Here is a 229,525-nt window from a genome sequence, read left to right as displayed (position 1 = left end):
CGTTAGGTGACGCCGGACCGAGGCCGGATGGGCAACCGGCGCTCGGGTGCAATACTCTCCGCCGCATGCGAACTCTCGGCAGGATCATCGGAATCGGCGCCGTCGCCGTGGCCGCGCTCACCCTGACCGCCTGTGGCTCGGACGACGACAAGAGCTCGGATTCGTCCGCGGCGCAGGCGACCTTCGGCAAGGTGCCCGCCAAGGCGACCGGCGCCGAATGCACCGCCGACGACATCGAGGTGGTCGGCGGCTTCGGCACCGCGCCGAAGATCACCATCCCGGACACCTGCGCCCCGCCGACCAAACTGGTCGTCAAGGACCTGGTCGCGGGCAGCGGTCCCGGCGCCGCCGCGGGCGACCCGCTCAGCATGAATTACTCGCTGATCACGTGGTCGGACAAGCAGAAGCTGGACAGCTCCTTCGACCGGGGCAAGCCGTTCACCCTCACCCTCGGCAGCGGCCAGGTCATCAAGGGCTGGGACCAGGGCCTGGTGGGCGTGCAGCAGGGCGCGCGCCGGCTGCTGATCGTGCCGCCGAGTCTCGGCTACGGCCAGGGCGGCAACGGCATCAAGCCGAACGAGACCCTGGTCTTCGTCACCGACGCTGTGAAAATCGGCAAGTAAAACCTGACCCCGGGGGCGGAAAAACCCGCGGGGCGTCGTTCAACTACCCTGGTCCGGATGCGTAGACCAGGCGTCCCTGGCTTCGTCGTGCACACCGAACCGAACAACGAACAAGGAGCATGTCCGTGAAGAGCACCGTCGAGCAGCTGAGCCCGACCCGGGTCCGGATCAATGTCGAGGTGCCCTTCGAGGAGCTGAAGCCCGACTTCGACAAGGCGTACAAGGCGCTGGCCCAGCAGGTTCGTATTCCCGGCTTCCGTCCCGGCAAGGCCCCGGCCAAGCTGATCGAGACCCGCGTCGGCCGCGGCGCCGTGCTGGAGCAGGTCGTCAACGACGTGCTGCCCGCCCGCTACAGCGAGGCCGTCACCGCCGCCGAGATCAAGGTCATCGGCCAGCCGGAGATCGAGATCACCAAGATCGAGGACGGTCAGGAGCTGGCCTTCACCGCCGAGGTCGACGTCCGCCCGGAGATCACCCTCCCGGCCTACGACGACATCGAGGTCACCGTCGACGCGTTCACCATCGAAGATGCCGACATCGAGGAGCAGCTGCAGTCGCTGCGCCAGCGCTTCGGCACCCTGAGCGCCGTCGAGCGCGCGGTCCAGGACGGCGACTTCGTCTCCATCGACCTGTCCGCCACCGTCGACGGCGAGGAGGTGGCCGACGCCTCGACCACCGGCCTGTCCCACGAGGTCGGCTCCGGTCAGCTCATCGAGGGCCTGGACGAGGCCCTGGTCGGCCTGTCCGCCGGCGAGACCGGTGAGTTCACCTCGAAGCTGGTGGCCGGCGAGCACACCGGCAAGGACGCGGTCATCAAGGTGACCGTGCAGTCGGTCAAGGAGCGCGAGCTGCCCGAGGCCGACGACGAATTCGCCCAGCTGGCTTCGGAATTCGACACCCTGGACGAGCTGAAGGAAGACCTGAAGAGCCGCGTCGAGCGCGTCAAGAAGGTCACCCAGGCCGGCGAGATCCGCGACAAGGTGCTCGAGACCCTGCTGGACAAGGTCGACGTTCCGCTGCCCGAGGCCGTGGTCAAGGCCGAGATCGACGCCGTCGAGCACGACGCCGTGCACGGCTTCGATCACGACGAGGCCAAGCTGGCCGAGGCCCTCGAAGAGCAGGGCTCCTCGCTCGAGGAGTTCAAGAAGGACACCAAGGAATCGGCCGAGAAGTCGGTGAAGACCCAGCTGCTGCTGGACGCCGTCGCCGAGGCCGAGGGCACCCAGGTCGGCCAGGAGGAGCTCACCGAGCGCATCCTGTTCCAGTCCCAGCGCTACGGCCTGTCGCCGGAGCAGTTCATCCAGCAGGTGCAGCAGGCAGGCCAGCTCGGCGCGATCTTCGCCGACGTTCGCCGCGGCAAGGCCCTGGCCGGCATCGTCGGTCAGGTCAAGGTGACCGACTCCAACGGCAACGCCGTCGACACCGCCGAGATGTTCGGTGGCCCGGTCGACGAGGCCGCCGCCGACGAAGCCGAAGCCGTCGCCGCCGAATAAGTTCAGAAAAAGCCAGGGCGGCACGATCTTGATTGCGCTCTGAGCGAAGAAGGGGCGGTACCGGGAGTTCGGTGCCGCCCCGCTTCGTTAGTGTTTGTGAGAACGAACGCTGTGTAGGTTTTCCGTACAAGCAAGCCGGTGAGCAGAGAAGGCAGGTATCCGTGACAAACAACCAGGCAGGGGTCGTCATGACGTCCGCGACTGCTGGTCTCAACCTCAGTGATTCGGTGTACGAGCGGTTGCTGCGCGAGCGCATCATCTTCCTGGGCACCGATGTGAACGACGACATCGCGAACAAGCTCACCGCGCAGATGCTGCTGCTGGCCGCCGAGGACTCGTCGCGCGATATCCACCTCTACATCAACTCGCCGGGCGGTTCGGTCACCGCTGGGATGGCCATCTACGACACCATGCAGTTCATCGAATGTGACGTGGCCACGATCGGGATGGGCTTGGCCGCGTCCATGGGCCAGTTCCTGCTGACCGCGGGCGCCAAGGGCAAGCGCTCCGCTCTTCCGCACGCGCGGATCATGATGCATCAGCCGTCCGCGGGTATCGGTGGTACGGCTGCCGACATCGCGATCCAGGCCGCGCTGTACCGGCAGAACAAGGAAGAGCTGAACCAGCTGCAGTCGCTGCACACCGGCAAGCCCGTGGAGCAGATCGAGACCGACTCCGATCGGGATCGCTGGTTCACCGCCCAGGAGGCGCTGGAGTACGGCTTCATCGACCGGGTCATCAACCGGGCCAGCCAGGCCGGCGGCGTCGGTCAGTAGCAGCGAAAACCATCCCAGACAAAGACTTTGGAGACGCAGATGGCAAACCAATTCGACCCACGTGCCGGCCTCGGCGGCATGGCCATGCCCGGGTTGCAGGCCCGCTATATCCCGCAGTTCGAGGAGCGGACCAGCTACGGGTCCAAGGTCATCACTCCCATCGTCAAGCTGTTCGAGGAGCGCATCATCTTCCTCGACGCAGTGATCGTTGACGAGACCGCCAACAACGTCATCGCGCAGCTGCTGGTGCTGGAGTCGATGGATCCCGACCGCGACATCACCCTCTACATCAACTCGCCGGGCGGCGATATCTCGGCGATGCTGGCCATCTACGACACCATGCAGTACGTCCGGCCCGATGTGGTCACGGTGTGCCTCGGCGAGGCGTCCTCCGCCGCGGCCGTGCTGCTCGCGGCGGGCACCAAGGGTAAGCGGGCCTGCCTGCCCAATTCCCGGGTTTTGATCCACCAGCCGCGTACCGGCGGCGGGATGCAGGGCCAGGTCTCGGACCTGGCGATCGCGGCGGACGAGTTCGAGCGCACGCGGGTGCGGGTGGACAACATCCTGGCCCGCCACACCGGTAAGGACACGGAGGTGATCCGCAAGGACACCGACCGCGACAAGTTCCTCTCGGCCGAAGAGGCCAAGGATTATGGCATCGTGGACTCGGTCTTCGCGTACCGCAAGCTGAGCGCACAGGCGTAATCGCTCGAAAGTTGCTGTTGAGCAACTGGATTCGGCCGGGCGGTGTGCCATGCGGCAGACTGCCCGGCCGGTTTTCGTCAGTGGATCCGGCTGCTCCGGCGGGCGGATCGGCTGATCCGGGCCCAGGGTGGGACGAATCCGCCCTCGTAGTGTGGAACGTGTTACAAAGCGGTGCGGACTCGCACAACCGGGGGCGAGAAACATGCTCGAGTTGTCGACCTCCATCGCACTCACCGGGTACGGTCGAGCTAGGGACCTTTGCTCCCGGTTGACGGCTCGGCTCGACCCGCGCGAAATGCTCGAAGTGTTCGTGATTACACGCGAGTGTGGCGGATAGCTGGCAACCTGGACAGACGGTTGCACGCGGACAAGGAAGTAGGGACCCACGAGATGGCGCGCATCGGAGATGGCGGCGATCTGCTCAAGTGCTCGTTCTGCGGAAAGAGCCAGAAGCAGGTCAAGAAGCTCATTGCGGGACCAGGGGTGTACATCTGCGACGAGTGCATCGACCTCTGCAACGAGATCATCGAAGAAGAGCTGGCGGAGTCCAGCGAGGTCAAACTCGATGAGCTGCCCAAGCCGGCCGAGATCCGGGATTTCCTGGAGAACTACGTCATCGGTCAGGACACCGCCAAGCGCACCCTCGCCGTGGCCGTCTACAACCATTACAAGCGCATCCAGGCGGGCGACAAGAGCCGCGACAGCCGGGGTGAGATGGTCGAGCTGGCCAAGTCCAACATCCTGATGCTGGGCCCCACCGGCTGCGGTAAGACCTACCTCGCGCAGACCCTCGCCAAGATGCTGAACGTGCCGTTCGCCATCGCCGACGCCACCGCGCTCACCGAGGCTGGCTACGTCGGCGAGGATGTCGAGAACATCCTGCTCAAGCTGATCCAGGCCGCCGATTACGACGTCAAGCGCGCCGAGACGGGCATCATCTACATCGACGAGGTCGACAAGATCGCCCGCAAGAGCGAGAACCCCTCGATCACCCGTGACGTCTCCGGTGAGGGCGTGCAGCAGGCGCTGCTGAAGATCCTGGAGGGCACCCAGGCCTCGGTGCCGCCGCAGGGTGGCCGCAAGCACCCGCACCAGGAATTCATCCAGATCGACACCACCAACGTGCTGTTCATCGTGGCGGGCGCGTTCGCGGGCCTGGAGAAGATCGTCTCCGAGCGCACCGGCCATCGCGGTATCGGCTTCGGCTCCGACGTGCGGTCCAAGGCCGAGGTCGACACCATGGACCACTTCGCCGAGGTGATGCCGGAGGATCTGATCAAGTTCGGCTTGATCCCCGAGTTCATCGGCCGCCTCCCGGTCGTCGCCTCGGTGACCAACCTGGACAAGGAATCCCTGGTCAAGATCCTCTCCGAGCCGAAGAACGCGCTCGTGAAGCAGTACATTCGCCTGTTCGAAATGGACGGCGTCGACCTGGAGTTCACCCAGGACGCGCTGGAGGCGATCGCCGATCAGGCCATCCTGCGCGGCACCGGCGCCCGCGGCCTGCGCGCCATCATGGAGGAAGTCCTGCTGCCGGTGATGTACGACATCCCCAGCCGCGACGACGTCGCCAAGGTGGTCGTCAACGCCGACACGGTCACCGAGAACGTGCTCCCCACCATCGTCCCGCGCAAGGCGCAGCGCACCGAGCGGCGCGAGAAGTCGGCGTAGCACTTACTCGGAGATCGTCGGGGGAGAGTTACATGCAACCGCAGCCGCAGCTGCAGTCCGTGGCTGGCCCGCTGCGTCCTTTGGACGTGCGGGCCATCCTCAGCGGCAGCGTCGATATGCGTACCTATGAGCACAAACATCTCTTGGTGTTCGCGTTGATGGCCGAGAAGGGCATGAAATTCAACGTCAGCGAGTTCTTTCAGCCCGATCACGGCGGGAATCTCGCCATGCTGACCAGCTGTGTCGAGTGGCTCGACGAGCACTTCGGGTTCGAACTGGTCAATGTTTTCAGCAGGGAGTCGTCTGTGGCGACCAGCGGTGGGATCTGGTATTGCCACTACGCGATGCTGCGCCGCCGGTGATTGTCGCAATGTCATCGTGACAACTAGGTGTACAGACCTGTCTGTTGGGGTACACCGGAATCAGGGTTGAGCAGCCAGCCCAGTCTCGAGCCACATTGCTCGCGGCGAAACATTCTCGCCGGCAACGGGTTCATTCGATGAGACCGCAGGTTGCCGAGCGCGACAGGACCGGGGTTCCCATGTCCACCGTCATTGCCACCCAGATCACTGCCACGCCGACCAAGCGGTGTACTGCCACGCCGCAGCGCTCTGATCCCGCGGATCGGCTCAGGGTCTCGATCACTCAGCCCAGTAAATCCGTCACCTTGTGCGCCGTCGCGGGGGAGGTCGACCAGTTCACCGCCGAGCATTTCCGGCGTGCGGTCATCGGCTGTCTGAACACCGCCGCGCCCGCCGTGGTCGTCGATCTCTCCCAGATCACGTTCTTCGGCGTCGCCGGACTGCGTGTGCTCACCGAGGCCCGCGAGTGGGTCGGGCATACCGGGCGCACGCTACGCCTGATCACCGGTCCGCGCTGCGTCGACCGGCTGCTCGAGCTGGCCTCCGGGACAACCGCTTTCGATATCGCCTAGCTGCCACGGCGGCGGGCGGACCGGGCCTCCAGACCCGGGTCCCGGTTCACCCGCCGCGCTCCGCCTACAGCGCCCTCAACCACATCAGTTGGGGGCGCTACTCATGTCTTCCTGGCTCCAGTAGGCGCGCATCCGGATGATCTTGCCCGCGTCGTCGAACTCCATCACGTCGATGGGGGCGAGGGTGAACTTCTGGTCACCGAACTTGGTGACGAGCGAGAACATGAAGGCCGCGTGATTGCCGGCGATCCGGACCGTCTCCGCGTGCAGCTCGGTGGCCCGGTCCAGGTTGGCGATCACGTCGTAGAACTCGCGGATCGCGTCGTGGCCCTGCCGGGGCTCGGTGCCGATCGGGTCCTCCACTGTCGCATCGGGGGCGTAGAGCTGCACGATGTCTTCGGTCGGCCCGGAACCGACCAGCTTCACGTACTGCTCGACCACATTGCGGATCTGCTCTGTCATGGAAACCCCTAGCGGATTGGAACGTGTTTCAATTCGGAGGGTAACAGCCGGGGATACGGTCGAGCGGGCGGATCTCACCAGGCGGGTCGCCCGGGCGGGGTGCGGCGCCGACGACCCGGACTTCCTGGCTGTGGCAATTACTGCGAGCTGCTGTGGACCGGTGACGACCGCTGTGGGTCGCGCCCGGGATGGGGAGCGTCTTTGCTCCCCCTGGTTCGCCGTTGAACCTTTGTCCTGTGCAGGTCTTTACGTACATTCTGTCGGCCCGCTGTGGCCCGCCGTTACGGCCCGGGGGCGGTCCGCCTGCGAGTCATTCGCCGATGGTTCCGTACTCGGGCCGGCCCGCGCGTTCGTAGCTGCTGATGACCACGCCGGTCGAGGTGGCGCGGGTGCCCGCGAGCCGGAAATTGGTGGGCTGGGCGTCTGGAGTGAACAGGCGCTTTCCGGTCCCGAGCAGCACCGGGAAAGTGAGGAGATGGAGGGTGTCGATCAGGTCGTGTGCGAACAGCGTTTGCGCCAGATTGCCGCTGCCGTGCACCTGGAGTTCGCGACCCGGTCGTTCCTTGAGCGCGGTGACTTCCTTGACGATATCGCCTTGCAGCAGTTCGGTTCCCGACCAGTCGGCATGTTCAAGTGTCGACGTAGCAACGTATTTCGGCAGATCGTTGAGACGCGCGGCGATCGGATCGGCCGGATCATTGTGCAGCGGCCAGTAACTCGCGAAGATGTCGTAGGTGCGCCGGCCCAGCAGGAAGGCGTCGGCCTGGTCGAACACCTCGGTCATGAACGCGCCGAAGGCTTCGTCGTCGAAGGGAGCCGACCACCCGCCGTGCGTGAATCCGGCACTGGTATCTTCCTCCGGACCGCCGGGCGCCTGGTACACACCGTCGATGGTGACGAACTGGGTGAATGAAAGACGCATGTTCCGTATTCCTTTCGTCCGTTTCGCCCGTTATTCACGGGCGGTACACCAGTTCTGACGCCGCGACACGAGAAAACTCATCGCTACCTTTACGCGGTGTGTCGCGATGGAACACCCAGGTACGTGCTGTTTACTCGGTCCGGTCAACCAGATGTTCGATCCAGATGTTCGAGTGACGAGTGAAAGCGGAGGAGTTATGGCACTGCCCACGATGACCGCCGAGCAGCGCACCGAGGCGTTGGCCAAAGCGGCCGCGGTGCGCAAGGCGCGCTCCGAACTGATCGGCAAGGTGAAGGCTGGCAAGGTCTCGGTCGCGGAACTGCTGAAGAAGGCAGAGACCGATGATCTGGTGAAGAAGACGAAGGTCGCGGCCGTGATCAAGGCGCTTCCTGGTGTCGGACCGGTCAAGGCCGCCAAGCTGATGGACCAGGCCGAGATCCCGGAGGACCGGCGCATCGGTGGACTGGGCGCCCGCCAGCGGGCCGCACTGCTGGACGCGCTCGAGGCCTGAGTTCCAACAGGTTTCGGCACGTCGTAGGCTGCTGGACATGGAACGAACGCTCACGTCCGTTGCTTGGTTGTGTGTCGAGGATGGCAGGCTGCTCGCGGTCCGCACGCAGGGCCGCGACGCCTTCTATCTCCCCGGCGGCAAACCGGAGCCGGGGGAAACCCTGGCGCGAGCGCTCGTCCGTGAAGTCCGCGAGGAAGTCGGCGTGCAGCTGTCCGAACACGCCATCACACCCGAGGTGACCATTACGGCTCCGGCCCATGGTCGCCCCGGCACCCTCGTCGAAATGCATTGTTTCCGCGCACCGGGGCAGGGAGTTCCCGCACCGGCCGCGGAGATCGCCGAAATGGCTTGGCTCGGACCGGAAGACGGCCACCTGTGCGCTCCGGCCGTGGTGCGGGCGCTAGGCCATCTCACCACGGTCCGAGGCTGGGACTGGGCCTGAATCCACTCCCACTGTGCACGCCCCGCGGCCTTCCGAAGGCGGTGGGGCGTTCACAGTTTCAGCGCCGCTGGCGGCGTCGGGGGAAGCGGAATTCGATCGGGTCCGGATCAGGGACATGCGGGCCGCGCGGCGGCACCAGGATGCAGGCCAGGCCGAGGCCCAGCAGGGCGAAGACGCTGATCAAGCTGAGGGTGTAGCTGAAAGCGCCGATCTCGGCGGGTTTGTGGGCCGCGTGATAGATCAGGTGCGGCACCGAGAACACCAGCCATCCCAGACCCGCCGCCTGCGCCAGCGCGGGCCCGCCGCGCCACAGCGCGAAGGCCGAGATAGCGCCCATGCCCAGGAAGAAGCCGCCGACATCACCGGCCAGGTGGTGGTTGAACGGGCCGTCGACCGAGACCCACTGCATGCCGAAGCCGGGGAAGCTGGTGTACCAGGATCGCGGCGCGAAGACTGCCCACAGCCCGGTCAGCAGGCCCGTGGCGGCCAGGATGCCCAGCATGATGCGTACCGCCAGCCAGCGGCGGCGATGCTGTTGGAACTGCATCCGGACCCGCACCCCGCCGGATTTGCCCTCTACCCTGATCCGCATCGGTCACTCCATTCCCTGCCGAGGAGATCGGTGCTGTCACCGTAAACCGGCGACACAGGTACCGGCAATAGGCCTAGTGCTGGATCCCGGTGAGGCGGTGCGCGCCGGTGTAGATGTTCATGGTCTCGCCGCGCAGGAAGCCGGCCAGGGTGAGGCCGGATTCGGCGGCCAGATCCACGGCCAGGGAACTCGGGGCAGAGACGGCGCCGAGCATCGGAATGCCCGCCTGCACGGCTTTCTGCACCAGTTCGAAGGAGGCGCGTCCGCTGACGATCAGGATGAGATCGTGTGCGGGAATGCGGTTTTCGCGCAGCGCCCAGCCCAGGACCTTGTCCACCGCGTTGTGCCGGCCGATGTCCTCGCGGATCGCGAGCAGTGCACCGCCGGCGTCGAACAGGCCCGCGGCGTGCAGGCCGCCGGTGGCGTCGAACACCGCCTGCCGCGCCCGCAGCGTGCCCGGCATCGCCGCCAGGGTACCGGCGCCGACGGTCAGCCCGTCGGCCGGGATCGGGTACCTGGTGCGCGCCCGGACGTCGTCGAGGGCGGTCTTACCGCAGAGCCCGCAGGCGCTCGTGGTCAGGAACGCGCGCGGCTGGATCGTTGTGGGTGCGCGCAGTTGGACGTCGAGGACGTTATAGGTGTTCTGCCCGTTCTCGTCGGTGCCCGAGCAGTAGCGCGCGCTGACGATGTCCTCGGCGGTCGCGATGATGTTCTCGCTCAACAGGAATCCGTGCACCAGGTCGATATCGCTGCCGGGGGTGCGCATGGTGACCGTCAAAGACGCTCCGCCGAGCCGGATTTCCAGTGGCTCCTCGACGGCGAGGGTGTCCGGTCGGGTGATCTGCCCGGTGGCGGTGACCCGCAGGGTCGGTCGACGAGCCGTGACACGACTCACGAGCCGGCACCGACGTGCACGTGCGGCTCCAGCCGGATGGTGACGGCCTTGGAGACCGGCGTATTCGACCGTGCCGCAACGTGGTCCAGCGGTATCAGCGGATTGGTCTCGGGGTAGTAGGCGGCGGCGTTGCCGCGCGGGGTCGGATAGGCGACCAGGCGGAAGCCGGTGACGCGGCGTTCGGAGCCGTCGGTCCACTCCGAGACCACATCCACCAGATCGCCATCGACATAGCCGAATTCGGTGATGTCGTCCAGGTGCATGAGCACCACCCGGCGGCCGCCGTGCACGCCGCGGTAGCGGTCGTCGAGGCCGTAGATGGTGGTGTTGTACTGGTCGTGGCTGCGCAAGGTCTGCAGGATCAGCCGGCCCGGCGGGACCTCGAGCCAGCGCAGTTCGTTCACCGCGAAGTTGGCTTTGCCGGTGGCGGTGCGGAATTCGCGGGCATCGCGCGGGGGATGCGGCAGGACGAAGCCATTGCGCTCGCGAACGCGGGTGTTGTAGTCGGCGCAGCCGGGGACTACGCGGGCGATGGCGTCGCGGATCTTGTCGTAGTCGCGGCGGTAATGGTCCCAGGGGACCGGATGGTCCGGCCCGAACAGTTCGAGCGCGAGTTCGCACACGATGCCGACCTCACTGCGCAGGTGCGCGCTGACCGGGGCTAATCGCCCCGTGGATAAGTGCACCATCGACATCGAATCCTCTACCGACACCTGCTGTTTCACGCCGTCGCGGACATCGGCGTCGGTGCGGCCCAGGGTGGGCAGGATGAGGGCGGTGCGGCCGTGCACGACGTGGCTGCGGTTCAGTTTGGTAGACACCTGCACGGTCAGCCCGCAGCCGCGCAGGGCGGCCTCGGTGACCGCGGTGTCGGGGGTGGCGGAGACGAAATTGCCGCCCATGCCGAAGAAGACCTTCGCCCGGCCCGCGCGCATGGCGCGGATCGCGTTGACGGTGTCGAAGCCGTGGGCGCGCGGGCTGGTGATGCCGAATTCGCGATCCAGGGCGTCGAGGAAGGCGTCGGGCACTTTCTCCCAGATGCCCATGGTGCGGTCGCCCTGCACGTTCGAGTGGCCGCGCACCGGGCAGACGCCGGCGCCGGGCTTGCCGATCATGCCGCGCAACAGCAGCAGATTCGTGGCTTCCTCGATGGTGGCGACGCCGTGCGTCTGCTGGGTCAGGCCCATCGCCCAGCAGATGATGATCCGCTCGGAGTGCGCGAGCAGCGCCGCGGTGCGGTCGAGATCGTCGCGGGTGAGTCCGGTCGCCGCCAGCACGGTGCCGAGATCGACTGCGCGGGTATGGGTTTCGTAGGCGTCGAAGCCCGCGCAGTGCGCGTCGACGAACGGGCGGTCCACCACCGTGCCCGGGGCGCGGTCCTCGGCCTCGAACAGCAGGCGGCCCAGGCCCTGGAACAGTGCCATGTCGCCGCCGAGCCGGATCTGCAGGAAGTCGTCGGCGATCTCGACGCCGCCGGTGAAGCCCCGGACGGTCTGCGGATCGCGGAAGCCCAGCAGGCCGGTCTCCGGCAGCGGGTTGACCGCGATCACCTTGGCGCCGCCGGCTTTCGCGCCGGCCAGCGCGCTGAGCATGCGCGGATGGTTGGTGCCCGGGTTCTGGCCCGCCACGATGATCAGATCGGCCTTGCCGAAGTCGTCGATCGATACCGAGCCCTTGCCGATGCCGATGGAACCGCTCAGCGCCGTGCCCGAGGATTCGTGGCACATGTTCGAGCAGTCCGGCAGGTTGTTGGTGCCGAAACTGCGGACCAGCAACTGGTAGAGGAACGCGGTCTCGTTGGCGGTGCGCCCGGAGGTGTAGAACACCGCCTCGTCAGGAGAAGCCAAGGCGCGCAACTCATCCGCGATCAGCCGGTAGGCGTCGGCCCAGTCGATGGGCTGGTAATGGGTGGCGCCGGGGCGCAGCACCATCGGGTGGGTGAGCCGCCCCTGCTGTCCCAGCCAGTAGCCGGACTTGCTCTCCAGTTCGTCGATCGAATGGGTCGCGAAGAACTCCGGGGTGACGGTGCGCAGCGTCGCCTCCTCCGCCACCGCCTTCGCGCCGTTCTCGCAGAACTCGGCGGGGCGGCGATGCCCGGAGGGCTCCGGCCAAGCGCACCCGGGGCAGTCGAAGCCGTGCACCTGGTTGACCCGCGCCAGCGTGCGGGCGGTGCGGACCACGCCCATCTCCTCGATCGACCGCTTGAGCGAGACGGCGACGGCGGTCAGGCCCGCCGCCTGCTGCTTGGGCGGGGTGACGCTCAGAGCCGACTCGTCGATGTCCTGTCTGGGACTGCTGCGGTGCATGGTCGGTATTGTCCTCTCTCACCTGGCGATTCGCCAGCAACCCCCGGTCAGCGTCGCTTCTGCAAGATCTTCGGCACCGCCGATCGGCGTTCGGCGGGTCGATAGGTCACCACGCGCTCGCCGATCCGGATGCTCCAGCCCGGCGGGAGCTCGGTGGCCGAGGTGCCGATCCGCGTCCACTTCTCGGCGCCCGGCGCGGCGATGAACGTACCCGCCGGGGTGGCGGCGTCCCGGACGAAGACCTTGCCGCGTTCCGGGGTGACGTAGGCGTGCACCCGGGAAACGTGCCGGTCGCGCGGGACCTGCAGCGGGGCCGCGGCGGCGGTGCGGACCGAGTCGTCGGCCGACGGGCTGCGGCCGAGGACGTAGGCGCGATCCAACGGGAACGCGGTGTCCCCGAAGACGAGCGCGCCGGTGTTCGCGCCCCGGGAATCCGGGGCGGTAGCGGGCGGATGCGGCGCCTCGGGGGTCGGATTCTTTTGCAGTACAACCGGTTCTGGATCCGGGACCTGGGACCAGGCCTGCGGCATGGCTTCCGTGCCGGCCGGTTCGGCGCGCCCGCCCTGAGATTTGGCGGTGGGGCCCTCGGAGTCGGTGACGCGGCGCGGCTGCGCGGGTTTGCCGGTGGCCGGGGACTGGGTGGTTTCCGCGCGCTCCCGGCCCGAGGTTTCCGTGCGCTCCCGGCTGGAAGTTTCCGTGCGCTCGCGGCTGGAGGTTTGCGTGCGCTCGCGGCTGGAGGTCTCTGAGCGGTCCGGCACGGTGGGTTCATCGAGGGCGTCGAATCCCGCGGGCATGGTCTGGGCGGGCTGGGCGGTTTGCGCGGCCTCGGGCTTCGTGGTGGCCCGCTGGGCGGGTCGCTTCCCGGCGCGCCGCAGCCCGATCCGGAACTCGAACCCGCCGCCCGGCACGATCCCGTCGCGCAGGTTCGAGCGCGGATGCGCCGGCATCTCGATGTTGCCGCTCACGCTGATCCGGCGCACCGGCTCGCGCACGATCTCGTCGACCCAGGTGAACGCACGGGCGCCCGATAGTCGCCGGGTCCCCTCCGCGCCTTGGATTTCGGCGATCAGCGGGCCGCGCAAAAGAATCACGGTCCCGTCGGACGTCGGTGCGACCAGTCCGAACGGCGGCGGCTCCGAACCGCCGACGAAGATGACCGACGCCAGCCGCTGCACGATCGCCGCGCCGGGGTGGTCACCGTCGGCGACGGCTTCGATCGCGCCGAGAATCCGTTCGGTAGCGGCGGTTTCGCCGCCGAGATAGATGACGACCTCGCCGAAGCGCGCGATGAGACCTTCGCCCGGCGCGATCCCTACGGTCGACGGGTTCTTGACCACCCGCGCCTCCTTCCGAGCACCTGCCTGCGGCTCGCTGATGCGCGAGCCGCTGCATGAGCGGCGGATTCGTGGCCACACTCGCTCATACCGGCGTCCAGCATAGGTTGTCCAGCGAGGCGGTATCCGGAGCGCGGATCGCCGCAGGACGGGCCCGGACTGGTTCGGGTTCGCGCCGTGCGGTGCGGATTCGGCGGGCTCGGGTTCCGCTGGCCCGGCCGCTGCGCCGCTGCCTGCGGTGATGAGGATCATCAGGCCACAGCGAAGGTATCGAGGTGCTCCAGCACCCATTGCTCGAACCGGTGGCCACGGGTGCCGGTGCCGGCTTCGCCGGTGTTTGGAAAGGGGGCTGGGCATGCCGTGGTGGCCGGCCGGGGCGATGCTCGGTGCGAACGGTGTTCGTGTCAAACGTCGTTCGCCGGATGCGTATGCTCAGGTGTCATGGGTGCCCCCGTCAGTCGCCGTGCCCGTCCGGCGAAAGCGCCGCTCAGCCGCGAGGTCATCGTCGAAACCGGCCTCCGGATCCTCGATGGCGAAGGTTTGCCGGCGCTCACCATGCGCCGGGTCGCCCAGGATCTCGACACCGGCGCGGCTTCGCTCTACGTCTACGTCGCCAATCGCGACGACCTGATGGCGGCGATGCTGGACCACGTGCTCGGCACTGTTCCGGAACCCGAGGGCGGGACGTGGCGGCAGCGGCTGGAGACGCTGATCGAGTCCGCGGTGACAGTCATGAGCAGGCACGAGGGCCTGGCGTTGGTGGCGCTCGGCTCGATACCCACCAGCCCGAACGCGCTCGCGCTGATCGAGCGCATGCTGACGCTGCTCGGCGAAGGCGGCCTGGACCCGCGCACCAACTCCTGGGCCGTCGACCTGATCTACCTCCACATCACCGCGCAAGCCGCCGAACAGAGCGCCTACAACGTGAAGGGCGGCACCACCGAAGGCAATATCGCTGCCGCCCAGCGGAAATTGGACGAACTACCCGCCGACCGCTATCCGATGATCGTCGGCCTGCGTGAACACCTTCTCTACGGCGGAGACGCCCGCGAAGGGTGGGCGTTGCGGGTGCTGATCAACGGAATACTCGCGACGCCCGCCGGGTGAAACCATGCCAGGATCGGTGATGCGAAAGATCAGGCGGGCGACCGAGGCCGACCTGCCGGTACTGCAGGACATCGAACGTGCCGCGGGAAAACCGTTCGCGGACATAGGAATGCAGTCCGTCGCCGACGACGACCCGCCACCTCTGCCGACGCTGCGCGAATTCCAGCGCGCCGGTCGAGCCTGGGTCCGGCCCGACGACACCGATACCCCCATCGCCTACCTGGTACTGGGCCTCGTCGACGACAACGCTCACATCGACCAGGTCTCGGTAGACCCCGAGTACATCGGTCACCGCATCGGCAAGAGCCTCATCGATCACGCCGTCACCTGGTCGAAAGCCGAAGGCCTGCAAGCGATCACCCTCACCACTTTCACCGAGGTCCCCTGGAACGGCCCCTACTACGAACGCCTCGGCTTCCGCTACCTCACCCTCGGTCAGGAAACTCCTGGCCTCCGCGACCTCCGCGCCGCCGAATCCGCCCACGGCCTGGACCGCTGGCCCCGAGCCTGCATGCGCGCCGAACTAGCCGACTGGCGCTACGACTGACAGGACGGTGCAGCGTGTGCGCCGTAGGGACCCACCGACCGGGTCATTACCTGTCACGAGATCCGTCACCTGCTACCTCAACCTCAGCCAGGAAACCCCTGGCCTCCGCGACCTCCGCGCCGCCGAATCCGCCCACGGCCTGGACCGCTGGCCCCGAGCCTGCATGCGCGCCGAACTGGCCGACTGGCGCTACGACTGACAGCATCGAACTACGATGCCCGGCAACCACATCCGTTGCAGCAGCCCCGTCGAAGGGCCCAGCCGCACTTGGCCGCAGGCCCCGTGGGTGTCGCGCCGACGGTGCGGCGCGTGTGCCGTAACGACTGGATGCGCGACGGCTCGAAGGGCCGTGTCGTCGGCGGAAACCCACCTACCGGGCTGACACGAGATACGCCACCTGCCGCGACCGCTGGTCCACGCACGATGCCGCGGGTGTGCGTCGCGGCCGAACTGGCCGACTGGCGCTACGACTGACAGGGCGGTGCAGCGTGTGCGCCGTAGCGACCCACCGACCGGGTCATCGCCTGATACGAGATGCGTCACCTGCCGCGACGGCTGGTCCATGCACGGCGTCGCGGGTGTGCGCCGCGTCGGACAGTGCCTATGGTCCGGACATTTGGCTGGTATCACTTGCTCAGCGACGAGGTCCTGTCGAACACCGCTGTGGCGCGGGTGCTCTGCGGGTCCCGCGCGCGGTGCGGTGAGTGACGCTGCGACTGCGACTGCGACTGCGACTGCGACTGAGGGTGTGGGCGTTGGGCGTTGGGCGTGACGGGTTAGGGGATGGTGGTAGTGCAGGCGGCGGTGGCGGCGGGGAGGGCGGCGTCGCGGGCTTCCGGGATCAGGCCGATGCGGGTGCGGCGGTCGAGGAGGTCGTCGGGGGTGAGGGCGCCTTCGTGGGTTACGGCGAAGGTGAATTCGGCTGTGGTGACGTCGATTCCGGGAGCGACCAGGGTCTGCGCCGCGGGGTTGCCCGCGGCGAGGACGGTGGGTGCTTCGTTGCCGTAACGTTCGACCAGGAGTTGGGGGGCGGCGATGCGGTCGCGGGCGGCGCCGGAGACCGCGCCGACCAGGGGCAGATTTTTGGTGCGGCAGGGGGCGGCGGTCAAGGTGGCCGCGGTGATCGCGGCGTCGACGGCGTCCTCTGCCATTTGGCGGTAGGTGGTCAGTTTGCCGCCGACGATGGTGATGACGCCATTGGGGGAGTGCAGGACGGCGTGCCGGCGGGAGATGTCGGCGGTGCTGCCGTCGCCGGTCTTCAGGAGGGGGCGCAGGCCGGCGTAGGAGCCGCGGATGTCGGCGCGGGTCAGCGGTTCACGCAGGGCGGTGTTGATGGTGTCGAGGAGGAAGTCGATTTCGGAGTCGGTGGGCCGCGGTTCGTCGGGGACCGGGCCGGGGGCGTCCTCGTCGGTGAGGCCGAGGTAGACGCGGCCGTGGGCGGCCGGGAAGGCAAAGACGAAGCGGCTGGTGGAACCCGGGACCGGTACCGTCAGCGAGGCGGTCAGACCGCCGAAGGATTCGGCGTCGAAGACCAGGTGGGTGCCGCGGCTGGGGCGCAGTTCGATGCTGGGGTCGACCTGGTCGGCCCACACACCGGTGGCGTTCAGTACAGCGCGCGGCCGAACCTGCAAGGTCTCGCCGCTGAGGGTGTCGCGCAGGGTGGCCGAATTGCCGCTCACATCAAGGGCTTCCACGCGGGTGAGCACGGTCGCACCCTGCTCCGCCGCCGTGCGAGCCAAGGCGACCACCAGGCGGGCGTCGTCGACGAGCTGACCGTCCCACGCCTGCAAGCCGCCGCTCAAGCCTTCCCGGCGCACCGTCGGGGCCAAGCGCAGCGCCTCGGCGGCGGCGATCCGGCGCGAGCGGGGGAGCAGCGCGGGTGGTGTTCCGGCGCTGCGCCGCAACACATCTCCCGCCACGAACCCAGCGCGAATCAAGGCGCGCTGGGCCGCGCCGATACCCGGCAGCAGCGGCACCACCTGCGGCAGCGGGCGCACCAGATGCGGAGCTGTTGTCCGGAGCAGGATTCCGCGCTCCACGGCACTCTCGTGCGCGATCCCGACCTGCCCGCTCGCGAGGTACCGCAGGCCACCGTGCACCAGCTTCGAACTCCACCGGCTGGTCCCGAACGCCAGGTCATGCCGCTCCACCAGCACCGTCCGCAGCCCGCGCGCCGCCGCGTCCAGCGCGGCCCCGGTCCCGGTGACACCCCCGCCGATCACCAGCAGATCGATCTCACCCGCGTCTCCGAGCTCCTGAAGCTCGCGCGCCCGCCGGACGGCATTCAGCGCCGAGTCCCCGGTCCTGCCTGAATTCGCAGCCATCACAGTGCCTTTCCAGTGAGTAGTTCACGTCGCTGTGCCGAGCAGTTCGAGTGCGCGCAGGTACGACGGGGGATTGTCGGTGTCGTGGGCGGTGCACTCCGGTCGCCGGGCGACGAGATTCGTTGATCGTGCCGAGCCGGGCGGCCTGCCGAGGCGTTCGTCCGGGCGTAGTTCCAGCGCGCCGCGGTAGGAGGAGGCATGACACCGGCTGACAGCGTCATGCTTCGGACACGGGTCGCAGGTAGCCGTCGATGGCGTTGGCCAGTTCGGTGTCGAGGTCGGGGCCGGCGAGCAGGGGCTCGACGGTGCCGGCGGATTGCACCGCGGACTGGGAGATCAGCAGGAGCATGGTGGCGAGCTGATCGGGGTCCCCGGTGCGGATGGACCCGTCGTGCTGTCCGTCGCGGATGCCCGCGGCGAACAGGGTGATGAGGCTGCGCTGGTTGCGGCCCAGGCGGCCGAAGACGTAGGTGAGCATGAGGTCGGTGTCGGTGCGGAAGATCTTGCCGAACAGCGGGTTCGAACGAATCTGGGCGGCGCCGGTGACGATGCCCCGCACCAGCCGGGCGCGTCCGGTGCCCGCGCTGGGCATGGCGGAGGCGAGAACGGTGCGGAGTTCGCGCACCAGCAGCTCGGCGACCAGTGCGCCGGTGTCGGGCCAGCGGCGGTAGACGGTGGGCCGGCTGACCCCGGCGCGCCGCGCCACCTCGGTGAGGGTGGTGCGGCGGACGCCGAATTCCTCGACGCAGGCGCGGGCGGCCTCGAAGATCGCGAGGTCGATGGCGGAAAGTTCGGGCTCGGTGTCGTGCTCAGGCATGTGTCTCCTCGTTACTGCTTGACACTCTATGTCAAACTGTAACGCATGGTCGATACGCAGCGGTCCGAAGCGGAGTCCGAACCCGTCCCAAACCCGGGCGAGGCGGCGATAGCAGCGAGTATGGTGTGGGACGCCTGGGGTATTCCGGCCGGACAACAGCCACTTTCGGCGCAGATCCGGGGCCTGCTGGCGCAGGTGTTCGGAGTCTCCGGTGACCCGGTAGCGCGCCGCGATGAGGGCGACGTGCCCCTCCGCGAGTCGGCCCTGACGCCGGCGCAGCGGAGCGGGTTGGTCGCGGTGGTCGGCGCGGCCAATGTGTCGTCCGACCATCACGATCGCCTGCTGCGTGCGGGCGGCAAAAGCACCCCCGATCTGCTGCGCCGCCGCGTCGACGGCCCGCAGGACGCCCCCGATGCGGTGGTCTTCCCCGCCGACCACGATCAGGTCCTCGCGGTCCTGGCGTACTGCGCGAGCCATGAGATCGCGGTCGTCCCGTTCGGCGGCGGCACCAGCGTCGTCGGCGGCGTCGACCCGGTGCGCGGCCGTTTCGCCACCGTCATCGCGCTGGACTTGCGGCGACTGACCGCGGTCTCGGAGGTCGATCCGATCAGCGGCACCGCCACCCTCGGCGCGGGTCTCACCGGCCCGCAGGCGGAGGAACTGCTCGGCGCGCACGGCCTTTCGATCGGGCACTTCCCGCAGAGTTTCGAATTCGCCAGCATCGGCGGGTTCGCGGCCACCCGGTCCTCCGGGCAGGCCTCGGCCGGCTACGGCCGCTTCGACGATATGGTCCAGCGGCTGAAAATCGCCACACCCATGGGGACTCTGGCGCTGGGCCGGGCCCCGGCCTCGGCCGCCGGACCGGACCTGCGCGAACTGTTCGTCGGCTCCGAGGGCACCCTCGGCGTGATCACCGAGGTGACCCTGCGGGTGCATCCGAAGCCGGAAACCATTGCCTACCAAGCCTGGTCGTTCCCGGACTTCGGCACCGGCGCCGCCGCGCTGCGCGGCGTCGTCCAGGCCGGCGCCGCCCCGACCGTGCTGCGCCTGTCCGACGAGGCGGAGACCGGGCTGAACCTGGCGCGCTCGGGCGATATCGGGGGCAACGCCGTCACCGGCTGCCTGGCCATCACGACCTTCGAAGGCACCCGGGCCCACGTCGAGGCGCGCTCCGCCGAGGCGTATGCCCTGCTCACCGCGGCGGGTGGGGTCGCACTCGGCGACCAGCCCGCCCAGGAGTGGGAGCACGGCCGCTTCAAGGCTCCGTACATGCGCGACGCCCTGCTCGACGTCGGCGTGCTGTGCGAAACCCTGGAAACCGCGACCACCTGGTCCAACCTGGCCGAGCTCAAGGCGAAGGTGACTGCGGCGCTGACGGATTCGCTCACCGCACAGGGCACCCCGGCCCTGGTCATGTGCCACATCTCGCACACCTACCCGACCGGCGCCTCGCTGTACTTCACCGTCGTCGCCAAGCAGCTCGACGACCCGATCGCCCAATGGGGTATCGCGAAACAGGCGGCGGGCGATGCGATCATGGCCGCCGGCGGCACCATCACCCACCATCACGCGGTCGGCACCGACCACCGCCAGTGGATCCCGAGCGAGGTCGGCGATCTCGGCGTGCGCGTATTACAGGCCGTGAAAAAGGAATTGGATCCCGCGGGCATCCTCAACCCTGGAAAACTGATCTGATGACATCGGCGTCACCCCTTACCTCGGCTCTCGTCGTCACCAACCGGCTCTCCGGGCTGGGCAAAGGTCACGACGTCGCGACCGCCGCCATCGCCCGGCTCGCCGAGCGCGGCGTCGAGGTCACCGAGATCCGCGCCCCCTCGGCGGCGGAATCGGTACGCCTGGTGCGGGATTCGCTCAGCGCGACGCAGACCCGGCCGGACGCCGTCATCTGCGTCGGCGGCGACGGTCTGATGAACGTGATGCTGGAAGCCGTTGCGCAGACCGGTGTTCCGCTCGGCCTGGTGCCCAGCGGCACCGGCAACGATCTGGCCCGCGCGCTCGGCGTCCCCACCGACGACCCGGCGGCGGCGGCCGACGTGGCGGTGGCGGGCAAGACGCGCGTCCTGGATCTCGGCCGCATCGAAGCGCCCGGCGCGGCCCCGATGTGGTTCGCGACTATCACCGGAACCGGTTTCGACGCGCGAGTGACCTTGCGCGCCAACGATATGCGCTGGCCCAAGGGCCCGCTGCGGTACACCTTCGCGGCGCTGGCGGAGCTCACCGGCGGGCTCTCGGTGCCGTACCGGATCGAGTTGTCGGGCGTCGCGCCCGGCGCCCTGGACAATCCGGCGGGCGACGCCGTCATCGAAACCGACGCGGTCATGGTCGCCATCGGCAACACCCGCACCTACGGCGGCGGCATGCTGATCTGCCCCGACGCCGAACCCGACGACGGCCTGCTGGACATCACCGTTGTCGGCGCGGTCCCGCGCCTGGAAATGCTCAAACTGCTCCCGGCCCTGTCGGCCGGCAAGCGGATCGATCACCCGGCGACCACCCAATATCGGGTCGCGGCAGTCACCCTGACCGCCGCGGGCGCTCCGGCGACCGCCGACGGTGAACCGGCGGGCACCCTCCCGATCACGCTGCGGGCGGTTCCGGACGCCTTGACGGTGCTGGTGCCCTGAGCGATTACACCGCAACCGAGAAATGGTGCGAGGTGATCGCCAGGTGATGCCGCATGTACAGGCGGTGTGCGGGAGCCCGGTCGAGGGCGACCCCGGAGTCGAGGTGCACCGCCTCGCATCCGAGTCGCCGGGCCTCCTCCCGCACCCAGCTCAGCAGCAGATCGGCATGGCCACGGCCGCGCGCGGTCGGCAGGGTCGACAGGTCGTCGACGTAGAGAAAATGCCCCCACGCGGTGTTCCACGCTTCCCGGAAACCGATCACCGACACCGCGGATTCGGTCTCGCCGTCGAAGATTCCGGCGATCCGGTAGCCGGCCGGGCGCAACCGGTCATCGATCAGCGCCACCAGCGCTTCCGGCGTCTCCCACCGGGGGCGCAGCTCCAGCATCGCCGCCGCGGCGAGCCCGGTCCGTCCTGCCGGCAGCTCACGAATTTCGGTCATACCCCGACGCTAGCAACGTGCAGGCAAGCACCCCAGAGCCAATTCCCCCCGAATCGAGTGGTCCACTCGGCCCCCGATCAGTGGTCGAACGCGACCCGGTCCAGATGGTTGATGGTGCTGCGATCGACGAGCACGACGGAGCTGGACGACCGGACCGGCGGGCGCGGCTCGGCGGCGGTCATCCTGTCGGTCAGCCGGGCCCAGCGGCGGCAGTGCAGCGTGAAGAAGAAGCCGTTGACCCGCCGTCCGCGCGCGTACTGGCCCGCCCGGGCCACCGTCGGGGGCACGTCGAGCATGACGAGGTGCAGTTCCCGCCCGTAGCGCACGGTCCAGCGCGCGATCATCCGCCGCGCCCAGCCGAAGGTGGCGCAGTCGTGGATCACGACCGGCCCGCGCGCGTCCCGCAACGCCGCCCGGATACCGGCGTAGTGCGCGACGTGCACCACCGGCCGCCACAACGGGTAGGGGAGCCAGCCGAGCTTGTGCCGCAATCGATTTCGCGTGTGCTGGGAGTCCAGCACCAGGGAGCCCGCCGGACCGCGCGGCGGCTCCTCGAGCTCCGGGGTCGCGCCGAAGAACATCCGTAGCGCCGTGCTCTTGCCCGCTCCGGGCACGCCCGCGAAGATCAGCGCGGACGTTGCGGGGTAACGCAACTCGTCGATCGCGGCGCCGCGCAGGTCGTGGATCGCGTCCGGCGTCAGGGCGCGCACGGACACGGTTCGGTACCCGGGGCCGGGGTAGTGCGGCGCCGCGGAGTGCATCGGTAGAGCGTCGAGCGGGGGGTTCACCCCTCCTAGCGTTCACCAGTCCGCCACGGTTCGGCAACCGGGAAAACCCTGAATTTCCACCGGATTTGCCCCGATGGCCACCCGAATAGCGGCCCGACCAGCCGGTTTGGTCGACCGATGTGGACGGCGTCACGACTGCGTTTTGCTCTTCGGCCGGGCCCGCACGTGCATCCGTTCGCCCTGACTGCCGAACAGACTCAGGATCTCGACCGGGCCCCGCCCGGCGCTGCCGAACCAATGTGGTTGGCGGGTATCGAATTCCGCGGTCTCGCCCGGCCCGAGAATGAGATCGTGCTCGGCCAGGATCAACCGCAGCTGCCCCGAGAGCACGTAGAGCCACTCGTGGCCCTCGTGTACCCGCGGATCCGGCTCGCTGCGCTCCGCCGGGATGATCATCTTGTAGGCCTGCAACGGACCGGGCTGCTTGGTCAGCGGCAGCACCGTGGTGCCGTTCACCTTGCGCACGGTGGGGTGCACGCGCGGGTCGGCGATTTTCGGCGCGGCCACCAGCTCGTCCAGCGGCACCTGCAACGCCATCGCGACCGGAAGCAGCAGCTCCAGGCTGGCCTTGCGCTGCCCCGATTCCAGGCGCGAGAGAGTGCTCTTGGAGATCCCCGTGGCCTCGGCCAGCGCCGTCAGGGTGAGGTCACGGTGGGTGCGCAGCGCCTTGAGCCGAGGTCCGATGCCGGCCAGGGTGCCTGCGATTCCGGGCTGATTCCGCATGACTCCAGTGCACACCCAGATTCCGAGACTGGCAACCTTCGTTGCCGTTACCGGGACGACCGCCCGCGGAGCCGCGATCGCTTCCCGGAAATAGCAACGATTGTTGCCGGGATCGCACTACGGCGGCAACCTGGTTCGCGGAGGTGATCGTCGAATGAACGATACGTATGACGTGGTGATTGTCGGTGGCGGCGCGGCCGGACTGTCGGCGGCGCTGGTGCTGACCAGGGCGCGGCGGCGAGTGGCGGTGGTGCGCGGCGGACCGCCCCGCAACGCGCCCGCCGAGCACATGCACGGGTTCCTGTCCCGGGACGGGATGCCGCCCGCCGAGTTGCTGGCCGCCGGCGCCGCGGAAGTGGCGGGGTACGGCGGCGAACTCCTCGACGACGAGGTGATCGGGGCCGAAAGCGGCGCGGGCGCGGCCGGATTCACCCTCCGGCTGGCCGGCGGGCGGGTGCTCCGGGCGCGCCGGGTGCTGGTCGCCACCGGGCTGCGCGACGACCTGCCCGACCTGTCCGGCGTCCGCGAGCGGTGGGGCCGGGACGTGCTGCACTGCCCGTACTGCCACGGCTACGAGGTCCGGGACCAGCCGATCGCCGTCCTCGGCGGCACCGATCGCGGCGCCACGGCCCGGGCCGTGCACGTCGCGCTGCTGGTGCGGCAGTGGTCCGCCGATGTGATCTTGTTCGCCAACGGCATGACCCTGTCGGAGGAGGACCGCGTCCGGCTCGACGCCCGGGGCGTGCGCGTCGTCGAGGGCGAGGTGGCCCGCCTCGTCGTGGACGGCACGCTGCGCGGGGTGGAGCTGGCCGACGGCAGCGCGATCCCGCGGGCCGCGATCTTCGTCGCGCCGGACTTCGTGCCCCAGGCCGCGGTGCTGCGGGAACTCGGTTGCGACTTCGACGAGAACGGCTGGGTGGTGGTCGACCGCTTCGGGCGCACGAGTGTGCCGGGCGTCTCGGCGGCCGGCAATGTCGTCGATCCGAGTGCCCAGGTCATCGTCGCCGCGGGCGCGGGTTCGGCTGCCGCCATGACGCTCAACGGCGATCTGGTGACGGCGGACACTCAGCTTCTGGTGGACGCGAGAATCTGAGAATTACTTATGGATTCGGGGCCGGACCTCGGATCGCCGGTAAGCTCACTGTTGTAGGCGAAGTCTTCGGTGTCCCTCATCCACCGAAGACTTCGCCTTCTGTATGTCCGCCGAACGCGCCCCGGGCGGGCGCGGGCAATGCGCTCCCGCGTCGGCTACTAGAATGCCTGGGTGACCAGCGCAGCCTCTGATAAGCCGAATCGTGCCGACCTCCTCCCCAAGAGCTGGGACCCCAGCCAGGTAGAGAGCGGGATGTACGAGCGCTGGGTAGCCGCTGGATATTTCGCCGCCGACCCGGCCAGCGACAAGCCGCCGTACTCGATCGTGCTGCCGCCGCCGAACGTCACCGGCAGCCTGCACATGGGCCATGCCCTGGATCACACGATCATGGACACCCTCTCGCGCCGCAAGCGCATGCAGGGCTATGAGGTGCTGTGGCTGCCGGGCATGGATCACGCGGGCATCGCGACCCAGACCGTGGTGGAGAAGCAACTCGCCGTCGACGGCAAGACCAAAGAAGATTTCGGCCGCGAGCTGTTCATCGACAAGGTCTGGGACTGGAAGCGCGAATCCGGCGGCCAGATCCAGTGGCAGATGCGCCACCTCGGCGACGGCGTGGACTGGGACCGGGATCGCTTCACCATGGACGAGGGTCTCTCGCGCGCCGTGCAGACCATGTTCAAACGGCTCTTCGACGCGGGCCTGATCTATCGGGCCGAGCGCCTGGTGAACTGGTCGCCGGTGCTGAAGACCGGCATCTCCGATCTCGAGGTCGACTACAAGGACGTCGAGGGCGAGCTCGTCTCGCTGCGCTACGGCTCGCTCGACGACGCTGAACCGCATGTGATCGTCGCCACCACCCGGGTCGAGACCATGCTCGGCGACACCGCGGTCGCGGTGCATCCCGAGGACGAGCGCTACCAGGCGCTCATCGGCAGCACCCTTTACCACCCGATCACCGGCCGCCAGATCCCGATCGTCGCCGACGACTACGTCGACCCCGAATTCGGTTCCGGCGCGGTCAAGATCACCCCCGCGCACGACCCCAACGACTTCGAGCTGGGCCTGCGGCACAACCTGCCGATGCCGACGATCATGGACGAGACCGGCAAGATCGCCGGTAGCGGAACCGAATTCGACGGCATGGACCGCTTCGAGGCGCGCGAGAAGATCCGCCTGCGCCTGGAAGCCGAGGGCCGGGTCGTCGCGCGCAAGCATCCGTACGTGCACAGCGTCGGCCACTCCGAGCGCTCCGGCGAGCCGATCGAGCCGCGGCTGTCCATGCAGTGGTGGGTGAAGGTGGAGACCCTCGCCAAGGCCGCCGGTGACGCGGTCCGCAACGGTGAGGTGAAGATTCACCCCACCAGCCAGGAGCCGCGCTGGTTCGAGTGGGTCGACAACATGCACGACTGGTGCATCTCGCGCCAGCTGTGGTGGGGCCACCGCATCCCGATCTGGTACGGCCCGGAAGGCGAGATCGTCTGCGTCGGCCCGGACGAGACCGCGCCGGAAGGCTTCGTGCAGGACCACGATGTGCTCGACACCTGGTTCTCCTCGGGCCTGTGGCCGTTCTCCACCATGGGCTGGCCCGACGCCACCCCGGAGCTGCGGAAGTTCTATCCCACAAGCGTTCTCGTGACCGGTTACGACATCCTGTTCTTCTGGGTGGCCCGGATGATGATGTTCGGCATGTACGTCTCCGGCGACTCGGTGCTGACCGCGGGCAAGCCGGAGAAGCAGGTGCCGTTCCAGGATGTGTTCCTGCACGGCCTGATTCGCGATCAGTTCGGCAAGAAGATGTCCAAGTCGCGCGGCAACGGCATCGACCCGCTGGACTGGATCACCGAATACGGCGCGGACGCAACCCGATTCACGCTCGCCCGGGGCGCGCAGCCGGGCGGTGACCTCTCCGTCGGCACCCCGCACGTGACGGCCTCGCGCAGCTTCGTCACGAAGTTGTTCAACGCCACCAAGTTCGCGCTGATGAACGGCGCCGAGCCGGGCGTGCTGCCCGCCCGCGAGACGCTCACCGACGCCGACCGCTGGATCCTCGACCGCCTGGACGAGGTTGTCGCGGAAACGGATTCGACGCTGGACCGCTACGAGTTCAACAAGGCGTTCGAGGGCCTGTACCACTTCGCCTGGGACGAATTGTGCGACTGGTACCTGGAATTGGCCAAGGTGCAGTTCACCGAGTCGGAGGAACGTGCCGCCAGTACCCGGGTCGTGCTCGGCAACGTGCTGGATTCGCTGCTGCGCCTGCTGCATCCGGCGATCCCGTTCGTCACCGAATCGCTCTGGCAGGCGCTCACCGGCGGTGAGTCCATCGTGATCTCCGCCTGGCCCACGGTGTCCGGCGTCCCCGCCGACGCGGTCTCCGATCGCCGCATCGCCGACACCCAGCGCTTGATCACCGAGATCCGCCGCTTCCGCAGCGATCAGGGCCTGGCCGACAAGCAGAAGGTGGCGGCCAAGCTGATCGGCCTGGACGCCGCGGACCTGGCCGCCCAGCACGCCTCGGTGGCGAACCTGGCCCGCCTGACCGAACCGGGCGCGGACTTCGCGGCCACCGCGTCGCTGGAGATCCGCCTCAGCACCGGCACCGTCACCGTCGAACTCGACACCTCCGGCTCCATCGACCTCGACGCCGAACGCCGGCGCTTGGCCAAGGACCTGGCCGCCGCCGAGAAGGAACTGGCCCAGACCACCGCCAAACTCGGCAACGAGGCCTTCCTGGCCAAGGCGCCGGAGAACGTCGTCGACAAGATCAAGGGCCGACGCGATGTCGCCGCCGCCGAAGTGGACCGGATCAAGGCTCGCCTCGCCGAACTGGAGGGCAAGTGACGGACGAGTTCGACGACATCGACAACCCGGAACCGGAGCCGCAGTTCGCCGACGCCCAGCTGAGCGCCGGCCCGTCGCCGGTGGACCTGGCCGAAATGGCGCTGGTGGAGGCCGAGCTCGACCAACGCTGGCCGGAAACCAAGATCGAGCCGTCGCTCACCCGCATCGCGACCCTGATGGATCTGCTCGGCTCGCCGCAGCAGAGCTACCCGGCCATCCACATCGCCGGCACCAACGGCAAGACCTCGGTCACCCGGATGATCGACGCGCTGCTGACCGCGCTGCACCGGCGCACCGGACGCATCGTCAGCCCGCATCTGCAACTGGCGACCGAGCGGATCAGCATCGACAACGCGCCGATCACCCCGGCCCGCTACGTCGAGACCTTCCGGGAGATCCAGCCCTATATCGAGATGATCGACAAGCAGTCCGCGGACGCGGGCGGCCCGCGGCTGAGCAAGTTCGAGGTACTCACCGGCATGGCCTTCGCGGCCTTCGCCGAAGCCCCGGTCGATGTCGCGGTGGTGGAAACCGGCCTGGGCGGCACCTGGGACGCCACCAATGTGATCGACGGCCAGGTCGCGGTGATCACCCCGATCGGGCTGGACCACACCGACTATCTCGGCCCCGACCTCACCAGCATCGCCGGTGAGAAGGCGGGCATCATCAAGCGCGCCCCGGACGACCTGCTGGTCCCGCGCGACACCGTCGCGGTGATCGCCGAGCAGGAGCCCGAGGCGATGGAGGTGCTGCTGCGCCGCGCCGTCGAGGTCGACGCGGCCGTGGCCCGCGAGGGCTCGGAGTTCCGGGTGCAGGCCCGCCAGATCGCGGTCGGCGGACAGCAACTCGAACTGCAAGGCCTCGGCGGCGTGTACGACGAGATCTTCCTGCCGCTGCACGGTGAACACCAGGCCCGCAATGCCGTGCTCGCGCTGGCCGCGGTCGAGGCGTTCTTCGGCGCGGGCAAGGACCGCCAACTCGACATCGACGCGGTCCGAGCCGGATTCGCGAGCGTCACCAGCCCCGGCCGGATGGAACGCATGCGCAGCGCGCCGACCATCTTCATCGACGCCGCGCATAATCCGCACGGCGCCAAGGCCCTCGCCGCCACGCTCACCTCGGAGTTCGACTTCCGCAAGCTGGTCGCCGTGGTCGCGGTCCTCGCGGACAAGGACGCCGCGGGCATCCTGGAAGCGCTGGAGCCGGTGTTCGACGAGATCGTCGTCACCACCAACGGCTCGCCGCGCGCCCTCGACGTCGACAGCCTCGCCAATCTCGCGGTCCAGCGGTTCGGTGACGAGCGCGTCGTCACCGCCGACACCCTGCCCGATGCCCTGGAAACCGCGATCGCGCTCGCCGAAGAGGCGGGCGACAGCGGGGAGATGGTCTCCGGCGCCGGTGTCGTGGTGACCGGTTCCGTCGTCACCGCGGGCGCGGCCCGCTCCCTGTTCGGAAAGAACCCAGCGTAAAGGTGTTTGGCAGTGAGTGAAGGCGAAGAGAACGCGGTTGCGGCGCCCACTACGGATCCGTGGAAGGGGTTCCGCGGGGTCATGGCGGGCACGCTCATCCTCGAAGCCATCGTGGTGCTGCTGGCCCTGCCCGTGCTGGGCTCGGTCGGCGGCGGGGTGACCTGGGTCTCCGGCACGTACTGCGTGGCGCTGGCGCTGCTGATGATCCTCGGCGCGGGCCTGCAGCGCCGGTCCTGGGCCATGCCGTTCAACCTGGTCTTGCAGGCGCTGGTCCTGCTCGGGGTGTTCTTCCACCCGTCCATCGGTGTCATCGGCGTGGTGTTCGCGGTGGTGTGGGGCTTCATCCTGATCCTGCGCAACGATGTGCGCCGCCGCATGGAAGCGGGACTGCTGCCGAGCCAGCGCATCCAGCGCTAACCGGCCCCTCTATGCTGTCGCCGTGACTGAACAGACGTTGGTACTCATCAAGCCGGACGGCGTTTCGCGCGGCTTGACCGGTGAGATCCTCGCCCGTATCGAGCGCAAGGGCCTCAAGATCGTGGCGCTCGAGCAGAAGAACGTGTCCGACGAGGTAGCCAAGGCGCATTACGCCGAACACGCCGAGAAGCCGTTCTTCGGCTCGTTGATCGAGTTCATCACGTCCGGCCCGGTGGTCGCGGCCATTCTCGAGGGTCCGCGCGCCATCGCCGCCTTCCGTCAGATCGCCGGCGGCACCGATCCCGTCGAGAAGGCCGTGCCCGGCAGCATCCGCGGTGACTTCGGCCTGGAAACCCAGTACAACCTGGTGCACGGCTCCGATTCCCCCGAGTCCGCCAAGCGCGAGATCGCGCTCTGGTTCCCCGAGTTCCCGGCCTGATAACGCCCGCACGGCGAGTGCGCTGAACGGTCGCCATCGGCGTAATACAACTGCGCCGATGGCGAACGAGCGGTGCCCGGTGTGGGATACTGGCAGTGGTTGCCACAGGCGCCGACTATTCGCGCAGGTACGCGAATTATCGGAGCCGGGCAACCGGATGACACCGCGGTTCGATGCCGATCATCGCTGCCACGGATGTCCGCGCCCGGTTGGGGCGGGGGTGTTCGCGTCGGCATGCTGGATGAACGCTCACCCCGCGGAGTTCAGCCAACAGCCAGGCGCCGCGTGCACCGTGAGCCCGACCGACGAGAACCGCCGGCGGTAACCGGACATGCGGGGCGAGACCACAGGACCTTGCACCAACGCTGGTGTGAGGTGGACGGACAGTGCCCCCGCGTCGGCCGCGTTACTCCATACCGGGAGGGACGCGCCCGGGGGCCCGAGGAGACTTCGTGGCCGATCAAGAGCCGCTGGAAACAACATCACAGGATGCCGATCAATTGCCGGAGCGAATCCGAGTTCATGCGCTTGCCAAGCGGCTGGGAGTGACGAGCAAACGCATCCTGGCCAAACTCACCGAGTTGGGTTCCGACGCGCGGAGCGCGCAGTCGAACGTCGACCGGGCGGTCGCGGAGTCCGTGCGTGACGCGCTGGCCGAGCCCGAAGCCGACACCCAGGCTCCCGACACCACACCTGAAGCCGCGGTCGAAGCCGCGCCCGCCGCGCCGTCGGCGTCGCTCTTCTCCGCCCCCGATCCGCAGCACGGCGTGCCGCATCCGGGCAGTGGCTCCACCGAACCGGCCCACCAGCCCTCGGTGCAGTTGTTCACTCATCCGGTCCGGGAAGAACCCCATGTCGCCGAGCCGGTGGTGTTCGAAGCCGCCGCCGCGGTGGCCGCGCCGCTGTTCCTGCCGCCGGACGCTTCCGCGGTCGAGCAGGTGCGTAAGCAGCGCCGCTCGCGTCGTTCCGAGGAGAAGGAACGCCACGTCGAGGAGCCGGCCGCCGAGGCGGACGAGATCGAGGACACCAGCGCCGAGGACGAGTCGGACAGCACCGATCAGTCCGGTGACGATGGTGACCAGCCCCGCCGCCGCCGTCGTGGCCGTCGCGGCCGGGGCCGTGGCCGCGGTGAGCAGCACGCCGAGGGCGACGACACCGACTCCGACGACGAGAACACCGCCGCCGAGTCCGCCGACAACAAGAACGACGCCGCCGACACCAGTGACGACGACGCCGACAACGAGGGCGACGACGACGAGTCGAACAGCGAGGGCTCGACCCGGCGCCGCCGGCGTCGCCGCCGCCGCAAGGTCGGTGGCGAGGGCGACGAGAACGCCGCCGCCGACGACGATCCGCCGAACACCGTCGTGCACGAGCGCGAGCCGCGTAACAAGAGCCGCAGCCGCGCCAATGTCGACGAGGTGCAGGGCATCACCGGGTCCACCCGGCTCGAGGCCAAGCGTCAGCGCCGCCGCGACGGCCGGGAGGCCGGTCGCCGCCGCCCGCCGATCCTGACCGAGTCGGAGTTCCTGGCCCGCCGGGAAGCGGTGGACCGGGTGATGGTGGTGCGCGAGAAGCACTTCGCCGGTGTCGGCGGCGGCGAGCACCCGATCACCACCCAGGTGGCTGTCCTCGAGGACGACATCCTGGTCGAGCACTTCGTCACCAACACCGGTTCGGCGTCGATGGTGGGCAATGTCTACCTCGGCAAGGTGCAGAACGTGCTGCCCTCGATGGAGGCGGCGTTCGTCGACATCGGCCGCGGCCGCAACGGCGTGCTCTACGCCGGCGAGGTGAACTGGGAAGCCGCCGGGCTCGGCGGCAAGGAGCGCAAGATCGAGCAGGCGCTCAAGCCCGGCGATCAGGTGCTGGTGCAGGTGTCCAAGGACCCGGTGGGTCACAAGGGCGCGCGCCTGACCACCCAGATCAGCCTGGCCGGTCGCTTCCTGGTGTACGTGCCCGGCGGTACCTCCACCGGCATCAGCCGCAAGCTGCCCGACACCGAGCGCAAGCGGCTCAAGGAAATCCTGCGGGACATCGTGCCCGCCGACGCGGGCGTCATCATCCGCACCGCGTCCGAGGGCGTGGCCGAGGACGAGCTGGCGCGCGACGTGGAGCGGCTACAGGCCGCGTGGCGGACCATCGAGAAGGCCGCCGCCGACAAGGGCAACAGCCCGAAGACCCTGTACGAGGAGCCCGATCTCCTGGTCAAGGTCGTGCGCGACCTGTTCAACGAGGATTTCTCCAAGCTCGTCATCGAGGGCGAACGCTCCTGGAGCACGGTGGAGAACTACGTCCGCACGGTCGCCCCGGACATGCTCGACCGCGTGCAGCGGCACGAGAACAACGGTGTGGACGTCTTCGAGACGTACCGCATCGACGAGCAGCTGGCCAAGGCCCTGGATCGCAAGGTGTGGCTGCCCTCGGGCGGCACCCTGGTGATCGACCGCACCGAGGCGATGACCGTCGTCGACGTCAACACCGGCAAGTTCACCGGCGCCGGCGGCTCCAACCTGGAGGAGACGGTCACCCGCAACAATCTGGAGGCGGCCGAGGAGATCGTGCGCCAGATGCGGCTGCGCGATATCGGCGGCATGATCGTCGTCGACTTCATCGACATGGTGCTCGAGTCCAACCGGGATCTGGTGCTGCGCCGGCTCACCGAGGCGCTGGGCCGGGATCGCACCCGCCACCAGGTATCCGAGGTGACCTCGCTGGGCCTGGTTCAGATGACGCGCAAGAAGCTGGGCACCGGCCTGGTGGAAGCGTTCTCCACGACCTGTGAGCACTGCCACGGCCGCGGCATCCTGGTGCACAACTACCCGGTGGAACCGTCGTCGTCGTCCTCGGACGACAGCGCGGGCCGCAAGGAGACCGGCTCGCGGCGTCGCCGCGGCCGGGACAAGACCGCCGCGGCGGCCGCGACGCCTGCCGCCGGTACCGCGCCGGTCGAGGAAGAAGTCGAATCGACCGAGCAGATCGCGGTCCGGCGGGCGCACCCGGTGGCGCTGGCCATGGCCGCGCACCACGGTGAGCACGACGAGGCGCAGCCGGCGGAGTCCGTCGCGGACGCGCCGGTCGCGGAGGCGGCGGTCGAGGAGCCGGTTGTGGCGGCGCCTGAGGAAGGCGCCGCCGACGAGGTGGTGCGGCCTGCTGGTCGTAGCCGGCGCCGGTCGCGCTCCGAGCGAACCGCTCAGCCCGCCGCGGTCACCGAGGAGGCCGTCGCGACGGTCGCCGAGGAGCCCGCGGCCGAGCCGACGCTCGCCGAGGAGATCGAGGCAGACGAACCCGGCCCGGTGGCCGAACAGCCCGAGCCGGTGGCGAAGGTCACCCCCGCCGAGCCGGTCGCGGAAGTCGAGCCCGAATCGGAGCCCGCGCCGACCGGCGACCGTGTGGTTGCCAACGGTGTGCCGGAGGAACCGGCGGCCCGTCCGGCCCGCAGGCGGCGCGTGGCCCGTTCGGCCGCCGCCCCGGCGGCCGACAGCGCGGGCGCGGTGTTCGTGCTGTCCTCCTCGGAGGAGCCTGCCGCGCCGGTGGTCGACTTCGCGGCCGAGCCGGTCCCGGCCGAGCTGTTGCAGCGCAAGCCGCGGCGGCGGGCGGTAGGCCGCCCGGCGGGTCCGCCCGTCGAGGACTGAGCGGGCGGTTGCCAGTTGGCTGCGGGACCCGCGAATTGGGTCCCGCACCTTGGGTCTGGTAACCTAGGTCGGTCGCTGCCTGGCGATGCGCGTCCTGTTTGTTCAGGAACCGCGCCCAGTGCAGCAACCAGCCAAGCAACAACCTGTGTGCGTCGCACCCTGCGACGAGAACAAGCACGAGTAGACATCATTCGAGTGGAGGAAGCCGACCGATGGCAACGTACGCGATCGTCAAGACCGGCGGAAAGCAGTACAAGGTCGCGGTCGGTGACCTGGTGAAGGTGGAGAAGATCGAGGGCAAGCCCGGCACCGCCGTGGCGCTGTCGCCGGTTCTCGTCGTCGACGGCTCCGACCTGACCACCGACGCCGCGAAGCTGGCCAAGGTCTCTGTGGCCGCCGAGGTCGTCGAGCACACCAAGGGCCCGAAGATCCGTATCCACAAGTTCAAGAACAAGACCGGCTACCACAAGCGCCAGGGTCACCGTCAGCCGCTGACGGTCATCAAGGTCACCGGCATCAAGTAAGACATCCCGAGGAGAATCAGCTATGGCACACAAGAAGGGCGCATCCAGCTCCCGGAACGGTCGCGATTCGAACGCCCAGCGCCTCGGCGTCAAGCGGTTCGGCGGCCAGCAGGTCAACGCCGGCGAGATCCTGGTCCGTCAGCGTGGCACCCACTTCCACCCCGGCGTGAACGTCGGCCGTGGCGGTGACGACACCCTGTTCGCCCTCGCGGCGGGCGCGGTCGAGTTCGGCACCAAGCGTGGCCGCAAGACCGTCAACATCGTTACCCAGGAGCTGGCGGAAGCCTGAGTCTCCTTTCGTGGGTGCGGGGCTCGGCCCCGACTCTCGAAACCACCGAAGCGGGTCAGGGTGCAAACCCTGGCCCGCTTTGTTGTTCTTCAGTTCGTTCTGTCCGCACCGCCTGTCCCTCAGGGGACGTTGAGCTAGAAGGAGGATGATTCGGCCTATGTCCAAATTCATCGACCGTGTCGTGCTTCATGTGAGTGCGGGCAAGGGCGGCCATGGTTGCTCCTCGGTGCGCCGGGAGAAGTTCATGCCGCTCGGCGGACCGGACGGCGGCAACGGCGGCAACGGCGGGGATGTGATCCTCGAGGTCGATCCCAACGTGCATACACTGCTGGACTTCCATTTCCATCCGCACGCGAAGGCAGGCAACGGCAAGCCTGGTGAGGGCAGCAATCGCGACGGCAAGCGCGGGGAACCGCTGGTGCTGAAGGTGCCCGACGGCACCGTCGTGGTCGGCCGGGACGGCGAAGTTCTCGCCGATCTGGTCGGTGCCGGCAATCAGTACATCGCCGCCCGCGGTGGTCGTGGTGGTCTCGGCAATGCCGCGCTCGCCTCCAAGGCACGTAAGGCTCCCGGTTTCGCGCTGCTCGGCGAAGAGGGCGACGAGGGCGATGTGATCCTCGAGCTGAAGTCTCTGGCCGATGTCGGGCTGGTCGGATTCCCCTCGGCGGGCAAGTCCTCGCTCGTGTCGGTGCTTTCGGCCGCCAAGCCGAAGATCGCGGACTACCCGTTCACCACCCTGGTGCCGAACCTGGGCGTGGTGCAGAGTGGCGACACCACGTTCGTGATCGCCGACGTGCCCGGTTTGATCCCCGGCGCCAGCGATGGTCGCGGACTCGGTCTGGACTTTCTGCGGCATCTGGAGCGCTGCGCGGTGCTGGCGCATGTCGTCGATTGCGCGACGCTGGAGCCGGGTCGCGATCCGGTCTCCGATGTCGATGCGCTCGAAGCCGAACTCGCCGCATACAAGCCCGAACTGTCCGGCGACACCGGCCTCGGCGATCTGGCCGATCGGCCGCGGGTCGTCGTGCTCAACAAAACCGACGTGCCCGACGCGAAAGAGCTCGCCGAGATGGTCACCCCCGAGTTCACCGCGCGCGGCTGGCCCGTGTTCGAGATCTCCGCGGTGACCCGGCAGGGCTTGCGGCCGTTGACCTTCGCGCTCGCCGAGATGGTGCGGCAGTACCGGGAGGCGCATCCCAAGGCGGCGCCGAAGCGCCAGGTCATCCGGCCGATCGCCACCGACGCGACCGGTTTCACCGTCGTCGCCGACCCGGACGAGGAAGGCGGCTTCATCGTGCGCGGCGTGCAGCCCGAGCGGTGGGTCAAGCAGACGCAGTTCGACAACGATGAGGCCGTGGGTTACCTGGCCGATCGGCTGGCGCGCCTCGGCGTCGAGGAAGCCCTGGTCAAAAAGGGCGCACAGCCCGGCTGCCCGGTCACCATCGGCGATGTCACCTTCGAGTGGGAGCCGGCGATCTCGGCCGGCGTCGACATGGTGCCGACCGGTCGCGGTACGGACCTGCGCCTGGAGCAGGACGACCGGATCAGCGCCGCCGAGCGTAAGCACGCGTCGCGGGTGCGGCGCGGTCTGATCGACGAGGACGGCAACGAAATCAAACGGGACGTCAAGAAGTAGTCCGTGGCGCCGCCGGGTATGGCGGCGCGTCCGGAGCCGGGCAGCACGACGTGGTACTGCTCAGCGACCGTCGGCTGGCATGCGGTGAGGGAGTTCGATTGTGACTCAAGTGAATTCGGGTTTCTCGGAGGCTGTTTCGCCCGGCGGTCCGAGCGAAGCGCGGCAGGCGATCGCGTCCGCGCGCAGTGTCGTGGTGAAGATCGGCTCGTCCGCGCTGACCAGTCTGCAGGGCGGTCTGGACACCGAGCGGCTGGATCGGCTCGCCGACGCGGTGGAGGCGCGCATGCGTGCGGGTTCCGACGTGGTCGTGGTGTCTTCCGGCGCTATCGGAGCGGGTCTCGCTCCGCTCGGATTGGCAAGCCGCCCAAGGGATCTCGCGACCAAACAGGCCGCGGCCAGCGTCGGCCAGCTGGCGCTGGCGCACGCCTGGGGTACCTCCTTCGCCCGCTACGGCCGCACGGTCGGTCAGGTCTTGCTCGTCGCCGACGACTTCTCCCGCCGGGAACATCACCGCAATGCCCAGCGCACCCTGGACCGGTTGCGCTCGCTCGGCGCGGTCGCGGTGGTGAACGAAAACGACACTGTCGCAACCGAGGAGATCCGTTTCGGCGACAACGACCGGCTGGCCGCCCTCGTCGCCCACCTGGTCGGCGCGGACGCCCTGGTGCTGCTCTCCGATGTCGAAGGTCTCTACGACGGCGACCCGCGCAAGGGCGGCGCCAACTTCATCCCCGAGGTCCGCGGCAGCGCCGACCTCGACGGCGTAATCGCCGGTAGCGGTGGCGCTTTGGGCACCGGCGGCATGGCCTCCAAACTTTCCGCCGCCCGCCTCGCCGCCGACGCCGGCGTCCCGGTCCTGTTGGCCGCGGCGTCCGAAGCCGACATCGCCCTGACCGCGGGCACCGTGGGCACGGCCTTCGCCGCCCGCCCGGTTCGCCTGTCCGCCCGCAAGTTCTGGGTCCGGCACGCCGCCGACAGCCGCGGCGCGCTCGTCCTGGACGAAGGTGCGGTGCAGGCCGTAGCCGAACGCCGCCGCTCACTACTGGCGGCAGGCATTACGGCTATCCGCGGGCAGTTCTCCGGCGGCGACGTCGTCGACCTGATCGACGCCGACGATCGAGTGATCGCCCGCGGCGTCGTCGAATACGACAGCACCGAACTATCGACGATGCTGGGCCGTTCCACCACCGACCTCCCGGAAACCATGCGCCGCCCGGTAATTCACGCCGACGACCTGGTCGGCACCTGAGCTGTACGGAGCTCGAACCTGAGGTTCAGGCATGGCTGGAATCGCGCATTTCGTTACGCGGTCGGGACAGTGCCGCTGTTCGCGCCGCATACGCGGTTGTTGGAGCGGCCGATGCTCCCGTCATAACTGCGCAGGTCCCACTGCCCTGATACGTCCCAGTCGTTCCCGTAGCGCAGTGATCAGGGCGTCGTAGATCTCCTCGCCTGTCTCTTCCGCGAGCTCTCTGGCGAGCCGGTCGATCTCCTCGGAGTCGAAAATCATTGCAGATCTCCGTTCTCATGCTCATGGCGTCGGGAAAAGACCTGGTTGGTTGGCGGTGGGGGTGGGCTGGTTGGGGTCCTCCGGGATCGGGCCGGTTACGCCGGGCTGGCCGCCTGGGTCGGGAAGTGTGGATGGCTGGCCGGCGTCGGGGATCTGGTTCGGGGGGCCCGGTTGGGGTTCGGGAGTGGCCGGCGGCGGGGCCTGCTCGGTCGGCGGGGGTGTTTGTTCCGCGGTTGGTGCGGGAGGTGCGGGGGTCGTCGGTTCCGGCGTCGGCTGGGGGGTGCTTGGCGGCGGCTCGGGTGTCGGCTGGGGGGTGCTTGGCGGCGGCTCGGGTGTCGGTTCCGGGGTGCTCGGCGGCGGGGCTGGTGTCGGTTCCGGGGTGCTGGGGGACGGCGCGGGTGTGGGCTCCGGGGTGGTTGGGGCCGGGTCCGGCGCTGGCTGGGGAGTCGCCGGTGGTGTCGGCTCTGGAGTAGACGGTGGTGTCGGTTCCGGAGTCGAAGGGGGTGTGGGCTCGGGCGTCGACGGGATCTCCGGCGTCGGCGCGGGAGTTTCCGGCGTCGGCTGCGGATAGTCCGGTTCCGGTGTTTCCGGAAGCGTGTCCGAGGGCGGAAGGTGCTGTGGCGGATTGTATTCCGGCTCCGACGGGGTGAGGATCGGCTGGTCTCGCAGGCCCGGGATCACCGGGGGATCCGGCAGCGCGGGCACGCCCGATCCGGCCAGGCCGTAGGCCGGTTTGTAGATCATGTTCATGGCGAGGACGGCTTCTTGCCGGAGCGCTTCCTGTGCCATCTGCGCGCTGATGACGTTCGCCGCTTCGAGGAGTTTGGCGATGGCGCCGACGGGGCCGGAACTTCCGGGCGGGACGACGGCGAGTTTGACGGCTTCCGCGGCGGCGGCGAGCCCGCCCAGGCGGGCGCCGACCCGGCCCATGATGGCGCTGAGTTCGTCGACGGAGGCGGCGAAGCTGCGGGTGCTGGCGTAGGCGGCGTCGGCGGCGGCGCCTTCCCAGGCCATGGAGTTCATCACGCGGTCGGTGCTGGCGCGGGTGAGCGGGAACGAAGTCGCCAGGGTGCCTGCGGCTTCCAGCCAGGTGACCGAGGCGCGCAGGATCTCGGCGGCGTCGATCTGCTGGGTGCCGGCGTAGATCTGCTCGTGGGTCATCGACTCGAAATGTTCCATCGAGGTGATGTAGTTCGGGTCGTTGCCTGTCGTCATGCCTGCACGCTCGCTTCCAGGGCGCGCATGGCGGCGGCGTTGGCCAGATCGGCCTCTTCGTAGAGTCCGGCGCTGGTCAGGAACGCGGCCTGCATGGCGTAGGCGGCTTCGATGTAGTTGTCGAGCAGTTCGGCGGCGTCGCGCGCCTTGGTGCCGAAACCGGTCTGTAGTTCACGGGCGGAGTCGAAACCGCCGAAACCGCGCAGCTCGGCGATGGATTCGAGACGCCGCTTGAGGTGTATCAGCCGATCGGCCTCGTGCTGATACATTTCCGCGCAGCGCCGGGCCGCCGCCGGATCGAACTTCACGGTGCCGGCCTGCGCCTGCTGCTGGAACGTGGCGATATCGGCTCGGCTGGTCTCGATCGTCATACGCACCCCTGCTAACTCTCGGTCCGCCCCAGACTAACCGGAAGCCTGGGGTGTTAGCCAAGCAACGACGAGTCAGCGTTGCTGGGCGGGAATACGTTTCTGGAGTTGGCTCGCGAGCTGCTCGGCGGAGGCCGGGACGATGTGCACGGTGGCACCGGCTTTGATCAGGTAGCGCCCATCGCCTTGCACATCGATCCAGGTGTAATGCACCGGCGGCGTGGGTTCGGATCGATCCAGCCGGGCCTCAATGCGGATATGCCCCTCGGCGGTATGGGGTTTGAGCAGCAGCCTGCGGATCGGCGTCGCGCCGGGCTGCGGGGTGACGGCCTCGGCGTCGCGAACGGCCGCCGCCGCGGCGGCGCGGGAGGGCTCGCGCCCGGCCGGCGCCTTCGGCAGCAACGCCGCGATCCGGCTGCCGAGCTTGTCACTGCGCCCGATCGAAATACTCACCCGCCCACCGAAATCCGGTCTCATGCCGGGTTCCTGGACGGCGAGCACCGCGCGGTCGTAGACCACGCACGCGAGCAGCCGCAGTTCGCTGCCGGGGGTGTGCGCGCCGCCGATGGCCACGATCCGGGTGTGCGGCGCGGCGAGGATTCGCAGGCACGCGGTCAGGTCGGGATCACTGCCCAGCGGTAATCGCTCGGCCAGTTGCCGGCGCAGCTTGTGTGCCGCGTCCTCGGTGCGCGGCGTTTCCAGGATGCGCAAAGGGTAGGGATGACGATCCAGTTCGGTTTCGCGCCACAGGTGGGCGAACTCGTCCGGAGTGAATATCCAACCCACGCCCGAATCACTCCTCACAAACCCCGCATGACTGGTGGCAGCATAACGGGTGCCCGCGTCGAGATCGCGCGCTAACGTCGCGGGGAATTATCGGATATACCAAAACACAACCCCTCGGTTTCGCTCGGTCGCGTGCGAGCTTCCGCATTGCACTGGTCGAGTGCCCTACTCCGCCCCGGTTCGCCGGGATGACGGGAGACGCTGTGCAGGTACTGGGTCCATGGACCGATCAGGCCACGATCACCGCGCTGGCCGGCGGTAAAGCACGCGGTCTGCACACCGTGCACAACGGCGGTTTCCGGGTCCCGGAGTGGGTGGTGCTCGGCACCGATGTCTTCGACCGGTTCGCCGCCGGGGCCGGGCTCGCGACCGCGGTGACGGAGTTCGCCGCGTTGGACGATCTGGAGAAATCCTTGGCCGCGGGCGCGGCGCTGCGCGCCGATCTCGTCGCGGCCGACGTACCGGATCCGATCCGGGAGGTGATCGCCGAGGCCTACGCGCGGCTCGGAGCAGGGTCGATCGCGGTGCGGTCGTCGGTGCTCGCCGAGGACGGCGCTCAGCACTCCTACGCTGGTCAGTTCGATTCGTTCCTCAACGTCAACGGCCCCGAGGCGGTGCTGGACCGAGTCCGTGACTGCTGGGTCTCGGCATTCTCGGAACGGTCCATCCGCTACAGCTTCGCCCAGCGGCAACCTCGGGCGGGCGCCGCGGCCGTGGTGCTGCAGAAACTGGTGGCCGCCCGGGCCAGCGGGGTGGTGTGCTCGGCGAACCCGATCACCGGCGCGCCGGACGAGGTGGTGGTCAGCGCGGTGTACGGGCTGGGGGAGGGCCTGGTCTCGGGCGCGGTGGACGCCGATTCGGTGATCGTGGAGAAGTCCACCGGCGCGGTGCTGGAGACCATCCTCGGGGACAAGGACCGCAGCTACGCGCCCGCCGCCGACCAGGGCTGCCTGGTGCGCGAGGTCGAGCCGGAGGATCGGGAGCGGCCGGTGCTCAGCGCCGCCGAGCTCGCCGAGCTGACGAAACTGGCGCGCCGCCTGGAAAGCGATCACGGCACACCGCAGGACATCGAGTGGGCGATCGACGACACCGGCATCTGGGTACTGCAATCCCGGCCGATCACGACCGCGGTGCGCGGCGGCGTGGACGCGCGCTGGGCGGCCGCGGTCATCCAGGGCGCGGGGGAGACGGTGCCCGCGGGCGAGCTGCGAATCTGGGACAACGCCAACATCATCGAGAGTTTCAGCGGGCTCACCTCGCCGCTGACCTACAGCACCGCGGCCGAGATCTACGGGCGGGTCTACGACGGCTACGCGCGATCGCTGCGGGTGCGCGGCCGGCAACTGCGGCAGACCGAGCAGTGGACTCCGGTGCTGCTCGGCTGTTTTCACGGCCGGGTGTACTACAACCTGCTGCACTGGTACCGGATGGTGGGCATCGCACCGGGCTACCGGCTGAACCGGAAGGTGCTGGAGGTGGCGCTCGGCGTCGAGGAGCCACTCGCCGACGATATCGCGAACACCCTGCGGCCCTTCACTTTCCGCACGCCGGTCGGCCGGGTCTGGGCGCGGACCGCCACGACCGTGCGCTACCTGCGGCGGTTGTTCGGGATCGACGACATGGTCGAACGGTTCCTGGCCGATTTCTACCGCGTCTACGACGAGTACGACGCCCGCGACTACACCGAAATGTCCGGCGCGCAGGCCTATCAGGCCTACCGAGAGGTGGACCGGGACCTGGTGGCGCGCTGGGGCCCGCTGATGGTGCTCGACGCCATCCTGCTGACCTGTACCGGAGCGCTGTTCGTGCTGACCAAGCTGCTGCTGCCGAAAGCGCCGGAGTGGCTGGGCTTGACGCTGGTCGGGCCCGGCGCGGATATCGAATCGGCCGAACCCGCGCGGGCGATGACGGCGCTGGCGGAGCGGGTCGGCACCGACCCGGATCTGACCGAACTGGTGAATTCCACTCCGCCGCACGAGGTATACGGCAGGCTCACGGAGTATCCCGAGTTCCGGGCGGCCGTCGAGGACTATCTCGACCGCTACGGCTATCGCAGCCTGGACGAACTCAAACTGGAAACACCGGATCTGCGCGAGGATCCGGCGAGTCTGTTCATCATGTTGCGCAGCACCCTCGCGACGCTGCGCCAGCACGGCCGGGCGGGCACGGACCGCCGGGCCGAGGCCGAGGCCTATCTCGACGCCAACCTGCGCGGTGTGCGCCGCCGGATCTTCGAACGGCTGCGCGGCAAGGTATCTCGCTGCGCCGCGCACCGCGAACGTGTGCGGTTCTGCCGTACCCGAGCCTTCGGGATGGTCAAACGGATGATCCGGGCGATGGGCCGGGATCTGGTCGCGCGGGAGCTGCTCGACGAGTTCGGTGACGTCTTCTCTCTGACCGTGCGGGAACTGCGCGGATGCTACGACGGCGCCGATCCGGGCGACCTGCGCAAACTGGTCACCGCGCGGAAAGCGCAGCGCGCCAAGGACACCGAACTGGTCGCGCCGCCACGGTTCGTCACGATCGGCGCGGGGTTCGGCCGGGCGGAACTGGCCGGGCAGGGCTGGGTACCGGTCACCGAGATCCCGGCGGCGACCGCGGGCACGGTGCTCGCGGGCACGCCGTCGGCTGCCGGGTCGGCCAGCGGCGGCGCCGTCGTAGTGGACGAGCCATGCGACATCCAAGGCGGCATCCTGGTGGCATACCGCACCGATCCCGGCTGGGTGGCGGCGCTGCCGTCGGCCGCGGCACTGGTGATCGAACGCGGCAGTCCGCTGACCCACGTGGCGATCGTCGCGCGGGAAATGGGTGTACCCACCGTGGTGCAGGTGAAGGACGTGACGAAGAAGGTGCGTACGGGGATGCGATTACGGGTCGACGGCTCCGCCGGGACCGTGACCGTGCTGCCCGGGGAAGGAACGGGCAATGGAACCTGACACCTCGCCGCGGCAGGCTCCGGACTGGGTGCCGAAACTGCTCGAACAGACGCTGGACATCGTAGTGATTCCCGAGGATTCGGCGGTGCTGCTGGAAGGTTCGCTGGCCGAGGGGTTCGGCAATGCCGGATCGGATGTGGATTTCCTGGTGGTCGCCCCCGGCGCGGAGGAGCTACCCACGCTGCCGGCCGTGCTGTTCGTCGACGGCCGGCGGGTCGAAGTGCGGACCCGGTCGGTGCGGCAGTTGCGCGAGCAGCTCGACCGCCTGGCGACCGAACGCGACGAGGACCTGCTCAATCGGTGCCAGCGGTTCCTGCGGGCCAATGAAATCCGTTCTGGAGCAGTAGATCTCGACGAACTGCGCGCACTCGCACCGTATCCGCGCTTCGCACGCATGCTGGCCGGATGGTGGACGGGACGGGCGGTCCAGGCGCTGCGTTACGCGGTCGCCTTGCGGGCGCTGGGCGCTCGCGCGGAAGCGGGCGGGTGGGCCCGGGACGGGTTGTTGCAGGCGATCAAAGGCTGGGCAGCCGAGCGCGGCGAAACCTATCTGGAGACGAAATGGCTGCCACACCAGCTGGATCGGCTGCCGCCGCACGATCTCATCGACCGCTATCGCGACCTCGCCGATCCCGGCGCCTGGTCGTTCGACGACCCCGAGCGTGATTTCGGCGACCTGCGCGGCGCGCTGGGCGACGGCCAAGCCCGGGTGCTCGCGGAGCAGGTGACCTGGGAACAGGTGTGGGAATTGACCGCGGCGCTCGGCCTCACCGGCGTCGCCGACGATCCGCGGCAGGTGCTGCTCACCCGGCTGCCGAAGGTCACCAACTGGACCATCGGCGAGCGTATTCACGTGCTGCGCGCGGATCGCGACGTTTTCGTGCTGTCCGCGCGGGCGGCCCGCGCCTGGCGATCGGTGGTCTTCCGCCGCTCCCTGCGCGAGGTGCTCGACAGCGCCCCGCAGGACATTCGCAGCGAGCTCGCCGAGTTCGTGCGCCTGGGTCTGGTCGGATTGCAGTGGCGCGGTGCGGGTCTCATCGAACCCGCGCTGGCGATGTGCAAACCGCTGCGGCCGCTGACGCCGGTGCCCGGCGGTCAGACGCCGGCGCTCGGCTTGACCGGCGCCGCCCGGGACGACGAGATCGTCACCCTGTGCCCGCTGCCCGCGTCGCGGTTCACCGCGTGCGGAATGAACGTGGTGTGGTCGAACATCGTGCTGGAGAACGCGCGCGAGGACCTGGCCGGCGCGGTCGCTGACGGGCAGGGCGCGGTGGCCGATATCGCCGCGCATCGCTTCATCGCGATGACCGTGCGAATCCTGGTATCCACCTTCGGTATTCACCCCCTGCCCGCCGACGTGGCGCCGCTGGAGACCGTGCGGCGGCTACTGCCCCCCGACACGCTGCGCCGGGCCGACCTGCTCGCCGCGCTGGCGGCGGCACAGCGGGTGCGGTTCTCGCGCATCCTGGGGGAGGGGGCCGACCCGGAAGCCGGCCTCGCGGTGCTCGACGAGTTCGCCGGCGTGGTCCGGTGGGTCGCCGGTGGCGGCGCGAACGGCTTTCCGTCCTCTTTCGATTCGCGCGAACAGTGGAGCCGCACCTTGGCAATCAGTTACGAATGGCTGCGCCTGGCCGCCTATCTCGACACCGAGCTACCGCTCGACGAAGCCCGCGACCTGCTGACCAGCGGTGGACAGCAGCCGCATCTGCGCTCGGGCGGTGCGGCATGAGTTTACGAGACACGGTCCTGGTGACCGGCGCCAGCGGACTGGTCGGCGCCGAGGTGGTGGCGCGGCTGGCCGCTGCGGGACTGCCGATAGCCGCACTGCTGCACAAGGATTCGAGCATCGTCCGCAACGACGGCACGGTGCTGGAGCCGGGCACCTCGGTGTCCGGCGACATCCGGTTGCCCGGATTCGGCATGCCCGATCGTGATGTCGAGGATCTCGCCGAGCGGGTCGGATTCCTCGTGCACAGCGCGGCGACCACGGCGTTCAACGCCGCGGCGGCCGACTACGAGGAACTCAACGTCCTCGGCACCGCGCACGCGATCGAGCTGGCCCGGGAATGGGATGTGCCGCTGATCCACATCAGCACCGCGTATGTCTGCGGTAGCCGCGGCGGCACTGTCGGCGAGGACGAGCTGGACGCCGGCCAGGCTTTCGCGAACGGCTACGAGGAGAGCAAGTTCCGGGCCGAACAGCTGGTGCGCTCGGCCGGGCCGGACCTGAAGTGGGCGGTGGTCCGGCCGGGCATCGTCACCGGCGCCACCGGTACCGGCGTGATCCGCGACTACAAGAACCTCTATTCGGTGGTGAAACACATTGTCGAGGGCAAACTCCGGACGCTGCCCGGACGCTACGACGCGACCCTGGGGTTGGCCCCGATCGATCACGTCGCCGACGTGATCGCCGCGGCGGTGCTGGATTTCGACTCGGCCGCCGGCCGGACCCTGCACGCGGTGGGACGGGACGCGCTGTCGCTGCGCGAGATCTCCGACGTGTTCGCCGAGTATCCGTCCTTCGAAGTGGCCACCTTCGTTCCCGAGACTTCGTTCGCCGAAGCGGCACTCGCGGAGGCCGAACGCAAGAGCTATCGCCGTGTCGGGTCCCACTACACCAGCTACTTCCAGCGCCGACTGGCTTTCGACACCACCCACGCCGACATCCTGCTCGGCCGGCCGTCCCCCGCCACCGGTAAGGAGTACCTGCGCGTGCTACTGGATTACTGCCTGGAAACCGGCTATCTGGGTGCGCTGCCCGGCGATCCGGTCGTGCCCGGCGAGTTCGACGGGCCGGCCCGGTGACCGCGGTAGAGCTGCCGCTGCGGACCGTGCTGGCTCCGCTGACGCCGTCGGCGGCGAAGGCCGAGATCTATGCCGCGGACACCTACGTCCAGGAGACCGTCGACCACCTGGCCCGGCTCGGGATCGAGCCGGGTGCGTTCGCGCGGCAGCATTCGCTGCTGCTGCTCAAGCCGGACGCCATCGTCGCGCGGGCGGTCCGGCCGACCCTGGAGTGGTTGGGCGAGAACGGTTTCCAGGTGGTCGGTGCGCACCGGCTGGCGGTGAATCGGCATCTGGTGCGGGCGATCTGGTACTACGCCTGGAATATCGCCTCGGCGGAGCGGCGGCGGGTGGCCGACCTGCTGGTGGGCATCTCCGATGCCCTGGTGCTGGTGGTGCGGGGGAGCGACGGTGAGCTGCCGGTCCCGGTGCGGCTCACCGAAGCCAAAGGACCCACCGACCCACGCCGGCGGCAGCCCGGTCAGCTGCGTTATGTGCTCGGCCGGCACAACTTCCTGCTGAACCTGGTGCATTCGCCTGACGACCCCGCGGATGTGCTGCGCGAATTCTCGATCTTCTTCGACGAGGCGACGCGGGCGCGAATGCTCACGCCGGTCGCGGACGGCGCCGCGGTGGCGGCCGGGCTCGCGCAAGACATCTACGCGACCGCGCCGGAGCGTAGTTTCGACCGCGCCGATGCCGTGCTGCGGGTGCGGCGCGAGCTCCTCGACGCGGGTGTTCCTGTCGCAACGGAACTTTCGGATGCCGACTGCGCGCGGCTGTTGAACGAGGCGTGGGACGCCGGACGCTGCCTCGACCCGTGGTCGGTGCTCGTGCTCGGTTCCTACGTGCTTCCGATGCGGACCGGCACCGGCCCGCAGACACTCCCGCCGGTGACGGCGGAAACCTGGTTGGAGGGCCGAGCGTGACCCAGACTTCAGCCGTAACGGCAACGCATCTACGCACCGTTTCCCGGGTGCTGGCGCATCGGTGCGCCGTGTCGGAGGTGTTCGTGACCTCCCTGGATCGGCTGGGCCCGAACGAGTTCCTGGCCGGGGCCCAGCTGCCGCGCATGCACGCCTACTACGGCGATCACGCGGGAGCGCTGGGCCTGCGCCATGATCCGCTGGTGGTGATGGAGGCGGCCCGGCAGGCCGCGATCGCCACGACCCACGAATTCTTCGGTGTGCCAACGGAGATGGCGTTCATCGTGCGGACTTTCAACGGCACGGGCAGCGACACCGACGTGTGGGAAACCGGCTCCGCGCCCGCGGATCTCGTAATGAACGTCCGGGTGTCCGCGCGGCATCAGCGCGGTGGCGTGCCGCACGGATTGGATCTGGTGCTCGAGATCGCCTGCGGCGGGGCGCCGATGATGACCGTGGACGGATCGTTCTCCTGGACCACGCCCGCGCGGTGGGACGCCATGCGCGGCGGGTTCCGGGAAAGCCTGGGGCTGGGGCCTTTCCGCGGCGGGTCCGCACTGCCCGAGCGAGCTCCGGAGGCGCTGGTCGGCCGGGCGAATCGGCGCAACGTGGTGATCGGGCCACCCCGGCTGGAAGGGAACAGCGCCCGGGCCGCGCTGGTCGCCGATCTCGGGCACCCGTTCCTGTTCGATCATCAACTCGACCACATGCCCGGCAGTCTGCTCATCGAGGCAGGGCGGCAGACCGCGCTCACCCTGCTACCCGACCTGCCTCGATTGCTCAGTGTGGGAAGCAGTTTCGAGCGGTTCGTCGAACTGGACTGCCCGGCCGAGTGCGTCGCGGAGATCGTCGAATCCGAGGTCGATCCGACCGTGGTGCGGTGCGTGATCGAGCAGGCCGGAGCGGTCGCGGCCCGGATCGATCTGGAATTCGGTGCGGACGCTGTCGTTTCCGAGCCCGACGGGCCCGCCTGATGGCGGCCGGCCTGCTGACCACCACCCGGGCGTTCCGGCGGCGGCTGGACCTCACGCGCCCGGTCGACCGGCAGGACCTGCTGGACTGCCTGGACATCGCGGTGCACGCCCCGAGCGGAACCAACCGGCAACCGTGGCGGTTCCTCGTCCTCGAGGATCCGGCGATCAAACACGAGGTCGCCGAGTTCTACCGGAAAGGGTTCGCCGCTTACCTTTCCGCGCGCACGCCGCGCCCCGACCAACTCCGCGATCTGGCTTCCGGCCGGTACTTGGCCGACCATCTGCACGAGGTTCCGGCGCTGGTGCTGGTGTGCTCGCCGGGCCGGCCGGCCGCGTCCGCGGTGCAGCTGGCGAGCTTCTACGGCTCCGTCTATCCGATGGTCTGGAATCTGTTGCTCGCCTTACACTCTCGTGGCCTGGGCTCCACCCTGACCACCGCCCACCTCGCCCATGAACGGGAAGTCGCCGAACTGCTGGGCATCCCGTTCGACGACATCTCCCAGGTGGCCCTGCTGCCGGTCGCGCATCTGAAGCCAGGGACGGGCTCGCCGTCGGGGCCGCGCACTCCGGCGGCCGAGCTGACCCGCTGGGACCGCTGGGACGACGCATGACCGGAACCGCCACCGCGCCCTCGCTGTTCGGCTCACTCGCGCGGTTGGCGCACTTCACCAAGGTGATGTACAAGCCGCACTACCTGCTCTACGCGATCATCTGGGTGCTGGCACTGGAAGGTACGGCCGCGGTTGCCGCACAGCCGGATTCGGCGTGGCGTCCGAGCGGCGCCACTGTCGTCCGGATCGTCGTCGTCGCCGTCACGCTGCTCTATCTCCGCATGCTCGACGAACAGAAGGACGTGGCGTACGACCGGGTCCACAATCCGGACCGGCCGCTGGTCACCGGAGCGGTCTTGGCTACCGAATTACGCTCCGCCATGGCTGTTCTCGCGGTTGTCGTGATCGGGCTCAGCCTGGGTCTGTCCTTCCGCTCCGCGCTGCTGATCGCCGCCGTCCTGGCCTACGGCTTGGCACTGTGGGCCATGGAGCGTCTCTCGGAATCGCTGCGCTCCGGCATCGTGCTCAATCTCGCCGTCACGTATCCCATCCAGCTGCTGGTGATCGCCTATGTCCTGCTTTCCGCTATCGACACCGGAGATATCCAGGTGGACTGGCGAATCACCGCTATCGCTCTCGTCTCCACCGGCGTCTTCCTGAGCTTCGAAGTCGCCCGCAAGACCAGCCGCCTGGACCGGCCCGGCCAACACCTCTATTCACAGGTCGTCGGTCCGATCGGCAGCGCCGTCGCCGCGTTGCTACTCGCGGCCGCTGCCGTCGCCGCCCATCTCACCCTCATCCGCCCGGTTACCACCGCACCGACCGTGGTGGAGTGGATGCCTTTGGCGCTCTTGCTGATTCCGGCAGCAGCCACCTGGCAGTTCGTGCGTGCCGACCGCCCGGAGCATCCGGTGCTACCCGCCGTCGGTTTCACGCTGGCGATCTATCTGAACCTGATCGTGCTGTCGTTGCTGTAGGACCCGCTACTTCGCCGGACGCAGGACGACCGGGACCCGGTTGGGCGCTGGCACGAAGTCGCGGGTCTTGGCTCGGACGCGATGGTCCGGGTCGGGGGTGGCGCGCCAGTTGGCGAAGAGTGCGGCCGTGGCGAGCGTGATGGTCATCAGAGCGAAGGTGTTGCCCGGGCAGTGGCGGGCGCCGAGGCCGAAGGGGAGCACGGTCTTCTTGTCGATTTCCGCCACCCGGCCGGGGAACCAGCGGTCCGGGTCGAAGGTTTCCGGAGCCGGATAGTAGTGCTCGTTGTGGTGGATCAGATACGGGCTGTAGACGATCATGGCGCCGTCGGGGAGGGTGGCGCCGCCGAGCGTGACCGGGCCGTCCGCGGTGTGCGTGCTGACCCACGGCGCCCAGTAGCGCAGTGTTTCCAGGAGCACCAGCCGCAGATAGGGGAGGGTGGCGACGTGGTCCGGGGACACCGGCCCGGTGCCGACGAAATCGGCCAGCTCCCTGCGTAATTCGGCTTCGATATCGGGATGGGTGAGTACTTCGTGCCAGACCCAGGCCAGGATGGAGGCGGTGGAGCCGACGCCCGCCGCGAGCATGAGCAGCAGTTCGTCGACGATCTCCGCGTCGGTGAGGCGCGCGCCGGTGTCCGGGTCGACATGGTGCACCAAAGCTGACGCGACGTCCGGGAATTCGCGGTCGGTGCGCCGGTACTCGGCTACCACCGCGCCGAGTTCGGCGCGCAAGCGGGCGGCTTTGGCGGAGAACCTGCGATTGGCGAGAAACCGCAGCCGGCGCACCGGCGCGGGCAGCGCCGCCCGCACGATGACCTGTTCGAGCAGCCACGGAACATTCTGGCGTACTTCCTGTTTGGCGGCGGTGGTGAAGTCCGCGGTGAAGATGGTCGACGAGATGATGTCGAGGACGAGCTCGTGCGCCTGCTCGACCAGATCCACTGTGCCACCCACCGGCAGGCGATCCGCCCACTGATTCGCCAGATCCGCTGCTGTCACCGCGTATTCATTGATCCGGCGCTGGCGCAGCGCCGGCGCGATCATACGGCGCCGAAGCGTATGCGGCTCTCCGCTGAGCACATTCGAGGCCCCGCGGATCACCTCCTGCATGGTTTCGCGCAGCTCCTCCCGGTGGAACTTCCCGGCCTCGCCGAAGCCCACCGCCCGGACGAGCTCCGGAGTGGTCAGGACGTAGGCGGGACGCGGCCCGAGGTACACCCGGACGATCGGGCCCAGCGCGGTCAGGGATTTCACGAAGCCGAGGGCGTCGCGCAGCACGACCACGCTGTGGCCAAGCAGGGGCAGCCGCCCGGGAGCGGTCGGAATTGTCTGGAGCACAGCGGAGTTCGATTCGTTCGGCGGATTCGCGTGCGGAAGGTTCAGGACGTCCTGGTAGACCTCGACGAGGTCACCGGTGAGCTGGGACTGTCGGCTGGAATCCGCGTGCGCCGCGAGAATTTTGCGCATCGGGGTCAGCTCGGCCGGGTCCTCGGCGAGGGCGTGCAAGGTCGCGGCGAGAGCGGCCACCGAAGGATCGGGCGTGCACACGCCGCCGCCCTCCGGTACGGACTCGGCCAGATCCGGATCGCAGTAGACCACCGGCAGCCCCATCGCGACCGCCTCCAGCACCGCCATGCCCTGCGTGTCGAACCCGGATGACGGGAACAGCAGCACATCGTGATCGGCCATGGCCGCCAGGCACTCGGCCTGAGATACGCCGCCGTGCAACCGAACCCGGCCGTTCAGCCCGCCCGCCTCGATCGCGGCACGGGCGCGCTCCGAAAGCTCGCCCGTGCCATACACATCGAGCGTGCACGATGCCGTGAGCCGGACCGCCTCGATCGCCTCCATGAGCCGCTTCTCTGGAGACAGACGCGCACACCACAGAACTCGCAGGGGCCTGGTAGGTGGCTCGAGTGGCTCGTCGGCGATCGCTCGAGTCCGTTCGACTGCCCCGGGAGGTGTGCTCGCACTGGCGGGTTCAGCCGCAGGCTCGCTGCCGTGGCGGGGGTCCTCATCCGCGGCCGGGCGGAATCCCCGCGCGCGCTCGATCAGCTCGTCCTCGATTCCGTTGGACAACACCGTGATCGGACGATCGAACCCATGGTCCCGCAGCAACGCGGCGAAGTGCGCGGAAGGCACCAGCACCCGGTCCGCGGCGCGCGCCTGCCCGACCATGGTGTGCCAGGCGTGCCGGGCGGCCCGTGACTCGGGACGGCGCGGCATGTCCCCGCGATGCGGCACGAACCGCCCGTGCACCGCGCGCAGCAGCAGCGCCGACGCATACGGCACCGGCGAGGTGTGTTCGATGAAGGCGTCGTCGCGACTGTGGATGGTCTGCACCACCGGGATCCGGTGCTTGTGGCCCGCGTGCAGCCCGGCGATGGCGACGCCGTAGGTGGTGTGCAGGTGCACCACATCGATCGGCCCGCGCGCCGCGAATTCGGCGTCGATCAGCCGATTGTTGGCCGGGGTCGGCCCGACGACGGCGAATCCGTTCACCCGCAGACCCGCGACCGCCGAAAGAACCACCAGACCGGGGTCCGGTTCGGTAGATTCCGGCGTGGGCGCGGTGAACACGGTGACCTGATGCCCGAGCCGTTCCAACCCGTGGCGCTGGGCGCGGATCGAGGACTGGATCCCTCCGATCGTCGCCGGATGGAAATCGCTGAACAGTGCGATGTGCACGGGTTCACCGTACGGACCCCGGAGGGTTCATGAGTCACGATTTGCACAGCTCGCGCCGGATCGAGTGGAGACGGGGCCGATCATGAGAGTCGCGATCCCGTTGACGGGTACCCGCGGAGACGTCCAGCCCGCCGTCGCGCTCGGGCTGGAGTTACGCCGGCGCGGGCACGATGTCTTCGTCGGCGCGCCGCCGAACCTGGTCGACTTCGTCACCCGGGCCGGATTGACCGCCACGCCCTGCGGCCCCGACGTCCAGCAGCTCTACTCCTCCGAGGAGGGGCAGCGCGCCCTGGCCGCAGGCAGCAGCTTCCGGTTGATGCAGCTGGTCGGCAAACAGATGGCCGGGTACGCGGCGCGGATGAACCGCGAAGTCATCAGCGTGTGCAAGGACGCCGACATCATCGTCTCGACCATGCTCACCGAGGATCGAGCGGCGTCGGTCTCCGAGGCGATGGGCATCCCGATGGTGTCGCTGCACGGGTTCCCGTCCCGGATGAACGGCGCCTATCCGTTCCCGGGAGCGCTGCCGCCGGCCGCGCGGCCGCCGGCGCTGGTGAACCGCGCCACCTGGCTGGTGGCCGAGAACCTGCGGCGGGTGATCTTCCTGAAGTACCTCAACCAGTTGCGCGCGGAGCTCGGCCTGCGCCGGTCCTTCGCGAGCCCGGCGCAGATGCTGGCCCGCCGGAACGTGCCGGAGGTGCAGATCTACGACCCGGCGCTGGTGCCCGGCTTGGCCGAGGAATGGGGTACCGGCCGGCCGCTGGTCGGGTTCCTGCCGCTGGAGCGGTTCACCCGGGAGGCGATCGGTGAGCTCGCCGCCGACCACGGGGAAGTCGTCGCGTGGATCGGACAGGGTGAGCCGCCGGTGTACTTCGGCTTCGGCAGCATGCCGATCCGCGACACCCATGCGGTGCTGGCGATCGTCGAGGACGTCTGTGCCCGGCTGGGGCAGCGCGCTTTGGTCAGCGCGGGCTGGAGCGATCTGGCGGTCGCCGACGCCGCAAGCGGTGCACGAATCAAGGTTGCCGGGCCGCTGGCGCACGACATCGTCTTCCCGCTGTGCGCGGCGGCGGTGCACCACGGCGGCATCGGCACCACCTTCGAAAGCCTGCGGGCGGGTCTGCCGACGGTGGTGTGCTCGGTCTCCTTCGACCAGCCGATGTGGGGCGGGCAGGTGCAACGGCTCGGTGTCGGCGCGCACCTGTCGTTCCAGAAACTCGATCGTGAGCATCTGACCTCCGCCCTGCGGACCGCCCTGTCCGAGGAGACCCGGCAGCGCACGAAGACCCTTGCCGCCCAGCTCTATTCGCACTCCGACGCCACGTCTCGCACCGCCGACATCGTGGAGTCGACCGCGTGAGGCCGCCCCGCCGCCGAGCGTCACACCGAGTGCGGTGACAGTACCGGGGGCGTCCCGGCTGGCCCGGGTGGGCGCGGACTCGTACGTCATGCTCGTGCGCAGCGGGCGGCATACGCTGCGCAGTCGCGAGACCCTGGCGATCTCGGTGCTGTTGCCGATCTTGATCATGTTGCTGTTCGTGTACGTCTTCGGCGGCGCGATCGACGTCGAGGGGCCGTACCTGGACTACGTGGTGCCGGGAATCGTGCTGCTGTGCACCGGATTCGGGGCATCGATCACCGCGACGGCGGTGGCCGCAGACATGACTTCGGGTGCGGTGCAACGGTTCCGCACGCTGCCGATGTTCCGGCAGGCGCTGCCGGCCGGGCACGCGGGGGAAGGTGTGCTGCGGAATCTGGCGGCCATCGCGATCGTGCTGATCCTCGCGGCGATTCTCGGATTCCGGCCAGACACGGATGCCGCGGGATGGCTGACCGCGGTGGCGGTAATCGTGCTGTTCGTGCTCGCGGTCACCTGGATCGCCATCGCGCTCGGGTTGCTGGCGCGCAGTCCCGAAGCGGCGGGCGGGTTCACCTACGCGATCATGTTCATCCCGTACCTCAGCAGCGCGTTCGTGCCGACCTCGACCATGCCGGGGTGGTTGCGCGGATTCGCCGACCATCAGCCCGCGACGGCCGTGGTGGACAGTCTGCGCGCACAGTGGGGCGGCGGCGCCGACGGAAGTGCGGTCAGCGCGGTCCTGTGGTGCGCCGGGTTGGCGGTGCTCGGTTATGCCGCGGCGGCCGTGCTGTACGAACGGCGTTGAGCTTCCGCCGGGCCGGGACGACGGGTGCGGGTCAGGCCTTTTCGGGTCGGCTGGGCGTGCGTTCGGCGGCGGTGGCGAGGTAGTCGCCGAGTTCCCGGCGCAGGGTCACGTCCATGGAGCGCGCCAGGGTGCTGTGCACCGAGGCCACCGCGAGTTCCCGCATCTTGTTGAGCATCGTCGTGGTCTGGGCGATTTCGGTGCTGGTGTCCGGCAGCCAGCCCGCGCCGTGCTCGTCCACGATGTGCTGTTTGGCGGCGGTGATCATGATGTGGGTGATGTCGTCGATCCGGTCGGCGACCTTGGCGTAGATCTCGATCAGCATGCGCAGCTCGATGCCGTACTCGTGCAGTTCGGCGAAGGACGCGAGCAGCTGGGTGTCGGTGAAGACCACCGTGTCGCCCTCGATGCGCACCAGCTTCATCTCCCGCAGCCGTTCGACGAGTTCGTCCGTCTCGGCGCCCAGGATGGTGCCGATCAGCTCGCGCGAGACCTCGAAGGTTTCGTCGGCGCTCCACGGCGCGGTGACCGCGTGCTGCAAGCCGAGAACCTCGGTGAGGTCCTTGCCGGTCTCCCAGCTGGTGATGAAGTCCGCGATGTGCGCGGTGGTGAAGCCGCGCTGGAGCAGCGCGTCGATCATGCGCAGGCGCTCGAGGTGCGCGTCGCCGTAGAGGCTGGCCCGGCCGTCCTTGCCGATCGGCGGCGGGAGCAGGCCGCGTTCCTGGTAGGCGCGGACATTGCGGGTGGTGGTGCCCGCGGCGCGAGCGAGGTCATCGATCCGGTACTCCGGCATCGATCACACCTCCCTCGCCCACCACGCGTCGCTACCGACGCTCCGACAACCCGATCGCTGACCGATCGAGTCTAACCGTGTGCCGGACCCGGCCCGCGCCACCGAGCACGGCCCCGCCTGCCGCGCACCCCGCGGTGCGCGGCAGCCGAGGCCGGGTGGTTGTCACGAGACGGCGGCGATCCGGGGTCGGCGGGCGCCTGCGGGCACCACCTCGTAGTCGTCCAGTTTCAGGGTGCGCAACTGGTTGACGTACTGGGTCGCGAAACCCGGGTACATGGTCGCGTTGAAACCGTCCTCGGTCAGGTACCAGCTGTGGCAGCCCGAGTTCCAGGTGGTGGCGGTCAGCCGCCGCTGGATGGCCGCGTTGTAGCGGTCCTGCTTGTCCCGGCGCACGTCGAGCATGCGCAGGTCCCGGTCGAGAATGGTCTTGATGGCGCTGGACAGATAGTCCAGCTGCGCTTCCATGTACACCAGCGCCGAATTGTGCCCAGGGCCGGAGTTGGGGCCGAAGGTGAAGAACAGATTCGGATACCCGGACACCGCGACGCTCTTGTACGCGTAGGCGCCCTTGGACCATTCCTGTCCCAGCACCCGTCCGTCGCGGCCGGTGATCGGGATCGGCGTGCCCGCCTTGGACACGTCGAACCCGGTCGCGAAGACAATGCAATCCGCTTGGTGCTCAATGCCTTCCGCGGTGCGGATGCCCTTCTCGGACAGCCGCGCGATGGGCCACGTGATGAGCTTGCAGTTGTCCTGCTGCAAGGCCGGGTAGTAGTCGTCGGTCATCAGCAGGCGCTTGCAACCCGCCCGGAATTCCGGGGTGAGCTGCCGGCGCAGCCACGGATCCTTGACCTGCCTGCGCAATTGGGCCTTGCCGACCAGCTCCACTACGCGGGTCAGCGGCGTGTTCCACACGACACCGAGGGCCACCGACTCGTGCCCGTAGAACCAGACCTGACGGGCCAGCGATTCGCTGGCGGGCACCTGCCGGTAGAGCTGCTTGAGCAGCGGGTTGGTGCGCCGGTTGACCCGCGGCAGCACCCAGCCGGGCGTCCGCTGGAACACCTTCACCGAGGCGGCCTGCTTGACGAGCTCCGGAATGATCTGCACCGCGCTGGCTCCGGTGCCGACCACCGCGACCCGCTTGCCGGTGAAGTCGTAGTCGTGATCCCAGCGGGCACTGTGGATCTTGTGCCCGGCGTAATCCTCGAGGCCGCGGATGTTGGGGAAGCTGGCATTGGCCAGCGGACCCGACGCCAACACTACCGAGCGGGCCCGGACCGGTTCCCGGCCTTCGAAACCGATGGTCCACTGCCCGGCGGGCTCGTCGAACTCGATCCCGGTCACGGTGTGGCCGAATCGGATCCGGTCGTTCAGGCCGAACTCCGCGGCCATCGACTCGATGTAGCCGAGGATCTCCTTGCTGCCGGAGTAGGTGTGCGACCAGTCCGGGTTCGGCGCGAAACTGTAGGAGTACAGCCGCGACGGAATGTCGCACGCCGCACCGGGATAGGTGTTGTCGCGCCAGGTCCCGCCGATCTCGGTGCCGCGTTCGAACAGCGTGAAATCGTGGATACCCTTTTGCCGCAACCGGATCGCGGCCCCGATACCCGCGAAGCCGGCGCCGATAATGGCGACGTCGATGGTTTTCATGCCGCGGGCTCGTAGGTGATTTCCTTCGACCACGTCGGGTCCTTTCGCAGCAGTGCCTTCGGCACCCGGGCGGTGATCTTGACCAGCGCGTCGGCCAGCAGGTGATAGGGGTGGTGCCGGTTGATCACCCAGCCGCCGTGCATCTTCACGATCTGGTACATGGGCAGCCGGCGCGCGAATTCGCTGCGCTCCCCGACGTTTCCGTAGCGCTTGAGCGCCGCGTACAGCTTCTCCTCGTCGACGCCCATCGCCACGATGTTGTCGCGCATCTTGTTCAGCAGCGGCACGTAGCTGAGCACGCCGATCAGGAAGGTCGGCTTGACCCAGCCGCCGACCAGTTCGATCAGCAGCTTGCGCATCTCGGCGTGGCCGAGCACGTCCATCACCGCGAAATCGACGGCGAGATGGCGGGATTCGTCGGAATTGATGTGCTTGAAGACCTGCTGGCAGACCGGGTCCTCGATCTCGTCCATGATGAACTTGACCAGCGCGCCGTCCAGCGCCACCTCGAGCATCGGAATCACGGTGCCCAGGAACGACAGCGACATGTCGTCGGAGTACTGGTCCAGGAAGTCGATCACCAGCTTGACGTTGATGTTCGGCTGCGGGATCTCGTCACCGTCGAGCATGCCCCAGCGCCGCATCAGCGCCAGTTCGGCGTTGGCGTGCTTCTGCTCCTCGGCGTGGAAGTAGCGGTAGATCTCGCGCAAGGTCTCGGTCGGCGCCTTCTTGGCCATGGCGGCGAAACCGCGGGCGCCGACGTTCTCGATCCACATCAGGTCGGCCATGAAGGGCTTGAGCTTGGCGTGCAGCTCCGGCGAAATCGTCTCCGCGCCAGGGGCATCCCAGTCGATATCGGCCAGCGCCCACTGCCGGTCCTTGATCTTGCGGAGCATGTCGTCGAAGTCCATAGCGATAGCCATGTCAGACTCCTGTCTTGTCGGTGACCGTGATCCGGTCGGGGGAGGGCGAAGTGTCCTGCGGCAGTAGCCGATCCAGCAGGCCGAGGACGAGGGTGTACTGCGCGGGGAAGTAGCGCTTGAGCCGCCAGACGACATGCGCGTCCAGCTGCGGCAGCACGTACAGCTGGCCGCGGTCGTGCGCGTCGAGGGTGGTTTTGGCGACCTGGTCGGGGGTGAAACCGGTGAGGCGCATGAGGGTTTCGGCCAGGCGGGTGGCCTCGCCGGTGATGCGGCCGTCCCGGGCGACATTCGTCTTGACGAAGGTCGGGCAGAGCACCGTCACGCCGACGCCGGTGCCGCTGAGCTCGGCGGCCATGGTCTCCGACAGCGACATCACCGCGGCCTTGGCGGTGTTGTAGGCGGCCATCGACGGCGCGGCGGCGAACCCGGCGGCGGAGGCGACGTTGATGATGCCGCGCGGCCGCTCCCGCGAGGCCCGCAACTGCGGGGTGAATACCTCGCAGCCGTGCACCACACCCCACAGATTGATGCCCAGCGCCCAGTTCCAGTCCTCGAAACCGATGTCGCCCACGTGTTTTCCGCCGATGCCGACGCCGGCGTTGTTGATCACCAGCGATGCCGGGCCCTCGAACAGGGAGGCGGCGTAGCGGGCCAAGTTCTCCACGTCCTCGCGCTGGGCGACATCGCAGCGGAACGCGTGCGCGGCGCCAGGGTGCTCGCGTTCGATGAGCGCGACGGTCTCATCCGCGCGCGCCTCGTCGATGTCGGCGCAGATGACCTGGCCGCCGCGGGCGGCGATCTCCAGGGCGAAGGCCCGGCCGATGCCGCTGCCCGCCCCGGTGACCACCGCGCGCGCACCGTAGGAGCGGCGTGGTCGCACCGCCAGGGGGATCAGCTTTTCCAAACCGAACATCTCAGCTCACTTTCTCGGCAGTGCCGGTAACCATTGCCGCGCACAGGAAGTCGGCGGCGCGGGCCAGCGCGCGGTCGGCTTCGGGGACCAGGACGGGCAGCGCCTGGAAGACATGGACCTGGCCCGGCCAGATCTCGAGCACGCACTCCCCGCCCGCGCCGCGCACCATCTCGTGCAGTGCGCGGGCGTCGGCGGAGAGCATCTCGGTGCCGCCCGCCTGTACCAGAATCGGCGGCAGCACAGTGCCTTTCGGGATACTGAGCCGCAATCGCGGTGCGTCGGCGGGCAGGCCGCGGGTGTACTGCGCCGGCAGCTTGCGCGCCGCGTGCGCGGTGATCAGTGGGTCCGGGCGGCGGCGTTCCTGTTCGGCGGCCAAGCCGAAGCTGAGGTCGAGCAGCGGCGAGAACATCGCGACCGCGGCCGGTTGCGGCCGGTTCCGGCGCTGGTTCTCCAGGAGCAGATCGAGCGCGAGGTGCCCGCCCGCCGAATCGCAGCCGATCACCAGGTCCGCGGCCGGGTAGCGGCGCAGCAGCCAGGCGTAGCCCGCTTCGACGTCGTCGGCGGCGGCCGGGAACGGGTGCTCGGGAGCCAGCCGGTAGTCCACGACGAAGACCGGCAGTCCGGTCCGCTTGGACAACCGGGCGGCCAGCCCGCGATGGGTGCGCGCCGAGCACAGCACATACCCACTGCCGTGTATGTAATAGACCGCTCGCGACCCGAACGTGACGCCCGGTGCGCACACCCATTCGCCGCGGACCGCGCCCTCGCGGACCTTGGTGACGGTAATTCCGGACATCGGCGGGCCGCCGACGGCCATGAACGTGGCGATGAGCTGACGTGCGAACCAGATGCCCGGCGGGTTCATGGGAATCGCGTTGTGCACCGGCCGCAGGGCGTATGCGGCGGCGGTGGCCGCGACGGAGGCGCGCAGGGAGGGCGCCGCCGGAATGGCGGGGACCGAGGTCCTCGTTGACCTTGTCATGCGTTCAGAATCAGCGATGAATGTGCCATTTGTCAATGGCGGATTCGAGACCGAAAAAGCGGGCCCTGTGACGGGCCCGCTATCTGCCGCTAGTAGCCGCGGTCGGGATCGATGGGCGCCAGCAGCTCCCGGCCCGCGACGAACCGGCTGACGTTCGCGGCGACATGGTCGGCGAAGGCGGCCAGCCGCAACTGCGGCGGATTCGAATCATGGGGCGTGACAATGGCATTCGGCAGCACCCAGAGCGGGTGCCCGTCCGGCAGCGGCTCCGGTTCGGTGACGTCGAGGCCAGCGCCCGCGATGGCGCCCGAAGCCAGCGCCGCGACCAAGGCGTCGGTATCGATCAGGCTGCCCCGGGCGACATTGATCACCCACGACGACGGCTTGAGCCGCGCGAGTTCCTCCGCGCCGACCAGATGCTGGGTGGCGGCGGTGGCCGGGGCCGCGATCACGACGTGGTCGGTGCGGCTCCACACCTTGCCGAGCTGGTCGGCGGGGACCGTCTCCACCGAATCCGGGATGCCCGGGCCGGTGACCGGGCGGCCGGACCGGTTGACCGCGATGACGTGCGCGCCGAGCGGAGCCAGCATCGGGATCAGCGCCCGGCCGATGCCGCCCGCGCCGATGATGGTGACGGTTTTGCCGCGCAAGGTGCCCACGTGCGGGAAGAAATCCTGCTGCCGCCAGCTCGCCGCCCGCAGGTGCTCGGGGAGATAGCGCACGCCCGCGAGCAGCAGCGTGAGCGCGTGCTCGGCCACACTGTTGGCGAAAGCGCCTGCGGCGGAAGTGAATCGGACATTCGGGTGGCGGGCGAGGATACCCGCGGTGAACCAGTCCTCGACACCGGCGGCGGGCAGCTGCACCCATTCGACACTCGAGGGCAATTCCTGCGGGAATTCGCCCGGGCCGCCGGCCCAGATCAGCGCCCGGGCCTCGGCGAGATCCACCAGCGCGGCCCCGCCCTCACCGACCGCCTTCGACAACAGGGTCGGCGCGGGCTGCGTCGGCCCGATAGCGACTGGTACAACTGGCGCGCTCATGGCTGCGGATCTCCTTTTGCGTGAGGCAGTCTCGGCTGGTCGAGCCCTCATCAGCCGTCCACATCACCCTAATACGGGGGGTCAGGGCTGATCTTCGGGCGGTTCTTCGGCAATCCGGTCGCGGTCGGCCCATTCCAGCAGCTGCTCGATCCCGAAGACCGCGTCGTCGATCCCGGCATGCAGGTCGCCCAGCTCGGCATAGCGCGGCGGCACGGTTTTCATGGTGAAGTCGCGCGGGTCGATATCGGGGATCTCGTCCCAGCGGACCGGGGTGGACACCGTCGCCTCCGGGACCCCGCGCACCGAGTAGGCGGCGGCGATGGTGTGGTCCCGGGCGTTCTGGTTGTAGTCGACGAACAGCAGCTTCGGATCGCGGTCCTTGCGCCACCAGGTGGTCGTCACGTCGTCGGGCGCGCGGCGCTCCACCTCGTGCGCGAAGGCCAGCGCGGCGCGGCGCACCTCGGCGAAACCCCACTCCGGTGCGATCCGCACGTAGACGTGCAGGCCGTGTCCGCCCGAAGTTTTCGGCCAGCCCACCGCGCCGAGGTCGTCGAGCACCTCGTGCACCACCCCGGCCACGCGCTGCACCCGCGACCACGGGCAGTCCGGCATCGGATCCAGGTCGATGCGCCATTCGTCGGGGCGCTCGGTGTCGGCGCGCCGGGAGTTCCAGGGATGGAACTCCACCGTCGACATCTGCACCGCCCAGATCACGTCGGCCAGCTCGCTCACGCACAGTTCGTCGGCGGTACGGCTGTAGCGGGGGAAGAACACCCGCACTGTCGGCACCCACGGCGGGGCGCCCGAGGGTAGTCGTTTCTGATGGACCTTGTCCCCGGCCAAGCCCTTCGGGAATCTGTGCAGCATGCAGGGGCGATCCCGCAGCGCGTTGACGATGCCGTCGCCGACGCTCAGGTAGTACTGGACCAGGTCGAGCTTCGTCGCCCCGGTCTCGGGGAAGTACACCCGGTCCGGATTCGAGATCCGCACCGTCCGATCCCCGACATCGAGCTCGATCGCGGGACTTCCAGACTTACCGGCCACCCGTCCGACGATAGCGGGCGCGCGGATACGGCGCTGGTCGTCCGCCGACAACACACCACGTCAGGCTGCGTCGCGAGCACCGAATTCATGCGCCCACGAACCCTCGCAGGCGCCGAAGGGCAGACCGTGCCAGGCCCGCGGGCACCCGGCGTTGGGGCACCGGCTGTTGGCGGCCGAGTTCGCCGACTGCTCCCGATCCAGGCGAGCAGCCATCCATTCATCGAGTTTCTTCGGGTCCATGCCATGTCAATTCCCGTTCCCGGCCCGAGATTCTCCGGTTGTGCCCGATTGGTGATCCGACAGGGCGGGATTGTTATCCGGCGGGCCGTTCGGGCTAGGTGACGGAGGCGAGGGCGAAGGGCAGGACGGCGGGTGCGCCGGCCTGCCGCAGGGCGTGCGCGGCGAGGGTGAGCGTCCAGCCGGTGTCGGTGAGCGCGTCCACCAACAGGATCGGGCCGTCGAGGGTGGACAGGTCCGGGATGTCCCAGGAGTCGTAGAGGCCCGCGACCCGGTGCGCCGAGTTGGCGGCCGACACCGGCGGATGGCCCGGCTTGGCCGGCAGGGTGCCGAAATCCCGCAGCCGGCCGACTTCGGCCAGGCGCGCGGCGAGGGTGGCGGTGAGGACCGGATAGTCCGGATTCTCCAGCGCCATGACGGTGGTCGGGCGGGTGGACCAATCCCAGCCGCGCAGCACCGCGATGCAGGCGTCGAAGACGTTGTCCGGGATCGGGTCGTCGGGGGCGTCGAGCAGGGCGCGCAGCCGCTGGCCCCAGCCCAGGTCGGTCAGACGGCCCAGCGCCCGGCCGGTCTCCGCACCCTGGGTGATCTTGCCGGACAACGGGATTCCGAGCTTCGCCAAACCGGTCGGCCACTGCTTGCGCGGGGCCAGATCGAGGCCGGGGCGATCCAGGCGGGCGCGGGTGGCGGCCAGATCCGCGGCGTCCACGGTGGTGTCGGGGCGGGTGCCGGTGCAGTTGTCGCAGCGGCCGCAGTCGGGGGAATTGCCTGCCAACGCGGCCAGGCCCGGGTCGTCGAGCTGGCGCCGCAAGAAGTTCATCCGGCAGCCGGTGGTGGACTGATAGTCGATCATCGCCTGCTGTTCGACCTCGCGGGCCGCGGCCAAGCGCTCGTAGCGTTCGGCGTCGTAGGTCCATTCCTGGCCGGTGGCGAGCCAGCCGCCGCGGACCCGGCGCACCGCGCCGTCGACGTCGAGCACCTTCAGCACCATCTCCAGCCGGGAGCGGTTCAACTCGACCAGCGGTTCCAGCGCGATAGTCGACATCGGGCGGTCGAAATCGAGCGCGTCCAGCACGGCGCGGACGATGTGCTCGCGCGGGAAGGCGACCGAGGCGAAATAACTCCAGATGCGGGCGTCCTCCGGGCCCGGCAGCAGGATGACCTCGGCGCGGTCGGTGCCGCGGCCCGCGCGGCCGACCTGCTGGTAGTAGGCGATGGGGGAGGAGGGCGCGCCGACGTGCACCACGAAACCCAGGTCGGGTTTGTCGAAGCCCATGCCCAGGGCGGAGGTCGCGATGAGCGCCTTCACCTCGTTGTTCAGCAGCGCCTGTTCCAGCACCTCGCGTTCGGCGGGGTCGGTCTGGCCGGTGTAGGCGGCGACGGTATGGCCGTGCGAATTCAGGACGTCGGCGAGGTCGTGGGCGGCGGCGACGGTGAGCGTGTAGACGATGCCGGAGCCCTTGAAGTCGCTCAGGTGCCGGCTCAGCCAGGCCGTGCGCTCCACCGCGTCGTCGAACCGCACCACCGACAGGTGCAGCGATTCCCGATCCAGGGTGCCGCGCAGCACCAGTGTCTCGGTACCGATCTGGGTGGCGACGTCGGTGACCACGCGGTCGTTGGCGGTCGCGGTGGTGGCCAGCACGGGGACGTCGGAGCCGAGATCGGCGATCAGCGTACGGATTCGGCGGTAGTCCGGGCGGAAATCGTGACCCCAGTCCGAGACGCAGTGCGCCTCGTCGATCACCACGAGCCCGGCGTCGGCGGCCAGCTTGGGCAGCACCTGATCCCGGAAGTCGGGGTTGTTCAAGCGTTCCGGGCTGACCAGCAGGACATCGATCTCCCCCGCGGCCACCCGCTGATGGATATCGTCCCACTCGGTCATGTTGCCCGAATTGATGGTCGCCGCAACGACTCCCGCGCGCTCGGCGGCGGCCACCTGGTTCCGCATCAGCGCGAGCAGCGGCGAGACGATCACCGTCGGCCCGCGCCCGGCCCCGCGCAGCAGCTTCGCCGCGATGAAGTACACCGCCGACTTACCCCAGCCGGTGCGCTGCACCACCAGCGCACGGCGGCGTTGCACCACCAGCGCCTCGATCGCGGTCCACTGATCCTCCCGCAGCCGCGCGGCGGGCCCGGCCAGCTCACGGAGCAGCTGCTCGGCCCGATCACGCAGATCGGGCGCCGAGAGATCGATTGCTGTCAGATCGCGGGCCGAAGTCATGCGGACCATCGTGCCCCACCGCACCGACACCCAAGATCGCCGCATGCGGTCGCCGACCCCTGATCCGGCCGCTGAGCGGGGCATCTACGACCTGTTCAGGGGGCTGGCACGATTCGTTGAACGGGTCTGTGACGAGCCGGTCCGACTCGCCTCGGCCAACTCGCGCGTGCCGGAGCGGACACGCGCCCGCGAGACCGTCCCGTCGGCGTTCCGGTCCGCGATCGCGTTCGTCGCGAGATCATTTGTCTACCTCCGCAACCCGGCGTGCTCGCTGGTGTGGGGTGACAATGGAAATGCCAGCGGTCGTGCAGCGTGCGGGAGGCGAAGAATGTCGTACCAGTACCAGCCGCCGGCGGGCTGGGCCCCGCCCGGCTCGGAATTCCGCACCACCGGCGGCTTCTCCCGGTTCCTGATCGGCACCCTGATCTGCCTGTTGATCACGCCGATCGGTATCGGCTTCGCCGCGCACGGCGCGGCCAGCGCGCGGCAGTGGGTGCTGCTCGGTGACGCGGCCAACCGGGTCGGCTCCACCGCGCAGATCCTGGTCGGCGCAGCGCTTTTGCTGCTGGTCGCGGGTCTTGCCGCCTATGCCCCGGCGGGCCCGATCATCGCGGGTCTGACCTGGGGTGTCTTCCCGGGCGTCATCTACTTCATGTTCCCCGAGGACACTTTCCGCCTGATCACCGAAATCCCGCTGCTCTCCGACGAGACGCGGCTGGCCATTCACGCCTGGGTGATCAACGGCAGCATCTTCCTGGCTGGAGTGCTGCTGGTCGGCGCGGGCACGGCCGCGACCTTCCGGCGACGGTAACCGTCAGGTCCGGCCCTCGGACTCCTGCGCCTGCCGCAACGCCGCGGACTCCTCCGCCCACCGCGCCCGGACCACGGTGAATCCCGCCCGCTCGGCGTCGACGCACACCAGTTCGTCATCGTCGACCAGCATCCGGATCTCCCGGCCCCGGGACAGCCGCCGCAGGACCTCCAGCTTGGTGTGGCGGGCGGGGCGGCGGTCGGCATTGCGCCGCATGAAGATTCGTCCCGCGGGCAGACCATGCTCCGCGAGCCAGACCTCGGTGTCCGCCCGGCAGCGCTCCGGCCGCCCGGTCAGATAATTGATCTCGCACTCCCGCGCGCTCGCCAACAGCAACTCCACGCCCTTCGCGAGCGGCGGATCGTGCGGCGCGGCCGCGAAGAACGCTTCCCAATCCCGCGGCGAGCGTTCCAGATACCGCTGCCGATGCGCGGTGTCGGCGAGGGTGTTGTCGAGGTCGAACACGGCCAACGGCCGACGAGAGGGTCGCACACGCCAACCTTATGACCGACGCGAACGAACCCCGGCAGCCGGTCTGCCGGGGTTCGCTCGTCGCTCAGCCCTTCACGCACAGCACCTGACGCAACGTGGCCACCACGTCCACCAGATCCCGCTGTGCCTCGATCACCTGATCGATGTCCTTGTACGCGGCCGGAATCTCATCGACCACACCCGCGTCCTTCCGCGACTCCACGCCCTCGGTCTGCGCGATCAAATCCGCCACGGTGAACTGCCGCTTGGCCGCGTTCCGGCTCATCCGCCGCCCCGCCCCATGCGACGCCGACTGGAACGAAGCGGGATTCCCCTTACCCCGCACCACATACGACCGCGTCCCCATGGACCCCGGAATCAACGCCAGATCCCCAGCGCCCGCCCGCACCGCACCCTTCCGGGTAACCAGCATCGGCACACCATCGATCAGCTCCTCGGCCACATAATTGTGATGGCACGAGATCGGCTCCTCGAAACGCACTTCGCGCCCGGCGAATTCGTCCCGCACAGCCTGGCAGATCAGCGCCAGCATCACCGCGCGATTACGCGCGGCGAATTCCTGCGCCCAGGTCAGGTCGCGCCGGTACGCCGCCATTTCCGGTGTCCCGCCCAGGAATACCGCCAGATCACGATCCGGCAGATCCACGTTGTGGTCCAGCTTCCGCGCGATCGCCATATGCCGCTCGGCCAGTTCCTTACCGATGTTGCGACTTCCCGAGTGCAGCAGAATCCACACGGAATCCTTTGTGTCCAAGCAGATTTCGGCGAAGTGATTCCCGCCGCCCATGGAGCCCATCTGCTTGTGCGCCTTGGATTCCAGTGCCTGGACATCGGAATGCAGAGCGCCGAAAGCGCCCCAGAACTGCTGCCAGCCCTGTGCGCGCTTGGCCGCCGCACCGTGCGAGGCGGCCAGCTGCGCGCCCAGCTTGCGCACATCGACAGGTTCCTTGTGGGCCGCGAAGCCGACCGGCACCGCCGCCTCGATCCGGGACCGCAGCGAACGCAGGTCATCGGGAAGGTCGGCCGCGGTCAGATCGGTCTTGACGCTCTCCATGCCGCAACCGATGTCGACGCCCACCGCGGCGGGCGCGACCGCGTCCCGCATCGCGATGACGGATCCGACGGTCGCACCCTTACCGAGGTGCACGTCCGGCATGACGCGAACGCCGTGCACCCATTTCAGTTGTGCGATATTGCGCAACTGTTGCAACGCGGCCTGCTCGACCTCGTGCTCGTGGGCCCACATAAGCGTCTGCGCCCGGGTACCGCGCAGCTCGACGGGAAACATGTCTCGATCCTTCCTTCGATCAACACCCTCACCGTAGGAGGCCACGCAGGACACCGCACCTGAATATCGGGCCGCGACCCGGCCGAGCTGGTCTACAGATCCAGACTCGAGGCGGTGGACCGGATTTCCTGGAAGTCGACCGAGTGCGCCATCGCGAGAAGCATGTCGAGATACATCGCGCCCTGCGTCAGTGCGGCAGTGGAGAACTCGATCGACGCCAGGGTTTGCCCATCGCTGGACGGTATGAGGATCTCGGTTTGGAAGGCCGATGCGGTGTCTCCGGTGCTGGGCAGGTTCGGCATCGCCGGAGCGGGATATTCCGCCACAGCCTGAGAGATCAGCATGGGTCTGCCATTGATCTCGAACGGTTCGATCGACGATGAATTTCCGTTCGCGAGCTTCATCTCGGCGAGATTGCGGACGACGAGGCGCGGATTGACCTTCTCGCCGTAATTTTGGATGGTGACGATCAGCCAGGACGTAATCGAATCCCCTTCCGGCGACTGGTGCTGTCCTATTCCGCAATACACGGCGTTCTTGGCCGCCAGGGTACCCAACAAGAACTCGAGCGTTCCCAGGACCGAGGGGATGCTATCGGAAAGAGCGGGCGGCGTAATGGATTTCACGGCCGGCTCGGCCGAAGCCAAGACTTCCGCGATGTTCGTCAACGGCATTTCGTGGTATCCGGGCGGAATGGTCAGCGAGATCGCGTGTTTCGCGGTGTGGGCGTCATGCGTAGTCATCGGTTACCCTCCGAACAGATTGCTCAGGGCGACTCCGGCAATACTGCCAACCGCTCCCTCGGTCCGTTTCAGTACAGCCAGTGCGACCGCTGGATCAGGCGTGGTGTGAGCTCCCACCGCCCCGGTCAGCTGTAGCACCTTATTTACTCCCGAGTTCGCGCTGATTCCATTGAATATTTCCTTGTTCAAGCCATCGGTAACGCCTCTGATGTTGTTGTCTGTCAGATATTTGTTCAGCGCTCCGGGATTGCCGGCCGCCTCGGTCCAGGTCCGAGCCATGCTCTCCAATTTCCCGACGTCGCCGATGCCGTCCCCGAGGAGCCCGACCTTCGCTGTCTTGCCGAGGGCGCCGACGCCCGGTATCAGGGCCAGCCCATCGCCTGCGATGGTGAGCGCGGCCAAGCCTTTGTCCTTCCAACTCCCCTCGGTGAGGTCTTTCCACACCTCGTCGTCGGTGAGCGTCAGGGCCAGGGCGCCGGCACCGGCGACGAGGGAAACACCCAGTGCGATCGCGTTGATCGGCGGCGGCGTGACCAGAGCCAGGAGCCCGGCGACCGCGGAGACGATGGAAAGTGCGTCATGGATGCCTTTCCGGTGCTCGTCAATCCAGTTTCCGAGGTCTTTCACCTTGTCGACAAGCCAGTCCCACAGGCTCTTGTTCTCGGTGGGAGCCAACAGGGCCGCTGCCCTGAGTTCGGTGGCTATTTTGCGAGCTGTCGTGGCGTGCTCGGTTTCCAGATCCCGAGCGCGGCGGATGATCGAGTCGATCTGACCTTGCGCCTCGTCAACCGCTGCTACGGCGGCGGTGACTTTCGCTGTGGCCGCGTCGAGACGTGCTTGCGCCGCCTGCAGTTCGGTCGGGTCGCTGAAGTACACGCCTGCGAGCTTCAGATCCGGGTTCTGCTTGGCGCTGTCGAGAGCCGTCGAGGCTTGGGAGTGTTTGCCGCGGGCCTCGGCTGCCTCACGCTCGAGGCCGGCCGCCGTCTGCTGGTAACCCACGAGCGTTGTAAACCACTCCTGGACCAGCGTTACCGCACGCTCGAGTGAGGTCTGCGCCAACTTCAGATCTTGCCCCAGGGTGGCATCGAAATGCGCGCGGAAGGCATCGCCCGCGTCGCCGATCCAGACGTCGTCTTCAGCATTTCGAAGCTGATTGAGGAGTTCATTGGTCTCGCGGACTCCGTCGGCAGCCTTCTTGATCTGGACGCGCAGTCCATCGACATCCTGGGTCAGGCCGGGGGTGGGATTGAACCCGAGATTGGGATACGGATTCGCACTCACGCCTTGACCTCCCCGAGCAGGTTCTTGGCCTCGTCCAGCGCTTTAGCGAAAGTCTTGTCGGCGTCTTCGTATGTCTTCACGGCGGTGTCCAGCCGATCGGCCAGATCCTTAGCTGATTCACCGATTCGCTCGATGCCGAATTTCCACTTCTTCTGGAAATCGTCGGCAGCATCGTCCAGCTCCGTGGTGCCGATCTCCCCTCGGCTGTCCTGGCTCATCGCTTTCATGGCGTCGGTGAGTAATTGTTCAGAGGTTCGCAGAGCTTGTACGGACTTGCTGAGCACGGCGATTTCTACCTGAAGAAGATCGGCCACATTCACACCCCTCATCACTTGAATCTATTTGTCGGGCTGGGTCCGGCTCATGGCCTGGCGGCAGTCTCGGCCCATCGTCGTGCCGGAAGGAAGTAGTCGTCGAGCTTGTCCGGGCCGGGCATACCGCCCCCCGAAAAGAAGTCGAGTGGGAGCGCGAAAATCAGGTAGAGATCCACGGTCCAAACTCGGAGCAGCCTGCCGAACGACGGCGATCCACTGAAATCGGGCAGGGTGACCCGCAGGCCGAAGAGAGCCTTTCCGAGCGTAGTGTGGACCAGGGCCTGAATGGCGACACGATGGATCGCCGAGGCGAGGAGCCAGCAGGCGACCACCAAAAATGGATTCACCCCGAGATGGGCCCAATCCTTGCGTCCGAGTGCGTCAGGGGAGAAGCCGGGGCTAGCCACGGCGCCGATGCCGATGCCACACGCGAGGTGGAGGCACCAATCGATCGCGAAAGCGCAGGCGCGCCGAAGTCCGTATGGCCGAGGAGTTTTGACCTCGTCGGCGCCGGACTCGGCGGGCCGCTGCATAGATACCTGGCCGTGGCTGTTCCGTGTCAGCTGCAGTTGCGGGTTCCGTCCGGCGAGATCATCCTGCGCAGCGTGCTCGGCGAAGGTGAACCGCGGCGCTGGATGGGACCGGGAGACATAGGCGTATCGGAGATCGGCCCCACCTGGAGCGGAAATGATGCCGTACTTGTGCGGATCTCCCGCGAACCAGATCGTGGGGGTCTGGTGATCGACCAGCTGCCCGAGCTGGTGCGCCCAGGTGCTGAGCAGCAGGCTGGACACTTCCCGGCCGTTCCCGTCGAGCAATGTCACCCACTCGTATCTGCCGGTCCTCAGGTAGCGGATGTGCCAGACCTGCCAGGGATGACGGCGCAGCGCCTTCCGTCTGCGCCGGTTGATCCACACCCAGGCGAGGCTGAAGGTCGTGAGGAGAACACCGGATGCGCCCGCCAGCACGCCGCCGGTGTCCAGCAGCCGCTCAGCGCTGGAGCCCGGCGGCTGACGATCGGCGAGGTTGAGCAGAACCACGAACAGTGGAAGCAGGACCAGGCCGGTCAGCAAAGGTATCCAGCAGCGCAACGTCTGCCTTCGTGCCGCGGACCGCGTCGCAGGCCATTTGGCGGCAGGTATCACCGGGTTGCCCGGTATCGGATTTACCTGCGCCAAGTTCTTCCACCCCGTTCGGTCTCGCTGTCATTCCCCCGACCGCTTCGAGCTGATCGGATACTGCCCGGTAGCCAGACTCTATCGGCCGCCGCGAGGCCTCGGTTCGGGAGGTTCGCATCGAAGTCTTGCAACCAGCACTGAACAGACGCGTCACCCGCACAATCGGTTCCGCGAGGCACCGGATTGTGATGCTCGTCGCAACGATCGCCGCCTCACGACTCGACGAAATCGGCTGCCAGGCCGCACATTTGCCACTGGCCGTCGCGGCGGGTCATGGTGGCGGCGTAGTCGATGTCTTTGAAGTACTGGCGGTACTTGGCGGGGATGTTGGTGAAGGTTTCGCGCGCCAGGAAGGTGGCGGAGTCGGGACTGTGCTGGGTGATGGCGGTGGTGGTGTGCTGGAAATCGGAGTCGGTGACTTCGGGGCCGAGGTGGTCGTCGTATTGCGGGGTGTATTGCATGACGAAGGAGCTGACGGCGGGGGAGGCTTCGGGGCAGATCATGGAATCGAAGGTTTCCCACTGCTGGGTGTTGGCGGCTTCGGTGAGCTGGTTGACCGTTTGCACGAGGGTGGGGTCCAGGGTGGCGGGGTCGCCTGGCTGGATCTGTTCGTCGGTGGCCCGGAAGACCGGCGGGGCGGGGAGCGGCTGGTAGCCCGCGGGCGCGAGGTGGGTCTGTACCGCGCGTTTCCAGGTGCCGTCGGCGATCATGGCCTGGATCGCGGCGGTGATCTCGGATTGCAGTTCGGTGTCGCCGCGGCGGACGCCGACGCCGTAGCGCTCCCGGGTGAAGGGGTGGCCCACGACGCGCAGCCGGCCGGGGGACTGGGCGGCGTAGCCGGCCAGGATGACGTCGTCGGCGGTGACCGCGTCGACCTTGCCCGCGAGCAGGTCGTCGAGGCAGGCCGAATAGTCCTCCCGGGTAGTCGGATTCGCGGTGGCGGCGAAATCTTTCCGAATCTTGTCCGCGGCCGTGGAACCCGCGGCGGTGCACACGGTACGGCCGTTGAGATCCTCGGGACGGTTGATCGCCGTCTCCTCGTTGCGGACCAGCAGATCCTGGCCCGCGACGAAATACGGCCCGGCGAAGGCGATCTGCCGGAGCCGCTCGGCGGTGATGGCGTACGACCCGACGACGAAATCCACGTCCCCGCCCCGCAACAGCTCCTCGCGCTGCCCCGGCGGCGCCTCCACCCAGGTGATCTCCCCGGGTTCGGTGCCCAGATGTCCGGCGATGTAGTGCGCGATCTCCACCTCGAATCCGCGCGGTGTCCCGTTGTCCATGACCGACAGCCCGGGCTGGTCGAACTGGATGCCGACCACGTATTCCGGTGTTGCGACCTCGGATTGGGAGCACGAGATCGGCACCAGGCCGGCCGCGAGGGTGACAGCAAGGATCGAGCGCTTCATCGAGTCGAATCTCCTGTCTAGACGGTGGATTGATTGGGAACGGGTACGCCGGTGCGGATCGGGACGGTCGGCGGGATCGGGCCGAACGCGTCACGAACTTCCTTGCAGGCCTGAATGATCCGGTCGACTTCGAGGTCGGTGAGCCCGGCGTGCAGGCAGAAGCGGACGAGGGTGCGGTGCCGTGCGGTGGCGGGCGGACAGAACACCGCGCCGAAAATGCCGCGGGCTTCCAGGAAGTCGCGGATGGCCAGGGCCCGCAGGTCCGGCCCGGCCTGCACCGCGACGATGTGACCGGCGGCGGACTCCAGGTCGAAACCCAAGGTGGTCAACGCGGTTCGCACCCGCTCCGAGAGCACGGCCAGCCGTTCCCGGCGCCAATCATCGGCGCGGGCCGCGGCCAGCGCGGCCGAGATCCCGGCCAGGTCGTGTGGCAGCAGCGTGCCGGAGAACACCGCGGGGAACGACTCCAGCCGGAAGTAGTCGACGAAATCCAGGCCGTTGGCCGCCACGAATCCGGCGCGCCCGGCCAGCGCCCCGGACAGGCTGGCGACCCGGAACGGCACCCGTTCGGTGAGCCCGAGCGCCACCACCGAGCCCGCCCCGAGCGGACCGTCGGTGCCGAGCGAGCGCGATTCGTCGACGACGAGCAGGCTGCCGGTCTGCTCGGCGACATCGCACAGTTGTGCCAGCGGCGCGCGGGATCCGTTGCTGCTGTAGATGGAATCGACCGCGATGATGCCCGGACCGTAGGTGCGGATCTCCTCGCGCAGGTGCCCGGGAAAGTTGTGCCGGAACGGATGTATCGGCGCCCCGGCGACTTTCGCACCGTGCCACATCGACATGTGCGCGAGGCTGTCGACGTAGACGGGGGTGCGCGGATCGGCGATCGATTGCAGCAGACCGATGTTCGCGTCCCAGCCGGATTGGCAGAGGATTCCGGCCGGTGCCCGCATATGGTCAGCTAACTCGCGCTCCACGGCGATCTGCGGGTGCTCGCCGTGTACGAAGGAACCTGAGGTGAACCGCGCGCCGCCCGCCGCGAGCGCGCCGCACATCGCCTCGACGATCCGTGGGTCACCGGCGAGGCCGAGGTAGTCGTTGCTATTCAGGAGCACCGCATCCGGTCCGGGTGTCAGGCCGTGCAGCAGATGCCGACCACCCCACTCGCCGACCACTCTGCCGTAGGAGAAGCGATCGACTCGGCTCTGCACCCGATCGGCGATGGTGGGAAGCACTGACGAACTCCTTCACTGTCTAGGCCCGCCCGTCGCCCGACCACCACCCCTGTCGGAGACGCTTCGAGCCACGGCAAACTTGGAGCATCGCGTGTGATTGAACCATCGGCGCGCGCGTCAGGAGGAGGTTCGGCCGAATTCGCGCCGGGCGAATCGATTCCGGAAGGCGTTCTCAGCAACTTGGACGAGTGACCGCGAAACAGGTGGGGCGGAAGGGAATTCGATCTTGTTAGACCTAGCGGTCGCTTCCAGGATTGAGTGCCGGATCATCCAGCAGCTCGGCGATACTGCCGGCGTCCGGGATCGACTTGCTCGCGCCGAGCTCGGTCGCCGCGAGCGCACCGGCGGCGCAGGCCCAGGCCAGCGCCTGTTCCGGACCGCGATGCCAGGCGGCGGCCAGCGCCCCGGTGAACGCGTCGCCCGCGCCGGTGGTGTCGACGACGCGCACCTTCGGACTGGGGCAGTGCAGGTCCCCATCCGGCCCGCGATAGTCCGCTCCGTCCGCGCCGCGGGTGATGATCACATGCGGTACCTGATCGAGCGCGGCGTCGAACCGGTCCGCTTCGCCCGAATTCACCACGGCCACATCGATTTCGCGCCAGAGCTCCGCCGGCAGCTCACGCACCGGCGACGGGTTCAGGATCACCGTGGTCCCGTGCGCGCGGGCATGTCGCGCCCCCGCGGTCACCGTTTCGATCGGAATCTCCAACTGGCACAGCAGGATATCGGCCCCGGCGATGGTCGCCAGGTCGGCCTCGTCGAGCTCGGTCATCCGGGCATTGGCGCCAGGAGTCACGATGATGCTGTTCTCCCCGCCGTTGTCGACCACGATCGTGGCCACTCCGCTCGAGCCCGGCACCGACCGCAGCCGCGCGGCGCCGACCTCGGAATCGGTGAGCACCTGCCGCAGCCGCGGAGTGAACAGGTCCCGGCCGACCGCCCCGAGGAACTCCACCACCGCGCCGGACCGCCGCGCCGCGATCGCCTGATTCGCGCCCTTGCCGCCGGGCACCATCGTGAACCCGGTGCCCAGGACCGTTTCCCCGGGTTCCGGCCGCTGCTCGGTGGTGCAGACCAGGTCCATATTGATACTGCCGAGCACCACGACCTTCGGCGGCTGTTTCATGGCCGCGACGGTAGTCCCGATGCCGCGTATCCGCCGTTATTTCGGGTGGGCGCGGTCAGTAGGCTGTACCCCATGAGTGCAGGAACGACGACCGAGATCGATACCCGCGAGGTGGTGCACGAGGCCGCGCGAAGGGCTCGCGTCGCGTCCCGGGCACTGGCCCAGCTGACTACCGCCCAGAAGAACGACGCCCTGCACGCCGCCGCCGACGCGCTGCTGGCCGCGGCCGACGACGTGCTCGCGGCCAACGCCGAGGACATCGCGGTCGCGCAGGCGGCCGGTACCGAGGAATCGCTGCTGGACCGCTTGCGGCTGACCAAGCCGCGCATCGACGGCATCGCCGCCGGTCTGCGCCAGGTCGCGGGCCTGCCGGATCCGGTCGGCGTGGTCGTGCGCGGATCGACGCTGCCCAACGGCCTGGAGATCCGGCAGACGCGGGTGCCGCTCGGCGTCGTCGGCATGGTCTACGAGGCCCGGCCCAATGTCACCGTCGACGCCTTCGGCCTGGCCTTGAAGTCGGGTAACGCGGCGCTGCTCCGCGGCTCCTCCTCCGCCGCGCACTCCAACGCCGCACTGGTCCGGGTGCTGCGGGAAGCGCTTGCCGCTCAGGGCATCCCGGCCGACTCGGTGCAGCTGCTGCCCAGCCACGACCGCTCCAGCGTGACCCACCTGATCCAGGCCCGCGGCCTGGTCGATGTGGTCATCCCGCGCGGCGGCGCCGGCCTGATCAACGCCGTCGTCCGCGACGCCCAGGTGCCGACCATCGAGACCGGCACCGGCAACTGCCACGTCTACGTGCACGCCGCCGCCGACCTGGACATGGCCGAGCAGATCCTGATCAACGCCAAGACCCGTCGCCCCAGCGTCTGCAACGCCGCCGAGACGGTGCTGATCGACGACGCCGTCGCCGCCGTCGCGGTGCCCAAGCTGATCGAGGCGCTGGAGAAGCACGGCGTCACCGTGCACGGCGACCTGCCCGGCCTGGTCCCGGCCGACGACAAGGACTGGGGCGAGGAGTACCTCACCCTCGACATCGCGCTCAAGGTCGTCCCCGGCCTGGACGCCGCCGTCGAGCACATCAACACCTGGGGCACCGGCCACACCGAGGCCATCGTCACCGGCGATCTGGCGGCGGCGCGCGAGTTCACCACCCGGGTGGACGCGGCCGCGGTGATGGTCAACGCGTCGACCGCGTTCACCGACGGCGAGCAGTTCGGGTTCGGCGCGGAGATCGGCATCTCCACCCAGAAACTGCACGCGCGCGGGCCCATGGCCCTGCCGGAACTGACCTCGACCAAGTGGATCGTCTGGGGTGACGGGCAGGTTCGTCCGGTCTGAGCCGTACCGTGGGGGTTGGTATTAGAAGGAAGGACAGCACGTGGGTTCCGAAAGCGCAGTTCAGGAGCCGATCTTCAGCTCGGTCGACGATGTGATCGACCGGCTGGCGAGCACCGGCTACCTGGCGGACAAGGCGACGGCGACGTCGGTGTTCCTCGCCGACCGGCTCGGCAAGCCGCTGCTGATCGAGGGCCCCGCCGGCGTCGGCAAGACCGAACTCGCCCGCGCGGTCGCGCAGACCGCGGGTGCGGAGCTGGTGCGGTTGCAGTGCTACGAAGGCGTCGACGAGGCGCGGGCGCTCTACGAGTGGAACCACGCCAAGCAGATCCTGCGCATCCAGGCTTCCAGTGAAAACGATTGGGAAGAAACCAAAGCCGACGTTTTCACCGAGGAATTCCTGCTGTCGCGGCCGCTGCTGACCGCCATCCGGCGCGCCGAGCCGACAGTGCTGCTGATCGACGAGACCGACAAGGCCGACGTCGAGATCGAGGGCCTGCTGCTGGAGGTGCTCAGCGATTTCGCGGTGACCGTGCCGGAGCTGGGCACCATCACCGCGAGCCGCAAACCGTTCGTGGTACTCACCTCCAACGCCACCCGCGAGCTGTCGGAAGCTTTGAAGCGCCGCTGCCTCTACCTGCACCTGGACTTCCCGGACGAGGAGCTGGAACGGCGCATCCTGGCCAGCCGGGTGCCGGAGCTGTCCGCCGCGGTCGGCGCGCAGCTGGTGCGGATCGTGCACGTGCTGCGCGGGATGCAGCTGAAGAAGCTGCCCTCGGTCGCCGAATCGATCGACTGGGGCCGGACGCTGCTCGCGCTGGGCCTGAAGGACATGGACGACGCCACCGTGCGCGCCACCCTCGGGGTGGTGCTCAAACACCAGGCCGATCACCAGCGCGCGCTGGCCGAACTGAAACTGGCATAGGTCGTGCATCCCGGGTTGGAGGCTCCGCACGGGCTGCCCGGTCACCTCGTCGGGTTCGTGGAAGCGCTGCGGGCGCGCGGGATCCCGGTCGGGCCGTCGGAGACGGTGGACGCGGGCCAAGTGGTGACCGTGCTCGATCTGATGGATCGCGAAGTGCTGCGCGAGGGTCTGGCGTGTGCGCTGTTGCGCCGCACCACCCATCGGGCGACCTTCGACGGCCTGTTCGATCTGTGGTTCCCGGTGGCGATCGGGCAGCGCGGCGGGACCGAGGACATCGAGCTGCCGCGCACCCGCACCGGGGACATCGATATTCCCGCGCTGCGCGAAATGCTCGCGGAATTGCTTGCGCAGGAAGACGCTTCGGAGCGCCTGGAGCAGGTCGCCGCGCAGCTGGTCGAGCAGCTCGGTCAGTACCAGTCCGCGCAGGGGCCGTCGTTCTCCGCGTATCAAGCCTTGCGTGAGGTGCAGCCGCAGACCTTGCTCGCGAAAATCCTTGCCGGACTTGCCCTCGGGCCCACGGACAGCGATTTCGGCACCGAGATCGCCCGCCGTGCCGCCCGGCAGCGCATCGACGGCTTCCGGGCCTCGGTGGAGGCCGAAACCCGCAGGCGCGTCGCCGAACGCATCGGGCGGGAGCGGGTGGCCGGTTACGGTGTCGCCCGGCAAGCCGAGGACGTCGATTTCCTGCGCGCCTCCGAGCGTGAGCTGACCGAACTCAAGCGCAGCACCCAGCGCCTGGCCCGCATCCTGGCCTCGCGGCTCGCGGTGCGCCGCAGGCACTCTCGCCGCGGCGAGATCGATCTGCGCAAGACACTGCGCAAGTCGATGTCCACCGGCGGCGTGCCGATCGACCTGGTCACCCGTAAGCCGCGGCCGGGTCGTCCGGAACTTGTTCTGCTGTGCGATGTTTCGGGTTCGGTCGCGGGTTTCAGCAGCTTCACCCTGCTGTTGGTGAGCGCGCTGCGCGAGCAGTTCTCCCGGGTGCGTATCTTCGCGTTCGTCGACCAGGTGGACGAGGTCACCCAATTCTTCGACCCGCGAACACCGTTGGATCAGGCGATGACCCGCATCTTCACCGAGTCCGGCGTGGTCGGCCTGGACGGCCACTCCGACTACGGCAATGCCCTGGCCAGTTTCGCCCGCCGGTACCCCGACGCGGTCACCAGCCGCAGTTCCCTGCTCGTTCTCGGTGACGCCCGCACCAACTACCGGGATCCCGAACTGAGCACTCTGCGCACGCTGGCCGGTACCGCCAAACACGCGCACTGGCTCAACCCGGAACCCCGAAGCCAGTGGGGCTCCGGCGATTCCGCCGCCGACAAGTACGGCCAGGTCATCGAAATGCACGAATGCCGCTCGGCCCGCCAGCTCACCGAAGTGGTCTCCCGTCTACTGCCGGTCTGAGGAACCCCATGGACGACAAGCAACTGCTGAGCTACTGTCTCGCCAAACCCGGTGCGTGGCAGGACGAACCGTGGGAGGGCGACCTGGTCGCCAAGGTCGGCGACAAGATCTTCGCCTTCCTCGGCAGCGGCGGGTCGGTCGGCCTCAAATGCGGCCGCAACCGCGAAGAGGCCGACGAACTGGTCCACGTCTACCCGGACGACGTCACCGCCTCGGCCTATATCGGCCGCTACGGCTGGAATTCGATCCGGCTCGGCGGCAACGTCCCCGCCGACGAACTGCGTGAACTCGTCGACCAGTCCTACGACGCGATCGTCGGCAAACTCCCCAAATCCAAGCGCCCGGCCACCTGATGTCCTGGACTATCAGTCGTCGTTAAGGGAACCATTGGCGCGACGGATCATGATCCGCATCCATGGTGACGAGAACGCCGGAAGTCGGCGGCGTGGCGGGGAACAGTGCAGTAATAACGGGGCGAGCGCTGCTCGTGCGGCAGCAGGTGTGCCGTGCTGGGCGGTGACGGGGAGGCGACGGAGGCGGTCCGGCTGGCGGACCTGGCGGCCATGCGGCTGCTCGACCAACCGGGGGACGCGGAGAAGTACCTGCGGCAAGCACTTTCGTGCGGTGACGGCGTCCTGCCCGCCGAACATCTGGCTCGCTTGAGTTCGCAGTTGGTGATGGTGATGTCGGGGCAGCAGGGGCGCGAGCGCGAACTCGCCGCGGCCGCGCAAGAGGCGGCCGCCCGCTGGACGGGAATCTCCGCCGCGGACACGGTCCACCTGACCTTCGTAGCCGCGCGTGCCCTGCACCGGGCGGGGGAGCACGCCGCGGCCGTCACGGCGTTCGCGGGACCGATCGGGTCGGGCGAAGCGCCCTATCCGCCGATGGAGATGGCGCTGGTGTTCGGGCAGTACGGCAGGTCGCTGAAGCTGCTGGGGCGACATCGGGAGGCGGCGGGGCAGTTTCTCGAGGGCGAACGGCTGGTGCAGGCCGAGCCGGGCCAGGCGGAAATGCAGGCCGAGCTGGCCTGGTCGGCCGCCACCGCGCTGGATTCTTGCGGAGAGGATGACCAGGCCCAGGTCGTCTACCTGCGGGCGGCGCGGTTGTGGGGCGCACTGGGGCAAGTCAGCAAGCGGGCGCGCTGTATCCGGTCGGCGGCTTGGTTGCAGCACTGGGCCAGCCCCGCCACCTCCGGGGGGCCGACAGCCATGCGTGCGTTGCTGGACGAACTCGAACAGCTGGAACGAGCCGCACCTTCGCCGGCGGTGCGGACAGAGCTGACCTATACCCGCCGGCAACTGGTGGAAATGGAAGGGCAATAGCGCCGAGAAGGACGGTGCCCGCGACCGCTCAGCGGTCCGCGGGCAGGTTGTAAGCTCGGCACTCATGCAGAAAACAAGGCGGCGCAAGCTGGGGGTGATGGGCGGGACGTTCGATCCCATCCATCACGGCCACCTCGTCGCCGCCAGCGAGGTCCAGGACCGTTTCGCCCTCGACGAAGTCATCTTCGTGCCGACCGGGCAGCCGTGGCAGAAAGCGGACCGGCTGGTCAGCCCGGCCGAGGACCGCTACCTGATGACGGTGGTCGCGACCGCCTCCAATCCGCGGTTCTCGGTCAGTCGCGCCGACATCGATCGCGGCAAGGTGACCTACACCGTGGACACCCTGCGCGAGATGCGGGTCCAGCATCCCGACGCCGAGCTGTACTTCATCACCGGTGCGGACGCACTGTCCAACATCCTCACATGGCAGGATTGGGCCGAACTGTTCGAACTGGCCAAGTTCGTCGGGGTGAGCAGGCCGGGGTACGAGCTGAACACCGATCATCTGACCGAGCATCTGCGGGACCTCCCGGCGGATGCGGTCACCATGATCGAAATTCCCGCACTGTCGATCTCGTCGAGCGAATGCCGCCGCCGGGCCGCCGATGGCCGGCCGGTGTGGTACCTCGTCCCGGACGGCGTAGTGCAATACATATCGAAGCGGAGCCTGTATGAGCCCGCGGAACGGAAGGTAGCCAAGTGACGGCAACGGCCGAAGCGGTTGAGATGGCGCAGGTCGCCGCGCGCGCGGCGGACGAGAAGCTGGCCTCCGACGTGGTGGTGCTCGACGTCTCCGAGCAGCTGGTGATCACCGACTGCTTCGTCATCGCCTCCGCGCCGAACGAGCGGCAGGTCAACGCCATCGTCGACAACATCGAGGAGAAGCTGCGCGAGGCCGGGCACAAGCCGGTCCGTCGCGAGGGCACCCGCGAGGGCCGCTGGGCGCTGCTCGACTACGTCGACGTGGTGGTGCACGTCCAGCACAACGACGAGCGCAATTACTATGCGCTGGAACGTCTGTGGAAGGACTGCCCCGTGGTCCCGGTGGACGGCCTCGGCGATCCCAGGGCCAACGGCGCTGCGACGGCATCGGAAGAGGCGGACGCGGCGGAGTGAGTCGAGCATGGAGACAGGCCGGGGTGCGCACGCTGATCCTGTTACGGCACGGGCAGACCGAATGGAACGCCGCCGACCGGATGCAGGGGCAGATCGACACCGATCTCACCGAACTCGGCCGTAGACAGGCCAAAGAAGCAGCACGGGAACTGGTGTCGCGCAACGCGATCGCCATCGTCTCCTCCGATCTGCGGCGGGCCCACGACACCGCGCTGGCGCTGTCGGAACACACCGATGTGCCGGTGGAACTGGACCGGCGGCTGCGCGAAACCCACCTCGGGGACTGGGAGGGCCTGACGCACCTGGAAGTCGACGCCGACTACCCGGGCGCGCGCGTGGAATGGCGGCTGGACGCCGCCTACCGGCCGCCCAACGGCGAAAGCAAACTCGAAGTGGGCGCGCGAGCGTTGCCCGTGGTGCGGGAATTGTTCTCCGAGCGACAGGATTGGCCCGGCCGGACTATCATCCTGGTTGCGCACGGCGGGCTGATCGCCGCCCTGACGGCCGCGCTGCTCGACCTGCCGCCACAGAACTGGCCCGCCCTCGGTGGACTGGCCAATACCAGCTGGGTGCAACTGAGCAGCCACGGTCCAGGTATCGATCAGCCCGGGTGGCGCCTCGATGTGTGGAACGCAGCGGCGAAGGTAGCTCCCGATGTCCTCTGAAGAGCCGATCAAGTCGGTACCGGACGAGTTGTTCAAGAAAGTCACGGCCAAGGCCGAGCGACAACTCCCCGATGCCCTGTTCGGTCCGGCGCCCGCGCCGAAACCGGCGAAAAAGGCAGACGCCGAGGAGCCGATCAAATCGGTGCCCGACGAGTTGTTCAAGCGTGTGACGGCGAAGGCCGAACGGCAGTTGCCGGACGCGCTGTTCGGTCCGGCGCCCGCGCCGAAAGCGCCTGAGCCGGAGGTTGCGGAGCCGGTTGCAGCCGCCGGGTCCCAGGCTCCCAGTCCGGTTGCCGAGCCGGAGGGCTCGACCGAAGTGGCCGGGGAGCAAAGCGATTCGGTCGAAGCGGCTGCGGCTGAGCCGGTGCCCGAGGTGGTCGAAGCGTCGTCCGCGGCAGGTGCGGTGAGCGCGGAAGAAGCTGCGAGCGAGGCTGATTCGGGCGCCGAAGCGGTGGCGAATGCGGAAGCTGTTGTCGCCGCGGCGGAACTCGCGGATCCTGCGGAATCCGATCCGGGTTCTGCGGGCGATACCGGATCGCTGAGCCCGGCAGGCACGGGGTCGGCGACCCCGGTTGATACCGGATCGGCTACCCCGGCTGATACCGGATCTGTGAGCCCGGCTGGTACGGGATCGGTGAGCCCGGTTGATACCGGATCGGTGAGCTCGGCTGACGCGGGATCGGTGAGCCCGGCTGACGCGGGATCGGTGAGCCCAGCCGATACCGGATCGGTGAGCCCTGCCGATGTCGATCCGATGATCCCGGCCGAGGCTGAGCCTGCGACTCCGGGCGATCCCGTGGCGGTGGCTACCGTGCAGACTGCGCCTGCTGCCGCGAACGGTTCGGCGACTTCGGTAGAAGCTGTGCCGACGACAACTGATCTTGCGGCTGCGGCGTTGGCTGAGGAGCCCAGCGCCGCCGCGACGGGCCTGGTGGCTCCGGTGGAGTCCGAGTCTGCTGCGGTGGCAGCGGCCGAGCTGGTGGCGCCCGCCGCCGAAACCCGGATTGCCGCAGCGGAATCCGCTGTTCCGGAGCCCGCGGCCGAATCCACTGTCGTAGCGCAGCCCGCCAAGCGGCCGGTGCTGCTGGTGGTCGCGGACTCCCTCTCCTACTTCGGGCCCAAAGGGGGCCTGCCCGCCGACGACCCCCGGATCTGGCCGAACCTGGTTGCCGCCGAACTCGATTGGGATGTCGAGCTGGTCGGCCGGATCGGCTGGACCTGCCGCGACGCGTACTGGGCGCTGATCGGCGACCCGCGGATCTGGGCGGCCGTCCCCAACGCCGGCGCGGTGGTCTTCGCCGTGGGCGGCATGGACAGCTTGCCCTCGCCGCTGCCGACCGCGCTGCGTGAGCAGATCCGCTACATCCGGCCGCCGGGGCTGCGCCGCATGGTGCGCTCGACTTACAACTGGCTGCAGCCCAAGCTGTCCAAAGTCGGCCGGCGTCTGGCATTGCCGCCGCGCGTCAGCGTCGACTACCTGGAGCAGTCCCGGGAAGCGCTGGCACAGTTGCGTCCCGAGCTGCCTTTCATCGGTGTGCTGCCGTCGGTGCACAACTGCGCCGCCTACGGGCGCGTGCACCGCGGTCGGCCACGTCTGGTGAAAGCGTTGCAGGCGTGGTCGGCGCGCACCTCGGTGCCGCTGGTCGACCTCGGGGAAGCGGTGCGCGAGAACATCTTCTCCGACGAGGCGAACCCGGACGGCATCCACTGGGGCTGGGCGGGGCACACCGCGGTCGCCAACGCGATGGTGAAGACCCTGCACGAAGCCAGAACCCCGGTGGCCACGTGAGGTCGGAATGCGATGGCGGCAACCGCCTTCGGCAGGAGGTTCGGTAGTCCGTGGCCGTCGTGGTCGTCACCGATTCGTCCGCAAGCCTGCCTGCCGAACTCGTCGACGAGCTGGATATCGTCGTCGTGCCCCTGCACGTCCTGGTCGGTGACCGGGCGGTGCGGGAGGGCGTCGACCCCATCGACATCGATTACAGCGCCGACACCGTCAGCACCTCCGCCCCCTCACCAGGGGAGACGCGCGAGGCGTACGAGGCGGCGCTGACCCGCAGCGGCGGCGATGGCGTTGTGGCCGTGCATATTTCGCGGCAGCTGTCCGGCACCTGGGAGGCCGGTCGGCAGGCCGTGCGCGATATGGATGCCGGCGATCGGATTCGGCTGGTGGATTCGCTCGGCGCGGGCCTGGCGACCGGGTTGCCCGTGCTCGCCGCCGCGCGCCGGGCCCGCGAGGGCGCGCCGCTGGATGTCGTCTACGACACTGCGGTCTCCGCGTCCAGCCGCGCTCGGACCTTCATCCTCGTCAACCGCACCGAACAGCTGCGCCGGGGCGGCCGGTTGAGCAGCGCGGCAGCGTTTTTCGGCAGCGAGCTGGTCACCAAACCGCTGTTGCAGATCGTCGGCGGCAAGCTGGAACTGCGGGAAAAGGTTCGCACGCGCTCCAAGGCGTACGCGAAACTCGTTGCGGCAGCGGTGGATGCGGCGGGTGACGACGGTGCGGCGGTCGCGGTGCAGCATCTCGCCGCCCCCGAGGCGGCGGAAACCCTTGCCACGCAACTGCGGGAGACCGTGCCGGGGATCCGCGAGCTCATCATCAACGAGTTCGGGCCGGCGCTCGGCGTGCATCTCGGCGCCGGTGCGGTCGGGGTGCTCGTGGTGCCCGGCGGCTGCGGCTGACATCCCGGCGGAGCAGCGCGCCGAGCCGCGATGCCACCCCCGGGTGCGGAACGCGGCCGACGCGAGGGCGGGCTGGCGCTGGAAGTGTGCGGCGGGCTTTAGGATTCGCGGGTGACCGGATACGACCACTTCGACCACCTCGACACTTCGACGCTGCCGCCGCGCCAGCACCAGATCCTCGCCACCATCCGGGACTGGGTCCAGCGGCACGGATACGCGCCGAACACCCGCGAGATCGGCGACGCGGTCGGGCTGCGGTCGGTGTCCTCGGTCTCCAAGCATCTGAAGAGCCTGGAGGACCGTGGTTTCCTGCGTCGTAGCGCGACGATGTCACGTCCGATCGATGTCCGCATGTTCCTGCAGGCAGCCCCGGCACACTCGGAATCCGCGGACTCGGTGACGGTTCCGGTCCTCGGCGACATCGCCGCCGGCACCCCGATCCTCGCCGAGGAACACGCCGACGACACTTTGACCCTGCCCCGTGACCTGGTCGGCCGCGGCGCCGTCTTCGGCCTGCGCGTCCGCGGCGATTCCATGATCGACGCCGCCATCTGCGACGGCGACATTGTGGTGATCCGCCAGCAACACGAAGCGCATTCGGGCGAAATCGTCGCGGCCATGATCGACGGCGAGGCCACGGTCAAGGTCTACCGCCGCCGCAACGGCCACGTCTACCTGGAACCCCGCAACCCCGCCTACGACGTCATCGACGGCGACAAAGCCGTGGTACTCGGAAAGGTCGTTTCGGTGATGCGGCGCGTCTGAACGACACGCGGCCCCACCTGCCGATCCGCTCCGCCGAATCCCGTTGTGCAGCCCACACATCGGCCTAGTTGTGCACAGCTCACCAGTTATCCCCAGCTTTTCTGAATCCCCAGGTCAGCGCCAGCACCCCGACCCACCCGCTGCGTACCGTCGCGCCCATGCCCCGACACGACGAACGCGAACGAATCCGACGCCGCCTGGGCGCCCTCACCGCCCGAGTCGAGGCCAGCCGAACCGCAGGCCTCCCAACCAGCCGCCCCGCCACCCAACCCGTCGATCACAAACCACCATGGACACCCCGGGTCTCCGGCCGCGCTTCCTGCGGCAAACGCTACGTCCGCCCTGCCACACCCCCGACCCTCCCCACGAAACCCGCAGCACCCACCCACAACTCGCCCTGGACACCCGGCATCGCCAGTGACCCGTCCACAAACAGTGGGCACAATGCGGAATCACGACACCGCAGCGATGACGCACACGCGCCTGCCACTCGACGACCGCCCACTGGCGAAAGGGAGTCGCACCAGAGGGATCTCGACGACCCGTTTCCTCCGGCGAGTGGTGGCGACGTCCACCCGGATTGCGGCGAACACGGTGTGGAATTGCGCCGCGGTGCCGCCGCGGACAGCCCGCGCCGGGAAGTACGCCGCAACGAGGCGTTACCCGCGGCGGGCAGTTCGCGCCGGGAGGTGCGTCGCAACGAGGCTTTACTCGCTGAGGGCAGTGAGCACCGGGAGGTGCGTCGCAACGAGGCTTCACCGGCCGCGGCAACTCAGCGACTTTGCGCGCGCGGAAACGGTGCGCGGCGCTCCGATCTCGAGGACTCGGGTCTTTTCGAGGACGGCGTCGATGCCGACTCAGGTCTCGGCAGCCGCGCCGAACATCGGGCTCTGGTCCGTAGTGACGTTCGCGAGGACCGCGGGCTCTGGGACCTCGACGAGTTACCGGCCGATCCGGTGTCCCAGGGATCTGTCGAAAGCATCGGCGAGGTCGTCGCGCCGGGCTGGCTCCGCGAACCGGAACCCCGGCCTGGCCGCTGGGATCACCTGATACCCGCCCGCTTCCACGGCGCTCGACTCGACCCGGGTCGCCGCGGCACCGTGACTCTCGCGGCGCTCGGCGTGCTTACCATCGTCATCGCCGCGATCGTGGTCCTCCGCGATCGCCCGGTGACCCACTCGGTCCCGCCGGTGCAGGCCCTGCGCACAACCGCCCCCGCCCACCCTTCGAACACCGCAGTGTCGCCGGGCAACCCCCGATCGAACCCGCCGCCCCCCGACCCCATCGCTCCCACCGAACTCGTAGTAAGCGTTGTCGGCCAAGTCCACACGCCCGGCTTGGTCCGCCTCCCCGCCGGCGCCCGCGTCGCCGACGCGTTGACCGCCGCCGGCGCACCGACACCCACCGCCGACCTGACCGGCCTCAACCTCGCCCAGCGCCTCAACGACGGCGACCAAGTCCTCGTAGGCGCCACCCCCGGCCTCACCCCCGGCACACCGCAACTGGGCAGCGGCACCATCAGTGCCCCCAGCACCCCACCTCGCACCTCCACCGCCCCAACCGGCCGCGTAAACCTCAACACCGCCACCGAATCCGACCTCGACGCCCTCCCCGGCGTCGGCCCCATAACCGCCCGCGCCATCCTCACCTGGCGCACCACCAACGGCCCCTTCACCGACCTGACCCAACTCGCCGAAGTAGAAGGCATCGGCCCGGCCCGCCTCGCCCGCCTCCGCGACCTGGTCCGAATATGACCCCCACACGCGCGACGTCTATCCGACCTGAATGGTTCGGAGACAAGCGAATTACGCGTCGAGCGTCGGCGTTGAGCCGGACGAGACGCTATCCACGGGATGTGATTGAGCCGGGCTGTGTTCAGCTGGCCGTGTTGTGGACTGGCTGGTGGATTCCGGGTCCGCACCTGACTCGGCGGGTGCGGCTCGGATGACGGTTCAGGGTGGGGTGGCGGTACGTCGTGGCATCCGGGCGCATCTTCGCCATCAATCCAGGCATCGCGACACGGGGGTTGAGCGGGAAGGGGCGGCGGCTGCGGTTCTGGATGGGCGGTTGTTGCCGGCGGCGGTGAGTTGTTGGGGCGCGACGATTGTGGCGCTGACGGCGGGGTGGGTGGTGGGGCTGGTGGTGGCCGGGGGGTTGTTGGTGGGGGCGGCGGGGTTTTGGCGGTTGCTGGTGTGGGCTGGAGCGAGTGGGCGGGAGCAGTGGCGGAGGGTTGCGGCGGTGGGGTTGGCGGCGGTGGTGTTGGGGGCGGGGTTCGCGGGAGCGGGGGCTTGGCGGGAGCAGCGGGTGGCGGAGCATCCTTTGCGCGCGGTGGTGGGGTCGTCGGTGCTGGTTGTTGTGACGCCGAGTGATGATCCGAAGGCGTTGCGGGCGGGTGGGTTCGGTGGGGAGCGGCGGTGGTTGGTGCGGGGGCGGTTGGCGGGGTTTCAGCGGGCGGGGGTGGTGGTGCGGGCTGGGGGCGAGGTGGTGATCGTGGCGTCGGGGGTGGAGTGGGGGCGGGTGTTGCCCGGGCAGGCGGTGCGGGTGCGCGCGCGGGTGGAGTCGCCGCAGCGGCGGGATCTTACGGTGGCGTCGTTGCGTGGGCTGGGGCCGCCGGAAGTGGTTGGGGCGCTGCCGTGGTGGCAGCGGGTGGCGGCTTCGGTGCGGGGTGATTTCTCGGCGGCGGCGCAGGCGGCGTTGGGCGATGACGCGGCGGGGTTGGTGCCTGCGCTGGTGCTCGGGGACACGTCGCGGTTGCCGGATCCGGTGCGGGAGGACTTCGAAATCGCGGGACTGCAACACCTTTGCGTGGTCAGTGGGGCGAACTTTTCGATTTTGCTGGCGGTGGTGCTGTTTCTGGCGCGGGTGCTGACATTGGGGCCTCGGACCGGGGCGGCGGTCGCGGCGGGTGCGCTGGTCATGTTCGTCGTCGTCGCGCGGCCGGATCCGAGCGTGCTGCGGGCCGCGGCGATGGGATCGATCACGTTGCTGGCGTTGGTGACTGGACGCCGGAAGCAAGCCTTGCCCGCGCTCTGTGCTGCTGTGATCGGGCTGTTGACGGTGTGGCCGGAGCTGGCGGTGCGGGCCGGGTTCGCGTTGTCGGTGCTGGCGACGGCCGGTTTGATCCTGCTGGCGCCCAGCTGGGCGGATTGGTTGCGAGCGCGCGGGTGGTGGCGGTTGCCGGCCGAGATCGTCGCGGTGTCGGCGGGTGCGTTCGTGGTCACGGTGCCGATCATGGTCGCGTTGACCGGGCGGGTCAGCGTGCTGGCGGTGCTCGCGAATGTGCTTGTCGCTCCGGTAATCGCGCCGATCACCGTGCTCGGGGCGGCGGGGGCGGTGCTGTCGTGTCTGTGGGCGCTGCCGGCTGAACTGGTGCTGCGTGGCACCGCGCCTCCGGTGTGGTGGCTGCTCTCGGTGGCAGAACGCGCGGCGAGCCTGCCCGGTGCGATGGTCGCGGTGCCGGGCGGCATCGCGGGTGGCGTCGTCGCCGCGGTTCTGGTGGCAAGTGCGGTGTGGGCGTTGCGGTCCGCGGTGGTGCGCCGGATCGCGGCGGCGGTGCTTATCGGGATCGCCGGCGTCCTCCTGCCGGTCCGGATCTGGCACCCCGGGTGGCCGCCGAGCGACTGGGTGCTGGCTGCCTGCGACGTCGGACAGGGTGACGGACTTGCCCTGTCGGTGGGCCATCGCAGCGCGGTCGTCATCGATGTCGGACCCGACCCCCGTCCGATACGAACCTGCCTGGATCGGCTGCGGATCAACAGAATCGAACTACTGGTCTTGACCCATCCGCACGCCGACCACATCGGCGGACTGGCCGGAGCGCTGCACGGCCGCACCGTAGCCGCCATCGCGGTCGGCCCGCACGAGTTGCGGGATTCGGCACACCGAGACGAATCCCGGTCCGACGCGGACCAACCCGGAACGAATCCAGCAGCGGCCGAGGCGAACTCGCATGCGCGTGGACCGGTCACCACCTCGGCAGGAGTGGCCGCGACAGCCCGGCGAGCCGGGATCCGAACGATCGACCTGGCAGCCGGCCAAGTGATGCGTTTCGGCGCAATCGAAATGCAGGTGCTCGCGCCCAACGCCACAGCCCGCACATCCGACCTGTCCACTGACGAAGCCAACGACCGTTCAGTCGTGCTCGCCGCCGCCACACCCGCAGGTCGCATCCTGCTCACGGGCGACATCGAAGGCCCGGCACAGCACCGGCTGATCACCTCCGGCGCACCCTTGACCGCCGACATCCTGAAGGTTCCGCACCACGGATCCCGCACCACCACAAAGGAATTCCTCACCGCCGTGCACCCCGGACTCGCCCTCGTCAGCGCCGGCGCCCGCAACACCTTCGGCCACCCCCACCCCGCGATCCTGTCGGAACTATCGGCCCTGGGCGCCACCATCGCCCGCACCGACCAGCATGGCGACGTCCTCGTCGCCGGCACCGCCGACCGGCTCCGCATGATCACCGCCCGCCGATCGAAATTCCCCGGATAGACCACCCCCGACCACCCATGATCGTGAGAGGAGTTCGCTATCAATGAGGAGCGTGCCCATGGCGACGACGCAGCGAACCAAATTCCATGCTCCCGTTGGATTCTTGAAGGAGGCCAAGCATGAACTGGGCTACACCACCCAGCAAGCAATGCTGCTCGATCTGGTCCAGCGGGATTTGAAACTCGTCCGGAAGGACCCGCCGGACCCGGACTCGCGGCGCTGGGACGCCTCGCTGCCGATCCAATATCCGGACTGGTACTACCTGCCGGGGGATTGGAAAGAAACCACGGTGTCAGCGCCGGAGGGCTTTCTCGAGGCCGCCAGGCGAGAACTCGGCTATCCGGACGAGGAGGAGATGCTGCTGGATCTGACCCGGGACGCCCTGCTGGAGCACAGGCAACGAGAATCCCTGCTGCGGGTGAGGTGTCGGTGCGGGACCGTAGGATCTTCGTCGTGAGCCAGCGTAGCGAGCGATCGAGCAAAGCATCCCGGCCCGGAGAGCGGTCCGCCGGTGAGTGAGCGCCCCGCGTCCGTCCAGTTGGTGCTCGGTGACGAGGAGTTGCTCATCGAGCGCGCCATCGCCGAGATCACCCGTCAGGTCCGTGCCGGCGCACCGGATCCCGAAGCGGTTCCGGTGGATCGGTTGCGCGCCGGCGACGCGAGCACCGCGGAACTGGCCGAGTTGCTCAGTCCGTCGCTGTTCGCCGAGGATCGGGTGATCGTGCTGGAGTCCGCCGCCGAGGCGGGCAAGGACGCGGTCGCGGTGATCACCGAAGCGGCCACCGACCCGCCGGAGGGTGTGGTGCTGGTGGTGCTGCACTCGGGTGGCGGCCGCGCCAAGGCGCTGGCGCCCGCGCTGCAGAAGGCGGGCGCCGTGGTGCACAACTGCGCCAAGTTGAACAAGGGGTCCGAACGGGTCGAGTTCGTGCGCGCCGAGTTCCGCGCGGCCGGAATCCGGGTGTCCGGCGAGGTCGTGCAGGTGATGATCGAGGCGGTCGGCTCGGAGCTGCGGGAACTGGCGGCCGCCTGTTCGCAGCTGGCCGCCGACACCGGCGGCAAGATCGACGTCGCCGCCGTGCGCCGCTACTACTCCGGCAAGGCCGAGATCTCCGGTTTCGACGTCGCCGAACTCGCGGTGGCGGGCGACCGCCCGGCCGCGATGGAGGCGTTGCGCTGGGCCAACGATCGCGGCGTCCCGCATGTGCTGCTGGCCGACGCGCTCGCCGACTCGGTGCACACGATCGCGCGGGTCGGTTCGGCGGGCCGCGGCGATCCGTTCAAGCTGGCGCAGTCGCTGGGCATGCCGCCGTGGAAGGTGAAGAAGGCCCAGGCGCAAGCCCGCAATTGGACCCCGGCCACCATCGGCTCCGCCTTGCAGGTCGTCGCCACGCTCAACGCGGACGTCAAGGGCGGCGCCGCGGACTCGAGCTACGCGTTGGAGCACGCGCTGACCAAGATCCTGGATCTCTACGCGGCAGGCTGACCTGCGCAAACGTCCATTCGAGACCACCATCACGTGGGCGAACGTCCAGCTATCGGGCAGTGTGGATAGCGGCTATGGACGAATACAGACCTAGATCCGAATTCGATTACTCCGAGCGTGCCGGCAAACGGCACGCTCGGCGCCGTTCTACCCGCGCACCCCGCCCGCACGGCGCGCACCGGCCGCCGGAGCGCCGCCGCCGCGGCCGTGTCGCGGTCCGGGCACTGGCCGGCGTGCTGTCGGCGGTCGTCCTCGCGGGTACCGCGGTCGGCTGGGCCACCGAGAGCAGCTTCGACAACGGCTTCGGCCGCTCCGACGCCATCGGCGACGGCCCCCGCTCGCTCGGCGGCGACATGAACATCCTGCTGATCGGCCTGGACACCCGCAAGGACCTCAACGGCAACGACCTCCCGAAGCAGGTGCTGGACAAACTGCACGCCGGCGACGGCCAGGAGGGCGGCTACAACGCCAACACGCTGATCCTGGTGCACATCCCCGCCGACATGAAGAAGGTCACCGCGGTGTCGATTCCCCGCGACGACTACGTCAAGGTGTCCGGCATTCCCGGCTACCCGAACGTCAAGATCAAGGAAGCCTACGGTCTGAAGAAGGCCGCGGTGCAGGACCAGCTGATCGCGCAGGGCGTGACCGACCAGAAGGCCCTGGAGTTCGCGGGCCGCGAAGCCGGTCGCGCCTCCGTCGTCAGCGCGGTCCGCGATCTGACCGGCGTTCCGATCGATCGCTTCGCCGAGGTGAGCCTGGCCGGCTTCTACGATCTGTCGCACGCACTCGGCGGCGTCGAGGTCTGCTTGAAGAACCCGGTGCAGGATCTCGAATACTCCGGCGCCAACTTCCCGGCGGGCCGGCAGCGCCTCGACCCCGAGCAGTCGCTGGCCTTCGTCCGCCAGCGGCACGGCCTGGAGAACGGCGACCTGGACCGCACCCACCGCCAGCAGGCCTTCCTGACCTCGGTCGCGCACGATCTGCGCAAGTCCGGCACCTTCACCGATGTCGGCAAGCTCTCGGCCTTGATGGATGCCGCCCACCGCGACGTGGTGCTCTCGCAGGGCTGGAACGTCACCGATTTCCTGCGCACCCTCGGCACAGCCGGCAGCCCGAATGTCGAGTTCCGCACCCTGCCGATCCTGCGCTACGACCAGGTCGACGGCCAGGATGTGAACATCGTCGACCCGATCGCCATCCGCCGTGAGGTCGCCGCCGCGTTCTCCGACACCCCCGAGACCCCGCAGGCCGCCCCGACCGGCACTGTCGACGTCGCCAACTCCGGCGCCGCGGACGGCATGGCCGCCACCCTGGCCACGGCCCTGAGCACCCGCGGCTACACGAAGGGCACCGTCGGCAACGGCACGACCATGACCACGACATCCACCATCCACTACGCCCCGGGCGGCGAAGCCGAAGCCAAGCGCCTGGCCGCGACCCTCGGCCTGCCGATCGCGGAATCCAGCGCACTCGCCGAAGGTCATCTGAAGGTGGTCCTGGGCAGCGATTTCACCCTGCCCGCGGACCTGACCGCCACCCCGGCCACCCAGACCCCGGAGACCGGCATCCCGGATGTCGGCAAACCGGTGGACACCACCATCGCCGGCGACTCCATCCCCTGCGTGAACTAGACCCGCCCCGCCACCCGCAGGTCACCGAAGGTGACTGTGCGCGGGCGGGTGCAGGGGCGTGGCGTCAAGCCGCTGTGTCATCGAACGGTTGGTCCGCTGGACGTGCGCTATGGAGGTGCTGATGCCCATTCAGGATCCGGCTCAGCGGATCATCATCTACCGCGCCGCGGATGCGGACTCACAGGCGGCGCTGGATCGTCTGGCGGATTCGGCCGGGCGGGTTCCAGCCCGCCCGGCAAGTCCGGCCCGGGGGAGTTACTCGCCGGCGGCGGCCGCGAAGGCCGGTTCTTCCTCGTCCTCGTCGGACTCCTCGTAGCGGCCGTCCCATTCCTCGTAGGCCGGGACATCCTCTTCGCGGGTGACGATCCACTCCAGCGACTGGGTACCTTCCTCGTCCGGGACCAGCACGTTTTCGATCTTGATCCCGATCCCTAGCACCTCGGCCGCCCGAATCACCTCCGGCAGATCATCGGCCCTGACCACAGTCTGATTCGCGTACACGGTAACCATGCGCGGAATGGTAACCGCCACCACCGACAACCCGGCAACTACCGGGTGAACTGACCGGATCCGGGAGCGGACACGACAAAAGCCGCCGTGGTCGTCAAAGCCACGGCGGCTGCGTCAACTGCATGGAGTAGCGGTAGCCGCTACCGGATTATCAGATCTTGTTCAGCGCCAGCGCGAGGGCCGACTTCTTGTTGGCGGCCTGGTTGGCGTGGATGACGCCCTTCGAGGCAGCCTTGTCCAGCTTCTTGCTGGCGGCCTGCAGACGCGCGGTGGCGGCGTCCTTGTCACCGGAGGCGGCGGCCTCGCGGAAGCTGCGGATCGCGGTGCGCAGCGCGGACTTCACCGACTGGTTGCGCTTGCGAGCGGCTTCGTTGGTACGGATCCGCTTCATCTGGGACTTGATGTTGGCCACGCCTGTTTCCTCGTGTTCCTTCGCTGGGGGTATGTACTGACAGAGTCTTCAAAACAAGTCGTACGCGTGCGACTCACCCGGAGTTTTCCGGTAACGCAACGCCGAAGATCAAGGGTACCAGCCACCCCGCAGGGCACGAAATCGGCGCTCGACCTCCCGGGAATTGTCCCTTATGAGCGGTATCTTCAGCGCAGACGTCCCGCGTCTCGGCGCGGCCGTAGGCGTGATTTTCCAGCGGTATCTCGTCCCCAGTGGCTATGAACGGCGGAAGGTGGCAGATGTCTGACGTGGAGCGCGAAGTTGTAGTCGAAGAGGTCGTCCAATCCGGAACGGTACCGGCGGGGAGCATTCCCCCGGGCGCTTACCCCCAGGTCCCCGAGGGCTTCCCGGTCCCGGTGGGCAAGAAGTTCGCGGCCGAGGCGCTCGGCACGTTCATCCTGGTGATGGGCGGTGTCGGCACCGCGGTACTGGCGGGGGAGCGGGTCGGCGCGTTGGGGGTGGCACTCGCCTTCGGTCTCACGCTGATGTTCCTGGTCTACGCGATCGGGCCGATCTCGGGCTGCCACGTCAATCCGGCGGTCACGCTGGGCCAGCTGCTGATGGGCCGGATCTCCACCGGCAATGCGGTCGGGTACTGGATTTCCCAGGTGATCGGCGGTTTGCTCTCCGGTCTGGTGCTCTTCGCGCTGGCGAAGAACCTGCCTTCCTACAGCCGCGGCGTCGACGGCCTCGGCGCCAACGGCTGGGGCGCGCACAGCCCGTCGGCCCAGACCGGCCCGCTCGGTGAGGTCGTAGTGCAGAACGGCTACGGCATGGCCTCGATGATCATCGTCGAGGTGATGCTGACCGCGCTGCTGGTCTTCGTGGTCCTGGCCTCCACCGACCAGATCTCCGACGCCCCGCTGGCCGGCCTGTCCATCGGCGTCACCCTGGCGGTCATCCACCTGATCTCGATCCCGGTGGACAACACCTCGGTGAACCCGGCCCGCAGCTTCGCGGTCGCCTGGTACCAGGACGGCGCACCCGGTCAGCTGTGGGCGTTCATCGTGTTCCCGCTGATCGGCGGCGTGCTCGGCGCGCTGGTGTACGCGATGATCTTCGGTCGCGGCACCCGCGAGACGCTGTCCGCCTGACCTACCAGCCCTCGACCCCGATCCGGCGCCGCCGGATCGGGGTCGATCTGTTTCAGCTCCAGTGGTATTCGATGACGAGCCGATGCGCGACCAGGTCGAAGCTCTTGCGCGGCACGATCGCCCCTTCGCGGCGGATGCCGGCCTCCGGCACGTCCAGTACCCGGTCCAACCGGACCCAGCTGGGCCGCCCCTCGTGATCCCAGCTGCCGCTGCCGATGCCGACCCAGTTGTGGTCGTCGTCGCGTTCGGGATTCGACGACAGCATCAGCCCGAGCAGGGTGTCCCGGTCCCGTCCGACGACGAGCACCGGCCGGTCCTTGCCGTTGTCCGGGTCCTCCTCGTAAGGCACCCAGGTCCACACGATCTCGCCCGGATCGGCGCGGCCGTCCAGGTGCGGGCAGTAGACGATCTGCCGGGCGCGGTGCGCGGTCGGTACGGGCGTGGACGCGGCCGGCCGGACCGTGATGGCCGGGCCGTTGCGTCCTCTTTTCTTGCCGATCTTCGGGCCCTGCGCTTTGGCGATGATGCCGAGCTGCTTGCCGATCGTGTTCCAAGTCCGGGCCATTCTTGGATGGTAACGGCGGGCCGCGATCTTCTCATCCGCGCGGAATGCCTTGCGCGGGCGCGGGATTGCCGACCACGCTGACCAGCGCCTGCTGAATGTGACCTGCGCTACGGCACACCAGTGGCATTCGGTGCCTCCGGCCCATGGGACGATAGGGGCTAGTTTGCCGATACCCATGAGGAGTGGAGTGCCCGCCAGCTTCGCCGACACGACGTTCACCGATCCCGCCCGGATCCGGAACTTCTGCATCATCGCGCACATCGACCATGGCAAGTCGACGCTGGCCGATCGGATGCTGCAGCTCACCGGTGTGGTCGAGGAACGGGCGATGCGCGCCCAGTACCTGGACCGGATGGATATCGAGCGCGAGCGCGGCATCACCATCAAGGCGCAGAACGTGCGATTGCCGTGGCAGGTCGACGGCACCGAGTACGTCCTGCACATGATCGATACCCCCGGCCACGTCGACTTCACCTATGAGGTGTCGCGTGCGCTGGAGGCCTGTGAGGGCGCGATTCTGCTGGTCGACGCGGCGCAGGGCATCGAGGCGCAGACGCTGGCGAACCTGTACCTGGCGATGGAACGGGACCTGACCATCATCCCGGTCCTGAACAAGATCGACCTGCCCGCCGCGGATCCGGACCGCTACGCCGCCGAGATCGCGCACATCGTGGGCTGCGAGCCGGAGGACGTGCTGCGCGTCTCGGGCAAGACCGGCGTCGGCGTCGCCGAGTTGCTGGACAAGGTGATCGCGGAGGTGCCGGCGCCGGTCGGCGACGCCGACGCACCCGCGCGTGCCCTGATCTTCGACTCGGTCTACGACACTTACCGCGGCGTGGTCACCTACGTGCGTGTGGTCGACGGCAAGCTGACCCCGCGGCAGAAGATCAAGATGATGTCCACCGGCGCACAGCACGAGTTGCTGGAGATCGGCATCGTCTCCCCGGAGCCGAAACCCACGCAGGGTCTCGGCGTCGGTGAGGTGGGTTATCTGATCACCGGCGTGAAGGACGTGCGCCAGTCCAAGGTCGGTGACACGGTCACCACAGCCCGCGACGGCGCTGCCCAAGCGCTGGCGGGCTACCAGGAACCGCGTCCGATGGTCTACTCCGGCCTCTACCCGGTGGACGGCTCGGATTACCCGAATCTGCGGGACGCCCTGGACAAGCTCCAGCTCAACGACGCCGCGCTGACCTACGTCCCGGAGACTTCGGTGGCGCTGGGCTTCGGATTCCGTTGTGGCTTCCTGGGTCTGCTGCACATGGAGATCACCCGCGAGCGCCTGGAGCGCGAGTTCGGCCTGGATTTGATCTCCACCGCGCCCAACGTGATCTACCGCGTGGTGATGGAGGACGGCCGGGAACACATCGTCACCAACCCCTCGTACTGGCCGGAAGGCAAGGTGCGTCAGGCTTTCGAGCCGATCACCAAGTGCACTGTGATCGCGCCGAGCGAGTTCGTCGGCACCATCATGGAGCTGTGCCAGTCCCGCCGCGGCGAGCTGCTGGGCATGGACTACCTGTCCGAGACCCGCGTCGAGATGCGCTACATGCTGCCGATGGCGGAGATCATCTTCGACTTCTTCGATTCGCTGAAGTCGCGGACCCGCGGCTACGCCAGCCTCGATTACGAAGAGGCAGGCGAGCAGGAATCGGCCCTGGTGAAGGTGGACATCCTGTTGCAGGGTGAGGCCGTGGACGCGTTCAGTGCCATCGTGCACAAGGACGCGGCCCAGCCCTACGGCAACAAGATGACCACCAAGCTGCGTGAGCTCATCCCGCGTCAGCAGTTCGAGGTGCCGATCCAGGCGGCCATCGGCTCGAAGATCATCGCCCGCGAGAACATCCGCGCCATCCGCAAGGACGTGCTCGCCAAGTGCTACGGCGGTGACATCAGCCGTAAGCGCAAGCTGCTGGAGAAGCAGAAGGAAGGCAAGAAGCGGATGAAGACCATCGGCCGGGTCGAGGTTCCGCAGGAAGCCTTCGTGGCCGCGCTGTCCTCCGACGCCGCCTCGGACAAGCCCAAGAAGTAGCCCCAGCACCCGGAATAAGGGGCTTGTCGGTCGGTTTTCCGGATGGCAGGGTTATGGTGCTCGTCACGGTCACGACTTCGATCTTCTTGGAGGATGTGACAGTTGGGTTCTGCGCAAATATCCTCGAGGTGATCTTCACTCGGTCGGGGCCCGGTGTGGTGAGGATGCTGGAACCTAGATGTGGAGCCTTGCATGACGCGTGACCTGCCCTTCGATGGCACTGATGACACCGAGGCGGATGCGGCCGGAAGCGATATGGCCTATCGCGTGGCGACCGGAGTAGCGCGAGTGGCGCGGGGTGGCGCGTATGTCACCGGTGGCGCCCTGATCGCGTCCAACGGCGGCGGGGTCCCCGCGAAACCGGGGGACGCCCGCCTCGACAGCTGGAATACGGGCTGGGCGCACGACGACGATCCGGACCCCGACTCGGATGTGCCGAGCCCGACCGTGACCTTCCCGGATCCCGGCCCGGACTGGGTGCCGCCCGCGCCGCTGCAGTCTCAGCAGACGCTGCCGCCGCCGCCCGCGCCGCTGGAGCACGCGCCGTCGGTCCCGGACTGGATGGAGCCGGACACCCGCGCCGCCTGGAACCCCTCCGACGACCAGACGCCCGGCTGGTACAGCACCGAAGCGGCGGAGGACTCCTCGACTCCGGACTGGATGGACACCAGCACACCGTCTCGTTCCCATGAGTCCGGCTCGATGGATTGGCTGGACAGCCCGGCCGTCGACGGCCTGCCCGGCCACAGCCCCTTCTCGCTGCCCGGCGCGTTCGGCGGCGCGAACCCGTTCCTGCCCAAGTTCCCGGCCTCGGGTCCGGCCGAGGACGCGGCGGCCGAGACGCCCGGCGGTTCGGCCGGCCCCGGCTACGACCTCGAGTTCGGCCGCTTCGATCCGGCCGACCTGGCCGGCAGCAGCCCCTGGGACAGCCCGTTCGACAACGGCAGCCTGTTCGACGGCGTCGGCGGCGGCTCGGAGTTCGGCGTCTTCCTCGGCGTCGACGCGAGCGCGGCCCTGCACACCGAGTTCACCGTCGACTTCGGGATCAACGAGCAGGACGGGCTCTACCTGTTCACCCAGGCGAAGGTGGAGGCGTCCGCGGAGCTGTCGGTGAAGACCGCCGCGGGCAACAACGTCGGCGACCAACTCGATCAGCTCTCGGACTGGCTCGACAGCAAGCCGTCGGCGGGTACCGGTGCGGCGAAGACCACCAATGAACAAGCCGGGTCGGCGAATTCGGGTCTCGGCACCGGCAGCACGCACGGCTCGACCGCGGCTCCGGCCGCCCAGCCCGCGGCTCCGGCCCTGGCCGCGCCCGCACCGGCTCCGGTCGCGCCCGCCGCGCCCGCTCCGGTCGCCCCGGCGGCCCCCGCTCCGGTTGCCCCGGCTTCCGTGGCTCCCGCCGCGGTAGCTCCGGCTCCCATCGCCCCGGTTCCGGTCGCGCCCGCCGTCGTGGCGCCCGTGGTGGTCCAGCCGGTGGCGGCGACACCGCTGCAGACCACGATCCAGCCCGACGCCGCGAGCACCCCGATCGCGAATGTGCTCACCGGACCGAACGGTGCGTCCCCGCTGACCGCGCCCGCCGCGGTGGCGCCCGCCTTGTTCGAACCTCCGAAGCCGGCTCCGGGGAAGATCGACCCGGGCAAGACCGATATCGGGCACACCGGCACCAGTCCGGTGACGAACCCGCCGACCACGGTGACCAGCACGATCCCGGTGCCGTCGACCGGCGCCACGATCGATCCGACCACCGGTAAGCCCGACCTGGGCGGCATCACCAAGACCCCGGGCGCCACCGTGACGGTGCCGACCCCCGATATCGACGGCACAACCACCAAGATCCCGGGCGCGACCGTCACCCCGACGGCGCCCGCGACCAAGCCGGCGCCGACCACCGATCCGGATGTGACCAAGCCGAGCGTGCCGACCTCGCAGCAGCCGACGCCGACCCAGCCCAAGCCGGTCGACCCGACCCACACCCGGCCGACCGCCGACGTGCCGACCACGGCGGACGTCCCGACCGTCTCGGTGCCGACCCAGCAGCCGACGATGACGCACAGCGTCACCGTGCCGACCGCCGACGTCGATCCGCCCTCGGTGCACGTCCCGACCCAGGCTCCGGTGACGCCGAAGCCGCCGCTGACGCTGAACCCGAACCCGAAGCCGATCAGCGACAACGTCGACTACCAAGCGGCCCAGTACACCCCGCACAGCGATCATCTGTTGTTCGCCTCGGGACTCTCGGGTGGCCTGATGCCGCACCAGGATCCGCTGCTGTCGCACCACGATGGGACGGACATCACGTTGGTGTAGCCGCCCGAGCGGGTACCAAGGGTTTTTATGTCGCGCACGCGACCGACGAAGCAAGAGTGAGGAGCAGGGTTGTCTGCCGCAGCAGGGCTGAAGGCCGCGACGGTGAAACATCCGGACGCGATGGCCCCGCTCATCCGGATTCTGGACGAACTGCGGGAGATGGCCCGAGCCGCGGGCCGCGACGATCTCGGGGGCCGTTTGGGCATGGTGCGCGCGCGGGTCACCGACCCGCGCGTGCGCATGGTGGTCGTGGGTGAGCCGAAACATGGAATGAGCACCCTGGTCAACAGCCTGGTCGGGGCGCCGGTGAGCGCCACCGACACGGCGTTGAGCGTGCCGGTGATCGTGGAGTACGGCCCCCAGGCCACCGCCAATCTGGTGAAGTCGCACGGCAACGGCCGGGTGGAACGCCAGGCGGTGGACCCGCTGAATCCGGGCCCCGCGCTGACCGCCCAGGGTGTGGTCCGGGCCGAGTTCACCGAGCCGAGTCCACTGCTGGCCGACGGCATCGTGGTCATGGACGCCCCGGGCGCGGCGGGTGACGAGCACACGAAATGGTCGATGATCGCCGCGGCCGACACCGTGCTGTACGTGGTGGACGCGAGCCGGGAACTGACGCCCGCGCAGCTGGAGCATTTGCAGCGGATCCATCAGCTGTGCCCGACGGTGATCTGCGTGCTCAACAAGATCGACCGTTTCCCGCAGTGGTCGCATGTGCAGCAGCGCAACCGCGATCTGCTGGACGCGGCCGGTCTCGGGTTCGCGGTGGCGCCGGTGTCGGCGCTGCTGCACTTACAGGCCGAAACCACGGGCAACTACCAGCGCGATATCGAATCCGGGATGCCGCAGCTGATCGATCATCTGCGCGACTATGTGGTCTCGCGGGCCGATGCCGTGGCGATCGAGGCCGCGGTGCGCGATATCCGGCTGGTCACCGATCATCTGGCGGTCACGGTGCGCTCCGAGGCCGAGGCGCTGCGGGATCCGCGCCGCCGCGCCGATATCACCGAACAGCTGCTGGCCGCGCGCAATCTGGCCGACGAGTTGCGCCAGCGCACCGCCAACTGGCAGGTCACGCTGGTCGACGGCAGCACCGAGCTGATGGCCGATATCGAGCACGATCTGCGGCACCGGCTGCGCAGCCTGGTGCGCGACGCCGAAGCCGAGATCGCGCAGACCGATCCGGCCCGGGGCTGGAAGGATTTCGGCACCGAACTCGACGCGCGCATCTGCGAGGCCGTCGAAGAGAACTTCGTGATGGCGCACTATCGCTCGGTGGAGTTGTGCGAGCAGGTGGCCGCGAAGTTCCCGGCCGATCACCGCACGCCGCCGCTGCCGGATCTGAGATTGGAGAATCCGGGGGAGGTGCTGGAACCGGTCGCGCCGCTGGACGCGCTGGACAGCGCGAAAGCCAGTGTGACCCAGCAGTTCCTGTCCGGTCTGCGCGGTTCCTACGGCGGCATACTGATGGTCGGTCTGGCTACCAGCCTGCTCGGCATGTCACTGGTGAACTGGTACTCGGCCGGGGCCGGTGTCCTGCTCGGCGTGAACGCGCTGTGGGACGACCGCAAGAACCGCAAACTGCGCCGCCGCGCCGAAGCCAAGGTCGCCGTCGCCCGCCTGATGGACGACGTGATCTTCCAGGTGAGCAAGGAATCGCGAAACCGCCTGCGCGCCATGCAGCGTGCGTTGCGTGACCACTTCACCGACATCGCCGCCGACACCGCACGCACCGCCGACGAGTCGCTGCGCGCGGCCGAGGAGGCCTACGGCAAGTACGGCGACCGCCGCGAGGAGCGCATCGCCGAACTCGACGGGCGGATGAGCACGTTGCGTGCCGTCCGGGAACGCGCCGAAGCTCTGGTAGCGGCCTGACCCCCCGTCACCCCGGCTGATTCGCCGGGGTGTTGGCCGGACGGAAATTGCCGGCGCCATGGCTTTCCTCGGCCCGGATGACGTGGGTGACCGCGTTGATCAACGCCAGATGGGTGAACGCCTGGGGGAAGTTCCCCAGGTGCCGTCCACTGCGCGAATCGATCTCCTCGGCGTACAGCCGCAGCGGGCTGGCGTAGCCGAGCAGCCGCTCGCACAGATGCTTGGCCCGTTGCAGCTCGCCGATCTCCACCAGCGCCGAGACCAGCCAGAACGAACAGATGGTGAAAGTGCCTTCGGCGCCGGACAATCCGTCGTCGGTGGTCTCGGTCCGGTAGCGCAGCACCAGGCCGTTCTCGGTGAGCCGGTCGGCGATGGCGAGCACCGTCGCGCGCACCCGGTGGTCGTCGGGCGGTAGGAAACGCAGCAGCACCACCAGTAGCAGTGAGGCGTCCAAGGTCTCGCCGCCGTAGGTCTGCGTGAACACGCCCTCGCTGGTCACGCCGTGGGCGAGGATGTCGGCTCGGATCTCCTCGGCGATCTCATACCATTGCGCGGCGTGCCGGAGCTGCCCGTGCAGTTCGGCCAGTTTCGCGCCGCGGTCCAGCGCCACCCAGCACATCACCTTCGAGGAGGTGAAATGCTGGGGTTCGCCGCGGACTTCCCAGATGCCGCGGTCGGGCTTGTGCCAATTCGCGATGGCGGCGTGCACCTGCCGTTCGAGCAGTGGCCACAGCGTTTCGGGCACCTGCTGGCGGGACTTCACATGCAGGTACACCGCGTCCAGCATGGTGCCCCAGATGTCGTGCTGGTCCTGGTTGTAGGCGCCGTTGCCGATCCGGACCGGGATGGCCCGGTCGTAGCCGCGCAGATTGTCCAGGGTGCTCTCGGTGATCACGCGTTCCCCGCCGATGCCGTAAAGCACCTGCAGCGGAACGGGTTTGCCGTTCTCGTCGGTGGTGGCGTCGTTGAGGAAGGCGAAGAAATCGTCGGCCTCCCGATCCAGCCCGAGCGTGTACAGGCCCCACAGTGCGAAGCTGGAGTCGCGCACCCAGCTGTAGCGGTAGTCCCAGTTGCGTTGCCCGCCGGGTGTTTCCGGCAGCGAGGTGGTGGCCGCGGCCATCAGCGCGCCGGTCGGGGCGTAGGTCAGGCCCTTCAGGGTGAGCGCGCTGCGCTGTAAGTAGTTGCGCCACGGGTGATCCGGGAATTTGCCGAGCGTGATCCATTGCCGCCAGGACTCCGAGGTCTGCCACATCTTCTTGGCGGCTTCGGCGTAGGTGCGCGGAGCGGGCAGCTCCGACCAGGTCAGGGCCACGAAAACCTCGTCGCCCTCTTTCATCCGGGTGCGCGCGCGAGCCTCGCGGCCTTCCAGACCCAAGCGCAGATCGGTGGTCAGCACCAGGCTGGGCCCCGCGCTCGGATCATCGCAGCGCACGGCGGTGGCTTCCTCGTAGACCTTGCCCGTGTACTCCCAGCGGGCGGTGGCGCGGTGATAGTCGAAGGCCGGTTCGCAGCTCAGCGCCAGTTCCACCGTGCCGTTCACGCATTTCACCGTGCGCAGCAGCATGTGCTCGGCATCCCAGTCCATCGGGGTCCGGCGGTGGGTCCGGCTGCGCTGGTCATTGTTGTGCCACGGCCCCAGAATCAGCGCGTCCCGCACGATCAGCCAACCGGTCTGGGTCTGCCAGGTGGTTTCCAGGATCATGCCGCCGGGCAGATAGCGGCGCGCGGCGGGCACGTTCACCCCGTAGGGACCGATCCGGAAATGCCCGGCGCTGCGATCGAGGATCGCGCCGAAGACGCTGGGCGAGTCCGGGCGCGGCAGGCACATCCACTCGACCGCCCCGTTGGCGGCGATCAGGCAGGTGGTCTCGCAATCGGAGAGGAAGGCGTAGTCGTCGATGGGCGGATAGCTGGAGTGATACCCCTGCTGGGTCATCGCCGTCGGGATCGGCAGGTCGGCGGGTTCGTGCTCATCAGAGGACGCCATACCCCAATCTTGGGGCGCTGCCGCCGCGGCGTCCACTACCTGCCGGCGAATTCGAGTATCACCCCCGAGTCCGCGCTGTTCGCCTGCTCTCAGGATCGCCTACTAGGCTGACGGCGTGCAGAGCATCGCAGGATGGTGGGACAGCTTCGAGCTGTGGGTCGCGGGATTGCCGTTCATTCCCCAGTTCCTCGTCGTGCTGGTCGGCATGGTCCCGATCAGTTTCGCCATCGCCTACCTGCTGGACCGCGCCGTGCGCCTGGCGATGGCGCTGCTGGGCCGCAACCGCGCCGCCGCCGTCACCCAGGCCGCCGATACCGCCGGGCTCCGCCTCGGCGCCGATCTCGTCGAGCCGGACTTGCAGGTCCCGGCGAACCTGGCCACGCTCGAGCACGCGCAGAGCGGGGTCCGCTGATGCCACGTTCCCGGGTTCAGCTCGCCCTCATCGCCCTGCTCGTCCTCGTCGTCCTGGCGTGGTTCTTTACGAGGTAGAACCGCCGGTGCGCCAATCGTTGAGGCGCTTACCGAGCTTGGTAACGGTGTCGCCCACTTCCTGGCCCACCGTGCTCACCGCGGCCCCGACGTCCTTGCCGAGGTTGCGCACCGTGCGGATCAGCGGATCCTCGGACTCGTCGAAGCTCTGCTTGTAGTTGCGCGCCGCTTCCTTGATCTCCTCGCTGATCCGCGCGTTCTTGTCGGTGTCGCGATGCGGATAGTGCCCGTGGATGATCCGGTCGTACTCCCCGGACTGGATCCAGCGCCGCAGCTCGGCGGCCCGCAGCACCGAGAACGGATGCGACTGCAACTCCAGATTGAGCAGCTTGAGCACCCCGTCGCGCAGATCGCCGGAGCGTTCGTAGTCGTCGGCCTGGGCCAGGAACGCACCGTGGTTCATCTCCTTGACCCAGGTGCCGCCCGCGGTCTTCATGTGCACCCGCACCGAGGCGTCCACGTCCTGCCCGCACAGCAGCCCGGCCCGGTCGCCGGACAGTTCGGACTTGCGGCTCCACTCCATCAGCGCCGCGACGATCGCGCGTAAAGCCCAGCCGCCCACCGGCATCCAGCCGATATTGGCGGAGATGCGCAGCAGGTGCATGAGCATCGTGCGGTAGACCGCGTGCCCCCAGGATGTTCTATAGGGCAAAAGTAGACTGGGCGGTATGAAACCCCAGGCCAGCATAGTTGGAGCACGTATCTACGCCCGTGTTTCGGATGATCGTTCAGGTTTCGCCCGGTCGGTAGATGAGCAGCAGGCCGACAACCGGGCAGTGTGTGAGCGGCACGGCTGGCAGATCCTCGGGGAGTACTCAGACAACGACATTGGCGCGTCCAAGTGGACTAAGAAGAAGGTTCGCCCGGAGTATGAGCGGCTCAAGGAAGACATCCGGCCCGGCGAAGTCATTGTGTTTTGGGAGGCATCCCGCAACACCCGAGACATGCCTGTGTATTACGCCCTGGAAGACCTGTGTGCCGATCTTGGGGTGATGTGGTGCTTCAGTGGTCGGCTGCTTGATCCGCGTGACCCTGATGACCAATTCATGGGCGGGTTTGAGGCGCTGCTAGCGAAGCGGGAGACGGACCTAACTCGTAAGCGTGTGCTTCGCACGATGAAGCAGAACGTTGCGGATGGTAAGCCTCATGGCAAACCACCGTTCGGGTATGACGCGATCAGGGATCGTATGGGCAGGCTTGAGGGTTGGGAGATCAATCCGAAGCAGGCTGCTCTGATTCGTGAAGCGGCAGACCGGATTACGGAGAACTCTGAGGGTGTCATGGGGATTGCTCGTGACTTCAATGAGCGGGGGATACCGACACCCGGCGGTGCGGCTGCTGCTGGCACACGGAAGCAGAACGGCAAGGTTGCTCAGGGTTGGTCGAACACCACGCTTCGGCGGTTGTTGATGAATCCTCAGATCGCTGGTCTTCGTGTCCATGAGAAGCAGGCCGTTGGGCAAGGCACGTGGGAAGGCATCATCACGGAGGGGCAGCATTACCGCCTGGTTGCGATTCTGGGGGACTCTGGGCGGCTCTTGCACCGTGGGACCGACCCGAAGAACCTTCTTGCTGGTATCGGTCGGTGTGGCGGCTGTTCAGCGTTGCTTGTTCGGAACACTTCCGGCGGCAAGCAGTACTACGGCTGTCCTGACTGTGGACTGTTCACGCGGCCCGTTCACTACATAGACCCGATGGTTGAGGAAGCGGTCATTTTGTGGCTTGAGCGGTTCGACGTAGCCCAGTACGCGGCCAAGTCTGACCCGGCGGCCAAGGCGGACGTTACCGAGCTTGAGGAGTTGCGGGCGCGGCTGGCTGATTTTGAGGGCAAGGCTGTTGAGGGCACGGTGTCGGCGGATGCGTTCGGGCGGATTGAGGCCAAACTGTCGGCTCAGATCGTTGAGGTTGAGAAGCGTTTGCGGCACGCGCACGCACCTGTTCCGGGGCTGTCGGAGGTGGCGGGTCCGGACGCGCGGAAGGCTTGGGGTGCGTTGGATATGAAGCGGAAGCGGCAGATTGTTGCCGGGGTGGTCACGGTGTTGTGTGATCCGCTTCCGGATGAGTTGAGGTTGCGGCGCAGGTTCCTACCTGAGTATGTCCGGTACACCGACTGGCTGACATAGAGAGAATCCCCCAAAACCCAAGCGGTTGAGGGGGATTCGTTTTATGTGGATAGCAGTCGGGCAACCTTGGTGAGTGCATCCAAGGAGGGTGTTGGTGCTTGCTCGACCTGTTTTCGTAGGTATGCGACCACTTCGGGGGGAAGCGTCGGTGTCATGCATCTAATGGTGCGGATGCTGCCGACTGGCTACGCCCTTGGTGACGCTGTTAGGAAGCCTCTGGCCTGGCGGTTTGCTGTGGGTTGTTGAGCCTTCTTGTGCGCCTTTTACTCGTTTGAGGTGGCTTCTGGGGTGGTTAGGTATCCGTTCTCGATGAGGCCGAGCACTGGCGGGTGTCCGTAGGCGCGGCTGATGGCGATTACGGTTTCTGCGGGTAGGCGGTTGCGGCTGACCTGCTTGTAGAGGGCGCTGTGTTCGATGCCAGCGCGTTCGGCAACGGTCCGGTAGCTCTCACCTTGGGTGATCTGCTGGTACCAGGATGCGGCGGCTGATTGCTGATGTGTTGCTGTCATGCAACAGAGCATGGACTGTTGACGTTTGGCAACGCAACCCAAGCGTCCACTTGGTGAGGGCTGGGCTGTGAGTGCTTCGCGGCGTGACCTTGGGGTTGCTCTCGCGAGTGGTCGGGTGTCTGTGTCTGGCATCACGTGAGCAACGGCAATGGCCGGGGCGCAACTAGTCGCTCATGGGGACTCGATTAGACCGCACCGTATCGGCGCAGTGCCAGCGGAGATGTCGCACCGAATCGAGGAGGACTGTCGAGTGTGGCCAATAGGTTCTAGCGCATGTCAAACACACGATTCGAGGTCAATCGACACGGCCAACCGGTAGGCAAATACGCCTCAGCCCATGACGCACTATTCCGCTCCAAACTTTCCCCTAGAGGGAAATCTGTAGTCGGGTACCTCCTAACCCACGATGACGGTTCTAGTCCCGCACGGGCGCACATGGCCGCCGTTCTGGGGATGGGGAGGAATGTAGTCACCGGCGCGATTCGTGACGGGGAGGCCGCCGGGTACCTGGTGTTTCAGCCGGTAATCGGTCCTGACGGTAAACGGGTCAACTCCGTGTGTCACGTCAGAGAAATTCCCTTCCCCCCTCAGGTGCGGGAACAGCTACGGGAACCGATCCATCAATCCCAGTGAACGGGGGAGCAGTAACCAATGAGCGACACAACCGAGAAGCAGCACAAGACGCGGGGCTGGGTAAAGGTTCCGCATTCCCTCCACGCGGGGGAGGCTGACGCTCACATGATCAGCACCTACTACGCCGTCGCATCCTTCGCCGATGGACGGACAGGAGAGGGCTCTAGAGCGGGCCGTAAGGCTATCGCCAAGCGTGCGGGTATCGGGAACCTTAGAACCTTGAGCCTAGCGCTGGATCGGCTTATCGCGCGGGGTTGGATTGAAGAGGTGGGGCGTCCGGGCAAGAGCAGTCTTTACGCCTTGGGTGAGCCCGACCAGGATGACCTAGAGCAGATTTGCCCTACGTCAGATTTGCTACCGGTAGCAGATTTGCCCTACGTACCTAGAGCAGATTTGCCCTACCACCTAGAGCAGATTTGCCCTACGAATAAGAATAACTATCAAGAACCACTATCAAGAGAAGACCCTAAAGGGTCTTCAACTACAACTAACGTGCGCGAGCGCGTCAACCCAGAGCAGACACCCGAGAGCATTCGAGATCTCATCTGGAATCTCACCAAGGGTCCATACGTTCGACCGTATGAGGTCAATCAGCTGTGGACTGATCGGGACAACCTTGGTCGCTATCAGGAATCTGCTGATGTTGAGTTGTTGGTGGGTTTGCTCGGTGATGTTGAGACTCTCTATGAGTCTCGCCTCTGACTGATCGGATGTTGGTTGGTCTGTGGCGCGGAGCAGCGATCAGTGCTTGTGGAGTGTTGATCGGTCTGGGGGTTCTCCTGAATAGACCTGCTCAGTGTTTGGCCTTCGGCCGTCCGTTCGTAGATGTGCCCTTCTGATCGCGTCTTTTCCCTCCGGGCCACAGTTCATCCTTAGTTATGGCCTTACGGCCATTCTGAGCGCATTGGGTGTTCATCTGGGATATGTGCTCAGGAAGCTGATTAAAGTCTCTCAGCGTTCGATCTGGGGGGCTGGGATCAAGGGTTGAGAATGAATGACATCTAGCTCGGTTTGCATTGTTGGACCTTCTTCCGGAAACGGGAATATATGTGATCCGCGGCACAGGCCGGGCTGAGGGTGCCTAATTCAAACGCTGAGCCATCAAGACATTAATCCGGGGCATGTCCCCAGAAATCCAATCCTGATCGCTCTCCGTTCGATCTAGGGGGTAGGAATCAATATCACCGAAAGGGTAAGTCATTGGATGCCGAAGCATTCCGGCAACTCCTCGCTGTCAGAGAAGCAACACCAACACCCGAGCAAGCAGAAGCAGCACAACAAGCCAACGAGCTTCAGGCAATCGAGGAACAGCTAATACATGACGACATGGACGCTCATGAGCGGAGCTTGCAAAGGTACCTAGGGTCGGACTATCCGGACCCGTGGCTGAACAAGTGGGACGCCATGAGGCTTACTCGGCGCAGTTGGCGAACCATCCAATATTGGCGGTCACACGGTTGGCTCAGGACCGGTATCACCGGTCAACACGGCGAAAGAGTCTTCAAACGCAAGTCCCTGATCAATGCTATGCGCAAGGCGCGCGAATGCAAGGACATGCAGGCATACATGCCTGGATGGGGTAGGGGAAACACTGCCTATTATCTAGTTGCTGAGGCTGTAGCGGATTATCCGGAAATGGACGCACAACAGATTGCCAACGTGGTCGGTATCAGGCGAGATACAGCCATGAAGCATCTCAGAACTATTCGACCAACTGTCAGAGTTCTAGCGAAGGATCGAATTCGGGAACTTCTCACGGAGCACCCAGGGCTTACCAATAGAGAAGTAGCGGAACGATTGGGCATTTGCGCGGGTACGGTCAGGGCGCACGCTGAACCGATCAGGCGTGAGATAGACCCTCATCGGTGTGTGGACAGGCGAGCCGCGACGGAATCTCTAATCCGCACGATATTCAAGGGGAACCCAAAGTTGAGCAACTATGAGGTTGCCAAAATGGTGGGACTGTCAAAGGTGACTGTGAGTAAGTATGCGGTAGCTATCCGCCGTGAGCTAGAGGCTGAAGGCTATGAGGTCTCCAAGCGGGGCCGCTGAACAATTCAACTAGGCGCTCGTGGAGATTTATCTGTCGGCGCATACTGATATAGTTTTGTCAACGCCGGAAACGGCAACAAGCTCCTTCTCAAATCAATAGAGACACTAGTACTAGTAAACGGTAGAGGACTGTCCGAGGAATCGGATACGTCCTCTATTTTCATGCCCAAAACAGGGAAGAGGGTAACCATGCATGGATTATCCGTGGATGTCATACGGCGATACGGGAAATCCTCCCGATGGCAAATAGTCGTCGCATTTCCGAACTGGATTACCAGACTCAACCAGGCCAGCGCAAGAAAGCTCTGCGACATTATCGCAGACCTCCTAGAAGATGCTGAAGAAGCTCAATCCGGACGTTGGCACGGCAAGAGAACCACATGCGGGGGATTGCAAATCAGCAAGCTCCGCCCAGATGGAACCGCAATCGACACAGACACGCCCGTCGTTCTAGGCAAGGCGCAAGCTGAATATCTTGAGCAGATTCTTGACGAAGCACTGAACTTGAAAGAGGAGCAACGTTAAATGGCGCACAGTCCAAGATGGGAACACCCTAAACGCTGGCGGGATAACCCGGACTACCGTTCGATCCTCGGCGGGGGAGTCATCAATAGAGCCGCTATCGCGCACATTCCAGATGATCAATGGTATGTGCCGAACCCTGTCGGATGGACCGATCCGCGATGACAGAACAAACCCCAGAAGACGCAACCGAAAGCGGAAGCGTGCTTGTCTACACCACCGAGACACCGAAAGAAGAAAACTAATGGCAGTCAAGACCAACATCAGCGACCTTCTCACCCATATGACATCGGAATCCTACACCGGATGGCTAAACACTCGCTCTGAACAGTCCAAGGTCCGGGACATGATTACGACCATTGACGCGTTCGGCATTCCCGTAGGAAAAGCAGTCACCGAAGCAGCCGCCAACCTTGACGCCGTAGTTAAGCGCTATGACGCCGTAGTCGAGAAGCTCGAAACGCGAGCACTCACCATTGAAGACTATGAGCACAAAGACCACCTGAAGATCATCAGCGAGAACGCGGCCAAGGAGAAGGCACACGAACACGCTGTAAGCCTCCGTGAGGAAGCAATCGAGGAAGCCTCGAATCAGGTCCGTGTGGCCGCCTACGCCTCCATTCGCGGATGGATGGAAGGCTTGAACTCGATTTACGCCAAGGAGCACGACGGCCTTTACCTGGCTGAAGAGAACAGCCCCTACGAACCCCCTATTGAGGGCATTAAGCGTGCGCAGCGCCGCGAAACTCTAGACGGCCTCTACCAGGAATTGCGGGAACTCGGCAACCTTGGAAAACTGGAAGCTCACACCCTCTGGGATGGGATGATGATCTCCCGATACGAATTCACCGGCGAACAGATCGCACTCACCGGCGGAGAATCCAACATCCGGAATATCGGCGCACCAGACGGGCACATGCGAGGAATGGCCGAACTGGCCTCTAGCGTTGGCGCTAAGCCCCGCCTATTCGTTGGCACACCGGGCGAGTTCCGCGAAGAAGTCGCGCGCGTCAGGCGAGAAGCCAAGATTGCGGTTGGTGGCTACCCGGAAATGACCGGCCACGAGTATGGATCGCTCCGGGACTATTTCATTGAGGCACACCAGGCCGACCGGCTGGAGGAGCACAAACAGAGCATCGTTGAGATGAGTGCGGCTGCGAATGCTTCCGCAAAGGCTCAGGCCAAATACTTCCAGGAAGCCAGCAAGAAACGCGAAAACCAGCAGTAACTAGCACACATTTGATGGGGGATGGTTCACGCGATCATCCCCCATTCTAATTCAGGAGAACCGGAATGACGCCGCCAGAATGGCTACATACCTACCTGACAACCAACGGCACAGTAGACAGAGCGAAGCTCATGGACGACGCCGACCAGGCAGGGTATAGCAACGATCAGATGCAGCGCGCAGCAAAACGGCTCGACGTTGTATACGAGAATGTCAGCACAACCCCAAGGCGAACCATGTGGAGCCTGCCCGGAAGGGAAGAAACCCCACAGCAAGGCACACAGCCGCGAGAAAACATCCCTGAGACAGACAATGCCGAACTGAACGTGCTCTATGTCGTCAAGGAGCAGCTTGAGGACAGGCTCATACAAGCCAGCCCCGGCACAATCTCACAAATCGCCAAACAGCTACGCGACACCGTAGCCAAGATTGAGGAAATCAAGGCAGCACAGCCCTCAGTTCAGGACAAAGCTGTTTCTTGGCGCGTTGACATGCTGAAAGCCGCTAGATTCACTCCTAACGCCATTTCAGTAGTGGAGGCATACCCGAACAGCCTAGGTGGCCGTCAGCTCCTTAAATTGGCTCTCAAGGAGCTTCTCACGATTGAGCGGGTAGAAGTCCCCCAGGATGAGACCGAAACCAATGCGGTTCGATCATTCCTTTACGCGAATGGGCTGCTTCAGCCAAAAGAAGGTAATGGCATCGTTGATGAAGATGATGCCGAATATTCGAGTGAATAATATGCACGATGGTCGGTCGGGAATTCCAGTCATGGCGCTTTGTACCAAGCAGTCATGGCGCGGAATTTCCGCAGGTCATTTTTAATCGTTGCAGTCATGGTGGGGTTTATCACATTGACACGCGCGAGAAGCCCAGGCCCTTATGGGCGCATTGTGGAGGGCTTGTAGGGGTCCCTCCCCACCCCTATTCTCAACGCTCCCGGACTTTAATTGCTGGGTGATGGTTCTGTATGGATGGGGATATTCTGAGGCTTTAGAACGGCACAGAGAATGCACCTATTTTGCTGTGATGAATACCACAAGCCGCGGTGACCCTACCCCTCCTTTTAAATATGGCTTTGTACCAAGGTGTCGGGTGGTTCAAAGAATTGCATCCCCCTACTTCATGCGCATATTCATGCATGATCTGATTGCCTATTCATGGTGTTTATGCGCTCGTGTTGTATGCGCTTAATGTGTGCTGTTTGATCCTATTGTTTATGGTCTCCTCATTTGTTTATGGGGATTGGTTGAAAGGATATTGTTGGTGAGTATTGTTGAGGGTGTTCTACGCTCTAATATGTGTGTGGCTGATAAGGCTGTTGTTGTTGAGGCTCTGATGCTTGGTGGCTTCAATGGTGTTGTGTCGGGTATCGGTGGTGGGGTTGTGCCTGCCCCTGCTCCCCGTGTGTCGGCGGGGATGGTTGGTCGTAAGTGTGGGGGTTGGTCGCATGTCTGAGGATTGGTTGAGTGCCGCTATCGCTAACCATGATGCTGTGAAGGCTGATGAGCATGACCGGCTTATGGGGTGGGGTAAGTACCATCCGGACGCTATTCAGGCTGCTGCTGAGGCTGAGGAGCGTGCTGCTGCCGCTCGTGCTCGTGTGGTTGCCAGCAACAAGGATTGGCTTGAGGGGAAGGTTGAGGCTCACCGGCGCGCGATGATGCCTGCTGCGGAGCGTGAGGCCCTTGAGTCGGCTGAGGCTGTGAAGGCTGCTGAGGATGAGCGTTACCGGCGGTGGCGTGTGAGTCATCCGAATGGTTACTGATTGAGTTGATATGAGTGAGCCCCTGGCTTGTCCTGTGAAGGATGGGCTAGGGGCTCTTTTGCTATGTGTGCCTTGATGGTTCGGGGTGTTTCCTCGAATGATGTTGTGCCGCAACTGATCTACATCCGCCGGCCTCGGTAGATCCCCAGGTCAGGAGCGTGTTTCGTTCAGGCTTGTATCACGTAGGCCCGTGCGAACCATGTGCCGATCTGGGCTTTGTGAAGGTGTCCGGCTATCGCCCGGTCTCCTTGTACCGCCATGGTGGCGTGAACGTGCACTATCCCATCGGTGATCTCTCCGATTGCGTGCATCTCGGCGGGAAGCTGGTAGGTGCTGATGTTGTCTGCGGTCGCATCGTGTGCGGGCATGGTCGAGATGGTGAACGAGTCTGCGGCTCCGATGAGGCTGACTATCGCCCCGTTGGTGACACCGGCCCAGTTGGCTTGCTTGGTGATCTCTGAGAGGAGTTCGCCGTTCTTCACTTCAAAGACGTGCATGGTCGGCACGGTAGATCCTCCTGTGTCGGCTGGCGGGTCTTCAAGGGTCTTCAGTGTTGGCCGATCAGTGGGGACAGCTTGGACAGCATCACTCCTGAGCACCATCTAGCCCCGGCATCGTGGGGGTTGAGCACTTCAGCTGAGAGGCGTTGTGCCACAAGCAGAGGTGATGGTGTGAGTGTGGGTGTGTGTATGTAGGTGCGCGCGGTTTCGTGGTCGATTCCGCAGATGCGGGCTACTACTGCTGTCAGGTATCGGTCTCTGACTGGTTCGTCGCTGGTGAGCAGTTGGCACACTGTTCCGGCTGCTTGTTGTCCAGGGAGTTTGGCGAGTATCCCGGCGGCGTTCACTCTGATCACTTCGGATGGTTCGTCTACTGCCCATCGTGCGAGCTTGCGCCGTGTAGGCCCGTCCAGTTGGGCCGCTAACGCATGATCTACAGCGTGTGAGGTTTGGACTGTGCCGAGTGGGTTGGGGTCTCCTCCGGCGAGACTGGCCGTGAAGTCGCTGAGTAGTACTGCGTTGGATGCGGCTACCACTGTGGCGGTGAGGAAACTTCTCCGGTTCACATCCTGATCATTGCTCAACCCGATTCCAAGGGCACGCTCATATGCGGCAACCACTTCGGGGGTGACTGCCCGTGCACCGGTCTCAACGTTCCCTAGGTGGGTTTTGCTGTATTTGGTTCTCGCGGACAGCTTTCCGAGTCCGATGCCTGCTTGTTGTCGGACTTGTCTCAGCTGTTCCCCGGTTACCATTCATCCCCTGAATGTGAAGACCCTTGATGACTGTTGTCCCTGCTGGTCTGGGGTGACGCTACCTGTAAGCATCCTCTGCCGGAGGTTGTTCACCTAGTCGTTTCAAGGGCAGGAGACCGGCCGTGACGTATTCAGATTCAAGAGGGCATCCGAGAAGGCTTGGCGCGATCAGTCATCACGCGGGGCAGGACAGGCTGTGTTGATTCGTCGCACCCGCGAGGGGGTTCTGTACCGCACTGAGACGGCTGAGGGGCATCAGGCGACGTGGATTCTCGTTGGTGGGGTTCCTCGGGTGACGTTCGTCCGTATCGCTGGGTCCACTGAGACGGCGTATCGGTTGTGGGATGACGGTTCGCGGTCTCCGATGCCGAATGAAGATCCGGGGGGTGTGTGGTTCAACCAGTCGAACTATCCGCTCCTCGGGAAGGTCAAGGAGTGGCTTCCGGACCACATGAAGTTGTGGCTTGCTGTGTCCTCTGAGTATGTGGAGGAGTCAGCGAAGCTGCGCGGCCCTGGATGCATCAAGGGGCGCATGGATGTGGTTCGTGAGTTCGGGGACGCCAGTTAGGTTCTGAGCTGCGAGTATCGGTGCGGGTGCCCCGTTCTATGCCCTATAGGGCGGGGTGCCCGGACAGCGCGTGCCCGAGCTCGTGGCCGATCACGAACCGCAGCTCCTCGGTATCCATCAGGTCGATGAGTCCGGTGGTGAGCACGATGAACGGCCGGTCCATGCCGATGGTCAGCGCGTTCACGTGCGGGCTCTGCAGCACGAACATCTCGGGTGTGGTGCGGGCGTCCAGGATTTCCACGCAGTCCTCGCGCAGCTGATGCAGGGCGCGGAACTGGCGCTCGTCCACCCGGACCGCGGTGGCCAGGTAGAGCAGCCGGTGCTGGCGTTCTTGCAGCAGCCCGGACAACGTGCGCAGCACCGTGTCGAAACCAGCCAGCGAGCGCAGCGTCACCAGGGCGGTGCGATCGGCGGGATGCTCCCACGCCCGGGTGCTGATGCCGGGCAGGCGATTTCGGACGCGGTCCGGGGTGTTGTCGGTGGAGCTGTCGTTCATGGGATCGGGTTCCCCCCTCGTGCTGAGCCGTGAATCGAGATATCGGCTCCCAGTCTGCCCGCAACTTTCGGCGGCGTCTCCCGGGTTTCCGCACCGGCTGGAAGGGGTATGTGTGAGATTCGGCAGGATTCGAGGCAACCGGCACCGCTCTGTTAGAGTCAGCCCGTGTCTTCGAGTGTCGTCCCCCAGGTCCGCCATGAACTGGCGTTGATCGCGGTCGGCAATCTCGCTGTCGCGGATATCCTCTGTCGCTGATCGGCGACCGGATTCCGCCGCGCGTCCCTGCCTGTTAGACCGGCGCGCCCCCTCGCGGCCCGATCCGAACCCCGACGGCCGCTCGGCCGAAGTCGCGCCACTGTCCGCGTATCCGCACGGCAGGTCTACCGATTTCACAGTCTTCGCTCCGCCATGATTCCCCGAACGGAAATGGCGGTCTCAGAAAGGTCCACCCGCAGATGTCTCGCAATTCTCGGCTCTCGTCGCGCCGCCGGTTCGCCGCGGTCGCCCTCACCACCCTCGCGGCCGTCACCCTGTCCGCGTGCGGCGGCGGAGCCAGCGACACGGTGGGCGGCACCGCCGCCGACGGTAGCGGCGGCACGCTGAACCTCTACGCCTACGCGGTCCCGAAGCCGGGCTTCGACAAGGTCGTGCCCGAGTTCAACAAGACTGACCAGGGCAAGGGCGTCTCGATCAACGCCTCCTACGGCGCTTCGGGCGACCAGTCCCGCAAGGTCAAGGACGGCGCCGAGGCCGACGTGGTGAACTTCTCGGTCGAGCCCGACATCACCCGCCTGGTCGACGCCGGCCTGGTCGACGCCGAATGGAACAAGGGCGCGACCAAGGGCATCCCGTTCGGCTCGGTGGTCGCCATCGTGGTCCGCAAGGGCAACCCGAAGGGCATCAAGGACTGGGACGACCTGCTCAAGCCCGGCATCGAGGTGGTCACCCCGAACCCGTTCAGCTCCGGTTCGGCCAAGTGGAACCTGCTCGCCCCGTACGCGGCCAAGTCCGACGGCGGCAAGAACCCGCAGGCCGGTCTGGACTACCTGAGCCAGCTGATCTCCAAGGAGCACGTCAAGGTGCAGCCGAAGTCCGGCCGCGAAGCCACCGAGACATTCTTGCAGGGCACCGGTGACGTGCTGCTGAGCTACGAGAACGAGGCGATCTTCTCCGAGCGCAACGGCGACCCGATCGAGCACGTCATCCCGCCGACCACGTTCAAGATCGAGAACCCGGTCGCGGTGCTGAAGAACAGCAAGAACCTGGAGAAGGCCGTCGCCTTCCGCGACTTCCTCTACACCCCGGCCGGTCAGAAGGCGTGGGCTCAGGCCGGCTTCCGCCCGGTCGATCCGCAGGTCGCCGCCGAGTTCGCCAAGGACTTCCCGGCCCCGGGCAAGCTCTGGACCATCGATGACCTCGGCGGCTGGAAGACGGTCGACAAGGAGCTCTTCGCCGCGAACACCGGCTCGGTCGCGGTCATCTACGACAAGGCCACCAAGTAGCGCTGCGTTGACCGCACAGCGTGCCGAGGTGGCCCGGCGCACATCCGCGCCGGGCCACCGCTTCGCCGCTTCCAGCACACGGGATACTGATCGACTGTGACAGACAGCAACACCGCCGAGCTAGGCGCCGCCGCGGGCGGCGGCTCGGCCGAGTTCGACAAACCGGCCCCCGCCCCGGGCCGGCGTCCGCGCCTGTCCTGGTTGCGGGTGACCGGTTCGGTCGGCCCGCTCGGTATCGCGACCGCGGTGCTGTGGCTCAGCATCATCGTGCTGCTGCCCATCGCGGCGCTCACCGTCACCTCGTTCGAGGACGGCTGGTCCGGCTTCTGGGACGCGGTGACCGCGCCGGCGGCGCTGGATTCCCTGCGCATCACCGTGTTCGTCTCGGTGATCGTCGCGATCATCAACGTCTTCATGGGCACCCTGATCGCCTGGGTGCTGGTGCGTGACGACTTCCCGGGCAAGGGCATCGTGAACGCGCTGATCGACCTGCCCTTCGCGCTGCCCACCATCGTGGCCAGCATCGTGCTGCTGTCGCTGTACGGGCCGCAGAGCCCGGTCGACATCCACCTCAATGCCACGCAGCCCGGACTGGTGGTGGCGCTGGCCTTCGTGACGTTGCCGTTCGTGGTGCGCTCGGTGCAGCCGGTCCTGATCGAGGCCGACCGTGAGGTCGAGCAGGCCGCGCTGTCCCTCGGTGCGGACAACTGGACCACCTTCCGCCGGATCGTGCTGCCCACGCTGGCGCCGGCCATCATCAGCGGCGGCGGCCTGGCCTTCGCGCGGGCGATCGGCGAGTACGGCTCGGTGGTGTTGATCGGCGGCGCGATTCCGCGCGAGACCGAGATGGCCTCGCAGTACATCCAGAAGCAGATCGAGATCGACCGGCCGGTGAACGCCGCCGCGGTGTCGGTGGCATTGCTGGTGATCTCGTTCGCGACGCTGCTGCTGCTGCGGTTGCTGGCCGAGCGCAGCGCGCGGAAAGAACAGGCCGCATCGTGAACCTCTCCTGGCTGACTCGGATCTCGCTGCGCACCGTCGCCTTGGCATATCTCGGAGTGTTGCTGGTCCTGCCGCTGGCGCTCATTCTGTGGCGCACGTTCGGCGACGGCATCGGCGCGTTCATCGATTCGATCAGTACGCCCGCCGCGATCTCGGCGTTCAACCTGTCCATGATCATCGTGGCGATCGTGGTACCGGTGAACGTCATCTTCGGCATCGTCACCGCGATCGCGTTGGTGCGGGGTCGTTTTCCCGGCCGGACGTTGATGCAGAGTGTCATCGATCTGCCGATCGCGACGTCCCCGGTGGTGGTCGGCGTGGCGCTGATCCTGCTCTGGGGCGCCAACGGCTGGTTCGGCGGTCTCGAATCCGCCGGTTTCAAGGTGATTTTCGGCCTGCCCGGCATGGTCATCGCGACGATCTTCGTGACGTTGCCGTTCGTGGTGCGCGAGGTCGAACCCGTCCTGCACGAGATCGGCGACGACCAGGAACAGGCCGCGGCCACCCTGGGCGCCTCCCGCTGGCAGACGTTCTGGCGGATCACCCTGCCCGCGATCCGCTGGGGCCTGACCTACGGCGTGGTGCTCACCGTGGCCCGCTCGCTCGGCGAATTCGGCGCGGTGATCATGGTGTCCACCGCGCTGCCCGGCAAGTCCCAGACCCTGACCCTGCTGGTGCACGGCCGATACATCAACGACCACAACACCTTCGGCGCGTACGCCGCCGCGACCTTGCTGATGGGAATCGCCCTCGTGACCCTGCTGTTGATGACCCTCCTCGAACGTAAGCGTGGCGCCAAGTGATCACCGTGACCAACGCGCGGAAGAACTACGGTTCCTTCGCCGCCCTGAACGACGTCAGCATCGACATTCCGGCCGGCGAGCTCACCGCCCTGCTCGGGCCCTCCGGTTCCGGCAAGTCGACCCTGCTGCGTTCGATCGCGGGCCTGGAGTCCCTCGACGGCGGCATCGTCAGCATCGCCGGCAACGACGTCACCCATGTGCCGCCGCAGAAGCGCGACATCGGTTTCGTCTTCCAGCATTACGCCGCCTTCAAGCACATGACGGTGCGCGACAATGTCGCCTTCGGCCTGAAGATTCGCAAGCGCCCCAAGCCCGAGATCAAGAAGAAGGTCGACGAGCTGCTCGAGATCGTCGGGCTCGACGGTTTCCAGCACCGCTATCCGGCGCAGTTGTCCGGCGGTCAGCGCCAGCGCATGGCGCTGGCCCGCGCGCTCGCGGTGGACCCGCAGGTACTGCTGCTGGACGAGCCGTTCGGCGCACTGGACGCGAAAGTGCGCGCGGATCTGCGCAAGTGGCTGCGCCGGCTGCACGAGGAGGTCCATGTGACCACCGTGCTGGTCACCCATGATCAGGAAGAGGCCCTGGACGTGGCCGACCGGATCGCGGTGATGAACGCCGGCCGCATCGAGCAGGTCGGCAGCCCGGAGGACGTGTACGACCGGCCCGCCAACGAATTCGTCATGTCCTTCCTCGGCGATGTGGCCCGGCTCAACGGACATCTGGTGCGCCCGCACGACATTCGCGTCGGCCGGGATCCGAGCATGGCGCTGGCCGAGCACGAGGGCACCGCGGAATCGGCGGGCGTCACCCGCGCGACCGTGGAGCGCGTGGTGCATCTGGGTTTCGAAGTGCGCGTGGAATTGCGCAACGCCGCGACCGGAGATCTGTTCGCCGCGCAGGTCACTCGCGGTGATGCGGAAGCACTGCGGCTTTCCGACGGCGAGACCGTCTACGCCCGCGCCACCCGCATCCCCGAGTTGCCCGCCGGGTAGTTCAGGCGCAACGGTTTTCGGTGTTCCCGGGCCGCGGCACGGTTATCGGCAAAAGCGACACGCCGGGTTAAATAACTCCTTTCGCGAAATGCCTGTGATCGAATATGGCGCATCAATTGAATACCTTCCAATTCGTTCGCCGTAGAATGCATGGAGACCATGACAACACGACTACCCGTGTTTGTTTCTACTGCGCTCTGCTGTGCCATAGCTGTTTTCGCGGCCAATTCCGCCACCGACACCAATATTCCCGGCGCCGGGCTCCGGACGTTCGATCAGCCTGTTCGGGCGGTCGTCCGCGCCGTCGAGATCGCCTGTCCGGACCCGTACGCCGATCTCACCCTGGCGCAGCTGCTGCCCACCGGAATGGCGGGCAAGCAGGAGCGATTCGCCCTGAATACCGAGCAGCTGCGCAATGCCCGCCGGATCGTCGACATCGTGGCGCGCCGGGGCATGCCGCCCTATGCGGCGGTGGTGGCGCTGGCCACCGCGCTCCAGGAATCGACGCTGCGCAATCTGACGGTGCCCGAGGATCACGATTCCCTAGGTCTTTTCCAGCAGCGGCCTTCGACGGGCTGGGGTACGCCGGAACAATTGACCGATCCCGGATATGCGACCGAGGCATTCCTGGACGCGCTCGAGGAGAAGGCCCCGAATTATTCGGCCGTACCGCTCTGGCAGGCCGCGCAGGCCACGCAGGCGTCGGCCTTTCCGGACGAGTACGCGAAATGGCAGGAGCAGGCCGCGCATCTGACGCTGGAGCTGCTGGCCGAATAGCCGCTCGCTCCGCCGCTTCCGGTCCGTTGTGCGGACGGCGTACCGGGAGCGGCGGGGGAGCCTTGGGGGCGGATCCGGGGCGCGAGAACGTGTATCGCCCGGTTGCTGCGAGTCCGCGCGAGCGGGCGGCAATCCGGCCGCGCGGGTCGCCGAAATCCGGCGCGCCAGACCAAGATCCACCGACCGGGCGGTCGGCCTGGCCTCCCGGGCAGGTCAGACCCGGTGCGCGCGGGTGACATGCAACAGGTGCCAGTGCGGTGGCATTGCGGACAATCGGATGTCCGGTGGTTGGCAGGCGGGTCGCGGAGTGGTTGCGTGAGTGGGGTTCGAAGCAAATCGGCTCGGCGATCAGGTGGATTGCGATGGCGGTTGGTCTCGGTTTGAGTATCGGTACGGTCAATACGGTTTCCGCACTGGCCGACGATCGACACGCCAAATCTCCCCCGGGCCGCCGCCGCGCGGCCGAGCGGGCACCCGCCATCACCCGGCGCACCACGCTCACCTTCGACAGCACCGGCCTGGCCCGGGTCGGCATGATCCCCAAGCACGGGCGCGCGATCACCGACTTCGCTGATCTGAGCCAGCGCACCGCCGCGTCGGCGCGGGTCGGGCACCGCGCGCTCACGCCGGCGGATCTCGTTGCCACGGTGGCGGATTGCCTGATCATCGAGGCGCGCCGCGATCCCCGCGCCGTCGCGGCGGGCATCACCCTGACACACCCGGTCGGCTACACCGATCTCCAAGTAGGGGACCTGCGTGCGGCTTTGGACGCCATCGGGCTGAATCGCGTTGGGCTGGTGGCCGAACCGATCGCCGCCGCGGCCTGGCTGGAGGCCGAACGTGGCCCGCTCATGCCCGGGCTGGCGCTGATCTACGACCTCGGCGGGTCCGGCCTCGATGTCACGCTGCTGCGGGTCGGTGCGGGTTGCCCGCGCAATCCGATCGTCGGCGTGCCGGTCCGCTCCGCCGACTTCGGCGGCCGGGCCTTCGGTTCGCTGGTCGCCGCGCGGGCGGGTAACAGCAGTCGCGCCGCCCACCTATCCGGTGACGTGCGCGGCGCGACGGCCGACGAACTGCGCACCGATCACATCCGCGCGTCCCTGGAACTGGTCTACCGCTGCCTCCGGATGGCGGACGTGACGATGGCCGACGTGGACTGCGTTCTCGTGGTCGGGGGAGCGGCCAGACCCAACGAGGTGCCACGGGTGCTTTCCGACGAACTGGCTCGCCCGGTCGTCATCGCCCCCGATCCCGAGCGCACCATCGCCGACGGCGCCGCCATCATCGCCCGCCGCACCGCCGCGGCCGGGGAAGAGCCGCCGGTCACCCGCAAACGGGTGGGCGCGCACCGCAGAGCCGTGGAATCCGAGCTGGTTCCCGCCTGGATGCGGCCGGTGCAGCGGTCTCGCGCCACCCGGGCACTCCTGTTCTCCCGGCGCACCCGGCGCAGGCTGACCAGGGCCGTGACGGCGGTGGGTATGTCCGCGGGCGGCGTCGCTCTCGCGTTCGCGCTGCCCGCCGACGCGGTGATCGGAGGTATGGGCATCCGCTGAGCGGGGTTGACGTCACCGTCCGTAGGTGTAACTATGGGATACACGTAAATCGGTCCCATGAGGAAGGCAGTGACGACGATGTCCGGAGCCGTTACCCCCGCCATCGACCCTGATCTGGAGAAGGCGCAGGAATACGCCGCCAAGCTGCTGTTGCTATCCGAAGGTTCGGTCAACAAGCACTTCGATCCGTTCGAGGATATCGACTGGGACAACCCCGATTTCGCCGCCGACGCCGGCGAGGAGCGCTGGATCCTGCCCAAGTCCGGTGACACGCTCGGCCGGCACCCCTGGTACCTGGCCCAGCCCGACGACGTGAAGATCGCCATCGGCAAGTACCGCCAGGCCAACGTCGCCAAGGTCGGCCTGCAGTTCGAGACCATCCTGATCAGCGGCATGGTCACGCACACCTTCGGCCTGCCCAACGGTGATCCCGAGTTCCGCTACTGCTCCCACGAGATGATCGAGGAGCACAACCACACCCTGATGTTCCAGGAGATGGTGAACCGGATCGGTATCGACGTGCCCGGCATGGGTCCGCTGGTGCGCAAGTTCAAGTACATCGGCGCCCCCGTGGCCGCGCTCTTCCCGAACCTGTTCTTCATGGCCGTGCTCGCCGGTGAGGAGCCGATCGACCACATCCAGAAGTCGATCCTGCGCTCCGGCGAAGACGTGCACCCGATCATGCGCGGCGTCATGGCCATCCATGTCGCCGAGGAAGCCCGCCACATCTCCTTCGCGCACGAGTTCCTCAAGATCCACGTGCCGGAGAAGAACGCGCCCACCAAGTTCGTGCTCTCCATCGCGATGCCGATCGTCATGTTCATCCTGGGCCGCTCGATCTACACCCCGCCGCGGTCGTTCTGGCGCGAGTTCGACATCCCGGACTACGTCCGCAAGGAGCTGTTCTACGGGACCAAGGAAGCCAAGCAGGAGTTCAGCGACTTCTTCGGCGACGTGCGCACCTTGGCCAAGGACATCGGCCTGATGAACCCGATCGCGAAGCGCGTGTGGAAGCTGCTCAATATCGACGGCCACACCACCCGGTACCGCTCCGAGCCGCTGCGTTCGGTCAAGGCCGGCTGAGTAATGCCCTACGTCGTCACTCAGTCCTGTTGCAGCGACGCGTCCTGCGTCTACGCCTGCCCGGTCAACTGCATCCATCCCACGCCCGATGAGCCGGATTTCCGGACGGCGGAGATGCTGTACGTGGACCCGAAGGCCTGCGTCGACTGCGGCGCGTGCGCCTCGGCCTGCCCGGTCGACGCGATCTCCTCGTCGAAGAAGCTGACCGACGAGCAGTTGCCGTTCATCGAGATCAACGCGGACTTTTACCGGGAATCGCGCCCGCGCCCGCTGCTCGCGCGGCCGGTGCCCGCGCCGGAGATCCGGACCGAGCGGGAGCCGCTTCGGGTCGCGATCGTCGGCTCCGGCCCCTCGGCGATGTACGCCGCCGACGAGCTGCTGACCCAGCCCGAGGTGGCGGTGACGGTGTTCGACCGGCTGCCGGTGCCCTACGGCCTGGCCCGGCACGGCGTCGCGCCCGATCACGGCCGGACCCGGCAGGTGAGCCGCCTGTTCGACGTGATCTCCGCTCAGCCCGGCTTCACCTCGTACCTGAATCTCGAAGTGGGCAAGCATGTTTCGCACGACGAGCTGCTGGGTCACTTCCACGCGGTGATCTACGCGGTCGGCGCCTCCTCGGATCGCAAGCTGGGGATTCCCGGCGAGGGCCTGCCCGGCAGCACCTCCGCGACCGACTTCGTGGCCTGGTACAACGGGCATCCCGATCACGCGGGCGACAGCATCGATCTCTCGCAACGTCGTGCGGTCATCGTCGGCAACGGCAACGTGGCGCTGGACGTGGCCCGGATCCTGACCAGTGATCCGGAAACGCTGGCGGGCACCGATATCGCGCCGTACGCGCTGCAAGCGCTGCGGGCCAGCAAGATCGAGGAAGTTGTCATCCTCGGTCGCCGTGGTCCGGCCGAATCCGCCTTCACCGTGCCGGAATTCGTCGGATTGCTCGGCTCCGATGTCGACATCGCGATCGAGGGCGAGCTGCCGGAGCTCGGCGGCGAGCTGCCCTTCCACGTGGAGCAGAAGCTGAAGTTGCTGCACGGTGTCGCGGCCCGTCCGGCCGGGAAGCGCAAGCGAATCGTGTTCCGGTACTTGTCTTCTCCCACGGAGATTCTCGGCGCCGAACGGGTGACCGGGGTGCGGGTCGCGCGCAACGAACTCGTCGCGGACGCCGACGGCGTGCTGCGGGCCGTGGCTACCGGCGAGACCGAGGAGCTCGAAGCGGGCTTGGTGCTCGCCTCGGTGGGCTACCGCGGTGTGCCGCTGGCCGGTCTCCCCTTCGACGAGCGCGCCAACGTGATTCCGAACCTGGACGGCCGGGTGCTGGAGCAGGCGGGCGGCGCGGTGTTCCCCGGCGCCTATGTCACCGGCTGGATCAAGCGCGGTCCCACCGGCTTCATCGGGACCAACAAGTCCTGCGCCCAGCAGACGGTGCAGCAGCTGGCCGACGATTTCAACGCCGGTCGCCTGCGTCAACCGGCGCGCGGCGCAATGGAATTCGACCGTCTGGTCCGTGAGCGTCAGCCCGCGGTCAAGGCGGCGGGCGCGGTGTCGCGTCCGGGCCCGTTGCGGCGCTTGCTCGCTCGCGCCTGACACCCACACCTCTCGTCGTCCCGGCATGCTGAGCCCATGCCGGGGCGACGAGTTTCCGGGTGCGAGCCGCCGTGGTCAGCGGGCGGTGAAGCCGCCGTCGATGGACATGACCGCGCCGGTGACGAAACTGGATTCGTCGCTGAGCAGGTACGCGCACAGCGACGCGATCTCCGCCGGCTGACTGATCCGGCCCATCGGATGCAGCGCCGCGATGGCGGCTTCGCCCTCCGGTGTCGCGCCCATCGAGGCGCGGAAGGCCGGGGTGTCGATCGCGCCGGAGGCGATGGCGTTCACCCGGACGCCCAGCTCGGCGTTCTCCAGCGCGACCGCCCGGGTCAGGCCCACCATGCCGTGCTTGGCGGCGACATACGGTGCCACTGAACCCATTCCGACCTTGCCGAGGTTCGAGGCGTTGTTCAGGATCGCGCCGCCGCCGGAGCCGAGAATCGCCGGAACCTGGTGCCGCAGACCGAAGTACACGCTCGTCAGGTTGAGTTCCAACTCGGCGCGCCAGTCCTGCTCCTCGACCCCGCCCTCGGCGGTCGCCGAGACCGGTCCGTAGGCCAGGACCGCGCCCGCGTTGTTGAAAGCCGCGTCCAGTCGCCCGTATTCGGTGAGCGCCGCCTGCGTCAGCCGGGCCACGTCGGCCTCGACGGTGACATCGGTCGGGACGAACAGCGCCCGGCCGCCGGCCGCGCGGATCTCGCCGGCCACCTGCTCACCGGCATCTTTGCCGCGGGCGCCGAGCACGACCGCCGCGCCCTCGGCCGCCACCCGCAGGGCCACGGCCTTGCCGACCCCCGAGCTGGCGCCGGTGATGAGCACGACCTTGTTCGCGAACCGTGTGGACATATCGATAACCCTTCTCTTGCTTGCGATTCCGGCTCGGTTGAGCTCGTCGCTGAACTCAGTCAACCGCGTCGGCCGTGGTGAAGCTGGCGAGAATCGGACTTCACATTTGACGCGTCATGTATAGCGCTCGAGAAGGCAGCTATGGCTTGGTTACCGACTGGTCGGTGTGCGATGACTGGGTTGTCCAGATTGTTGCGCGCGGGTGGAATTCAACCCGACCGTCCATAATGTTTTGATCGCTGGGTGATTGCGGAATCGGGTGTGTGGCAGGTGAATTCCGGTCCGTACAGGGGGCTGGATTGTTTCCTCTCGGCCGATTTACCTGGACATATGGTTCAGAACGCTCGGAACCCGAACGTTTCATACCAATTCGGATTCCGAAACGACAGATCACCAGTTAACCTGTGGGAGCTGTTTGGAAGACGACCGCGGCCACATGGCTCGACTGTGTGCTGGACGTGGTCACGGTGCGTTGACGGGATAGCAAATGACTACAGTGCTGGGTTTCAGCATCGGTTCAGTGAACTCCGTATCCGCCGCGGTGACCGGTGCGCGCCCGCGCCCCTCGGTCCGTACCCGCCGCACCGCGGTCACCTTCGACGGGATCGGCGACGTCGCCCGGGTCGGGGGGATACCGCAATTCAGCACGGCCATCAGCGATTTCGCGGACCTCGCCCGCGATCCGGAATCGGTGGTCGTCGGCGGTCGGCTGTTCTCGCCCGCGAACATGGTCGCGGCCGTGGTGAACGGCCTGGTGGCGGGCGCGGAGGAGCCGATCGCCGGAGCCGTATCCACCTATCCCGCAGTCTATTCCGATAAACAGGTGGCGCTGCTGCGCCAAGCCCTCGATCTCGCCGGCGCCCGCGAGGTCATGCTGGTGCCGGAGCCGGTCGCGGCCGCGGAGTGGCTGGAAACCGAGCACGGCCCCTCCTCGCCCGGCTTCGTGCTGGTCTACGACCTCGGCGGCAACAGCTTGGACGTGGCGGTCGTGCGGGTCGGGCCGGATTGGGACAATCACCCGATCATCGGAAAACCGCTGCGCTCCTACGAGTTCGGCGGCCGCCCGCTCGGCGCGCGGATCGCCCGCTGTGCGCGCGGCAGCACGCCGGACGGACTGGTGTCGTCGATGTCGATCCGCGACGTGGACGCACTGCGCACCACGCACATCCGCAAGTCCTTCGACCTGGTCCGGCAGTGTGTGCGCGGCAGCGGGCACACGCTCTCCGACATCGACCGGATCCTGGTGGTCGGCGGCGCGGCCCGGCCCCGCGAGGTCGCGCGCACCCTGGCCGAGTTAGGCCGCCCCGTGGTGGTCTCGGCCGATCCCGGCCAGGTCGTCGCCGCGGGCGCCGCGCAGTTCGCCGTGCGCATCTTCGCACCCGCCGAGGGCCCGCACCATCCACCGCGGGTCGCCGTGTTCTCCAGTGCCGCAGTCGCTTCCGCGCTGGCCCTGTCGGCGGCCACGGTGTTCGGCGGTGGGGTGGATCCGGACTTATCGCCGTTACTCGATCACTTCCCCGGAATCGGTCCCTCCAGCGACGTCCTGCTCTACGAGCCGAGCGGGGACGTGGTGCTCGATCTGAGTCTGGCCGCGGGCGTACCCCGGCGCTCGGTCGAGGCGACGCTGGTCAGTTATGCCACCGGTGTGCCCGCCGAAGCGATGGTCGCGCCGGTAGACAGACCGCACGGGCCGACCCTGGCCGAGTCGAACGGATCGCGACTCGAGCAGCAGATCTGCTGCGGGCCAACCAATCCCAGAGAAGCGCTGTACGCGAACCCAGCCAGATTCACCAATCCGCTGCCCTTCGTTCGCTCCAGGCCCGCCCCGGCTCCCGCGCCCGCCGCCTCCGCCCCGGCTCCCGCGCCCGCCGCCTCCGCCCCGGCTCCCGCGCCCGCCGCCTCCGCCCCGGCTCCCGCGCCCGCCGCCACCGCCCCGGCCCCCGCGCCTGCTCCGGCTCCCGCGCCGGCCCCGGCTCCCGCGCCGGCCCCGGCGGTTCCAGCCGAACAACCACCCGCCAACCCGGTCCCCAGTGTCAGCCTTCCCGCGGACCAGCCACCGAGTTCCCCAGCCTCCCCGAATGTTTCGCAACCATCCGCTCCCAGCGTCCCCACCTCGGGAACCGGCACCTCGACTCCGCCGGACACCAGCGCGTCCGCCCCGGGCACCGGAACCGGGGGCAACACCGCGACCACGGGCGGCACCGGCACCTCAAGTGGAACCTCCTCCAGCGGAACGACTTCCGGCGACACCTCCACCGGCGGAACCACGCCGGGCGGTACGAACACCGATTCCTCCTCCGGCATGGGAACCTCAACCGGCACCTCGTCCACCGGCACGTCCTCCTCGGGCACCTCGTCGAGCGGCACGTCTTCTTCGGGCACCTCGTCGAGCGGTACATCTTCTTCGGGCACCTCGTCGAGCGGCACCTCCTCCAGCGGCACCTCCTCGTCCGGCACGTCGTCCAGCGGAACCTCGTCGTCCGGTGACTCGGGCGGCAGCAGCGGCGACGGCGGCAGCAGCGACAAGTAGCACATCGTGCGGCCCACCGGTGGTTCTCACGTTGTGCGCAGTTGCGGCAGGTAGCAGCGTGCGGCCCGCATCGGTGGTTTCCGCGTTGTGTGCGGTAGCGGCAAGTTGCAGCGTGCGGCCCGCATCGGTGGGTTTCGTGGTGTGCAGTTGCGGCAGGTAGCAGCGTGCGGCCCGCATCGGTGGTTTTCGTGGTGTGCAGTTGCGACAAGTAGCGGCGCGCGGCCCGCACCGGTGGCTCCCGCGGTGTGAGCACTGGCAACAAGTGGGGGCGCGGCGCGTCGGTGGATTCAGTCGTGGGGCTGCGCTAGCGGCAAGTGGCGGGGTGCGGCTGCATCGGTGGATCCAGCTGTGGCCGCGGCGCTAGCGGTAGGGCACGCTCGGTCGCCTCGAGCGGCTTCGACTGTGACGGCGGCGGTAGCGATGCGTAGCGCGCGGCTGGATCGGGCGGCTCCAGTTGTGGTGGGGGTGTCGCGTAGCGACAACGGGCGCAGCCGAAATCAGATGGGTGACGCGGCCGTGAGCGCCGATGCACAATGGGCTGGTGGTAGCACTCGGGGGCGGTCCGCAGCTGGTGGCGCTGGATGTGGACGGCACATTGCTGGAAACCGGGTCGGCGATCAGTGAGCGGGTGGTCGAGGCGGTGCGCGCGGCGGTGGCCGCGGGCGTGCACGTGGTCGTGACGACCGGACGCACCTTGCTCACGACGCGTCCGGTGCTGGCCGAACTCGGCCTGGTCGACGGGCATGCGCTGTGCTCGAACGGCGCGGTGCACATCGACGTGGCCAAGGACGAGCCGGTCGCGGTGCAGACCTTCGATCCGGCGCCCGCGGTCCGCGCCTTGCGCGCGCTGTTCCCGGAGATGATCTTCGCCGTGGAGAAGGTCGGCATCGGCACCTGGGCCACCGGCTCCAGTCCGGGCGAATTCTCCATCGGCGAATACCTGCTCGTCGACCACGGCGAACTGAGCAGCGAACCCACCCCGCGCCTGAACGGCTGGTGGCCGTCCGGGTCGCAGGAGGAGATGCTGCGGCTGCTGCGGAAGCTGCATGTGCCCGAAGCCAGCTGGGTGCACGGCGAATTCGGCCCCTGGCTGACGGTATCGCGCCGCGGTGTCACGAAAGGCTGGGCGCTGGAACGACTCCGGGCCGCGCTGGGCATCCCGCACAACCGCACCCTGGCCATCGGCGACGGCCACAACGATCGCGAAATGCTGGCCTGGGCCGGGCATTCGGTGGCGATGGGCAATGCCGTGAACGAGATCCGCGACCTCGCCGACGAAGTCACCGATGACGTCGCCGACGACGGGGTCGCGAAGGTACTCGAACGCTGGTACCGGGCCTAGCGCTTGCCGGTCTCGGCCAGCACCGCCAGGTAGTGCGGATTGGTCATGATGGTGAGCAGGTTGCCGAACGGGTCGATGACCGAGGCGGTGACGAACCCCGAATCCGCGTTGCCGCGCGGCGTGATCGGCTCATATTCCTTGGCGCCCAGTTCGAGCAGGCGCGCGAGGGTGGCTTCGAGATCGTCGACGTGCCAGTGCACGACCCCGCCCGCGCCGGCCTCGTTGCGTGCTCCGGCGGGTGCGTAGGCGCGGTTGATGATACCGAGTTCGTGCTGGTAGTCGCCGATGCGGAACTCGTAGTAGCCGTTGGGCACATGGAAGTACGGCTGGACGCCGAGGAACTCGGCGTACCAGTCCTTGGCAGCTTCCAGGTCGTCGGCGAAGTAGGTGGTGGTGGCCATTCCGCGCAGCATGTCTGTCTCCTCGGTGCGTGCTTCGATCAGGTTGTGCTTTAAGCATCGCGCCTAAAGTGCGCACCGAATGAGCACTTTTAATGGAAGAATTTTCCTATGCGAGCGGACCGGTTGGTGGCGACCCTGTTGTTGATGCAAACCCGGGGCCGGGTGACGGCCGCGGAGCTCGCCGGCGAACTGGAGATCTCGGTGGCGACCGCGCGCCGCGACCTGGAAGCGCTGTCGGCCGCGGGTGTCCCGGTCTATCCGCAGCCGGGCCGGGGCGGCGGCTGGCAGCTGGTCGGCGGAGCCCGTACCGATCTGACGGGGCTGACCGCACCGGAGGCCCAGGCGTTGTTCCTGCTGGCCGGTTCTTCGACGGGTGGGGAGCCGGAGGTGAAGTCGGCCTTGCGGAAGCTGGTGCGCGCCCTGCCGCACACCTTCCGGGCGGACGCGCAGGCGGCGGCCGACGCGGTGGTGATCGACCCCGCGCGCTGGGGTCAGCACGACAAGACCCGCCCCGGCATGGTGACACTGCTGCAACGCGCAGTCGTCGAAAGGCGCAGGGTGCGAATGGATTATGAGCGGGCGGGGAAACGGACGCGGCGGCTCGTCGACCCGTGGGGCTTGGTCGACAAGGACGCCACCTGGTACCTCATCGCCGGAACTGACAAGGGCAAGCGAACTTTTCGGGTCGACCGTATCCTGGACGCGGTGCTGACCGGCGAAACCGCGGATCGCCCTGCGGATTTCGACCTTTCCACCGCCTGGGACGAAGTAGTGGGGGAGATGGAGCAGCGTCGCGCGGCCGTCTCCGCCACCGTGCTCGTGTCCGCGGAACTGCTCCCGGTCTTGCGTAATCAGCAGGGCAGGCATTGCGAAGTGGACGGCCCGGTTGCGGACGGCCGCGTTCAAGTGCGAATATCCGCGCCGACGCCGAATATGGTCGCCCGGCAGCTCGCGGGCTGGGGGTCGGACGTCGAGGTACTCGATCCGGCGTCGGTTCGCGCCGAATTGGCGCTACTGGGCAGCGCGCTCGTGCGGCAGTACGGCTCAGATCGAAGCAGGTAAATCGAGGATCTCAATCCGAAAACCGTACGCGCGGCGCCCGCACGCTCCGGCCGGCCTCCACGGCCAGCTCCGTGACCGAAAACGTGTGCGATGCCGATCCGGTTCAAACGTGATGTACAACACCCATTTTGATCTTGTTGTCGCCCCTCCGATATCAATGGATCTCTCCGGATCATCGGATCCGGACGATCCCGTCAGGGATAGGGGAGATAGGAATCCATATGGTCCGTCGGACTTTCAACAACGCCGGCCGCAAGGTGATCGCGGGCTTGCTGCCGCTGGCCGTGGCCGCCACCTTCGCCGGCGTCGCGCAGGCTGACCCGGGTCAGGTCGCCCCCGCGCCGGCGCCGGTCGTGCAGCTGGTCGCCGAGCCGGTCGCGGTTGCGCCGAGCGCGCCCGTCATCCAGGCCGCGGTAGCACCGGCCGCCGAGGTGGAACTGCAGGACATCGCCACCAACCCGGAGGCGCAGAACCCGGACCCGCTGGCCAACGGTGTGGCCGCGGGCGCGCTGGTCGGCGCCATCGCCGGCTGCGTCCTGGGCCTGCCCGCCCTGATCATCGGCTGCCTGCCGGCCGCGGTCAACGGCGCGATCACCGGTGCGGTCATCGGCCTGATCGTCGGCGCGGTCGCGCCGCAGGTCATCCCGCAGGTGCTGCCCTGATCCAGGGCTCGTAACACACACTGGGCCGCGTCCGGGCTGATCGCCTGGACGCGGCCCAGCGTCGTTCCGGGACTCTGCACAGTCACCGGAGCACACCGGGCCGCGACCGGTTCGGGAATCCCGGCCGCGACCCGGCGTGGCCTCAATGCGGCGAGCTGGCCGCCGGGATCCGCTCGCCCAGCGCGCGCACCATTTCCGTGGCGACCACGGCGTGCCCGCTGGTGCTGAAGTGGATCAGATCGGCGCTCATCAAGTCCTCGCGCAGCCGCAGCGGGTGCTCCCAGAACTCCACGAGCAGCACGTCATAGCGTGCCGCGACCTCGCGCAGGATGGTGTTGAGCTGCGCCATCCGCTCCCGCATGGGCCGCATCGGCGCCATCCGCTCGACCTCCCATACATCCGAGACGGTGAAGGTGGTCACCTGCGCGCCGGTTTCGGTCAGCGCCGCGAACATCGTGTCGAGATTCGCTCGCAGGTCCGCGATGTTCCCGCCGGGCAGGAACAGATCATTGCCGCCGCAGGTCAGATGTACCAGATCCGGCCGGAAATCCAGGACCCGCTGGAGTTGTCCGGTCAGCACCTGCGCACTGGTCGCGCCGATCTTGCCGGTATTCAGGTACGCCAGCGCGGGATTGACCTCGGTGAGCACGGCGGCGAGACGATCGGCCCAGCCCTTCGGTTCGTACCCGGGGCTCGGATCGCCGACGCCTTGGGCGATGGAATCGCCGAGGACGGCGAAGCGCTGCCAGGGCGCTCCGGCCAGCCGTTGCCGGGCCGCGGCGGCGGGCAATACCAGGGGATCGTCGGCTTCGGAGCGAATTACGTTCTGCATCAGGAGATTTCCTTGCTGTTGAGGTTGGTCACTGCGTCGCCGCGGGTGCGGTGCCGGCCGCTGCCGCCGGGTGCGCCGGTAGGGCGAGTACGCCCGCGGCCAGCACGGTGATGCCCGCACACAGGGCGAACAGGGTGTGGAACGCGGTGAGCGGCTGATCGGGGTTGGCCGCGAAGATCGCCGCCAGCAGCGCGACCCCGAGCGCGCCGCCCACCTGCCGGGCGGTCAGGTTCATGCCGATGCCGGCCGCGAACTGCTGCGGTGGAAGGGAACTCGCGGCCGCCGTGCCGAGCACGGTGACTACGATCCCGAGCCCGCCGCCGCCGAGAATGCCCGCCGGGATCCAGGCCGACCACAGCGCGGGCTCCGGCCCGAACGCGTCGGTGCTCATCCAGGCCACGGTGGCGATGAACAGCACCGCGCCGAGCACCCCGGCCCAGCGTCGCCCGCCGGGTGTGGTGATCCGGCCCGCGACGGTCGCGGTGACCATCGCCGCGACCGCGCCGACGGTCAGCGCGCCGGCCGAAGCGAGCACCGAATAGCCCCAGATCGCGTCCAGGAACAGCGGTCCCGCCAGCAGCCAGGCGAACATGGCCGCGCCGAACACGAATGAGCCCGCGTTCGCCAGCGCGTAGGGCCGGCTGCGCCACAGGTCGACCGCGATCGCCGGATTGTGGTGTGCGCGTGAGCGAATCAGCGCCGCGAGCAACAGCAGCAGGCCCACGCCGAGGCAGGCCAGGGTGGCCGGATCGGCCCACCCCCAGCGTTGTCCCTCGGTCACTCCGGCGACCAGCCCGCCGAGCCCGATCGCGACCGCGGCGGTGCCCAGGGGGTCCGGTAGCGCGCTACCGGGAGTTCTGGTATCCGGCACCGAGATTCGTAGTACTGCGAGGATCAGGACCAGGGCCACCGGCACATTGATCACGAAGACCGCGCGCCAGCTGAACGCCTCGACCAAGCCGCCGCCGAGGGCCGGGCCGACCACCGCGGCGAAACCGCCTGCGGCGGACCAGGCGCCGATCGCGGCGCCGATCTTCTCGCGCGGCGTGACGCTGAGCACCAGGCCGAGCGCGGACGGCACCATGAGCGCGGCGGTCACGCCTTGCAGCAGGCGTCCGGCGATCAGCCAGCCCGCGGTGGGCGCGAGCCCGCACAGCAGGGAGGTCAGCGCGAAGCCGCCGAGCGCGAGCAGGAACATCCGCCGCCGGCCCAGGGCGTCGGCGAAACGTCCCGCGGGCGTGAGGAATGCGGCGAAGGCGACCGCGTATCCGCTGACCACCCAGGTCAGCGTGGTGGTCGCGGTGCCCGGGTAGTCGCGGGCGAGGGAGGGGAAGGCGATATTGACCACCGACAGGTCGAGAAAGGCGATGAAGGCGGCGCCGCAGGCGATCAGCAGCGTAGGGCCGGCGGCTTTCGCGGCCGGCGGACTGCCCGGCCGCGCGGACACTTCGGTCATGGGAGATCCTTCGAGAAGTCGCAAACAAAAAGTACGATCGTTCGTCCAATAAAAGTACGACCGACCGTTCGTCTTGGCAAGACTTCGGTGTAAGAATGGTGAACATGAGCGATCCCACCAGCGCCGAAGCGTCCCCGAGCTCCGATCAGCGCCTGGCCAAGGGAGCGCGCTCACGGGCCTCGATCGCCCGCCACGCCGCCGACGTCGCCTCTGTCGAAGGTTTGAACGGCGTCAGCATCGGCCGCCTCGCCACCGACCTCGGCATCAGCAAGAGCGGCATCGCCACCCTCTTCGGCAGCAAGGAATCCCTGCAACTGGCCGCCGTGAAAGCGGGCCGCGAGGTGTTCGTCGCCCAGATCATCACCCCGAGCCTGGGCGAACCTCGCGGCCTGCCCCGGGTCCGCGCCCTGGTCGACCGCTGGTTCGCCCACGTCACCGAGCCGGTCTTCCCCGGCGGCTGCTTCCGCACCGCCGCCCTCACCGAATTCGACAGCAAGCCCGGCCCGGTCCGCGACGCCCTCGCCGCCGACCACGACGCCTGGCTCGCCTTCCTGACCAAGGAAATCGGCAAAGCTCAGGACCAAGGCGACCTTCCCGGCGCCGACGCCGAAGTCCTCGCCTTCGAACTCGACGCCGTCATCAGCGCCGCCAACACGGCCCGCCAGCTCGGCGAGGAAACCAAAGTGGCCATGGCGCAACGCATCGTCGATCGCCTGCTGGCTGGTTAGCCCTAGTACCGCTGCGGCGCAAGGAGTCTCGTGATCGGCTGGATGATCTACCTGCACCGGCAGGCGGACAACCGCATGCGCCCGGCATCTCGAACCTCGGCGAGCGGGGCGCTGGCTGCCTGTTGGCAAGGCGGTCCAGGCGCTACCGGTTGGCTCCACGATCTTGTGGCGTCGGGCTCAGCGATCGATCTCGGCGGAGACGGCTACCCGTCTTTGCTGACCGCTCGGGCAGGTGCGGTAATCCCCGTGGTCCGCAATGGACCGCCATATGAGAATCGGCGATGGGTCGTGGGGCTGGACGACATCGTGGACAAAGGGTGGGCGGGAAAGACCATCTACAGAGCCGAGGTCGCGGACGCGTGCGACGAGGACGAATGGCTGCTCGTGAACATCTGGGACGAGAGCTGACTTCCGTAGCCATCACTTACTGACCGTCCAAACGCAGGGAGTGCCTGGGAGTGTCAGGCAGACAGCGCGAGAGGGGTGCTGCGGGCGGCGTCGAACCGGTCCCAGGCGATGTCGGTGAGGGCGCTGTGGGGGCCGATCACGTTGGCGTGCAGCACTTCTGGGGCGGCAGCGGCCAGACGGTCGGTGAGCAGGCCCGGTGCGAGGAACCAAGGGGCTACTAGCACCTGGTCGGCGCCGCGGGCGCGGAGGCGGGAAATCGCTGCGGTCACTGTGGGTTCGGTGGTGGCGAAGCAGATCTCGGTGTGCCAGCCGGTCAGCAGGGCGAGGCGGCGGGCTACGTCGGCGGTGCGGGCGTTGGCGGCGGCCGAGGAGGAGCCGACGGCGGCTACCGCGACACCCAGGCGGCGGCCCAGGTTGCGGGACAGGGCGTTCGGCGCGGCGTCCAGGACGCGGTCGCGGAGTGCGCCGATCAGCCGCGGGTCGGGGCCGAGGACGTCGGCTTGGGTGAGTCGCAACTGCGGATGACGCGCCCGCGCAGCGTCCAGCAGTCCGGGCAGGTCGACGCGGGCGTGGAAGGCGCTGCCCAGCAGCAGCGGCGCCACCACGGCGTGCGTATGACCCTGTGCCGCAACGGCATCCACGACCTGTTCGACCGAAGGGGCGCTCAGGTCGAGGAAGGCCAGGCGGACGTCGAGATCCGGACGGGCGGCGGCGATCTCGGCGACCACCGCTGCCATGGTGGCCGCCGAGCGTGGATCGCGGCTGCCGTGGGCAACCGCGATCAACGCCGGCGGGGTAGCGAACATCAGGCGGGCGCGCCGACTTCGACGGCGGTCAGCACGTCGCCGACGAGACCCGCGCCCAGGGTGTTGCCGCCGGCGGGGTCGATCAGCAGGAAGCTGCCGGTGTGCCGGTTGGCACGGTAGTCGTCGGCCGCGATCGGCTCGGCGACGCGCACCGAGATGCGGCCGATGTCGTTGAGTTCCAGCACTTCCGGGTTCGGCACCGCGGCCAGGTTCTGTTCGTCGAAGCGCTCCACGAGCGCGCCGACGATGGCCTGGGTGGTGCGGGTGCCGTGCTTGAGCAGCAGCCGGGCGCCGGGGCGCAGCGGCTTGTCGCCGAGCCAGCAGACGGTGGCGTCGAAGGTGTCGATCGGTTCCGGCGCGTCGGCGACCGAGGCGATGATGTCGCCGCGGGAGATGTCGACCTCGTCGGCCAGGATCAGGGTGACGCTGCGTCCGGTCTGCGCGACCGCGAGCTCGCCGTCCGGTGTGTCGATGCGCTCGACGGTGGTGCGAATCCCGCTGGGCAGCACCACGATCTCGTCGCCCGGGGAGACCGAACCGGCCGCTATCTGGCCCGCGTAACCGCGGTAGTCGGGGTAGTCGGCGGTACGCGGGCGGATCACGTACTGCACCGGGAAGCGCAGTCCGAGCGCGGTGTTGTCGGCGTCGACCGGCACCGACTCCAGGTGCTCGATCAGCGACGGACCGGTGTAGTACGGGGTGTTCTCCGAACGCGAGGCGATGTTGTCGCCGTGCAGCGCCGACACCGGGATCTCCACCACGTCCTCCGGCGCCCAGCCCAGCGTCTTGGTGAGGGTGTTGAACTCGGCGGAGATCTCGGTGAACACCGTCTCCGGGTCGTCGACCAGGTCGATCTTGTTGACCGCCAGCACCAGCTTCGGCACGCCCAGCAGCGCCAGCACCGCGGCATGCCGGCGGGTCTGCTCGATGACGCCCTTGCGAGCGTCCACCAGCAGGATCACCAGCTGCGCGGTGGACGCGCCGGACACGGTGTTGCGGGTGTACTGCACGTGCCCCGGCGTATCGGCGAGCACGAAAGACCGCTGCGGCGTGGCGAAGTAGCGGTAGGCGACATCGATGGTGATGCCCTGCTCGCGCTCCGCGCGCAGGCCGTCGACGAGCAGCGAAAGGTCCGGCGTGGCAAGACCTTTGTCGACCGAGGCGCGGGTGACCGCGTCGATCTGGTCCGCCAGCACCGATTTCGTGTCGTAGAGCAGCCGCCCGACCAAGGTGGACTTGCCGTCGTCGACAGAACCGGCGGTGGCCAGTCTCAATAGGTCGGCCATCAGAAGTAGCCCTCTCTCTTACGATCTTCCATGGCGGCCTCGGATACCCGGTCGTCACCACGGGTCGCGCCGCGCTCGGTCAAGCGGGACGCGGCGACCTCGGCGAGGATCGCCTCGTTGTCGCCGGCGTCGGACAGGATGGCGCCGGTCGTGGAACCGTCGCCGACGGTGCGGTAGCGCACCGAAAGGGTTTGCAGCTCTTCACCGTCGGCCGGGCCGCCCCACACGCCGGGCGTCATCCACATGCCGTCGCGCTGGTACACCGGGCGCTGATGCGCGTAGTAGATGCTGGCCAGGTCGATGTCCTCGCGGGCGATGTAGCGCCAGATATCGAGCTCGGTCCAGTTCGACAGCGGGAACACCCGCACATGCTCACCGGGAGCGTGCTTGCCGTTGTACAGGTTCCACAGCTCGGGGCGCTGCCGCTTCGGATCCCACTGCCCGAAGGCGTTGCGCAGCGAGAAGATCCGCTCCTTCGCGCGGGAACGCTCCTCGTCGCGGCGGCCGCCGCCGAACACCGCGTCGAAGCGGTGCTCGGTGATGGCGTCCAGCAGCGGCACGGTCTGCAGCGGGTTGCGGATACCGTCGGCGCGTTCGGTCAGCCGCCCATCGGCGAGGTAGTCCTCGACCTTCGCGACATGCAGGCGCAGGCCGTACTTCTCGACGATCTTGTCGCGGAACTCCAGCACCTCGGGCAGGTTGTGCCCGGTGTCCACGTGCAGCAGCGCGAACGGCAGCGGCGCGGGCCAGAAGGCCTTCAACGCCAGATGCAGCAGCACCGTGGAGTCCTTGCCGCCGGAGAACAGGATCACCGGCCGCTCGAACTCACCGGCCACCTCGCGGAAGATGTGGATGGATTCGGACTCCAACGCGGCGAGCGTGTCGAAATCGCTGATGCCCAAGGCTCGTTCGCTGATGGTTTCGGTCATGATTGATGCAACCCGCATTCGGTCTTGGCGAGGCCGGCCCAGCGGCCGCTTCGCGGATCGGATCCCGGCTCCGGCTTCCGTGTGCACGGAGCGCAGCCGATGGACGGATATCCCTCTTCCACCAGGGGATTGACGAGGATGCCGTGGGTGTTGATGTAGTCCTGCATCTCGTCGTCGGACCACGGTGCGATCGGGTTGATCTTCACCAGCCCGAAAGCTTCGTCGTAGGAGATCAGCGGCGCGTTGGCCCGGGTCGGGGCCTCCACCCGGCGGATGCCGGTCACCCAGGCGTTGTAGCCGGACAGCGACCGCTTCAGCGGCACCACTTTCCGGAGGCGGCAGCATTCCGCGGCGTCCCGGGCGAACAGGTCCTTGCCGAGCAGCTGATCCTGTTCGGCCACACTGTGTTCCGGGCGCACGTTGACCACGTTCACCCCGTACACGGCTTCCACCGCGTCCCGGGTGCCGATGGTCTCGGCGAAGTGGTAGCCGGTGTCCAGGAACAGCACGTCCACGCCGGAGTGGATCTCCGCGGCCAGGTGCACCAGCACGCCGTCCTGCATGTTCGAGGCGACGATGTAGTTGTCGCCGAAGGTCTTCTCGGTCCACTCCAGCAGCTGCACCGCCGACGCGTCCGGGCCCAGCTCGGCCGCGCCCTGTTCGGCGAGGGCCCGCAGCTCGTCCTCGGACAGCTTCTCCGCGAGTTTCGTTGTCATAGTTGATCTCCCGTCGACCCGATCACCGAAGGTCAGCCTCGTCGGCGCGAACGGCCCACTGCGCGAACCGTTCCCCGTTTTCGCGGTGCTTGAGGAAGTTGCGCACCACCCGCTCGATGTAGTCGCCGAGCTCCTCGCTGGTCACCTTGTGCTGGCGCAGTTTGCGGCCGAAGGCGCTGTCGAGTCCGAGGCTGCCACCGAGGTGAACCTGGAAGCCCTCCACCTGATTCCCGTCGCCGTCGTCCACCAGCTGGCCCTTGAAGCCGATATCGGCGATCTGGGACCGGCCGCAGGAGTTCGGGCAGCCGTTGATGTTGACGGTGATCGGCACGTCCAGGTCGGCGTTGATGTCGGCCAGCCGCTGCTCCAGCTCGGGCGCGAGCACCTGGGAGCGCTTGCGCGTCTCCACGAACGACAGCTTGCAGAACTCGATGCCGCTGCACGCCAGCAGGTTTCGCCGCCAGTGCGACGGGCGGGCCTGCAGGCCCAGCGGTTGCAGCGCGTCGATCAGCTCCTCGACCTTGTCGTCGGCGACGTCGAGCACGATCAGCTTCTGGTACGGGGTGAACCGGATCCGGTCCGAGCCGATGCGTTCCACCGCGTCGGCCACCTGCTGCAGGATGGTGCCCGAGACGCGACCGGCGATGGGGGAGAAGCCGACGGCGTTGAGCCCGTTGCGCAGCTTCTGCACGCCGATATGGTCGATCGGCCGCGACGGCTTCTCGGGCGCGGGGCCGTCGATCAGCTTCCGCTTCAGGTACTCGGTTTCCAGCACCTCGCGGAACTTCTCGATGCCCCAGTCCTTGACCAGGAACTTGATCCGCGCCTTGGTGCGCAGCCGCCGGTAACCGTAGTCGCGGTAGAGCGCGACTACGGCCTCCCAGACGTCGGGCACCTCGTCCAGGGGCACCCACGCGCCCAGGCGCTGGGCCAGCATCGGGTTGGTGGACAGGCCGCCGCCGACCCAGACATCGAGGCCGGGACCGTGCTCGGGATGCTCGACGCCGATGAAGGCGACGTCGTTGATCTCGTGCACCACGTCCTGCTGACCGGAGATCGCGGTCTTGAACTTGCGCGGCAGGTTCGAGTACTGCTTGTCGCCGATGAAGCGGCGCACGATCTCGTCGATCGCGGGCGTCGGATCCAGCACCTCGTCGAACGACTCACCGGCCAGCGGCGAGCCGAGCACCACGCGCGGGCAGTCGCCGCACGCCTCGGTGGTGTGCAGGCCGACCTCTTCCAGCCGCCGCCAGATCTCCGGCACGTTCTCGATCTCGATCCAGTGGTACTGGACGTTCTCGCGGTCGGACAGGTCGGCGGTGTCGCGGCCGAACTCGGTGGAGATCTGGCCGAGGGTACGCAGCTGGTTCACGTTCAGCGCGCCGGCGTCGCAGCGCACCCGCATCATGAAGTACGGGGCCTCGAGCAGGTCGATGTTCTCGTCACCGGTGAAGGTGCCGTCGTAGCCCTGCTCACGCTGGGTGTAGAGACCCCACCAGCGCATGCGGCCCCGCAGATCGGCCTTGTCGATCGACTCGAAACCCTGCTTCGAGTAGATGTTCTCGATCCGCGCGCGCACGTTGAGCGGGTTGTCGTCCTTCTTGGACTGCTCGTTGGCGTTCAGCGGCTCGCGGTACCCGAGCGCCCACTGGCCCTCGGACTTACGGCGCACCGGCTTTCCGGTGCGCTCGCGCCGGGCAACGGGCTTGGGCTGATCGCTGGGGGCGGCGTCGGTAGTCGACGTCATGGGGGTCGCTCCTGCTGGGGTGGGGAACATCGGCTGGAGGACGCGAGGGGCTGACTCGCGCCCGCGGTAGCGAACCGATGCGAATTTCGAAGAGCCGGGGAAGACCCGGGAATGCGCGCCGTTCTACTACCGGAGAGAACCGGGCAGACAACAGGCGCTGCAGACACGCTTGAAGTCGACGTGGCGACGTGCCACCAGTCGTACTCCAGATCCGCGCATGGGCACTATTGTGCCACGTCAAACGGGGCGTTCCGACCCGCGTCCGATATTTCCCCCGAATTTGCGGGAAATCCCCAGGATGACCGAGCGCAGATGTGACAGTCGTCATAGATCGGGCCGCGCTCCTTGACCTGGAGCTAGCTCGAGGTTCAAAACTCGTCCCATGAGTACCGAGTCGACCTACGCCCCCACCGACACCGAAGCCGAACTTGCCGCGATCCGCGAGGTCATCGCCGCGGTCGACCACGCCCAGCGCAACGAACTCGTCGACGAGTTCATCGCGCTGTTCCGCGAGGACGCCATCTGGACCACCGGCCACGGCAAACGCCTCTTCGGCCGCGCCGCCATCGCCGAGTTCACCGCCCAGGTCCTGCCCGGCGCCACCAAGGACGGCAGCCACGCCACCTACGACTTCGAATACGCGATGTTCATCCGCCCCGACGTAGCCGCCGTCAAACTGCACCAGCGCTACTTCGCCGCCGACGGCACCCTGATCGGCGAAGGCGCCCCCCTCTACGTCATGGCCAAGGAGAACGGCCGCTGGCTCCTCACCGCCAACCAGAACACCCCGATCGTCACCGGCTGAGCCGAGGGCCGAGCACCAGGTGGTGGCGGGGTGAAGTGGAACACTCAGGTGGGTGCGGGTGCGGACGGGAGCGACGGTCACACTGGTGTGGTGAGTTCCTCCGCCGCTCCACCCACCGCGTCGACTGCCGATTTCCCGGCGGGGGCCGAAGCGACCGCGCCCGTGCTGCGCGACTTCGGGGGCGGGCCCTTCGGCATCTACATTCATGTGCCGTTCTGCGCGACCCGATGCGGCTACTGCGACTTCAACACCTATACCGCTGGTGAGCTGGGTACGTCGGCGTCGCCGCAGTCCTGGCTGGAAGCGCTGCGCGGCGAGTTGGGCACGGCGGCGGCGGCATTCGATGCGCTGCCCAGCGATATCCCTGCCGTCGAGACGATTTTCGTGGGTGGCGGCACGCCGTCGCTGCTCGGCGGAGCGGGTCTCACGAGTGTGCTGGACGCGGTGCGCGCGGAGTTCACCCTGGCGGCCGGGGCGGAGGTGACCACAGAGTCGAACCCCGAATCGACCTCGCCCGAGTTCTTCGAACAGTTGCGCATCGGCGGGTTCACCAGAGTGTCGCTGGGTATGCAATCCGCGGCTCAGCACGTGCTGAAGATCCTCGATCGCACCCACACCCCGGGCCGTGCGGTCGCCGCCGCGAAGGAAGCCCGCGCGGCCGGGTTCGACCACGTCAACCTGGACCTGATCTACGGCACCCCGGGCGAACGCGTCGCCGACCTCGACGCCAGCCTGGACGCGGTGCTCGACGCGGGCGTCGACCATGTCTCCGCCTACTCGCTGATCGTCGAAGACGGCACTGCCATGGCCCGCAAGGTGCGCCGCGGCGAACTCCCCGCCCCCGACGACGACGTCCTGGCCGCCCGCTACGAACGCATCGATTCCCGTCTCGCCGCCGCCGGTCTCAGCTGGTACGAGGTATCCAATTGGGCGGCAAACGATTCCGCCCGCTGCCGGCACAACCTCGGCTATTGGGACGGCGGCGACTGGCTCGGCGCGGGACCCGGCGCGCACAGCCATGTCGGCGGCGTCCGCTGGTGGAACGTCAAGCACCCGGCCCGCTACGCCGATCGTGTCGCCCTCGGCGGCTTGCCCGCCGCAGGGTGGGAAGCCCTCTCCGACGAGGAGCGCTACACCGAGCGCGTCATGCTGACCGTCCGGCTCCGGACCGGCCTCCCGATGCGCGACCTGGATCCCGCCGGGTCCGCCGCCGCCGATCGCGTCATCGCCGACGGTCTCGCCGAGCTCGTCGGCAATCGCCTCATCCTGACCGCACGCGGCCGCCTGCTCGCCGACGGCGTCGTACGTGACTTGCTGACCTGAACGCACCGACCCTTCGCAGGAGCTCGGCCCACGACCGCGTCGGCTGCTGGCCAATTGCCCGGCGCGGCCGAGATTTCCGTCGTGGATCTTGTCCAGCCCCGTTGTGCGTTCTCACAACCGCCGAGTGCCCATGTTTGCGTGGTCTTGCCTGATAGGCCCCCGTTCTACTATCGCCACCGGACGCATACGCGTAGGCTCCGGATCAACCCCAAGGAGTCCTATGCCACAGGCACGACACATCACGCTGGTCCACGAGCAGAACGAATTCGCCGAGGCGCGGGCCGCCGAGAAAGCGGAATCCGCCCGGCAGAGCGCCATCGCGGCGCGCACCGTCGCCAGCCATTCCCAGAACGCCGACGACTGCCAGTCCCTGCTGGCCATGCTCGGCCTGGACGCCCTCGCCGGCAAGCACGCCAAGAGCCTCGAACCCAGCTAGCGCGCACCCGCGCCGGAGATCGCAGGACGAGTTCCGCAGAATGCTCGTGTGCCGCCCATGCTGGGGCGGCACACGAGTTATTAGACTGGACAACGAGCCAGCGAGGAGGTGGGGCTATGTCGAGCACCGAGGATCGGCGCTTCGAAGTCCTGCGGGCGATCGTCGCGGACTATGTCTCGACGAAGGAGCCCATCGGGTCGAAAACCCTGGTGGAACGGCACAATCTGGGTGTTTCCAGCGCGACCGTCCGCAATGACATGGCGGTGCTGGAGGCCGAAGGCTATATCACTCAGCCGCACACCAGTTCCGGTCGCATCCCGACCGACAAGGGTTACCGCCAATTCGTCGACCGCATCTCCGAAGTGAAGCCGCTGTCGGGCGCCGAACGCCGGGCCATCATGGAATTCCTGGAATCCGGCGTCGATCTCGATGACGTCCTGCGCCGCGGCGTGCGGCTGCTGGCCCAGCTGACCAGGCAGGTCGCCGTCGTCCAGTACCCGACGGTGTCCGCGTCGACGGTGCGTCACATCGAGGTCGTCGCGCTCAATCCGGCGCGCCTGCTGCTCGTGGTGATCACCGACACCGGCCGCGTCGATCAGCGCCTGGTCGAACTCGGCGCACTCGTCGACGACGACGATCTGACCGCCCTGCGCGGCCTGCTCGGCAACGCGATGGACGGCAAGCGCCTGGCGATGGCGTCCGCGGCCGTCGCCGAACTCCCGGAGCTCGCCCCGCCGAAGCTGCGGGACATCCTGATCCGGGTGTCGACCGTGCTGGTCGAGACCTTGGTCGAACATCCCGAGGAACGTCTCGTGCTCGGCGGTACCGCCAACCTCACCCGCAATGCCGCCGACTTCGGCCTGCCAGGTTCGCTACGCCAGGTGCTGGAAGCGCTGGAGGAACAGGTCGTCGTCCTCAAGCTGCTGGCCGCGACGCAGCAGCCCGGCACCGTGACTGTGCGCATCGGCGAGGAAACCCAGGTCGAGCAGATGCGCACCACCTCGGTGGTGTCCACCGCCTACGGCACCTCCGGCGCCGTGCTCGGCGGCATGGGCGTGCTCGGCCCGACCCGGATGGACTACCCCGGAACGATCGCCTCGGTGTCGGCCGTCGCCCGCTACATCGGCGAAGTCCTCGCCGAACGCTGATCAATAGCGACGCGGGGCCGCTGCTACCCTCGGTGGACGCTGCGGCTTCCCACCCGGGGTCGGCAAGGAGGCGGATGCCGACGGGGTGGGTAAACACAGCCGCTTCCACCTTCGAACCCGCGGCCGGATAAAGTTGAGTGCATCCGACTAATGTCCGGTGGCGCCGGCGTTCGGTTGGAGCGGACACAGGCACCGGGGAACGCGAACCAAGGACTAGAGACACAAGTGGCACGGGATTACTACGGACTGCTCGGCGTCGCGAAGAACGCGACCGACCAGGAAATCAAGCGCGCCTATCGCAAGCTGGCGCGTGAACTGCATCCCGACGTCAACCCCGACGAGGCGGCGCAGGCCAAGTTCAAAGAGGTCTCGGCGGCCTACGAGGTGCTGTCGGATCCGGAGAAGCGCCGCGTCGTCGACCTGGGCGGGGATCCGCTGGAATCCGGCGGCGGTGGCGGCGGCTTCGCGGGCGCCGGCTTCGGCGGGCTCGGCGATGTCTTCGAGGCGTTCTTCGGCGGCATGAGTGCCTCCGGCGGTGCGCGCAAGCCGCGCGGCCGGGTGCAGCCGGGCGCGGATTCGCTCATCCGGACCCGGCTCAGCCTGGCCGAATGCGCCGTCGGCGTGACCAAGCATCTGACTGTCGACACCGCGATCCTGTGCGACATCTGCACCGGTTCCGGCACCAACGGCAACTCCAAGCCGGTGCGCTGCGAAACCTGTGGCGGCGCAGGCGAAGTCCAGTCCGTGCAGCGTTCGTTCCTGGGCCAGGTCCTGACCTCGCGGCCCTGCCCGACCTGCCGCGGCGCGGGCGAGACCATCCCCGATCCCTGCCACAAGTGCGGTGGCGACGGCCGCGTGCGCGCGCGTCGCGAGGTCGCCGCGCCGATTCCGGCCGGCGTCGCCAACGGCATGCGGGTGCGGCTGGCCGCGCAGGGTGAGGTCGGCCCCGGCGGCGGTCACGCGGGCGACCTCTACGTCGAGGTCGTGGAGCAGCCGCACGACGTGTTCGTCCGCGACGGCGACGACCTGCACTGCACCGTCCGGGTGCCGATGGTCGACGCGGCGCTGGGCACCACCGTCGTCATCGACACCATCCTCGACGGCCCGGTCGAACTGACCATCTCCGCGGGCACGCAGCCCGGCGAGGTTTCGGTGCTGCGCGGCCACGGCATGCCGCGGCTGCGTTCGGGTGCGCGCGGTGATCTGCTGGCGCATCTGGACATCGTGGTGCCGACCAAGCTCGACAGCAAGCAGACCGACCTGCTGCGCAAGTACAAGGGCATGCGGGAACGCGATCGCGCCGAGGTGATGTCGGCGCAGTCCGAGCACAACAGCGGCCTGTTCGCCCGGCTGCGCGCGTCGTTCAGCGGGCGCTGAGGCGTTGGCCGCCACCGTCTTCTATCTCGACGACATCCCGGAACCGGGTGCGATCGCGGTGCTCGACGGCCCGGAAGGCCGGCACGCGGCGACCGTGCGCCGGATCCGGGCCGGCGAGCCGATCACCCTGTCCGACGGGCAGGGTGTGGTCGCCGAGTCGGAAGTGGTCGCGGCGCAGAAGGATCGGCTGGAACTGCGGGTGCTGGCCCGGCGGCTGGCCGAGCCGGTGACGCCGCGGGTGACCGTGGTGCAGGCCCTGCCGAAGTCGGAGCGTTCCGAGCTGGCGGTCGAATTGATGACCGAGGCGGGCGCCGACGCGATCATTCCGTGGCAGGCGGTGCGCTGCGTCAGCAAGTGGGAAGGCAAGGCGGCCAAGGCCGTCGAGAAGTGGCGGGCGGCGGCCCGGGCGGCCGCGCGGCAGTCGCGTCGTCCCTATATCCCGGAAGTCGCCGAGCTGCACCGCACCCGGGAGCTGGTGGAGCTGGTGCGCAAGGCGAAGGCGGACGGCGCGGTTGTCGCCGCGTTGCACGAATCCGGCGCGGGCCGCTTCACCGAGCTGTCCTTCGACGGCGTGCCCGAGGTGATTCTGATCGTCGGACCCGAAGGGGGACTGGACGATTCGGAGCTGGACGCGTTGACCGAAGCCGGCGCCCAGCCGGTGCTGCTCGGCCCCACGGTGCTGCGCACCTCGACCGCCGCGGCGGTCGCGCTCGGCGCGCTGGGCGCACTGACCCCGCGCTGGTAGCGCCGGGATCCGGCGCGGCGCGACGACCGTTGGTAGTTCTCACAGAGATTCGCCGGTAGCGAACCTGCCGCAGTCAGCGCCGTTCCGTGTGTTGTGTCGGTTGTCCCTGCCCGGCGCCGTGCTGGTCCACGCCGTAGGCCTGGCCGATCAGCGCGTGCACGTTCTCCTTGGGCACTTCGAAGGCTGCGCCGCAGAACGTGCACTCCAGGAAATGCCTGGTCTTGAGCGGGATGATCGGAATGAAGAACAGCGTGAACATGGTGACCGCCTTGCGCAGCGCGTGCGCGGACGGATTGTGGCAATTGGCGCAGACCAGCGTCAGCATCGCCAGCTGGTGAATTTTGCGCGTCCAACCCCAGATAAGCAAGGAAAACCCCCGTGAAATCGAGCTCGATGGCTAGACCCTACTGGCTCCGGTCCCGGCCTGCCATACGGTTTTCGACAGCCGCTGTTGCGGTTTATTCACTGGGCCGTGTCGGTGGTCCGCGATAGAATTTGCTCACACGAAACAGCTGTCGAGACCGGAAAGCAGGCTGTAGCGACTTTTGCGAACACAAGGCGAGATCGGCGACCCAACCAACCCCACCGCAGGTATCGGTGCCGACGACAACGGTTCGGGCCCCGCAGCTCGTACCGTGCGTGCCAGCATCGACCTCGCGCCGGAATCCGTGTTCCCATTCCTTGGTTCTGCCGACCAGAATTTGCGTGAGCTCGAGCGGTTGCTCGATGCCGATATCCATGTCCGCGGCAACTCGGTCACGCTGACCGGCCGGGCGGCCGACGTCGCCCTCGCCGAGCGGGTCATCGAGCAGCTGATCGCGCTCACCGGGCGCAACCGGGTGGTGACGCCGGAAGCGGTGCGGCACACGGTATCCATGCTCACCGAGGGGTCTTCGGATTCCCCGGCCGAGGTGCTGAGCCTGGACATTCTGTCCCGGCGCGGCAAGACCATCCGGCCCAAGACACTGAACCAGAAGCGCTACGTCGACATGATCGACGCCAACACCATCGTGTTCGGCATCGGCCCCGCCGGCACCGGCAAGACCTATCTGGCGATGGCCAAGGCCGTGCAGGCGTTGCAGGCCAAGCAGGTCACCCGGATCATCCTCACCCGCCCCGCGGTCGAGGCCGGCGAGCGGCTGGGCTTCCTGCCCGGCACCCTCAACGAGAAGATCGACCCGTACCTGCGCCCGCTCTACGACGCGCTGCACGACATGATGGACCCGGAAGCCATTCCGAAGCTGATGGCCGCCGGGGTCATCGAGGTCGCACCGCTGGCCTACATGCGCGGCCGTAGCCTCAACGACGCCTTCATCATTCTCGACGAGGCGCAGAACACCACCGCCGAGCAGATGAAGATGTTCCTCACCCGCCTCGGCTTCGGTTCCCGAATGGTTGTCACCGGCGACATCAGCCAGGTCGACCTCCCTGGCGGCGCCCGCTCCGGCCTCCGCGCCGCCAGCGAGATCCTCACCGACATCGACGACATCGCCTTCGCCGAACTCACCTCCAGCGACGTCGTCCGGCACCGCCTGGTCTCCGACATCGTCGACGCCTACGACCGCCACGAAGCCGAAACCCGCCCCGCCGTCGGCCAGCACTACCCGGGCAACCGCGCGCAGCGCCGCGCCGCCGGCCGCACCGACCGGCGCTAGGGATACCCGGCCGATCGGCGGTCTCCGGCAGGGTGTGCCGCGAGCCGGGGGAGCCGGCCGGGTGGCGAGCGAATACCCTGTTCAGGTGAGCATTGAGATCGCCAACGAGTCGGGTGTCGACGTTCCCGAAGAAGAGCTGGTCAGTGTCGCGCGGTTTGTGATCGGGCGGATGGACGTCCATCCGGCGGCGGAGCTGTCGATGGTGCTGGTCGATCTCGACACCATGGCGGATCTGCATATGCGGTGGATGGATCTGCCGGGGCCGACGGATGTGATGTCGTTCCCGATGGATGAGCTGGAGCCGGGCGGGCGGCCGGACAGTCCGGAGCCGGGGCCCTCGATGCTCGGCGACATCGTGCTGTGCCCGGAGTTCGCGGCCGCGCAGGCCCGCAAGGCGGGGCATTCGCTCGATCACGAGCTGGCGCTGCTGACCGTGCACGGCGTGCTGCATCTGCTCGGCTACGACCACGCCGAACCCGAGGAAGAGAAAGAGATGTTCGCGCTGCAGGCGCGGCTGCTCGAGGAGTGGTACGAGAGCCTGCGCGAGGCGCGGGTGCGGGCCGAGCTCGCTGAACGCGACGCGCAGCTGCTCGGCAAAGCCGGATTCACCACACCGGGTGAAGATCTAGGCGCTCCGTGAGTTCGCTGACCCAGATCATCCTGGCGGTGCTGCTCGTCCCGCTGGGCGGGTTGTTCGCGGGTATCGACGCGGCGCTGAACACCATCTCCCCGGCTCGCCTGGACGACATGGTGCGCGCCGACCGCGCCGGCGCGATGCGGTTGCGCCGCATCGTGGACGACCGGGCGCGCTACGTGAACCTGATGGTGCTGCTGCGCATCCTGTGCGAGATCGGCGCGACCGTGCTGCTCGCCTCGGCGCTGATCGGCATGATCAGTCAGGTCTGGGCGCTGTTGATCACCGCCGCCGTGATGGTGCTGGTGGACTACGTGGTGATCGGTGTCGGCCCGCGCACCCTGGGCCGCCAGCACGCCTACAGCCTGGCGCTGGCCGCGGCGCTGCCGTTGCAGTTCATCGGCCTGGTCCTGGGCCCGGTCAGCCGCCTGCTGATCCTGCTCGGCAACGCCCTCACACCCGGTAAGGGTTTCCGCAACGGCCCCTTCGCCTCCGAGATCGAGCTGCGCGAGGTGGTCGAAATGGCCAGCGAGCGCGGCGTCGTCGCCGACGACGAGCGCCGCATGATCCAGTCGGTCTTCGAACTGGGCGACACCTCCGCGCGCGAGGTGATGGTGCCGCGCACCGAGATGGTCTGGATCGAACGGGACAAGACCGCGGCCCAGGCGATGTCGCTGGCCGTGCGCAGCGGCCACTCCCGGATCCCGGTGATCGGCGAGAACGTCGACGACATCCAGGGCGTCGTCTACCTGAAAGATCTTGTTCCGTACGCGGATCGGAGCCGGCAGGTGCACGTCGGCGAGGTGATGCGCCCGGCGGTGTTCATGCCCGACTCCAAGCCGCTGGACGACCTGCTCGACGAAATGCAGCGCCGCCGCAACCATATGGCGCTGCTGGTCGACGAATACGGCGGCATCGCCGGCCTGGTCACCATCGAGGACGTGCTCGAGGAAATCGTCGGGGAAATCGCCGACGAATACGACACCGACGAGACCCCTCCGGTAGAAGACTTGGGCGACGGCCGTTTTCGCGTCTCGGCCCGGCTCTCGGTGGACGATCTGGCCGAGCTGTACGGGCTGGAGATCGAGGAAGAGGACGTCGACACCGTCGGTGGCCTGCTCGCGCACGCACTCGGCCGGGTGCCGCTGCCGGGCTCCCAGGTCGAGGTGCACGGTCTGGTGTTGCGTGGCGAGGGCCACGCGGACGGGCGAGGACGGATGCGGGTGCACACGGTCGAGGTGCGCTCGGCTCCAAGCAATTCCAGGGGCGCAGAGCCGGATGGCGAGGCGCCGCAACATGACGAGGACGGAGACGCCGATGACTGAATTGGACGACGAGGACACCAAACTGGTGGTCTTGGCTCGTGGTGCGCTCGCCCGCACCGGCGGCGCGAGCGGCGCCGCGGTGCGCGACACCGACGGCCGCACCTACGCCGCCGGCGAGGTCGGGCTGACCGCCCTGCGGCTGACCGCGTTGCAGGCCGCCGTCGCGGCCGCGATCTCCAGTGGCGCGGAAGGTTTCGAGGCGGCCGTGGTGGTCGGCGGACGACTGTCCGACAGCGGGGTCACCGCGGTGCGCGAGGTGTCCTCGACGGCCCGGATCGTGTTCACCGACAAGGACGGCGCGGTCTTCGAGATCGTCGACGACGCCGCCGAGGTCACCCATGGCTGAAGCGGAATTCCGTTCCGGTTTCGTCTGTTTCGTGGGCCGGCCGAACACCGGCAAGTCGACGCTGACCAACGCCATGGTCGGCGCGAAGATCGCGATCACTTCCTCGCGCCCGCAGACCACCCGCCACACCATCCGCGGCATCGTGCATCGCTCCGGCTTCCAGCTGATCCTGGTCGACACCCCGGGTCTGCACCGGCCGCGCACGCTGCTCGGTCAGCGGTTGAACGACCTTGTGCGCGACACCTATTCGGAAGTCGACGTCGTCGCGGTGTGCATCCCGGCGGACGAGAAGATCGGCCCGGGCGACCGCTGGATCGTCGATCAGATCCGTCAGGTGGCGCCCAGGACCACGTTGCTGGGCGTGGTCACCAAGATCGACAAGGTGTCCCGCGACGAGGTCGCGGGACAGTTGATGGCGGTGTCCAAGCTGCTCGGCGAGAACGCCGACGTGGTGCCGGTGTCGGCGGTCCAGGGCGAGCAGGTCGATGTGCTGGCCGAGGTCATCGCCTCGAAAATGCCGGAGGGCCCGGCCTTCTACCCGGACGGCGAGCTGACCGACGAGCCGGAGGAAACCCTCATGGCCGAGCTCATCCGCGAGGCCGCCCTGGAGGGCGTGCGCGACGAACTCCCGCACTCGCTGGCCGTGGTCATCGAGGAGATTCTGCCGCGCGAGCGCGACGAGGACGAGCAGGGCCCGGAGCGCGACAAGCCGCTCAAGGAACTCCTCGACGTGCACGCCAATCTCTTCGTCGAGCGTCCCAGCCAGAAGGCCATTGTCATCGGCAAGGGCGGCGCGCGGCTCAAGGAGGTCGGCACCAACGCCCGCAAGCAGATCGAGAGCATCTTCGGCACTCGCATCTATCTGCACCTGCACGTGAAGGTCGCCAAGGATTGGCAGCGCGACCCGAAGCAGCTGCGCAAGCTCGGCTTCTGATCCCTCGCGCGCGGTACAGCACATCCAGTACCGTCAGTCCTGCTGCGCCGGAAGGGTCCCGGCGCGCTGTGGGCACGAGAGGACAGTGCGGGTGGCTGTCGCCGAAGGCATGGACTTCGCCGGATATCGATTGGAAGCGCACCTCGGTACGGGTGGGATGGGGACGGTGTTCCGCGCGCAGCATCCGCGGCTGCCGCGCAAGGACGCGCTGAAGATCCTGGCCGAGGAGCGTTCCGGGGATTCCGCTTTCCGCGCCCGGTTCCTCCGTGAGGCCGAAGTGGCCGCGCGGCTGCATCACCCGAACCTGGTGGCGGTGCGCGACCGTGGTCAGCACGACGGCCGGTTGTGGATCGCGATGCAGTACGTCGACGGCGTCGATCTGGCCGGGCTGATCCGGCGTGGCCCGGGCCGGATGCCGATCGAGCGGGTACTCCGGATCGTCGCCGAGGTCGCCAAGGGGCTGGACGCGATCCATCGCGCGGGCTTGCTGCATCGGGATGTGAAGCCGGCCAACATCCTGGTCGAGGAGCAGTCCGGACGCCAGGATCGGGTGCTGGTCACCGATTTCGGCATTGCCCGGCCGGCCGACGATACGGCGACGCTGGCCGCCGGCTTGACGGCGACCCTGGCCTACGCCGCGCCGGAGCAGATCAGCGGCGGGCCGGTCGATCAGCGCGCCGACATCTACGCCCTGGGCTGTGTGCTCTACGAATTGCTCACCGGGACGGTCCCGTTCGCGCGGGAGAACCCGGCCGCGATGGTCTACGCGCACCTGCACGACACACCGCCCAAGCCGTCCGATGCCGGGCCGGCAGCGGGTTTCGACGGCGTGATCGCCACCGCGCTGGCCAAACGCCCGGACGACCGATTCGCCAGCTGTGCCGCGTTGGCCGCCGCGGCCCGGGCGGCGGCCGAGTCGACCGTCCGGCTCGGAGCGGCTGCTCCGGCGCCACGTCCGCGCGCCGGCCGGCGTCGCCTGCTGATCGGGGCCGCGCTGCTCGCGATCGTGCTGACCGGAGTGACCACCGCGGTGGCGCTGGGCCGGGAGCAGACCGTGCCGCGGGGCCCGACCGCCACCGCCGTCGGCCCGCAGACCGCCGTGGATGCGGTGTCCTGGGGTGCGTACACCTATGTCGCGCAGGCATTTCCGGAATTGCTGCCGGCGTCCCAGTTCGGTATCGGCTATCAGGAAATCTATGGCTGCCGCCCGATGAACGAGGAGCGCAGAGAACTCCCGATCGATGTCTTCGTCGAGGTCGGCCGAGTGCACTGCCTGGGTAACCGGGAGCCCGCGGTCACCGTCGATCTGGTCTGCAACGCCGACCGCTCGCCCATCGCGCCGCCGCCGATCTTCGATCGGGCGGAGGGCGATGAGAGCTGGACGCGTCCCTCGGGCGCCGGAAATCTGCACTGGGGCGTCTATCTGGGTTATGAGCGGGTCGTCACCGGCTATCTGCGGGTGTATTTCGACGATCCGAATCGCAACTTCTGCTACATCGTCGTGACCGGCGGCGCGTCCGGCGCCGAACTGCGGTCGCGCTGGTGGACGGAGGCCCCGCTGTGAAGGTGCTGTGGATCGTTGCGCTGGTGCTGGCGGTCTGCGGCTGCACCGTGGTGGGCCGCCCGGTCCCCGGACCGGACCCGGCCGCTCTCGATGTCGGTCCGTACAGCCGGAATCCGATGATCGCGCCGGTCGCGGTGAGCGACTATCACGGCCGGGTGCTCGAATCGGTCCGGATGGCGGAGGCGATGGCGGTTCCGGAGACGGTGGATCCGGCGCTGCGGGTTCCGCTTGGCGGCCCGCGCGCGGTTCCGCTGCCGACAGCGGCCAAAGCGTCCGGCTTGCTGGCCAACCCGACCCGCGCCGTGCTGGAACGGCACGGGATGCTGGCCGGATACACGGTGGGCGCCACCGATTCCCCCGACGGCGCCCGGGGGACGATCGGGGCGGCTCGACTGTTGCAGATCATCGTGCTGCGTTTCCCCGATGGCGGGGCGGCGCAGCAGGCCGCGCAAGAGATCGATGCGGTCGACTTCGCGGTCAGCCCGGACAATATCGCGGTGCCGATCGCCGGACATCCGGCGGCCCGCGGTCATTGGCGCCCCGCCGTGCCGACGCTGGCGGCCACCGTGGCGCACGAATCATTCGTGATCAGCGTGCTCGCGGGTGATCGGACGCCGGACCTGGCCGCACTGTCCACCTTGGCCGCCAAGGCTTTCGATACCCAGATACCGCTGCTGAAGTCTTTTACGCCCACGCCCGCGGGCCGGTTCGCCGAACTCGCCCTCGACCGTGATGCCATGCTGGGCCGGATGGTGCCCGAGGCGCCGGGACGGTGGCCGTTTCCGCAGGTGATTCTCGGCGATCTCGGGAGCAACGCCGGATGGGGCAGCCTGTTGCAGGCGAGCGGGGTGGTGTACGGACCGCAGGGCGCCGTGCTGTCCACCGGCCCAGCCGAACAACGCTTCGAACTGCTCGCGCTCAACCGCTTCGACCGCCTGGTCCGGTTCGCCGACGCCGACGCGGCGCGTAAGCATTTCGCCAAGGTGCTGCGGCCGGCCGACGATTCCGAGCTGCCGAAGATTCCGGTCCCGACCGGGCTGGTAGACATCGATTGCCGCGAGCGCCCGGCGGCTCTCGCCTCGAATACGAGGTTCCAATGCTTGCTCCGCTACGGCCGCTATATGGCCGCGGTTTTCAGCCGGGATTACGACGACGTCCGGCACCGTGCCGCGGCGCAGTACGCGCTACTGGTGAACAGCGAGTAGGAAAATGGCCGAAGTCCTGACTCCCGGAACAGTATTCGCGGGTTACACGATCGAACGGCTGCTCGGGGCCGGCGGTATGGGCGCGGTGTACTCCGCGTGGCATCCGCGACTGCCCAGGCGGGACGCACTGAAGATCCTGCCCCAGAATTTCAGCGCGTCGGCGGAGTTCCGCGCCCGCTTTCTGCGCGAAGCCGAAATGGCCGCGCGGCTGGATCAGCGCAATATCGTCGCCGTACATGATCGCGGGGAATTCGAGGGCCGGCTCTGGATCGCGACGGAGTACGTCGACGGCTTCGACGCCGCCGAGTTGCTGCGCCGTGCGGGCGCGCTGCCGCCGGAGCGAGTGGTCCAGCTGGTCGGCGCGGTCGCCGAGGGCTTGGACGAAGCCCACCGGTCCGGCGTGCTGCACCGCGACGTGAAGCCGGCGAACATCCTGATCGAGCCGGTCGACGGCGACGCCGAGCGGGTGCTGGTCGCGGATTTCGGAATCGCCCGGGCCGCCGGTGACGGTACCGCGCTGACCGAGGTCGGCACCGTCGTGGCCACCGTGGCCTACGCCGCCCCGGAAGTGCTTTCCGAACGGCAGGTCGATCACCGTGCCGACGTATACGCCTTGGGCTGCACGGTCTTCGAGCTGCTGACCGGGAGCAGACCGTTCCCGCGTGATTCGATGGTCGCGGTGATGCGCGCGCACCTGGGGGAGCCGCCACCGCGCGCCCGCGAGCTGCGGCCGGGTTTGCCGCCCGGCATCGACGCGGTGATCGCGCGAGCCATGGCGAAGAATCCGGACGACCGCTATCCCTCCTGTGGTGCGCTCGCGGCGGCGGTAGCCGGCGCCTTCGGACACCAGATCGACCCGACGATGCTCGTCGCGCGGCCACCCAGCCTGCCGGAACAGCCGACGGTGGCGGACCGGCCGACGCCGCCGCGGGTGCCGCCGGCCAAGCCGCGAAAGCCGCGGCGGCGGCGATATGCGGCCCTTGCCGCAGTTATTCTCGCCGTGCTGGTCGTGGTGACGGGTGTCCTAGTGGTGCAACGGGATTCGCCGGAACCGGCGAAAGCCGCGCCGGTCAGCGCGCCGCGCGGGGTGACCTGGGGGAAATACCAGTTCATGGTCGACGCGCTCCCACAACTGCTGCCGGCTCGGCCCGTGACGACCGGATACCAGGGAATCCGTTGCGCCGCCATCGATGACGAGACGCGGCGACCGGTCGACCTGAACAAGGTGCCGCGCGTCGTCGCCCGGATCGCCTGTAGCGGTAACTACGACCCGGTCTCGGATGTGGACATCCGGTGCACCATGAACCGGACCCCGTTCTACTTGGCGGATGAACATCCACTCGGTGATCTGCGCTGGGAGCGCCGCTCCGGCCGGGGCCGGGTGACGTGGGCGGACATCGCCTTCTCCGATCGCCCCCTCGGCCTGCTCGGGCTCGAGTTCGAGGATGCCGCACGCAATTTCTGCCAGGTCGCGGTGATGGGGGGAGCGAATGGAAAGGATCTCTACGATCGGTGGTGGCCCGATGCGCCTTTCTGACAATTTCGCCGAGTACCACATCGAGCGCCGGCTCGGAGCGGGCGGCATGGGGGAGGTGTACCTGGCCCGGCATCCGCGACTGCCGCGGCATGACGCGCTGAAGATCCTGTCCGACAAGCACGCCGGCAACACCGAGTTCCGGGCCCGATTTCTGCGCGAGGCGGAGATCGCGGTGCGGCTGCGCCATCCCAATGTGGTGGCGGTGCGCGACCGGGGCGAGTACGACGGCCGGTTGTGGATCGCGATGCAGTACGTCGACGGGATGGACGCGGCCGAGTTGATCGGCCGGGAACCGGACGGGCTCGCCGTCGAGCGTGCCCTGCGCATTCTCACCGAGGCCGCCCACGGGCTCGACGAGATTCACCGGATCGGACTGCTTCATCTCGATGTCAAACCGGCCAACATCCTGCTTGCCGCGGACGACGCGGAGCCCGAACGGGTGCTGGTCACCGATTTCGGTATCTCCCGCACCGCCGATCAGGACGAGAAGCGCACCGAGGCCGGGGGTTTCACCGCCACGCTCGCCTACGCCGCGCCCGAGCAGATCAGCGGCGAGACCGTCGATCACCGGGCCGATGTGTACGCGCTGGGCTGCACCTTCTACCACTTGCTCACCGGTTCGGTGCCGTACCTGCGCGGCAGCGCGGCCGCCGTGATGTACGCCCATCTGCTGGAGACGCCGCCGCAACCGTCGTTGGAAAAGCCCGGGGTGCCAACGGAATTGGACGCTGTCATCGCGACGGCCCTGGCCAAGGATCCGGCGGATCGCTATCCGAGCTGCGGTGCGCTGGCGGAGGCCGCGCGGGCGGCCTGGTCGGCGTCGCGGGGAGCCCGCGACGTCCCGCGCGCCGGCCGGCGCGCACGTGTGCTCACCGGTGTCGCGGTGGTTGCCAGTATCGCTGTCGCGGTGGCGATCGCACTGGCCGTCGGTGGCGGCTCCGGCGGAGCTCCGGCGCCGAGCGCTGCTCCGGTGACTGTCAACGCCGACGCCTGGGGTACGGCCGCCCTGATGGCGCAGACCTTCCCGAACGTGCTGCCGGTCTCCCCGATCGCGACCGGGTACAAAGACCTGCACAGCTGTCTGCACCTGGATGCCAGGGAAAGCCAGAAGTACATCACCTTCGACGAGGTGGTGCCGAAGGCGTCGGTGAGTTGCGTCGGCGACGACGATCCTGCCGCGGTGCTGACGGTCATGTGCAATACCGACCGCACACCGATGACGGAATCGCTGCTGATAACACAGCTGGAAGGCGAGGAGCGGTGGACCCGGCCTTCGGGTACGGGGGTGGTGCGCTGGGGTCACAACACCACTCCCGATGGCGGGATCATCGGCAAACTCGAGGTGGGCTTCGACGGGCCCGGTCGGAACTTCTGCCGCCTCCGCGTCAGCGGCGGCGAGTCCGGTTCCGAGCTCAGGGAACGGTGGTGGCTCGATGCACCGATATGACAAGGGGTATCAATGATTTCGCGCACGGCACTGTGGCGTGCCGCCGCGGTGCTCCTCACCGCGCTGGCAGCGGCGAGTGGCTGTGTCCGGCCGGGTACGCCGATCCCGGCCGTGCCTGCTCAGTCGGCCTTGGATATCGGCGCCAACGAGGTGCGGCCGCTGTCCGCGCCGCCGGGTAATGAGCAATACGGGCGGGTGCTGGAATCGGTGCGGATGGCCGAGGCCCTTCTGGACCCGGCCGAGGTGGACGCGGCGCTGAACAAGGGGGTGGCCAAACGGACCGGGCCACTGCCGACTCCGCGGGAGGCCGTGGGCGTCTTGGCCGCGCCGGCGCGGAAGGTGCTCGAATCCCACGCCATGCTGGCCGGATACGTGGTTACCGGAAGCGAAGTCGAGGTCCAGCAGCGCGAAGTCGGTACCGTGCGGCTGCTGACCGTGCTGCTCTTGCGTTTCCCCGATTCGGCGGCCGCCCAATTGGCGGCCCGGCAGCTGGATGCCACCGATGCCGCGGTGAATTCGGACAACGTGGCGGTCCGGATCGCCGGTTATCCGGCGGCTCATGGGCATTGGCGTCCGACCGCCCCGACGATGGCGGCGACGTTGGCGCACGGATCGTTCGTCATCAGTGTGCTGGCCGGTCACACCGCGCCGGACCATGCGGTGCTGAGCGGGCTCGTCAGCAAGGCATTCGATGTGCAACTGCCGCGACTGCGTGAATTTCAGGCCACGCCGCGGGAGCGGTTCGCCGGCCTTCCGCTGGATCCGGACGGAATGGTGTCGCGCCTGCTGCCCTACGGAAACGGGCAATGGCCCGCCCCGCGCGCGGTGGTCATCGATCTCGACGACCAAGCCGGCCTCGGGGCCACGATCAGTACCAGCGGCGTGGTCTACGGACCGCGTGGCACGCGGTTGCTGCGCACGATGGGGCTCGACCCAGCGGTGGAAATGCTTGCCATGAACGGCTACAACGTTCTCGAACGATTCCCGGACGCGGTCACCGCGCGGCGAGTCGTGACCGGGGAAAGGCGCAAGACGGAAGCGAATGCCGCGTCGGCTGCGGCCGCGCCCGAGGGATTGCCGGATGTCTATTGCCACAAGTACGAGGTCTCGGCGCCCCAGTGGCCGGTCCAGTTCGGCTGCCACGTGCTGTTCGGGCGGTACTCCGCCACGATTGTCGGCCGCAACCAGACCGAGGCTCGCCAGCGTGCCGCCGCGCAATATCTGCTGCTGGTGAACAGTGCCTGAGTTCGCCGAAAGCCTCACGCCGGGAACGCTGTTCGCGGGATATCGCATCGAGCGCGTGATCGGCCGCGGCGGCATGGGCACGGTCTACGTGGCCGCCCACCCGCGCCTGCCGCGCTACGACGCCCTCAAAGTTCTGTCGGCCCAGCACAGTTCGGACGCCGAATTCCGGGCGCGCTTCATCCGGGAGGCGGAACTGGCGGCGCGGCTGGATCATCCGAATATCGTCGGCGTCCACGATCGCGGCATCGAGCACGGACGATTGTGGATCGCGATGCAGTTCGTCGACGGTATCGATGCCGCCGCGTTGATCCGGCGGGGGATCGGCGAGGTGCCGCCCGGACGGGCGGTGCACATCGTCGGCGCGGCGGCCCGCGGGCTGGACCACGCGCATCGTGCCGGGATGGTGCATCGGGACGTCAAACCGGCGAATATCCTGCTCGAATCCATTCCGGGACAACCTGATCGGGTGTCGATCGCCGACTTCGGCATCGCGCGCGCCGCCGCCGCGACGACCGCGCTGACGCAGGTGGGGACGGTACTCGCGACCGTCGGTTACGCCGCGCCCGAACAGCTCACCGCGGGGACGGTCGATCACCGGGCCGACGTCTACGCGCTGGGGTGCACGCTCTACGAACTGCTGACCGGAGCGAAACCGTTCGCGCGCGCGACCGTCGAGGCGACGATCCAGGCCCATCTGCGGGATCGCCCGCCCCGGCCGGCCAGTGTGGCCCACCTGCCCAGCGCGATCGACAGTGTGATCGCCCGGGCGCTCGCTAAGGATCCGGCGCGGCGATACCAATCCTGTGGCGAGCTGGCGAGCGCCGCCGCGGCCGCGCTCGGGATCGCGCCGGCGCCGGAGGTTCGCGTTCCGCGACCGGCCGGCAGGCGGGCCGTCGCGCTGGGGGCGGCAGCCCTGGTCGCGGCCCTGCTCGGCGCGGCTGCCTACGCCCTGCCACTCCGAGATCGAGAAGCCGGCGGCCCGAACGGCCCGGCGACGACTACAACGGCTGCCGCGCCGAACTCCTGGGGCGCGCACGAGTACATGGTCGACGCCTTTCCGGGACTGCTGCCCAGAACCCAGACCGACAGCGGTTACCAGGGTCTGCGGTGCACCGCGGTCGACGGCGACCTGCGGCCGGTCGAGGTGAATCAGTCGCGGGACTCGGTGAATTGGCTGTCCTGCAACGGCGACCGCGATCCGGTATGGCGAGTCGTGGTGGCCTGTAGCACCGCCAGCGTGGCCGATGATTTCGGCCCGAACCCGAGCCAGCTCGTGGTCGCCGATGAGCGCTGGCAGCGTCCCTCCGGAAACGGGCGGATCATCGTGCATGACAACCCGGAGGCCAGCGCCGACCGGCTCGGTGGGCAGTTGAAGCTCCAGTTCGACGACGAAGTCCGCAAGTTCTGCAATATCACCGTGATGGGCGGCAACTCCGGCCGGGATCTCTACGACCGCTGGTGGCTCGACGCTCCTTTATGACCCCGAATAGTGAGGAGGCCAGGTGCCTGCTTCGAACGATGTCGGCAGACTCCAGCGGCTCTTGCGGGCGCTGTATGTGCCCGCGGAGAAGCCCCGCGTGCTGCCGACTTTGCTACGGGGACAGCGGCGGCTGCCGCGTCCGATGGTGCTGCTGTCCGGCCCCGCGGCGAACAGCGATCTGGTCCGGGAGATCTACAAGTGGTTCGGTGAATCGGGCGGCCGCCGTGCCGTGCCGCGGGCACACGTCGAATTGGCACAGCTGAACGAAGATTCGATCATTCCCCGGCGGAACTCCGGCGAGCCCGCATCGGAATCGACCGGTGCCGATGTGTCCGAGCACTGCTTGCCGATCCTGCATCGGCTGGTCGAGAGCTTCTCCCAGGACAACACCGCGATGGGGCCGATCCCGTTTCCGCGCTATCGCACCGCGGACTGGCTGACCCGGCAACGTATTCCGACCGAGGAGACCCAAGCGGCGGTCGAGCTGCGTACTCGGCTGCCGCGGCTGCTGCGCCTGGGCTCCCGTGACTTCGACGGGGGCAACGCCGAGGGCGGTGACTGGATCACCCGCTTGGTCTTCGGTGTATTCGCGCTGTGGCCGATCCTGCGCCTGTGGATGTGGGTCAGTGGCCGCGTTCCCGGCCTTTCGAAGGAGACACGCTGGTTCATGCACCAGCGGTATATGGCTCCGGAACTATCCGACAGATTCCTGGGTTTCGCGACCCGGTTGACAGTGCCGCTACGCGCCGGCGAGAACGCGGACCAGGTCGCGAAGCTGCTGGTGCACGCGTTCCTGGAGGATCTGCGCGACGCCTACACCAAACGGATCTGGCGTCCGTCGAGTTGGCGGCGCACCGCGTTCCCCGTCGCCTTGCTGGACTCCGTCGGCCGGACCGGCAAGGGCGCCGATCTGCTGCGCCGCATCAACGACATCCGCAACGAGACAGGCATTTTCGATCCGCTGGTGGTCGTCGCGGTGCTGGACTACGACCCGGGCGAACTGACGCCGTCCGAGCCGGTCGACCCGCTGGCCAGCATCGGTGATCTGCGCCGGGGCGACGATCTGGAAAGCCTGGCAGACCGATCGGCCTCCGGATCGGAGACCGATCCGCTGCGGCAGTGGGTGCGTGGCATCGACAACAGCCGGACCAATCGCTCCGCCGATGCCTGGTTCCTGCCGTTGCGGTTGCCCGAGCCGCTGGAAGGTCGCATCGACGACTCGCACCGCACCCATCTCGCGGTGCCGCCCGCGCCGCCACTGGCGGCCCGCAAATGGTTCGTCGCGGGCTGCGTGCTGATCCCGGTGCTGCTGCTGGTCGCCGCCGCACTGGTGTACGTGCCCCCATTGCGCGGCGCGCCCTGCTCGCATTGGCCGTGGACCGCGGGCATCGCGGTGGCCGAACGCGACGGTGAGTGCGTCGGCTACAGCGACAACGACCGGCAGCTCTTCGCCGACGACAAAGAACTGTCGGCGATGCAGCACGAAGTGTTCCGGCAGAACAAGATCGCCGCGGGTATCCGCCGCGACAATCCGCGCCGGCCGCTCGTCTCGCTGGTCTATTTCGCGGGAATCAGCTACGCGGACAGCAATATTCGCTATCCGCACGCGCAGATGCAGGAGCTGGCCGGTTTGGCGGTGCGGCAGCGGCGCGCCATCCTGGCGCCCGACGAGTCGGAACCGTTGCTGCGCGTCATCATCGCCAACGGCGGGTCGGAGATGCGGCACGCCTCCTGGGTGGTCGACACCATGCTGGCCGATCTGCTGCGCAGCGATCCCGGCGTCCTCGGGGTGGTCGGCATGGATCGCAGCACCGCCGAAACCGCCCGCGCCATCGGCAAACTCGGTGATCTCGGCGTGCCCGTCGTCGCTACCACGCTGTCCGCGGACGGCCTGGAAACCAACTCGCCGATGTACTTCCAGGTGGTGCCGAGCAACCGGACCCAGGCCAGGCTGGTCGCGGATTACGTCGAGGGCTCCCGCTATCCGGACGGCACGCCGAAAGCCGGTCAGCGGCGTTACAACCGGGTGCAGATCTACCATCCCAAGGCCACCGACGACATCTACGTCACCACGCTGGTGGACGACCTCAACGCCGAACTCGATCGGCGCGGGGTGCCGCACGACAGCCGGGCCTGGACCGCGCAGCGCGAGCTCTACAGCTTTCCGGCGCCCTGTGAGACACCGGGATTCGATCCGGACACGCTGTTGTTCTTCGCCGGCCGCAACGACGACTTCGCCACCTTCGGCAATGCCGTCACCCGGGGCTGCACGGAACCGCCCGCGATCCTCGGCGCCGACACGGTGACCCGCCTGATCGCCGACCCGAAGGCGATGGCGGCGCTGCCGGCGAGCCTCACCGTGCGCTACGTCGCCAAGGCCGTCCCGGTCATTCTCGGTGGCGCGGAATGCGTCCGCGGCAACGGCAACTACGGCGAGGAGTCCGGCAGCCTGGACTTCCAGGAGTTGTGCGGCGAATTGGCAAGGCTGGTCGAGGATCTCGCCGACTACCCCGAACTGGCCGCCTACCAACCGGCGTGGCCGGGCGACCGCACCGGGCTGGCCTACGACGTCGCCGGAGTGGTGCTACAGGCGGTCCGGGCGAATCGTTCCCGCCCGGAGCGATCCGGCGATGGGCTCAACCGCGCCGCGATCGCCCTGCAATTGCGCGGCGCGGACTACAAGGGCGTCACCGGGGTGCTGCATTTCTCCACCAGCCGGGTCGCCGACGGCTCCACCATCGGCGTCCTGGTCGCCACCGGCGTCCGGAAAGCCGGTCAGCCGCAACAGTGTCTGCTGATGTACCCGACCGGCGCCACCGCTGGCCGCGGACCCGACGGCTGCCCGAAAGGCACCAAGAGCACCATCGAGACCTGGGTGCCCCCGCCTGCGCGGTGAACGGTGGTCAGTCCCACCAGGGTTCGGGCCGGTGCCGTTCCCAGTGCAGTTCCGATTCCAGTTGCGCGGCAACCGAAATCAGCATTGCTTCGGTGCTCGCGGTGCCCATGAGCTGGGCTCCGACCGGCAGGCCGGCCTCGGTGAAACCGGCCGGGACGTTCACACTCGGCCAGCCCAGGACATTCCACGGCCAGGTGTAGGGGCAGGCGGCGGTGATCAGGTTGTTGGTGGCGTTGAAGCCGATGTCGTCGATGTCCTGCGCGCGCGGCGGGGGCGTGGCGGTGGTCGGGGCGAGCACCAGGTCGTAGTCGTCGAAGAAGCTGCCGATTCGCTTGTGCAGCAACGGTTCCGCCTGGCGCGCCGCGAACAGCGCCGGACCGTCCAGGATCCGGCCGAGCAGTACGTTGGTGCGGGTGCGGGGATCGACCGCGGCGCCGGGCATTTGGCCGTACATCGCGCGGATGCCGCTCAGCGACCGGGGCAGGAAGGACGCGCCGATCATCAGGCCGTAGTGCAGATCGGCGATGGTGACCGAGTGCCCGAGCTTGCGCAACGTCGCGGCCAGCCGGCGGGTGGCCGCTTCGACCTCCGGATCGAGCGCGGTCTTGGTGGCGGTGAACGGGATCCGCAGCGACAGCGCGATGCGCAGCCGGCCCGGGTCGCGGCCGACGGCGTCGGTGGCGCTGAGAGGTTCGGGGGTGTGCCGGTCCCCGGCGTGCGGGCCCGCCGCCACGTCGAGCAGCAGTGCGGCGTCGGCGACGGTGCGCGCCAGCGGGCCGTTCACGGTGAGGCCGTGGAACGACTCGGCCTGCGGCCAGGTGGAGATGCGGCCGCGCTGCGGTTTGATGCCGACCAGGTTGGTCCAGGCGGCGGGGATGCGGACCGAGCCCGCGCCGTCGGAACCCAGTGCGGCCGGGACCAATCCGGCGGCGACGGCGGCGGCCGAGCCGCCGGAGGATCCGCCCGGCGTGCGCTCGGCCGCCCAGGGGTTGCGGGTGTGGCCGAAGGCCGCGCCGCTGGTGAACGGCAGCTGGCCGAGCTCGCAGGTGTTGGTCTTGCCGACGATCACCGCGCCCGCCGCGCGCAGCCGGCGCACCGATTCGGCGTCCTCGATCTTCGGTTCGAAGTCGCCGCCGCAGCCGAAAGCCGTTGGCTCACCGGCGATATCGGTGTCATCCTTGACCGCGATCGGCACGCCGAGCAGCGGCAGCCGGTCGCCGGCGGCCAGGCGCTTGTCGGCCGCGGCGGCTTCGGTGAGCGCGCGTTCGCGGCGCACGAGCCGGAAGGCGTTGAGTCCGGGCTGGCTGGCTTCGATCCGGTCCAGCGCGGCGGTGACGGCGGCGGTGGAGCTCAGCGTGCCGTGTGCGAGGGCGGCCGCGGTGTCGGCCAGGCCCAGGTCGGCAGGCTCGGGGGCCCGGTCGGGGACCGCCGTGAGTCGGCGGCGGCTCGGCGCAGTCATGTGAGCTCCCTCTCTTTTGTCCCGATGATACTGAACGGTAACCCCCGTTCTGGTCAACCGTCCACCTTGTCGCGAGGCGCAGAGCTATAGACATACATACCGTATGTATGTATACAATCGCGGTACGCAACAGCGGAATTCGTCAGAGGGGAACAGTCATGGGAATCAGCACCGAACTCGGCCGCAGCACGGAAATCGCCCTGCCCGGCGGGCGCATCCGATACCACGAAACCGGGGCGGGGCCCACAGTCGTGTTCGTGCACGGCGTGCTGGTCAACGCCGATCTGTGGCGCAAGGTGGTGCCCGGGATCGCAGCGGCGGGCTATCGCTGCCTCACACCGGACTGGCCGCTCGGCGCGCACTCGATTCCGGCGCCGGGCCTGGACCTGACGCCGATCGGCCTCGCCGATCTGATCGCGACCTTCCTGGAACAACTCGGCCTCACCGACGTCACCCTGGTCGCCAACGACACCGGCGGCGCGCTCACCCAGATCTTGCTGACCCGGCGCCCGGAGCGGATCGGCCGCGTGGTGCTCACCTCCTGCGACGCCTACGACAACTTCCTGCCGCCGCCGTTCACCCTGCTCCCGAAGCTCGCCCGGATCCCCGGAGTGATCCGGCCCGCCACCGAACTCGCGCGGATCCGGGCGCTGCACCGGCTGCCGTTGTTCTTCGGCAACGTGACCAAACGCCCCCTCCCGCCGGAGATCGCCGACTCCTACCTGCTCCCCAGTCGCAACTCCGGCGCGATCCGGAAAGACCTGCGGCGCTTCCTGAAATCCATCGATCGGCGCTACACCGAGGAGGCCGCCACCCATTTCGCCGAGATCCGGCAGCCGGTGCTGCTGGCCTGGGCGCGCGAGGACAAGCTCTTCCTGCCCGCGCACGCCGAGCGGATGGCAGCCGAGCTGCCCGACGCGGAGCTGACCTTCATCGACGATTCCTACGCCTTCCTCGCCGAAGACCAGCCCGAGTTGCTCACCGAACGGATCCTGGAGTTCACTCGGCTGCATGCCACGCCGTAGCCAGGAGGACCGCTCCCGCACCACCAAAGCCGCGCTCGAGGAGGCAGGCCGCCGCCTGTTCGCCGAGCGCGGCTTCGCGGCGACCTCGGCGGAGCAGCTGGTCGCCGAGGCCGGCGTCACCCGGGGCGCGCTGCATCACCACTACGGCGACAAGCGCGGACTGTTCGTCGCGGTGCTCGAACAGCTCGAGCTGGACAACATGGTGGAGATCGAGGACGCCATCGCCGCCTCCGGCACCGACGACCTGCTCGCCGCGATGGCCGTGGGCCTCAACACCTTTCTGGAGATCTGCCAGCGCCCGGCGATGATCCGGATCGCCCTCTACGACGCCCCGGCGGTCCTCGGCTGGCAGGCCTGGCGCGAGCTCGAGGTGCGCCACGGTCTCGGCATGATCATTCGCCAGCTCGAAGGCGCCCGGGCGGCGGGGCTGATTCCCGATGTCCCCGTCCACACCGTCGCCCACCTGTTGCTGGCGGCCATCACCGAAGCGGGCCACATCGTCGCGCACGCTGCGGACAAAGACGCCGCCCGCGCCGAAGCCCAGCAGTCCCTGATGCTGCTCGTCGGCGGATTGCTGTTGCCGCAGTAGCGAAGTCCGCGTTGGACCCTCTCCGCGCGGCTAGTGTTGCGGAATGTCTGAGCCTTACTTCGGCGGCGAGGCCGTCGCGTTCCTGACCGGGTTGACCGCTTTACGGCGGGCCAACGGAGTGCCGTTGGCCGAGGCGTTCGCCCAAGCCGAAGCCGAGTGGCGGACCCTGGTCTCCGCGAAGGCAAGCACCTCGATGTCACGAAGTGAGCTGCTGGCCTTCCTGCAGAAGCTCGACGGCTAGCGCGTGCCTGTCGTCTCATATTGAGTCTCAATAATGAGACGCTATTTGAGATAGCGATAGACGGTGGCGCGGGAGACGCCGAGCGCGCGGGCGATATCGGGGACGCTGCGGTGCTCCTGCTCGGACATGCGGCGGGCGGCGGCGACCAGATCGGGGGTCAGCGCCGGAGGCCGGCCGCGACGTTCGGCTACGGCGGGGGCGGGCGCGCCCGCGTAGAGCAGGCGAACCCCCGCCAGCACCTCGGCACGGAGCTCCTCGGCCGGTTCGTCGGCGTAGAGGACCACCGGGTCGCTGAGACCGGCGATGGCCTGCACCGCGCGAACCCGGTCGGACAGGCTCGGGTCGGGGCCGGCGACGAGTTGATTGGCGCGCAGCATGGCGTCCCGGAAGCGGTCGAAAATTGTTCCGGGAGCGTTCAACGCGAGATCGTTGACGTTGAGGCGCAGCAGGTAGCGGTGCGTGAGGAAGAGGTCGAGCAGGCCCTCGATGACGCGCCGGCGGGACTCGCACGGATCCGGGTTCGCGGCCGCCGCGACGGTCTGCTCCATCGCGGCGAGCAAGGGCTCCGCGAGCCCCGCGAGGATGTCGTACTTGGCCGGATAGTGGTAGAGCACGCCCGTTTTGGTGATGCCCAGCTGCTCGGCGATCGCCCGCACCGAGGTGCGGTGATAGCCGTGCGCGGCGAACAGCTCCATTGCCACGGTCAGGATGCGCTCCTTGGTGCTCGCGCTCGTCTCCTCGATCACGCTCGGAATTCTAGCGGTTGACTGACCGTTGGTCAGGGCTCTACCTTGATGACTGACCATCGGTCAGTCGAACAAGGAGCCGCCGTGCCGCACAATCCCCGCATCCTCATCTCCGGCGCGAGTATCGCCGGCCCCGCCCTGGCCTACTGGCTCGACCGGTTCGGCTTCCGGCCGACGATCGTCGAGCGCGCACCACGGCTCCGCCCCGGCGGCAACGGCGTCGACCTCCGTGGCGAATCCCTGCGCATCGCCGGCCTGATGGGCATCCTGCCCCGGCTGCGCGAGCGCGCCACCGACATCCGCGAACTGACCTTTGTCGACGCCGCCGGACGCCGCGTCGCGGGCATGCCCACCAGCACCTTCAACGACGACGGCGACATCGAGATCATGCGCGGCGACCTGGCTCGGATACTGCACGAAACCAGCTCGGACAAGGTCGATTACGTCTTCGGCGACTCGATCCGCACCCTGACGCAGCGTCCGGACGCGGTCGAGGTCACCTTCGACAGCGGCCGCGAGGCGGAGTTCGACCTGGTGCTCGGTGCGGACGGATTGCATTCGCGGGTAAGGAATCTCGTGATCGCTCCGGAAGCGGACGCCCTGCACCACCTCGGCCTCTATTTCGCCACCGGCCAGGTCGCCCCCGAACTCGGCCGCCCCGGCGAAGTAGTCCTGCACAACAGCCCCGGCCGCGTCGCGGGCGTCTACCGCTCCGCATCCCACGACATCGCCACCGGCTTCTTCATGTTCCGCGAACCACGCATCCTCGACCTCGACCACCGCGACCAGGATGCCCAGAAAGCCCTGCTGCGCACCACCTTCGACGCCCGGGCCTGGACCCTCCCGCAAGTTCTGTCCCAAGCCGCCGCGAGCCCCGACTTCTACTTCGACTCGGTCAGTCAAATCCGCCTCCCGCGCTGGTCCGCCAGCCGCGTCGCCCTGGTCGGCGACGCCGGGTACTGCGCCACCCTGCTCTCCGGCGCGGGCGCCGCCCTGGCCCTGGAGGGCGCCCACCAACTGGCCACCGAACTGGCCGCCGCCGACGGCGACTACACGACCGCCTTCGCTCGCTATGAATCCGCCCTACGCCCAATAGTTTCCAAGCGCCAGCGCGCCGTCCGAGCCAGCAGCGCCATGCTCGCCCCGGCAACCACCTCCCACATCTGGATCCGCAACCAACTCACCCGCCTGATGGTGCTGCAACCACTCGCCGCCCGTGTCTTCCGCGCCACTCCCGCCACGGCGGCTTGAAATCCTGTGCGGGAGACCGCTTTCCTGGTCGCCGCTATCGCATACCGGCCCGCAATGTGTGCGGCCGCGGAAGCGCCGATCCGGGTTGTGGTGAGGTTGGCAGGAACGGCGAAGGGCCACCATCGGGGTGATGGTGGCCCTTCGTGCGGGGTGGGTCAGGCGGGGACCGGATCTGTCTTGGGGGTGGCGGCCGCTTCGGCGGGGGCCGCGCCGCGCGACTTCAGGAAGCCGACGCCGAGCAGGATCAGGGCGAGGGCGGCCCAAGCGAGCAGGACCACAAGGGGTTTCATGGCGGCGGCGTTGTCGAAGAAGGCGACCGAGCGGAGCAGGTTGGCGGCGGCGCCGGGCGGCAGGAGCTGGCCGATCGTGCCCCAGGGCTGGGGGAGCATCTCCGGGGCGGAGGTGGCGGCGGAGAAAGGGTTGCCGATCAGCAGCATGGTGACGGCGCCGAGGCCGATGCCGGCTTGGCCGAGGGTGGTGGCCAGGCCGACTATGGTGCCGGCGACCGCGAAGGAGACGAGGCCGGCCACCGCGGACAGGGCCAGGTAGGGGCCGGGGACGATGGACATCCAGCCCTGGATGATGGCCATGCTCAGCAAGCCGCCGGCGATGCCGAAGGTGACCAGGCCGATCAGGCGGCCGGTGACGGTCGGGACCAGGAGGCTGAGCAGGACGCCGCCGGCGAGCCCCGACATCACGAGCGGGAGCACCATGGCACCGAACGCGCCGCCACGGGGATCGTCGGGATCGGCGGCGACGACGTCCTCGGCCGCGCTGACGGGGGCTCCGGACAGCTGCTGGGCCAGCGCCGAGAGTTGCTGGGCGACAGCGGGACTCGCGCCCGACGCGACGAGGACGCGGGGCGCCCCGTTGCCGGTGACGATGGCGCCGTAGACCTCGCGGTCCTTGATCGCCTGGCGGGCCGCGGCCTCGTCGGCGGGGCTGCTGACCTCGAAACCGCCTGGGCTGAACTGGTTCAACTTCTCGGTGACCATCCCGGCCTGTGGCCCGGTGACGGCCAGCGGCAGATCGCGGGGCGCGGTATTCGCCGCCGGCCAGGCGAAGGCGATCAACATCAGAGCTTGGATGAGTGCGGCACCGAAGCCGAGGGCGAGGGCCCGCTGCAGGGCGTTCATGGGGTTCTCCCGTAAATCGAATGGTCGTTCTTTTTCGATGGGCTTATCGTCGCGCGGCCTCGGCCGCTTGTCAAGAACGAATATTCGTTTTACTTTGGACGCATGCCTCGAGTGAGCGAAGAACATCTGGAACGCCGCAAGCAGCAGATCCTCGACGCTGCTCAGGTCTGCTTCGCGCGGAAAGGCTTCGCGGTCACCTCGATGCAGGACATCTTCGCCGAGTCGGGGCTGTCCGCAGGGGCGGTCTACCGGTATTTCAAGAGCAAGAACGAGATCATCGCGGCGCTGGCCTTCGAGGCCATGGCGGGACTGCGCAGTCTGATGGGCGAGTTGGTCCACAGCGACCCCCTGCCCACTCCCGCCGAGGTGGTCGCCACGCTCGCCGAAAGGATCGTCGACCAGAGCGATCCGGTCGGCCGAATCCGCCTGGCGCCGCAGGTGTGGGCGCTGGCGGTGGTGGACGAGGAGACCGCGGTCTTCGTCCGGGAGGCGGTGCACACGATGCGTGGCCGCTGGGAGGAGTACGCCGAGCGCATGCGCGCGCAGGGGTGGCTACCGGCGGACGCCGACACCCCCGCGGTAGCGGCGGCGCTGATCAGCCTGCTGCCCGGTTTCATCCTGCAGCACTTGATCGTCGGCGATCTCACGCCGGAAATGCTGGCGCGCGGTGTCCGCGCCCTGATGCCCTACGGCGAACCGGTCCGTCCGAACGAGGCGCCCTGAGGGGTGATTCAGGGGAGGAGCAGGCCCTGGCGGGCGCGACCCGCGCCCGAGAGCACCAGCAGCAGCATCGTCGCCAGCGCCTGATCGTCCAGGCCCGCCGCCGGGAAGGTGTACCGCAGCATCACATCGGCCAGCTTGTCGTGGCTGATCAGGGTGATGGACCCGAACTGTAAAGCGTTGTTGCGCTCGGCGACTCGCTTGTGCAGCTGCGGCTTGAGCGGGCGATCCCAGGCCAGGACGCAGGTCAGGGTGAGCACGTCGAGGCCGGGCGCGAGGTTGACCGCGCGCAGCGAGCACAGCGCGCCCTCGTATTCGAATCCGAGCGACCCCTCCGGGTCGACGCGCACGGCCACGTCGTAGAGCGACAGGCAGGCCCCCGCCCGGGCTTGCAGTTCCTCGTCGGAAGTAGCTGGTGCGTCCATCTCGGTACTTTCCTGTCGCGAGTCCGGCCTCACTTGGCGCCGCCGAAGCGCCGGTCGCGCTTAGCGTACTCGAGGCAGGCGTCCCACAGGTTGCGCCGGTCGAAGTCGGGGAACAGCGTGGCCTGGTAGACGAACTCCGCGTACGCCGACTGCCAGATCAGGAAGTTCGAGCTGCGGAATTCTCCGGACGGGCGCAGGAACAGGTCCACGTCCGGCATATCCGGCTCGTCCAGGTACTTGGCGACGGTGGCCTCGGTGACCTTCTCCGGGTCGAGCTCGCCCGCCGCCACTCGCCGCGCGATTTCCCTTGCCGCGTCGGCGATTTCGGCGCGACCGCCGTAGTTGACGCACATGGTCAGGGTCAGCACGGTGTTGTCCTTGGTCAGCTCCTCGGCGACCTCGAGCTCCTTGATCACGCTGCGCCACAGGCGCGGTCGCCGTCCCGCCCAGCGCACGCGCACACCCATCTCGTGCATTTCATCGCGGCGGCGGCGGATCACATCACGGTTGAACCCCATCAGGAAGCGCACCTCCTCGGGGCTGCGCTTCCAGTTCTCGGTGGAGAACGCGTACGCCGAAATCCACTTCACGCCGATCTCGATGCCGCCCTCGATGGTGTCCATGAGCACCGCTTCGCCGCGCTCGTGCCCGGCGGTGCGGGGCAGCCCGCGCTCCTGCGCCCAGCGGCCGTTGCCATCCATCACCAGCGCGACATGGTTGGGCACCAGTTCCGCGGGAATCTCCGGCGGCGTCGCCCCGGACGGGTGCGGCGAGGGCGGGCGGACAGTGCGCTGACCATTCGTGCGCGCGGTGGTCGTGGCGGAGTCACGGCGGAGGATCACGGCGTCCATCCTGCCTGATGCTTGTGGAGCGGTTGCGGGGGTCCGGTGCCGGTCCCGCGTCGGGGTCAGGCGGAGGAAGTGGAGCGCTCGATCAGGGGGAGGGTGCGGAGTTGGCGTTCGAGGTGCCATTGGAGGTGTGCGGCGACAAGTCCGCTGGCTTGGCGGCGCACACCGTCGGGCGTGGACTCCACGTAGGCCCATTCGCCTTTGAGCAACGCGACCAGCATGTCGAGCACGCCCTGTTGCGGTGTCGCCGAGCCGGGCGGGCGGCAGTGCACGCACACCGCGCCGCCGGCGGCGACATGGAAGGCCCGGTGCGGGCCCGGGGTCGCGCACTTGGCGCATTCGTCCAGGGCGGGCGCCCAGCCGGCGAAACCCATGGCGCGCAACAGATATGCGTCGAGGATCAACTCGTGCGGGCGCTGCTTGGCGGCGATGGCGCGCAACGCGCTCGCGGTCAAAGCATGCAGCCGGGGTGCGGGCGCGCGCTCCTCACCGGCCAGTCGTTCCGCGGTTTCCAGCACGGCGCACGCGGTGGTGTAGCGCCCGTAGTCGTCGACGATGTCGGCGGCGAAAGCCTCCATGGTGTGCACCTGCGTGACAACGTCCAGGGTCCGCCCTGGATGCAACTGGACGTCGACGTAGGCGAACGGCTCCAGCCGTGCGCCGAACCGGGATTTGGTGCGCCGCACGCCTTTGGCCACCGCCCGCACCAGCCCGTGCTGGCGGGTCAGCAAGGTGACGATCCGGTCGGCCTCGCCCAGCTTGTGCTGGCGGACCACCACCGCCTCATCCCGGTACAAACGCACGCCGTCATCCTCCCACGCCCGCCCGACACCGCGGTGTCAGAGCGGCGAGTCAGCCGGCGGTGCGGCGAGTTTTGGAGCAGCTGCGGCAAGTGCCGAAGATCTCCAGGGTGTGGCTGACCTCGGTGAAACCGTGTTCGGCCGCGATGGCGTCGGCCCAGGCTTCTACCGTCGGACCCTCCACCTCGACGGTGGTGCCGCAATGGCGGCAGACCAGGTGATGGTGGTGGCCGGTGGAGCACTGCCGATAGACCGATTCCCCCGTGTCGGTCCGCAGCACGTCCACCATTCCGGCGTCGGCCAGCGACTGCAACGTGCGGTAGACCGTGGTGAGCCCGATGCCCTCACCGCGTTTGCGCAGTTCGTCGTGCAATTCCTGCGCCGAGCGGAACTCTTCGATGTCCCCGAGCAGCGCGGAGATCGCACTGCGCTGGCGGGTACTGCGGATTCCGACCGACTTCGGCGAATCCTGCTGCGTCTTCTCAGGCACGGATCACCCTTCCTCGGCGTGCGCGACGGCATCGACCACGATATGCGCGAGGTGATCGTCGACCAATTCGTAGAGCACCTCGCGGCCGGACCGTTCGCCGTGCACGACGCCGGCGGACTTCAGGATGCGCAGATGCTGGCTCACCAGCGGCTGGGTCACCCCGAGCGCGTCGACGAGCTCGTGCACGCAGCGCGGCGATTCCCGCAGTTGCAGCACGATGGCGATGCGGACCGGTGCGGCCAGGGCGCGCAGCAGTTCGCCCGCGTCCTCCAGCACGGTTCGCGAGGGAACCGGTGCGGGCCCGGGGGAGCGGTACGGGTTGTGCGTGTGGGTGGCGGTCTCGGCGGCCATAGGGATCTTCTCCTTATTGGAAAGCATTCCCATTTTGCATATGCACAGGTGCGCATGTCAAATGTGGCGCGCCGGGAATCTTTCCCGGGACGGCGTGCGGTGGAAAACCGGTTGGCCGGTGCCGATAGTCTGAAGGAGATATCCGAACTCGCAGTGAATGGAGAATTCTCGCGTGGCACCCAAGTCGAAGGTGGACACCGTTGCCAACCTCGCCAAGCGCCGGGGTCTGGTGTACCCGTGTGGTGAGATCTACGGAGGCACCAAGTCGGCATGGGACTACGGTCCGCTCGGTGTCGAGCTCAAAGAGAACATCAAGAAGCAGTGGTGGCGCACCATGGTCACCAGCCGCGACGATGTGGTGGGCCTCGACTCGTCGGTGATCCTGCCGCGCCAGGTCTGGGAGGCCTCCGGCCACGTCGCGACCTTCTCCGATCCGCTGGTGGAATCGCTGCACACGCACAAGCGCTACCGGGCCGATCACCTGATCGAGGCCTACGAGGAGAAGCACGGCCACCCGCCGGCCAACGGCCTGGCCGACATCAAGGACCCCGAGACCGGCCAGCCGGGCTCGTGGACCGAGCCGAGGAACTTCTCCGGCCTGCTCAAGACCTACCTCGGCCCGGTCGACGACGAAGAGGGCCTGCATTACCTGCGCCCGGAAACCGCGCAGGGCATCTTCGTCAACTTCAAGAACGTGAAGGAAACCGCGCGCAAGAAGCCGCCGTTCGGCATCGCGCAGATCGGCAAGAGCTTCCGCAACGAGATCACCCCGGGCAACTTCATCTTCCGGACCCGTGAGTTCGAGCAGATGGAGATGGAGTTCTTCGTCAAGCCGGGTGAAGACGCGGAGTGGCACAAGTACTGGATCGACACCCGCATGGCCTGGTACACCGACCTCGGCATCGACCCGGAGAACCTGCGCCTGTTCGAGCATCCGAAGGAAAAGCTGTCGCACTACTCGGCCGGCACCACCGACATCGAGTACCGCTTCCGCTTCCAGGGCAGCGAGTGGGGCGAGCTGGAAGGCATCGCCAACCGCACCGACTACGACCTGAAGACGCACTCCGAGCACTCCGGCACCGACCTGAGCTACTCCGACGCCAACACCGGTGAGAAGTACATTCCGTACGTCATCGAACCGGCGGCCGGTCTGACCCGCTCGCTGATGGCGTTCCTGGTCGACGCCTACACCGTCGATCAGGCGCCGAACGCCAAGGGTGGCATGGAGGAGCGGATCAGCCTGCGCCTGGACCGCCGCCTCGCGCCGGTCAAGGCCGCGGTGCTGCCGCTCTCGCGCAACGCGGATCTGACGCCGAAGGCGAAAGACCTGGCCGCGCAGCTGCGTAAGCACTGGAACGTGGAGTTCGACGACGCCGGCGCGATCGGCCGCCGCTACCGTCGCCAGGACGAGATCGGCACGCCGTTCTGCATCACCGTCGACTTCGACACCCTCGAGGATCACGCGGTCACCATTCGGGAGCGCGACTCGATGCAGCAGGAGCGCATCGCGCTGGACATGGTGGAGGGCTACCTGGCCCAGCACCTGATCGGTTCCTGAGCTGGATATCGAAGCGACCCACGGCCTTCGGGCTCGTGGGTCGCTTCGCGTCTACGGGGACTGCTTGGGCGGCGTATCGGTGATGATCCCGATTCCGGTGGGAATCAGCAGCGCGATGCCCCACGGCACGGCCACCCAGAACGGCCAGAAATAGTCGGCGCCGGTGGCCGCCCAGATCAGCACCATCAGCAGGTTGACCGCGAACCACGGGATCCACATGATCACGACCCACTGCGGTATCCGCCGCGGCGTATCCGGCTTGCCCGGCTTGCTCCGCTCGCTGGGCAGGTCGGACACGATCGGCGCCAGCTCGCCGTAGGTCTTCGCGGAATAGGTCTGTTGCAGCCGGTCGTCGTATTCGTGCAAGGACAACCGGCCGTTGTCCATCGCTATGCGTAATCGATCCGCGATCTGCTGGCGGTCCGCGTCGGAGGCGCGCAGCTCATCCTTGCCCACGTCCGCCAGCTTAGGTCGGCGGCCGGGCCGGAGCCAGTCAACTGCCGGATTCGACTCAGTGGCAGTGGCTTTGGGCGGCCCCGTAGCTGTCGTGATGGACGGCCTCCCCGACATGTTTCTGCCGGCCGAGCGGGGTCAGGTCGAGATAGTTGTGCGTGTTGATGAGGATGTCGTCGCCGCGGGCGTACTGCGAATAGGTGTGGAACACCGTGCCGTCGTCGTCGCGCCAGAAGACGCTGGTGCCGGACTGCTCGCCTGTCAGGAACCAGACCTCGCCCTTGGCTTCCAGCTCCGCCTTGCTCCGGTAGTTGTATTCGACCGGTGCGACGGCTTCGTCCTGGGTCGCGTGGAAGTCGTAGTTGAAGTCGCTGCCGAAGGAGGAATACAGCGGGAACGTCCAGCCCATACGGTCCCGGTACTTGTTCAAGTTTTCCCACGGTCCGCGCGAGACCGCCGCGAACGAGGTCTCCTGGGCGTGCAGGTGCGCGAGGTGGCCGACGCTGTCGAGCTGCATGGCGCAGCTCGGGCAGCCCGCGTCCAGATCCCAGCGCCACATCATGTGATAGATGATCAGCTGGGGGCGGCCGTCGAACAGGTCGGCCAGGCCGGTCTTTCCGGCGGGGCCCTCGAATTCGTAGTTCTTCTCGAGCTCGACCATGGGCAGTGTGCGGCGTTTGGCCGCGAGCGCGTCGCGCCGGCGGGTGAGGTCTTTCTCCTCCGCCAGCAGCTGCTTGCGTGCCGCCAGCCAGTCTCCGCGCGACGCCACCACGGGACGAGTCATGATCTCTCCTAGAGTTTCAGTGCTACCGATCCATGTAGATAGACGGGATCGGGCCGGAAATCTCATCGGGCGTCGATCAGCTCCGAGCGCAGGCGCAGCGCGAGCAGGGTGAGCCACAGCCAGGCGATAGCGATGGTGATCCGCTGGAGTAACCCGGCGAAGTCGACCAGGCTGGCGTCCTGCTCGAAGCCTGCGCTCGCCAGCAGGAAGAACGTGGTGAAGGCGATGGCGGTGAGCAGCGTGTAGGCCGCCCAGCCGAACTGCCGCTCGCTCAGGAAGCGGGCCAGCAGGACCAGGCACAGCACCGGGAAACCGAGGAATACGGGCAGCGCGAACAGATCGTGCAGGGTGCCGATGGTGGTGGGTTCGGCGAGCTTGGCCGGGGTTCCGGGCGGGTAGCCACTGACCGGATCGGTGACGAACACGCCCGAGCCGATCAGCCCGATCCCCCAGGCGTACACCAGGATCGGGGCCCACAGGCGGCCGCGACCAGGTTTCAGTGCGGTGCGCGCGCCCGTCGCGAAGGCCAGCGACAAGACACCGGCGACGATGAAATTCGCCGTCTGGGTCCAGCCGAACGGGCCGAGAGCCAGCGAGCTGATGGGGTGCCGCACCGGGTCGTAGTCAGCGCGGCTTACGCCTTCCAGTGCGACGGCTACCAGAAACAGCGGGCCCGCGATCACGCCACACAGTAGTAAGGCCCGAGAACGACTTTCGGCCATGTCGTCAATTTTAGTTGACGCCATGGCGGTCGCACAAGCGCTTACCGGGGGACGTCCCAGAACGCGATCTCGTGCCGCATGCCCTCGAGGAAGAGCCGCTCCGCGCGGGCCGGGTCGGCGCCGGACTCGTCGAGCATCTGGGCGCAGCGGGCGGTGAGCGCCGCGAAGCCGGGGTCGGCGTAGGTGTCGATCCAGCGGCGGTAGCGGGGTTCGGCGGGCAGGTTCTCGGCCAGGATCGTGCCGAGCGTCGAGTAGCCCCACATGCAGGGGTACAGCGCGGCCAGGCCGTCGGTGTAGGTGGCGGCCGAATCCAGCAGGAAGGCGGTGTAGTGCGTGCACGGTTCGCCCTTGACCGCGCCTTCGAGGTCGGCGCCGAACTCGGCGGCCAGCGAGCGGTGCAGCGAGAGCTCCTCGTGGAAGGTGGCGTGCGCGAGGTCGACCAGGTCGCCCAGGTGCGCGGCCGGGGCCTGCCAGGCCAGGCGGGAGAAGACGCGGACGTAGTCGAGCAGGAACAGGTAGTCCTGCTCCAGCCAGGAGCGGAATACCGGCTCGTCCAGATCGCCCTTGGCGATCCCGGCCACGGTGGGATGCGCCAGTTGTTCCTCGACCAGTGGGCGGCCGAGCTGCTCCAGATGTGCTGCAAGACTCATGCGAGAAGTCTCTCTTACTCTCCCGATTGCGTTGGGGGCGGTGTTGCCTCACGCTGTCGGATGTGTGGCGCGATGAGGGCGAAGTGGTGCGGGTGCTGGCGCCATCGGAACAGCGGTTTGTCCGGCATGGGACGTACACCGGACGGTCGGTGCGAGTCGAGGGCGAGCTCGATATCGACGCGCTGCGCACCGCCTTTCTGAGCCTGCAGCGCGCCTACCCGGTGTTGACCTGCCGGATCGGGGAGGACGCCGACGGGATCGGCTATTTGCTGCGGCCCGGTGCGGCCACGGTCGGCGCGTGGGTGCGCGAGGACGCGATCGATCAGGTGCGGCTGCCGGTCCAGGCGGTGGATCCGGGTGTGCAGCTGGCGTATCTGGATGTGGTGGCCGGGGCGTCGGCGACCCGGGTGACGTTGTTCGCCCATCACAGCGTGGCGGATGCCGGGCACTGTGTGGAGTTGGTGGCGCGGCTGTGGAGCTTCTACACCGACCGGATCACGCCGGAACAGGTTGTGCCGCAGGACCTTCCGAAGCCGTTGGAAGAGTACGCGGCGGACCGGGGGATCACGGGAAGCGCGGTGTCCGGGCTGGAGGACGTTACCCGTCCACTGCCGCCCGAAGCGCGCGTCGTCCCCGCCGATCCGGCGATTCCCGCGCCGCCCGCGCTCGCGCAACCGCGGCGCACGGTACTGGATTCCGCGGCGACCGCACGCATCGTGGAGCTCGGCCATCGGCCGGGGCTCACCGTCAACGGTCTCGTCTCCGCCGCGCTGCTGCGGGCATACGTCGCCGAAACGACCACCGCCGCAACGGCATCCGTCGGCTGTCTGTATCCGGTGGACCTGCGCGCCCGGTTCGATCCGCCGGTGGCCCGGGCCGCGGGCACCAATATGGCCGGGCTCGCGTCCTTCGCCGCCGAAGTCGACCTGGGCGCCGACATTTCCGTACTGGCACATCAGATCTCGTCCCGGCTGCACCATGATCTGTCCGAGGGCATCGTTCAGCAGTCGGTCCTGCACTTCCCGGACTTCTACGGCCCCACCCGGATTCACTCCCTGGCCGGACATGTCGCCGTCACCAACACCGGTCGCGTTCCGGACTTCCGTACTCCGCCCGGGCTCGCGCTCGCCGACTACGAAATCGTCTATCTCTCCGCCCATCCCAGACCGTCCACGGGCGCGTCGGCGGCGGTCACCTTCCTGGTGTACACCTTCCAGGACCGGTTGACGATCGGCGTGCTGGGCGGCGGAGCCGCGGCGGAGCGACTGCCCGAGGCGGTGCGGCGCGAGCTGGCCGGGTTGTACGCCGAGTCGGTCTAGTCGCACGGATCCGGCCGAGAGCACGTAGGGTCATGCCCCAAAGATCGACCCACACAGAATGACCCGCGTGTTATGAGTACCAATCTGCCCTACAAGCTGTTCCTGCCGCAGTCGACGCCGTCCATGCATCGCGTCTTCGCGATCTACCAGGACCAGGGCTGGGACGAACTGAAGGCCGTCGCCACCTTCGACGACCGCGCCTCCGCCGTCCGCCTCGCCGACGCCCTCAACGAACTCCTGGCCGGGGCCGACCTGGCGCCGGACTTCGTCGCCGAAGCCCTGGAGACCGCGCCTCGCCCGGTGCGCGCCCAGGTGGAACGGATCGCCCGCAAGATCGAGGCCGAGGTCGCCGCCGAGGCGGCACACACCGACTACCTCGACGCGCTGTCCCGGCCCTCCGTCTGCGGCGTCATGCGCTTCCCGCTCGCTCCCGGCGCCGACGACTCCGACGACCCCATCATCACCCCGCGCACCGCCGAAACCCTCCGCTACCACGGCGAAGTCTACGTCGAGGAACTCAACGCCCTGATCGCCGGCGACGCCGAAGTCTTCCGCCACGAACTCCCGACGGCGCTGCAACGCCAGAAGATCCCCTTCCTCAAACAGTTCGCCGCCTGCTTCGACCACCTCCTGGAATGCCTCGACTCCGGCTCCTGGCCCGAACCGCGCTCCATGGGCGAGGAGATCGCCCTCTGGATCATGCTGGAGCGCGCCACCGAGCAAGTCGAGGAAGAGCGCGCCGGCTTCGAGGCCTTCACCTCCCCGTCCCTCAACGACCTCCCCAAATCCGACTTCGACTACAACTTCGACGACCTCACCGAATCCCTGTTCCACGACCACGAATTCCGCTACTCGGTCCTCGACCAGCCCGCCCCCTTCGAAAACGGCGTGCTCAAGCACCTTTTCAAGCCGTTCAGCTACCCGGAGCCGAAACTGACCCTGCGCAAGCGAGGGTGATGCTGCTCGCCTCGAATGTGGTTGGTATTGCCGAGTTTTCGGTCGTCGCATAGTCTCCAGGCGAGCACACTCGTGATCGAATTGTTGTAGTGCTGCCATGTACCGGAAGTTGGGGTCCGGTGCCACCGTTGCGGTGGCGGTACGGGAGTTGATGGAGGGGAACGTTTCATGCGTTTCGGCAGGGCAAAAAACGGAGTGAGACGGATGCTGGCGGTCGGCGCCGCGGCATTGGCGGTTTCGGTGACGGGCAGCGGGGTGGTCGCCACCGCCGCGCCGATTCGGACCCCGGCGGGCGGCTTCGAGGAGCTGATGGTCCCGTCCAGCATGGGGCCGATCAAGGTGCAGGTGCAGTGGGCCAAACGGGGTGGCGGCGCGGCGCTGTATCTGCTCGACGGGATGGCCGCGCGAGAAGACAAGAACGCGTGGAGTTTCGAGACCAACGCGCTGCAGCAGTTCGCCGAGGACGATGTCACGCTGGTGATGCCGGTGGGCGGGCTGTCGAGCTGGTATCAGGACTGGATTTCGCCCAGTAACACCAACGGTCAGAAGCTGACCTACAAGTGGGAGACGTTCCTGACCAAGGAACTGCCTAATTTCCTTGCGGGCTACGGTGTTTCCAAGACGAACAACGCGGTCGCCGGACTGTCCATGAGTGGCAGCGCCGCGCTACAGCTCGCCGGATACCACCGCGACCAGTTCAAATACGCCGCCTCCTATTCCGGCGCACTGAACATCTCCGCGCCCGGCATGCGTGAAGCCATCCGGGTGGCCGTACTTCGCTGGGGCGCTTACAACATCGACGCGATGGCCCCGCCGTGGAGCCCGCAGTGGCTGCGCATGGACCCGTTCGTCTTCGCGCCGCAACTCAAGGGCCTGCCCATGTACATCTCCGCGGGCAGCGCATTGCCGGGCGAGTTCAACCGCCCGTCGAATGTCGGCCAGGTCTTCGACACCGGCGTCGGCATGGGCATCGAGGCGGTCACCCTGCTGAACACCCGCGCCTTCCAATACCGGCTCAACTCCCTCGGGATTCCGGCCACCTACAGCTTCCCGCCGACCGGCACGCACACCTGGAAGTACTGGGAGGCAGAGCTTTTCAAGTCTCGCCCGGGCATGCTGGCCGCCCTCGGCGTCGCCTGAGACCTCGCGGCCGGAGAGTTCACCACCACTCTCCGGCCCGAAGCGCTCGCCGGGTGCGAGGTCACACCTCCAGTTCTTCCTCGATGGTCTTGAGCCGATGGCGCGCCAAGGCCAGGTTCGCCCGGCCTCGATCCAGGGCCAGATACAGGAACAGCCCCTTGGATTTTCGGCCCGTCATCGGCCGGATCACGTGATATTGCCCGGACAAGGTGATGAGGATGTCCTCGATCTCCTCCTTGAGGCCGAGCTGATCGATGGTGCGGAGTTTGGCGCGGACCACCTCGGTGTTGCCGGCGGCGGCGGTTTGCAGATCCAAGGACTTCGAACTGCCGAGCATGCCCAGCGCCATGCCGCTGCCGTAGTCGACGACGGCGGCGCCGACGGCGCCGTCGATCCCCATCATGTCCTTCAACGCGATATCCATATTGCTCATGCCGTTTCCTTTCGTTCGGGGTTTTCCGGTCAGGATTTGTCCTCGGCCGGGGCCAGATGTCCCGCGACAGCGCGGGCCACCGGACGCGATTCCAGGTGCAGGCGACCGACATTCACTTCCGGCGCCGCGAGCACGGTCAGCGAGATCCAGCCGGAGGCGTAGATCACGACGTAGCCGTCGGTGCCGTGCACCACGACCTCGTGAAAGCCACCGCCGTGCGCGGTGGCGACCAGCCGGTGCGATACCCCCAGCTGCGAAGCGGCCAGTGCCGCGACGCCATTGGGTTCGATATGGGCCGGCAGGTCGTGGGCCACCAGCAGCCCGTCGTTGGAGGCGACCAGCGTGCCGGTGAGTTTGGGTATGCGCTCGCGCAGCGCGTGCAGTTCCGCGAGCACCGCCGGCTGCGGCTCGGGTTCGGATATCGCCACCTTGGTGAACCTTCCTACGAACTGACTGATCAATTTGTTTCGCCCGTTCAATCGAGCTCCTTCAGGGCAGCGCGCAGCCGGATCAGCAGGTCACGATCGGCGGTTTCCCAGCGGTCGGGGACCGGCGCGGAGGGCTCCCGGCGGGTCCGGCGGCGCGGCAATGTCAGCTGTCCCGGTCGCGCGGGACCGGTGAGCGCGGAACCAGTGAGCGCGGGTTTGGCCGAAGCGCGCTTCGGGATCGGCGCTGCCGCAACCTTTTTGGTGACCGGCTGCTCGATCAAACCGGCCGCGGTCAGTTCCCGCACCGCGACCAGGCAGCCGTAACTGGTGCGCCCGAGGTCACCCGCGATCGCGGTGACGGTGCGCCGGGCGTCGGCGGTGGCCAGCACCTCGGCCTGGTGGCCGGTGAGCACCACGCGATGCCGCCGGATGCGCTGTACCGGGACCACCGGCGCCCGGTCGACCAGTTCGGCCGGCCACGGTCCGTCGTCCGCGCGGTGCCGCCGCGCGCATTCGTGCATCAGGGTGTGCGGCGGTATCCGGCAGACCGGCGCCAGCCAATGCGGCGACGACGGCTGGAATTCCGGCGTGCCCGGCGAACCGAGCAGGAAGTACGCGGCATCGAATACCGCGAGCAGCGCAATGGTTTCCAGCTGCGGCACGCCGAGAATCTGATCCGGTTCGCCCGCGACCGCGCGCCGCCACACCTCTGCGGTCGCCACGCCCGCCGCGACCACCAGCCGGTCGAAACCCGGCGTCCGATGACAGTCGGCGCAGGTGATCGCGCCGTCGGTGAGCTGGAACGCGCCGTCGCCGACACACAGCACACCGGTGCGGCGTTCCGCTTCGGCGCGTTGTAATTCGTCCGCTAGCTCAGTTCCCACGACCGTCTCCCGTGAACTCACCGAGAATCGTCCGCAGCCGGAACCTGGCGATCGCCAGGTTGCCGCTGTCGTCGTCGAACAGCGCGTGCACGAAGAGCCTGCCGTCGAAATCGCCGTTCACCAGGTTCAGCAGATGGAATCCGTCTGTCCCGCAGACGATTATCTCGAGGATGTCGCCCCCGCCGTGGCTCGCCGCCAGCGCCGGGCAGCCCAGCACGCTGCGCACCACATCGGTGATGACGGCGGCGCTCTCGTGCTCGTCGACCAGGTCGTGGCTGCCCGCCGACGCGATCGCCAGGCCGCTGGCGCCGTCCACCAGCGTCACGCTGCGGGCGCCGGGGATGCACATGATGCGATCCAGGTAGGAATCGATACCCGTCACGGCGCGCACCATCGCCTCACAACCGGCCCGCCTCCTGGACGACCCGCCTGGCCTGGGCGAAGAGCATGCCCACGTTCACCGCCTTGCGGCAGACCACGACCACGACGATGTCGTCGCGGCTCGGCGTCCGGATGAACAGGTGGGCCAGATTGTCGCTGTTGACCAGGATTTCCTGGAAGTAGTGCTGTTCGCTGCGGACACCGCGGCGTTCCTTCCAAATGCCCTCGATCATCACGACATTGCGGCCCTGGAACAGTTCCAGCGTCGCCGCGGCGAGCAGGTCCAGGACCTCGGGCGGGTGGTTGTCGACGGTCTGGACCGCCAGCAGCATGCCGGTCGACATATCGATGGCTCCGGCCGCGAGGCATTCCGGGACATCGGTTCTCAGCGTTTTGACCAGCAGACCGATCCGGTCGGTCATGGTGTTGTTCTTCGGGCTGTTCATCGTTTCCCTTCTGGCGCCCGCTCTGTGAGCTCGGGTGGGTAGAGTTCGTTGATTCCGCTGGCGTCGCGGCGGCGCTGGGGCAGGCCTGGGCGCGCCGGGCAACCGGTCTCATCTCGGCCCGTCACCGACACCGTCACCGCGCCGGCCGCGACCAGCCGGGAAACCTCCACGGTGATCGCGTACAGGCCGCGGCCCAGCAGAAATGCGATCTCCCGGCAGGTCCGCCGGCCGTTGATCCGGTGCAGGATCTGGCGGCGCTGGCCGTCCTCGGCGTCGCGCAGGAGCAGCTCGCCGCGGGTGGTGCGGGTGAGGTGGTGGCGGTGCGGTGCGATGCGGCCGGGGGCGATGCCCCGCAGCCGCCGTTGCGTTTCGGCTTCGAGTAGTGCGAGTTCCAGGGCGAAGGCGGGATCGATCTCCGCATGGTCCGGCTCGATGTCGGTCAGCGCCCAGAAGCAGTCGCCGATCCAGCCGGCGGCCACCGCGAAGGCGGCATCGAACGTCGCCGTCAATTGCAGTACCCGCAATTCCATGGCACCCGGTGCGCGGCGACCCGGTTGCGCGAGCAATTCGAGTACGCCGGGAGCGCCTGGTGAATTCACGGCGATCACAATTCCGTGCAGCAGATGAAATTCGCCGCCGGGTTCACCGGTGACTCGCAATATTCCGGAGCGCCGTTCGACTGCCGCGGTACCCAATATTTCGATCACATTGTCGATGATCGGATTTCCAGGTACCGGAGGTGGTGCGGCACGGGTGACGTGACCGGTGGTCATAGCTCGACTCCGGAGGCGAGGGAAGCGTAAGCTGCCCGGATCACCAGGGCCCGGGCAGGCAATTGTTCACGCTCGAACGGGCCGCCCGGCTCGGCGGCCGGCCCGCTGGAGTTCTATAACTGAAGTAATGGTCGAGGTTTACATAAATCGTTCACAAAAAGTCCCAAGAAACTAGATGAATTGATCTTCGATCCCGGCTCGGATTAATTGCCAGCCGGTGTGAGTAACATCCTGGCAGCCTCGAGGCTTTGAAGCAACAAGTTCCGACAAATTACTTTCAGACCCTCCGGTCGATTTGCTGGCTACCTCTGCGCATAACGGACATTCCGGATGTATCAGACAAGCGCGCCCGGCTGGTGCACCATGGATGCAGAGGTATCACCATGTCCACCAAGCGATCCTGGGACACCATCACCCGCGCGCTGGACCAGGTCTCCGGCCCAGGAAAGGCCAGCGGTCACTGGGTCCGCTACTTGTGCCCGGTGCACGAGGGTGACGGCCGCCCGCACAAGCCCTCGCTCGGCGTCATCTACAACGAAGCCAAGCACAAGACCTTGATCCGCTGCTTCGCGAACCGCGGCTGCACCGACGAAGCCGTCCTCGAACGCCTCGGCCTGCACGTCGCGGACCTGTTCGACCAGCCGCGCGAAAACCGTAGCGCTCCAGCCCCTGCGCCGCCCTATCCGCCGACCCCTGATCCGTCGCTGATCGACCGAGCTCTCCTGGCCGCCGGAATCCCGCTCACCACCCGCAAATCCGATCTGGGGCGGGTAATCGGCCACCCCTGGATCGCCGCCCATTACATCTACGAGTGGCCCGACGGTAGCCCGGAAGGCAAAGTCACCCGCGTCCACACACCCAGAAGATACGGCCTCGACAAGGACTTCTGGCAGGAGCGAATGACCGAGACCGGCTGGGAACACGGCGGTTTCGCCCCCATCCCGTTCTGTCTACCGGCCCTGACCACCGCCGTCGTCACCGGCGCCGACATCTACATCTGCGAAGGCGAAAAGGACGTCCACACCGCCCGCCACGCCGGCCTCACCGCCACCTGCAACGCCGGCGGCGCCCTCGCCTGGCGCCCCGCCCACGCCACCTGGCTCCGCGGCGCCCACCGCATCTGGATCATCGCCGACCGCGACGCCCCCGGCTACCGCTTCGCCGCCAAAGTCGCCGCCACCCTTCACAACTCGGTCGACGAAATCCGCACCGTCCAAGCCCGCGACGGCAAAGACCTCACCGACCACCTCAACGCAGGCCACGACATCACCGACCTCGACCCCGTCCCCCTGCTCGACGAAACACGATCCCGCATCGCCCGGCAGCGTCGAAGCCCAGCCCGAGCCGCAACCCGCCCAACCCGAATCCCGAAGCCCTGACACCGGCCCCCGGCTCGCCGCCTAACCGGCCCAGTTCCGCGCGCTTGGCCGCCATCGAGCACCGCATGGGCTACCGCAATCCGAAACAAAACGACCGAAGCCCTGACCTGCGGGTATGATTTCCGCTGATCAGGGCTTCGATAAGCTCCCCCATCTGGACTCGAACCAGAAACCTGCCGTTGGTAGTTCGGGAAAATTAGGGTTTCACGGCTGATCACACCCGATCCCTGCTAGCGGCTGACCTGCGACTATAGCCGCAAGAGTTGCACGCTTGTGCACGCCTGATCACGCATGGTCACCCCGAAAGTTTGCGGTATTTTTGCGGCGATCAAATCGGTACCGTGCCACCGCTGCAGAGCAAATGCCCATGCCGCTGGCTCGTCGCCGAGCTGCCATCGCGGGTTCTCGTCGCCGGCGAGACGCGATATGGATTGGAACGATTCGACGGACCCGCCGGGCTACTTGAGGCGTGGTGTCGGCAACTCCTGAAGACTGACCCCGCAGCGATTCCGAAGGTTGCCCCCGGGGTCAGAACCACCGAGTTCATGCGGGGTCAGTCTTCACGAGTTGTTGACACGTGGAAGCATGTTTATGTGCGACTTCAGTACGCGCGGTTGGAGACGTGGATTCTCTCCGACGGATGTTCTCGATATGGGCGCAGCCCCGCGCGTGCGGGGACGACTTGACGCGCTTGGTTCCATTGGCCTCAGCCCAGGGCTCAGCCCCGCGCGTGCGGGGACGACTACATCCGCAAATACTTCATGGACCGCTGGCTGGGCTCAGCCCCGCGCGGGCGGGGACGGCTCCGCATCGGCTACTGCCGCCATGGGCGGCGGGGGCTCAGCCCCGCGCGTGCGGGGACGACGAGCGCGGCCTCTTTGTCCGACACCGAGTTCGGGGCTCAGCCCCGCGCGTGCGGGGACGACCCGCGCCCGATCCTGCTGCCGCTGGCGTTCGAGGGCTCAGCCCCGCGCGTGCGGGGACGACCCGTATCGGGAGCGGACGTTCGTCGACTCGCTGGGCTCAGCCCCGCGCGTGCGGGGACGACGACGAGCAGGCGGGCGAACACCTCAAGCACGAGGGCTCAGCCCCGCGCATGCTGGGACGACGCCACCGGCACTGGGGGAAAGAGCTTCGTAGCGGGCTCAGCCCCGCGCGTGCGGGGACGACAGGCCCCGCGTTGTCGGCAACAGAAGCAACGGGGCTCAGCCCCGCGCGTGCGGGGACGACGAGACCTCGTTCCGTTCCCGGGTCCAGGTGTAGGGCTCAGCCCCGCGCGTGCGGGGACGACGCCGTGACCTTCTGGGAGGAGCACCTCGCCGAGGGCTCAGCCCCGCGCGTGCGGGGACGACGTCGATCACCTTCTGGAGGGTCACACCACTGAGGGCTCAGCCCCGCGCGTGCGGGGACGACCACCGAGCCGCACAGGAAGTGCAGCGCAGACTGGGCTCAGCCCCGCGCGTGCGGGGACGACCAACCTATCTGCACCGCGTGCTGGCGCATGAAGGGCTCAGCCCCGCGCGTGCGGGGACGACGGGGTAGCTGCACTGCACCCCGGTGGCAGGCTGGGCTCAGCCCCGCGCGTGCGGGGACGACGGCGTAGGCGGCGGCCGCGCCTTGCAGGTAGGTGGGCTCAGCCCCGCGCGTGCGGGGACGACCGCGCCCTGAAATACGACGATCCCGGCCTGCTGGGCTCAGCCCCGCGCGTGCGGGGACGACAAGTGGCACAACAGGAGTCCGTATTTCATCCTGGGCTCAGCCCCGCGCGTGCGGGGACGACCCGTTGCCGACCGCCCCATTTGCGCGGTTGTAGGGCTCAGCCCCGCGCGTGCGGGGACGACACTTCCTGACCAGCAGCTTCTCTCCCGAAAGACCAGAAATTCATTCACTTTCATCTACCACACCCAACCCACCTTGGCGACTGTCGGCGGTTCATGTTTGAGCTCTGCAACTCTGTACCCCAATCGTCGGTGGTCTGGCGGTGGTTTCAGGCGCGTACTCGCGTCGTGCTGGGACCACACTCGGTGTTGGCCGTGTGGTGGATAGGCGTCTACTGCCACCCGCTATGGCGTGTGTCTGAGAGATCACCGGCGTGTCGCGGCGAAACAGCCGCCGTCGCCACGGCAGCTCCACCAAATCGTCTGGAGTGCTGGTGGTTACGCACCCGGAACACCAGGACCCCGCCCGTCAATCGGTGGCAGCGCGCTGTGAATCAGAATATCGATGGCTACCGAGCTGCGCCCTTAGTCATGCAGTTCATCGAGGATCAGCGTGGGGTCGGTGCCGGCTACGAAGTCGACGATGCGCTCGGCGGAGGCGGGAAGGTATGACCGGTACTCGGCGACGGCGAGGACGTATGTCCATGCCCGCAGCCGGATTTGGCTCAGGAGTGGGTGTTCGTCGAGTTGGGTGAGCCGGTCGGGGATGGATGCGGGCCCGTCCTGAATTGCGACCCAGAGTGCGGCTTCGGCGTTGATGTCCCCGACAGCGCCTAGGGGGTCGATCGTGTGCCAATGGGCGAGGCCGTGGAGGATGTTTTTGGCTTGCAGATCAGCGTGCAGGACATGCTGGCGCGTGGTGGTCTGTAAGAGAACGGCCAGCGTGTTCTCGGCATGCTGGAGTCGCACAGGCGCGTCGAAGCGTGCCATTGCGTCGGCATAGCGAGGATCGGCGAAACGTTCGCGGGCCCAGCTGATTCGCATCTGGATGATGTCGGCGAGGTCTTTGAGCTCTGGTGCGGCCGGGAGTTCCGGGGTGTTGAGCCGGGTGAGTAGTTCGCCGAATCGCGCGCTGTCGGTGGCGCCGTCGGTAGGCCAGGCGAGGGTGCCGGGAATGATGCGGGTCATCAGGAAAACGCCGGTGCTGGTGTCGCGTTGCAGGACCGCGGGTGCGGCTTCCGATGCTGACCAGCGGTCGAGCAGCTGCATTTCGGTGTGGCCGGATTCCTGATCGACCGGGATCTTCAGAACTGCCTGTGTGCCTTGCGATGTCGTGCAGTACACGCAGCAGGACATGGCGCCGCTGTCGGCGATGCTGTCGAGAGTCAGAACCCACCGGTGTGCGTAGTCGGCGATGCGGGCGGGCAGCGCGTCGAGCCAGGCGCGGCCGTCGTGCTCGCCGCGCAGGAAGATGATCGCCTTGTCGAGGCGGTCGGGGATGGGAGGCAGGCTCATCGGGCAAGTACCTCCTTGACTCGGGCAGCGAGAATGTCGATGTCGCCGACGTCGTTGTAGATGTGGGTTGCTGCGCGGAGCAGGCATTCGTTGCGGGGACCTGGCCCTACCCATGCTCGCACGCCGGCATGCTGGAGAGCCGTTTTGACCTCCGGGACGTCGACCCGATCCAAAACGAATGCGCGCATCCGCGGCGGGGCAAAGCCATCGACTGCTGTAGGTTTCGCGCCTAGCTCGGCCAAGATCTCGGTGGCGGTATCGGCCAGTTTCTCGCACTCGGCGAGCAGGCCGTCCTGCTGCCAATTGCGCCACTGCTCGATCGCGGTGTGCAGGGTCAGACGAGGGACTGGATCGAAGGTGCCGGGCCAGGAGAAACGTTCAATCAGATCCGGTGAATCCCAGGTCAGTGACACTTCGACGGGCCGAATCGAGTCTATGAATTCGGTTGCGAGCCACAGGAATCCGACAGGTCGCAGGGTGGGGAGCCATTTGTGCAAGGTTCCGAACATCGCTGCTGCACCCCACTCGTCTGGAGTCAGGGCTACCTGAGCTGGTCCGTGGGCGGCGTCCACGACGAGCCTGCCTCCGCGGCGGCGGACCCACGCCGAGGCTTCGGCGACCGGGAACCAGATGGCTGCGGAGGACGAGATCAAGCTGACCTGCAGATAGGTGACCGTTCCGGGCACGTGTGCGTCGAGCGCGGCCAGGAGCTGGTCGGGGCCGGTGAACGGCAGATCCAACGGCACCCGCACGAGACTGGCTCCGGTTCGGGTGCAGGCGATCTCCCACGCCCGCTGGATCGAGGAGTATTCGGCATCGAGCACGACAACTACATCGCCGCTGGTCAAAGGCAACGATGTGATGATCGCGGCGGCACCGCTGGTGGCGTTGGTGCACAACGTCGTTTGCGCAGCGTTCAAACCGAACGCCGCTGCCATCAGGGTGGTCTGCTCGGTGAGCTGGTCGGTCAGTCCGGATCCGAGATGGACGGTGGGGTCCGATTCGATGTGCCTGCGCACCCGCTCACCAGCGGACATCACCTGCCTGGAGGTGAGTCCGTAGGAGGCGTGGTTGAGCTGGATCAAGTCGGGGGAGAGCGAGAACTCGTTCTGCGCAATCGTTTTCACAGCGGGCGGCCTACTCGCCTGGCAATCCGGCCCGGAGGTGGGACAGCCGGGGAACGTCGAACCGGAAGATCGCGTCAGCCGCGTTGGTGTCATCTGGGGTGACACCGAGTTCGACCATGGCGAACAACGCCGGATTCCAGTCCGCTGGGCGGTCCCCGAGGGCGCGGATGTATTCGGCCAACCGCGTCCGCCGCTCGGCGGACAACAGCTCATCGCCGCAATTGCGCTGGAGTTCGTTCAACATCCGTTGGCCGGCGATGCGGCCGTGGATATCCTCGAGCTCACGCACCTGCAACGCCAGCGTGGCTGCGACACGGCCGGTCGCCGAGGGACGACTGACGTCGGCGAACCGCGCGAATGCGTCTGCAGCTTCATCGAATCGAAGCTGTAAGCCGAGTACTCGGCTGGAGTCACGCAGGTGCGGGGGATTCTCGCTGGCGACTCCGGAGGTCTGCGACATTCGGGCCAGTTGTTCGAGCAGTTCCCAGGAGCGGTCCAGTTCCAGGCAGGCCATGGTCTTCTTGCTCAGCCAGTGCAGAGCCTCGTACTCGGCGTAGGGGTGACCGTTGGCGCGGGCGACGTCGATGGACTTTGCCAGCCATTGCTCGGCGCCCGACGCATCGTAGGCCGCGAGGTGGGCCAGCCCGCGGTGCCCGTAGGCGCGGGACTGCACCTCGGGGTCGCTGCTCATCGCGGAGACGGCATCGCACAATTCGATGCAGCGGGCTGTGTTCTGAACCGGCCCGCACAAGGCGATCTCGGCTTTGAGGATCATCGCCTCGGCGTGGACTGGGTCCGATTCAGGGTGCACGGCGAGCAGTTCGTTCAAGACGCGGTCGGTATCGTCCCAATGGCAGGTCATCCGCAGATTCCGTGCCCACAAGAGTCGCACCTGCGCGTCCAGCGTGGCGGCCACCGGCTCGGTCGAGGCACACGCCAGCGCGGCCGCACACGCATCGGTGCTGGCCACGTGATCGCCTTCGGCGGACTGACATTCCGCGAGTAGCGCGTACGCCTGGAATGACGGAGTCTGCTCGACAGCGATCCTTGAGAGGTCCCGAGCTTTCGACACCGCACCCAAAGTGTATTGGCGGCGGGCCGCCTCCAATGCCAAAGCTCCTGCCTTCGAACGCTTCTCGGCCGCGACGGCGACAGCTGCGGCGCGGACCTGCAACTCGTCGTCCCAATTCGGTTCGGTCTCGAGGATTTCCAGCAATCGCGCGTGCTGCCGTCGCCAGCGTGGCGCGTTGGCGGCACCGCGGTCGCGCAGGATCTGCGCGAACAACGGGTGATGGATGATGTAGCGGTCATAACCGCCACGCGGGTCCGCGGGCCGGACCAAGCCGTGCTCGTCGAACAGAACGTGCAGCCGCTCGTACACGTCATCGAGATCCTCGCGAGCCAGCCGGGCCAGGTAGTCGACCTCGAAACTGAAACCGATCAACGCTGCTGTCTCCAGCAGCCGCTGATCCGTGCCGCTCAGATACGACAGCCGCTCCTCCAGCACTGCGGTGATCTGGCGCGGCGCCGATGCTCGGCCCCGATCATCGAGCCGGACAAGGGATTCGGCGAACAACGGGTTGCCCGCGCTCAGCCGCACGATCCGCGCGACCTCATGCATCGAGGCACCGGAACTACCCGCAGCTCGACGGACCAAGACCTCGGTATCGCCGGCCGACAATCGTTGCAGATCGACCATCGCGGTGTCAGGCAAGTACCGGCAGAGCCGGAACACCGCGCGCTGCAATGGATGCGACTGGTCCTCGGACCGAAGCTGGTCGGGCCGGTACGCCAAAACCAACACCAAAGGTCCACGCACACGCAGAGCGATCGTGGTGAGCAAGTCGATGGTGGCGGTGTCGGCCCAATGCAGATCATCGAGCACCATGAGCAACGGGCTCTCGGTCAGCACATCCTCGATGAAGCCCAGCAGCTGGTCGAGTCTGCTGTCCATCTCCAGCGTCTCAGGCCCGGATGCGGCGTAGGCCTGCCCTGTCTTCACACTCGCCGCCAGCAGCTGCCCTACCACGGGAACCGACTGCACCCAATCCGGAGCATTCTGGCGAAACGAACGCGCCACCCGGTCCAACCGCTCCCGCGAACCCGAACGCTCCACCGCGACAGTCAGCGAGCGCAGACACTCCCGGACAGCTTGAAAACTGTCCGACGCCAGCGAATTCAGCATCGCCTGGCCGTAACCGGCCAGCAGACCAGCCTCGCCATAGCGTTCGGCCGCATGGAAGGCGAAGTTGGCGAGAAGTCTGGTCTTGCCGACCCCGGCCTCCCCGCGCAACACGACCACCGAACTGCGCCCGGACTCGATCGCATGGTCCACGCGCTCCATCAACAACGCGAACTCGTCGGTACGGTCCACAAGCGGGGGCGGTGCCTCAGCGCGCGTCAAAACAGCCCCTCCCACTTATTCGACGATTTCCTGAATCGTAGTCCAGCAGTGCAGGATCCGCGGTGACAATCGTCTCTCGCCAGGCGTCGTGTATCCGTGTGGCGGTGCATCGCGCTCTCGGTCCGTGTGCGGGGGACGACATAGTGTTTGGACGGAGGCGTACTCCGCGCAGGGGCAGCCCTGCATGTGGAGACGATTGCCTGCACCATTGCGAGAACCCGTGCTGGCGGCCTACTTTTCGAAGAGCGCCGACAACCCGGGCTCAGCCCTGCGTGCGGGGACGACACCTACACCGGCGTCGACGACAGCGTGTGGCCGGGCTCAGCCCCGCGCGTGCGGGGACGACCCAATCCGTAGTAGAACCGCATGTCAGGAACGGGGCTCAGCCCCGCGCGTGCGGGGACGACGCACCCCAAACCTTCACGGTCGCGGCGTCACCGGGCTCAGCCCCGCGCGTGCAGGGACGACTCGTTCTGGATATCGACCGATCGACCCAGCGAGGGCTCAGCCCCGCGCGTGCGGGGACGACATCGGATCGAGCACCAGCGGCTGCCCGCAGCGGGGCTCAGCCCCGCGCGTGCGGGGACGACGGATGGTCGTCGTCGGGTTCGGTGGACCAGCCGGGCTCAGCCCGCGCGTGCGGGGACGACCGGGCGTCAGGCAAATGTCACCGGCTGGAAACGGGCTCAGCCCCGCGCGTGCGGGGACGACCTGTTTGAACTGGAGGTGTATCTAGCCGCCGAGGGCTCAGCCCCGCGCGTGCGGGGACGACTGGCCCGACTTCATGTGGATTGACTCGTTGCCGGGCTCAGCCCCGCGCGTGCGGGGACGACCTTCAGGTTGCGCAGATCTACGTCGTCGCACAGGGCTCAGCCCCGCGCGTGCGGGGACGACTTGATGAAAGCGGCCCCGATATCGGCCCAGGTGGGCTCAGCCCCGCGCGTGCGGGGACGACCAGCTCGGCGATCCGGCGTGTGTCCCGATCCTGGGCTCAGCCCCGCGCGTGCGGGGACGACTGCAACATGAGCACGTTGTCGTAGACCGGCTGAGGCTCAGCCCCGCGCGTGCGGGGACGACGAGAACATGCACACCGGCATGAGCGCCGGGGAGGGCTCAGCCCCGCGCGTGCGGGGACGACCGGTGACCGACCGCATCGCCCCTTCGACGCTGGGGCTCAGCCCCGCGCGTGCGGGGACGACGCCGCGTCCTCGGGTAGCGAGATGGGCGACAGTGGCTCAGCCCCGCGCGTGCGGGGACGACCGGGACTTCCTGGTCGAACTGATGGAAACCGAGGGCTCAGCCCCGCGCGTGCGGGGACGACGCCTTGGCCGACTCTCGGTGATCAGGTGTGTGCGTTGGCTCAGCCCCGCGCGTGCGGGGACGACCGTTTCTGGACCTACTTAAGCTCCAACTTGACAGGCTCAGCCCCGCGCGTGCGGGGACGACGCCCGCCAAGTCCAACGTCTGCAAGTACTGCGGGGCTCAGCCCCGCGCGTGCGGGGACGACGACGCCTTCGTCGCCCAGGATCTGTTGCTGGCGGGCTCAGCCCCGCGCGTGCGGGGACGACAATGTGCCATCTGCGGGTGTTCATTGCTGTGTGGGCTCAGCCCCGCGCGTGCGGGGACGACCGGAGCCTGTCCGACGACACCGTCCTCGACGAGGGCTCAGCCCCGCGCGTGCGGGGACGACTACCCGCACCTCGCCGGGCGCGCCGATCATCGGGGCTCAGCCCCGCGCGTGCGGGGACGACACTTCCTGACCAGCAGTTTCTCGCTCGAAAGGGCAGAAATTCATTCACTTTCGTCCACCACATCGGGCTTGCTCCGTCGGACGGCCTTGCGGTACCGGCTGGCCTTACTCCAACCTGCCCGAGCACCTGTGCTAGTCGTGTCGCCGGTGTGCGGACGGCGCATGAGATGAATTCCGTCGATATTGACAGGTTCCCATTCGTGGCGATGCACTTTGAAGGCGAGCCGTTGCTCAGATCGTGTGGAGTAGATCATGATCGCCCGACCATCTTTCGAGAGTTCGACCACGCGTTGCCAGGCCAGATCACGTACGCGGGCGGTCAGCACGCCTACGAACACGCCTGGGCTGATTTCCAGCAGCCATCGGGTCAGGTGACCACGCAGGCCGGCTGGGCAGGCGCTCAGGACCAGGACTACCACGGCAGTTCCTGCTCGTCGTAGGAGATCCCGCCGGCGACGTTGCCCTTTCGGTCCCAGAGTTCGACGACGTCGGAGTCCCAGGTGTCGGCCGCTTCGGGTTCGTCGGGCAGTAGCAGAGTGTGAATGTCCGTGCAGCAGCGCCCGAGTAGGCCGCCGGCATGGACCGCGTCACGGACGCTGCGGCGGGTCACCGCGCCGATGTCGTCGGGGGATTCCGCAGCGACATCGAAGGCGACCGGGATGGCGTACTCGGCTTTGTAGAGGTCGGCGAGGTCGAAGACGAACGAGCGTTCGTGCCCGGTGTGGACGAAGCCGAGGCCGGGCGCGCAGCCCAGCGCGACGATAACCGCGTGCGTGATGCCGTAGAGGCAGGTCGTGGCGGCTGAGAGTGCTTGATTGACCGCGTCACCAGCGTCGAAGTTGTTCGGGTCGTAGTTCCTCTTGTTCCACTCGATTCCGGTCCGCGCGGCGTGTTGGCGATACAGGCGTCGCACCCTTGCGCCTTCTTTGCCTCGGAGCTGTTGAATCGTGAGACCAGAGGTGTCCTCGTCGGGAAATCTCATCGCGTACATTGTTCGCGCGACACGAAGCCGCATCGCCTGGTTGGAGACTGCGGCTGCTTGGGCTTCCAGCAGCCGCGAGCTGCGGGCCAGTGAGCGGCCGTGAGCGTAGTAGCGCACGCCTTGCTCTCCGACCCACACTGCGGTGGAACCACTTTCGGCCAGGAGCATCATCGCTTGATGCGTCACGCGTGTGCCCGGCCCGAGGATCAGCGCACCCAGCGTCGCGGCAGGAATGTGCACCACACCGCGTTCGTCGGTGGCAGTGATCGCGTTGGCGTCGCGGTGTACGACGGCCCGTTCGAGATAAATGAAGCTGAGCCGGTCCTGTGCTCTTACCAATTCACCGATGCGGACTGGGCGAACTCCTGGGATCTCCTTCACTGGTTCGGCGCCAATGTCAGCAGTCCGCAACCGTATCCCTTGGCCCGGCCGATGCCCTGGATCAGTGTGGTGCGGAGCAGGTCGGCGTCGGTGACTTCCAGGACGCCTTCGAATGTGGCGGTGGACAAGGTGACTTTCCGGCCGCTCCGCATGAAAGTGCGGTTTTCCCGGCTGATGATGCGGACATCGTCTTCACGTTGGGTGGCGGGGCCCGCTTTGGTCAAACCGAATCCGGCACTGATTGTCTTGCGGTGCAACCAATCCAACTCCTGGTCGGCCTCGAGTGCAGTGACTTTCCCTCGGGCTCGCGCGGTCTCGGGATCGGATCTGTTCTTGACGTTGCGGACTGGGTTTGCGGTAAGTCTGAAGTGCCAGAGCTGTCCGGGAGTCAGTTTGTCCAGTAACTGGCCGTATTTGCGGGTCTCCCAGGCTCCGGTGGTTGGCCAGCCCGCCTGCTCGATGATGTGGGTGAAGTCCGGCGCGGCAGGGCTGACCACATACAGGTGTACATCGTTGCTGTTCTTGTCGATTCGCCACAGCAGACGTCCGTCGCCGAGGGCGTTGTCCAGTGTTCCGGGCGGGAAGGATTTCATCACCGCGCCGTGTGTGACATGGGGGGAGGACAGAAACTTCCTCGTCCCAGCTCGCGCCGGGTTCAGCGGCACACGCGACAGATACATCAGGCACCCCCGAATGCCGCGAAGGGGTTGTGCGCGGTATCGCGACCGAGTGGATTGGGCACCGCGACGTCCTCGCTGATCACAGTCCGCCATCCGTATTCCCGGCGGATCGGGTCGAAGCTGAGCGGGACATCACGTACCTGGTCAGCCAAGGCATCAGCGGGGTCCTCGGGGCAGCGATCGCGAAAGATTGCCAGATGCATCGTTGTGGACTGTTTCTTGCGGTACCAGTCGGCGGCGGCCCAAGTGCTGGCATCCCTCAACACGGTTTTCAGCGGTTCGTCTCGGATCTCTCCCAGCACGAGCGCGTCGGTCGCCGGGCACGATCGTCGCCCGAGGAATAGCGGAAATTCCGGGCGCGCCAGTGCATCCCGGATGCCTTCCAGTAGGCTCGTATCGCCTTCGATCCCGGCCACGAACACCGCGTCGGCGAGGTAATAGCGTTGCGAGAGCGGATATCGCGTGCGTTCATCGAGACTGACCGCGACTTGGAAGTCACGGATCAACCGGCCGGGCTGGTCGATCCGGACTCCGAATCCCAGTCCCGATAGAGCGTCTTCGATTGGGTCGGTGCGGCGATAACCTTTCGCCGAGGAGATCAGGCCGATGATCCCGCTCTTGGAGGGATACTGCTGGGTCTCGCGGCGTGCGAACCGGCTCGCCACGCCCCAAGATTGCAGGGGCGCAGCGAGTTTGAGCTGCAAGACGCTCACGATCGACTGCCGAGTGCTGCGGTCACCTTCTGCCCGACCGAGGTCACGATGTCGGTGAACGGTGCCGGGGTGCCAAGTGCTGACAGTTCACCCGCGCCGTCGCCAAGCGCGACGAGAAAGTTCTCCGTCGAACCGTCCCCGTAGTTCTGCTCGACCGATTGCAGGCGCGCGACGAGGGCTTTCGTCGCGATGGTTGCTCGCGCCGAACCAACGGCGTTGACCGGTTCTTCGAACGCGCCGACCAGGTTCACCGGCTGGTCGGTGCGCACGCTGATGAGCACGACTTCGGGCAGTGTCCGGTTGGCGAAGGTGTTCTGCTTTCCAGTGGGCATGCTCTTGACGAACGCGATGAGGAAGTTCTCGATGGCGCGCACGGTGGCGGTGTCGTCGCCGAGGTTGTCCCGCAATGCTTTCACGCTGACGGTGGCGTAGCGGTAGAGGGTAGAGGAGTTGAACTCCACATAGCCGAGCATGCCGGCCCCGGCGTTGTGGTCGGGAGCGCGGTCGTCCACTGCGGTGAAGTAGTCGAACTCGCTGCTGACCTGGTGCACACTGATCGCATGTGCGACTTGCGCGGCAGCCTCCACCTTGAGGTCGTTGGCATCGGCCACCATCCGGCCGAACAAAGCGACATCGATGCTGTTGTCGCCCTGGGCGGCGGCGCTGGCGGCGGCTTTGTCGATCGGCGTGTCCCCGTCAGCCGATGCGATCGCGAGTTGAGCTAGCCGATCGATCTGGGAGGCGCTCAGAAACAGCAGATACTTAGACTGTTCTGGCTCATCGTCAGGGTTTTGTTCACCCTTTTTAGCGCGCTTGGGTTTTTCCAGCTCGATCTTCGCGGCCTTCAACGCCGCGGCTGCCAGCGATTCCGGATCCGGCTGGCTCGGGTCCAGGGTGCTGATCCGTGCGGCGACCAGTTCGACGACGCGTTTGGTGCGCACACCCAGCGTGGCCGGATCAAGCAGCTCCTTGAACATTTGCCGAGTAGCGCGTTTCCACGCTTGGCTCGACACTCTCGCGCGCGGAACTCCGCCGTAGACAGCGCTTTTCGGGCTTCCGGTGTCATCGCGGTTGATGTTGCTCGGCGGCACTGTTTGGAGGATGTGGACGTCGATGAACAATCTTGTCACCGGTCTTCGCCTTTCGGTGTGGTGGGGTCGTGGGCCGTAGCGTCTGAATCATCGATCTTTGTGCGGTGGTAGTCGCGTCCCCAACGCAGCAGAACCTGGTCGGCGGTGTTGCGGTGGTCGAGCTGGCGCAGATCCCGCGCCAGAATTCCGTAGTCGATCGCGATCGTGTGGGCGCGGAGTTGGCTGATCAGTCCGCGCAGCAAGGTCAATCGAGCGTCGTGCCGGTCGGTGGTCCCCAAAGCTTTGAACCGTCGAAGCACCCCTTCCTCGGAGGTGCGGAAGCCCAGGATGCGCAGTGCGGCGCCGAGGCTGACTCCGCGCCGGTGCATGGGCTCGGTTCGGGATTGCTGATGCCAGGCGTGCAACGTGATGGCGTCGTGGGCGGCCTGCTCCCATTTCGTTGCGACGCCGTCACGCTCGGCGGAGGTCGTGTACGAGGGATCGGCCAGAATCTCTGGAAGCCCTGCCAGGGTCAGATCCCACAGAGCGGGGTTGCTTCCCGCTCGTGAGCCGACTCCGCGGCGAAGCTGTGCCAAGGCTGCCACCGCGACTGCTTCATCGGCTGAATACCGCCGTTGCACCGTTGACACTCGTGCCACGACGAACTCCGACAGCGCCCGATCTTTGGTCGGCACGTCCGGTATTGCTGTACTCACGCCGCATTCCCTTCGTCATCAGCGCGCCGGGGATAGGCGGCCGGAAGCAATTTCCGCAAACGACCGCCGAACCAGTTCGCAGCCAATCCGGCATCGAGCTGCTTGCCATCGACCAGCCTCCCGAGCCGGGCAGGTCGCCCGGCCCACGAGATCAGGTCGTCACCGGCGGATTCGAGGACGCTACGGACTCGGCGCTGCCACTCGTGACCGGCGGCCTCGATGTCTCGACCAGGCTGGAGTGCGGACAACCAGGCGCGAAAGTGCCACTCCAATGCGAAGTAGCCGTCTTCGCGGGCCCTGCTGCGCGCACCATCGGGGACACCGCCTGCAGCGAGAACAAGGTTTGTCGCTAGTGAACCCAGTGCATCGACTGCGCCGTCTGCGAGATCGACTGCTCCCAATGCGGCGATCCGCACTTCCGGATCAGCAGCCAGCAGGGCAGCGCGGAATCCCAAACTGTCGTCGATGATTTCGCCGACGACGGACTGGTTGTTGATGTACTGCATCCCGACTGCGTGTAGCCGTATCGGGTGGTCTTCGGCGAGTGCGGCGTGGTCGAGGAGGTAGCAGGCCCACTCGAGCAGGGCCGGTGCGATGGGTCTGTCGATAGTGGAGCCGGAAGTGTGGATCTGGCGGATCAAGGAGGTGAAGCCGCGCCAGAGCGCACGTTCAGGGTCGTGGGTGATCGGGTAGTGGCGTGGCTGCCCGGCCTTGGCGGATTGGATTTTGCTGTAACGCCAGCCGGTCATCGGCTCGAGGTTTTGCCAGTTGAACGGTTCGAGCGCATCACCGTTGCACAGCACCACGCCGGTCACGTCGCTGCCATTGTGTACCAGCCGAATTCGTCGGCTCTGCCACGTGCACAGATCCGCGGGGCCGGTGGGCGTGCGGCCCGCGACGACGGCGGGGCCGTCGGGTTCGCGCTCCCAGGCCGGCAGGTCGTTGTCGCTGAAGGGTTCTTCGTTGATGTCGCACAACACCAGGTTCAGCAGCAAGGTCTCGCGAAGGTTCGCCCCTTCCAGGAACACCCCGCCTAGGTTTCCGGTCCAAGCGACACCGATCGGGTAGCCCTTCCCGCCCTTTACTCGCCGATCCCCGACCGCGCCGGTCTTGATCCCGGACGGGTCGAAGCTGTGGGCGTGCACCACCCAGCGCGCGGCCTCGCCCGGAGCGATCCGATCGATACTGGCGCCCGCTCGCGTGGTGAAGTACTTCTCCCCGTTGGGCACATCGGCGATCAAACGGTCCAATGAGCTGACTGCGTCCTTGTCAGAGCGAAGCCCGGCGACCTGGAAGAACGGAGTCTGGGGATCGAACAGCTGAAACCGGGCACGGTGTTGTTCGAGATATTTGTCGATCTCGCCGGTCGGCAGTGCCGAGTCCTGCCACAGCTGACCCCAGGTCGCCGCGGGTGAACCGGTTCTGTCTTTGATGCTGCGACGTAACACAGCCAGCAGAAGTCGCAGGATCGCGAATCCCTGTGTCGGAACTTCGCCGGTGATACTGGCTAGGTCGTGCGCCCGGTGTAGAACTTCTCGCAGAGACCCTTCTCCTAGTCGACCACCACTGTCCAGGGTCGGGATCCATGGGTCGTCGATCAGGTCGAATTCCAGGCCGTGCTCAGCCATGGTTGTTCTCCATCCGCTCGATCCGCAACCCGACAATGTTGTCGTAGCGCAGCACATGCCCCGCCACGATCGCCGATCCATCGGCGTCGAGCTCCAAGACCAGTTCCCCCGCGAGCCAAGGTGATTGCTGCCAACCTGGGTACCAATTCTGCTCCAGCGTGGCGATCGCCGCGCTAATTTGCTCGTAACGTGTCAACGACGCGGGCAAGCGAATCGTGCAGCCTGCCAGTGCTTTGGCCAAGGCCGGCGACGGTGGTCCTTCGGTGGGGACCAGACGGCCACCGAAGACCGGGACCGCGTCGAGTGCATACACCGAATCACCATCACGGCGCACCACGATCGCTTCGATCGTGTCCTCGCCATCACGCACCTGCGCCTGTCCGCCGGTGCCGTCCACGTCCGGGGCGGCCGCGGACAACCACCCGTGCAAGGTCGTCTTGCCTGTGGAAGGACGCCCCAACAGGTACGTTTGCGCGCGGCTGTGCTGCTTGACGTTGAATGCTTGCCACTTCAACTCAGCAGCCTCGACCGCAGAGGCCCACCCGGGCGGAACGGAAAAGGATTCCGCGTATCCAGCGGCGACCAGCGCCGGGATGTCGCCCGGAATCCGGATCGGGCCGTCGTGGCGGTCCAGCATCGCGGCGGCCCGCAGCAGGCGCGCTGATCCGTACACTGCCGCAGCCCCTTTGTCCGGGACCGGGACCTGGCCGGACCAATCGGCGCCGCGAATCAGACACCGAGCGACCGCAACTGGGGCTGGCCGGGCACGGCGTTGGTGACGATGCAGCCGGCCGATCCGCTGTAACAGCAGATCGATCGGTGCCAGATCGGTTATCAACAGATCGACATCGATGTCCAAGGACTGCTCGATCACCTGGGTGCCGACCACCACGAAACGCTCCGGACGCTGCGCCTCACCAGGGGGGCCGAGCAACGATCGCAACAGATCCTCACGCTGAGCACGGTGCACCGAGACGAATCGGGAATGCAGCAACAAGACTTCCTCGTCAGCGAACCCCGCGATCTCACACAGTGCGGTAAAGACCGCCTGCGCTCGTGCCACGGTGTTGCATACAATCCCCACCACCCCCCTGCCGCCGCGCAGCGCATCTTGCACAGCAGCCAATACAGCGGCGATATCGTCATCGAGACGCTCTACGCGCACCTCGCAGGAACGCCCCGAGGGCGCGATCGGTTCAGGCTGGACCGTCAGCGGCCACATCGTGACGCACGGATAGCTCGCAGGTGTCGCAACCTCATCGTTCGACTCGACTCCCGTCCTACCACAACGATAGGCCGTGATTAGCGAAATGCGTTGGGAGGGAGGCAATGTCGCCGACATCAAAACGACCGGAACACCGTAGGCGCCCAACCATTCCAGGCAGCGCTCGAGATAGGTCGACATGTAGCGGTCGGCGGCATGAACTTCGTCGATCACGACCACCTTGTTGGCCAACGCCAGATGACGCAGCATCACATGCTTGGTCTTCAACGCCGCGCGCAGAATCTGGTCGATGGTGCCGACCACGATGTTGGCCAGCGGTCCCTTCTTGCCGACGAACCAGGAATGGGCAACGACCTCCTGGTTCTCACAATCCATACCGATCGCAGCGAACCCGTTGCGCCGCAGCAGGGTGAAGGTTTCATTCAATGCGGCCTTGCCGTGCGCCAGAAACATGCTGCCCGCCGAGTCCGGCAACTGCTGGGTCCATCGATGCACCCGATCGAACATTGCGTTCGAGGTCGCCATCGTCGGCAAAGCTACGAACACACCACCCAACCCGAAACGCCGCGCCAGCACTTCCGCGGTCAGCAGCGCGGCTTCAGTCTTGCCTTCGCCCATCGGGGCTTCGACGATCATCAACCCCGGCTCGACCATGGACTTCGCCAGCCGCAGACACTCGACCTGCAACGGCCGAATACGAGCGTCGGGCCCGAAATCGAAGCGCTGCCCGAACAACTCCTGCCCAGATACCTCGGTTGCCGGATGCCACGGCGCCGGCAGTCCGAGCAGATCCCACGCAACCGCAACCTCCGATTCTGTGGTTCTCACGGTATTCAATGGAAAAAGATCCTGGTTGCTGGCGATCCAGTCCGATGCGATCACCGCAGCGGTCAACAGCACCTGTACCGGCAGCGGCAGCGGCACCGAGCTCCAGTCCGCTAAACGGTCTCGCGCACCGACGGATTCGGTGACATGAGCAACCAGTTCCTCACGGCAACGAGCCCATTCGTCCGCACCCAGGAGTTCCCTCTGGTGCGGGGCATCGCGGGAATCCTGTCGAGTGGGCGGCACCCCATGATGGCTGGCCACGACAACCGAGTACGTCGACGCAATACGACGATCCCAACCACGTTGCAAGAGAAACACATTCATCGCGACCTCGCCCGCAAGCCCGTGCGGAAGGGCGCGACGGTTCGCTGGCACACCCCGAGAGCTCAATCCGCAGGCATGCATCCGATCCGCCAACTCCTGTACCTGGCACGCGAAGGCCACGCTGAGCTTTCCCACGTCGTGCACTCCCGCCAACCAGCGCAGAAGCACACGTCCGTCATCGATCCCTCCCGGCAGGACTTCTGACACCACCTGCTTGGTCCTGTCCGGCAGCCAGTCATCCCACAGCAGACCGGCGACCACACTGGAGTCGAAAAGATGTTGCGTCAGCGACATACTGCCGCCATCGCGATCACTCTTCGCCCACGCAGATTGTGTTGCATCAGAAAGCATTTCAGTCCCATGCTGATGGTTCGACACGACCCTGCTCGATGCCTCGGCAGCGTACAGTGACCCACCGACAAGATCCCCCGAACGAGGAACGTCGCCCGCATGGATGTTCAACAACTCCGCAAGGGGACTCCGCTGGTCGCAAAAGTCGCCCTTTAGTTTCGTATTCCGCATCCCGATCGGGCAAAGACCTCGGCGGCCTACTCAACTTTCCGACGCCACCGACCGTGGCCACTACGCCCCGTCAACCTTGTATCCCAACAAAAGTGAACAAAATCCAGAGCGATGGGCTACAACACCCCTGCTAAACAAGTGTCTTCCCCGCACGCGCGGGGCTGATCCCGGCGTGCTCGGCCGCCGCGCCGTGGTGGTGACGTCTTCCCCGCACGCGCGGGGCTGATCCCCGCCAGTTCGCGTACCTCCGCGGGCAGCGACTGTCTTCCCCGCACGCGCGGGGCTGATCCCGGGTGGCCTTGACCAGTCGGGCAGCCGACGATGTCTTCCCCGCACGCGCGGGGCTGATCCCTGCTGGTAGGCGAAAAAGATGTTGTCGAACAGGTCTTCCCCGCACGCGCGGGGCTGATCCCGCGGTGAGGTCTTTGACGGTGTGACTGCAGATGTCTTCCCCGCACGCGCGGGGCTGATCCCGACGGTGATCGAGGGCGGCACGCGGCACGCTGTATAGCGACGTCACCCAGTACACGTTCCGGAAGAAGGTCGCGACGTTGATCGCCGAGGCGTCGGATTCGAAGACTGCCGCGAAGCAGTTGGGGCACACCCGTGACGGAGTCACCGAGCGCCACTACATCGCCTCGCCTGAGCAGGCGCCCGACTCATCGGCTGTGTTGGACCAGGTTTTGGGCGGGCTACCTGCCGGATGAATCATTGGTGCGGAATTCTTGCCGTATTTTGCTGACGGCCGAATGTGACGGGTGGAACGAAACAGCCCCTGACCAGAATGACCTGGTCAGGGGCTGTTTCTTGCTCCCCCATCTGGACTCGAACCAGAAACCTGCCGATTAACAGTCGGCTGCTCTGCCAATTGAGCTATAGGGGATTGCTTGGCGGGCTCGTCCGTGCTGGGCGGGCCGAGATGAAACTTTAGCGCACGGTTGGGCCCGTTCCCAAATCGCGGGTCTACCTGGGGGAATGTCTGGTTTGGGGCGGTTGGGCGGGGGAGGTGCGGGGCTGGTGAGTCGCGGGGTGGGTGTTCGTGGGTGGGGGCTTGTGAGCAAGATTACGCTCGGGTGGGTAGGGGGTATGGCGGCGGGTTTCGGCGTGGGAGGGGAAGGAGTTGCCGACGCGCCCTGGGCGGATCGACAGTTGTCGGTGGCTTCGGGCAGGATAGGGGCGCGCACAGGCGAATTGGGAGGAGCTCTACGAGATGCTGCGGTTGATCATCGGCGTCGCTGCCGGGTACGTGCTCGGGACCAAGGCTGGGCGGGTCCGGTATGAGCAGATCAGCGCGGCTACGCGCGCGGTCACCGGGAGTCCGGTGACGCGCAAGCTGGTGCAGGTCGGGCGGCAGAAGTTGTCGGACAAGCTCAGTACGCGGCCGCAGTTGGAGCCGATGGAGCCGTTGGACGAGCGGACCACGGTGCTGGTGCCGCACGATCAGTTGCGTCGCTGAACCTCGCTCCGCAACAGAACAATTCGTCACCGCACAGCTGAATGTGGCAGTTCACAGCTGCGGTCGAATGTGTGGAGTGACCCTGCACCTTGTGTAGTGAGAGGTGTCGTGGGAAGCCTCCCATCTGGGACCAGAAACCTGCCGATTAACAGTCGGGGGTTCGGCCGAAATGCCAGCCTGGTTGTACAAGGAATCTGCAACCGGAGCCAGGGCGGGTGCCGTTACGCTGGCCGCATGTATGCGGGAAATTGCCCGGTTTGTGGGCGAAATGACCAGTGCCAGAAGGCTTCTGCGATCTTCGCGGCGGGGACATCGCGAGGGCGGGGATACTCCTACGACAAACGGCGTCGCCGTAAGACCGCTGTGTCCATTCAAACGGCGCTGGCGAAGCAGCTCTCGCCACCCGTGCTAGCACTGGATGGAACATACGTGGCCCGGATGATCTCGTTGACGATTATCGGGCTGATCCTGCATGGTCTCGGTTATCTGGTGCTGTCCGGGTTCGGGGCGTCGGGGGCGGCCAGCGCCTTCGGGCCGCTGTTCGTATCGGGGTGGCTGCTGATCCCCGGCGGGATACTGACAGCCGTCGCGGCGGTGCGGTACGCGTTGTTGAAGCCCGATCTACCGCGGCGGCGAGCGATGTGGCAGGTCTGGAACAACCTGTACTTCTGCGCCCGTGACGATGTCGCGTTCGTGCCGGGCGGATCGCCGTTTCATCCCAGTCAGCTCCCGGGCTTCATGGCCACGACCACCGGTCCTTTCGCCGGCATCGTCACCGTCCGCGCCTGATGCGGCCCGTCAGCCGGCGGCGAAGTCGTCGGAGTTGCCCATGGCCTGGGTGAGCAGGCTCTTGCGGTACTGCTCCAAGGCGACGAGATCGCCGAACAGGGCCATGTAGGCGTCGGTCTGCTCGGTCGAGGACAGCCGCTGGAGGCGGGACTTCAGTTCCGCTACCTGACGCCCGACCCAGGCTTCCTGAGCGCGCGCCAGCACGCCGGTGATGAAGCGGGGGATGTCGTTGGCCGACTTCACCGGGAGCGGCTCGTTGGCGAGTTCGGAGACGAACGCGTGCAGGGTGAGATCCTCGGCGTTGTCGGTGACGGCGCTGACCCATTCCGCGCCGCCGAGCCCGCAGGACGCGCCGCCGGCTTCGGCGATCATGGCTCGGACCGCGATGTAGGCGGGGTGGGTGAAGGCTTCGGCTTCCAGGGAATCGAAGACGGGGCCCGCGATCGCCGGGTATTGCAGCGCGGCACAGAGCACTTGGCGTTGCGGGAGCAGCACCGGATCGTTCGGATTCGGGCGTGCCGCAGGGTGTTCGGTGACCGTGGGGGAGGGCGGGGCGGTCGCGCCGCGGGCAGGGGTGCGGGCCGGCGCGCCGGTGCGGGCGCGCTTGGCTTCCTCGCCGACGCGGCGAACCACGGACTGGATGTCGTCCCAGCCGACCCACCCGGCCAAGCGGGTGGCGTAGGCCTTGCGGGTGGCGTTGTCCTTGATCTGCGCGACCACGGGCACGGCGCGGCGCAGCGCCTCGACCTGGCCTTCGACCTGGTCCAGGTTGTGGTCGGCGAGCAGGCCGCGGATCACGAACTCGTACAACGGGGTGCGCCGGGCGATCAGGTCGCGGACGGCGCTGTCACCGGAATGCTGGCGCAGCTCGCAGGGATCCTGGCCGTCGGGTGCGATGGCGATGTAAGTCTGACCGGCCAGCCGCTGGTCGCCGCCGAAGGCTTTCAGGGCGGCGGCTTGACCGGCGGCGTCGCCGTCGAAGGTGTAGATGATCTCGCCGCGCCAGAAGTTGTCGTCCATCAGCAGGCGGCGCAGGATCGCCATGTGCTCGTCGCCGAACGCGGTGCCACAGGAGGCGACAGCGGTTTTCACACCGGCCAGATGCATGGCCATGACGTCGGTGTAGCCCTCGACGACGACGGCCTGGTGGCCCTTGGCGATATCGCGCTTGGCGTGGTCCAGGCCGAAGAGCACCTGGGACTTCTTGTACAGCACCGTTTCCGGGGTGTTGATGTACTTGCCGGGCATGGTGTCGTCGTCGAACAGCTTGCGCGCGCCGAAGCCGATGACCTCGCCGCCGAGATTGCGGATCGGCCAGAGCAGACGCCGGTGGAACCGGTCGATGGGACCGCGTTTGCCCTGCTTGGACAGGCCGGCCGCTTCCAGCTCCTTGAACTCGAAACCCTTGCGCAGCAGATGTTTGGTGAGGGTGTCCCAGCCGTCGGGGGCGTAACCACAGCCGAACTGCTGGGCGGCGTTGCCGTCGAAGTTGCGATCGGTCAGATACTTTCGCGCGGCCTCGGCCTCGGGTTCGCGCAGCTTGGCCATATAGAACTCGTGCGCGGCGGCGTTGGCGGCGACCAGGCGGGCACGGGTGCCCCGGTCGCGCTGCACGGAGGTGCCGCCACCCTCGTAGTTGATCTGGTATCCGACGCGATCGGCCATCTGCTCGACGGCTTCGACGAACCCGATGTGCTCGATCTTCTGCAGGAACTTGTAGACGTCGCCGCCCTCGCCACAGCCGAAGCAGTGGAAAACGCCGATATGGGGACGCACATGGAAGGAGGGCGACTTCTCGTCGTGGAAGGGACACAGCCCCTTCTCCGAATCGGCGCCCGCGCGTTTCAGAGCGACGTACTCGCCGACGACGTCCTCGATCCGAACCCGTTCGCGTATAGCCGCGATATCGCGATCTGGGATTCGTCCGGTCACGGCAAGAGTCTAGGCCAATCGATCACCGACACGCCCATCGGCTGCGGGCGAGCCCACACCGCGCGAGCCGTTCGCGGACCACGCCGGCGGCATCCGTGTCATCGGCGTTGCGCTGCAACGAACTCCGGAGCGAGGCAACTCTTACACTGTCGAAACTCCCGGTGGCGGACGGCTGCGTACTGTGAAAATGGCTGTAATCGCCGGTTACCTGCCGAGCTGGGCGGCGACCCGCTCGAGTCTGCTCTCGGTGTACGACGCGATCTGGTCGACCACCACCCGGACGCGGGCGGTGTCGTCATCGGCGGCTTTCCACCATGGCAGCAGCACCGGGTCGAGACTGTCGGGCGCGGAGTCCAGCAGGTAGGCGGCGACGGCCAGAATCTGTTCGCGTTGCAGGTCCTGGCGGCGGCGATGGACGACGTCCGACATGACGTAGTGCAAAGCGACCGTCTTGAGCATCGCGACTTCGGCGGCCACTACCGCCGGGACCTCCAAGTCGGCGGCGTAGCGGGTCAGCGGGCCGGGACCGGCGACCGCGCGGGTCGCGGTGATGGCGGCGGTAGCGAAGCGGCCGACCAGCTCGCTGGTGAGTTGTTTGAGTGCGACGGAGCTGGCGAAACTGGCGTCATAGTCCGCGGCCGCGGCGACCACCGGTAGATCGGAGAGCCGATGGGCGGCGGCGATGAGCTCGTCGACGGAGAGCGAGGGATGGCGGTCGTGCCCGAGACGGGCCAGCTCCGCTTGCACCGGCGGATCACTGAGACCGCGGAGGTCGATGCGGCCCGCGATCACCCCGTCCTCGACATCGTGCACCGAGTAGGCGACGTCGTCGGACCAGTCCATGACCTGACATTCCAGGCTCTTCTTGCGATCCGGAGCTCCCGCACGGATCCAGGCCAGCCGGTCGGTGTCGATGTCGTAGGCGCCGAACTTGGTGCCGGGACCAGTTCTGGCCCACGGGTATTTGATCGCCGAGTCGAGCGCGGCCCGGGTCAGATTCAGACCGGCGCTGCTGCCATCGGGAGCGAGGACCTTGGGTTCCAGCCGGGTGAGGATGCGCAGGTTCTGCGCGTTGCCCTCGAATCCGCCGTGCCGGTCGGCGAATTGGTCGAGTGCTTTCTCGCCGTTGTGCCCGTAGGGCGGGTGCCCGATGTCATGCGCGAGCCCGGCCAGATCGACCAGATCCGGATCGCAGCCCAGCCCCTCGGCGATACTGCGCCCGATCTGCGCGACCTCGATCGAGTGGGTTAGTCGGGTGCGCGGGGTGTCGCCGTCGCGCGGACCCATGACCTGAGTCTTGTCGGCCAGCCTGCGGAACGCGGCGGAGTGCAGCACGCGGGCCCGGTCCCGGGCGAACTCCGTGCGATGCCCGCCTTCACGCTCGGACGGCCACAGCGCGGCGGTCTTGGGGGCGGCGGCGACCATCCGCTCCCGGTCGTGTGCGGTATAGCCGTAGCCACTGCCCGCAGGTCGCTCGAAAGGGTCGGCCATCGAATATCACTGCCCCGCTGTGTATTTGAAGTCGGCGGAGAAATGCGTCAGCTGGTACCAGAGCAGCGCCCCGGTCTCCCGGGCGATCCCGTGCGCCTGGGATTCGCGGGTGTAGACCGCGGGCCCGGTGCGGGTGGGCGCGGTCCAGGCGTGCAGGCCGGCGTCGCGCGCCATGGTGCGGGTGCGCAGCGAATGCCAAGGGTCACTGACCAATACCGCCGAAGACAGCTCGCGCGCCTGCATCGCCTCGGCCACGGCTTCGACGCTGCGCAACGTGTCCGAGCCGGTTTCCACCGCGAGAATCTGATCCCCGGGGACGCCCCGGGTTTCGAGGTAGTTCTTGCCGGACGCGGCTTCGGTGTACAGGTCGCCCTCTTGTTTGCCGCCGACCGTGATCACCCGCGGCGCGACGCCGAGCTTGAACAGCTTGGCGGCCTGATCCAGCCGCGCCTCGAACACCGACGACGGCTTCCCGGAGTACTGCGCGGCGCCCAGCACCACGATGGCGTCGGCTTTGCTGTAATCCTCGATCCGCGCGACCTGCCACACCCGGAACGCGGTGCCGCCCACCAGCACCAGCCCGATCAGCACCGTGCCGAGGATCAACCGTCGTAGCCACCGCGCCACCCCGGCCCCGAACCCGCGCGGCACACCGGCAGCAGGAGCCGTACCGGCTCCAGAAGGCAAGGTTGGCGAACTCACGCATCCAAGTCTGCCAGCATCAACCGACACCCCGACCACCTCGGCCGCCCGAACCGGCGCAGAAGTGGGACATGACCGTGGCAAACGTCGAGTGCGGCACTCGGTCATGTCCCGGATGTCACCAGCCCCGGGCGCGCCAGTCGGGGAGCTGGGGGCGTTCGACGCCGAGCGTGGTGTCGTCGCCGTGGCCGGGGTAGACGACGGTTTCGTCGGAGTAGCGGTCGAAGAGTTTCGTGGTGACGTCGGCGTAGAGGGTGTCGAAGTCGGCGGGGGTTTTGGTTTTTCCGAGGCCGCCGGGAAAGAGGGAATCGCCGGTGAAGAGGTGGGTGCGGCCGGATTCGTCGGTGAGGGCGAGGGCGATCGAGCCGGGGGTGTGGCCGCGCAGGTGCGAGACCTCGAGGCGCAGCTCGCCGATCTCGACGGTGTCGCCGTCGGCCAGCAGGCGGTCGGGCTGGACGGGCAGGGGCGCGGCGTCGAGTTCGTGGGCGGCGGTGGGGACGTCCAGGGCGGTGGCTACGTCTTTCAGGCCCCACCAGTGGTCGGGGTGCTGGTGGGTGGTGACGATCAGGGCCACGCGGCCGGGTGCTTCCTGCTCGATCAATTCCAGGATTCGTTCGGGTTCGTTGGCGGCGTCGATGAGCAGGGCCGGGCCGGAGACGCACTGCACCAGGTAACAGTTGTTGTCCATGCCGCCGACGGACATCTTGATGATCCGGGCGCCGGGGAGGTCACGCTGCTGCGGATTGCTGTCCGGCGACACGTGGCCGGTGTAGGGACGGTCGATCGTCGTCATTCCCGCAGCCTATCCAGTTAGATTCAACACATGCAGCTGCCATGGAGCCGCCTCGCCCGCTGGTCTGCTTCACTCCTCGTCAGCGTCTTGCTGGCCTGCCTGACGCTGCTGAGCGCGCCGGTCTCGGCGGCGCCGCCGGGGCGGATGGATGCCTACGTCGTAGACGACGCGAAGGCGCTGGATCCGGGGCAGCTGGAGCGGGTGCGCGCGGCGGTCGAGCAGCTGTACACCGATCATCAGGTGCGGCTGTGGGTCGACTACGTGCCCGATTTCGGCGGGCTCGGCGCGGAATCGTGGGCCGAACGCACCGCGCGCGAATCCGGTTTCGGGCGCCGGGATCTGCTGCTCGCCGTGGCGACCGAGTCCCGCGATTACTGGTTCTACGGCGACCTGCCGAAGGGCGTCTCGGACGGTGAACTCGACGACCTGCTGACCGGCAAGGTCGAACCGGACCTGCATCGCGACCAGTGGGCCGACGCGGGCATCGCGATGGCGAACGGGCTGGGGTCGGCGATGAGCGGGGGCGGCGGCACGGGCGGCGGTCGCATGGTGCTGGTGCTGTGGGCGCTGATCATCCTGGGTGTCCTCGGTTTCGGCCTGTACTGGCTGTTCCGCCGCAAACAGCGCCGTGACCTCAGCCGAGCGCAACTCGACGCCGCCCGCAAGCTGGATCTCGGCAACACCGCCGCCCTGTCCGCGTTGCCGCTGGAAACGCTGCACCAGCGCTCCCGGGAAGCGCTGGTGGACATCGACAATGCGATCCGCACCAGCGCCGAGGAGCTGGAGATCGCCACCGGCGAGTTCGGCCCCACCGCGGTCAGCCCGTTCACCAATGCCTTGGCGAACGCGAAAGCGGCGGCGTCCAAGGCGTTCTCGATCCGCCAGCAACTCGACGACGAAATCCCCGAGACGCCCGACGAACAGCGCACCCTGCTGGTCGAGCTGCTCAGCACGGTCGGGCGCGCGGACAAGGAACTCGACGCCCGGGTCGCCGAATTCGATCAGATGCGCAGCCTGCTCATCAACGCGCCGAGCCGGCTGGACACCCTGACTCAGAATGTCGTCGACTTGACGGGGCGGATCCCCGCCGCCGAAGCCGAACTGGCGCGGCTGACCGCGGCCCAGCCGGCCAGCGTGCTGGCCCCGATCCGGGACAACGTCGGCATGGCGCGCGAACGAATCACCTTCGCCGAGCAGAACATCGACATCGGCCGGGACGCGCTCGTCCAGCCGGTCGGCAAACAGGGCGCCGCGGTTCCGGCGATCCGATCGGCGGAAGGCGCCCTCGGCCAAGCCCGCACGCTGCTCGACGCGGTCGTCAACGCGGGCACCGATATCGAGCAGGCCCGGGCCGGATTACCCGGGGCCCTGGCCGAATTGCGCAAAGACCTGGCCGACGCGTCCGGCCTCAGCGCGCACGGTGGCGCCGAGCTGACCGCCGCGGTCAACAGCGCGCAGCAGGCCCTGGCCAAAGCCGAATCCACCGGTGCTGCCGACCCGCTCGGTTCCTTCCACGACGTGGTCGCCGCCGACGGCGACCTGGACCAGGCGATCGCCGCCGCCACCGATCGCAAGCTGGCTGCCGAAGACCTGGCCCGCCGCCTCGACCAGGCGCTCACCGACGCCCGCTCGCGCGTCCAGCAGGCGAGCGACTACATCAGCACCCGCCGCGGCGGCGTCGACTCGAACGCCCGCACCCGGTTGTCGGAGGCGCAACGCAATCTCGATGCGGCACAACAACTCAGCGCCACCAGTCCCGCCGAGGCCCTGCGCAACGCGCAGTCCGCCGCCGATCTGGCCGGCCGCGCCTTACAGGAAGCCCAAGCCAGCGTGCAGGCCTGGGAATCGAGCCAAACGCAGTACAGCGGCTCCTACGGCCGTGGTCCCTTCGGCGGCGGATTCGGCGGCAGCGGAGCAGTTCTCGGCGGCATCCTGATCGAGGACATGCTCCGCGGAGCGGGCGGTTACCGCCGCTCCGGCGGTTCGGGCGGCTGGAGCGCGGGCTCCTACGGCGGCTCGGAAGGTTCCCGCCGCATCAGCCGAGGCGGACGCTTCTAGCTCCGGCCCCGCGTGTGCGCGCCCTTGCGTCAGACCTCGACCGTGATCGTGTGAAAACCGGTGGGGCCCACCGGGAACGGCGGCCGTTCGAGACCGTCCTGCGTCTGACCAGAGCGGCTGATCGCACGCACCTGCACGGTGTGCGCACCGGCGGGCAGTTTCAGGGTGGTGCGCCAGCGCCGCCACGAGGACGGCGACAGTTCGGCGCCGAGCTCGACCGGCTGCCAGTCCTCCTGGCCCACCCGGATTTCCACCGCGTCGACGCCGTGCGGCGGCGCCCACGCGACGCCGGCGACCGCGGTCGTGCCCGCGATTTCGCGCCCGGGCAGGGTGCTGTCGATGCGCGCGTGCGGGTGCACCCGCAGCAGCTCGCGGGTCCAACCGCGCTTCACCCAGTAGTCGGAGTGACTGTCGTCGGCGAGTTCCAGCTCGGTCAGCCACTTCGCGCCGGTGTACTGACCGTAGAGGCCCGGTACGAACACCCGCGCCGGGAAACCGTGTGCGGGAGTGAGGGGTTGGCCGTTCATGCCGATCACCAGGTAACCGGGCAGCTCGCCGGAACGCAGCGCGTCCAGCGGCAGGGAGATCGTGTACCCGTCGACCGCCCGCGTCACCAGGCGGGTGGCGCCGGCGTCGGGGATCGCGTGCTTCAGCAGATCCGCCAGCGGCACCCCGAACCAGCGCGCGTTACCCGCGCGGCCCTCACCGGCCCGGTTGTGCACGCACACCATCACCGCGTCGAATTCCACCGCGTCCGCGATCAATTCGTTCATCGACAGCCGAAGCGTGTGCGCGACCATGCCTTTCACGGACAGCCGCCACCGCTCGGGATCGATGCGTGGTGCGCGCAGACTCACGTCGGCGACATACATCTTGTGCGCGGGCGTCATCAGGGCCGACAGTCCGGCCTCGCCTTCGAGCCCGTCCTCGGGCGCGGCGCCGAGCGATCCCATCGCACCCAGGCGGCGAATCTGTTTGTCCTGCTTGCGATCATGATCCTGCTGCAAGGTATTCGCGGCGGCGATCAGCCCGGCCCCGCCCAGCGACCACCCCAGCACGCCGAGCAGGCCTCGTGGCCGCTTGCGCAGCCCGGCCCCGAGCACCCCGGACGCGGCGACCGCGCCGAGCACGGTCGAAGCCGATCGGGTCGGCTGCCGGGTGGCGAGCGCCCCGGCCGCCATCCCGACCGCCGCGGCGGCGGGCAACCGCACCCGGCCGGGCAGCGCGCCGAGCGCGGCGGTCGCCGCCACCACCCCGGCCCCGACACCGATCCGGGTGGCGGCCTTGTCGTGCCGGCCCGAGATCACGACGGTCGCCTCCACCACCGGAATCGGCGCCGTGTCGATCAGCACCCGCCCGATGGTGTCGATCAGCGACCCGCCGCGCGCCGCGGCGACCACTTCACCCAGCCCCAGCGCCGCCAGGCCGACCGCGGCCGCCCCCACGACTCCGCCCTTGTTCCGATCCTCATCCGTCCGCACTGCCCGCACACCCGCTTCCGCTGATCGACCTCGCATGGCTACCCCGCATTCTCCACCAATCCAGGCCCCGGCCAAGCCCTTTCACCCGCTAGCGCAGGTAGGCCCGGGCCACCGTCCGGTGTAGTAGCCCGGCCACCGTCGTCACCGGCCGCTGATCGGCCGGTCCGGAGTCCGCGACCGCCGCCAGTACGCCGTCGTCGACCATCTGGTGCACGGTCTCCACCGGGACGCCGCTGGCGGCGCAGCGGGAGGCGAGAGCCTCGAGTGAGCGCAAGGTGGAACTGCCGTAGTCGACCGCCTCGACCAACGCCAGTGCCAGGCCGAGCCGCGCTTGCAGCAGCGCGTCATGGCGGGCGCATTCGTCGTCCGCTGGTGGATGCACGCGCTTCCCTCCGTCGCCGTCCCGCCTTCCTGCTGCACGACCCTATGAGGTGGCGTATATCCGTTCGCTATGGGGCAGCGCATTTGGTGAGGTGTCACAACATCTTTCGCGCGCCATGTGGCATCGCACGGGGTTCGGCCGTGGCGGCCGGATAGCTGGATCGTGCACGCTAGCGTGAGGCAGTTCCGCTGCCATTGGCGTGCGGGAAGGGAGTCACCGTGTCCGCTACCAGCTCGTATCCGTCGGATCTGACGATGTCCGGTCAACCTGTCACCTCGTCGCTCAAAGACGTCCGGACCGTGTCCAAGCGCATGGTCGGGCACTTCCTGGAAACCGTGGTCCCGTGCCGGACGCTGCCCGGCGAGGCGCTGAACGGCGACGTGACCACCATTACCCGGGTCTGCCTGGAGCTGGCGGTGAGCATGCTCGACGGCTCCGACATCCCCGGCAAGACACAGCAATTGGCGCACACCGCCGCGGCCTGGGCCCGGGAGGGCATCCCGATCGACACCATCCATCACGCGGTGCACGAGGGTTTCAAACTCGGATTCGACCTGGTCCTGACGAACGCGACCGCCGAGGACTTCGACAGCCTCAAGCTGCTCAGCCGCCGGCTCATGGAGGTGCTCGACACCATCACCTCCACGGTGGCCCGCGCCTACGTGCGGGAACTGCGCACGGTCGTCAGCGAGCATCACACCGCGGCGCACACGCTGACCTCGGCGCTGCTGAGCGGGCACGCGAACTCCACGATGGCCCGCGAGTGCGGCATCGAAATCGCCGACGAGTACCAGGTTTTCGCCCTCGCGCTGGGCGCCCACCCCGACGAGCGGAACCCGACCCTCGACCGTGAGGTCGTCGGCCGCCGCAAACTGCGCCGCGTGCAGGCCGCCCTGGCCACCCGCTTCGGTCAGGCCGTGCTGTCGTTGCTCAGCGTCGACGGCGGCACCGTGCTGCTGCCCGCGTCGCTGCTCGCCGGGGCCGAGCTCGACGAACTCGTCGAGGAGCTGGCGCGCGCGGCGCAGGCCCCGCTGACCGCCGCCGTCGTGCTCGCTCCCGCCGCCGAGGTGCCCGAGGCCGCCGACCGCGCGCATCAGGTGCTGGACATGGTCGCGCGCCTGCAAGGCCCGCCCAAGCTCTACCGCTTCGACGACCTGGCCCTGGAATATCAGCTCACCCGCCCCGGTCCCGCGCTGGATTATCTGCATACCCTGCTCGATCCCCTCGAAGAGCACCCGGATCTACTCGAAACGCTGCGCTGCCACATCGCCAACAATCTCAACCGGCAGCGCACCGCGCGGTTGATGCACGTGCACACCAACACCATCGACTACCGCCTCAAACGCATCAGCCAGCTCACCGGTCTGGACGCGACGCAGGCCTCGGGCCTGTGGTACCTGCGTTCGGCGATCGTGGCCCGCAGCTACCAGCATCAGCCCACCCGGCGTACGGAACAGGCGAGCTGAACCGCTCAGAAACGCCCGAACAGCCACTGCCCGGGCGCCTCCGCGCCGCGGCAGAACCCGCGCAGGCCCACGATGATCTCGTCGACATCGATCGCGCCGCTGTGATCGGTGTCCAGTGACTCGAATTCGCGATCGGCGATCTGGCGGGGCAGGCGGCAGGCGGCGCACAGGTGGTGGAATTCGTCGCGGCTCAGCACGCCGTCGCCGTTCGTATCGACCAGTGTCAGAACGGATTCGGCGAGCGGGCGGAGCAGGTCGTCGAAGTCGGCGTCGGTGCGGCCGTGGATCCACTGCCGGTACTCGGCGGCGCTGACCCGGTTGTCGCCGTTGGTGTCCGCCGCGGACAGGCCGCGCCACAGCCGGAGATAGCCGTCGCGGACGGCGCGGGCGGCGGCGGTGCCGGGGGAGTGGCGCAGGGCCTGGATCAGGCGCAGGGCGAAGGCTTCGAAATCGTCGCGGCGCAGATAGCCGTCTTGGGTGGCGTCCATGGCGTGGAAGGCGCGGTAGGCGGGTTCGGCGATCGCGTCCTCGGTGAGCTGAGCGCGGGCCCAGTCGACCGCGTCGTGGCGGGTGTGGTCCAAGACCTGCGCGTGGTCGGCGTCGGCGCAGCGCACGTAGTGGACCGGTGTGCCGGATTCGGCGGACGCCGTGGCGTACCGGTCGACGAGGGCTTCCGGCACGATCCGGTCGAGGTCGGCGCCGGCCAGGAACATGGGCCGATCCAGGCGCGCGACCGGGACGGTGGCCGCCGTCAGGACGGTCTGCACGATCGGTTCCGCGGTGAGGTCGACGACGCCGGCGGCGGCATTGGTCACGCCCGCGCAGGCTCGCATCAGGTCGACGAAGGTCGCCTCCTTGGCGCGGTCGAGCAGGCCGCGGCCGATGCCGGACAGCAGGGTGGTGGGATCGAACGCCGGGTGGCTGGTCGTCAAACCGGCCAGCAGGATCGGCACGATGGGGCTCAGTTGTCCGTCCGGGTCCCGGGTCAGCTGCGTGACCAAGTCCGACAGATACACCGGCGGGCACAGCGCGACCCCGCCCCGGAAGTCCAGCTCGGGCGCGTAGCCGGTAGCCATCAGCGCGACATGCAACGCCGCGTGCCCGCCCTGGGAGAAGCCGACGACCATCCAGCGCGTACCGACCGGGTGGTCGATGCCGCGGGCCGCCCGGACCGCGTCCACCACATCGTCGGCGACCGCCTCGCCGTTGAAATACGGATGCGGACCGGGTGCCGACAGCCCTTCGTAGTCGGTGGCGGCCACGACGTTGCCCGCGTGCAGCCAGCCGTCGATATGGTCGAGCTCCAAACGCAGGAACCCGGTCCGCGACGGCGCTGCCGCGAGACCGAGTCCGGTGGTGCCGTGCGCGTAACCGATCACCGGCCACCCGTCCGACGGCGGTGTGCCCGGCGGCACGAACACCGACGCGGTGACGATCTGTGGCCGGCCCGAGTAGTCGGTGCCCCGGTAGGAGACCCGGTACGCGGCGACCGCGCTGGCGGGCCACAGGTCGCGGGGCAATTCGGTCCGGCGGAGCACGGTGCCGGGTGCGTGGGTACTCCTCATCGGCGGTCGATCCCTTCTGAGAAGACGGTGGCGTGGCGGATGGTTCCGGACAGGCCCGGCAATTCGCGGGGCGGCGTCCAGGTGCGGAACTGGTCGTAACTGTCGCTGTAGAAGTACTTTCCGGTGGTGTAGGCGTCGAAATAGATGCGTTGCCCGCCGTCGGGGAGCCTGATGAGCGACTGCCCTTCGCGCGGCGTGCCCCAACCGGCCCAGTCGCCGGTGCCGAGGAACGTGTACGGCCCGAGAAGGGTTGGGGCGACGGCCAATTCGATGTACTTGGTCGTCTCGTTATTGGCGAACGCGTAGTAGCGGTCATCGAGTCGCACCACGGTGGTGTCGATGTAGCCGATCGAGGTGAGATCCAAGGGGCCGGGCTCGATTCCGGCCATCGGGGTGGGAGCGTTCCAGGAGCGCAGCGCGGAGTCGGCCGCCGTCAGCACATAGGGGACGAAGCGGCGGCCGTCGCCCAGCGACACGATCACATGCACGTCGCCGTCGACGAACCACTCCGGCGCCCAGCAGGCTTCGATCCGTGGCACCGGAACCGGATAGTCGTAGAGATGGGTCCACGAGATCCGGTCGGCGCTGCGCGCGAAACCGATGCTGTGCCCACTGCCCGACGGTGTGTAGGCGAGGTAGTAGGCGCCGTCGGCATGGCGAAAGATGCTGGGGTCGCGCATGACCCCGCTCGGCGGGCGGTAGGCCGGGCCACGCAGCAGCTCGAAGGTGAGCGCGTCGGCCGACTCGTACACATAGAGGTCGTGCTCGCTCGCCGCGGTGAAGGCGGTCATGGTGTAGCGCGAAGACGATGCGGTGGCGGCGGCTCGCGCCGGCAGCGCCGCCGTCAGCGGAAGGGCCGCCGCGCAAGCAAGCACGGATCTGCGGCCTACCGCTCGGGTCGTCATTGGACGGATTATTCAAGCCAGGCCACTGCCGCCATCGATGACACGCCGTCGGCGATAGGGGGCTAAGCAAACCTCCAGCGAGTCGCGCCGGACGGCTCGGCGGTCGCGACGCCGACCGCGGTGTGGCGGATACGGTGCCAGGGCGCGGGTGTCGAATTCGGCGGAGCCGGTGGTGGGTTCGGCGTCGACGGCCGGATAGCACGTGGGAACGGAAAGGCCGGGTTGGGCGGCCAGGTCGCGGGGCTTCGGAGTGGCGGGTCCGCTGACGAAGTCGCGGAACCGCTGTGCGCGAGGGCAGCCGGAATTCCGCGGTGACGGCGGCGAGCGGCGCGCCGAGCCGGGCCGCCTGTCACGAAAATCGGCGAACGCATGGCAATCTTCCCTGTGCTCCAGACGGAGCCAGTCCAGCAGGAGGGGTGTGTGTATGGCGAAAATGGGTAGGCGGAAGCGCTCGAGGCTCATCACGGCGGGTCTCCTGGCTCCGGACAAGGCGCAGCCGAAGACTCCGGCGGCGTCCGCCGGCGCGCGGGCGGAGAAGCAGCTAGCCGCGCCGAAGTCCGCCGCGCCCGCGCCGAAGTCCGCCGCCCCCAAGGCCACCGCGTCCAAGACCGACCAGGCCGCCCCCAAGGCCACGGAACCCGCTGCGAGCGGACCGGAACGCCTCGATGTCGAGGCGCTGGCCGAGCGGGTCAAGGCCCGCCGCCGCGAAAAGGGCTGGACGCAAGCCGATGTCGCCCGCAACGGCGGCCCCTCGGCCGGCACCATCAGCCAGATCGAGCGCTGCCTGAGCGAGGAGCCCGCCACGGACACGCTGGCAAAGCTCGACGCCGGGCTGGAGTGGCCGGACAACACCAGCGAGGCGATTCTGCGCGGCGAAATGGCTGGTGCCCACTAACAACCCGGGTTGCGCGCGCCCCTGACCAGCCGGTGGTCAGGGGCGGAACACGCGGATTGCCGCGACTCGCCAACCGAGCTCCCCTGAGCTCCGACACTGGGCAGTGATGACCGAATACAACGACCTGCGGGCACTTTTCATCAATTGCACCCTGAAGCGCTCACCGGAGCCCAGCAACACCCAAGGGCTGATCGACGTGAGCGCGCACATCCTGGCGAAGAACGGGGTCCAGGTCGCCCAGCTCCGGGCCGTGGACCACGATATCGCCACCGGCGTGTGGCCGGACATGACCGAGCACGGCTGGGCCACCGACGAGTGGCCGCAGTTGCAGCGCCAGGTGATGGACGCCGACATCCTGGTGCTGGCCGGCCCGATCTGGCTGGGCGACAACAGTTCCGTGATGAAGCGCGTGATCGAACGGCTGTACGGCAATTCCTCGACCCTGAACGACCAGGGCCAATACGCCTACTACGGCCGCGTCGGCGGCTGCCTGATCACCGGCAACGAGGACGGCATCAAACACTGCGCGATGAACATCCTCTACAGCCTCCAGCACCTCGGCTACACCATCCCGCCCCAGGCCGACGCCGGTTGGATCGGCGAGGCCGGCCCCGGCCCCTCCTACCTCGACCCGGGATCCGGCGGCCCCGACAACGATTTCACCAACCGCAACACCACCTTCATGACCTGGAACCTCCTGCACCTGGCCCGCATGCTGAAGGACAACGGCGGCATCCCCGCCCACGGCAACCAGCGCTCCGAATGGGACGCGGGCTGCCGCTTCGACTTCGAGAACCCGGAGTACCGATAACTCGACCGGTTCTCCGGGTCAGTCCTCGACCTCCAGCGCTTGGCGGATCGTCAAGCGGCCCTGGGTCTGCATGAGGCCGCGGCGGTAGATCTTCTCCGCGATCAGCACGATGCCGTAGGTGGCGGCGGCCATCAGGGCCAAGGCGATGAAGGGTTCCCACCAGGCGGCGGCGCCGGCGGCGAGGCGGCCGGGCATGCCGACGATGGAGACGATCGGGAGGTAGGAGGCGACCGTCAAGGCGGTGCCGGAGAGGAAGATGCCGGCGAAGAGCACGAGCATGATGAACATCGAGACCGGCATGGCGGTGGATTGCAGGTCCTCGGCGCGGGTGGACAGGGCGCCGGCGACGGCCCAGAGGCTGGCCAGGGCGAGGAAGCCGACCAGGAAGAAGACGATGAACCAGCCTGCGGCGCTGCCGATCTGGGTGATCTGACTGCCCTTGCCGATGGCGGACAGGCCGATCAGGCCGGCGGTGACGAACAGCGCGAGCTGCGCGAAGGCCATGACGGCGTTGCCGACCACCTTGCCGATCAGCAACTGCCGCAAGGGGATAGCGCTGGCCAGGATCTCCACGATCCGGTTCTGCTTCTCCTCCAGCACGCTCTGCGCGATGGTCATGCCGAACATGGTCGAGGCCATATAGAACAGGAACGCGAAGACGAACGACACGATCTTCGCCAAGCCCGGGTCGACGCCGGTGGGGTCGAGCAGGTCGTAGCCGACCGTGGCGCCGCTGGTGAGTTCGGTCATCGACGTGCCGGCCGCTGCCGCGTTGCGCTGCAAGGCCAGCTGCTGCGCGGCGGCGGTGAGATAGGTCTTCGCCTCGCCGTTCTCGGCGGCCCGCCCGATCAGCCGCCACCCGGCATCGCCGGGCACCAGCCCGACATCCACCTCGTCGTCGCGCACCTGCCGCTCGACCGCGGCGGTGTCGGGCTCGGTGCGCGCGGTGAACTCGACCTTCTTGTCCTTGGCCAGGGTGTTGGCGATCTCGACGACCTGCGCGGTCCCCGCGCCGCTGATCGCGACCTCGAGCTTGTCGGTGCGGTTGCTCATGAACCCGCTGATCCCCAGGGTCGCCACGATCACCACGATGGTGATGGCGGTGGACACCAGGAAGTTCCGGTCGCGCAGCTTCACCACGATCTCGCGCTGCGCGACGATGCGCCACAGCCCGCCGGTGGCCGGTTCCGGAGCGTTCATGCCGTCACCTCTCGATAGATCTCGGACACCGTCGGCCGCACCGCGGCCAGTTCTCGCACCGAGCCGCGCCGCAGCGCCTCGGCGAGCAGCTCGTCGGTGCTGAGGCCGTCGAGCTCCAGCAGCGTGCCCTGGCCGTTCGCCTCGACGACGCGCACGCCGCGGAAATCGTTGAGCCATCCGGGATCTCCGCCGAGCACCAGCCGGTACCGGGTGTGCCCGCCCGCGCGCAGCTCGTCGGCAGACCCGGAACCGACCACCTTGCCCCGGGACAGGATCACCAGCTGATCGCACAGCCGCTCCACCAGATCCAGCTGATGCGAGGAGAACAGCACCGGCACCCCGCGAGCGGTGTACTCGCGCAACAGTTCCGCCATGGAGTCGACCGCGAGCGGGTCCAGCCCGGAGAACGGTTCGTCGAGGATCAGCGCTTTGGGTTCGGCGATCACCGCGGCCGCGATCTGTACCCGCTGCTGGTTGCCCAGCGACAGCGACTCCAGTTTGTCCTTGCCCCGGCCGCCGAGCTGGAAACGGTCCAGCAACTCCGCGGACCGCGTCCGGGCGGGCGCCGCGGCCAGCCCGCGCAACCGGGCCAGATACACCAGTTGATCGAGGACCGGCTGCTTGGGATAGAGCCCGCGCTCCTCGGGCATGTACCCGAAGGCCCGGCGGTCCGCGGTGGTCACCGGCCGCCCGTCCCAGCGCACGCCGCCGCCGTGAATGGCCAGCACCCCCATGATCATGCGCATGGTGGTGGTCTTGCCCGCGCCGTTGCCGCCGACGAACCCGGTCAGCGCGCCGGCGGGCACGGTGAAGCTGACGCCGTCGACGGCGACTTTGTCGCCGAACCGCCGCACCAAATCGGTGACCTCGAGCATCGAACCCCCTTAACTGGTGGTGGCTCCAACCCTACCGATGGCGATCGAGCCTGTGGCGGCGAAAAATAGTTTGCTCAGCTAACGGTCAGTCCGTACCGTCGCTTCGGCTTTGTCCACCACAATTCGAGGAGAGTCACTCATGCAACCCGTCACCGAACGCGACATCAGGTCGTCGTTCGTCAACTGTTCCAAGGGCGACGCCAAGCGCCTGCCCGTCCCGAAGGACCTGGCCGCCCCGCCCTGGGACGACCTGGACTTCTTCGGCTGGAGCGACCCGTCCTACCCGGGCCGCTGCTATCTCGTCTTCCCGCAGGACGACCGCCTGGTCGGCGTCGCGCTGCGCTACGAGACCGGTGGATCCGGCCGGGCCCAGATGTGCTCGATCTGCAAGACTACGCACACCGGCAGCGGCGTGTCGCTGCTGACCGCGGCCAAGGCGGGCGAGTCCGGGCGCAAGGGCAACACGATCGGCACCTACATGTGCACCGATCTGGCCTGCTCGCTCTACGCGCGCAACAAGAAGAGCCCCGGAGCCGGCCGTCGCTACCGCGAGGACCTCTCCGAGGAGGCGAAGATCGAGCGGGTTCTGGAGAACCTGAACGCGTTCGTCGCCAGGCTGTACAGCTAGCCATACCTGAATCAGCAGACCGATAAGAAACGGAGGTAGATGCGATGCGCCGACATTCAGCGCCGCATTCCAGATCGATAGCCCAGCACCCCGAGTTCCGCGATCCCGCACCAGAACTCGGGGTGCACCGCATTTCCTCGCCGGTCGAGACGGTCCGGGACCGCTCGGACCGTCTCGTCCGGCGAGGAATCTGTGAGTCGGCGTAACGATTCGGCCGATATTTGGTGTTGGGGCGCTTCGCCTCCCGTCACACTGGGAACTCCTGGGCAACCACCTCAGGGTGTGTAAGGAGGCCGAGATGAAAGAGTTCCCGTGCGGCGACTGCTGGCGCCGCGACAACCTGACCTTCAAACAGCGACTTGATCCCGCCTACGTCCGCCGCGGATATCTGCACCTGTGCGATGAGCACCGGGCCACCCAGGAAGAGCTGCGGCCCTGGGCCCGGTACACACCGACCTCGGAGCTGCCCAAGACGGCGTGAGCGCCTCGGCGATTCGGTCCGGTACCCGCCAGGGGGTGCCGGACCGAATCGCATAGATCAGTGCAGCGGCCGTGCGCGGGCGAGGATTTCGTCGACGGTCTGCTCGACGGTCAAATCCGTGGTGTCCAGCCATAATCCGAGGCGGGGCGTGCTGTCGCGCAGTCCGGTGTCGAGGTCTTCGACGGTGAACGCGCCGTAGGCGGTCTTGACCCGGGCCGCTTCGCGCGCGGCGACCGCGGCCGGCTGCGGCGTCAGCACCACGACATACAGTGGGCGCGTGCGGATCTGCTCGATCGTCCACGGCAGCATCGCACCGAAGATGTTGTCCTGCACGATCGCGGTGAAGCCGGCTGCCGCGTAGCCGTCGGCGGTGTGCGCGGCCAGCTGGTGACGTAAACGCAACTGGTCGAGCGCTTCCGGCGCCGGATCGGGACTCATCTCCACCCGGCCGCCGACGACGAACCGGCGGAACGCGTCGCCGCGCACATGCGCCGAACGGGGCAGCCGTTCCGCCAATGCCTGTGCGACCGTGGACTTTCCGGCGGCCTGGATGCCGGTGATCAGATAAACCGCGGATGCCATCGGACCATGATCGCAGTTCAGCGCAGCGCCGCCGCGGCCGCCGCGGCGATGGCGGCGGCGACGCTGCTCAGCGCGGGGGAGTCCAGGCGCCACTGCTGCCAATACAGCGGTTGATCGATGAACGCGTCGCCGTCGATGGACAGCAGCCCGCCGGTGGCGCGATCCGCTTCGGTTTGCAGGTCCGGGAGCATGCCCCAGCCCAGGCCGAGCCGCACCGCCGCGCCGAATCCGGCCGAGGACGGAACGTAGTGCCGCGGTGGATTCACGGGTTTCTTTGTGCGGCGGCGGATCTGGCGATCCTGCAGGTCGTCCTTGCGGTCGAACATCACCACCGGGGCGTGCGCGTAACCCGGGGCGCCCGCACCGAACCAGTCCCGCAGGAACTCCGGAGTCGCCATCGCCCGGTAGCGCATATCGCCCAGCTTGGTCACCTTGCAGCCCTGCACCGGCTGCGCGGTGGTGGTGATCGCGGCCATCACGGTGCCGTCGCGCAGCAACTCGGTGGTGTGGTCCTCGTCCTCGCGGTGGATGTCGAAGCTGATGCCCGGCGGCACCTGCCGCAGTGCGGGCATCACCCATGTCTCCAGCGAATCGGCGTTGACGGCGATCGGCACCGGCACCAGGCGGTCCGCGGGCTGCTCGGGATCCCCGAGTTCCCGGGCGGTGTCCCCGGTCAGCAGCGCGATCTGCCGGGCCAGGCGCAGCACCGCCAGCCCCGACTCGGTGGGGCGCACCGGTTTGGTGCGCTGCACCAGGATGCGGCCCGCCGCGTCCTCCAGCGCCTTGATTCGCTGGCTGATCGCGGAGGGTGTGATGAGCAGGCGGCGGGCGGCGGCTTCGAAGGTGCCCTCGGTGATCGCGGCGTCGAGCGCGCGGAGCTGATCCAGCTGCAAGTCCATTAAGAAATCGTAATGATGCTTGAAAAACTTTAGCTGGTCTGGGGGTATCGGTCGCCATATCGTGAACCGATGTGACGGTTTCATCCGCGGCCACCGCCGCCCTCTCCGGACTGGGTTTCGGCCTCTCGTTGATCGTGGCGATCGGCGCGCAGAATGCCTTCGTGCTGCGCCAGGGCGTGCGCGGACAGCACATCTTCCCGGTCATCGCGGTCTGCGCGATCTCGGACGCGGTACTGATCGCCGCCGGCGTCGGCGGCTTCGGCGTGCTGGTGGAATCCCTGCCCGGCTTGGTGACCGTCGTGCGTTATCTCGGCGCGGCCTTCCTGCTCGGCTACGCAGTGCTGGCAGCCAAGCGCGTGTTCTCGTCCGCGGCGCTGATCACGGAGTCCGCGGGTGCCTCGGTGGCGCTCGGCGCCACCGTGCTCACCTGCTTGGCGCTGACCTGGCTGAACCCGCACGTCTACCTGGATACCGTGGTGTTGCTGGGCTCCTTCGCCAACACCTACACCGCGCCGGACAAGTGGTTCCTGGGCGCGGGCGCCATGGTCGCCAGCGTCGTCTGGTTCACCGCGCTCGGCTACGGCGCTCGTCGCCTCGGGCCCTTCTTCGCCCGCCCCGCCGCCTGGCGCGTGCTGGACTCCGTCATCGCCCTGATCATGGTGGTGCTGGCGGTGGGCCTGGTCACCTCCGCCTAGTTCAGTCGAGGCCGTGCCGCCGGATGTCGGCGAGCTTGCGGACATCCGAGGCGCCGACGGGGAGGTAGACGACCAGCTGGCTCTCGGGTGTGGCCGCGAAGCTCGCCGGTCGCATCTCGATCGTCCCGACCGGCGGGCGATGGAACGAGGTGACCTCCGGAAGCGGTTCGGCCACTTGGTGGTCGGCCCACAGCACGGCGAAGTCGGTGCTCGCCACGCTCAGCCGGTCGATGAAATCCAGCCAGTCCGGGTCGCCGAGGTGGCGCACGTAGCCGGCGCGCAGCATGGCGACCATGCGTGGCAGCAGCTGGTGATTGCCGAACGGGCCACCGTCCCGTCGCCCGGCGAGCAACTGCCACAAGACGTTTCGTTCCGGACCGGCGGCCCGGGCGAGTTCTGGGAACAGGGCGCGGTAGGTGGCGTTGCAGGCCAGCAGGTCGAACTTCGCGTCGTAGACGCAGGCCGGTGTGGGCTCCAGCGCGTCCAGTACGGCGAGCGTGTCGGCCGTCGGCGGCAATTCCGTTGGGGAGGTAGCCTTTCCCGGGCCGACCAGCTCATAGAGATGCGCCCGCTCGGCGGCGTCCAGCCGCAGCGCTCGCGCGACGGCGTCCAATACCTGTGCGCTTGCGTTGATCTCGCGGCCCTGCTCGAGCCAGGTGTACCAGGTGACGGAAACACCGGCCAGCAGCGCGACCTCCTCCCGCCGCAAACCTGGTGTGCGGCGGCGGATCCCCGCCGCGATGCCCACCTCGGCAGGGGTGATCCGGGCGCGGCGGCTGCGCAGGAACGCCGTCAGCTCGGTGCGTCGGGCGAGGTTCGGCGCGAGTGTGGTCATCTGCTCATCTTGCGGTGGGTGGCCGATCGGATCCAGGTGCTCTGACTACCCCCCGGCTCCGCGCCGGGCGTGACACTGGTCGCACGGCACGTGCCGTGGGTTTGCTGCCCGCGTTTCCGGATACCGTGACCGAGTGCTGCTGATGGCGATCGGTCTCGTCCTGCTGGGTGTTTTCGCGCTGCGGTTCCGCCAGGATCGGCGGCGGCTCGGCAATGGAGTCTTCCTGTTGCTCGGGGTGATCTGTGTCGGGGTGGGGCTGGCGGGCGACGATCAAGAGAGCGCCGTGGGTTTGCTGATAACCCTGTTGATCGTGCTGTCGCCGCTGCTCGTGCTCGCGTTGGCGGGCCTGCTGATCGTCAACGGCGTGCAGCTGGTGCGCCGGGAAGGGTTCCGCATACCGAATCTGCTGTCGTTCGGGCTCGGCGTCGCGCTGCTCGTGCCGTACGCGCTGTTCTTCGTCGCGTTGGCGACCGAGAACCTGTGGTTCGCGTTCGCGGTCGCGTCGGTGCTGACGGCCGCCGGCTATGTCGGCTTCCTGCTGGTCGCCTTCCTGCTGTACTCGTTCGTCTACGGCCGGGTCGGCTACCAGCCGGGTATGGCGGCGATCGTGGTGCACGGATCGGGCCTGATCGGTGACCGGGTCCCGCCGTTGCTGGCCAGCCGATTGGATCGGGCGCTGCGGGTGTATCGCGCCGAGGCGGCCGCGGGGCGGCATCCGCTGCTGGTGCCCAGCGGCGGCAAAGGCTCGGACGAGGCCGTCTCGGAGGCCGCGGCGATGGCGCGCTATCTGGTCGAGCGGGGCGTGCCCGCCGAAGCGCTACTGCTGGAAGACCGTTCGACCACCACGCGCGAGAACTTGCAGTGCACCAGGGAACTGCTGGACGCTCGCGGCGTCGCCGGGCCGATGGTGCTGGTCACCAGCAACTTTCACATCTTGCGCACCGCGATCCTGGCCCGGCAGCTCGGCCTCGACGCGGAGGTGGTGGGCTCGCCGACCGCGTTCTACTACCTGCCGAGCGCGGCGCTGCGGGAATTTGCCGGCGTCCTGTTCGAGCACAGGTGGGCGCACGCCCTGGCCTGCCTGGCGTGCGCCGCGCTGCCCGCGATGTTGCTGCTGATCGTGCGGTTGCTGCCGAGCTAGAACGTCTTGTGCGGGAGGCCGACCGTGAGCCCGCCGTCGATGATGAACTCCGCGCCGGTGGAGTAGGAGGCCTCGTCGCTGGCCAGGTAGGTGACCAGATTGGACACCTCGGACGGATCGGCCGCGCGCTTCATCGGGATCTGCAGGAAATCGGCCGGGATGCCCTCGGTCATCGGCGTCGTGATCAAACCCGGGTGCACCGAATTCACCCGAATGTTGTACTGCGCCAACTCGAGTGCCGTCGACTTGGTCAGCCCGCGCACCGCGAACTTGGTGGCGGTGTAGCCGTGCAGGCCCGGGCTGCCGCGCAGGCCCTCCACCGAGGAGATGTTGATGATCGAGCCGCCGCCCGCCTCGATCATCGCCGGCACCGCGGCCTGGATGCCGAGGAACGTGCCGGTCAGATTGATGTCGATGATGCGCTGCCATTCGGACAACTCGAAGTCGACGAGCTGGTTCCCGTTGGCGATGCCCGCATTGTTGACCAGCACGTTCAGCGCGCCGAACCGCTGCACCGCCTCGGCGACCGCGTCCACCCACGGCTGCTTCTCGCGCACGTCGAGCGGAACGTAGGCGGCATTGTCGCCGAGTTCCTTTGCCAGCGCGGCGCCTTCGTCGTCGAGGATGTCGCCGAGCACCACCCGGGCGTCCTCGGCCACCATGGCGCGGGCGTGCGCGGCGCCCATGCCACGGGCGCCACCGCTGATCAATGCCACCTTGCCGGTCAATCGGCCCATGCGGGCTACCTCCGTCTGTCGCCGTGGATTCAGTGGGACACGTTACAGAAGCTTTGTGTAAATCCGCGGAGATCGGTTACCGCTCACCGGGACAGGCTGCGTCGAGGCCCGCCGCGTGGCGTCATCGGCTGTGGCATCATCGAGTAGAACGCGTTCTAGGAGGCCGACGATGGACCCCGATCGAAATGCCGCGGCCGTGCCGATGCGAAAGTTCGGCAAGGCCGGTGTCCCCGATATCGCCGAGGTCCCCGGCGGGCAACTGGTGGAGTTGCCGGGCCGCGGCCGCACCTACGTGGTCGACATTCCCGGCCCGGCCGGCGCCCCCACACTGTTCCTGCTGCACGGCACCGCGTCCACCGCGTACCTCACCTGGTTCCCGGCGTTGCAGGTGCTCGCCCGGAAGTTCCGGGTGGTGCTGTTCGATCAGCGCTGGCACGGGCGCGGTATCCAGTCCGAGCGCTTCACGGTGGAGGACTGCGCCGACGACGTGATCGCGGTGGCCGACGCGCTCGGCGTTCCGGACCCGATCTGCGTCGGCTATTCCCTGGGCGGCGTCGTGGCTCAGCTTGCCGCGCACCGCCATCCGGACCGGGTCCGCGGACTCGTCCTGTGCGCCACGCCCTATCGGTTCCAGGAGAAGTGGCGCGAGCGCGCGTTCCATCTGGCCTGGGGCGCCTTCGCCGACGCGGTCGGCCCGTACTCACTGCGCCGCGCCCAGGAACTGCTGGGGCGCTTGCCGGAACTGCCGGAGCACACCTGGGCCCGGGGCGGGATGCAACGCTGGGCGATGACCGAGCTGCGCAGCACAAGCGGCTGGGCGATCGCGCAGGTCATCGCGGCGGTCGGCCGATTCGACAGTGGCGCCTGGCTTTCCGGCATCAGCGCACCCACCGCGGTGGTGATCACCACCAAGGACAAGGCGATTCCGGTGTACCGGCAGCTGGAGATGGCGACGATGATCCCCGGCGCCACTATCCATCTGGTGAAGGCGGGCCATACGGCGTGCGCGTTCGCGGCCGACAAGTTCGTGCCGGTGCTGCTGGAAGCCTGCGAGGCGGTCGCCGCCAGATCGGCGACGGAGACGCGCGCGGCGAGTCGATAGGGGCTCTGTCCGGCGCCGCTGGCGAACAGAGCGGCGGCTTCGGTCAGCTCGATGCGCGTGCGGCGCCGAGCAATTCGTCGATGATGCCGGGAACGGCGTCGGCGAGGGCCGCGATGTCGGGCACCAGTTCCTTGCAGGCGATGAACCCGAAGTCGAGGTCACCGTTGTTGGACAGCACGGTGACGGTGAGTCCCGCGCCGTGGAAGACCGGCCCGAACGGATACATGCCGTCGACCTTGATGCCGAGGAAATACAGCGGCATCGGCGGGCCGGGCACATTGGAGACCACCAGGTTGTGCACCACCGGATGGTGCTCGGCCAGCTTCAGCGACGAGTACACCCGCGCGGCCAGCTGAAAGGTGTTGGGCGGGGCGTATTTCGACCAATCCTGCAGGAAGTCCGCACCGACCAGGTCGTGCTCGTCCTTGGCGCTCTGATTCGCCGCGGCCACCGTGCGCAGCCGTTCGACCGGGTCGGCGATATCGGTGCCGAGCTCGGAGAACAGCGACGACACCTTGTTGATGCCCTCGGTGTGCCGGGACTGCCCGTGCACCGAGACCGGCACCGAGGCGATCAGCGAACGGTCCGGCAGCTCACCGCGTTTGTCCAGGTAGGCGCGCAGTACGCCGCCGACCACGGTCAGCACCACGTCGTTGACCTTCACGCCGAACGCGGCCTTGATCTCCTTGATCGCGGCCAGATCCGCCTCGGTGAACGCGACCGAACGATGCGGCGTGATCGCCATATTGAACGGGGTGCGCGGCGCGGTCAGCGGTAAAGCCATGCCCGCCTGGTTGTTTCGCCGGCGCTGCGCGAAACCGGCCAGCATGCCCAGGGTTTTCGGCACCATGCCGACCATGCCCGCCTTGCCCGGGAACCGGACGATCGCTTCGGCCAGCAGCATCAGGTCGTTGGGCGCGGACTCGGTCTTCCGCGCCTCGGCGGTATCCGGTCGATGCTGTCCGGGCGCCATGTCGCAGAGGTGCATCATCATGTTGGTGCCGGTGATGCCGTCGACCGCCGCGTGGTGGTACTTCGAGATCACCGCCACCTTGCCGTCCTCGAGGCCCTCGACCACCGTCATCTCCCAGAGCGGGCGGTCGCGGTCCATCGGGCGGCTGGCGATGTCGCCGATGAGTTCGGCGAGCTCGCGGCGGCCGCCCGAGCCGGGGATTCCGATGCGGCGCACGTGATAGTCGAGGTCGAAGTCGGGGTCCTCCGCCCAGACCGGGTGATCGAGGTTGAACGGCACCTCGTGGATCCGCCGTCGCATCTGCGGGATCAGGGGTAGCCGGCGGCCGAGTTCGGCCTTGAATTCTTCGAAGGAGTAGCCGTCTGTGCCGGGGTCCAGGATCAGCAACGCGCACACGTGCAGGTGCTGGGTTCCGGTCTCGAGGTACAGGAAGCTGGCATCCAATCCGGTTAGTCGTTCCATAGCGGAAGCCTACTGAAACCTGTTCTATTTTTGCGGCGGTTGGTGACCGGGCCGACTGCATGCTGGCGGGAAATATCAAGGTACGAACGGCTATTCGCGATCCGGTGGCGGTAGTCGTTCGTGTGTTCGGACCGCTCGCGCGGGATCGGCGACTGTGTCCGGTGCTATGTGTGTTACTCGCAGTCCTACATATGTGTATGATCGGGAACACAGCCTTGAATGGGAGAGGTGCGCAGCGTGGCGGCAGGATCCGGGCCGCGACGTGGATCGGCAGGATCGTGGGAGTATCGATGAAGCTACTTCGCTGGTGGGAACGGCGACCGGAGGTCGACCCGGGTGAGGTCGCCTTGCACGCCCGCAATGTGCAGTTCGACTGGGCCGATACGCCGCTGCACTGGATGCCCGCCGAGCCCATCGCCTCGCATCTGATCAACGCACTGAACCTGTTGCTGCCCGAGGGCGAGCGGATGTTCTGCCAGGCGTACGCCGAGGCGCTGCCCTTCGTCAAGGACGAGAAGCTGCGCGAGGCGATGCTCGGCTTCATCGGCCAGGAATCGATGCACGCCGAGACCCACGACAAGGTGCTGCACGAGGTGCTCGCCGCCAACGGCATCGACCCGGAACGGTATGTGCGCCAAGCCGAATACCTGTTCCGCAAGACGCTCGGGCCGCGCGAGGGCGACGACGTCGCACAGCGTCAGGTGCTGGTGGAGCGGCTCGCGTTCATCGCCTGCCTGGAGCACTTCTTCGCCTACCTGGGCGACTGGATCCTCAATGCCGACCTGGAGAAGTTCGGCGCCGAACCGCGCATGGCGGATCTGTTCCGCTGGCACGGCGCCGAAGAGGTCGAGCACCGGCACGTCGCCCACGACGTGGCGGTCTACTTCGAGGCCGGCTACGTGCGGCGCGCGGCGTTGATGACGCTGACGTTCCCGATCTTCCTCACCCTGGTGGTGCGCGGCACCAAATACATGGTGCATCAGGATCCGGAACTGCCCGACTACGGTTACCCGCGCCTGCTCACCCGGGTATTCGGAGCGATGTGGCGCGGTGCGCTGCCCGGCGTGCCCTCGCTGCTGATCAGCGCGCTGTCGACCTTCAAGCCCGGCTACAACCCCGGCTCGGTGGGATCGACCGCGCAGGCCGTCGCCTACCTCGCGAAATCGCCCGCGGCGCAGGCTGTCGCGTCGTGACGCTACGGCCTGTCCCGGAGCAGCTGCCCGCGGACCTGTTCGGCAAGCCCAGCCACGACCGGGCGATCAAGGTCCTGGACGCGGTCGCCTCCACCCGGATGCGCTGGACCACGATCGTCAACCGCAAGGATCTGACCCCGCGCGCCGACGACCACCGGCTGGCGCTGGTAGTCACCGAACGCCGGATCGAAGCGCACGACCAGGACGTGGTCAGCCTGCTGTTGCAGGCCCCGGACCAGCGTGAACTACCGCCCTGGCGGCCCGGTGCGCATCTGGACCTGGAGTTGCCCTCGGGGCGTTTGCGGCAGTACTCGCTGTGCGGTGATCCCGCGGACTCCCGGACCTACCGCGTCGCGGTGCGCCGCATCCCCGACGGTGGCGGCGGTTCCAACGAGGTGCACGACGAGTTGCCGGTCGGCAGCAAGCTCGTGGTCCGCGGCCCGCGCAACGCCTTCCCGTTCGCCGTCCCCGGCCACGGATCACCGGCTACCCGTTTGCATTTCGTCGCCGGCGGTATCGGGATCACGCCGATCCTGCCGATGGTGCGGCTGGCCGTGCGGCTCGGGCTGGACTGGTCGATGGTGTACACCGGCCGCAGCCGCGACACCATCCCGTTCCTCGACGAGATCGCGACCTTCGGCGACCGGGTCACCGTCCGCACCGATGA

212 protein-coding genes, 1 tRNA gene, 3 pseudogenes and 3 CRISPR repeat arrays (1 of these 219 cut by a window edge) are annotated in these 229,525 nt (G+C 67.7%); of the genes and pseudogenes, 117 read left to right on the top strand and 99 right to left on the bottom strand.

The window, feature by feature from the left end; all coding sequences use genetic code 11:
- The first annotated feature begins 65 nt into the window (after window positions 1-65).
- The 7 genes from AB0M14_RS07435 (at window position 66) to AB0M14_RS07405 (ending at window position 6,202) form a co-directional block, all read left to right on the top strand.
- On the top strand, window positions 66-623 hold the full coding sequence (locus tag AB0M14_RS07435; RefSeq protein WP_364989947.1) for an FKBP-type peptidyl-prolyl cis-trans isomerase: 558 nt from the start codon (window positions 66-68) through the stop codon (window positions 621-623).
- 125 nt (window positions 624-748) lie between these two features.
- Window positions 749-2,116, top strand: a complete 1,368-nt coding sequence (gene tig, locus AB0M14_RS07430; protein WP_364989945.1) for a trigger factor — start codon at window positions 749-751, stop codon at window positions 2,114-2,116.
- A 188-nt stretch (window positions 2,117-2,304) separates the two neighbouring features.
- Window positions 2,305-2,892 (top strand): ATP-dependent Clp protease proteolytic subunit, encoded by a 588-nt coding sequence (locus AB0M14_RS07425; protein WP_364989944.1) that lies wholly within the window; start codon window positions 2,305-2,307, stop codon window positions 2,890-2,892.
- Window positions 2,893-2,931: 39 nt separating this feature from the next.
- Window positions 2,932-3,597 (top strand): ATP-dependent Clp protease proteolytic subunit, encoded by a 666-nt coding sequence (locus AB0M14_RS07420; RefSeq protein ID WP_364989941.1) that lies wholly within the window; start codon window positions 2,932-2,934, stop codon window positions 3,595-3,597.
- Between the two features lie 390 nt (window positions 3,598-3,987).
- Entirely contained in the window at window positions 3,988-5,268 is a 1,281-nt protein-coding gene (gene clpX / locus AB0M14_RS07415; protein ID WP_364989939.1) for an ATP-dependent Clp protease ATP-binding subunit ClpX, read from the top strand.
- Between the two features lie 32 nt (window positions 5,269-5,300).
- Window positions 5,301-5,630, top strand: a complete 330-nt coding sequence (locus tag AB0M14_RS07410) for a hypothetical protein (protein ID WP_364989936.1) — start codon at window positions 5,301-5,303, stop codon at window positions 5,628-5,630.
- A gap of 179 nt (window positions 5,631-5,809) precedes the next feature.
- Entirely contained in the window at window positions 5,810-6,202 is a 393-nt protein-coding gene (locus AB0M14_RS07405) for an STAS domain-containing protein (RefSeq protein WP_364989934.1), read from the top strand.
- 84 nt (window positions 6,203-6,286) lie between these two features.
- Here AB0M14_RS07405 and AB0M14_RS07400 read toward each other — a convergent pair whose 3' ends face one another.
- Both AB0M14_RS07400 and AB0M14_RS07395 read right to left on the bottom strand, forming a co-directional pair.
- Entirely contained in the window at window positions 6,287-6,664 is a 378-nt protein-coding gene (locus AB0M14_RS07400) for a nuclear transport factor 2 family protein (RefSeq protein ID WP_364989931.1), read from the bottom strand.
- A 310-nt stretch (window positions 6,665-6,974) separates the two neighbouring features.
- Window positions 6,975-7,586: a dihydrofolate reductase family protein gene (locus tag AB0M14_RS07395; RefSeq protein ID WP_364989929.1), complete on the bottom strand. Its 612-nt coding sequence runs from the start codon at window positions 7,584-7,586 to the stop codon at window positions 6,975-6,977.
- A gap of 196 nt (window positions 7,587-7,782) precedes the next feature.
- On the opposite strand from AB0M14_RS07395, the gene mihF reads away from it, so the two are divergent.
- Entirely contained in the window at window positions 7,783-8,097 is a 315-nt protein-coding gene (gene mihF / locus AB0M14_RS07390; RefSeq protein ID WP_194819046.1) for an integration host factor, actinobacterial type, read from the top strand.
- A gap of 37 nt (window positions 8,098-8,134) precedes the next feature.
- Window positions 8,135-8,539 carry an NUDIX domain-containing protein gene (locus AB0M14_RS07385; protein ID WP_364989927.1) on the top strand — a complete coding sequence of 135 codons (405 nt, stop codon included), beginning with the start codon at window positions 8,135-8,137 and terminating at the stop codon, window positions 8,537-8,539.
- A gap of 58 nt (window positions 8,540-8,597) precedes the next feature.
- On the opposite strand, the gene AB0M14_RS07380 is transcribed toward AB0M14_RS07385, so the two are convergent.
- The 4 genes from AB0M14_RS07380 to AB0M14_RS07365 all read right to left on the bottom strand — a co-directional run bounded on the left by AB0M14_RS07380 (window position 8,598) and on the right by AB0M14_RS07365 (window position 13,669).
- The gene (locus AB0M14_RS07380; RefSeq protein WP_364989925.1) at window positions 8,598-9,131 is read right to left on the bottom strand and encodes a hypothetical protein; all 534 of its coding nucleotides are present in this window, start codon (window positions 9,129-9,131) and stop codon (window positions 8,598-8,600) included.
- A 73-nt stretch (window positions 9,132-9,204) separates the two neighbouring features.
- Window positions 9,205-10,026 (bottom strand): formate dehydrogenase accessory sulfurtransferase FdhD, encoded by an 822-nt coding sequence (fdhD, locus tag AB0M14_RS07375; protein WP_364989923.1) that lies wholly within the window; start codon window positions 10,024-10,026, stop codon window positions 9,205-9,207.
- Window positions 10,023-12,332 (bottom strand): FdhF/YdeP family oxidoreductase, encoded by a 2,310-nt coding sequence (locus AB0M14_RS07370; RefSeq protein WP_364989920.1) that lies wholly within the window; start codon window positions 12,330-12,332, stop codon window positions 10,023-10,025. Before AB0M14_RS07370 ends, fdhD begins: the two co-directional genes overlap by 4 nt.
- A gap of 47 nt (window positions 12,333-12,379) precedes the next feature.
- Window positions 12,380-13,669: an FHA domain-containing protein gene (locus AB0M14_RS07365; RefSeq protein WP_364989916.1), complete on the bottom strand. Its 1,290-nt coding sequence runs from the start codon at window positions 13,667-13,669 to the stop codon at window positions 12,380-12,382.
- A gap of 438 nt (window positions 13,670-14,107) precedes the next feature.
- On the opposite strand from AB0M14_RS07365, the gene AB0M14_RS07360 reads away from it, so the two are divergent.
- Window positions 14,108-14,773, top strand: coding sequence for a TetR/AcrR family transcriptional regulator (locus tag AB0M14_RS07360; protein ID WP_364989914.1), 666 nt, complete (start codon window positions 14,108-14,110; stop codon window positions 14,771-14,773).
- A gap of 19 nt (window positions 14,774-14,792) precedes the next feature.
- On the top strand, window positions 14,793-15,320 hold the full coding sequence (locus AB0M14_RS07355; RefSeq protein ID WP_364989911.1) for a GNAT family N-acetyltransferase: 528 nt from the start codon (window positions 14,793-14,795) through the stop codon (window positions 15,318-15,320).
- A 776-nt stretch (window positions 15,321-16,096) separates the two neighbouring features.
- Here the strand turns inward: AB0M14_RS07355 and AB0M14_RS07350 are convergent.
- Together AB0M14_RS07350 and AB0M14_RS07345 are read right to left on the bottom strand one after the other, a co-directional pair.
- A complete protein-coding gene (locus tag AB0M14_RS07350; protein ID WP_364989909.1) occupies window positions 16,097-17,644 on the bottom strand; it encodes a glycerol-3-phosphate dehydrogenase/oxidase in 1,548 nt (515 codons plus the stop codon).
- A gap of 217 nt (window positions 17,645-17,861) precedes the next feature.
- Complete coding sequence (locus tag AB0M14_RS07345) at window positions 17,862-18,461, bottom strand: helix-turn-helix domain-containing protein (protein ID WP_364989907.1); 600 nt, start codon at window positions 18,459-18,461, stop codon at window positions 17,862-17,864.
- 120 nt (window positions 18,462-18,581) lie between these two features.
- On the opposite strand from AB0M14_RS07345, the gene AB0M14_RS07340 reads away from it, so the two are divergent.
- Together AB0M14_RS07340 and AB0M14_RS07335 are read left to right on the top strand one after the other, a co-directional pair.
- Window positions 18,582-20,156, top strand: coding sequence for an FAD-binding oxidoreductase (locus AB0M14_RS07340; RefSeq protein ID WP_364991393.1), 1,575 nt, complete (start codon window positions 18,582-18,584; stop codon window positions 20,154-20,156).
- Window positions 20,156-21,106 carry a YegS/Rv2252/BmrU family lipid kinase gene (locus tag AB0M14_RS07335; RefSeq protein WP_364989902.1) on the top strand — a complete coding sequence of 317 codons (951 nt, stop codon included), beginning with the start codon at window positions 20,156-20,158 and terminating at the stop codon, window positions 21,104-21,106. Before AB0M14_RS07340 ends, AB0M14_RS07335 begins: the two co-directional genes overlap by 1 nt.
- Before the next feature lie 4 nt (window positions 21,107-21,110).
- Here AB0M14_RS07335 and AB0M14_RS07330 read toward each other — a convergent pair whose 3' ends face one another.
- The 3 genes from AB0M14_RS07330 to AB0M14_RS07320 form a co-directional block, all read right to left on the bottom strand.
- Complete coding sequence (locus AB0M14_RS07330; protein WP_364989897.1) at window positions 21,111-21,548, bottom strand: GNAT family N-acetyltransferase; 438 nt, start codon at window positions 21,546-21,548, stop codon at window positions 21,111-21,113.
- A 77-nt stretch (window positions 21,549-21,625) separates the two neighbouring features.
- Window positions 21,626-22,309 carry an AAA family ATPase gene (locus tag AB0M14_RS07325; protein WP_364989894.1) on the bottom strand — a complete coding sequence of 228 codons (684 nt, stop codon included), beginning with the start codon at window positions 22,307-22,309 and terminating at the stop codon, window positions 21,626-21,628.
- Window positions 22,310-22,465: 156 nt separating this feature from the next.
- Window positions 22,466-23,059, bottom strand: coding sequence for an XRE family transcriptional regulator (locus AB0M14_RS07320; RefSeq protein WP_364989891.1), 594 nt, complete (start codon window positions 23,057-23,059; stop codon window positions 22,466-22,468).
- A 154-nt stretch (window positions 23,060-23,213) separates the two neighbouring features.
- Between AB0M14_RS07320 and AB0M14_RS07315 the strand changes: the two genes are divergently transcribed.
- The 6 genes and pseudogenes from AB0M14_RS07315 to AB0M14_RS07290 form a co-directional block, all read left to right on the top strand.
- Window positions 23,214-24,152 carry an NAD(P)/FAD-dependent oxidoreductase gene (locus AB0M14_RS07315; RefSeq protein WP_364989888.1) on the top strand — a complete coding sequence of 313 codons (939 nt, stop codon included), beginning with the start codon at window positions 23,214-23,216 and terminating at the stop codon, window positions 24,150-24,152.
- Between the two features lie 171 nt (window positions 24,153-24,323).
- A complete protein-coding gene (locus AB0M14_RS07310) occupies window positions 24,324-26,996 on the top strand; it encodes a valine--tRNA ligase (RefSeq protein WP_364989884.1) in 2,673 nt (890 codons plus the stop codon).
- A 95-nt stretch (window positions 26,997-27,091) separates the two neighbouring features.
- A complete protein-coding gene (locus AB0M14_RS07305) occupies window positions 27,092-28,465 on the top strand; it encodes a folylpolyglutamate synthase/dihydrofolate synthase family protein (RefSeq protein ID WP_364991390.1) in 1,374 nt (457 codons plus the stop codon).
- A gap of 81 nt (window positions 28,466-28,546) precedes the next feature.
- Entirely contained in the window at window positions 28,547-28,882 is a 336-nt protein-coding gene (locus tag AB0M14_RS07300; RefSeq protein WP_364991388.1) for a DUF4233 domain-containing protein, read from the top strand.
- Window positions 28,883-28,904: 22 nt separating this feature from the next.
- The gene (ndk, locus tag AB0M14_RS07295) at window positions 28,905-29,321 is read left to right on the top strand and encodes a nucleoside-diphosphate kinase (RefSeq protein ID WP_209897298.1); all 417 of its coding nucleotides are present in this window, start codon (window positions 28,905-28,907) and stop codon (window positions 29,319-29,321) included.
- A gap of 386 nt (window positions 29,322-29,707) precedes the next feature.
- Window positions 29,708-32,131, top strand: a pseudogene (locus tag AB0M14_RS07290) (translation initiation factor IF-2 N-terminal domain-containing protein); the annotation flags it as partial.
- Between the two features lie 8 nt (window positions 32,132-32,139).
- Here AB0M14_RS07290 and AB0M14_RS07285 read toward each other — a convergent pair.
- Window positions 32,140-32,337, bottom strand: a complete 198-nt coding sequence (locus tag AB0M14_RS07285; RefSeq protein ID WP_364991385.1) for an MYXO-CTERM sorting domain-containing protein — start codon at window positions 32,335-32,337, stop codon at window positions 32,140-32,142.
- Window positions 32,338-33,168: 831 nt separating this feature from the next.
- Here AB0M14_RS07285 and rplU point away from each other — a divergent pair.
- From rplU to proB, 4 genes are all read left to right on the top strand, one after another.
- The gene (gene rplU / locus AB0M14_RS07280; RefSeq protein WP_364989879.1) at window positions 33,169-33,480 is read left to right on the top strand and encodes a 50S ribosomal protein L21; all 312 of its coding nucleotides are present in this window, start codon (window positions 33,169-33,171) and stop codon (window positions 33,478-33,480) included.
- Window positions 33,481-33,502: 22 nt separating this feature from the next.
- Window positions 33,503-33,769: a 50S ribosomal protein L27 gene (gene rpmA / locus AB0M14_RS07275; RefSeq protein ID WP_364989876.1), complete on the top strand. Its 267-nt coding sequence runs from the start codon at window positions 33,503-33,505 to the stop codon at window positions 33,767-33,769.
- 157 nt (window positions 33,770-33,926) lie between these two features.
- Window positions 33,927-35,405, top strand: coding sequence for a GTPase ObgE (gene obgE, locus AB0M14_RS07270; RefSeq protein ID WP_364989874.1), 1,479 nt, complete (start codon window positions 33,927-33,929; stop codon window positions 35,403-35,405).
- Window positions 35,406-35,514: 109 nt separating this feature from the next.
- The gene (proB, locus tag AB0M14_RS07265; protein WP_364991383.1) at window positions 35,515-36,654 is read left to right on the top strand and encodes a glutamate 5-kinase; all 1,140 of its coding nucleotides are present in this window, start codon (window positions 35,515-35,517) and stop codon (window positions 36,652-36,654) included.
- A gap of 120 nt (window positions 36,655-36,774) precedes the next feature.
- Here proB and AB0M14_RS07260 read toward each other — a convergent pair whose 3' ends face one another.
- The 4 genes from AB0M14_RS07260 to AB0M14_RS07245 all read right to left on the bottom strand — a co-directional run bounded on the left by AB0M14_RS07260 (window position 36,775) and on the right by AB0M14_RS07245 (window position 39,284).
- Window positions 36,775-36,915: a type II toxin-antitoxin system VapB family antitoxin gene (locus AB0M14_RS07260; RefSeq protein WP_364989871.1), complete on the bottom strand. Its 141-nt coding sequence runs from the start codon at window positions 36,913-36,915 to the stop codon at window positions 36,775-36,777.
- A 21-nt stretch (window positions 36,916-36,936) separates the two neighbouring features.
- Entirely contained in the window at window positions 36,937-38,130 is a 1,194-nt protein-coding gene (locus AB0M14_RS07255; protein ID WP_364989868.1) for a hypothetical protein, read from the bottom strand.
- Entirely contained in the window at window positions 38,127-38,501 is a 375-nt protein-coding gene (locus tag AB0M14_RS07250) for a hypothetical protein (RefSeq protein ID WP_364989865.1), read from the bottom strand. The genes AB0M14_RS07255 and AB0M14_RS07250 overlap by 4 nt, the downstream gene beginning before the upstream one ends.
- Window positions 38,502-38,573: 72 nt before the next feature.
- Window positions 38,574-39,284: an ESX secretion-associated protein EspG gene (locus tag AB0M14_RS07245; protein WP_364989862.1), complete on the bottom strand. Its 711-nt coding sequence runs from the start codon at window positions 39,282-39,284 to the stop codon at window positions 38,574-38,576.
- 188 nt (window positions 39,285-39,472) lie between these two features.
- Here AB0M14_RS07245 and AB0M14_RS07240 point away from each other — a divergent pair, with 188 nt between their 5' ends.
- The 7 genes from AB0M14_RS07240 to AB0M14_RS07210 are packed head-to-tail and all read left to right on the top strand — an operon-like array spanning window position 39,473 to window position 48,432.
- Entirely contained in the window at window positions 39,473-42,220 is a 2,748-nt protein-coding gene (locus AB0M14_RS07240; protein WP_364989859.1) for a phosphoenolpyruvate synthase, read from the top strand.
- A complete protein-coding gene (locus AB0M14_RS07235; protein WP_364989856.1) occupies window positions 42,210-43,949 on the top strand; it encodes a nucleotidyltransferase domain-containing protein in 1,740 nt (579 codons plus the stop codon). Before AB0M14_RS07240 ends, AB0M14_RS07235 begins: the two co-directional genes overlap by 11 nt.
- A complete protein-coding gene (locus AB0M14_RS07230; RefSeq protein WP_364989853.1) occupies window positions 43,946-45,025 on the top strand; it encodes an SDR family oxidoreductase in 1,080 nt (359 codons plus the stop codon). Before AB0M14_RS07235 ends, AB0M14_RS07230 begins: the two co-directional genes overlap by 4 nt.
- Window positions 45,022-45,933, top strand: coding sequence for a nucleoside-diphosphate kinase (locus AB0M14_RS07225; protein WP_364989850.1), 912 nt, complete (start codon window positions 45,022-45,024; stop codon window positions 45,931-45,933). The genes AB0M14_RS07230 and AB0M14_RS07225 overlap by 4 nt, the downstream gene beginning before the upstream one ends.
- On the top strand, window positions 45,930-46,904 hold the full coding sequence (locus AB0M14_RS07220; RefSeq protein WP_364989847.1) for a ScbA/BarX family gamma-butyrolactone biosynthesis protein: 975 nt from the start codon (window positions 45,930-45,932) through the stop codon (window positions 46,902-46,904). Before AB0M14_RS07225 ends, AB0M14_RS07220 begins: the two co-directional genes overlap by 4 nt.
- Window positions 46,904-47,515: a nitroreductase family protein gene (locus AB0M14_RS07215; RefSeq protein WP_364989844.1), complete on the top strand. Its 612-nt coding sequence runs from the start codon at window positions 46,904-46,906 to the stop codon at window positions 47,513-47,515. The genes AB0M14_RS07220 and AB0M14_RS07215 overlap by 1 nt, the downstream gene beginning before the upstream one ends.
- Entirely contained in the window at window positions 47,512-48,432 is a 921-nt protein-coding gene (locus tag AB0M14_RS07210) for a hypothetical protein (RefSeq protein ID WP_364989841.1), read from the top strand. The genes AB0M14_RS07215 and AB0M14_RS07210 overlap by 4 nt, the downstream gene beginning before the upstream one ends.
- A 6-nt stretch (window positions 48,433-48,438) precedes the next feature.
- Here the strand turns inward: AB0M14_RS07210 and AB0M14_RS07205 are convergent, their stop codons facing one another.
- Window positions 48,439-51,120 (bottom strand): cytochrome P450, encoded by a 2,682-nt coding sequence (locus tag AB0M14_RS07205; protein WP_364989839.1) that lies wholly within the window; start codon window positions 51,118-51,120, stop codon window positions 48,439-48,441.
- An 82-nt stretch (window positions 51,121-51,202) separates the two neighbouring features.
- Between AB0M14_RS07205 and AB0M14_RS07200 the strand changes: the two genes are divergently transcribed.
- The gene (locus AB0M14_RS07200; protein ID WP_364989835.1) at window positions 51,203-52,480 is read left to right on the top strand and encodes a glycosyltransferase; all 1,278 of its coding nucleotides are present in this window, start codon (window positions 51,203-51,205) and stop codon (window positions 52,478-52,480) included.
- Window positions 52,481-52,514: 34 nt separating this feature from the next.
- Complete coding sequence (locus AB0M14_RS07195) at window positions 52,515-53,285, top strand: ABC transporter permease (RefSeq protein ID WP_364989834.1); 771 nt, start codon at window positions 52,515-52,517, stop codon at window positions 53,283-53,285.
- A gap of 31 nt (window positions 53,286-53,316) precedes the next feature.
- Here the strand turns inward: AB0M14_RS07195 and AB0M14_RS07190 are convergent, their stop codons facing one another.
- From AB0M14_RS07190 to AB0M14_RS07155, 8 genes are all read right to left on the bottom strand, one after another.
- Window positions 53,317-54,075, bottom strand: coding sequence for a MerR family transcriptional regulator (locus tag AB0M14_RS07190; protein WP_364989830.1), 759 nt, complete (start codon window positions 54,073-54,075; stop codon window positions 53,317-53,319).
- Between the two features lie 162 nt (window positions 54,076-54,237).
- On the bottom strand, window positions 54,238-55,728 hold the full coding sequence (locus AB0M14_RS07185) for an NAD(P)/FAD-dependent oxidoreductase (RefSeq protein ID WP_364989827.1): 1,491 nt from the start codon (window positions 55,726-55,728) through the stop codon (window positions 54,238-54,240).
- On the bottom strand, window positions 55,725-56,645 hold the full coding sequence (locus tag AB0M14_RS07180) for a ferritin-like domain-containing protein (protein ID WP_364991381.1): 921 nt from the start codon (window positions 56,643-56,645) through the stop codon (window positions 55,725-55,727). The genes AB0M14_RS07185 and AB0M14_RS07180 overlap by 4 nt, the downstream gene beginning before the upstream one ends.
- 7 nt (window positions 56,646-56,652) lie before the next feature.
- A complete protein-coding gene (locus AB0M14_RS07175; protein ID WP_364989825.1) occupies window positions 56,653-57,564 on the bottom strand; it encodes an SDR family NAD(P)-dependent oxidoreductase in 912 nt (303 codons plus the stop codon).
- A gap of 1 nt (window position 57,565) precedes the next feature.
- Window positions 57,566-58,546 carry an alpha/beta hydrolase gene (locus AB0M14_RS07170; protein ID WP_364989822.1) on the bottom strand — a complete coding sequence of 327 codons (981 nt, stop codon included), beginning with the start codon at window positions 58,544-58,546 and terminating at the stop codon, window positions 57,566-57,568.
- Window positions 58,547-58,635: 89 nt separating this feature from the next.
- Complete coding sequence (locus tag AB0M14_RS07165; protein WP_364989819.1) at window positions 58,636-59,586, bottom strand: D-isomer specific 2-hydroxyacid dehydrogenase family protein; 951 nt, start codon at window positions 59,584-59,586, stop codon at window positions 58,636-58,638.
- Window positions 59,587-59,667: 81 nt separating this feature from the next.
- On the bottom strand, window positions 59,668-60,630 hold the full coding sequence (ligD, locus tag AB0M14_RS07160; RefSeq protein ID WP_364989816.1) for a non-homologous end-joining DNA ligase: 963 nt from the start codon (window positions 60,628-60,630) through the stop codon (window positions 59,668-59,670).
- 334 nt (window positions 60,631-60,964) lie between these two features.
- Window positions 60,965-63,097, bottom strand: a complete 2,133-nt coding sequence (locus AB0M14_RS07155) for an ATP-dependent DNA helicase RecQ (protein WP_364989813.1) — start codon at window positions 63,095-63,097, stop codon at window positions 60,965-60,967.
- 319 nt (window positions 63,098-63,416) lie between these two features.
- Here AB0M14_RS07155 and AB0M14_RS07150 point away from each other — a divergent pair, with 319 nt between their 5' ends.
- Window positions 63,417-63,899, top strand: a complete 483-nt coding sequence (locus AB0M14_RS07150) for a hypothetical protein (RefSeq protein WP_364989810.1) — start codon at window positions 63,417-63,419, stop codon at window positions 63,897-63,899.
- A 3-nt stretch (window positions 63,900-63,902) separates the two neighbouring features.
- Here the strand turns inward: AB0M14_RS07150 and AB0M14_RS07145 are convergent, their stop codons facing one another.
- From AB0M14_RS07145 to AB0M14_RS07105, 9 genes are all read right to left on the bottom strand, one after another.
- A complete protein-coding gene (locus tag AB0M14_RS07145) occupies window positions 63,903-64,391 on the bottom strand; it encodes a hypothetical protein (protein WP_364989807.1) in 489 nt (162 codons plus the stop codon).
- A gap of 64 nt (window positions 64,392-64,455) precedes the next feature.
- Entirely contained in the window at window positions 64,456-65,679 is a 1,224-nt protein-coding gene (locus AB0M14_RS07140; protein ID WP_364989805.1) for an RtcB family protein, read from the bottom strand.
- 92 nt (window positions 65,680-65,771) lie between these two features.
- Window positions 65,772-66,422 (bottom strand): hypothetical protein, encoded by a 651-nt coding sequence (locus AB0M14_RS07135; RefSeq protein WP_364989803.1) that lies wholly within the window; start codon window positions 66,420-66,422, stop codon window positions 65,772-65,774.
- 3 nt (window positions 66,423-66,425) lie between these two features.
- Complete coding sequence (locus AB0M14_RS07130; protein WP_364989800.1) at window positions 66,426-67,703, bottom strand: hypothetical protein; 1,278 nt, start codon at window positions 67,701-67,703, stop codon at window positions 66,426-66,428.
- A complete protein-coding gene (locus AB0M14_RS07125) occupies window positions 67,700-68,017 on the bottom strand; it encodes a type VII secretion target (RefSeq protein ID WP_364989797.1) in 318 nt (105 codons plus the stop codon). Before AB0M14_RS07125 ends, AB0M14_RS07130 begins: the two co-directional genes overlap by 4 nt.
- A gap of 47 nt (window positions 68,018-68,064) precedes the next feature.
- Window positions 68,065-69,090, bottom strand: coding sequence for an RDD family protein (locus AB0M14_RS07120; RefSeq protein ID WP_364989794.1), 1,026 nt, complete (start codon window positions 69,088-69,090; stop codon window positions 68,065-68,067).
- 317 nt (window positions 69,091-69,407) lie between these two features.
- Window positions 69,408-70,604, bottom strand: a complete 1,197-nt coding sequence (locus AB0M14_RS07115) for a glutamate ABC transporter substrate-binding protein (RefSeq protein WP_364989790.1) — start codon at window positions 70,602-70,604, stop codon at window positions 69,408-69,410.
- Window positions 70,605-70,621: 17 nt separating this feature from the next.
- Window positions 70,622-71,839: an alpha-hydroxyketone-type quorum-sensing autoinducer synthase gene (gene cqsA, locus AB0M14_RS07110; RefSeq protein WP_364989786.1), complete on the bottom strand. Its 1,218-nt coding sequence runs from the start codon at window positions 71,837-71,839 to the stop codon at window positions 70,622-70,624.
- A gap of 235 nt (window positions 71,840-72,074) precedes the next feature.
- Window positions 72,075-72,965 carry a ribokinase gene (locus AB0M14_RS07105; protein WP_364989783.1) on the bottom strand — a complete coding sequence of 297 codons (891 nt, stop codon included), beginning with the start codon at window positions 72,963-72,965 and terminating at the stop codon, window positions 72,075-72,077.
- 72 nt (window positions 72,966-73,037) lie between these two features.
- Between AB0M14_RS07105 and AB0M14_RS07100 the strand changes: the two genes are divergently transcribed.
- The 16 genes from AB0M14_RS07100 (at window position 73,038) to AB0M14_RS07025 (ending at window position 90,790) form a co-directional block, all read left to right on the top strand.
- A complete protein-coding gene (locus AB0M14_RS07100; RefSeq protein ID WP_364989780.1) occupies window positions 73,038-74,303 on the top strand; it encodes a glutamate-5-semialdehyde dehydrogenase in 1,266 nt (421 codons plus the stop codon).
- A 40-nt stretch (window positions 74,304-74,343) separates the two neighbouring features.
- Window positions 74,344-75,225, top strand: coding sequence for a MoxR family ATPase (locus AB0M14_RS07095; protein WP_364989778.1), 882 nt, complete (start codon window positions 74,344-74,346; stop codon window positions 75,223-75,225).
- Window positions 75,226-75,228: 3 nt separating this feature from the next.
- Window positions 75,229-76,629: a VWA domain-containing protein gene (locus tag AB0M14_RS07090; RefSeq protein ID WP_364989775.1), complete on the top strand. Its 1,401-nt coding sequence runs from the start codon at window positions 75,229-75,231 to the stop codon at window positions 76,627-76,629.
- Between the two features lie 8 nt (window positions 76,630-76,637).
- Window positions 76,638-76,982: an MmcQ/YjbR family DNA-binding protein gene (locus AB0M14_RS07085; protein ID WP_364989772.1), complete on the top strand. Its 345-nt coding sequence runs from the start codon at window positions 76,638-76,640 to the stop codon at window positions 76,980-76,982.
- Between the two features lie 153 nt (window positions 76,983-77,135).
- Window positions 77,136-77,951, top strand: coding sequence for a hypothetical protein (locus AB0M14_RS07080; RefSeq protein WP_364989769.1), 816 nt, complete (start codon window positions 77,136-77,138; stop codon window positions 77,949-77,951).
- A gap of 64 nt (window positions 77,952-78,015) precedes the next feature.
- Entirely contained in the window at window positions 78,016-78,654 is a 639-nt protein-coding gene (gene nadD / locus AB0M14_RS07075; protein ID WP_364989767.1) for a nicotinate-nucleotide adenylyltransferase, read from the top strand.
- Window positions 78,651-79,067 (top strand): ribosome silencing factor, encoded by a 417-nt coding sequence (gene rsfS / locus AB0M14_RS07070; protein ID WP_364989764.1) that lies wholly within the window; start codon window positions 78,651-78,653, stop codon window positions 79,065-79,067. The genes nadD and rsfS overlap by 4 nt, the downstream gene beginning before the upstream one ends.
- A gap of 23 nt (window positions 79,068-79,090) precedes the next feature.
- Window positions 79,091-79,732 (top strand): histidine phosphatase family protein, encoded by a 642-nt coding sequence (locus tag AB0M14_RS07065; protein ID WP_364989762.1) that lies wholly within the window; start codon window positions 79,091-79,093, stop codon window positions 79,730-79,732.
- 1,078 nt (window positions 79,733-80,810) lie between these two features.
- A complete protein-coding gene (gene octT / locus AB0M14_RS07060; protein WP_364991378.1) occupies window positions 80,811-81,521 on the top strand; it encodes a diglucosylglycerate octanoyltransferase in 711 nt (236 codons plus the stop codon).
- A 50-nt stretch (window positions 81,522-81,571) separates the two neighbouring features.
- Window positions 81,572-82,414, top strand: coding sequence for a DegV family protein (locus AB0M14_RS07055; RefSeq protein WP_364989759.1), 843 nt, complete (start codon window positions 81,572-81,574; stop codon window positions 82,412-82,414).
- A gap of 111 nt (window positions 82,415-82,525) precedes the next feature.
- A complete protein-coding gene (gene lexA / locus AB0M14_RS07050; RefSeq protein WP_364989756.1) occupies window positions 82,526-83,179 on the top strand; it encodes a transcriptional repressor LexA in 654 nt (217 codons plus the stop codon).
- 596 nt (window positions 83,180-83,775) lie between these two features.
- Entirely contained in the window at window positions 83,776-84,933 is a 1,158-nt protein-coding gene (locus tag AB0M14_RS07045) for a ComEA family DNA-binding protein (RefSeq protein WP_364989753.1), read from the top strand.
- 550 nt (window positions 84,934-85,483) lie between these two features.
- On the top strand, window positions 85,484-87,673 hold the full coding sequence (locus AB0M14_RS07040) for a ComEC/Rec2 family competence protein (RefSeq protein WP_364989750.1): 2,190 nt from the start codon (window positions 85,484-85,486) through the stop codon (window positions 87,671-87,673).
- Window positions 87,674-87,731: 58 nt separating this feature from the next.
- Window positions 87,732-88,130 carry a hypothetical protein gene (locus AB0M14_RS07035; RefSeq protein ID WP_364989747.1) on the top strand — a complete coding sequence of 133 codons (399 nt, stop codon included), beginning with the start codon at window positions 87,732-87,734 and terminating at the stop codon, window positions 88,128-88,130.
- Window positions 88,131-88,184: 54 nt separating this feature from the next.
- Complete coding sequence (gene holA / locus AB0M14_RS07030; RefSeq protein WP_364989745.1) at window positions 88,185-89,156, top strand: DNA polymerase III subunit delta; 972 nt, start codon at window positions 88,185-88,187, stop codon at window positions 89,154-89,156.
- Window positions 89,157-89,230: 74 nt separating this feature from the next.
- Window positions 89,231-90,790 carry an LCP family protein gene (locus tag AB0M14_RS07025; RefSeq protein ID WP_364989742.1) on the top strand — a complete coding sequence of 520 codons (1,560 nt, stop codon included), beginning with the start codon at window positions 89,231-89,233 and terminating at the stop codon, window positions 90,788-90,790.
- A gap of 255 nt (window positions 90,791-91,045) precedes the next feature.
- Here the strand turns inward: AB0M14_RS07025 and AB0M14_RS07020 are convergent, their stop codons facing one another.
- The gene (locus tag AB0M14_RS07020) at window positions 91,046-91,300 is read right to left on the bottom strand and encodes a hypothetical protein (protein WP_364989739.1); all 255 of its coding nucleotides are present in this window, start codon (window positions 91,298-91,300) and stop codon (window positions 91,046-91,048) included.
- A 151-nt stretch (window positions 91,301-91,451) separates the two neighbouring features.
- Window positions 91,452-91,712, bottom strand: a complete 261-nt coding sequence (gene rpsT, locus AB0M14_RS07015) for a 30S ribosomal protein S20 (protein ID WP_364989737.1) — start codon at window positions 91,710-91,712, stop codon at window positions 91,452-91,454.
- Between the two features lie 278 nt (window positions 91,713-91,990).
- On the opposite strand from rpsT, the gene AB0M14_RS07010 reads away from it, so the two are divergent.
- Entirely contained in the window at window positions 91,991-92,845 is an 855-nt protein-coding gene (locus tag AB0M14_RS07010; protein WP_364989734.1) for an aquaporin, read from the top strand.
- A gap of 52 nt (window positions 92,846-92,897) precedes the next feature.
- On the opposite strand, the gene AB0M14_RS07005 is transcribed toward AB0M14_RS07010, so the two are convergent.
- Window positions 92,898-93,410, bottom strand: coding sequence for a type II toxin-antitoxin system PemK/MazF family toxin (locus tag AB0M14_RS07005; RefSeq protein WP_364989731.1), 513 nt, complete (start codon window positions 93,408-93,410; stop codon window positions 92,898-92,900).
- A 175-nt stretch (window positions 93,411-93,585) separates the two neighbouring features.
- Between AB0M14_RS07005 and lepA the strand changes: the two genes are divergently transcribed.
- The 3 genes from lepA to AB0M14_RS06990 all read left to right on the top strand — a co-directional run bounded on the left by lepA (window position 93,586) and on the right by AB0M14_RS06990 (window position 99,630).
- Entirely contained in the window at window positions 93,586-95,442 is a 1,857-nt protein-coding gene (lepA, locus tag AB0M14_RS07000) for a translation elongation factor 4 (RefSeq protein WP_364989727.1), read from the top strand.
- 192 nt (window positions 95,443-95,634) lie between these two features.
- Window positions 95,635-97,755, top strand: coding sequence for a hypothetical protein (locus tag AB0M14_RS06995; protein ID WP_364989724.1), 2,121 nt, complete (start codon window positions 95,635-95,637; stop codon window positions 97,753-97,755).
- 69 nt (window positions 97,756-97,824) lie between these two features.
- Window positions 97,825-99,630 (top strand): GTP-binding protein, encoded by a 1,806-nt coding sequence (locus AB0M14_RS06990; RefSeq protein WP_364989723.1) that lies wholly within the window; start codon window positions 97,825-97,827, stop codon window positions 99,628-99,630.
- Window positions 99,631-99,637: 7 nt separating this feature from the next.
- Here the strand turns inward: AB0M14_RS06990 and AB0M14_RS06985 are convergent, their stop codons facing one another.
- Window positions 99,638-101,566, bottom strand: a complete 1,929-nt coding sequence (locus AB0M14_RS06985) for a glycoside hydrolase family 15 protein (protein ID WP_364991375.1) — start codon at window positions 101,564-101,566, stop codon at window positions 99,638-99,640.
- A gap of 166 nt (window positions 101,567-101,732) precedes the next feature.
- Here AB0M14_RS06985 and AB0M14_RS06980 point away from each other — a divergent pair, with 166 nt between their 5' ends.
- Window positions 101,733-102,029 (top strand): hypothetical protein, encoded by a 297-nt coding sequence (locus AB0M14_RS06980; RefSeq protein WP_364989720.1) that lies wholly within the window; start codon window positions 101,733-101,735, stop codon window positions 102,027-102,029.
- Between the two features lie 66 nt (window positions 102,030-102,095).
- Here AB0M14_RS06980 and AB0M14_RS06975 read toward each other — a convergent pair.
- Window positions 102,096-102,737, bottom strand: a pseudogene (locus AB0M14_RS06975) (M48 family metallopeptidase); the annotation flags it as partial.
- 37 nt (window positions 102,738-102,774) lie between these two features.
- Between AB0M14_RS06975 and AB0M14_RS06970 the strand changes: the two are divergent.
- Window positions 102,775-104,229, top strand: coding sequence for a recombinase family protein (locus AB0M14_RS06970; RefSeq protein ID WP_364989718.1), 1,455 nt, complete (start codon window positions 102,775-102,777; stop codon window positions 104,227-104,229).
- 263 nt (window positions 104,230-104,492) lie between these two features.
- Here the strand turns inward: AB0M14_RS06970 and AB0M14_RS06965 are convergent, their stop codons facing one another.
- Window positions 104,493-104,738: a hypothetical protein gene (locus AB0M14_RS06965; RefSeq protein ID WP_364989715.1), complete on the bottom strand. Its 246-nt coding sequence runs from the start codon at window positions 104,736-104,738 to the stop codon at window positions 104,493-104,495.
- A 738-nt stretch (window positions 104,739-105,476) separates the two neighbouring features.
- Here AB0M14_RS06965 and AB0M14_RS06960 point away from each other — a divergent pair.
- From AB0M14_RS06960 to AB0M14_RS06935, 6 genes are all read left to right on the top strand, one after another.
- Window positions 105,477-106,073: a hypothetical protein gene (locus AB0M14_RS06960; protein WP_364989713.1), complete on the top strand. Its 597-nt coding sequence runs from the start codon at window positions 105,477-105,479 to the stop codon at window positions 106,071-106,073.
- A gap of 624 nt (window positions 106,074-106,697) precedes the next feature.
- On the top strand, window positions 106,698-107,423 hold the full coding sequence (locus tag AB0M14_RS06955) for a winged helix-turn-helix transcriptional regulator (protein WP_364991372.1): 726 nt from the start codon (window positions 106,698-106,700) through the stop codon (window positions 107,421-107,423).
- A 204-nt stretch (window positions 107,424-107,627) separates the two neighbouring features.
- Window positions 107,628-107,948, top strand: coding sequence for a hypothetical protein (locus AB0M14_RS06950; protein ID WP_364989710.1), 321 nt, complete (start codon window positions 107,628-107,630; stop codon window positions 107,946-107,948).
- A 241-nt stretch (window positions 107,949-108,189) separates the two neighbouring features.
- Window positions 108,190-109,173: a hypothetical protein gene (locus AB0M14_RS06945; protein WP_364989707.1), complete on the top strand. Its 984-nt coding sequence runs from the start codon at window positions 108,190-108,192 to the stop codon at window positions 109,171-109,173.
- A gap of 65 nt (window positions 109,174-109,238) precedes the next feature.
- Complete coding sequence (locus tag AB0M14_RS06940; RefSeq protein WP_364989704.1) at window positions 109,239-109,913, top strand: hypothetical protein; 675 nt, start codon at window positions 109,239-109,241, stop codon at window positions 109,911-109,913.
- 710 nt (window positions 109,914-110,623) lie between these two features.
- Window positions 110,624-110,941, top strand: coding sequence for a hypothetical protein (locus tag AB0M14_RS06935; RefSeq protein WP_364989700.1), 318 nt, complete (start codon window positions 110,624-110,626; stop codon window positions 110,939-110,941).
- A 167-nt stretch (window positions 110,942-111,108) separates the two neighbouring features.
- On the opposite strand, the gene AB0M14_RS06930 is transcribed toward AB0M14_RS06935, so the two are convergent.
- The 3 genes and pseudogenes from AB0M14_RS06930 to AB0M14_RS06920 form a co-directional block, all read right to left on the bottom strand.
- A complete protein-coding gene (locus AB0M14_RS06930) occupies window positions 111,109-111,438 on the bottom strand; it encodes a DUF296 domain-containing protein (protein WP_364991369.1) in 330 nt (109 codons plus the stop codon).
- A gap of 50 nt (window positions 111,439-111,488) precedes the next feature.
- Window positions 111,489-112,196, bottom strand: coding sequence for a helix-turn-helix transcriptional regulator (locus tag AB0M14_RS06925; protein ID WP_364989697.1), 708 nt, complete (start codon window positions 112,194-112,196; stop codon window positions 111,489-111,491).
- Between the two features lie 623 nt (window positions 112,197-112,819).
- A pseudogene (locus tag AB0M14_RS06920) lies at window positions 112,820-113,260 on the bottom strand (M48 family metallopeptidase); the annotation flags it as partial.
- A gap of 165 nt (window positions 113,261-113,425) precedes the next feature.
- Between AB0M14_RS06920 and AB0M14_RS06915 the strand changes: the two are divergent.
- The 9 genes from AB0M14_RS06915 (at window position 113,426) to AB0M14_RS06875 (ending at window position 122,559) form a co-directional block, all read left to right on the top strand.
- Window positions 113,426-113,515, top strand: coding sequence for an Ms4533A family Cys-rich leader peptide (locus AB0M14_RS06915; RefSeq protein WP_356970960.1), 90 nt, complete (start codon window positions 113,426-113,428; stop codon window positions 113,513-113,515).
- Window positions 113,516-113,715: 200 nt separating this feature from the next.
- Window positions 113,716-114,762 carry a sulfate ABC transporter substrate-binding protein gene (locus tag AB0M14_RS06910; RefSeq protein WP_364989693.1) on the top strand — a complete coding sequence of 349 codons (1,047 nt, stop codon included), beginning with the start codon at window positions 113,716-113,718 and terminating at the stop codon, window positions 114,760-114,762.
- 192 nt (window positions 114,763-114,954) lie between these two features.
- Window positions 114,955-115,764, top strand: a complete 810-nt coding sequence (cysT, locus tag AB0M14_RS06905) for a sulfate ABC transporter permease subunit CysT (protein ID WP_364991366.1) — start codon at window positions 114,955-114,957, stop codon at window positions 115,762-115,764.
- A complete protein-coding gene (gene cysW / locus AB0M14_RS06900) occupies window positions 115,761-116,567 on the top strand; it encodes a sulfate ABC transporter permease subunit CysW (RefSeq protein ID WP_364989690.1) in 807 nt (268 codons plus the stop codon). The genes cysT and cysW overlap by 4 nt, the downstream gene beginning before the upstream one ends.
- Window positions 116,564-117,559, top strand: a complete 996-nt coding sequence (locus tag AB0M14_RS06895; protein ID WP_364989686.1) for a sulfate ABC transporter ATP-binding protein — start codon at window positions 116,564-116,566, stop codon at window positions 117,557-117,559. Before cysW ends, AB0M14_RS06895 begins: the two co-directional genes overlap by 4 nt.
- Before the next feature lie 177 nt (window positions 117,560-117,736).
- Window positions 117,737-118,336, top strand: coding sequence for a hypothetical protein (locus AB0M14_RS06890; protein WP_364989683.1), 600 nt, complete (start codon window positions 117,737-117,739; stop codon window positions 118,334-118,336).
- A 362-nt stretch (window positions 118,337-118,698) separates the two neighbouring features.
- A complete protein-coding gene (locus AB0M14_RS06885; protein WP_364989680.1) occupies window positions 118,699-119,889 on the top strand; it encodes an Hsp70 family protein in 1,191 nt (396 codons plus the stop codon).
- Between the two features lie 78 nt (window positions 119,890-119,967).
- Window positions 119,968-120,972, top strand: a complete 1,005-nt coding sequence (locus tag AB0M14_RS06880) for a diiron oxygenase (protein ID WP_364989677.1) — start codon at window positions 119,968-119,970, stop codon at window positions 120,970-120,972.
- A 3-nt stretch (window positions 120,973-120,975) separates the two neighbouring features.
- Complete coding sequence (locus AB0M14_RS06875) at window positions 120,976-122,559, top strand: FAD-dependent oxidoreductase (RefSeq protein ID WP_364989674.1); 1,584 nt, start codon at window positions 120,976-120,978, stop codon at window positions 122,557-122,559.
- Window positions 122,560-122,634: 75 nt separating this feature from the next.
- Here the strand turns inward: AB0M14_RS06875 and AB0M14_RS06870 are convergent, their stop codons facing one another.
- Entirely contained in the window at window positions 122,635-123,411 is a 777-nt protein-coding gene (locus AB0M14_RS06870; RefSeq protein WP_364989671.1) for an SDR family oxidoreductase, read from the bottom strand.
- 520 nt (window positions 123,412-123,931) lie between these two features.
- Here AB0M14_RS06870 and AB0M14_RS06865 point away from each other — a divergent pair.
- Together AB0M14_RS06865 and AB0M14_RS06860 are read left to right on the top strand one after the other, a co-directional pair.
- Window positions 123,932-125,941: an Hsp70 family protein gene (locus tag AB0M14_RS06865; RefSeq protein ID WP_364989668.1), complete on the top strand. Its 2,010-nt coding sequence runs from the start codon at window positions 123,932-123,934 to the stop codon at window positions 125,939-125,941.
- 541 nt (window positions 125,942-126,482) lie between these two features.
- Window positions 126,483-127,283 (top strand): Cof-type HAD-IIB family hydrolase, encoded by an 801-nt coding sequence (locus AB0M14_RS06860; protein WP_364989664.1) that lies wholly within the window; start codon window positions 126,483-126,485, stop codon window positions 127,281-127,283.
- On the opposite strand, the gene AB0M14_RS06855 is transcribed toward AB0M14_RS06860, so the two are convergent.
- Window positions 127,280-127,696 (bottom strand): VOC family protein, encoded by a 417-nt coding sequence (locus tag AB0M14_RS06855; RefSeq protein WP_364989661.1) that lies wholly within the window; start codon window positions 127,694-127,696, stop codon window positions 127,280-127,282. The two genes, AB0M14_RS06860 and AB0M14_RS06855, sit on opposite strands and share 4 nt — an antisense overlap.
- Before the next feature lie 96 nt (window positions 127,697-127,792).
- On the opposite strand from AB0M14_RS06855, the gene AB0M14_RS06850 reads away from it, so the two are divergent.
- Both AB0M14_RS06850 and AB0M14_RS06845 read left to right on the top strand, forming a co-directional pair.
- Window positions 127,793-128,746, top strand: coding sequence for a WYL domain-containing protein (locus tag AB0M14_RS06850; RefSeq protein ID WP_364989657.1), 954 nt, complete (start codon window positions 127,793-127,795; stop codon window positions 128,744-128,746).
- A gap of 221 nt (window positions 128,747-128,967) precedes the next feature.
- Entirely contained in the window at window positions 128,968-129,408 is a 441-nt protein-coding gene (locus tag AB0M14_RS06845) for a hypothetical protein (protein WP_364989654.1), read from the top strand.
- A gap of 142 nt (window positions 129,409-129,550) precedes the next feature.
- Here the strand turns inward: AB0M14_RS06845 and AB0M14_RS06840 are convergent, their stop codons facing one another.
- Window positions 129,551-130,240: an SGNH/GDSL hydrolase family protein gene (locus AB0M14_RS06840; protein WP_364989651.1), complete on the bottom strand. Its 690-nt coding sequence runs from the start codon at window positions 130,238-130,240 to the stop codon at window positions 129,551-129,553.
- A gap of 28 nt (window positions 130,241-130,268) precedes the next feature.
- Entirely contained in the window at window positions 130,269-131,696 is a 1,428-nt protein-coding gene (locus AB0M14_RS06835) for an MFS transporter (protein WP_364989647.1), read from the bottom strand.
- A 104-nt stretch (window positions 131,697-131,800) separates the two neighbouring features.
- Here AB0M14_RS06835 and AB0M14_RS06830 point away from each other — a divergent pair, with 104 nt between their 5' ends.
- Both AB0M14_RS06830 and AB0M14_RS06825 read left to right on the top strand, forming a co-directional pair.
- On the top strand, window positions 131,801-132,424 hold the full coding sequence (locus AB0M14_RS06830; protein ID WP_364989645.1) for a TetR/AcrR family transcriptional regulator: 624 nt from the start codon (window positions 131,801-131,803) through the stop codon (window positions 132,422-132,424).
- 30 nt (window positions 132,425-132,454) lie between these two features.
- Complete coding sequence (locus AB0M14_RS06825; RefSeq protein WP_364989641.1) at window positions 132,455-132,832, top strand: hypothetical protein; 378 nt, start codon at window positions 132,455-132,457, stop codon at window positions 132,830-132,832.
- Between the two features lie 53 nt (window positions 132,833-132,885).
- Here the strand turns inward: AB0M14_RS06825 and AB0M14_RS06820 are convergent, their stop codons facing one another.
- The 6 genes from AB0M14_RS06820 to AB0M14_RS06795 form a co-directional block, all read right to left on the bottom strand.
- On the bottom strand, window positions 132,886-133,638 hold the full coding sequence (locus AB0M14_RS06820) for a sirohydrochlorin chelatase (protein ID WP_364989639.1): 753 nt from the start codon (window positions 133,636-133,638) through the stop codon (window positions 132,886-132,888).
- A complete protein-coding gene (locus AB0M14_RS06815; protein WP_364989636.1) occupies window positions 133,638-134,924 on the bottom strand; it encodes a GTP-binding protein in 1,287 nt (428 codons plus the stop codon). The genes AB0M14_RS06820 and AB0M14_RS06815 overlap by 1 nt, the downstream gene beginning before the upstream one ends.
- Entirely contained in the window at window positions 134,924-135,871 is a 948-nt protein-coding gene (cysD, locus tag AB0M14_RS06810; RefSeq protein WP_364989634.1) for a sulfate adenylyltransferase subunit CysD, read from the bottom strand. The genes AB0M14_RS06815 and cysD overlap by 1 nt, the downstream gene beginning before the upstream one ends.
- Window positions 135,850-136,569, bottom strand: a complete 720-nt coding sequence (locus AB0M14_RS06805) for a phosphoadenylyl-sulfate reductase (RefSeq protein ID WP_364989631.1) — start codon at window positions 136,567-136,569, stop codon at window positions 135,850-135,852. The genes cysD and AB0M14_RS06805 overlap by 22 nt, the downstream gene beginning before the upstream one ends.
- A 22-nt stretch (window positions 136,570-136,591) precedes the next feature.
- Window positions 136,592-138,316, bottom strand: a complete 1,725-nt coding sequence (locus AB0M14_RS06800; RefSeq protein ID WP_364989630.1) for a nitrite/sulfite reductase — start codon at window positions 138,314-138,316, stop codon at window positions 136,592-136,594.
- Between the two features lie 126 nt (window positions 138,317-138,442).
- Window positions 138,443-138,535: an Ms4527A family Cys-rich leader peptide gene (locus AB0M14_RS06795; RefSeq protein WP_364989628.1), complete on the bottom strand. Its 93-nt coding sequence runs from the start codon at window positions 138,533-138,535 to the stop codon at window positions 138,443-138,445.
- 163 nt (window positions 138,536-138,698) lie between these two features.
- Here AB0M14_RS06795 and AB0M14_RS06790 point away from each other — a divergent pair, with 163 nt between their 5' ends.
- The 6 genes from AB0M14_RS06790 to AB0M14_RS06765 all read left to right on the top strand — a co-directional run bounded on the left by AB0M14_RS06790 (window position 138,699) and on the right by AB0M14_RS06765 (window position 144,150).
- On the top strand, window positions 138,699-139,121 hold the full coding sequence (locus AB0M14_RS06790) for an SgcJ/EcaC family oxidoreductase (RefSeq protein WP_364989625.1): 423 nt from the start codon (window positions 138,699-138,701) through the stop codon (window positions 139,119-139,121).
- Between the two features lie 162 nt (window positions 139,122-139,283).
- Entirely contained in the window at window positions 139,284-140,444 is a 1,161-nt protein-coding gene (gene hemW / locus AB0M14_RS06785; protein WP_364991364.1) for a radical SAM family heme chaperone HemW, read from the top strand.
- A gap of 220 nt (window positions 140,445-140,664) precedes the next feature.
- On the top strand, window positions 140,665-140,880 hold the full coding sequence (locus AB0M14_RS06780; protein WP_364989623.1) for a hypothetical protein: 216 nt from the start codon (window positions 140,665-140,667) through the stop codon (window positions 140,878-140,880).
- Between the two features lie 116 nt (window positions 140,881-140,996).
- Entirely contained in the window at window positions 140,997-142,028 is a 1,032-nt protein-coding gene (gene hrcA, locus AB0M14_RS06775) for a heat-inducible transcriptional repressor HrcA (protein ID WP_364989620.1), read from the top strand.
- 225 nt (window positions 142,029-142,253) lie between these two features.
- Window positions 142,254-143,405 (top strand): molecular chaperone DnaJ, encoded by a 1,152-nt coding sequence (gene dnaJ, locus AB0M14_RS06770; RefSeq protein ID WP_364989618.1) that lies wholly within the window; start codon window positions 142,254-142,256, stop codon window positions 143,403-143,405.
- Window positions 143,406-143,409: 4 nt separating this feature from the next.
- Window positions 143,410-144,150: a 16S rRNA (uracil(1498)-N(3))-methyltransferase gene (locus AB0M14_RS06765; RefSeq protein WP_364989616.1), complete on the top strand. Its 741-nt coding sequence runs from the start codon at window positions 143,410-143,412 to the stop codon at window positions 144,148-144,150.
- Window positions 144,151-144,223: 73 nt separating this feature from the next.
- Here the strand turns inward: AB0M14_RS06765 and AB0M14_RS06760 are convergent, their stop codons facing one another.
- Entirely contained in the window at window positions 144,224-144,475 is a 252-nt protein-coding gene (locus tag AB0M14_RS06760; RefSeq protein WP_364989614.1) for a zinc-ribbon domain-containing protein, read from the bottom strand.
- Window positions 144,476-144,743: 268 nt separating this feature from the next.
- Between AB0M14_RS06760 and AB0M14_RS06755 the strand changes: the two genes are divergently transcribed.
- From AB0M14_RS06755 to AB0M14_RS06700, 12 genes are all read left to right on the top strand, one after another.
- Window positions 144,744-145,805, top strand: a complete 1,062-nt coding sequence (locus AB0M14_RS06755; RefSeq protein WP_364991360.1) for a PhoH family protein — start codon at window positions 144,744-144,746, stop codon at window positions 145,803-145,805.
- An 85-nt stretch (window positions 145,806-145,890) separates the two neighbouring features.
- A complete protein-coding gene (ybeY, locus tag AB0M14_RS06750; RefSeq protein WP_194819139.1) occupies window positions 145,891-146,445 on the top strand; it encodes an rRNA maturation RNase YbeY in 555 nt (184 codons plus the stop codon).
- The gene (locus tag AB0M14_RS06745) at window positions 146,442-147,764 is read left to right on the top strand and encodes a hemolysin family protein (protein WP_364989612.1); all 1,323 of its coding nucleotides are present in this window, start codon (window positions 146,442-146,444) and stop codon (window positions 147,762-147,764) included. The genes ybeY and AB0M14_RS06745 overlap by 4 nt, the downstream gene beginning before the upstream one ends.
- Entirely contained in the window at window positions 147,757-148,110 is a 354-nt protein-coding gene (locus tag AB0M14_RS06740) for a cytidine deaminase (RefSeq protein WP_364989610.1), read from the top strand. The genes AB0M14_RS06745 and AB0M14_RS06740 overlap by 8 nt, the downstream gene beginning before the upstream one ends.
- A complete protein-coding gene (gene era, locus AB0M14_RS06735) occupies window positions 148,103-149,044 on the top strand; it encodes a GTPase Era (protein WP_364989607.1) in 942 nt (313 codons plus the stop codon). Before AB0M14_RS06740 ends, era begins: the two co-directional genes overlap by 8 nt.
- 91 nt (window positions 149,045-149,135) lie before the next feature.
- The gene (locus AB0M14_RS06730) at window positions 149,136-150,608 is read left to right on the top strand and encodes a serine/threonine-protein kinase (RefSeq protein WP_364989604.1); all 1,473 of its coding nucleotides are present in this window, start codon (window positions 149,136-149,138) and stop codon (window positions 150,606-150,608) included.
- Entirely contained in the window at window positions 150,605-151,813 is a 1,209-nt protein-coding gene (locus AB0M14_RS06725) for a hypothetical protein (RefSeq protein ID WP_364989602.1), read from the top strand. The genes AB0M14_RS06730 and AB0M14_RS06725 overlap by 4 nt, the downstream gene beginning before the upstream one ends.
- Window positions 151,814-151,817: 4 nt before the next feature.
- Entirely contained in the window at window positions 151,818-153,350 is a 1,533-nt protein-coding gene (locus AB0M14_RS06720; RefSeq protein ID WP_364989600.1) for a serine/threonine-protein kinase, read from the top strand.
- Window positions 153,337-154,797: a serine/threonine-protein kinase gene (locus tag AB0M14_RS06715; protein ID WP_364989597.1), complete on the top strand. Its 1,461-nt coding sequence runs from the start codon at window positions 153,337-153,339 to the stop codon at window positions 154,795-154,797. The genes AB0M14_RS06720 and AB0M14_RS06715 overlap by 14 nt, the downstream gene beginning before the upstream one ends.
- Window positions 154,798-154,809: 12 nt before the next feature.
- Window positions 154,810-156,042 carry a hypothetical protein gene (locus AB0M14_RS06710; RefSeq protein WP_364989595.1) on the top strand — a complete coding sequence of 411 codons (1,233 nt, stop codon included), beginning with the start codon at window positions 154,810-154,812 and terminating at the stop codon, window positions 156,040-156,042.
- Window positions 156,035-157,522: a serine/threonine-protein kinase gene (locus AB0M14_RS06705; RefSeq protein WP_364989593.1), complete on the top strand. Its 1,488-nt coding sequence runs from the start codon at window positions 156,035-156,037 to the stop codon at window positions 157,520-157,522. Before AB0M14_RS06710 ends, AB0M14_RS06705 begins: the two co-directional genes overlap by 8 nt.
- A 22-nt stretch (window positions 157,523-157,544) precedes the next feature.
- A complete protein-coding gene (locus tag AB0M14_RS06700; protein WP_364989591.1) occupies window positions 157,545-160,418 on the top strand; it encodes a hypothetical protein in 2,874 nt (957 codons plus the stop codon).
- Window positions 160,419-160,425: 7 nt separating this feature from the next.
- Here AB0M14_RS06700 and AB0M14_RS06695 read toward each other — a convergent pair whose 3' ends face one another.
- Window positions 160,426-161,877: an amidase gene (locus tag AB0M14_RS06695; protein ID WP_364989589.1), complete on the bottom strand. Its 1,452-nt coding sequence runs from the start codon at window positions 161,875-161,877 to the stop codon at window positions 160,426-160,428.
- A gap of 158 nt (window positions 161,878-162,035) precedes the next feature.
- Between AB0M14_RS06695 and AB0M14_RS06690 the strand changes: the two genes are divergently transcribed.
- Genes AB0M14_RS06690 through AB0M14_RS06680 form a run of 3 tightly spaced genes read left to right on the top strand, consistent with a single transcriptional unit; the run spans window position 162,036 to window position 163,732 of the window.
- Window positions 162,036-162,902, top strand: coding sequence for an alpha/beta hydrolase (locus AB0M14_RS06690; RefSeq protein ID WP_364989587.1), 867 nt, complete (start codon window positions 162,036-162,038; stop codon window positions 162,900-162,902).
- Window positions 162,889-163,491 carry a TetR/AcrR family transcriptional regulator gene (locus AB0M14_RS06685; protein ID WP_364989584.1) on the top strand — a complete coding sequence of 201 codons (603 nt, stop codon included), beginning with the start codon at window positions 162,889-162,891 and terminating at the stop codon, window positions 163,489-163,491. The genes AB0M14_RS06690 and AB0M14_RS06685 overlap by 14 nt, the downstream gene beginning before the upstream one ends.
- A gap of 43 nt (window positions 163,492-163,534) precedes the next feature.
- Window positions 163,535-163,732, top strand: coding sequence for a hypothetical protein (locus AB0M14_RS06680; RefSeq protein ID WP_364989582.1), 198 nt, complete (start codon window positions 163,535-163,537; stop codon window positions 163,730-163,732).
- 41 nt (window positions 163,733-163,773) lie between these two features.
- Here AB0M14_RS06680 and AB0M14_RS06675 read toward each other — a convergent pair whose 3' ends face one another.
- Window positions 163,774-164,478 (bottom strand): TetR family transcriptional regulator, encoded by a 705-nt coding sequence (locus AB0M14_RS06675; RefSeq protein WP_364989579.1) that lies wholly within the window; start codon window positions 164,476-164,478, stop codon window positions 163,774-163,776.
- A gap of 84 nt (window positions 164,479-164,562) precedes the next feature.
- On the opposite strand from AB0M14_RS06675, the gene AB0M14_RS06670 reads away from it, so the two are divergent.
- The gene (locus tag AB0M14_RS06670; protein ID WP_364989577.1) at window positions 164,563-165,729 is read left to right on the top strand and encodes an FAD-dependent monooxygenase; all 1,167 of its coding nucleotides are present in this window, start codon (window positions 164,563-164,565) and stop codon (window positions 165,727-165,729) included.
- Window positions 165,730-165,884: 155 nt separating this feature from the next.
- On the opposite strand, the gene AB0M14_RS06665 is transcribed toward AB0M14_RS06670, so the two are convergent.
- Window positions 165,885-166,865, bottom strand: coding sequence for an ABC transporter permease (locus AB0M14_RS06665; protein WP_364989575.1), 981 nt, complete (start codon window positions 166,863-166,865; stop codon window positions 165,885-165,887).
- A 102-nt stretch (window positions 166,866-166,967) separates the two neighbouring features.
- Here AB0M14_RS06665 and AB0M14_RS06660 point away from each other — a divergent pair, with 102 nt between their 5' ends.
- Complete coding sequence (locus AB0M14_RS06660; RefSeq protein ID WP_364989574.1) at window positions 166,968-167,588, top strand: TetR/AcrR family transcriptional regulator; 621 nt, start codon at window positions 166,968-166,970, stop codon at window positions 167,586-167,588.
- Window positions 167,589-167,596: 8 nt separating this feature from the next.
- Here the strand turns inward: AB0M14_RS06660 and AB0M14_RS06655 are convergent, their stop codons facing one another.
- From AB0M14_RS06655 to AB0M14_RS06635, 5 genes are read right to left on the bottom strand one after another with little or no spacing between them, the layout of a single operon-like run.
- The gene (locus AB0M14_RS06655) at window positions 167,597-168,010 is read right to left on the bottom strand and encodes a hypothetical protein (protein WP_364989573.1); all 414 of its coding nucleotides are present in this window, start codon (window positions 168,008-168,010) and stop codon (window positions 167,597-167,599) included.
- A 29-nt stretch (window positions 168,011-168,039) separates the two neighbouring features.
- Complete coding sequence (locus AB0M14_RS06650; RefSeq protein ID WP_364989571.1) at window positions 168,040-168,861, bottom strand: isoprenyl transferase; 822 nt, start codon at window positions 168,859-168,861, stop codon at window positions 168,040-168,042.
- A 56-nt stretch (window positions 168,862-168,917) separates the two neighbouring features.
- The gene (gene recO / locus AB0M14_RS06645; RefSeq protein WP_364989569.1) at window positions 168,918-169,661 is read right to left on the bottom strand and encodes a DNA repair protein RecO; all 744 of its coding nucleotides are present in this window, start codon (window positions 169,659-169,661) and stop codon (window positions 168,918-168,920) included.
- 49 nt (window positions 169,662-169,710) lie between these two features.
- Window positions 169,711-170,148, bottom strand: a complete 438-nt coding sequence (locus AB0M14_RS06640) for a Fur family transcriptional regulator (protein ID WP_364989566.1) — start codon at window positions 170,146-170,148, stop codon at window positions 169,711-169,713.
- A gap of 3 nt (window positions 170,149-170,151) precedes the next feature.
- The gene (locus tag AB0M14_RS06635; protein ID WP_209897205.1) at window positions 170,152-170,499 is read right to left on the bottom strand and encodes a metalloregulator ArsR/SmtB family transcription factor; all 348 of its coding nucleotides are present in this window, start codon (window positions 170,497-170,499) and stop codon (window positions 170,152-170,154) included.
- 172 nt (window positions 170,500-170,671) lie between these two features.
- On the opposite strand from AB0M14_RS06635, the gene AB0M14_RS06630 reads away from it, so the two are divergent.
- Window positions 170,672-172,057: a glycine--tRNA ligase gene (locus tag AB0M14_RS06630; RefSeq protein WP_364989563.1), complete on the top strand. Its 1,386-nt coding sequence runs from the start codon at window positions 170,672-170,674 to the stop codon at window positions 172,055-172,057.
- 51 nt (window positions 172,058-172,108) lie between these two features.
- On the opposite strand, the gene AB0M14_RS06625 is transcribed toward AB0M14_RS06630, so the two are convergent.
- From AB0M14_RS06625 to AB0M14_RS06610, 4 genes are all read right to left on the bottom strand, one after another.
- A complete protein-coding gene (locus tag AB0M14_RS06625; RefSeq protein WP_364989561.1) occupies window positions 172,109-172,513 on the bottom strand; it encodes a DUF1707 domain-containing protein in 405 nt (134 codons plus the stop codon).
- A gap of 55 nt (window positions 172,514-172,568) precedes the next feature.
- Window positions 172,569-173,294, bottom strand: coding sequence for a DUF899 domain-containing protein (locus AB0M14_RS06620; RefSeq protein ID WP_364989559.1), 726 nt, complete (start codon window positions 173,292-173,294; stop codon window positions 172,569-172,571).
- A gap of 62 nt (window positions 173,295-173,356) precedes the next feature.
- Complete coding sequence (locus tag AB0M14_RS06615; RefSeq protein WP_364989556.1) at window positions 173,357-174,016, bottom strand: DUF998 domain-containing protein; 660 nt, start codon at window positions 174,014-174,016, stop codon at window positions 173,357-173,359.
- Between the two features lie 41 nt (window positions 174,017-174,057).
- Entirely contained in the window at window positions 174,058-174,666 is a 609-nt protein-coding gene (locus tag AB0M14_RS06610; protein ID WP_364989554.1) for a transcriptional regulator, read from the bottom strand.
- A 62-nt stretch (window positions 174,667-174,728) separates the two neighbouring features.
- On the opposite strand from AB0M14_RS06610, the gene AB0M14_RS06605 reads away from it, so the two are divergent.
- The 3 genes from AB0M14_RS06605 (at window position 174,729) to AB0M14_RS06595 (ending at window position 178,082) form a co-directional block, all read left to right on the top strand.
- The gene (locus tag AB0M14_RS06605; RefSeq protein WP_364989552.1) at window positions 174,729-175,985 is read left to right on the top strand and encodes an acyltransferase; all 1,257 of its coding nucleotides are present in this window, start codon (window positions 174,729-174,731) and stop codon (window positions 175,983-175,985) included.
- Window positions 175,986-176,057: 72 nt separating this feature from the next.
- On the top strand, window positions 176,058-176,942 hold the full coding sequence (locus tag AB0M14_RS06600) for a hypothetical protein (protein WP_364989550.1): 885 nt from the start codon (window positions 176,058-176,060) through the stop codon (window positions 176,940-176,942).
- 168 nt (window positions 176,943-177,110) lie between these two features.
- Window positions 177,111-178,082: an alpha/beta hydrolase family protein gene (locus AB0M14_RS06595; RefSeq protein ID WP_364989548.1), complete on the top strand. Its 972-nt coding sequence runs from the start codon at window positions 177,111-177,113 to the stop codon at window positions 178,080-178,082.
- Window positions 178,083-178,143: 61 nt separating this feature from the next.
- Here AB0M14_RS06595 and AB0M14_RS06590 read toward each other — a convergent pair whose 3' ends face one another.
- From AB0M14_RS06590 to AB0M14_RS06565, 6 genes are read right to left on the bottom strand one after another with little or no spacing between them, the layout of a single operon-like run.
- Window positions 178,144-178,515: a hypothetical protein gene (locus AB0M14_RS06590; protein ID WP_364989546.1), complete on the bottom strand. Its 372-nt coding sequence runs from the start codon at window positions 178,513-178,515 to the stop codon at window positions 178,144-178,146.
- 29 nt (window positions 178,516-178,544) lie between these two features.
- Window positions 178,545-178,943 (bottom strand): roadblock/LC7 domain-containing protein, encoded by a 399-nt coding sequence (locus tag AB0M14_RS06585; protein ID WP_364989544.1) that lies wholly within the window; start codon window positions 178,941-178,943, stop codon window positions 178,545-178,547.
- 47 nt (window positions 178,944-178,990) lie between these two features.
- Complete coding sequence (locus AB0M14_RS06580) at window positions 178,991-179,827, bottom strand: hypothetical protein (protein ID WP_364989542.1); 837 nt, start codon at window positions 179,825-179,827, stop codon at window positions 178,991-178,993.
- On the bottom strand, window positions 179,817-180,209 hold the full coding sequence (locus tag AB0M14_RS06575) for a hypothetical protein (protein WP_364989540.1): 393 nt from the start codon (window positions 180,207-180,209) through the stop codon (window positions 179,817-179,819). Before AB0M14_RS06575 ends, AB0M14_RS06580 begins: the two co-directional genes overlap by 11 nt.
- A gap of 16 nt (window positions 180,210-180,225) precedes the next feature.
- Window positions 180,226-180,654, bottom strand: a complete 429-nt coding sequence (locus AB0M14_RS06570; protein WP_364989537.1) for a hypothetical protein — start codon at window positions 180,652-180,654, stop codon at window positions 180,226-180,228.
- The gene (locus AB0M14_RS06565; protein WP_364989535.1) at window positions 180,651-181,427 is read right to left on the bottom strand and encodes a hypothetical protein; all 777 of its coding nucleotides are present in this window, start codon (window positions 181,425-181,427) and stop codon (window positions 180,651-180,653) included. Before AB0M14_RS06565 ends, AB0M14_RS06570 begins: the two co-directional genes overlap by 4 nt.
- Window positions 181,428-181,810: 383 nt before the next feature.
- Here AB0M14_RS06565 and AB0M14_RS06560 point away from each other — a divergent pair, with 383 nt between their 5' ends.
- On the top strand, window positions 181,811-182,806 hold the full coding sequence (locus AB0M14_RS06560; protein WP_364989532.1) for a toprim domain-containing protein: 996 nt from the start codon (window positions 181,811-181,813) through the stop codon (window positions 182,804-182,806).
- A gap of 653 nt (window positions 182,807-183,459) precedes the next feature.
- A CRISPR array of direct repeats spans window positions 183,460-184,647; the repeat unit is 29 nt; unit sequence GGGCTCAGCCCCGCGCGTGCGGGGACGAC.
- A gap of 402 nt (window positions 184,648-185,049) precedes the next feature.
- Here AB0M14_RS06560 and AB0M14_RS06555 read toward each other — a convergent pair.
- The 12 genes from AB0M14_RS06555 to AB0M14_RS06500 form a co-directional block, all read right to left on the bottom strand.
- Window positions 185,050-185,979, bottom strand: a complete 930-nt coding sequence (locus AB0M14_RS06555; protein ID WP_364989530.1) for an aminoglycoside phosphotransferase family protein — start codon at window positions 185,977-185,979, stop codon at window positions 185,050-185,052.
- Window positions 185,976-187,106 carry an aminotransferase class V-fold PLP-dependent enzyme gene (locus tag AB0M14_RS06550; RefSeq protein WP_364989527.1) on the bottom strand — a complete coding sequence of 377 codons (1,131 nt, stop codon included), beginning with the start codon at window positions 187,104-187,106 and terminating at the stop codon, window positions 185,976-185,978. The genes AB0M14_RS06555 and AB0M14_RS06550 overlap by 4 nt, the downstream gene beginning before the upstream one ends.
- Window positions 187,107-187,116: 10 nt before the next feature.
- A complete protein-coding gene (locus AB0M14_RS06545) occupies window positions 187,117-189,510 on the bottom strand; it encodes an AAA family ATPase (RefSeq protein WP_364989525.1) in 2,394 nt (797 codons plus the stop codon).
- A gap of 168 nt (window positions 189,511-189,678) precedes the next feature.
- Window positions 189,679-191,261: a CRISPR direct-repeat array (repeat unit 28 nt; unit sequence GGCTCAGCCCCGCGCGTGCGGGGACGAC).
- A 40-nt stretch (window positions 191,262-191,301) separates the two neighbouring features.
- A complete protein-coding gene (cas2e, locus tag AB0M14_RS06540) occupies window positions 191,302-191,679 on the bottom strand; it encodes a type I-E CRISPR-associated endoribonuclease Cas2e (RefSeq protein ID WP_364989522.1) in 378 nt (125 codons plus the stop codon).
- Entirely contained in the window at window positions 191,673-192,581 is a 909-nt protein-coding gene (cas1e, locus tag AB0M14_RS06535) for a type I-E CRISPR-associated endonuclease Cas1e (RefSeq protein ID WP_364989519.1), read from the bottom strand. Before cas1e ends, cas2e begins: the two co-directional genes overlap by 7 nt.
- A 38-nt stretch (window positions 192,582-192,619) precedes the next feature.
- Window positions 192,620-193,303 carry a type I-E CRISPR-associated protein Cas6/Cse3/CasE gene (gene cas6e / locus AB0M14_RS06530; protein ID WP_364989517.1) on the bottom strand — a complete coding sequence of 228 codons (684 nt, stop codon included), beginning with the start codon at window positions 193,301-193,303 and terminating at the stop codon, window positions 192,620-192,622.
- Window positions 193,303-194,016 (bottom strand): type I-E CRISPR-associated protein Cas5/CasD, encoded by a 714-nt coding sequence (gene cas5e / locus AB0M14_RS06525; protein WP_364989514.1) that lies wholly within the window; start codon window positions 194,014-194,016, stop codon window positions 193,303-193,305. Before cas5e ends, cas6e begins: the two co-directional genes overlap by 1 nt.
- On the bottom strand, window positions 194,013-195,146 hold the full coding sequence (gene cas7e / locus AB0M14_RS06520) for a type I-E CRISPR-associated protein Cas7/Cse4/CasC (protein WP_364989512.1): 1,134 nt from the start codon (window positions 195,144-195,146) through the stop codon (window positions 194,013-194,015). The genes cas5e and cas7e overlap by 4 nt, the downstream gene beginning before the upstream one ends.
- The gene (gene casB, locus AB0M14_RS06515; protein ID WP_364989509.1) at window positions 195,143-195,802 is read right to left on the bottom strand and encodes a type I-E CRISPR-associated protein Cse2/CasB; all 660 of its coding nucleotides are present in this window, start codon (window positions 195,800-195,802) and stop codon (window positions 195,143-195,145) included. The genes cas7e and casB overlap by 4 nt, the downstream gene beginning before the upstream one ends.
- Window positions 195,799-197,430, bottom strand: coding sequence for a type I-E CRISPR-associated protein Cse1/CasA (casA, locus tag AB0M14_RS06510; RefSeq protein WP_364989506.1), 1,632 nt, complete (start codon window positions 197,428-197,430; stop codon window positions 195,799-195,801). The genes casB and casA overlap by 4 nt, the downstream gene beginning before the upstream one ends.
- Window positions 197,423-200,158, bottom strand: a complete 2,736-nt coding sequence (gene cas3, locus AB0M14_RS06505; RefSeq protein WP_364991356.1) for a CRISPR-associated helicase Cas3' — start codon at window positions 200,156-200,158, stop codon at window positions 197,423-197,425. The genes casA and cas3 overlap by 8 nt, the downstream gene beginning before the upstream one ends.
- A 311-nt stretch (window positions 200,159-200,469) precedes the next feature.
- A CRISPR array of direct repeats spans window positions 200,470-200,803; the repeat unit is 29 nt; unit sequence GTCTTCCCCGCACGCGCGGGGCTGATCCC.
- 336 nt (window positions 200,804-201,139) lie between these two features.
- Window positions 201,140-201,212, bottom strand: a tRNA-Asn gene (locus AB0M14_RS06500).
- A 327-nt stretch (window positions 201,213-201,539) separates the two neighbouring features.
- On the opposite strand from AB0M14_RS06500, the gene AB0M14_RS06495 reads away from it, so the two are divergent.
- Window positions 201,540-201,785 carry a hypothetical protein gene (locus tag AB0M14_RS06495; protein WP_194819166.1) on the top strand — a complete coding sequence of 82 codons (246 nt, stop codon included), beginning with the start codon at window positions 201,540-201,542 and terminating at the stop codon, window positions 201,783-201,785.
- Window positions 201,786-202,214: 429 nt separating this feature from the next.
- Window positions 202,215-202,574 carry a hypothetical protein gene (locus tag AB0M14_RS06490; protein WP_364989501.1) on the top strand — a complete coding sequence of 120 codons (360 nt, stop codon included), beginning with the start codon at window positions 202,215-202,217 and terminating at the stop codon, window positions 202,572-202,574.
- Between the two features lie 9 nt (window positions 202,575-202,583).
- Here the strand turns inward: AB0M14_RS06490 and dnaG are convergent, their stop codons facing one another.
- The 4 genes from dnaG to AB0M14_RS06470 form a co-directional block, all read right to left on the bottom strand.
- Complete coding sequence (gene dnaG, locus AB0M14_RS06485) at window positions 202,584-204,506, bottom strand: DNA primase (protein ID WP_364989499.1); 1,923 nt, start codon at window positions 204,504-204,506, stop codon at window positions 202,584-202,586.
- Window positions 204,507-204,710: 204 nt separating this feature from the next.
- Window positions 204,711-205,997: a deoxyguanosinetriphosphate triphosphohydrolase gene (locus AB0M14_RS06480; protein ID WP_364989497.1), complete on the bottom strand. Its 1,287-nt coding sequence runs from the start codon at window positions 205,995-205,997 to the stop codon at window positions 204,711-204,713.
- A gap of 6 nt (window positions 205,998-206,003) precedes the next feature.
- Window positions 206,004-206,648, bottom strand: a complete 645-nt coding sequence (locus tag AB0M14_RS06475) for a YdcF family protein (protein WP_364991354.1) — start codon at window positions 206,646-206,648, stop codon at window positions 206,004-206,006.
- Window positions 206,649-206,817: 169 nt separating this feature from the next.
- On the bottom strand, window positions 206,818-207,492 hold the full coding sequence (locus AB0M14_RS06470) for an MBL fold metallo-hydrolase (protein WP_364989495.1): 675 nt from the start codon (window positions 207,490-207,492) through the stop codon (window positions 206,818-206,820).
- Between the two features lie 30 nt (window positions 207,493-207,522).
- Here AB0M14_RS06470 and AB0M14_RS06465 point away from each other — a divergent pair, with 30 nt between their 5' ends.
- Window positions 207,523-209,550 carry a TPM domain-containing protein gene (locus AB0M14_RS06465; protein WP_364989492.1) on the top strand — a complete coding sequence of 676 codons (2,028 nt, stop codon included), beginning with the start codon at window positions 207,523-207,525 and terminating at the stop codon, window positions 209,548-209,550.
- A gap of 29 nt (window positions 209,551-209,579) precedes the next feature.
- Here the strand turns inward: AB0M14_RS06465 and AB0M14_RS06460 are convergent, their stop codons facing one another.
- Window positions 209,580-211,031 carry a molybdopterin-dependent oxidoreductase gene (locus AB0M14_RS06460; RefSeq protein WP_364989489.1) on the bottom strand — a complete coding sequence of 484 codons (1,452 nt, stop codon included), beginning with the start codon at window positions 211,029-211,031 and terminating at the stop codon, window positions 209,580-209,582.
- Window positions 211,032-211,119: 88 nt separating this feature from the next.
- The gene (locus AB0M14_RS06455) at window positions 211,120-211,413 is read right to left on the bottom strand and encodes a hypothetical protein (protein WP_364989487.1); all 294 of its coding nucleotides are present in this window, start codon (window positions 211,411-211,413) and stop codon (window positions 211,120-211,122) included.
- A gap of 254 nt (window positions 211,414-211,667) precedes the next feature.
- Between AB0M14_RS06455 and AB0M14_RS06450 the strand changes: the two genes are divergently transcribed.
- Entirely contained in the window at window positions 211,668-212,879 is a 1,212-nt protein-coding gene (locus AB0M14_RS06450; RefSeq protein WP_364991352.1) for a helix-turn-helix domain-containing protein, read from the top strand.
- A 5-nt stretch (window positions 212,880-212,884) separates the two neighbouring features.
- Here the strand turns inward: AB0M14_RS06450 and AB0M14_RS06445 are convergent, their stop codons facing one another.
- On the bottom strand, window positions 212,885-214,444 hold the full coding sequence (locus AB0M14_RS06445) for a lipase family protein (RefSeq protein ID WP_364989484.1): 1,560 nt from the start codon (window positions 214,442-214,444) through the stop codon (window positions 212,885-212,887).
- Window positions 214,441-215,349, bottom strand: coding sequence for a glycoside hydrolase family 43 protein (locus AB0M14_RS06440; protein WP_364989482.1), 909 nt, complete (start codon window positions 215,347-215,349; stop codon window positions 214,441-214,443). Before AB0M14_RS06440 ends, AB0M14_RS06445 begins: the two co-directional genes overlap by 4 nt.
- 424 nt (window positions 215,350-215,773) lie before the next feature.
- On the opposite strand from AB0M14_RS06440, the gene AB0M14_RS06435 reads away from it, so the two are divergent.
- Together AB0M14_RS06435 and AB0M14_RS06430 are read left to right on the top strand one after the other, a co-directional pair.
- Complete coding sequence (locus AB0M14_RS06435; protein ID WP_364989480.1) at window positions 215,774-216,244, top strand: helix-turn-helix domain-containing protein; 471 nt, start codon at window positions 215,774-215,776, stop codon at window positions 216,242-216,244.
- A gap of 106 nt (window positions 216,245-216,350) precedes the next feature.
- A complete protein-coding gene (locus tag AB0M14_RS06430) occupies window positions 216,351-217,055 on the top strand; it encodes a flavodoxin family protein (RefSeq protein WP_364989477.1) in 705 nt (234 codons plus the stop codon).
- Between the two features lie 18 nt (window positions 217,056-217,073).
- Here the strand turns inward: AB0M14_RS06430 and AB0M14_RS06425 are convergent, their stop codons facing one another.
- Window positions 217,074-218,255, bottom strand: a complete 1,182-nt coding sequence (locus tag AB0M14_RS06425; RefSeq protein ID WP_364989475.1) for an ABC transporter permease — start codon at window positions 218,253-218,255, stop codon at window positions 217,074-217,076.
- On the bottom strand, window positions 218,252-219,130 hold the full coding sequence (locus AB0M14_RS06420; protein WP_364989472.1) for an ATP-binding cassette domain-containing protein: 879 nt from the start codon (window positions 219,128-219,130) through the stop codon (window positions 218,252-218,254). The genes AB0M14_RS06425 and AB0M14_RS06420 overlap by 4 nt, the downstream gene beginning before the upstream one ends.
- A gap of 139 nt (window positions 219,131-219,269) precedes the next feature.
- Between AB0M14_RS06420 and AB0M14_RS06415 the strand changes: the two genes are divergently transcribed.
- Together AB0M14_RS06415 and AB0M14_RS06410 are read left to right on the top strand one after the other, a co-directional pair.
- Window positions 219,270-219,758: an FBP domain-containing protein gene (locus AB0M14_RS06415; RefSeq protein WP_364989470.1), complete on the top strand. Its 489-nt coding sequence runs from the start codon at window positions 219,270-219,272 to the stop codon at window positions 219,756-219,758.
- Between the two features lie 298 nt (window positions 219,759-220,056).
- Entirely contained in the window at window positions 220,057-220,239 is a 183-nt protein-coding gene (locus AB0M14_RS06410) for a hypothetical protein (protein WP_364989468.1), read from the top strand.
- Window positions 220,240-220,296: 57 nt separating this feature from the next.
- On the opposite strand, the gene AB0M14_RS06405 is transcribed toward AB0M14_RS06410, so the two are convergent.
- Window positions 220,297-220,821: an AAA family ATPase gene (locus tag AB0M14_RS06405; RefSeq protein WP_364989466.1), complete on the bottom strand. Its 525-nt coding sequence runs from the start codon at window positions 220,819-220,821 to the stop codon at window positions 220,297-220,299.
- Window positions 220,822-220,838: 17 nt separating this feature from the next.
- Window positions 220,839-221,720, bottom strand: a complete 882-nt coding sequence (locus tag AB0M14_RS06400) for a LysR family transcriptional regulator ArgP (protein ID WP_364989463.1) — start codon at window positions 221,718-221,720, stop codon at window positions 220,839-220,841.
- Between the two features lie 71 nt (window positions 221,721-221,791).
- On the opposite strand from AB0M14_RS06400, the gene AB0M14_RS06395 reads away from it, so the two are divergent.
- Window positions 221,792-222,415: a LysE/ArgO family amino acid transporter gene (locus AB0M14_RS06395; protein WP_364989460.1), complete on the top strand. Its 624-nt coding sequence runs from the start codon at window positions 221,792-221,794 to the stop codon at window positions 222,413-222,415.
- 1 nt (window position 222,416) lies between these two features.
- On the opposite strand, the gene AB0M14_RS06390 is transcribed toward AB0M14_RS06395, so the two are convergent.
- Complete coding sequence (locus AB0M14_RS06390; protein WP_364989458.1) at window positions 222,417-223,250, bottom strand: helix-turn-helix transcriptional regulator; 834 nt, start codon at window positions 223,248-223,250, stop codon at window positions 222,417-222,419.
- 142 nt (window positions 223,251-223,392) lie between these two features.
- Here AB0M14_RS06390 and AB0M14_RS06385 point away from each other — a divergent pair, with 142 nt between their 5' ends.
- Entirely contained in the window at window positions 223,393-224,391 is a 999-nt protein-coding gene (locus AB0M14_RS06385; protein ID WP_364991349.1) for a YdcF family protein, read from the top strand.
- Here AB0M14_RS06385 and AB0M14_RS06380 read toward each other — a convergent pair.
- Complete coding sequence (locus AB0M14_RS06380) at window positions 224,388-225,128, bottom strand: glucose 1-dehydrogenase (RefSeq protein ID WP_364989455.1); 741 nt, start codon at window positions 225,126-225,128, stop codon at window positions 224,388-224,390. The genes AB0M14_RS06385 and AB0M14_RS06380 overlap by 4 nt on opposite strands.
- A 169-nt stretch (window positions 225,129-225,297) precedes the next feature.
- On the opposite strand from AB0M14_RS06380, the gene AB0M14_RS06375 reads away from it, so the two are divergent.
- The gene (locus AB0M14_RS06375; protein ID WP_364989453.1) at window positions 225,298-226,230 is read left to right on the top strand and encodes an alpha/beta hydrolase; all 933 of its coding nucleotides are present in this window, start codon (window positions 225,298-225,300) and stop codon (window positions 226,228-226,230) included.
- A 43-nt stretch (window positions 226,231-226,273) separates the two neighbouring features.
- Here AB0M14_RS06375 and AB0M14_RS06370 read toward each other — a convergent pair whose 3' ends face one another.
- Window positions 226,274-227,665 carry a wax ester/triacylglycerol synthase family O-acyltransferase gene (locus AB0M14_RS06370; protein ID WP_364989451.1) on the bottom strand — a complete coding sequence of 464 codons (1,392 nt, stop codon included), beginning with the start codon at window positions 227,663-227,665 and terminating at the stop codon, window positions 226,274-226,276.
- Window positions 227,666-227,955: 290 nt separating this feature from the next.
- On the opposite strand from AB0M14_RS06370, the gene AB0M14_RS06365 reads away from it, so the two are divergent.
- Window positions 227,956-228,858 carry a metal-dependent hydrolase gene (locus AB0M14_RS06365; RefSeq protein WP_364989449.1) on the top strand — a complete coding sequence of 301 codons (903 nt, stop codon included), beginning with the start codon at window positions 227,956-227,958 and terminating at the stop codon, window positions 228,856-228,858.
- A protein-coding gene (locus tag AB0M14_RS06360; RefSeq protein ID WP_364989447.1) for a PDR/VanB family oxidoreductase crosses the window boundary here: on the top strand, window positions 228,855-229,525 show its 5' portion. Its footprint extends 436 nt past the window's final position; the window shows 671 of its 1,107 coding nt (coding positions 1-671); its start codon is at window positions 228,855-228,857; the stop codon falls past the right edge of the window. Before AB0M14_RS06365 ends, AB0M14_RS06360 begins: the two co-directional genes overlap by 4 nt.

This window comes from Nocardia sp. NPDC051832 (genome assembly GCF_040681285.1).
In the GTDB taxonomy this organism is placed as follows: Bacteria; Actinomycetota; Actinomycetes; order Mycobacteriales; family Mycobacteriaceae; genus Nocardia.
Note: the sequence above shows the minus strand (reverse complement) of the source record. Positions and strands in the feature narration are given on the sequence as shown.

Bases quoted from the DNA above. Each gene is read 5' to 3' on its own strand.
- AB0M14_RS07435 (WP_364989947.1), top strand. From the start codon at position 66: ATGCGAACTCTCGGCAGGATCATCGGAATCGGCGCCGTCGCCGTGGCC.
- AB0M14_RS07425 (WP_364989944.1), top strand. From the start codon at position 2,305: ATGACGTCCGCGACTGCTGGTCTCAACCTCAGTGATTCGGTGTACGAG.
- AB0M14_RS07420 (WP_364989941.1), top strand. From the start codon at position 2,932: ATGGCAAACCAATTCGACCCACGTGCCGGCCTCGGCGGCATGGCCATG.
- clpX (WP_364989939.1), top strand. From the start codon at position 3,988: ATGGCGCGCATCGGAGATGGCGGCGATCTGCTCAAGTGCTCGTTCTGC.
- AB0M14_RS07410 (WP_364989936.1), top strand. From the start codon at position 5,301: ATGCAACCGCAGCCGCAGCTGCAGTCCGTGGCTGGCCCGCTGCGTCCT.
- AB0M14_RS07405 (WP_364989934.1), top strand. From the start codon at position 5,810: ATGTCCACCGTCATTGCCACCCAGATCACTGCCACGCCGACCAAGCGG.
- AB0M14_RS07400 (WP_364989931.1), bottom strand. From the start codon at position 6,664: ATGACAGAGCAGATCCGCAATGTGGTCGAGCAGTACGTGAAGCTGGTC.
- AB0M14_RS07395 (WP_364989929.1), bottom strand. From the start codon at position 7,586: ATGCGTCTTTCATTCACCCAGTTCGTCACCATCGACGGTGTGTACCAG.
- mihF (WP_194819046.1), top strand. From the start codon at position 7,783: ATGGCACTGCCCACGATGACCGCCGAGCAGCGCACCGAGGCGTTGGCC.
- AB0M14_RS07385 (WP_364989927.1), top strand. From the start codon at position 8,135: ATGGAACGAACGCTCACGTCCGTTGCTTGGTTGTGTGTCGAGGATGGC.
- AB0M14_RS07380 (WP_364989925.1), bottom strand. From the start codon at position 9,131: ATGCGGATCAGGGTAGAGGGCAAATCCGGCGGGGTGCGGGTCCGGATG.
- AB0M14_RS07370 (WP_364989920.1), bottom strand. From the start codon at position 12,332: ATGCACCGCAGCAGTCCCAGACAGGACATCGACGAGTCGGCTCTGAGC.
- AB0M14_RS07360 (WP_364989914.1), top strand. From the start codon at position 14,108: ATGGGTGCCCCCGTCAGTCGCCGTGCCCGTCCGGCGAAAGCGCCGCTC.
- AB0M14_RS07355 (WP_364989911.1), top strand. From the start codon at position 14,793: ATGCGAAAGATCAGGCGGGCGACCGAGGCCGACCTGCCGGTACTGCAG.
- AB0M14_RS07350 (WP_364989909.1), bottom strand. From the start codon at position 17,644: ATGGCTGCGAATTCAGGCAGGACCGGGGACTCGGCGCTGAATGCCGTC.
- AB0M14_RS07345 (WP_364989907.1), bottom strand. From the start codon at position 18,461: ATGCCTGAGCACGACACCGAGCCCGAACTTTCCGCCATCGACCTCGCG.
- AB0M14_RS07340 (WP_364991393.1), top strand. From the start codon at position 18,582: ATGGTGTGGGACGCCTGGGGTATTCCGGCCGGACAACAGCCACTTTCG.
- AB0M14_RS07335 (WP_364989902.1), top strand. From the start codon at position 20,156: ATGACATCGGCGTCACCCCTTACCTCGGCTCTCGTCGTCACCAACCGG.
- AB0M14_RS07330 (WP_364989897.1), bottom strand. From the start codon at position 21,548: ATGACCGAAATTCGTGAGCTGCCGGCAGGACGGACCGGGCTCGCCGCG.
- AB0M14_RS07325 (WP_364989894.1), bottom strand. From the start codon at position 22,309: ATGCACTCCGCGGCGCCGCACTACCCCGGCCCCGGGTACCGAACCGTG.
- AB0M14_RS07320 (WP_364989891.1), bottom strand. From the start codon at position 23,059: ATGCGGAATCAGCCCGGAATCGCAGGCACCCTGGCCGGCATCGGACCT.
- AB0M14_RS07315 (WP_364989888.1), top strand. From the start codon at position 23,214: ATGAACGATACGTATGACGTGGTGATTGTCGGTGGCGGCGCGGCCGGA.
- AB0M14_RS07305 (WP_364991390.1), top strand. From the start codon at position 27,092: ATGGCGCTGGTGGAGGCCGAGCTCGACCAACGCTGGCCGGAAACCAAG.
- AB0M14_RS07300 (WP_364991388.1), top strand. From the start codon at position 28,547: ATGGCGGGCACGCTCATCCTCGAAGCCATCGTGGTGCTGCTGGCCCTG.
- AB0M14_RS07285 (WP_364991385.1), bottom strand. From the start codon at position 32,337: ATGGCCAGCGCCACCGGGTGCGCCCGCCGGACCGCGATCTGCTCGGTC.
- rplU (WP_364989879.1), top strand. From the start codon at position 33,169: ATGGCAACGTACGCGATCGTCAAGACCGGCGGAAAGCAGTACAAGGTC.
- rpmA (WP_364989876.1), top strand. From the start codon at position 33,503: ATGGCACACAAGAAGGGCGCATCCAGCTCCCGGAACGGTCGCGATTCG.
- obgE (WP_364989874.1), top strand. From the start codon at position 33,927: ATGTCCAAATTCATCGACCGTGTCGTGCTTCATGTGAGTGCGGGCAAG.
- AB0M14_RS07260 (WP_364989871.1), bottom strand. From the start codon at position 36,915: ATGATTTTCGACTCCGAGGAGATCGACCGGCTCGCCAGAGAGCTCGCG.
- AB0M14_RS07255 (WP_364989868.1), bottom strand. From the start codon at position 38,130: ATGACGACAGGCAACGACCCGAACTACATCACCTCGATGGAACATTTC.
- AB0M14_RS07250 (WP_364989865.1), bottom strand. From the start codon at position 38,501: ATGACGATCGAGACCAGCCGAGCCGATATCGCCACGTTCCAGCAGCAG.
- AB0M14_RS07240 (WP_364989859.1), top strand. From the start codon at position 39,473: ATGACGGGAGACGCTGTGCAGGTACTGGGTCCATGGACCGATCAGGCC.
- AB0M14_RS07235 (WP_364989856.1), top strand. From the start codon at position 42,210: ATGGAACCTGACACCTCGCCGCGGCAGGCTCCGGACTGGGTGCCGAAA.
- AB0M14_RS07230 (WP_364989853.1), top strand. From the start codon at position 43,946: ATGAGTTTACGAGACACGGTCCTGGTGACCGGCGCCAGCGGACTGGTC.
- AB0M14_RS07215 (WP_364989844.1), top strand. From the start codon at position 46,904: ATGGCGGCCGGCCTGCTGACCACCACCCGGGCGTTCCGGCGGCGGCTG.
- AB0M14_RS07210 (WP_364989841.1), top strand. From the start codon at position 47,512: ATGACCGGAACCGCCACCGCGCCCTCGCTGTTCGGCTCACTCGCGCGG.
- AB0M14_RS07200 (WP_364989835.1), top strand. From the start codon at position 51,203: ATGAGAGTCGCGATCCCGTTGACGGGTACCCGCGGAGACGTCCAGCCC.
- AB0M14_RS07190 (WP_364989830.1), bottom strand. From the start codon at position 54,075: ATGCCGGAGTACCGGATCGATGACCTCGCTCGCGCCGCGGGCACCACC.
- AB0M14_RS07185 (WP_364989827.1), bottom strand. From the start codon at position 55,728: ATGAAAACCATCGACGTCGCCATTATCGGCGCCGGCTTCGCGGGTATC.
- AB0M14_RS07175 (WP_364989825.1), bottom strand. From the start codon at position 57,564: ATGTTCGGTTTGGAAAAGCTGATCCCCCTGGCGGTGCGACCACGCCGC.
- AB0M14_RS07170 (WP_364989822.1), bottom strand. From the start codon at position 58,546: ATGACAAGGTCAACGAGGACCTCGGTCCCCGCCATTCCGGCGGCGCCC.
- AB0M14_RS07165 (WP_364989819.1), bottom strand. From the start codon at position 59,586: ATGAGCGCGCCAGTTGTACCAGTCGCTATCGGGCCGACGCAGCCCGCG.
- AB0M14_RS07155 (WP_364989813.1), bottom strand. From the start codon at position 63,097: ATGGTCCGCATGACTTCGGCCCGCGATCTGACAGCAATCGATCTCTCG.
- AB0M14_RS07150 (WP_364989810.1), top strand. From the start codon at position 63,417: ATGTCGTACCAGTACCAGCCGCCGGCGGGCTGGGCCCCGCCCGGCTCG.
- AB0M14_RS07140 (WP_364989805.1), bottom strand. From the start codon at position 65,679: ATGTTTCCCGTCGAGCTGCGCGGTACCCGGGCGCAGACGCTTATGTGG.
- AB0M14_RS07135 (WP_364989803.1), bottom strand. From the start codon at position 66,422: ATGACTACGCATGACGCCCACACCGCGAAACACGCGATCTCGCTGACC.
- AB0M14_RS07115 (WP_364989790.1), bottom strand. From the start codon at position 70,604: ATGAAGCGCTCGATCCTTGCTGTCACCCTCGCGGCCGGCCTGGTGCCG.
- AB0M14_RS07105 (WP_364989783.1), bottom strand. From the start codon at position 72,965: ATGAAACAGCCGCCGAAGGTCGTGGTGCTCGGCAGTATCAATATGGAC.
- AB0M14_RS07100 (WP_364989780.1), top strand. From the start codon at position 73,038: ATGAGTGCAGGAACGACGACCGAGATCGATACCCGCGAGGTGGTGCAC.
- AB0M14_RS07085 (WP_364989772.1), top strand. From the start codon at position 76,638: ATGGACGACAAGCAACTGCTGAGCTACTGTCTCGCCAAACCCGGTGCG.
- nadD (WP_364989767.1), top strand. From the start codon at position 78,016: ATGCAGAAAACAAGGCGGCGCAAGCTGGGGGTGATGGGCGGGACGTTC.
- AB0M14_RS07035 (WP_364989747.1), top strand. From the start codon at position 87,732: ATGGCGACGACGCAGCGAACCAAATTCCATGCTCCCGTTGGATTCTTG.
- AB0M14_RS07025 (WP_364989742.1), top strand. From the start codon at position 89,231: ATGGACGAATACAGACCTAGATCCGAATTCGATTACTCCGAGCGTGCC.
- AB0M14_RS07020 (WP_364989739.1), bottom strand. From the start codon at position 91,300: ATGGTTACCGTGTACGCGAATCAGACTGTGGTCAGGGCCGATGATCTG.
- AB0M14_RS07010 (WP_364989734.1), top strand. From the start codon at position 91,991: ATGTCTGACGTGGAGCGCGAAGTTGTAGTCGAAGAGGTCGTCCAATCC.
- AB0M14_RS07005 (WP_364989731.1), bottom strand. From the start codon at position 93,410: ATGGCCCGGACTTGGAACACGATCGGCAAGCAGCTCGGCATCATCGCC.
- lepA (WP_364989727.1), top strand. From the start codon at position 93,586: ATGAGGAGTGGAGTGCCCGCCAGCTTCGCCGACACGACGTTCACCGAT.
- AB0M14_RS06995 (WP_364989724.1), top strand. From the start codon at position 95,635: ATGACGCGTGACCTGCCCTTCGATGGCACTGATGACACCGAGGCGGAT.
- AB0M14_RS06985 (WP_364991375.1), bottom strand. From the start codon at position 101,566: ATGACCCAGCAGGGGTATCACTCCAGCTATCCGCCCATCGACGACTAC.
- AB0M14_RS06970 (WP_364989718.1), top strand. From the start codon at position 102,775: ATGAAACCCCAGGCCAGCATAGTTGGAGCACGTATCTACGCCCGTGTT.
- AB0M14_RS06965 (WP_364989715.1), bottom strand. From the start codon at position 104,738: ATGACAGCAACACATCAGCAATCAGCCGCCGCATCCTGGTACCAGCAG.
- AB0M14_RS06960 (WP_364989713.1), top strand. From the start codon at position 105,477: ATGATCAGCACCTACTACGCCGTCGCATCCTTCGCCGATGGACGGACA.
- AB0M14_RS06955 (WP_364991372.1), top strand. From the start codon at position 106,698: ATGGACGCTCATGAGCGGAGCTTGCAAAGGTACCTAGGGTCGGACTAT.
- AB0M14_RS06945 (WP_364989707.1), top strand. From the start codon at position 108,190: ATGGCAGTCAAGACCAACATCAGCGACCTTCTCACCCATATGACATCG.
- AB0M14_RS06940 (WP_364989704.1), top strand. From the start codon at position 109,239: ATGACGCCGCCAGAATGGCTACATACCTACCTGACAACCAACGGCACA.
- AB0M14_RS06935 (WP_364989700.1), top strand. From the start codon at position 110,624: ATGTCTGAGGATTGGTTGAGTGCCGCTATCGCTAACCATGATGCTGTG.
- AB0M14_RS06930 (WP_364991369.1), bottom strand. From the start codon at position 111,438: ATGCACGTCTTTGAAGTGAAGAACGGCGAACTCCTCTCAGAGATCACC.
- AB0M14_RS06925 (WP_364989697.1), bottom strand. From the start codon at position 112,196: ATGGTAACCGGGGAACAGCTGAGACAAGTCCGACAACAAGCAGGCATC.
- AB0M14_RS06910 (WP_364989693.1), top strand. From the start codon at position 113,716: ATGTCTCGCAATTCTCGGCTCTCGTCGCGCCGCCGGTTCGCCGCGGTC.
- AB0M14_RS06885 (WP_364989680.1), top strand. From the start codon at position 118,699: ATGGCGGTTGGTCTCGGTTTGAGTATCGGTACGGTCAATACGGTTTCC.
- AB0M14_RS06880 (WP_364989677.1), top strand. From the start codon at position 119,968: ATGTCCGGAGCCGTTACCCCCGCCATCGACCCTGATCTGGAGAAGGCG.
- AB0M14_RS06875 (WP_364989674.1), top strand. From the start codon at position 120,976: ATGCCCTACGTCGTCACTCAGTCCTGTTGCAGCGACGCGTCCTGCGTC.
- AB0M14_RS06870 (WP_364989671.1), bottom strand. From the start codon at position 123,411: ATGTCCACACGGTTCGCGAACAAGGTCGTGCTCATCACCGGCGCCAGC.
- AB0M14_RS06855 (WP_364989661.1), bottom strand. From the start codon at position 127,696: ATGCTGCGCGGAATGGCCACCACCACCTACTTCGCCGACGACCTGGAA.
- AB0M14_RS06850 (WP_364989657.1), top strand. From the start codon at position 127,793: ATGCGAGCGGACCGGTTGGTGGCGACCCTGTTGTTGATGCAAACCCGG.
- AB0M14_RS06845 (WP_364989654.1), top strand. From the start codon at position 128,968: ATGGTCCGTCGGACTTTCAACAACGCCGGCCGCAAGGTGATCGCGGGC.
- AB0M14_RS06840 (WP_364989651.1), bottom strand. From the start codon at position 130,240: ATGCAGAACGTAATTCGCTCCGAAGCCGACGATCCCCTGGTATTGCCC.
- AB0M14_RS06835 (WP_364989647.1), bottom strand. From the start codon at position 131,696: ATGACCGAAGTGTCCGCGCGGCCGGGCAGTCCGCCGGCCGCGAAAGCC.
- AB0M14_RS06830 (WP_364989645.1), top strand. From the start codon at position 131,801: ATGAGCGATCCCACCAGCGCCGAAGCGTCCCCGAGCTCCGATCAGCGC.
- AB0M14_RS06820 (WP_364989639.1), bottom strand. From the start codon at position 133,638: ATGTTCGCTACCCCGCCGGCGTTGATCGCGGTTGCCCACGGCAGCCGC.
- AB0M14_RS06815 (WP_364989636.1), bottom strand. From the start codon at position 134,924: ATGGCCGACCTATTGAGACTGGCCACCGCCGGTTCTGTCGACGACGGC.
- cysD (WP_364989634.1), bottom strand. From the start codon at position 135,871: ATGCGGGTTGCATCAATCATGACCGAAACCATCAGCGAACGAGCCTTG.
- AB0M14_RS06805 (WP_364989631.1), bottom strand. From the start codon at position 136,569: ATGACAACGAAACTCGCGGAGAAGCTGTCCGAGGACGAGCTGCGGGCC.
- AB0M14_RS06800 (WP_364989630.1), bottom strand. From the start codon at position 138,316: ATGACGTCGACTACCGACGCCGCCCCCAGCGATCAGCCCAAGCCCGTT.
- AB0M14_RS06795 (WP_364989628.1), bottom strand. From the start codon at position 138,535: ATGCGCGGATCTGGAGTACGACTGGTGGCACGTCGCCACGTCGACTTC.
- AB0M14_RS06790 (WP_364989625.1), top strand. From the start codon at position 138,699: ATGAGTACCGAGTCGACCTACGCCCCCACCGACACCGAAGCCGAACTT.
- AB0M14_RS06780 (WP_364989623.1), top strand. From the start codon at position 140,665: ATGCCACAGGCACGACACATCACGCTGGTCCACGAGCAGAACGAATTC.
- hrcA (WP_364989620.1), top strand. From the start codon at position 140,997: ATGTCGAGCACCGAGGATCGGCGCTTCGAAGTCCTGCGGGCGATCGTC.
- AB0M14_RS06760 (WP_364989614.1), bottom strand. From the start codon at position 144,475: ATGCTGACGCTGGTCTGCGCCAATTGCCACAATCCGTCCGCGCACGCG.
- AB0M14_RS06740 (WP_364989610.1), top strand. From the start codon at position 147,757: ATGACTGAATTGGACGACGAGGACACCAAACTGGTGGTCTTGGCTCGT.
- era (WP_364989607.1), top strand. From the start codon at position 148,103: ATGGCTGAAGCGGAATTCCGTTCCGGTTTCGTCTGTTTCGTGGGCCGG.
- AB0M14_RS06720 (WP_364989600.1), top strand. From the start codon at position 151,818: ATGGCCGAAGTCCTGACTCCCGGAACAGTATTCGCGGGTTACACGATC.
- AB0M14_RS06715 (WP_364989597.1), top strand. From the start codon at position 153,337: ATGCGCCTTTCTGACAATTTCGCCGAGTACCACATCGAGCGCCGGCTC.
- AB0M14_RS06710 (WP_364989595.1), top strand. From the start codon at position 154,810: ATGATTTCGCGCACGGCACTGTGGCGTGCCGCCGCGGTGCTCCTCACC.
- AB0M14_RS06695 (WP_364989589.1), bottom strand. From the start codon at position 161,877: ATGACTGCGCCGAGCCGCCGCCGACTCACGGCGGTCCCCGACCGGGCC.
- AB0M14_RS06690 (WP_364989587.1), top strand. From the start codon at position 162,036: ATGGGAATCAGCACCGAACTCGGCCGCAGCACGGAAATCGCCCTGCCC.
- AB0M14_RS06685 (WP_364989584.1), top strand. From the start codon at position 162,889: ATGCCACGCCGTAGCCAGGAGGACCGCTCCCGCACCACCAAAGCCGCG.
- AB0M14_RS06680 (WP_364989582.1), top strand. From the start codon at position 163,535: ATGTCTGAGCCTTACTTCGGCGGCGAGGCCGTCGCGTTCCTGACCGGG.
- AB0M14_RS06665 (WP_364989575.1), bottom strand. From the start codon at position 166,865: ATGAACGCCCTGCAGCGGGCCCTCGCCCTCGGCTTCGGTGCCGCACTC.
- AB0M14_RS06660 (WP_364989574.1), top strand. From the start codon at position 166,968: ATGCCTCGAGTGAGCGAAGAACATCTGGAACGCCGCAAGCAGCAGATC.
- AB0M14_RS06655 (WP_364989573.1), bottom strand. From the start codon at position 168,010: ATGGACGCACCAGCTACTTCCGACGAGGAACTGCAAGCCCGGGCGGGG.
- AB0M14_RS06650 (WP_364989571.1), bottom strand. From the start codon at position 168,861: ATGGACGCCGTGATCCTCCGCCGTGACTCCGCCACGACCACCGCGCGC.
- AB0M14_RS06635 (WP_209897205.1), bottom strand. From the start codon at position 170,499: ATGGCCGCCGAGACCGCCACCCACACGCACAACCCGTACCGCTCCCCC.
- AB0M14_RS06620 (WP_364989559.1), bottom strand. From the start codon at position 173,294: ATGACTCGTCCCGTGGTGGCGTCGCGCGGAGACTGGCTGGCGGCACGC.
- AB0M14_RS06615 (WP_364989556.1), bottom strand. From the start codon at position 174,016: ATGGCCGAAAGTCGTTCTCGGGCCTTACTACTGTGTGGCGTGATCGCG.
- AB0M14_RS06610 (WP_364989554.1), bottom strand. From the start codon at position 174,666: ATGAGTCTTGCAGCACATCTGGAGCAGCTCGGCCGCCCACTGGTCGAG.
- AB0M14_RS06600 (WP_364989550.1), top strand. From the start codon at position 176,058: ATGAGTACCAATCTGCCCTACAAGCTGTTCCTGCCGCAGTCGACGCCG.
- AB0M14_RS06595 (WP_364989548.1), top strand. From the start codon at position 177,111: ATGCGTTTCGGCAGGGCAAAAAACGGAGTGAGACGGATGCTGGCGGTC.
- AB0M14_RS06590 (WP_364989546.1), bottom strand. From the start codon at position 178,515: ATGAGCAATATGGATATCGCGTTGAAGGACATGATGGGGATCGACGGC.
- AB0M14_RS06570 (WP_364989537.1), bottom strand. From the start codon at position 180,654: ATGAACAGCCCGAAGAACAACACCATGACCGACCGGATCGGTCTGCTG.
- AB0M14_RS06565 (WP_364989535.1), bottom strand. From the start codon at position 181,427: ATGACCACCGGTCACGTCACCCGTGCCGCACCACCTCCGGTACCTGGA.
- AB0M14_RS06560 (WP_364989532.1), top strand. From the start codon at position 181,811: ATGTCCACCAAGCGATCCTGGGACACCATCACCCGCGCGCTGGACCAG.
- AB0M14_RS06555 (WP_364989530.1), bottom strand. From the start codon at position 185,979: ATGAGCCTGCCTCCCATCCCCGACCGCCTCGACAAGGCGATCATCTTC.
- cas6e (WP_364989517.1), bottom strand. From the start codon at position 193,303: ATGTATCTGTCGCGTGTGCCGCTGAACCCGGCGCGAGCTGGGACGAGG.
- casA (WP_364989506.1), bottom strand. From the start codon at position 197,430: ATGGCTGAGCACGGCCTGGAATTCGACCTGATCGACGACCCATGGATC.
- cas3 (WP_364991356.1), bottom strand. From the start codon at position 200,158: ATGCTTTCTGATGCAACACAATCTGCGTGGGCGAAGAGTGATCGCGAT.
- AB0M14_RS06495 (WP_194819166.1), top strand. From the start codon at position 201,540: ATGCTGCGGTTGATCATCGGCGTCGCTGCCGGGTACGTGCTCGGGACC.
- AB0M14_RS06480 (WP_364989497.1), bottom strand. From the start codon at position 205,997: ATGGCCGACCCTTTCGAGCGACCTGCGGGCAGTGGCTACGGCTATACC.
- AB0M14_RS06470 (WP_364989495.1), bottom strand. From the start codon at position 207,492: ATGACGACGATCGACCGTCCCTACACCGGCCACGTGTCGCCGGACAGC.
- AB0M14_RS06465 (WP_364989492.1), top strand. From the start codon at position 207,523: ATGCAGCTGCCATGGAGCCGCCTCGCCCGCTGGTCTGCTTCACTCCTC.
- AB0M14_RS06450 (WP_364991352.1), top strand. From the start codon at position 211,668: ATGTCCGGTCAACCTGTCACCTCGTCGCTCAAAGACGTCCGGACCGTG.
- AB0M14_RS06445 (WP_364989484.1), bottom strand. From the start codon at position 214,444: ATGAGGAGTACCCACGCACCCGGCACCGTGCTCCGCCGGACCGAATTG.
- AB0M14_RS06440 (WP_364989482.1), bottom strand. From the start codon at position 215,349: ATGACGACCCGAGCGGTAGGCCGCAGATCCGTGCTTGCTTGCGCGGCG.
- AB0M14_RS06435 (WP_364989480.1), top strand. From the start codon at position 215,774: ATGGCGAAAATGGGTAGGCGGAAGCGCTCGAGGCTCATCACGGCGGGT.
- AB0M14_RS06430 (WP_364989477.1), top strand. From the start codon at position 216,351: ATGACCGAATACAACGACCTGCGGGCACTTTTCATCAATTGCACCCTG.
- AB0M14_RS06425 (WP_364989475.1), bottom strand. From the start codon at position 218,255: ATGAACGCTCCGGAACCGGCCACCGGCGGGCTGTGGCGCATCGTCGCG.
- AB0M14_RS06420 (WP_364989472.1), bottom strand. From the start codon at position 219,130: ATGCTCGAGGTCACCGATTTGGTGCGGCGGTTCGGCGACAAAGTCGCC.
- AB0M14_RS06415 (WP_364989470.1), top strand. From the start codon at position 219,270: ATGCAACCCGTCACCGAACGCGACATCAGGTCGTCGTTCGTCAACTGT.
- AB0M14_RS06410 (WP_364989468.1), top strand. From the start codon at position 220,057: ATGAAAGAGTTCCCGTGCGGCGACTGCTGGCGCCGCGACAACCTGACC.
- AB0M14_RS06405 (WP_364989466.1), bottom strand. From the start codon at position 220,821: ATGGCATCCGCGGTTTATCTGATCACCGGCATCCAGGCCGCCGGAAAG.
- AB0M14_RS06400 (WP_364989463.1), bottom strand. From the start codon at position 221,720: ATGGACTTGCAGCTGGATCAGCTCCGCGCGCTCGACGCCGCGATCACC.
- AB0M14_RS06390 (WP_364989458.1), bottom strand. From the start codon at position 223,250: ATGACCACACTCGCGCCGAACCTCGCCCGACGCACCGAGCTGACGGCG.
- AB0M14_RS06385 (WP_364991349.1), top strand. From the start codon at position 223,393: ATGGCGATCGGTCTCGTCCTGCTGGGTGTTTTCGCGCTGCGGTTCCGC.
- AB0M14_RS06380 (WP_364989455.1), bottom strand. From the start codon at position 225,128: ATGGGCCGATTGACCGGCAAGGTGGCATTGATCAGCGGTGGCGCCCGT.
- AB0M14_RS06375 (WP_364989453.1), top strand. From the start codon at position 225,298: ATGGACCCCGATCGAAATGCCGCGGCCGTGCCGATGCGAAAGTTCGGC.
- AB0M14_RS06370 (WP_364989451.1), bottom strand. From the start codon at position 227,665: ATGGAACGACTAACCGGATTGGATGCCAGCTTCCTGTACCTCGAGACC.
- AB0M14_RS06365 (WP_364989449.1), top strand. From the start codon at position 227,956: ATGAAGCTACTTCGCTGGTGGGAACGGCGACCGGAGGTCGACCCGGGT.